Here is a 205,000-nt window from a genome sequence, read left to right on the forward strand (position 1 = left end):
TCGGCGATGCCACCGCTCTGGTGCAGGGCTGCGCATGGTGAAATCCGAGGCCGAGGTCGCCAAGTGCGCCATATCTGCGGCATAGGCTCCGCCACATTCGAGCGCGTGCCGGGAATTTGTCTCGGCAGGCATGCCGCTGGAGGAGGTCTTTCGCGCCTACCGCCGCGAAGCGCTTTTGCAGGGTGCAGATGATGTGCCCTATCTGGTCGGCGGCGCCGATCAGGGCGGCTATGAGGATGTGATCTCCCCGCCCTCGCGCCGGCCCTTGCAGCAAGGGGATATCCTGATGCTGGACACGGGCTCTACTTGAGACGCCAAAGTTCCACAGAAGGGGTTTCGGCGCAGCCGAGGCTCCTGCGGGCGCGGGAGATTCCCGTTTCTATTCGCTCGATTTGAGTGTGGTGCCTAAAACTGTGCGGCCAGACGAGTACCCTGATTGATTGCGCGTTTGGCGTCCAACTCGGCCGCAACATCCGCACCACCGATGACATGGCAGGAGATTCCTTTTGCTGCGAGATCGTCAGCCAAGCTGCGATCCGAGACCTGCCCGGCGCAAAGAACAATCGTTTCGGCCTTGATCACGGTGGGGTTCTCCCGCGCTTCGCCAAAGCTCAAATGCAGCCCCTCATCGTCAATGCGCTCATAGTTGACGCCACCGACAAAATTCACCTCTTTCATCTTGAGGGTTGCGCGGTGGATCCAGCCCGTGGTTTTGCCCAGCCCCTTGCCATGGGCCTGTTTCTTGCGCTGCAGCAGTGTGACTTCGCGGGCGGGTGCCTCTGGACGGGGTCCTTCCGGCGCAAGGCCCGAGCGATGCTCTTCAGGGTCCGCAACCCCCCATTCACGCATCCAGGTCGGCAGATCCTCAGCCGGGCTGACTCCCTCATGCAGCAAATACTCACTCACATCAAAACCAATACCCCCAGCGCCGATAACGGCAACGCTTTTGCCAACGGGTTTCTTGTGGCGTAGCACGTCAATGTAGCTCAGCACATTGTCGCGGTCTTGGCCGGGGATCTCGGGGTCGCGTGGGGAAACACCGGTGGCAATAACAACCTCGTCAAAACCTGTCAGATCTTCGGCTGTCACCGCACGGCCAAGTTCCAGAGAGATTTCGGCATCGCGCACCATCGTGCGGTACCAGTCAACAAGCCCCCAGAATTCTTCCTTGCCCGGCACCTGCTTTGCCATGTTCAACTGGCCACCGATCTCGTCCGATTTATCATAAAGCGTCACCTGATGTCCGCGCACGGCGGCGGCAAGTGCGGTGGAGAGGCCGGCGGGCCCTGCACCGACAATTGCAACGGATTTCTTCTGCGCGGCCTCTTCCAGAACCAGTTCAGTCTCATGGCAGGCCATGGGATTGACCAGGCAAGAGGTCAGCTTGCCGCCAAAGGTATGGTCCAGGCAGGCCTGGTTGCAGGCGATGCAAGGTGCGATGCGTGCCCCTTCACCAGCCATGGCTTTGGCGACAAAATGCGCATCCGCTAGCATCGGCCGGGCCAGTGAGACCATATCAGCGCAGCCCGTGGCCAGCACCTCCTCGCCCACTTCCGGCGTGTTGATCCGGTTGGAGGTGATTACCGGAATGGAAACTTTACCCATCAGTTTCTTGGTGACCCAGGCAAAGGCCGCACGGGGCACAGAGGTGGCGATGGTCGGGATTCGCGCTTCATGCCAGCCGATGCCGGTATTGATGATCGTTGCGCCTGCCTTCTCGACTTCCTGCGCCAACTGCACCACCTCATCATGGGTAGAACCATTGGGCACCAGATCAATCATCGAAAGCCGATAGATGATGATGAAATCTGTTCCCACCGCCTCGCGCGTGCGGCGCACCACCTCGATGGGCAGGCGCATGCGGTTTTCATAAGAGCCGCCCCAGCGGTCCTCCCGCTTGTTGGTGTGGGTGACCAGGAACTGGTTGAGGAAATAGCCCTCCGAGCCCATGATCTCGACCCCATCATAGCCCGCTTCCTGTGCCAGACGGGCGGCATTCACGATGTCGGAGATCTGCTTTTCGATCCCCTCCTCGTCCAGCTCGGTCGGCGGAAAGGGAGAGATTGGCGATTTGATGGCGCTGGGGGCGACGCATTTCGGCCCATAGGCGTAACGACCCGCGTGCAGGATCTGCATGGCGATCTTGCCGCCCGCGTCATGAACGCGCTGGGTGACGATGCTATGGTTGGCGACATCCTCTGCTGTGGTCATCATTGAGGCGCCGGGCAGAACTGAGCCTTCCAGATTGGGGCCAATGCCGCCGGTGACCATCAGGCCAACCTCTCCGCGGGCGCGCTCTGCATAGAATTCCGCCACCCGGTTCCAGTCGCGGGTTTCCTCAAGCCCAGTGTGCATGGAGCCCATCAGCACCCGGTTCTTGAGCGTGGTAAAGCCGAGATCCAGCGGTGCAAGCAGGTTTGGGTACACAGTCATAATACTCTCCCTTGACGTTAACGTAAATATGACCTCCCGCGCAGGGAATTGTCACTGTGCAACGCGGCGTCACCCCCTTGAATGCCCCAGCGGCAGGGGGTCTAAAGGAAGGGACTTGTCTCACATGCCTGGAGCACGGAAGAATGACGCCTGAGGAAATCGCCAAATTGCCCTATCGCCCCAATGTTGGGGTGATGATGATCAATTCTGCGGGGCAGGTCTTTGTGGCGCAGCGCAAGGACCGGTACAAGGATGCCTGGCAGATGCCACAGGGGGGGATTGATGCAGGCGAAGACGCTCAGCTGGCGGCCCTGCGGGAACTGGAAGAGGAAACCGGCGTTTCCTCTGATTTGGTTGAGATCATAGCGGAGAGTAAGGGATGGCTACCCTATGACCTTCCGCATGATGTGGTACCAAAGTTCTGGGGGGGTAAATATCGCGGCCAGGAGCAGAAATGGTTCTTGATGCGCTTTACCGGGCGCGATGATCAGATCGACATCGAGACCGAGCATCCTGAATTCTCTGATTGGTGTTGGCAGCCGGTGGATCAATTGGTGGAGAAGATTGTACCCTTCAAACGTGAGGTCTATGCCCGCGTTGTGGAAGAATTCAGGGATCATCTCTGACCATCGCCTTGCTGCACAACAAGTTTGGCCTCCGATCAATCCGGGGCATTGATCGCGCCTTTTGGTGCCCTACTTTCGCGCCAAAGCCTCAGCTTGCTTTGTCCCAACCAGATGCTGAGCAAAGCTAGGATTGCCCCCGCGACCTGCATCACAGTCAGCCCTTCCTTCAGGAAGATCCAGCCAAGTGCCACAGCGGTCAGAGGGCTGAAAACGCCCAGGAGTGAGACCATCGAAGGTTCCAACCTGCTTATTCCGCGAAACCACAGGATATAGGTCAGGGCACCGCCGATCAGGCTCATATAGGCGAGGCCTAGCAGATTGCCTGCGTCCAGGCTTGGCAGGGCTTCTAGGCTCAGGGCTGTGACTGGGATCAACAGGAGGCCCCCGGCGGTAAGCTGCCAAGCTGTAAAAGTGAGCGGAGGGACAGGCGGCTGCCACTTCCGGGTCAGAACCACCCCAAGCGCCATTGATGCAGCACCCCCCAGTCCTGCCAATACACCCCATGCATCCAGCTCGGCGTCTGGAGTTAGGACCAATAAGGCAACTCCAACAAAGCTGAACCCGGCTGCAGCGGCAGCAGTTAGTCGAAGTTGCGCGCCTAGAATGGGCACGGAAAAGAGCAGGACCAAGAGGGGTTGAACTGCCCCCAGTGTGGCAGCGACCCCACCGGGCAATCTGTAGGCGGAGACAAAGAGAAGCACCCAAAACAGTGAGAAATTGAGCGCCCCCAGAATGGCCAGCCGTGGCAGCCAGCGGTTGGGTGGCAGTTGACGTACCAAAAGAAGCAGCAAAAGCCCCGCTGGCAATGCCCTGAGCAGGGCAACCAGCAGCGGTGATTGGCCGGGGAGCAGGCTGGTGGTGACGATGTAACTGGACCCCCAGATCGCAGGGGCCAATCCGGTTATCAGAAGATCGGTGCGCGTCATTTTGGATTCCTCATTTATCTTGACGTCAAGATATGAGTAAAAATCTTGACGTCAAGATAAAATATCTGCAATGCTCTGCGCATGGATCATGTAGATTTTGTAACCCAGCAGTGGGCAAAGGAACGCCCGGACCTGGATGTCTCTTCTATGGGCGTAATCGGCCGTGTGGCACGGCTCTATCTGGCCTATGGGGAAGGCATGCAGAAGAACTTTGCGTGCTTTGGGCTCAATGCTGCGAAGTTTGATGTTTTGGCGACTCTCAGGAGGGCAGGTGCGCCCTATAGGCTCTCACCCGGGGATCTTTTGAAAGCGACCATGGTGACCTCTGGCACCATGACCAACCGCATAGCGCGGCTAGAGGCGGATGGAATGGTGCAGCGCTTTATCAACCCTGATGACAGCCGCAGTTTTCTGATTGAATTGACCGAAGAGGGGCTGCTGCTGATCGACAGGGTGCTTGAGGCCCATGTGACCAGGCAATCAGAGATGCTTGCAGGTCTGTCGCAGGAGGAGCGCGCAGGATTTGAGGTCCTGCTGAAGCGGGCATTGTCGGTGGTGGAAAGCTCCGGCTGAGCGCAAGCGATGACGCTGCTGGAAATGCAATGCAAGGCCTGCGCGGATGAGGGGAAGCCCACCCGCGCAGGGATTTCTATTTCTTAGAGCAGGCCAGCGTCGCGCAGCAGTTCCAGCATATTGGCTTCTGGGCGGGGACCGATATGGCTGATCACTTCGCCTGCGCAGACATTGCCAATCTTTGCGCAGGTCTCCAAATCACGGCCCGTCGCCAGACCAAAGAGGAAACCCGCTGCAAACTGATCTCCGGCACCGGTGGCGTCCACCGGTACAACTTTGTTCACTGGGACATCGTGACGGGTCTCGCCGCTGATCACGGTCACGCCATCTCCGGAGCGCGTGCAGACAACCAGTGGGCAGATTGCGGCGGTTTTTGCCAGCGCTGCTTCCAGCTCTTCGGTTTCAAAGAGGGAGCGGATCTCATCTTCGTTGCCGATTACGAAATCCAGGTCATTCTCGATCAGTGACAGGAAATCGGAGCGGTGACGTTCGACGCAGAAGGGGTCAGAGATGGCGATACCACATTTGCCACCGCCCTTGCGGCAGTCCCGCGCTGCTTCCATAAACGCGCTTTTGCCTTTGTCTTTGTCAAAGAGATAGCCTTCGAGGAACATGATCTTGCTGCTACCAGCAACTTCAACAGGCACATCCTTACTGCTCAACTCTGATGAAATGCCCAGATAGGTATTCATCGAACGCTCGCCATCCGGAGAGACAAAGATCATGGAACGTGAGGTGGGCAGTTCCCCGCCAGCCACTGGCGGGTTTACAAAATCAACGCCGTCCTCGTTCATGGAATCGGCATAGAAATGCCCCAGGGCATCATCATGTACGCGCCCGATAAAGGCAGCGTTCAAACCCAGAGCGCCTGCACCGGCAATGGTATTGGCCACAGAGCCACCGGGAGTTTGCACCCGGTTTTCCATCGCCGCATAAAGCACCTCACCGCGCTCCCGCTCGATCAGTTGCATAATGCCTTTTTCGATCCCCATCAGGTCGAGAAAGCTGTCATCGCTTTGCGAGATGACATCGACAACCGCGTTTCCGATGCCGGTGATTTCATAGGTTTTCATAGGTTCTTGTCCTCAAATTGACAGAGATCGCGGATCAAGCAGGTGCCGCATTGCGGCTTGCGCGCTTTGCAGTGGTAGCGCCCATGCAGGATCAGCCAATGATGGGCATGGAGTTGGAAATCCGCAGGGATATGGTCTTCGATCGCGCGTTCGACCGCATCCACATCCTTGCCAGGTGCAATTCCTGAACGGTTACCAACCCGGAAGATATGGGTGTCTACCGCCTGTGCAGGTTGTTTCCACCACATGTTCAAGACCACATTGGCGGTTTTGCGCCCGACACCTGGTAGGGATTGCAGGGCTGCACGAGAGTTTGGCACTTCGCCGCCGTAGTCATCCACCAGGATCTGGCTGAGCTTGGCTACATTCTTGGCCTTCTGACGAAACAGGCCAATGGTTTTGATATGGTCCGTCACGCCTTCGATGCCGAGATCCAGCATCTTTTGTGGTGTGTCGGCTATTTCGAACAGGGCGCGGGTTGCCTTGTTTACGCCTGCATCGGTCGCCTGGGCAGAAAGTGCCACAGCGACAACCAGCGTATAGACATTGACATGCTCCAGCTCACCCTTGGGTTCTGGTTCAGCTGCCTGAAACCGCGTGAAGATCTCGCGCAGTGTATGATAGTCGAGTTGCTTTGCCATACCGCGCCTTATGGCTGTTTTTCTTTGCCTGCTGCAACGACAAAGCGCAGCGCTGGTTTACAAGGGCTTTCTGCTTTGCTCATTGGCCACAGCGGAGTGTCGAATGCCATGCACCTGCATCGTTTATGGCTCCTGGCCGAAATTTCTGATCAGCTCTCTGCTCTGGCGCAATCGCTTTTCGCAAGTTTCGGGTCGCCTGCTGTTGGTGGCTGCGCCTATGGTATGAGGCAAGCAACAGCAAATGAGATCGGTGATGAACGTCCAGCCTCAGGAACAGGAAAACAGCTACCACTATGGTGTTATGCGGCGTGCTATCGACCTCATTGATGAGGGGGGGGATGACCTCTCTCTGGAAGAGCTCGCCCGGCGGATGGAAATGAGTCCCGCTCATTTCCAGCGCCTGTTTTCTGCCTGGGTTGGGGTCTCACCCAAGCGGTATCAACAGTATCTGAGGTTGGGACATGCCAAAACGCTTTTGAGAGATCGGTTTTCGACCCTGGAAACCGCCCATGCGGTTGGACTGTCCGGGTCCAGCCGCCTGCATGATCTGTTCCTGCGTTGGGAGGCGATGAGCCCCGGTGAATATGCCCGCAAAGGCGCGGGACTGAAAATTCTCTGGGGTTGGTTTGATAGCCCCTTTGGGCTGGCGTTGGTTATGGGGACGGTCAAGGGGATCTGCGGCATGGGCTTTGCCGCTGAGACTGGCGCCGAACCCACCATGGCTGATATGCGCGCGCGCTGGCCGCTGGCCGAATTCGTCGAAGACCCGATGGCACTCCGCCCCATGGTTGAAGCTGCGTTTTCTCGCAAAGGCGAGACCATGCTTCATTTGATTGGGGCACCTCTTCAACTCAAGGTTTGGGAGGCTTTGTTGAATATCCCAAACGGCCATGTCACCACCTATTCGGAAATCGCCAAATCAATCGGTGCGCCAAAAGCGGTGCGGGCTGTGGGCACAGCCGTGGGGCGAAATCCAGTCAGCTGGCTGATCCCTTGTCACCGTGCACTGAAAAAATCCGGCGGTATCGGCGGTTATCATTGGGGGCAACCGGTCAAACGGGCGATGCTTGCCTATGAGTCTGCGCGCAGTGAAGACCAATAGATGGCACAATTGGTGTGAGCCCAAGGATTGCACCAATGGTTGTGGTTTCGGTAAAAATAACAGGCTTATGTCTGTGAAGAGAGGTGCGCAGTATTTCGCGCAGTAACGCACGGAAGTTCGACCGCTCTGGTCAAAGCGGGAAAAATCAGAAAAACCAGAGAGCGAACCGCCCCATAGGAGCGGCAGAGCAGAAAGGTTTTGAAATGACCCTTAAGAAAATCACGAGCGCTGGTGTAGTTTGCGCGTTGTTTGGCCTGAGCGCCTGTACGGACCCAGCCACCATCGGTACGCCAGACAGCAACACCCAGCGCGGGGCCATCTTGGGTGGCATCATTGGCGCGGGCGTCGGCGCTATCGCCAATGACTCTGATCGGGGGCTCGGGGCTGTCACCGGTGCCTTGGTGGGGGCAACCGCTGGTGGCGTGATTGGCAATCAGCTGGATGCGCAGGAGCGAGAGCTGCGGCAGTCGCTGGCAAATGACTCCATCTCGATCGTGAACACTGGTGACCGGTTGATCCTGTCCTTCCCAAATGATCTGACCTTTGCCACCGATAGTGCCGCGATTTCCCCGGTGGTGCAGGCGGATTTGCGGAGCGTTGCCGGTAGTCTGGTTCGCTATCCAAACAGCACAGTTCAGGTCATTGGCCATACGGATAGTGATGGCGATGCCTCTTATAATCAGGGCCTCTCTGAGCGTCGCGCCAATGCGGTTGCAGATCAGATCCAGGCCGGGGGTGTACCTTATCACCGGTTGCGGATTATTGGCCTGGGTGAAGAGCAGCCGGTTGCCTCGAACCTGACACCTGAAGGCAAGGCCCGCAATCGTCGGGTCGAAGTGGTGATCATTCCCCAGGCAGGATAGTGCAGTCCAGAGCCTGAACGAAAAAGGACCCGCATTTCTCTCTGAAAAGCGGGTCTGTTCTTTTTTGCAGGGGCTTCCGCAGGGTTGCACATGACTTGCGCGGTGGTTCGGGTTTTCTGTTCAGGTAATTTTCTTAGATCTTTGCTGTGTGAAACAGCATTCTAAACGGAGAGATGACAATGGCTGATCCGAAACTGCTCACGATCTCTGGCTCCTTGCGCGCGGAGGCAACGAACCGCAAGCTTTTGCGTGAAGCTGTGCGACTGTTTGGATTGGCGCAGATGACGGAAGCGGATCTGAGGTTGCCGCTTTATGATGGGGATGATGAGGCCCGTGACGGGGTGCCGAGCGTGGTGCAGGCCCTCGCGGATCAGATCGCTCAGGCGGATGCGGTAGTGATCTCGACACCGGAGTACAACAAAGGTCCTTCTGGAGTTCTGAAAAACGCGCTCGACTGGGTTAGCCGGACCCAGGGCAATCCCTGGGACGGGAAGCCGGTCGCAGTGATGTCCGCCGCTGCCGGTCGTGCGGGCGGGGAGAGGGCGCAGATGGTGTTGCGTGGTTTCCTGACGCCTTTTCAGCCGCGATTGATCACCGGCCCCGAAGTGCATCTGGCTGGTTCAGGGGAGGCCTTTTCGGAAGACGGCCGTCTGTTGAGCGATCACTATGCTTCTACATTGGAGCGGCTGATGCAGAAGCTTAGGAAAGAGATCCAAGAATAAGCGGACATCACTGAAGGGTTTGCTCTTGCACGTAGAAACTCTAATCTGCGCAAATGAATGGCACCTTTCTTTCGCAAAACTTGGACCTATCGGCGCAGTTCGAAACTCGCGTTCAGGATGTTCTAGACCCTGCTCGGGCTGCGGCTTTTCAAATCGCGCTGGGGCGGGAGCCTGATGTTACGATGGGTGCTGCACTGCCGCCCTTTTTCCACCAGCTCTATTTCTGGACTCCACAGCCTCCTGACTTATTGGGGCGCGATGGGCACCCCAGTTTGGCAGCAGGTGGCATCATTCCGAATTTGGGGCTGCCAAGACGCATGTAGGCCGGGGGGCGGTTGAGGTTTGAGCAGCCTCTTTTGGCGGGAATAGAGGCTGATAAACGCTCCACCCTGGAAAGCTGCACCCAAAAGGACGGCCGCAGTGGCTTGCTAGGGTTTGTCACTCTGCGTCATGAAATCTGGCAACAGGAGCGCCTCTGTCTGACAGAATGGCATGATCTGGTCTATCGCGAGGATCCGGACCCTAATGCACCGCCACTAGTTCCGCCCAAAGCCAGAGTGGATGAGGCTACCTGTGTGAAAAAGAGCTTTGGCTCCACTTTGTTGTTTCGCTACTCGGCGCTGACCTTCAACGGGCACAGGATTCACTATGACCTTGACTATGCGCGCGAGGTTGAGGGCTATGCCGGGCTGGTGGTTCACGGACCCTTGTTGGCGCAGCATCTGATGTTGCTGGCAGAGGAGCACCTAGGAACCTTGGGAGAATTCTCTTTTCGGGCAACTTCACCCTTGATGCATTTCGAAGAGGCGGAGTTTTGCATCAAAGACGGATCACTCTGGGTGCGCGGACCGGATGGGCGGCAATGCATGCAGGCAAGTGCTGCGGCAAAGATCTGATGCAAAAGAAGGCAATGTGCTCCCGCGTCCCAAGCTGCCCCTTTGGGACAGATTAGGGACTTGGGCCCGGCGCCGCTGGCGCGGCGAAAGGAATTGGGCTGAGAAGCGTTTTAAGAGCAGGGCTGCTCTTAAAAGCGCCAATTTGATTGTGATGTGATCTTTGGTGCCTCAAGGGTAAACCACGCATTTTGCGCGGCGGCTGCGCCGCCCTTGACCCACCAAAGATCCTTCCGCCAAAGGTCCGAGAGTGGTATCCTAAAAAGTAGGGTCAAAGGAGGAACCGTTCCTAGAGGTTATCTTCCACCCGGAACCCTTCAGGGATATTGTCTTGGCCTTCCAAAAGGAGGTCTGCCATGATCTCTGCCACTTTGGGCGCCATGCCAAAGCCGATTTTGAAGCCGCCATTGGCGATGAAGTGATCTTGCTTGTCCGGCCAAGCTCCGAGCAATGGCGCGCGGGTCTTGGCGCGGGGGCGCACGCCTGCCCAGCGTTCGATGACCTCTGCCCCGTGTAAAAGTGGGAGGGCGGTGCAGGCCCTGGCAATGACGTCCTCAAGCTGCTGGTCAGTACTGGAGGGATCATCAAAATCGCGCTCGCTGGTGGAGCCTATCGCCAGGGTTCCATCCGCATGGGGAATGATGTGCAACCCATCGGCGTAGAGCTGCGGTACTTCTCCGGCGTCAAAGCGCAGGAGTGCGGATTGGCCTTTGACACCATTACCGACGGATTTGCCAAAGACTGTAGATAGCTCCAACAAGCCCCGATACCCCGTGGCATGGACAACCTTACCCTGATCAGGAGCTTCGCTTTGAACCTCAACCCCGTGTACCGACAGGGCGGCTTGCAGGGCAGCGCCACAACGGCGGGGGTGCATGCGGGCACTCAGCGTGTCATGCACCACAAAGCCGGTAGCGCTGGGCGGGCACCAGGTGCCAAGTTCCTCGGCTTTGCACACCCGCCATTCTGCCATCCCTTGCCAGAAATCGCGCGCGGTGACTTCACGCTGGCGGGCAAGTTCAAGCGCGCGGGCATCATTTAGCGGCTGCAGGCGACCGGTGCGGCCATAGCCCGTGGAAACTCCGCCGACCTCTTCTACAGCGCTCCAAAACTCCTGTGCCATCAGCAGGCTTTCCAGCTGGAACTGCTTTTTGGCGTTCCAATTTTCGGGTACATGTGGGGCCAGGGCGCCAACCAAGCCGCCGCTGGAGCCGGAGCCTATGCCATAGGGGTCAACCACCTGGACCCTTGCGCCACGTTTGAGGCAGGCCCAGGCAATCGAGAGCCCAAAGGCGCCCGCCCCTCTGACTGTTACATCTGCCATTGCCATTTTCTTTCCCTTTCGCCAGTCTCGCGCGCGATCCGGCTCTTCACATAAGGGATATTAGCATGGCAGACCAGCAGGCCCGCCTTTCATGGCGCGATGGTAAGATTCCGGTCTCCGATCAATTCGACGACCCTTATTTTTCGATCCAGGATGGCCTGGCAGAGACTGAGCATGTTTTCCTTGCGGGCAATGACCTGCCAGCCAGATTTACTCCTGGGTTCCAGATTGCTGAATTGGGGTTTGGCACGGGTCTGAACATGCTTGCTGTGTGGCGGGCCTGGGAGCAGTCTGGACAGAGCGGAACACTGCATTTCACCAGTTTTGAGGCCTTTCCCATGACGCCGGATGAAATGGCAAAAGCGCTGGACGCTTTTCCTGCCATCACGCCTTGGGCTGAGCGTTTTTTGGAACACTGGTCAGGGCAAGGGCACTGTGATCTGGGGAACCTGCAGCTCGAGGTTGTCATTGGCGACGCGCGCATGTCGCTGCCAGAGTGGGCAGGTAAGGCAGATGCCTGGTTTCTGGACGGGTTCTCACCCGCGAAGAACCCGGAGTTATGGCAAGAGGATCTGTTGCAATCGGTGGCGGATCATACCTGTCCGGGCGGATCGGCAGCCACCTATACGGCTGCGGGTTTTGTACGCAGAGGGCTTGAAGCGGCGGGCTTTGCCGTCACCCGCATTCCCGGCTATGGGCGCAAACGGCATATGACGAAAGCGGAATTGGCATGAGCAACGCGCAGGCCCTGGAACAAGGTCAAAGTTCCGGCAAAGGCCAGACAAACAATGTGACACTCGGCATCCTCCTGATGATCGGGGCGACAATTGTTTTTGCCCTACAGGATGGGATTTCGCGCCATCTGGCAGGCACTTATAACACCTATATGGTGGTCATGGTACGCTACTGGTTCTTTGCCGCATTTGTGGTCTTTCTGGCGATGCGTGCACCGGGTGGCATCCGTGAAACGGCCCGCACCGATCAATTGTGGCTGCAGATATTCCGGGGCGTGTTGCTGGTCGGTGAAATCTGCGTTGCGGTCTATGGCTTTACCATTCTGGGCCTCATCGAAAGCCAGGCCGTGTTCATCTGTTATCCGCTCTTGGTGGCTGCACTCAGCGGGCCGGTCCTGGGTGAGAAAGTCGGCTGGCGGCGCTGGGCCGCTATTGGGGTTGGCCTGATCGGGGTGATGATTATTCTACAGCCCGGCGTTGGCGTTTTCGACCCTGCTGCGATCATCCCCTTTGTCTCTGCATTGATGTTTGCGGTCTACGGGTTGATCACACGCTATGCGGCGCGCCGGGATAGTACCGCCACCAGCTTTTTCTGGACCGGGGTCGCCGGGATGGTTTTCATGACTGCTGTAGGCATCTGGTTCTGGGAGCCGATGAGCCGGGGAGACTGGGGTTGGATGGCGCTTTTGTGCGTCTCTGGGGTGACCGGGCACTGGTTGCTGATCAAATGCTATGAGGTGGCCGAGGCCGGGGCGGTGCAGCCCTTTGCCTATTTCCACCTGATCTGGGCTGCCATCTTGGGGGTCATGGTCTTTGGTGAAGTCATCCGCATCAATGTGGCCACCGGAGCGGCCATCATTATTGCTGCGGGTCTGTTCACCCTATGGCGCGAAAGCCGCAAGCGTACTGCCAGCTAATTCCTTTGAGAAGGGCACTGGCAACGGCTCCTTCCCAAGGCGTGCGCGATATACTGGTAGGCTCTCGGTGACTCGCATCACGTAGTTGCGGGTCTCATTAAAGGGAATGTGCTCGATCCAATCGACAATCTCAGGCGTGCCGCCGCGAGGGTCGCCATAGCGTTCCATCCAACGGGTCGGGCGATGAGGGCCGGCGTTATACCCGGCTGCCATCATCACTACATTGCCGCTGAAGTCCCCCGCAAGTTTGGCCAGATATTGGCTGCCAAGCTTTGCATTGTAGTCCCATTCTTGAGTCAGGCGGCTTGTTTGGTGATTGGCAAGGATCCCCAGCTCACCTGCCACCAGCTTTGCCGTGGCGGGCATGATTTGCATCAGCCCGCGCGCGCCTGCATGGCTGATGACAACCGGGTCAAATTCGCTCTCGCGACGCGCGATTGCCAGGGTCATCTCTGTCGCCATCGGGAGGTTCTTTTTTGCCACCGGATGCAGCGGGAAATAGGCCCCCTCCAGTTCCAATCCAGCGCGGGCTGCACGTTTGGAAATCATGACGGCTAGATGTGGCTCGCCCAGCTCGACTGCCATCTGGCCCAGCTGTCGGGCCTGTACCGGTGGCAGGCTTTCGACCTGATGGGTGAAGAACCGTTCTGCCAGGGTGACATCACCCGCTTGCAGCAAAAGCAACCCCGCTTCGGTGACAGAAGAGTTCAGGAAGGCCGCACTGCGCCAGGGCGGCAGCTTGGGGGGGGAAGCAAGCGCTGGATCAAAGCCACGCCCCAGGGTTTCCGCTGCCAGGAGCCCATAAAAGGAGGTCTGATACTCCGCCGCCTTGGCATAGGCCTCATGCGCTTTGTCTACTTCACCAAGTGCCGCATAGGCCCGGCCCAGCCAGTAACCGCCGCGTCCTATCGAGATTGGCGTCTCGATGGAGGCCAGGAACCGTTCAAAATGATAGATCGCGAGCTTTGGGTCATCCAGCTTCTGGAGCGCGATATAGCCTGCCAGCCATTCACAATCAGAATAGCCATATCCGGCATCCGGAGTGGAGAAATGATGCGCGGCCAGTTGGTAGGCCTGTTCGTTCTTGCCGTCGCGCATCAACTGGCGCGCCATATCGCGACGGCGGCGTAGCCATTTTTCCGGCTCGCCAAGGCTTTCAGCGCTGGTACTGCGCGCCATCATCAGCTCAACTGCGGAATCGCGGCGCTTCTTTTTGTCACGCCAGGCAAATCTGTCATAGGCAAGGCCGGCTGATTTTTGCAGTTCAGCCGGAACCGCAGCAATTTTAGCGTCAACCCCATTGGCTTGCTCTTGCAGCGCGAGACGTGCTTCTGCCAGGGCGCGCTGGCCTTTGGGCAAGAGGGGCAACATCCTACCCGCACTGACATCATGACTGTCCCACAAAAGGCGATCCACCCGTGCCGCGTGATGGGGGGCCAGGAGCTTTGCGTGATCCTTCAGATAGGCTTCTTGGATTGCGCTCCCCATTGGCATGGTATGCCAGGCCAGAACCAGTTCCGCTTCTCCACTGCCGCGCTCATCGCGCGCAATCAAGGCGCGCGCAAGGCTCAGCGCCCCTTCAGCGGTTTGCGGCTTTGCGTCTTTGTAGAATTCCAGCACCACATCATGAGGCTCTGCCGCTATCAGGGGCTCGTTGCGGCGCCGGAGATAGGGCAGCCCGGGCCAGTCTGGCCTGCGGGACAGGAACATCATGACATCCCCAGCAGAGCCAAGTCGCGCGCGCAAACGGTGCCATTCCACGATATCCCGCGCCACAGTGCCTTCACCCCCTGCCGTGGTGAGTGCTTCATTCCATTTCTCGCTCTGCATCAGTGCCAGCGCGTCCTCTAGCGGGCGCGCGGCACCTTGATGGGGCAATGCGCTGAAAAGCAGCAGAGATATAAGAGTTAGAATGCGTGTCATGACTTGCTTTTTAATGCCTTCAAAGGATAGAGGCATTGACGATAGTTCGTGCAGGGCCAGTATCAACTCAAAATCTGGTCATGTCCATTTCAAGGCAGGCCTCCGCCTGTCAGATCCCGATGCTAAAGGAGCGTGCCCATGTTCAAAGGCTCTATGCCAGCCCTCGTCACTCCGTTCAATAACGGCGAGTTGGATCTGGATGCGCTTAAACGCTTGGTCGAATGGCATATTGCCGAAGGGTCCAGCGCTTTGGTGCCGGTTGGAACAACCGGTGAAAGCCCAACCCTGACCCATGATGAGCATGAGGCGGTTATTGCCGAGGTGGTCAAGGCTGCAGCTGGTCGCGTGCCGGTCATCGCCGGTGCAGGCTCCAACAATACCGTTGAAACGATTCGCTTTGTTGAGTTCGCGCAGAAGGTTGGCGCCGATGCGGCCCTTGTTGTGACCCCCTACTACAACAAGCCGACACAGCGCGGTCTGCTGGCACATTTTCAGGCAGCCCATGACTGCGCCGATGTGCCGATCATCATTTACAACATCCCCGGTCGCTCCATTGTGGATATGACCCCTGCGACGATGGGTGAGTTGGCCAAACTGCCACGTATCATTGGCGTTAAGGATGCCACTGGTGATATCGCCCGGGTCAGCCAGCAACGCGCTTCTTGCGGTGCAGATTTTGTCCAACTTTCTGGCGAGGATGCGACTGCGCTGGGCTTTAATGCCCATGGTGGCGTCGGGTGCATTTCCGTGACCGCCAATGTGGCGCCAAAACTCTGCGCTGAGTTCCAGGCCGCAACCCTTGCGGGCGACTATGCAAAGGCGCTGGAGTATCAGGACAAGCTGATGCCGCTGCATGAGGCGATCTTTATCGAGCCAGGCCTGGTTGGTGCCAAATATGGTCTCAGCAAATTGGGGCTTTGCAGCGAAGAGGTTCGCTCTCCGCTCACTGGCCTTGAGGAAAGCACCAAGGCCGCCATCGACGCCGCCATGGCGCATGCTGGTTTGCTGTAACCTTTTGCGACCCAAATCAATTTGACTAAGGCCCCGCATATCCTGCGGGGCCTTTTTTTTCACCTCTCACGCTGCAGCGGTTTCACCCTCAGCGGGGTGTGGAATTGCAAAACCTATAGCGAGGCGGTTCCAGGCGTTGATCGTGGTCACCAAGAGGGACAGCGCCACCTGTTCGCGGGTGTCAAAGTGCTTGGCCAACTCTTTGTAGATCTCATCGGGCGCTCCTTTGGTGCTGATTTCGGTCAGACATTCGGTCCAGCCAAGCGCTGCACATTCACGCGGTGAAAAGAGAGAGGATTCTCGCCAGGCATTCAGCAGGTGCATGCGGGTGTCGCTTTCCCCGTGCCTGCGTGCGTCATGGCTATGCATATGAATGCAAAAGGCACAGTGATTGATCTGAGAGGCGCGGAGTTTCACCAATTCGATCAGGCTATGCTCCAAACCGCTGTTGGCGATGGTTTCTTCCAGCGCGAGCATGGGTTTCATCAGATCTGGGGCAACCGAAAAATGGTCGATGCGGGCTGTCATTGTCTTCTCCTGTTTGGTGACATGCAAAGAAGACGAAGCGGCGCAGCAGGTTGTGACAGGTAACAGGAAAAAAGAGCGCCCAGATGGGGCGCTCTGTCATTCAACGTTTCGCTGTGATTTTTAGCGTTTGCCGTAGTATAGGCCAACAACATGTTCTGCCTGGGCAAAGAACAGCCAGCGTGAGGCCATGATGCCGGCAATATGCGCAAGCACGGCAACAGCGGCCATCAGGTGTTTTGCCATGCTCGATTCCGTCGGCAGCCAAAGGCACAGGATTGGCAGGATAAAGCCCAGGATCAAAGCGATGCCGCGCAGTTTCTGAATATGTTTGCGGCCAACCACATATACAAATTCCCGCAGCAGGTAGTTGCTGCCGGTATGGGGCGGTTCAAAGGCGCGCACTGCACCTCGATCTCCCAGGCCGGTTGCTGTTCCCATGGTGGTCCCAGAGGAGGCAAAGGCTTGATCCCCCTTGTGCCAATAGGCCAGTTGGACAACGCCCGCAGCCAGCAAAAGCCAAGGAGCCAGGCTCTCTTGTCCTGCCAAAAGGGCACCGCCCGACAGGCTGAAGGAAAGGAACATGACCGGGGTCACGGACATGTTCCAGCGCGGAATGGTCTTCAGCTGCGTATAGATCATCGAAGTGGTGAAGACGGTGGCAATGCTGAGGGCCGCGCCAATGAGACCAAGAAGCGTCCAGTGGGTTTCCAGGAATACGGCGCCAATGGCGTAGAGCCCCATGACCAGGAGTGCGGCAACAGCGCAGACGCCCTCACGGCTGAGCCAGCTGGTCTTCCACTGCGTGAAAGCACGCCAGGCACGTTCTGGATGGCCAAGGTGAAAAGTCGAGGCCAGCAATCCGCCAACCGCCAGCCCATAGGCGATGGCGTAGAAGACAAAGGCGACCCAGCCAGTAACCGGCGGGAAGCCCAGCCCCAGATAGGCCAAGAGGCCAAAGCCAAGTCCTGAAAGTGTGGTGAAAAGGATAACTGATGGTGCGGGATGCATCAGGAAGCTCCTCCCGGTAGTTTATCAAGTGCCTTGTCGAGCCAGCCCATAAAGCCGCCTGCCTCCTCAGTGACGGGTGCGAGCAGCGGGGCAAGGACATCGATCTGATCTTCGATCTGGTCTTTTGGACGCGGTGGCAGGTATTTGTTCACGGGTTTGGTGCCCATTTCGGGCATTAGATCCATACCGCCGCGCTCTGCCACCAGTTTGGAAACATCGCTATTGGGGTCGCCCAGATCACCAAAATGCCGGGCACCCGCGGGGCAGGTGCGCACACAGGAGGGGACTCGGTCCACCTCGGGCAGGTTCTCGTTGTAGATCCGGTCCACACAAAGCGTGCATTTCTTCATCACGCCTTCGGCCAGATCGAGTTCCCGTGCGCCATAGGGGCAGGACCAGGCACAGAGTCCGCAACCGATGCAATTGTCCTCGTTGACAAGCACGATACCATCTTCAACTCGCTTGTAGCTGGCGCCGGTGGGGCAGACGGTGACGCAGGGCGCGTCCTCACAGTGCAGGCAAGATTTTGGGAAATGGATCAATTGGGCGTGCCCCTCGTCGGGCTGCACCTCGAAACTATGCACCCGGTTCAAGAAGGTGCCTGACGGATCCCCGCCATAGGCGTCCTGATCGCTAAGTGGGGCCCCGTAGTTTTCGGTGTTCCAGCCTTTGCAGGAAATCACGCAGGCATGACATCCAACACAGGTATCGAGATCAATGACCAGACCCATCTTGCGGTCGGTGGTGGTAGGAAGTTCCGTCATATCTGGCTCCGTCCGGTGAGGGGGCTTGCTGGATTCATTACTTGTCCGAAGGCGAGGGGCTCTCTAGCTTCTTGCGCGTGGGTTATTGTGTGAATGGAGAATTCCAGATGAATATTTTGAAGACAGTCATTGTAACACTCTGCCTTTTTGGCGGCAGTTCGGTGGGGGCGACGACCCTTACCGAAGATTTTTCCTCTGGCCTCAACGGCTGGCGGGTATTTGGCACTTCCGGTGCTCAGCAACCTGGAGGGACCGCTGACAATGGGGCTGCCATCGTAGTTCAGCCGTCTGGTGGGCCCAGTGGCGCCTCGGATGCTTGGCTTTCGCTTGATGACACCAATAGCACCTGGATGCATGCGGTGTTCGGCAACGGATGGACCGGTGATCTTTCGGGCTTTGACGGGGGCGATTTCTCGCTCGATTACATCCGTACCGTGCCTGCGTCCGGCGGCTCTCTTTTTGGCAGCTTCGGTTTTCTGCGGGTGAGCGGTGGTGGCCAGACGGTTGGCCTCGACATCATTGGTCCAGACCCGAGTTCCACCTGGGCAACGGCCTCGATTGGGTTCTCCGCCAGCACCTTTGGCGTGTCGCAGAGCACCTGGACGAACATTCTGACAAATGTGACCGAGATTCGGATCCAGACTGAGAGCACCAGTGGATTTACCGAAGTCGTTGGGTTGGACAATGTGACCCTTGCCGCCGTGCCACTGCCAGCGAGCCTTTTGCTGCTGCTGAGTGCCATCGGAGGATTGGGTCTGCGTCGCCGCATTGTTAAAGGCTAACCTTTCTGGGCGGCCCTGGTGTTGGGCCGCTTTTTTGCTGGCCGCGTCCGTTTTCAAATGGATGCGGCCAGTGTCCCTTTTAGCAGACTTACTCAGAGCTGGGGTGATCCTTGAGATCATTTGCCCACCTTCCACTTCAGCTCTTTGGGCCCGGTACCAACTGGGGATTTGAGAGCCGGGAAAGCGGGTTGGCTTTCTGCGATCTCTTCCGGGGCACCGGCTTTTTCAATCTTTACCTTCAGATCGAACCAGGCCGCCTGACCGGTGATCGGGTCAGAGTTGGCCCAACGCATACCATCCCCTCGCGCGGGCAGCAGCTCATGGATCAGATGGTTCAAGAGGAAGCCTTTGGTGGCTTCGGGTGCATCCTCTTCCAGGGCCCAGGCGCCTTTGCGCTTGCCGATGGCATTCCAGGTCCAGACGGTGTTGTCGTTCAGCGCCGCCATTTCCATCACCGGCACCGTGATCGACCCATGCGGAGAGGAGACCTTGGCCCAGTCACCGTCCTGCAGCCCATGCTCACGCATCAGCTTGGTCGGCACATAAAGCGGGTTGCGCCCATGCAGCTGGCGCAGCCAAGCATTCTGTGTCCCCCAAGAATGATACATCGCCATCGGACGCTGAGTGAGCGCATTGACGGTGAAGCCTTCATTGCCGGTCTGATCGGTTTCATACCAGATCGGCAGCGGATCCATGGTCTCTTTCAGACGCTCGCGCAGATGTTCGGGTGGTTGGCGTTCGCCATGGCCCTCTGCTGCCAGCTGGAACTTGCGCACTGGCTCTGAGTAGAGCTGGAACAGGTAGGGTTGCGGGCTGTCATAAAGACCCAGGTTCACCGCCCAATCCTGATAGGCCATGTTCCAGGGCTTATAATAGCTTGCCTCATCCGGGATATGTTCCACAAAGAAGCCGCCATTCTCGATGTATTTGTCGAGCTGCTCTGGGTTGACCTCACCACGCCCGACCTTGTCACCGTTCTCACCACGGAAGCCCGCCAAGGGGCCAATGCCTGGCTTGCGTTCATGGTTGACGATGTAATCTGCGTAGTCCTGCCATTTGGCGGTGCCGTCTTCACGGGTAAAGCCCGGAAGCCCCATCTTGTTGGCAAGTTGCACCAGCACGGTTTGGAAGCCACGCACATCGCGGTCTGGTTCGATGACCGGCCAGCGGATCGCATCCGCGGCCCCGTCCGCCTCACAGATCGGGCGGTCCAGCAGGCTGATACAGTCGTGGCGCTCCAGATAGGTGGTGTCAGGCAGGATCAGATCCGCATAGGCCACCATTTCGGAGGAATAGGCATCGGAGTAGATGATCCGGGGGATCACATAATCGCCGTTCTCATCCGTGTCGGTCAGCATCTCCATCACACCCTTGGTGTTCATGGAAGAGTTCCAGGACATATTGGCCATATACATGAACAGGGTGTCGATCTTGTAGGGATCGCCTGCATGGGCGTTGGAAATCACCATATGCATGAGCCCGTGGGAGCTCATCGGGTTTTCCCAGGTGAAGGCCTTGTCGATTCGGGCCGGGCTGCCGTCGGTCTTCAGTGCCAGATGCTCAGGACCATGCACAAAGCCCAGGTGCGGGCCATCCAGCGGTTTGCTGGGGGTGACCCGGCAATGGGGGGCTGGGTGTGCTTCGACCGGCTTGGGGTAGGGTGGCTTAAAGCGGAACCCGCCAGGGGCCTCAACCGTGCCGAGGATGATCTGCAGAACATGCAGGGCACGGCAGGTCTGGAACCCATTGGCATGGGCCGAAACCCCGCGCATGGAGTGCATGGCGACCGGGCGACCAACCATTTTCTCGTGCTTTTCGCCACGGAAATCGGTCCATTCCTGATCGAGTTCAAAGGCCTCTTCAAAGGCAACGCGGGCGAGTTCGGCGGCGATGGCACGGATGCGTTTCGCAGGGATTCCGCAGCGCTCTGCCACAGCCTCAGGGGCGTATTCGTCCTTCAGATAGCGCTCGGCCATCAGCTGGAAGACGGTGATATGTTTGATACCGTCCAGCTCAAAGCTACCGCCGAGATCGGGGCGTACACCATGCATATCAAAGGGCGCGAGCTTTCCTGTGGTGCGGTTGATCACCAGCGGCGCGCCGTGATCGTCGCGCAGAAACAGACCTTTGTCAGGTGAGTTCGGGTCCTGATTGACCAGCACCGGCGCATTGGTAAAGCGCGAGAGATACTCCAGATCGATCTTGCCGGCTTTCATCAGGCAGTGGACAAGCGACAGGATGAACAGCCCGTCAGTGCCCGGTGTGATTCCAACCCAATCATCGGCAACTGCGTTGTAGCCAGAGCGGATCGGGTTGACGCCGATCACACGCGCACCACGCGCTTTGATCTTGCCGATACCCATCTTGATCGGGTTGCTGTCGTGGTCTTCTGCAACGCCGAACAGCATAAAGAGTTTGGTGTGATCCCAATCGGGCTGTCCAAACTCCCAGAAGGCACCGCCCATGGTGTAGATGCCGGCGGTCGCCATATTGACCGAGCAGAAGCCGCCATGGGCCGCATAGTTGCAGGTGCCGAAATTCTGCGCCCAGAAGCTAGTGAAGCTCTGTGACTGGTCGCGACCAGTAAAAAAGGCCAACTTTGAGGGGTCATCCTCACGGATTGGCTCCAACCAGCCCGCCGCGATCTCCAGCGCTTCGTCCCAGGAGATCTCCTCAAATTCACCAGATCCGCGCGGGCCGACCCGTTTCAGCGGTGCCTTGAGGCGAGAGGGTGCATTGACCTGCATGATCCCAGCTGAGCCTTTGGCGCAAAGCACACCTTTGTTGACCGGGTGGTCGCGGTTGCCTTCGATATAGGCGACCTTGCCATCTTTCATATGCACATTGATGCCGCAGCGGCATGCACACATGTAACAGGTAGTTTGACGGACCTCGTCCGACACTTTTGGGGATGTCTCCACCCGGGGTTGCTGGAACGTCATCTGGCCTCCCTTGCCTGTTCTTTCTGGATCAGGTCAGAACCGTGATCCCTGCCAGTATCAGCCCGGCAATGAACAGTGTTTCTACGATGATCAGGGCAATGGCCGCTCCACCCACGGCCAGCACCTGTTTCAGGTTGGTTTTCATGCCCACCGCGGCGATTGCGATGAGCAGAAGCCAGCGCGATGACTGGCTGAGGAATTCACTAAGTGCAGTTGGGATCAGACCAAAGGAGCTGAGACCAGCCAGACCGAGGAAGGCGACCACAAAGCCAGGTAGTAGCGGCGGGCGCTTGCCATCACTTGGCAGCTCGGCAAAGGAGCGGATCACCAGAGAGGCTACCAGAACAATAGGGGCCAGCATGGCCACCCGGATCAGCTTAACCAGGGTGGCACTGTCGCCCGCCTGTTCTGAAATCGAGAAGCCGGCGCCGACCACCTGAGCCACGTCATGGATGGTACCGCCCAGAAATACGCCAGCCTGGGTCGCGTTCAGCTCTAGGAAATTCACCAGGATCGGATAGGCAATCATGGCGATGGTTGACAGCACGGTGACGCCCATGACGGTAAAGATCAGGCGCTCTTCAGAGCGTTCGTCGCGCGGCAGGATGGCGCTGATGGCCATGGCTGCCGAAGCACCGCAGATTGCAACCGAGCCGGCAGTGAGCAGAGCAAAGCGCCATTTGTGACCAAAGAAACGCGCGACCAGCAGGCCAAATCCAATGGTGGCAACAACCCCACCAACTACGAGCGCAATAAGATCCCATCCCAGGCCCATCATCAGGGTCATGGAAACGCGTACACCAAGAAAGGCAATGCCCAGCCGCAGCAAGGTACGTGCGGAGAAGGAAATGCCGGGTACGGTCTTGCCCTCTTCTCCCAGAAAGCTCACCGCGATCCCCAACAGCAGGGCCAACAGCATCGCCGGAGTCGCGTAATGCTCAGCCAGGAACTGCGCGGTGACTGCCACGATGATGGCCATTGCAACACCGGGGAAAAGCTCCTGAGCCTTTGCCTTCAGATTGGCAGTCCCTCTGGCTACAATCTTGGCGTCTGTATGTGGCGGTGAAATGGCCATGGGTTTCCTTGTTCGTCGCGTTGGCGCAGGCTAGGCGTCTTAGCTGGATTTCGCGAGAATTTTCTGTGTCTTGATGGTTTTGCGAAACTTGATTTCGGTTTTTCTGATGTTTTGGCGCAGTTGTTCGCGATGAGGGCTGCAATGCTTGGCTATGATCCGGCGTTTTGTGCCTGCAACACGGTTACGGCAATCATCTCCACCACATCCTCTGCACTACAGCCGCGTGAGAGGTCATTGGCTGGCTGCGCCAGTCCCTGCAGAATGGGTCCGATGGCGCTATAGCCGCCCAGGCGCTGGCTGATCTTGTAGCCGATATTGCCGGCATCCAGATTAGGGAAGATCATCACGTTGGCTTGGCCTGCCACACTGGAGCCAGGAGATTTCTTCTCACCAACTTCTGGGGCAAAGGCCGCATCGAATTGAAGCTCGCCGTCGACTTGCAACTCCGGGCGTGTTTGGTGCAGCGCTGCGGTGGCCTCGCTTACCTTGGTGACCGCCGGATGGCGTGCACTGCCTTTGGTTGAGAAGGAGAGCATCGCAATCTTTGGTTCCTGCCGCAGGAGGTTTTGGCAAGACAGGGCAGAGGCGCTGGCAATGGCAACCAGATCCTCTGCGCTAGGATCAATGACCAAGCCGCAGTCTGAATAGAGCATGGCACGACTGTGCGCGGTTGCATTTTTTGGGGGATACATCAGGAAGAAGCTGGAAACCATCGCGGCATCCGGGGCCTTGCCAATCACCTGAAGGGCGGTCCGCACCACATCCGAAGTGGTGGCGACAGCGCCACCTACGGTCCCGGTTGCATGGCCTTCGCGCACGAGCATGGCGGCAAAGACAAGGGGGTCTTGCACCATTTCCGCTGCCTTTTCAGGTGTCATACCCTTATGTTTGCGCAATGCGTGGAAGGATTTGGAAAAATCGGAAGTGAAGGGGGATTTGGCAGGGTCCTGAATGGTGAGGCCGGGGCCGGAGGAAGTGCCCTGCGCGCTGAGCTCAGCTTCGACTTCCGCGGTTGCACCGACCAGTACGATATCGGCCAATCCAAGGCTGCGTGCTTTGATGGCGCCAGCCACAATGCGGGGATCACTCCCTTCACTGAGAGCGATCACAGCGCGCGAGGATGCAGGCGTCTGGCCGAGCAGAGCTGAAGGAGACAGAGCTTGGGTCATGCGGCAACCTTGACGATGTTTAGGATGGAAAAGAGCGTGAGCATGATGACAATCACACGGCGGAACTGGGCCTGAGAGGCAGAGGAAAAGCGCAGGCCTCCGGCCCAGACACCGGCCCCGAGGATCGGGAAGGCGATCGCAACACCGGTCAGAGTGTCGGTGCCGACCAGGCCATTGGCGGCCATCACCGGCAGCGCCATCACGTCGATGCCGGTGAGATAGACAATCATCACCGCACGGAAAACGGCAGGGGCCAGCGGCTGAGCGGTCAGGAAAGCCGCAGCGGGCAGCCCGCCCACGCCTGCGCTGTTGACCATGCCTGAAACGAACCCGGCCGCCAGATTACCTTTTGTGCCGATGGTTTGGCGCAGCTGCCAGCCACTCAGGAGAACAAGGCTAAGGAAGAGGATGATCGCGGAGATCGCCAGACGCGCCTGGTCTTCGCCGAGGCGGGCCATCACTGCAACTGCCGGCACAGTGGCCAGCCCGGCCCCAATCCACAGAGGCCAGACTCGGGACCAATCCACATGCGGGCGGATGCCGCGCGCCTGGAACAGTGTCATTGCGATTTCACAGGAAAAGATGACCGGGATCAGGGGCAGCGGATTGGTGGTGAGTGCTGCCAGGATGATAAAGATCGCGGAAAAGCCGAAGCCGGAGTAGCCCCGGATATAGGCCGCCGCAAATAATGCGGCGGCCAGATATGCCCCTTGGCCCATGGAGAGATCAAAGGGCAGTGTCATGGGATCAGACCTGCTGCTCGCGCATGTCTGCAGCGTCGATGCCTGCTACACGAACAGGCTTCTTCATCGCGTCGCGGCGGAAGGGCTCACCCAGTTCCTGGTTGATCATGGCCTCAATGAGGGTGGTGATGCCGTTTTCCATCTGATCTTTGATCGCCTGGTTCAATGCGGCGGTCAGTTCGTCCATGGTGCGGGCAACAACGCCTTTCAGGCCACAGGCATTGGCGATACCGGCGTAGGAGACCTGCTGGTCCAGCTCGGTGCCGACAAAGTTGTCATCGAACCACAGGGTGGAGTTACGCTTTTCAGCACCCCACTGGTAGTTGCGGAAAACAACCTGGGTCATGGCGGGCCATTCTTCGCGACCAATGGCGGTCAGCTCGGTCACTGCGATGCCGAAGGCACCGTCGCCCGAGAAGCCGACAACCGGAACGTCAGGGCAGCCGATCTTGGCGCCGGCAACCGCTGGCAAACCATAGCCGCAGGGGCCAAAGAGACCGGGGGCCAGATACTTACGACCTTCCTCGAAGGAGGGGTAAGCGTTGCCGATAGCGCAGTTGTTGCCGATGTCGGAGGAGATGATCGCCTCTTTTGGCAGTGCGGATTGGATCGCGCGCCATGCCATGCGGGGCGACATCCATTCCGGCTTGTCGTCACGGGCGCGCTGGTTCCAGGTGGTGCCCGGATCGTCGTCCTCGTGGGTCATTTCGGTCAGCTGCTGCGCCCAGCGGGTCTTGGCTTCGGAGACGCGTACCTTGCGCTCTTCGCGGCCTTCGTCGCCAGCGGTATCGCTCAGCTGCGCCAGGATGCCCTGTGCCACTTTGGCGGCGTCACCGATGATACCGACAGAGACTGTCTTGGTCAGGCCGATGCGATCAGGGTTGATGTCCACCTGGATGATCTTGGCTTCGGTCGGCCAGTACTCCATGCCGTAGCCTGGCAGGGTGGAGAAGGGGTTCAGGCGGGTCCCGAGGCAGAGAACAACATCTGCGTCCTTGATCAGTTCCATACCGGCTTTGGAGCCGTTGTAGCCCAGAGGGCCTGCAAACAGCGGGTGGTTGCCTGGGAAGGCGTCGTTGTGCTGGTAGCCAACGCAGACCGGGGCGTCCAGACGCTCGGCCAGCTCTTTGGAGGCTGCGATGCCGCCTTTGGACAGAACCACACCAGCACCGTTCAGGATGACAGGGTTCTTGGCGCCCGACAGCAGGGCCGCCGCGTCAGCAACCGCGGTCTCACCACCGGAAGGCAGTTCGAATTCGACAATCGCGGGCAGCTCGATGTCGACAACCTGGGTCCACATGTCGCGTGGGATGTTCAGCTGCGCCGGAGCAGAGGCGCGTTTGGCGTTCATGATGACGCGGTTCAGAACTTCGGCAACACGAGAGGGGTCACGCACTTCTTCCTGGTAGCAGACGCAGTCTGCGAACATGCGCATCTGTTCCATTTCCTGGAAGCCGCCCTGACCGATGGTCTTGTTTGCCGCTTGCGGGGTCACCAGCAGCAGGGGAGTGTGGTTCCAATAGGCGGTTTTCACGGCGGTCACGAAGTTGGTGATGCCGGGGCCATTCTGGGCGATCATCATCGACATCTTACCGGTGGCGCGGGTGTAACCATCCGCCATCATGCCGCCGGAGCCTTCGTGGGCACAGTCCCAGAAGGTGATTCCAGCCTGCGGGAAGATATCCGAAATTGGCATCATGGCAGAGCCGATGATCCCGAATGCATGCTGAATGCCATGCATTTGCAGGGTTTTGACGAAGGCTTCCTCGGTGGTCATTTTCATGGCGAATGCTCCTAAGTGAGACGCAAAGGCTCCCGGTCCTAAGCCGGGGATTGATACCGGTTTAGGCAGGCCGGGCGGAGCGGGTTAGGGCCAGTTTGCCTCCTGAACTAGGGCCAATTTACGCCAGTCATCTTGGTTCAGTGGATTTTTCTTATATGCTTCAAGGGATCGGAGTATGTCGTGAACCTATCTTGACGTGCAATAAGTGAGACAAAAAATCTCAATTACAACGCTTTTCGGTTCTCACCGAGAGGTCAGCTTTTTACAATCGCCTTTGCCAACAGGCCAAGCCCCGGTTCGATGCGGGATGCGGCTATGGAGGAGTAGCCGATGCGATAGTAATTCAGCTTGCGATGCTCTGCCGAAAAGAAAGGCGCACCAGGTTCGATGATGACACTATCCTCTTTCAGCCTTTCGGCAACCGCGGTCATATCCAATCCGTCCGGGGCTCGCATCCACAGGGATGATCCTCCATATACACCGACGCCAGCTACCGTAAGATCATGTCTTTTGACGGCGTCTTCTATGACGCAACGACGGTCATGTAGAACTTTGGCGGTGCGCCGAATCTGCGCGTCATAGTGTCCAAGCGACAGGAAATAGGCGACGGTGCGCTGCACATGTCCCGGTGGGTGCCGCAGTACATAGGCCCGTAGTGCGCGAGCCTGACGAATGAATGCCTCTGACCCGACCATGTAGCCCAACCGCAGACCGGGAAAGAGAGATTTGGAGAAACTGCCAATATAAATTACCCGTCCATCGCTATCGAGCGACTTCAAAGCGGGGGAAGGGGCTCCGAGGAAGGACATTTCAAACTCATAGTCATCTTCAACGATGATTGCATCAATGTCTCGGGCACGCTGCAGGAGCTCTTTGCGCCGGGCCATGGGCATCGTCGCGGTGGTTGGGCTTTGATGACTGGGGGTGCAGAATATGACGTCGGTGTCATCGCAGATTTGTTGTGGTGGCAACCCGTCGGCGTCAACGGGAATGTTGTCGATATTGCAACGCACGTGATGCAGGTGATCGCGCACGGTGTAATAGGTCGGATCCTCCAGGGCGGCTTTCCGTCCCCGGTTGAGCAAAAGCTGCGTGACGATCCACAGCGCATTTTGCGCTCCGAGAGTGATCAGAATCTGCTCCGGCCGTGCTGTCACCCCGCGTCGCGGTAATGTGTGGCGGGCGATATACTCGATCAGAAGCGGGTCATCTTGATCAAAATAATCATCCGTCAGAGCGGCAAAATCCTTTTGCCCCAACGCTCTGAGGGCGCAGAGGCGCCAATTGGCGTGGTCAAACAACGAAGGATCCGCCTGCCCATAAATAAAGGGGTAGCGATAGCTACGCCAATCGGGAGCTTTGCGCGGGGTATCGCCGCCTGTAAAGCTGCGCACCAGCATATGGGACCAATCTACAGCATCCTCTGATTGTATCGGAGGGGTGTAGCTGGGCGGGACCGGCGCATTCTCTGAGACATAGTAGCCAGAGCGACCACGGGAGGTCAGGTAGTCATTTGCCAAGAGTTCCGTATAGGCCAGCGTCACGGTGATACGGCTGATTCCCAGATGGACCGCGAGTTTGCGGGAGGAGGGGAGCTTCTCACCCATGCGGAAGCGACCGGAGAGGATGCCCTCTGCGATCATCTCCTGGATCTGCGATTGCAAGGTGCCCTGCGCGTCCGGGTTTAGGAAGAAAGTATCAACGGAAATAGCCATGAGGCCACTTTAGGGTGGCCTTAAATCCAGTGCAATCTGGACTTACCATCCAGAGGCAGGATTTTGATCACTTTTCTTTCAAAAGGTCCCGCGCCTTAGAGGCTGGGTTTAAGGCTGACAAGCTTCAGGCCAAATCCAACGAAGACAACTCCGGTTATGCCTTTTAACCAGCGTTGAAAGCGCTGGCTGGAGGTTGCTTTGGCCATGCGCGACAGCAGCAAAATCATCAGGGTGAACCAGGCGGTGTTGATAAGGGTATGCAAGAAGACCAAAAAGAAGGCACTTGCTGCAGAGCTCTCACCCATTGTTATGAACTGCGGGAAGGCCGCGAGATAGAACATAGAGACCTTGGGGTTGAGTGCATTGGTCAAGAACCCTTCAACAAAGGCTTTGGGGAGAGTTCGGGTGCGTTTGGCAGGTGTTACGGCAGGGGCTGTGGCACTGTTTTGAAAGGCCGTAACCAAAGATTTGACCCCGATCCAGCAGAGGTAGGCCGCGCCTAGGTATTTAACCACAGCAAAGGCCAGTGCGGACTGAACAAGCAGGATCGAAATTCCTAGAACCGATAGGGCGCCATGTAGATAAAAGGCTGCAACAAAGCCCGCGATGTTTGCAAAGCCTGCCTGACGGCCAGAGGTCGGGACTGTCTTCGCAATCAGCAGCCCGTTTGGTCCGGGAGACATGACCAGCAAAGAGGCCACCAAAGTGAAAGTGTAAATTTCTGCCCAGGTCAAAATGATGCTCCTTGGTGGTTGCGGCCGATGCTGGTCAATTCGCATGAATGTCGAAAGGGGGGCAATTGTTCCGTTGGGGCGAAAGAGAGGACAATGATCCCCTAATTGATTGCGTCAGCCCTAGCGGTCAGGGTTTTTCCTCAAACGCTTTTCCAACTGGCGTTTTTCCCAATCGGTCCCAAAGAAGTTGATCACTTCAAAAACACTCAACCCATGAGCAATGAGGCCGATGCCCCATCCCAAGGCAGGCCAGATCACCCAGAAATAACCTGGATTGGTGATAAGGTTCAGTACCAAAAGTCCTGCCATGACCAGGGCATATTGCAGCGCATGGGTGTAAAAGGATTTGATGTCACGGACATATTCAAGCGCTTCACGCTCTTGGGTCTCAAGTTCAGGAAGGCTTGCAGGGGTATCGCTTGTCATGTCTGGTTCCTTTCGCAGTTCGGAAAAATCTATCTCCAGAACGGAAGCGATACATTTCAATGTCTCGGGGCTCGCATTTGCGCCGCGTTCAATGCGCTGCAACGTGCGGGTGCTGATCCCCGCCATTTCGGCGAGTTGCTCTTGGGAATAGCCCTTTTCAAGGCGAAGCTTTCTGATGAGCAAGAGATGCAATCCTTCTGTTCCTGCTGAAACTCTGCGCTATGGATAGCAAGCTAACCACGTCAGCGCCACGACAGTAGGCGACAGTAGCATGACATCGGGAAAAAACTGCCCCTTTCTGGTCAGGCGAAGGCTCCCGCCTGCTTTGGGACAATTAAAATTGTCCCAAAGAGTTGGGCCTGGCGCCGCGCAGATGCGCGGCGCGGCACCGCAAAGATCCAGGTCCCGCGCTTAACGCGCCATCTTATGTTGCAGATGGGCCTGGATGGTTGGCCATTCAGAAGAGATGATCGAATAGACTGCGGTATCTCTTAGGGTGCCGTTTGGCATCTTCATGTGATCTCGCAAAATGCCATCGAGCTGGGCTCCGAGACGTTCGATGGCACGACGGCTCTGAGCGTTCAGGCGATGGGTGCGAAACTCTACCGCGATACAGCCAAGGGTCTCAAAGGCGTGGCGCAACATCAGGTATTTGCATTCGGTGTTCATGCCGCTGCGCTGCACGGATTTGCGATACCAGGTTGAGCCGATTTCTAACCGGTCATTGGCCGCATCTATGTTCATATAGGTGGTCATTCCGACTGCTTTGCCCTGCGCATCCAGAATCGCAAAGGGCAGCATGGAGCCCGTTTCCTGCAGGGACAGACGGCGGGCGATTTCCGCTGGCATTGCATCTGGGGGTGGCACGGAGGTGTACCAGAGGCTGCTGAGGTTTCCGTCCGCACTCGCCTCGGCCAGATCCGGCGTATGGCTTGGAGAGAGCGGGGCAAGTGTAACATGCTGGCCTTTGAGAGTGACGGGTTTGGCCCACATGGTGATCTCCTTACATGACGTCCTGTAGTGATCAGATTGGAGAAGCTTCGGGTGGTTTGAAATATCCGCTTTTGTCCAAACAGAGTAGTCCAATTTACATCTCTAGAAGGATTCTCTCACCAGTCTTTGCACTTCTGGGTACAGTGAGACCATAGAATACTCGGCCACTTGCCTCTTTGCGTCTGCGTTCCAGGCATGCTTTTTCGGTGATCGATCCAACAATTGCGCCTCTAGCTGTCGTCAGCCTCAAAGGTGTGCCATCCGCAAGGAATACATCAACGATAAAATAATTCCTGTATTTATTGCCGGTCGGGACGATGCCTTGAACTTTAGCCAGGACGTAGCCGTCATGAACATGTTTTTCGGGGCTAAACCACAAGACCAATGCGGTCATTCCAGCTATCCAGAGTATACTGGCAAGGGAAAGAACGGCATATTCTCTGACGTAGTATCGAAGTAGCCCTGACTTGTATCGTTCCAGTATGCGGGCCAGAAAAGAAATCGTCGCAATCCTTGAAATAGTTCCGAGTACAGGGCTCTGACACGAGATGGGTGGTTAAGGTTGCATTTCAAGTAAAGCAGTCCACTATGGATTGAAACGTAAAACGCCCCGGCCTTTGGCCGGGGCGCGGTCAGTTGCTTTGACGGGGAGAGATATCAGCCAAAGACCTTGGTTAGGGCGGTGTCCACTGCATTGGTGATGGCATCAATATCATCTGCAGTTGCGATCAGCGCTGGGCTAAAGCAGAGGGTGTTGTTGCGCTCTGGGATCGAGCGGTTGGTTACACCAATGATCACACCCTGCGCGCCACATTCCGCCACAACTTTCTGTGCCAGGGCCTCCTCGACGGGTTCTTTGGTTTCGCGATCCTTGACCAGCTCGGCACCTAGGAACAGACCCTTGCCGCGCACATCACCGATGACGTCATGCTTTTCCATCAGGGCATTCAGGTTGGCCAGCATGCGCTCACCCATCTTGGTGGTGTTCTCCAGGAGGTTCTCGTCCTCGATGATCTGCATGTTGACCAATGCCGCTGCCGGGCCGGCTGTGCAGCCACCAAAGGTGGAGATGTCGCGGAAGTAGTTCATCGGGTCAGAGGCGTCGTCCTTGAACAAATCAAAGACTTTCTCGGTGGTGACCATGCAGGCAATTGCCGCATAGCCAGAGGCCACACCCTTGGCCATGGTGACAAAATCAGGCTCGATCCCATAGTGTTGGTAGCCAAACCAGGTGCCGGTGCGGCCAACGCCACAGACCACTTCGTCGATATGCAAGAGCACGTCGTATTTGTCGCAGATTTCGCGAACGCGCTCCCAGTAGCCTTCGGGGGCTTCGATAACGCCGCCGCCTGCGGTGATGGGCTCCAGGCAAAGGGCACCAACGGTTTCAGGGCCTTCCCGCAGGATCACCTCTTCGATGGCATCTGCTGCTGCGCGGCCGAATTCGGCGCCGGAAAGATGCTCAAGACCCAGCTCGTGCTTGCGGTACTCCATGCAGTGCGGCACGCGGACAAAGTCTGGCGCGAAGGGGCCGTACTGCGCTGTACGCTCATCCTGCCCGCCCGCGGACATGGTCGCCAGGGTGGAGCCGTGGTAGTCGCGGTCGCGGTACAGGATTTTGGTTTTCTTGCCGCCATATTTCTTGTGAGCGATCTGGCGGACCATCTTAAAGGCTTTCTCGTTCGCCTCGGATCCGGAGTTTGTGTAGTAGACGCGGCTCATGCCGGGCATTTTGTCGATCAGCTTCTCGGCAAAAAGAGCGCCGGGGATCGAGCCTGCGGACTGTGCGAAATAACAGAGCTTCATCAACTGGTCATAGACTGATTTGCAGATCTCTTCGCGACCGTAGCCGACGTTGACGGTCCACACGCCACCAGAGACGGCATCCAGGAATTCCTTGCCGTTCTGATCCCAGACGCGCATGCCTTTGCCTTCGACGATGATACGCGGATCATTTTCTTCAAAAGGCTTGTGCTGAACCAGGTGATGCCAGACATGGGCTTTGTCAGCTGAAACAACGCGGCTGAGATCGTTTTCGTTGAACGTGCCGTCCATGACATGTCCTTCCTTACTTAAGATGAGTGTCTGCCAGCTGCCTGTCAGCCGGAATTGTTCTAATGTGACGAAACGCCAAATTCTGCCGATACTCTAGGGCCAGTTGATAGGGTCATTTGCGTCCAGTTTGCACGAAAGGTCGAAGTTTCTGTGAAGCATGATTTTTAACCAATTGGTAAAATTACGCTTTTCCATCGTTGTGGTCTTTGGTTGCTCCGACAATCTCTGCGCAAATCTGCGACAGATTTTGCTGTATTTCGAAGGGGAAGAGCGGCAGGCCCTGCGGGAATTGTGACAAAGAACATATGTTCTTGAATTGACCTATTGAGGCTGGATCGTTTGATTTTCATGATCCGGGGCGAAGAATTCTCCGGAGATTTGGCCTCGTGAAATATGATTTGATGGTCGCCCCAAACGGCGCAAGACGCAGTAACATGGACCATCCAAATCTGCCGCTCACTGCGGGGGAATTGGCGGATTGTGCGCAGGCTTGTTTTGCCGCAGGCGCGCAGGCGATTCATCTGCATGTGAGAGAGGAAAATGGGCGCCATTCTTTGGATGTCGGTCGCTATAGAGAGGCCATAGCAGCAGTTGCCGCCGCCGCGCCGGATATGGCAATCCAGATCACCACCGAAAGTGCGGATCTCTATAGTCCTCAGGATCAACTCTCTTGCCTGGAAGCGCTCTGCCCAGTTTCAGCCTCTGTCTCGATCCGGGAAATGGCCAGGGATAAGCAGGTGGCATCACGGGCCTACGCCGTCGCAGCAGAGGCAGGCACGAGGGTTCAACATATCCTCTATTCTACGGATTGCATTGCGCAGTTGAACCATTGGTACAAGGAAGGCATCGTTCCAGTGAAGATGCGCGATGTGATCTTTGTACTGGGCAAGTATCAACCGGAGGTTTTGGCCCAGCCGCAGGATCTTGCGGAGTTCTTGACGGCAACCCGAGGCATGCAACTCAACTGGTCTGTCTGTGCCTTTGGCCGTCATGAACACGCCTGTCTTTTGGCCGCGCTCGACGCAGGTGGTGGACTGCGCTTAGGATTTGAAAACAGCATTATGTCGGCAGAGGGCACCCTCTGGCAGGACAATGCCGCCTCTGTCGCAGCTTTTGTTAAATCGGCCTCTTTGAATGGGCATCATCTTCACAGGAAAGACGCAGCATGAACCATGTATTTCCAAGGCATACAAAATCCGACCTGCCCACCGCTGTTGCGGGTGAGGGGTGTTACCTGATCGACGCTAAGGGCAAGCGTTACTTTGATGGTTCTGGGGGCGCGGCTGTCTCTTGTCTTGGCCATTCGGACGCGGCAGTGATTAGGGCAGTACAGGAACAGGTTGGCAAACTGGCCTTTGCCCATACCGGGTTTATGACCTCCGATCCGGCAGAGGAATTGGCGGACCTGCTGATTGAGCATGCACCGGGGGATCTTGACCGGGTTTATTTTGTTTCTGGCGGCTCCGAGGCCACCGAGGCCGCCATCAAACTGGCGCGGCAGTACCACCTGGAACGCGGAGAGCCCGCCCGGCGACATCTGATCGCCCGGCGGCAAAGCTATCACGGCAATACGCTCGGCGCTTTGGCAGCGGGCGGCAATGCCTGGCGTCGGCAACAGTTCGATCCGCTCTTGATCGGCGTTTCCCATATCGCCCCATGCTTTGAATATGCCGAAAGCAAGGAGGGTGAGAGCTCTTTTGACTACGGTCAGCGGGTGGCCAATGAGCTGGAGGAAGAGATCCTGCGGTTGGGGTCGGAAACCGTCATGGCTTTCATCGCGGAACCCGTGGTTGGGGCCACCTCAGGCGCGGTGCCGGCGGTCGAAGGATACTTTAGGCGGATCCGCGAAATCTGCGACCAATATGGTGTGCTCCTGATCCTGGATGAGGTCATGTGCGGCATGGGGCGCACCGGGCATCTCTTTGCCTGCGAGGCGGACGGGGTTGCGCCTGATATCCTGTGTATCGCCAAAGGTCTCGGCGCGGGCTACCAGCCGATCGGCGCAATGCTCTGCAGCAAGCAGATCTACCAAGCCGTCGCCGATGGCTCGGGTTTCTTCCAGCACGGCCACACCTATATTGGCCACCCCGTCGCAACGGCTGCCGGCTTGGCCGTGGTAAAGCAGCTCTTGGAGCGGGATCTTGTCTCGCGTGCGCGTCAAATGGGCGAGAAACTGCAAGCGGCCCTGGAAGCGCGATTCGGCCAGCACGCCCATGTCGGTGACATCCGCGGCCGCGGGCTGTTTCGGGGTATCGAGCTGGTCGAAAACCGCGAGACCAAAGCCCCCTTTGATCCTGCGCTAGGCTTGGCAGGAAAGATCAAAAAAGCTGCTTTTGAGGCGGGGCTGATCTGCTATCCAATGTCCGGCACACGGGATGGGCGGCTGGGGGATCATATCCTGCTGGCGCCGCCCTTTATCCTGAGCGAGGAGCAGATCGGCGAAATCGTGGAGAAACTCGACCGAGCCTTGTCAAATGTCCTCAACGAGACTTGAGGGAAAAGGACTCCGATAAGCGGGCCCTGTTACGGCTGACCCTGGGAGAAGCGAAGCGCCCTCCCCTGGGGAGGGGCAAGCGCTGCCCGGCCTAATGGCCGGGCTTCTTCATTGAGGTCAATTGCCTAGGTGCAAGGTGGCTCACTTCAGATCAAAGCGATCTGCATTCATAACCTTGACCCAAGCGGCAGCAAAGTCTTGAGCAAAACGCGCTTTGGCATCGTCCTGCGCATAGACCTCTGCGATGGCCCGCAGTTGCGAGTTCGATCCGAACACGAGATCGGCGCGGGTTGCAGTCCACTTCAGATCACCGCTGGCGCGGTCTCGCCCCTCATATGACCCACCCTCAGCAGGGGACCATTTGGTGCCCATATCCAGGAGGTTTACGAAGAAATCAGTGCTGAGCACGCCTTCGCTTGCGGTAAAGACACCATGGGCGGAACCGCCGTGGTTTGCACCCAGCACCCGCAATCCTCCGATCAATGCGGTCATCTCCGGCGCTGTCAGGGTCAGGAGCTGGGCTTTGTCCAGCAGTAACTCCTCCGGGGAGACGCTGTATTGCTTTTTCTGGTAGTTGCGGAAGCCATCGGCCTCCGGTTCCAGTACAGCGAATCCTTCCGGATCAGTCTGCTCTTGGCTGGCATCGGTGCGCCCGGGCGTGAAGGCTACTTCGACTTTGTTGCCGCCTTCTGCTGCGGCTTTCTCAACCGCAGCCGTGCCCGCCAGCACAATGAGATCTGCCATGGAGATCTGCTTGCCGCCAGCGTTGAACTCCGCCTGGATGCCTTCCAGAATCCCCAGCACGCGGGCCAGCTGTTCGGGCTCGTTCGCAGGCCAGTCTTTTTGCGGCGCAAGGCGGATCCGCGCCCCATTGGCACCACCACGATGATCCGAGCCGCGATAAGTCGAGGCAGAGGCCCAAGCGGTTGAAACCAGCTCAGAGATGGCAAGCTCAGAGGCCAGAACCTTGGCCTTCAGCGCCGCAATGTCCTCGGCTCCGACCAGTTCATGATCCACCGCAGGCAGCGGGTCTTGCCAGATCAGATCCTCCGCTGGCACTTCGCTGCCCAGATAGCGCGATTTCGGCCCCATGTCGCGATGGGTGAGCTTGAACCAGGCGCGGGCAAAGGCCTCGGCAAACTCTTCCGGGTTCTCGTGGAACCGTTTTGAGATCGGGCCATAGATCGGGTCCATGCGCATCGCCATATCGGCGGTGGTCATCATGGTTTTGACCTTCTTCGAAGCATCATGGGCCTGGGGCGCCATGTCTTCTTCCTTGACGTTCACCGGCTCCCAGATCCAGGCGCCTGCCGGGGATTTTGTCAGGTTCCAGTCATAGCCGAACAAGAGGTCGAAATAGCCGTTGTCCCATTTGATCGGGTTGGCGGTCCAAGCACCTTCGATCCCGCTGGTGGTGGTGTCATCGCCATGGCCGCTGCCATGGGCGTTGATCCAGCCAAAACCCATTTCCTCGATCGCGGCCCCTTCGGGCTCCGGTCCCACCAGATCGGGGTCACCTGCGCCATGGGCTTTGCCGAAGGTGTGGCCACCAGCAACCAGGGCAACGGTTTCCTCGTCATTCATACCCATGCGGCCAAAGGTGTCGCGGATATCCTCACCAGAGGCCAGAATGTTTGGCTCGCCATTGGGGCCTTCGGGGTTCACATAGATGAGGCCCATCTGTACCGCTGCCAAGGGGTTATCGAGCGCCCGGTCACCGCTGTAGCGGTTGTCGCCCAGCCAGGTGTCTTCGGCACCCCAATAGATATCCTCTTCTGGCTCCCAGATGTCTGGACGCCCACCGCCAAAGCCAAAGGTCTTGCCACCCATGGATTCGATGGCGCAATTGCCTGCCAGAATCATCAGATCCGCCCAGGAGATCTTGTTGCCGTACTTCTGCTTCACCGGCCAAAGCAGGCGCCGCGCCTTGTCGAGGTTGCCATTGTCCGGCCAGGAATTCAGCGGGGCAAAGCGCTGATTGCCGGTGCCGCCGCCACCGCGCCCGTCGCCGGTGCGGTAGGTCCCGGCACTGTGCCAGGCCATGCGGATGAACAAACCGCCGTAATGCCCGTAATCGGCCGGCCACCAATCCTGACTATCAGTCATCAAGGCATAAAGATCCTGCTTGAGTGCCGTGAGATCCAAGGACTTGAAGGCTTCCGCGTAGTTGAACGCGCCGCCCATTGGGTCGGACTTCTCCGAATGCTGGTGCAGGATCTTCAGATCCAGCTGGTTTGGCCACCAATCCTTGTTGGAGCGGGAGCCGCTTGTCGCACTCTGCGCACCGCCATGCATCACGGGGCAGCCACCTGCCTTTGGGATGTCGTTTCCGTCCATGTCTATCTCCGGGCTATCTATTCTACAGGCTTGGGGGATGGAGAGAGCACAATCAGAAGCCTCACCCATCCGAGATAGGCTCAGGCTAGCGCGGGTAATTAATAAAGTGAAATTGTAGTTTCCTATACATTTGATAGGAAGTGATTATTATTTGGCGCGCTACTAACAACACAACTACCCCCGAAGCTGCAATAGTTTCGGGGGCATGAGTGGATCAGGGAGAGCTGTCTTTGCTAGGAAAGAACCTGGTTTTTCAGGGCAAGCACATTTGGTAGATCTATCACTTCCACTCCTTCCTGGCGTGTCGATACAGTGCTTAGGGTGGTCTCTCTCATAGGAAAAGACTGAGAGCTGTCTTCCTCAGCAAACTCAAGTATGGGGGAAGAGCTCTCACCATAGGCAAACTGTGCATGTGCGTTTTGGCTTGGGGTTTTGCTGTTTTCAGACGTGCCCAGTGCAACGAGATCAGCGAATGTCGCCAGGCGCAGATCCAGGGCGTCGAAGACTAGTGGCAGGCTACAGGCAAAGAAGGAGGTGTGCTCTTGCGTATCGAGTGTCGATTGTGCGTGGCTTACGCCGAAATTCAACCCAACGGCCTCTTTGGTTTCCGCAGAGATCCAGGCGCTTCCGCTTGTAGCGACATCTACTAAAAGAGGTTGCGTGCCTTCGCGGGGGGGCAGGGGCGTCAGACGGAAACCTTCGATTTCTTGGTAAGAGGTCTGACCCGGTTTGGTCTCATAGGGCAGCTTATATTGACCGATGCCATCAACACGGGCCTGGATCACGCCACGACCACAAGGTGAAGAAATTTGCAGAACCTCTCCGAGCTTGGGGGCTCGAATGCCTGCGACGGGTTGGCAATTGCCATGTTGAATGGGCAGCCAGGGCTGTTCCGGCAGAAGTTCCGCAAAGGCCGCATCACCTGCGGCACCAAGGTGCCAACGCTTCAATATCGCAAAGGAATTGCGTGGATCAAAGCAATCGCTGTTGCTGGAGGGGCGGGCGATGGGATCATTCAGTTCTGCACCTGCTCCTGCAAGGGCTTGCCAAGTAGACAAAATCCCAGGTGCGCCAGTCTGATTGCATCGTGCAATCAGTGTAATCTGGCCCTTGCCCGACCAGCGATCGACACGTTGACATTGTATGTCACCCATCGCGTAGCTTTGGTGCTGATTGGAGCCACTTTCGGCGGTGTCCAAAGGCACAGGTGAAGGAGCGCCGCCGATCACATCTATGCGAATCCCGTCCAATTCCTGTGGCAACATATGCGGCGCCAGCACCAAGTCAGGTGATTTCTTCTGATCGACATGCACACGAATGCAGATATCCGCTTGGGCTTGCCCTGCGCGCCAACGAAAACCGGCATCCGCGCCGCGGAACCAATCCTGTTGACCGTAGTCACTGCGGATACCCCGCAATAGATCATTCAGCCTCTCGTTGGAGGCTTCCTCTTTTAGACTGTCAAACATTTTTACTCTCCGGTTTCCCCGACCGCTTGTGGGACCCGATCTAAAGAGCCTGCGTGATTTCAGCGTGATTCAGAGGTGAGATCTGTAAAAAAGAATTAGAAGTGAACACAGTTTTTTTGCTTGCAACAATTCTGATAGGGGAGAAGCGACTAGGGTCGCAGCAACATATGTCGTGGCCCCTGTCCAGGAAGAAACAGGATTAACCAATTGGCTTTGAACATTTGTTCAAAATCCTAGAGAGGATCTTTCTTTTCAACCCAGCTTCCGCCCAGGCCCTTTCGAACATGAAAGCCGCCTGGGATCATTTCCTGAACCAGCGGGACATGTGAAATCAACCCAACAGAACGGTTTTGACTGACCAGCGCGTTTAGGACCTGCAGAACCTGATCAAGCGTGCCAGAGCCATTCTCTGTATCAAGACTGCCAAAGCCCTCATCTATGAAAATGGTATCAAGCCTGACTTTGCCACTGGAGCTTTCGACCGTATCCGCCAGCCCCAGGGCCAGTGCCAAAGCCGCGATAAAGCTCTCCCCGCCGGAGAGCGTATTGGCGGCGCGCGATTTCCCGGTGTGAAAGTCAAATACCTGAATGCCAAGACCACGGGAACCGCGTCCGGATCCACCGATCTCACGGTCTAGCCGATAGCGGCCAGATGTCATCGGCCCTAGCCGCAGATTTGCGGCCTCCAGCACCTGATCAAACATGGCCCCAATTGCATAGGTCTCGAGTGTGAGGCGTTGCTCGTTTTGACCATTCAGCAAGGCAGAGAGTTCTCTCAATGACCCGGTTGCGGTTTCAAACTCTTCGATCTTCTGTATGGTCTCTTGCAGATTGGTGGTGAGCTTTTTGAGCTGGGCTATTCGTCCCTGGGAGCTAACCCTGCCTTCGGTGACTTGCCGACTGTGATCCAGCGCTGCTGTCAAGACTTCACGCAGTGCAGCAAGGTCGGGTTGAGATAAACCCGCAACCGCCAGTGCAGTTTGTTCTGCCGCATCTTGGGCACTTTTGTGATCTTGCCAGAAAGCGGTGATGGTCTGTTTGTCAACGACCAGCGTGCTCATGGCAGGTTTCAGGTCCGCCAAGGCCTGTTCCGTCAGACCTGCGGCCGAAAGGCGGGTTTGGAAATCATGCGTGGCGCTTTGGATGCGGTCCTGGCTGGCAGCCAGAAGTTTCTCTGCGCTCTCGCGGTCTTTTTCTGATTTTATTGCATCTTCTCGCAACTGCCGTGCGAGGGCCTCTGCCTCGGATCTTGCCTTTAGAAGAGCCTGCAATTCTTGGGCTGTGGCTTTGGACTTGGCTGCAAGGACTGAGGTGTCGCGAAGCTCAAGTGGGATTTCCGAGAGCATCCCGGCGAGGGTGCCGGTCGCTTCCGCAGCTTGGGAGCTGCTGGTTTCATACTGTCGACGCAAGGCCTCAAGCCCGTGCTGAGACTGGACCAGCTTTGCATCAAAGGCTTCGAGTTCTGCTTCCGCATCTGCGATATTCGCCTCCGCTCCCAGCTCTTTCAGAGCCAATTGTTCTATGGCGGTTTTCGCAACACAGGCGGCAGCACTTTCAGAGGGGAGCTCCATCGAAGCCAGCCGCTTTTTTCGGTCCGCTAGTGTCGCTTCCAACCGGGTCAGCTTATCTTTGATGTTCTGGAAATTCAGCCCGGCCCTTTCGCGATGCGCGCGCGCCTGTTGAACCTGTGCATCGCGGTCAGCAGTTTCCATGGTCCCGGCGGCAGGTTCGGGGTGTTCCAAAGCACCGCAAACAGGGCAGGGCGCGCCGTCCTCTAGATGCTGGGCAAGATGCAAAGCTTGTTCATCAGACAGTTTTTGTTCTGCAACCGCCAAGTCCTGTCGCGCACTTTCAACCTTTTGGCTGGCGTGTTCGTACTCTTGTTGTAGCTGCGCGGCAGTTTCTTCGGCTGTTCGGATCTCTTCCTCGGCCTGTTCATAGGCTTCGGCGGCCTTTTGGTGCGAAGCGAGAGCGGTCAGTCGGATCACGATCTGCTGCCGCTGTTCCATGCGTATTCGGGCCAGTTTGAGCGCTTCTGCTTTTGCACTTCTTGCACCCGACAGGGCGGCGTGTTGATGCTCTGCCTTTTCCAGTTCTTGCTTTGCCTGTTGCTGGATCTTGCGAGCCGTTTTGGCGGCTTCTTCTCCTGCGGCTGACGTAGCCAGTAGCTTTTCAAACCGGGTGAGATCCTCAAGGTTACACCGCAGGGTCTCGCCTTCTTCGCAGCGGGCCTCTTCCTTTTTCAGATTTTTATCAGCGATCCGAGTAGCATCTTGCGCCTGTGCTGCGCGTTCCGCAGCTTTGACCAGGGCGTTCTGGGCTGTTTCAAGATCGATATGGGCATCGCGCAGGCGTTGTTCCGCATCCAAGATCGGGCTTGCCTGTTCTACCTTCTGGACCTTTTCGCTGAGTACCTCAATCTGTGCCTTGCGCCTATCGAGGTTACTAAAAAGAGTTTTGTATTTTGCCGCTTGAGAAAAGAGTTCGGCGGTTCTTTCGGCCTTTTGAAGTTCCTTTGTTGCGATATCAAATTTCGCCAGCGCCGCTTCTTCGCGCTGCTCTAGGTCGGACAGATGCAGGACTTCGGCGGTTAAGTGGTTCGCCAGGTCTAGGTGATCCTCAAACCCCTCTGCTAGAAGGTGCCGCTTGTAAATTGCGCGTTCTTCGCGGACCTGCTGTTCTGCCTGATCGGCCTGGGTTTTGAATTTCGCCATCAAGGCTTCAAAAAGCGATACATCAAATAGTTCGCGCAGGATCTGAAGCCGTTCTCGGGTTTTGGCAGTTAGAAAACTCTCGAAACGGCCCTGTGGCAGCAGGACAATCTGGCGAAACTGCTCGACGCTATAGCCAAGTATTCCGGTGATTGCCGTATCCACTTCGCGGACCTTTTTCTCGGCGATGATCTTTCCACATTTGCCGCTGTTTATCTCGTCCAGCGAGAGCCCAGTTGCATCAAATAGATAGGCTTCGTGCGAGCTGCGCGTTTCCCCGGTTCCGCGGGTTTTAGGGCGCAACTGGTCTGGTCGGCGCTGCACCAGATAGCGTTTGCCACCCAGATCGAAGATGAACTCTACTTTGGTCTGTAGGTCAGGTGCCGCATGATCTGACCGAAGGGATGGCGCATCCTGTTCGGGTTTTGCCGGGACACCAAACAGCGCAAATGTCATGGCACTGAAGAGTGTTGACTTTCCCGAGCCTGTTTGCCCGTAGATGCCAAATAGCCCGGTGGAGACTGCATCGCGAAAATCGATGACGGTGTGATTTGGATAGGGGCCAAAGGCCTGCAGGGTGAGCTGTACCGGCCTCATCCCGGGCGTTCCTTTCCCTGTGCCTCATCAACCCCGCGCAGGAGCGTTTTGTGCTCTTCCTGTGAAAGAGGCTCCCCTCGGACCTGTTCGATAAAGCCCCTAATGATCTCGATGGGGTCGGTGATTTTGGGACTTGAGGGGCCCGTGCTGTGGTTGCCTGCTTCTGGGGTGTCCCGTTCGTAGGTCAATTCGCAGGCATTGGGAAACACCTCTCGGATGCGTTTCATAGCGTCAATGACAGGCGCCTTATCCGTCAGCACCACGCGAATAAAATCCTCTGAAGGGTCTGACTGCAAAACCTCCCGATGCAATCCTCTGAGCCTGCGCACCCCGCGCAGTGGTTGCAGCTGCAGCTGCGAGATTTCAGTTCCTCCCTGGGCATCAAGATCAACCAGGCAAACGGATTTGAGGCAATCGGCTTCATCAAACCCAAAGGCAAGGGGCGCACCAGAATAACGGATATGAGGGGCACCAGCGGTCTGTGGGCGGTGGATGTGGCCCAGGGCGACATAGTGTGCCCCTTCAAAAATACTGGGACTAACCGTTTCGATCCCGCCAACCCGGGTGAGAGAGCGCTCGCTTTCGCCCAGGATCGAACCAGCAACAAAAGCATGTGCGGTAACGACCCAGCGCATGCCCTCTGGGAGGTTGCTCTTGGCGCTTTCGATCTGCGTTGTCAGCACATCCTCAGGGGAATGAATGTCCTCATCCTGAAAGCACTCGCGCGCAGCATGTTCATAGGCGAAGGGGAGACCCGTGAAGGCAACCGGGCCAAATTCATCCCGCAGGATGAGGGGCGTCTCATCAGTACTGAGCGCCCCCCTTATGAGGGCGCGATTTCTGTCGGTAAGAACCGACATTGCCTCTATCCGATCACCGGAATCATGATTGCCGGCGATCAACACAACGCAAGCCCGAGATTTTGCGGAGAGGTCGGACAGGAAGCTGTTGAACTGGCGTACAGCGGAGGCGGGCGGGGCAGCACGATCAAAGATATCACCAGCGATAATCAGCACATCCACATCATGTGCAACTACCGCAGACAGGATCTGCTCCAGAATAGCCGCGTGATCCTCTTCTAGCGAGATCCCATTGAACTGACGACCAAGATGCAGATCAGCGGTATGAAGTATCCTCATAGGCGCGGGCCCGATTTGTTGTTTCTCTGGGTGGGGTCTGGATCATTGGGACTAGAGCAGGGTGCCACAGCTTGGCAACCGCTGAAAGGGGTGAGATCCAGCATCTTGCCGCAAAAGGACCTAAAGGCGTTTCGCGCCCCGGCTGAGGTTTCATCTGAACCAAGCCGGGTGGGGACCTGGGCGAGAGGCCTAAGGGCATGTGTTGGTGGGTTAGCTTGATTGTGGCTGTAATTCCTCTTGATAGGCAAAGAGAGCAGGCTGACCGCCAGTATGAAGCAGAACCACTTTTGTGCCCTTTTGAATAGCTCCTGCTTCCAGCAAGTCCAAAAGGCCTGCAAAGGTCTTGGCGCTATAAACAGGATCGAGGAAAATGCCCTCTGCACGCGCCATCAAAGTCAGAGCTTCGCGGGTTCGTGGCCCGACCTGTCCATAGCCGGGGCTCAGCGCGCCATCCCATAGCTCTATGCTTTCCAAAACAAGGGAGGGGTCTACCCGGATGAGTTTAGTCAGTTTGCCCAAGAGGTTTTGCATCCGGGTTTTCTGCGCTTTCTGGTCACGCCTGACGCAGATGCCAAATACCGGCGCTGTTTCACCGATCATCCTCAATCCGGTCAAAAATCCGCCATGGGTTGCGCCGCTGCCTGACGGGACAACAGCCAGGTCAAACCCTCCGATTTGCTGTGAGAGTTCGGCAGCACCCGCAATATAGCCCAAAGCGCCAAGAGGCGGATGATTGATGCCAAGATGGATAACATAGGGCTTGCGCCCTTCGCGGCGCAATTGCTCTGCGCGGGTTTCCAGCGCGGTATCAGCACCCTGTTCGTCCTCTCCGCGGGGATAGCCGATATGATCTGCCCCCAGGATCTGGGCCAGGAGCACATTGCCTGATCTACGGTAGATATCGCCCATGCCGGGAACGCGCTCTTCCAGTTGCAGGATCGATTCCATACCCAGTTTTGCGGCAGCAGCTGCGGCAGATCGGACAAAGTTCGATTGCACAGCACCTGTGATCAGAATGGTATCGGCCCGCTGCTGCTGGGCTTCCCCGAGGTAGAACTCTAGCTGTCGGGCCTTATTCCCGGCGAAGCTCAATCCAGTGAGGTCGTCGCGTTTGATCCAGAGATCAATGCCTAGGTGATCTGAAAGGCGGTTGAGCCGCTCCACCGGCGTTGGAGCGCCGAGCAGTTTGGCGCGGGGGAAGCTGTCGAGGTACTGGTCAAAATCCATTTTATCCGTCCTTTTATCCAATCAGAAATGCGCGGCGCAGCAGGACCACGCAGGCTAGGAGTGAAATGGCGCGTATGAGCTGGGTGATTGCGCCTTGCGGAAGGAATGGGGCGAAAAATCGCCCCAAAAGACAGCCACAGATCGTGGTCGCCGACATTTGCCATAGCCAGGGGATTTGGAGAAAAACAGTCATGTCGGACAAGAGATGCAGGGCAAATGCAACCCCATAGGCAACCAGCGCCACAGGCTGTACCAGTTTACGTGCCTCTTGTGGCTTTCGCCCCAGGCGAAGCAATCCGAACATCAAGAGAGGGCCGGGGGTTGCGGCCCAGATCGTTGCAAGACCGGAAAGGCCGGACAGGCTGTCAAAGGTCGCTGAGCTGCGCGCAGACCCCAAGGGCAAAAAGGAACTGGCAAAGCCAAAAAGGAGCAAGACAGCAGTCAGGAAGAGAACGATCTGTTCGCTCAGATAGGGGTAGATCAGGAGGCCGATCATTATTCCTGTCAGGCAACCGACGATGGCTCTGCGGACTAGTTGATGTTCCTGCCTCCAGGTTTCGCGCTCGGTTCCCAAGATGGAGACCAATGTGTTTAGCATCAAGAGCACAGGCACGGCGCTCGCTGTCCCCAAGAGTACCATCATGACGGGGGCAACGACGATGCTGAAGCCGAGGCCGACACCGATTTGCAGCGCGGCGCCGGAGAGGATTGCGAAGAGCAGAAGGGCAAGGTCGAAGGTCACCAGATAGTCCAAATGGAAGCAAGATCAGGCGCAAACTAACCCATGCAGGCATGTAGGAAAAATCATCTTATTGAATTTTTAGATAAGTGAATGTTATCAATTGGCATGCGCCTTACTGCCCGACAGATCGAATTATTCCATATGGCCTATCTGCACCGCTCGACCCGCAAGGCGGCAGAGGCATTGCATATCTCTCAGCCGGCGATCAGTCGCGTGGTGGCCGAACTCGAAGCGGAAATGGGTGTTGCCCTGTTTGACCGAACTGGGCGCAGGTTTGAGCCCACCGCCGCTGCACATAGCCTGCAACAGGCAGTGCAAAGGCATTTTCAAGGGCTGGAGCGGGTACGTGAGACGGCTTTGCAGATTGCCTCGGGAACTGGTGGGCATTTGTGCATCGCTGCGGTGCCAGCGGTTGCAGATATCAGGGTTGCCGCAGCTGCTGGACACCTGATGGCACTGCATGCGGATTTGCGCATCGATATCGATGTGATGGGTGAAGAGGCGGGGCTGGCCGCGCTGCGTGAGGGCCGCGTTGACTGTGCCGTGATCTCTTCGGATCCCGGGGATGCAAATCTTCATTGCAGGCGGCTTGCCGATATTCAGCCTGTTGCGATTTTTCCTGCAAACCACTCTTCGGAGGTCAAGCAGGAAGTAACGGTGGCGGAACTGGCAAAGCTGCCTTTGGTCATGCTTCCGAAAGGTAGTCCATTTCGGCGCGCGGTTGAAAAACTGTTTGACCAGGCAGGGGTGTCCTTACGGGTGCGGGCAGAGGCGCGCACCCAAACAGCGATTGCCGCATTGGTTGCAGAAGGGGCAGGCTGTGCGATTGTTGATGCGGGCGTTCTGACACCCGCCGTCTCAGCCAGGGTTCAGCGGGCTGATTTGACCGGTGGGCTGAGCTGGCCCGTCAGATCGGTAACAACCTCCGCCTCTTGCGAAATCCCTATTTTGCGACGGTTTCAAGATGCTCTAAGCTGAGGCGCGGTTTTGTGCCCTTAACTGGCTTGGCCTGCTGTTGGTCGGATCAGCAATTGGCTAACGGTTTCGAGATGTCGCCTCATTGCTTCTTCAGCTTCCGACGCCCTTGCGTCCAGAATGGCCTTTGAAATCTCATCATGCTGTGCTGAGAGGAGTTCCAGGACATCGGCAGAGTAAGCGGCTGCGCGCGGGCTCGTCCAGTTGGCCTGGGCGCGTACCGTGCGAATGGCTTCGTAGACATTCAGAAACAGCGGGTTTTCAGCCATTTGAGCGATAGCGTAGTGAAACCTGTCGTCGCTGCGCTCATAGCTTTCGGGGTCATCGGCCTGAGCTGTCTCGCAGGCAATTTTTGCAAAACGCGCTTTGGCATCCTGACTGCCGCGTTTGGCCGCCAGGCGGGCCAACGCGGGTTCGACCTCCAATCGGACTTCCATCATGTTTTGCAGGCTTGTGCAATTTGCCAGCGGCTGCAGCCTTGCAGCATCCGTGGCAGGCGGAGGAGTGACAAAGGTTCCCTGTCCGCGCCGACGATAGAGGAGCCCCGAGATTTCCAGATGCCCCAGGGCCTGTCTCAGTTTGGCCCGGCTAACCCTGAATTGAGCAGCCAGATCTCTCTCCGGCCAGAGGCGTTCGTTCTTGCACAGGCGTCCTGTCGCGATTTCACTTTGCAAGAGCTGGGCCAGATCAAGGGCAGTGCCTTCAAATGGGGGCGAGGAATTCGCGCTCATAACTGAATAAGGTCGCTGAACATGCGCATGGAGGTCAGCGCCAGAAACAGCCCAAAGGCCAAACGTAGGGCAGGGCGTGGAATGCTATGGGCCAGCTTCACGCCCACTCTAGCGAAACTGGTGCTGAGTGGGATGATGACGGCCGCGCAGAACAGATTGACATAACCAAATGAGAAAGCTGGTAGCCCTTCGGCCCCAAATCCGGTGGCCATATAGATCAGGGCACCGGGCACGCCGATAACAAATCCAATGGCAGCAGAGGTGCCAACAGCTTTGCGAATGTCATAGCCCAGGAAGTTGAGCATCGGAACGCAGACCGTGCCCCCCCCGATACCCATCATCGCTGAGATCGCACCGGCCAGAACGCCTAAAGTTGCCCAGACGGGTTTGGAGAAGCTCTTGGGGGTGGGGCTATCCGCCCCTTTGCGTAGCACCATATCCAGCGCAACCAAAGCGGCCACAGTGGCAAAAACCGCAATCAAGACCTTGCCGGACACAACCCCGCCCAGCAGACCCCCCAGCACCACGCCCAACAGGATTGAAGGCGCCCAGAGCTTGAGCAGGCTCATATCAATGGCGCCCTTGCGGTAGTGACCATAGCCAGAGGAGAGCGCGGTAAAGACAATTGTCGCCAGGGAGGTGCCGACTGCAACCTGCATGGTCAAGGCGGGTTCCATGCCGGTCAGAGATAGGGCCAAATAGAGCGCCGGGACAATGACAATGCCCCCGCCAACCCCTAGGAGACCGGCCAGGATGCCGCCGAGGATACCAGATCCGGCGGCAACGGCTGCAAGGGGCAGCATGATTTCAGTTTCCAGCATCCGGGTTCACCTCATAAGTTTCATCGGGCAATTGATCTGGGGCGCAGCGAGCATCTCACCGTCCTACGGCATAGGCTTGCATCAGGCGCGGGGTCGCGGCGGCCTGCAGGCTGCCATCGCTGTGGCGCAGGGCTGCGGTCAGCCGCCCTACGCTCCAATCTTCCGCCACGGTCACGATATGGCCACGCGCGCGCAGATCCTCGACAACGGCTTGTCCTACGGCCTGTTCGATCATCATCTCACCCGGCAGAGCCGCGCGTGGATAAAAGCTGCTCTGGAAGTGCATGGAATGGAACAGTGGTGCATCCATACCATGCTGCAGGTCTAGCCCATGGTGAACAAAACGCAGGAACCAAATGAGCTGCCATTGATCCTGCTGATCCCCTCCTGGGGTGCCAAACACCAGTCTTGTCCCATCCTTTTCGGCTAGGCTGGGTGTCAAGGTGGTGCGGGGGCGGCGTCCCGGAGCGAGGGAGCTTGGCAGGCCATCTTCGAGCCAGAACATCTGGGCGCGACTGTTCAAAGGAAAGCCGAGGCCCGGGATCACAGGGTTCGACTGCAGCCAGCCTCCGGAGGGCGTCGCAGAGACCATATTGCCCCAGCGGTCAATCACATCCAGATGTACCGTGTCGCCCCGCTTTTCTGTCAGATGCGCCATGGTTGGTTCCTGCGGCGGCGCATCAGAAACCCCAAAGTCACGCGCGGCGCGCTCGATATAGGCCTCGGCCAGATGCTCAAATCCATCCACCCGACCTGGGCGCTGCTCCAGAGAGGCCTGCCCGCTTATCAATGCCGCGCGTTCGGCATTGTAGCTATCGGACAAGAGTACCTCGATCGGTACCGTGCTTTGCGCGGGGTCGCCATAGTAGGCTTCCCGGTCCGCATAGGCCAGTTTGATGGCCTCGATAACCGTATGGGTGAACTCAGCCCCCAGAGGGTCCATGGCGGCGAGGTCAAAATGCTTCAGAATGGCCAGAGCCTGCAAGAGGACGGGGCCTTGCGACCAGCTTTGGGTCTTGTGGACAGTCCAGCCGTGATAATCATAGCTGAGGGGGGCCTCATAGGTGGCGCTCCACCCGGCCAGATCTTCCCGATTGAGAACGGCGCGATGCTTCTGCCCGGAAACGTCATGCACCTCAGCATGGTCCAGATAATCGCCTATTGCTTCAGCTACAAAGCCCTGTGACCAAGCCTGACGCGCTGCCTCTATCTGAACTTTCCGATCGGTTCCGGCGGCGGATGCTATATCCACAAGGCGTTGGTATGTCTGCGCAAGGTCAGGGTTCTGAAAGGTGCTATTGGCTGCGGGCGCTTTTCCATCCGGGCACCAGGTCTCTGCCGAACTGGGCCATTCTGTTTCGAAGTAATCTTGCAAACCAGCGATTGTAGCCGCTACGCGAGGCAAGAGGGGATGCCCATCACGCGCATAGGTTATTGCGGGCTCCATGATTTCGGCTAGGGGCAGGCTGCCGTGATCGCGCAGCATCAGCATCCAACCGTCAAAGGCCCCGGGGATCACGGTCGAGAGCAGACCAGAGCCTGGGATCAGCTCCAGCCCCAGCGATTTGTAGTGCTCAATGGTTGCCCCTGCTGGCGCAGGTCCCTGTGCAGCCAGTACCTGGGTTTTGCCGGTGGTCGCGCTGAAAAAGATGGCCGGCAGATCGCCTGCAGGCCCATTCAGGTGCGGCTCCACCACCTGCAGAACCAGTCCCGCAGCCACCGCGGCATCAAAAGCATTGCCGCCCCGCTCCAGTATGCCAAATCCTGCGGCGCTGGCGATCCAATGGGTCGAGGTGGCAACACCAAAGCGGCCCCGGATTTCCGGGCGGGTGGTAAAGGGCTGCATTTTCAGGTGATCCCGCTATTGAACCAATTTAGAATTGGTCCAATAGCGACCAGATTGCCCCACATAAGTCAAGGGCGACAGATGTGACCAGAGAGCGCGTGGGGGCTAGCGCAGCTGGCTTGCGGCCTGTGCCAAGGATTGGATGCCGGCCCAATCTTCAGCCTCAACCAAATCTGCGGGCGCAACCCAGCTGCCTCCGGCGCAGACAACATTTGGCAGAGAAAGGTAGCTACCAGCATTCTCAGGGCTGACGCCACCAGTTGGGCAGAAAGAGATTTGCGGCAGTGGCGCGCCGATGGACTTTAGTGCGGGTGCGCCGCCAGAGGCCTCTGCGGGAAAGAATTTTAACATGTCATAGCCGCGTGCCAGAAGTCGCATCGCTTCGCTGCTGGTGGCTGCACCCGGAAGCAGGGGCAGGCCAGCTTCTTCACAGGCTGCCAGCAACTCATCGGTTGCGCCGGGGGAGACGCCGAACTGGGCACCCGCATCGACCGCTGCCAGGACATCCTCTGGCGTGATCAGAGTGCCCGCGCCAACAACGCCCCCCGGAACCTGTGCCATCTCGCGAATAGCATCCAGCGCTGCCGGAGTGCGTAGGGTTACCTCCAGGGCTGGCAAACCGCCTGCGACCAAGGCCTCGGCCAATGGGCGGGCTTTGGTGGCATCCTTGACGACCAGGACAGGTACGATCGGTGCCATGCCGCAGATTTCGCGGGCGCGTCGGCTGGCTTCATTGGGGGTGATGGCCATGGCTTAATCTCCAAATACAGAGGCGCCGGTATCGGCAGAGGTGACGGTATTGCGGAACACCGAGAAGAGCTCGCGCCCGGTGCCATGTTGATTACCAGATAGATCAGCGATGACTGCAGGGCGCTCCAGCACGCCTGGGGTCAGGATCTCAAGAGCGCCGGTCACGGCGTCAACGCGCAGAAGGTCGCCATCCTGCAGTTTGGCAATGGGTCCCGCATCCAGGGCTTCTGGCACCACATGGATTGCGGCCGGGATCTTGCCAGAGGCGCCGGACATACGCCCATCCGTCACCAGGGCGACCTTTTGCCCGCGTCCCTGCATGATCGAGAGGAAAGGCGTCAGAGAATGGAGCTCCGGCATGCCATTGGCCTTTGGCCCCTGGAAGCGCACCACGAGGATGACATCACCGGTCAGCTCACCTGCCTTAAAGGCCGCTTTTGCTTCCTCCTGGTCGTGGAAGACACGCACAGGAGCCTCCACCACTCGGTGCTTTTCACCCACGGCAGAGATCTTCATGACCGCAGTGCCAAGGTTCCCGGTTAAACGCGCCAGGCCGCCGGTCTCCTGGAAGGGCGCACTCGCGGGGCGCAGGATCGCATCATTCAGGGACGTCTTGGTGCCGGGGCGGAAGGTGAGACCATCCTCCGCAAGGAAGGGCTCTTGCAGATAGCCTTCCAGGCCACCGCCTGCCACGGTTTTGGTATCCGGGTGCAACAGTCCTGCGTTCAGTAGTTCCCCAATCATATAGCCAAGACCGCCGGCTGCGTGGAAGTGGTTCACATCCGCAAGCCCATTGGGGTAGACGCGTGCCAGGAGGGGCACAACGTCAGAGAGATCTGCAAAATCCTGCCAATCAAGGATCACCCCGCCAGCCCGCGCCATGGCGATCAGGTGGATGAGAAGATTGGTCGAGCCACCGGTCGCCATCAGCCCGGTGATGCCGTTGACATAGGCTTTCTCGTCCAGAACGTCGCAAACGGGTGTGTAACTGTTGCCCAATGCGCTGAGGGAGAGCGCGCGTTTGGCGCCTTCGATTGTCAGGGCCTCACGCAGGGGGGTGCCGGGGGTGACGAAGGAAGATCCAGGCAAGTGCAGACCCATGAACTCCATCAGCATCTGATTGGTGTTGGCAGTTCCGTAGAAGGTGCAGGTGCCAGGGCCATGATAGGCGGCCATCTCCGCCTTCAGGAGTTCCTCGCGCCCAATTTCGCCAGCGGCAAACTTTTGCCGGATATTGGCTTTTTCATCGTTCGAAAGACCACTGGTCATTGGCCCGGCTGGCAAGAAAACTGCAGGGATATGGCCAAAGGCCTGGGCGCCGATCACCAATCCAGGAACGATCTTGTCGCAAACACCCAGGTAGACCGCCGCGTCGTAGACGTTATGGCTGAGGGCAATGCCTGCGGCTATGGCAATGGTGTCGCGCGAAAACAGGCTCAGCTCCATGCCTGCTTCGCCCTGAGTGATACCGTCACACATTGCAGGCACTCCACCTGCCACCTGCGCGGTGCCCCCTGCTGGCCGGACGGCGTCACGGATCAGGGCCGGATAGGTCTCAAAAGGTTGGTGGGCCGAGAGCATGTCATTATAGGCAGTGACAATGCCGAGGTGGCCCGCCCCGCCTGCAGCCAGAGTCTCCTGATCACCGCCCGCTGCCGCATAGGCATGGGCCTGACCAGAGCAAGAGAGATGGGCCCTTGCAGGGCCTTTGCTCTGCGCGGCTTGCATCCGCTCCAAGTAAGCCGATCGTGTCTTTGCACTGCGGGCAATGATCCGTTCGGTGACCTCTTTGACTGTCTTGTTCAATGTCATGAGCGATGCCTTTGGGGTGTCTTTCAGAGGTGGTAGCTTCAGTCGCCGATGCTGCGCCAGCGGCGGTGATCCCGATGCATGAGCAGCAGCGCATCTTCGGGCCCGGAGCTGCCTTGGTCATAGAGTTGTGGTTGGGCGCCACCCGAATGAGCCCAGCCTTCGATGATTGGATCTGCCCAGGCCCAGGCGGCCTCAACCTCATCCCCGCGCATGAAGAGGGTCTGGTTGCCACGGATCACATCCATGATCAGCCGTTCATAGGCGTCCTGGGGGCGCCCAGCTTCGGGCAAGGAATCGGCGAAGGTCATATCCAGATTGGCCGAGGTAAGCCGCATGCCACCTGGACCAGGATCCTTGATCGTTGTGCGCAATGTGATGCCCTCGTCGGGCTGTAGCCGGATCACCAGCACATTGCCATGTACACCTGCCGCACCGGCAAAGATGTTATGTGGTGGATCCCGAAAATGCACCGCAATCTCGCTCTCACGCTGGCGCAGGCATTTGCCGGTGCGCAGATAGAATGGGGTTCCCGACCAGCGCCAATTGGCCACCTGCACCTTCATGGCGATGAAGCTCTCGGTCGTGCTGGCTGGGTTGCCGGCATGGTCAAGATAGCTGTCACCATTTTTGCCACGATACTGTCCACGGGCAATATTCTCTTGCGTCACCGGTTCCAGTGCTTCGATCACTTTGACTTTCTCGTCGCGAACGGAATTCGGCGTGAAACGGGCAGGCGGTTCCATCGCGGTGAGACACAGGAGCTGCATCAGGTGGTTCTGCACCATATCCCGCATTGCACCGGAGCGATCATAGTACTCACCGCGCCCCTCAACCCCGATACTTTCGGCGACGGTGATCTGCACATGATCCACATGCGTCGAGTTCCATAGGGGCTCGAACAGCGAATTGGCAAAACGTAGGGCCATCAGGTTCTGCACGGTCTCCTTGCCCAGGTAATGGTCGATGCGGTAGATCTGGCTTTCGGAGAAATGTTTGCGCAGGGCTGAATTCAGCGCCTTGGCGGAGGCGAGATCGTGCCCAAAGGGCTTTTCCAGAACAATGCGGCTTTCAACCGTTGCGATGCCGGTGGCGCTAAGCCGCTCTGCAATTTCCGGGAAAAGGCTGGGACCAACAGAGAGATAGAAAGCGCGTACCCTGTCGTCGCGCAGATGGGCCTTTAGTTCAGACCAGCCCGCGTCGCCTCTTGCATCAACCGCCACGTAGTCCAATGTTTCAACAAAAGCTGAGATGTCACCTTCGCTGACTTCACCCGCCTGGCCGAACTCACGAATTGCATCCGCCACAAGTGATTGAAAACCAGCCCTGTCGAGCTTGCTGCGCGAAGAGCCGATGATCCGACTGCTGTCATCGAACTGGCCAATCTGAAAACGGTGGAACAGGCTGGGCAGGATTTTGCGACGTGCCAAATCACCAGTTGCCCCGAACAGGACGAGGTCGAAGCTCTCAACTGGGATAACGCGGGATACCATAGGGTCTTTATCCTTGTTTCGGTTCGGGTCCTTTGGCACCCGGTTTATTCTAAATGCCAGGACCTTTGAGTTTATCTAGCAGGCCTAGTGTGGAGCCATCCTTGTTCGGATCCTCGCCTCCTTGAACCAGGGGAAGAAGGCTGACGGCCAACTCTTTCCCCAGCTCAACACCCCACTGGTCAAAGGAATTGATCCCCCAGATTACACCTTCGGTGAAAACCCGATGCTCATAAAGTGCAATGATCTGCCCCAGCGAGAAGGGTGTGAGTTTGGGGTAGGCCAATGTCACCGAGGGGCGATTGCCAGGGAAGCTGAGGTGCGCCGCCATGCGCTCCTGTGCTTCGCCTTCAAATCCTCGTTGGGCGGCGATTTCACGCGCTGACTCAAGGCTGCGGCCCAGCATCAGCGCTTCGGACTGCGCCAGGCAATTGGCAATCAGGAGGTCATGCTGATGGGCAAGTTCTTCTTCATGGCCCTGCGCTGCAATCAGGAATTCCGCAGGGACCACATGGGTGCCTTGGTGGAGCAGTTGATAAAAGGCATGCTGACCGTTGGTTCCAGGCTCTCCCCAGACAATTGGCCCGGTGGATTGTTTGACCTGGGTGCCTTCAAGGGTCGTGCGTTTGCCATTGCTTTCCATATCGAGTTGCTGAAGATAGGCGGGCAGGCGGGCCAGCCGCTGGTCATAGGGCAATACAGCGCGCGTGGGATAGCCACAGATATTATTGTGCCAGATGCCCACAAGGCCCAACAGGACTGGCAGGTTCTCAGCTAGATCCGCTGTTCTGAAATGCTGATCCATCGACTGGGCACCACTCAGGAAAGCGCGGAAATTGTCTCTGCCGATTGCGATCAAGAGCGGAAGACCAACAGGCCCCCAAAGCGAATAGCGTCCACCGACCCAATCGGCAAAGCCAAAGACGCGCTCTGGTGGGATGCCAAACTGGGCGGTCTTGTCCAGCGCAGAGGAGACCGCGGCCAGGTGCAGTGGAGCTGCCTCGCCCAGGGCCTTTTCGAGCCAGGCAACCGCAGTCTTGGCGTTGGTCATGGTCTCAATCGTCGTGAAGGTTTTTGACGCGATCACGACCAATGTGGTTTCGGGGTCGAGCTGGCGCAGAATGTCGGAAACATGTGCCCCATCGATATTTGAGACAAAATGGCACCGGGGGCCATTGCAATAGGGTGCAAGAGCCTGAACCGCCATGGCGGGACCGAGGTCAGAGCCACCAATCCCGATGTTCACGACATCGGTAAAGACTTGGTTGTTGGCTGTCTTGAAATCTCCGCTGCGCAGGGCGCCGGCAAATCCCTCCATGCGTTGCAGGGTCTCAGTGACGGCGGGCATGATATCCTGCCCGTCCAATACCACGGGCGTGCCTGCATCAGCCCGCAGTGCCGTATGCAGTACAGCCCGCTGTTCCGTGGCATTGATTGCTGCGCCGCTGAACATCTCGTCAATTTTCGATGGGAGGTCCTGCGATTTGGCAAGGGCGATCAAGTGGCCCAGAGCGGTTTGATCCAACGAGGTTTTCGAGAAATCGAGCAGCAACCCGCTGCTGGAGGCGGAGAAAGAATTAAACCGCTCCTCAGACTCGGAAAAGAGATTCGCAATGGTCACATGCGACGTCTGCCGCCTATGGGCCATCAGGTCCGACCAAAGTTCATGCATAATAAATTACCTTTTCGACATGACATCGCCGAATCATAGCTCCCTTAGTTATGCAATACCGTTATCGATAACATAAAGGCAAGCGGATACTCAGATTTAGCAAAGCGGGCATTAAAAGCACGTAACATCGGATGGAAAATTGAAAGTAGAGTGCCATTGGGGCTGCAGGAGTATTCAAAGGGTGTCAGAAACAGAAAAAGCGGCCCAAAGGACCGCCTCTTGCCACTTAAGCTCCGAGGGAAATGAGCTTAGAGGTAATAGCTATCGGTATAGACCTGGTGAACCAACTCGTCGCGTTTCAAACCGCGTTCCGCAAGTTCTGCGTCGTCCAATGCCATAAGGCGCCGCAGGTTTTCACCGCGCGTATTGGCCTCTCCGATCGAAATGAGAAGATCGCCGAAGAGTGTGAATGGCTTGAAGAGCAAGGACAGGACACTGGTAGAGTTGCGAGTCTGTGTGAGGGCGAGGGCCATTGAGTTTCACTCCTATGTTCTGCTGCCTTATCTGAGGTCAAAGATAGTCCTGTAGAGGGCCCGCTGGTAGAGGAGGGTTGGAATAGCCGCCATGCATCACATGCAAGATCATTGCTTGGTTCAGAGTACCTGAAACTCAGAGCCCTTCGAGAAGGAAGCGGAGCTGTTCACTGCGCTGGCGGGTCAATTCGGTTTTGCAATGCAAAACCGTCAGGGGTTCAAAGCTGCCGCCGCGAAACAGAAAACCCTCACTTTCACAGGCTTTGTCGCGAAAGGGGATCCAAGCGCGCTGCGCCTGCAGCAAGGCCTCGCCCGCGCCTTTGAGGTTTTCGGGCAGGTCCTGATCAAGTGCCTTCATGACGGCGCGAGCCTCTTTATAGACTGCATTCAGTTCGGCATCAGCCGCCTCATAGTCCTGAGAGGCACAAAGCCGCATTTCTAAGGTTGTCTGAGGATCAATACAGCTTTCGGCCAGTACAGGCGTTGCGAAGCAACACGAGGTGAGGAATGCCCATAGGCAGGTTCTGAAAATTAGTGACATGATGAAACTCTTGGGTTGCTTAGAAGTGATGAATGCAGAGTTAGTTGAGGCCTGATCGCTTGGGCGGGTCAAGCGTTGAAACTGGGGAACTTGAGCCATCGGGCGAGAAATTCCCGCTTGCGCGGAAAGGTTGAATAGTGAACTTGGGCGCATGAGTGAATTTAATTGCCCCAACTGCGGAACATTACTTCGCCCCGCGATTCAGCAGGTGAAAATGCTGAGCTGCGAGTCCTGTACCACCACGATCCTTCTAGAGGACGAGGGGCTAAGACTGGCCGGAGAGCAGGGCGTTTTGCACCAGGTTCCAATGCTCTTTGGACTGGGTGACGAAATCCAGATCAATGCAGCAAGGTATCAGATCCTAGGGCAGGCCCGGTTTTCTTATGGCCGTGGAACCTGGGATGAGTTTTGGGCTCTCAGGGAAGATCAGGAAAGTGCCTGGATCTCAGTGGATGAAGGGGACCTCATCCTGCAGCAGAGCCTCACCCGCAGCGAATGGCCCCGCTATGACGGCTATCTGCAGCTGGGCAGTACCGTCGAATATGATGCGGAGATCTTTGCAGTTACAGAGATTGGCAGCGGAGAGTGTACCGGGCTACAGGGCAGTTTTGGCCATACCTTGTATGTTGGTGAAACCTATCAATTTTATAACCTTCAAGGGGATCGCGGTCGGGTGCTTTCTGCAGAAATGCAAGAAGGAAGCCGGGAGTGGTTTTTGGGCCGTTGGCTCGATCCATTTGAGGTAGAGGTTTTACATCGATGAGCCTTAACCCCGAACTCAAAAGCATCAATTGTACCTCCTGTGGTGCCGGTTTGGATATCCTGGGCGGGGGACGCGTGACCACCCATATCTGCTCTTATTGCGGATCAGAGTTGGACACGCAGGACAACTACAAGGTGCTGGCCAAATTCGACCAAGCTGCAAGACCCAAGAGCCCGTTCTGGATCGGCATGGTCGGACATCTCTACGATGTGGAGTGGACCATTATTGGCACTCTTCAACATGAGGAGCGCTGGGCAGGTAAAAGCTGGACCTGGATCGATCATCAGCTGTTTTCGCCGACTCATGGTTATGCTTGGCTGACCATTGAGGACGGGCACCTGACCTTCTCGCGACGTGACCGCAAGGCCGTTGCCTGGATGTCAGAGAGACAGGTTGAAACCGCGCATTACCAACCTCGCGTTCGATTGCCAGGCGAAGTTTTCAAGTACTACGACACATCCTCCAGCCAGGTCATCTTTGCCGAAGGGGAATTCACCTGGGCGCCCAAGACAGGGGAGGTAACCACTACGGTTTCGGCTCTTTCCGACAGGGCGATGCTGGGGTTTTCCAGCAAAGGGCAGGAACGGGAAACCTACCGAACGGTTTACTTGCCAAAAGCGGAAGTTGAGGCTGGTTTTGACATCAAGACAGGGTTACGTCCGCGTGGCGTGCATCCAACGCAAGCTTTGAAGGCTGGGGAACATTCCCTGTTCTTGCTGAAATCCGGATTGTTCCTGGCGGTGCTATGTATCCTGCTTGCCGGGTTCCTATCGTCGCTGAGCGGTACTTCTGCCATACAACCGCAGAGCTTCGCGGTTCACAACCTGCCAGTCTCAATCCCTTTTGAAGTTCACAAACCGGGTCGACTGACGCGGGTGCAAATGCGAGGGGACGCGCGCAACAGCTGGGGCTATTTTGCAGTAGAGCTGGAGGATCCTGAGGGTGAGGTGCTCTTTGAATCCGGCCGCACCATCGAGTACTACTTTGGCCGCGACGGCGATGGCAATTGGAGTGAAGGCAGCAATCGCGCCGAGCTGAACTTTTTTCCTCCGGTGGCTGGGACCTATATCCTATCCATAGAGCTGGAGGAAACTGGCTATTGGGCACAGAGTTTTGCCCCAGGTCAGGAAAAGCCACCTGCGATCAAGGGCTTGGAAGTGAAGGTCACCAATGGGGTTTCCAGTGGTTTTTGGCTGGTCGTTCTTGGTTTGGTTTTTGGGGTCATTGGAGGCCTGCCTTTGCTGCGGCGATATTTGCATCACAAAAGACGCTGGAGCGGCAGTGATTGGAGCGACGAGGACTGAATATGAGTATTTTTCGCCTGGTCTTTCTGCTGCTTTCCGCGCTGGCCATCACCGGGACAACCTATGCTGCCTATCTTGGGCATGGCGGCGAAAGCCGCGATCTAGACCGCTCCATCCGCGCCGTCAGCGCCGGGCGGGGATTGAATGGAAGTGTCAAATAGAGAGGACACCATGGAGTATTTTGCCGCGATTCAGCTGGCTGAGCTGATCAGCACCGTGTTTTTCACCTTTGTGGGCATGACCCTGATGTGGGTCGTTTGGAAAGTGATCGACTGGCTTACGCCTTTTCCGATCATGAAGGAGATCGAAGAAGATCAGAACATGGCTTTGGCCGTTCTGATCGGCATGCTTTTCATCGCCATCGCGATCATCATCGCCGCAGTCATTGTCTCTTGATCCGGCAGAAAGCCCAGGCGGGGCAGGCGCTTCGGGCGTCGCATCTGCAGAGAGCGCGGGCCTGCGCCTGCGTGAGACTTGGCTCTTGGCGGCGACCTTTCTGGTGGCCGTTGCAGGGCTGATCTATGAACTCATTGCAGCAACGCTTTCCAGCTACCTCTTGGGGGATTCGGTCCGGCAGTTTTCCTATGTGATTGGGATTTTTCTGTCGGCCATGGGGCTGGGGGCCTGGCTCTCACGCTTTGTGGGGCAAGCCATGCGTGGCTTTATCTGGGCGCAGATCCTTCTGGGGATCGCAGGCGGTTTTATGGCGCCAGTGGTGTTCTTTACCTTTGCCTGGATGGAGAGCGTCACACTGCCACTCTATGGGTTGCTGATCACCGTGGGTGTGCTGTCAGGAATGGAAATCCCGCTGATCGCGCGGGTTCTGAAGGAGATCGGTGCGCCGGAGTTCCGCTTTGAAAATGTGCTGAGCGTTGATTACATCGGTGCTCTTGTTGCTTCTCTTGCCTTTCCACTGCTGGTTATTCCCTACCTGGGGCTGATGCCCGCAAGCCTGACTTTTGGGGCGCTGAATCTCGGTGTTGCAGGTCTTTCTCTTTGGATCTTCCGCAGCCAGGCCAGCCCATTGCAGGTTTTGACCTGGGCCATTGCGCTCTTGTTGACGTTGGCGGGACTGTGGCAATCGGAACGACTGGTTTCGGTCAGTGAAGCCAGCCTGTTTGAGGATGATGTGATCTTTAGCGAGGCCACGCCCTATCAGCAGATTACAGTCACGCGCTATCGCAACCGCACGCGATTGTTCCTGGATTACTCGATCCAGTTCGATACGCTGGATGAACATCGCTATCATGAAAGTCTGGTGCATCCGGCCCTAGCTTTGTCACCGCGCCGGGCTTCAGTACTGATCCTGGGCGGAGGCGACGGGATGGCAGTGCGCGAAGTGATGCGCTGGGCCGATGTGGAGGCCGTAACCCTGGTGGATCTGGATCCTAGGGTGACAGAGCTGTTTCGCGATCACCCTGATCTGTCGCAGCTCAACAATGGGGTGCTGAAGGACCCGCGCCTTTCAATCCTAAACCAAGATGCCTGGCGTTTTGTCGAAGAGAGCGAAGCGATCTTTGATGTGATCCTGATAGATCTGCCGGACCCTAAAAACCTCGCGCTGTCGAAACTCTATTCGCGCCAATTCTACGGTGCATTGATAGAGCGGTTGAGCGCGCATGGGGTGCTGGTGACCCAGGCTGGATCTCCGCTATTTGCGAGAGAGGCCTTTTGGTCGATCGCAGCGACCCTAAAGGCCACTCGAAACCCGCAAGCGCCGGGTGAGGGGCTGCAGATCCTACCCTATCATAGCTATTTGCCCAGCTTTGGCGATTGGGGATTTATCCTTGCCTCTCCGCAAAAACCTGCGGCACGGGATTTCGACCTGCCTGAAGGCCTGCGTTATCTGACCCCGGAAGTCTGGACTGCGGCGCAGGTCTTTGATCCGGAAACGGGACCGCTGGAGGTGGAGGTGAACTCGCTCCAGTCCCATGCTCTGGTCGGATATTATCTGGATGGTTGGGCGCGCTGGTTTGAATGACCTCTGCCCCGGAAACAAGAAGCACCCCGGCCGATTGGAACGAGGTGCTGTTTTGAGTTCAAATGCTGCGACTGGCCATCTGCACCCGTGCCTGCGGCAAGAGAAAGGGGATATGGCCGGGCGGCGTGGTATTCACCGGCACCGGGCAGCCATAGGTCTGTGCAAGCGTGCTGTCCGTCAAGACTTCGGTGGGTGTGCCCTGCGTGACAACATTGCCCCCATCCATCAGCACAACATCATCCGCAAACATGGCGGTGAGGTTCAGATCGTGCATCACGGCGATCACGCCGCCTCCGTGGGCTGCATAGTTGCGCGCCAGATCCATCACCGTGAACTGATGCCCAATGTCGAGACTGGCCACGGGTTCATCCAGTAATAGCCAGCAGGGTTTCCCCGATACAACAGGTTCCCAGACCTGGGTTAGAACACGGGCCAATTGCACCCGCTGCTGCTCCCCCCCAGAGAGGTCCTGATACATGCGGCCCGCAAAACCACCAAGGCCAACAGCCTCAAGCGCCCGAATGGGGATCGAACTATCCGCAGCAGAGAGGCCGGCACTCAGTCCTAACCGTGTGATCTCTAGCACCGTGAAGGGGAAGGCGATGGTGCTGCTTTGCGGCTGAACGGCACGGATGGCGGCTAGCTGCCAGGGCTGCAAGTGGTTGACATCCAGGCCATTCAAGGTAACCGAGCCTTCGTGCGCGATTTCGCCAGTTATTGCCCGTAGCAATGTTGTTTTGCCGGACCCATTGGGACCAACAATGGCAGTTACACGCCCAGCGGCTGCGGTGAAGTTGACCGAATGGAGGATTTCCTTGCGTCCCAAACACGCGCGGATTCCCTGGGCTTCCAGTGTGAATGCTCTGCTCATAGGACCAGGTCCACCCGTCGCTTCAAGAGAATCCAAAGGAAAACAGGCGCCCCTAGGATGGCGGTGACGATGCCAATAGGAAGTTCCGCCGGAGCGATCACAACGCGGGCAATCATATCCGCTGCCAGTAGCAAAATAGCCCCAAGCAGGGCCGCATTGGGCAAAAGCGTATTATGATCCGGCCCGGTAGCAAGCCGTAAGAGATGTGGTACCACGATGCCGATAAAACCAATGCCGCCCGAGATCGCAACCGCGGCCCCAGTGGCGCCTGCAACCGCCAGAATTGCTGTGTTTTTTACCCGCTGCACCGGAATGCCGACATGGCCCGCCGCCGCCTCTCCTAGAGCAAGTGCGTTCAAACCGCGCGCCAGCATGGGTGCCGCCACAAGAGCCAAGGCGATGATCGGCAAAGCGGTAAGTACTTTGCCCCATGTGGCTCCGGCCAGGGATCCCATCCCCCAGAAGGTCAGGTCTCTGAGTTGGCTGTCATCGGCAATATAGACCAGAATTCCGGAGGCCGCTCCGGATAGAGCGCCGAGGGCAATTCCGGCAAGGAGCATGGTCGCAACAGAGGTCTGCCCCGCACGCGTAGATACGCGATAGAGCAACAGCGTGGAGGCCCAGCCACCAAGGAAGGCCGAGACGGGCACCAAGGCGCTGCCAAGATAGGTTTGCAGCGTTGCGGGCAAAAGGCTGCCCAGCACGATGGCGGTGATAGCTGCGAGCCCGGCACCTGCGCTGACCCCGACGATTCCGGGATCTGCCAAGGGATTGCGAAAAAGGCCCTGCATCACGGCGCCGGAAACAGCTAGGGCGGCGCCAACCAGAATACCCATCGCCAGGCGAGGCAGGCGAATGTCAAACAAGACCACCCGATCAAGCGTGGCGAGTTCTCGACCTTGGATCAAATCACTCAGAGTGCGCCAAAGTGAGATGCCAGAGGCCCCTGAGGTGAGCGAGAAAATCGAAACCAGGAGCAAAGAGAACGCCAGGATCAGAGTCAGTTGTTTGGCGCGAATGCGGCGGTCTGGCAATGGTGCAACGTTACTTTGCTTCGAAGCTTCGGAGAGCTCTGCAGTGACGGTGCTCATTCTTGGGCTCCGTAGAGCGCGTTGCTCAGCTCTGTCACTGCAGAGGCTGTGCGGGGGCCAAAGCCAAGAAGATGCAATCCATTCATGCGAACCAAAGCGCCATTTTGGGCTGCAGGTGTTGGGGTCAAGGCTGGTATTGAAAGCATTTTGTCCGCGCTCATCCCCTGGTCGCCACTCCGATCCATGGCAAGGATTACATCCGGAGCCGCTGCTGAAACTGCCTCATCGGTGATTTGCTTGTAGCCGCTAAACGCCTGCACCGCGTTTACGCCGCCGGCCATGCTGATAATCCCATCAGCCGCGGTCTCTTGTCCCCCTGCCATGATCCGCCCGCCTTGGGTTGAGAGAATAAACAGAACCTTTTTGGGGCGATCTCCGGCGGCTGCCTTCGCACGAGACAGAGCGGCCTCCAATTCTGCGCTCACCTGATCCGCCAGGGCCCGCGCTTCGGCCTCTTGGCCAAGGGCTGCGCCAACGGTTTCGATCTTTTGGGCTACACCCTTCGCCGAAAAGACCTCTGGCACCTCGATAAAAGTCACATTTGCTGCCTTGAGAACCTCCAGGGTTTCCGGCGGGCCGGCACCTTCTGTTGCGAGGATAAGGTCAGGGGCAATCGACAACACCCCTTCAGGAGACAGCGCACGGGCATAGCCAACATTTGGCAACGCGGTCACCTCCGCCGGATAGGAGGAGGTGGTATCTCGTGCAACCAGGCGTTTGTCCTGACCTAAAGCGTAGACGATTTCAGTGACCGACCCGCCAATCGAAACAACACGGTTGTGGGGCTCAGCACGCGCCATCTGGGCGGCAAAAAGCGCGAGGAACAGAATGTTCAGAAACGCGAAGAGGCGAGAGAACAGGCTCATTCTGCGGCCTCCATTTCCGAGGATTTGGTCGGAGAGTTGCTGGCAAGGGAGGGCAGTTGTGCAATGATGGCGTGCCATTCGGGTCGGTGGTCTTGTTCTTTGGTTCGGCGGCCAAAGATTTGCAGGATCAACCCGCCCTCGGCATCGAATGCTTCAATGGACTGGGTATTTCCATTGCGGGTGGGTTTGGTGACGGCCCAGACTTCGGCGATGTGATCCAGGCGCAAATGCAGATCGAATCCGGGATCTAGGATGTTCTGCCAGGGGCCCATTGCACGCAGGTTTTGCACTGGGCCACCATGAATTTCGATACATCCCATATTGCCCACAAAGATCATGACTTCCGTTCCGCTACCGCATAGCGCCTGCAGGGAGTCATCGATCGCTTCGGGGGCTAGGGCACGTGCAAGAGGCTCGCCAACAATGCGATAGGCGCCGAGGCGATTCATCTTCAGTCGCGAGGTCATGCTGCGAAACTGGTGCGTGTCTGTCATGGCCTCCCAGTCGCGGCGGAGCTCTGCTGCCTTTTCCGGACTTCCCTTTGCCATCTCTGGCGGGATCCGGGGAGAGACTTCAAGGCTGTCGTTCTGCTCAGCCAGGGTAAGTTCGTCCACCAGGGTCTGCCAGGCATCAAGATTTGATTCGGGCCTCAGGTGGATTTTGTGCACTGCATCTCCGGCGGCATCAAAGAACTGAAGCGAACGCCGGATGCCCGACGCCCCCTCCCGCTCTACCGCAAAGGCAGAGACAAAATGGCGGGGGAATAGGCGCAGGTCGATCTCTTCGGTCAAAACCATGGCTGCGTGCTTCCCAGCGTGGAAATTCGCATAGCAACCAACCTTCTCAATCACGCATGAGTTGTTTCGCGTGAGGGCCATCACCTCTCCAAGAGTGGCAAGGCGTGGGAAGATTTTATCGATATCCGCCGAAATGCAAGTTGCTTCGGTGCCGACAAAGGCAGCAACAAGCTGTGCTTCAGAGATTTGAAATTCAGTGGCGAAATCACGGTCGCGCAACTTTGGATTGTTTTTCCGCGCTTGCCGGATTTCCAGCGGGGTGAGGGGGGCAGTTTGGTTCATCTGGGCCCTTTCAGCATGTGCAGATGGTGCAGGAAAGGGCTGGCGCGGGCCTGCGTGAGAGCATGTGCAGACGGCTGGCGGATTGGTTAAGCATTGCTTAATTTATGTTGACTGTTTTTATCACCTTTAATATCAGGCTCAAGCGGAAATTGATGATTCCGCTAGAAAACAAGACGACGACTACCACGCCAGCCCCTTTCCGCAAGCATCGGTAAACACTCCATGATGCAGAGGGACATGCGATGGGAAAGTTTCGGCTGAACCAGCACTTGCTGGGCACCGTATCCATTTTGGGATTGATGTTGGGAACCGGGGCGCTGGCCCAGGATATTCCGGTTGATGAGCTGATTGAGACCACGGAAGATGGCTTCCTTGGAACGGTTGAATTGGGCCAGGGCAAGCGAGAGGTCCAAATCGCGACCTCGACTCCGGTCACCGTGATCAACCAGGAAGAAATCGACGATCGTCAGGCGAGCACTGTGGCGGAATTGATTGACTCGGTACCGGGTGTTTCGCTGGTGAACGGCTCTCGTCCTGAAGGGTCGGGGATCAACATCCGTGGTTTCGGCGCCAATGGCACCTATGGCACCGACCAGAAGGTGGCCATCGTGATCGATGGCGCGACCACGGGTTCCGAAGAGATCTACCGGATTGGGACCCAGCTTTTCACGGATCCGTCCCTTTACAAGTCAGTTTCGGTTATCCGCGGAACTGTTGGGTCGTTTGAATTTGGCTCTGGTATTGTCGGTGGCGTGGTGCAGTTCGAAACCAAGGATGCCTCTGACTTTACCGGCGGCGAAGTGGGTCTGCGCTTCCGCCAAACACTAGGGTATTCCTCTAATGCGCAGGGCTACCACAGCTCTTCCATCATTGCCTGGCAGCCGATGGAGAATTTGGAAGTCCTGCTGAACTATACCAAGCGGGATACGGATGCCTACGAAGATGGAAATGGCACTCTGGTAAGCAACTCTGCAACAGAGCCTTACTCTGGGTTGGCCAAGATCAGATACACCTTCGGGGAGGATGGCGAGCACGCGGTGACCGTAAGCTACCAGAAGACTGCGACGGATGAGTTTGATGCGCCATATGATGCCTTTAACGTCGTCAACTTTGGCAACGTGAACCGGCGCACCGAATCCGAAGTTGCGACCCTGAAGTATGAGTACAACCCAGTAGGGAATGACCTGATCAATCTGTCGGTTCAGTATTCCTATTCGGACATATTTATCGAAAGCGAAGCTGCTAACCCTGGTGGGTTTGCCGACTACCTGCTGAACGGCGATCACGACTACACCATCGATAAACTGACGGTGAAAAACGCGATGTTCTTCCAGACAGGTGCAGCGTCACATGATCTGCGTTTTGGTGTGGAATGGTCCAAGCGGGACAGGTTGGAAAGCCAGGTTAGCCCCTTCTCCGGCAGTGTGGCTGTGCCTGGTGGCACGGATGAGCGTATTGCCCTGTTTGCAGTGGATGAAATCTCCCTCGGCAATTGGACTTTTAGTCCCGCCTTCCGCTGGGAGGATCAGACTGTGGAGGGGCGTAAGACCTATGCGGGTGATCGCTACGACAACTCGGCAGCGATGGGCGGTATCTCGGCGCGCTATGAGTTCAACTCCGGTTTCGCTCTCTTTGCCAGTGCAGCCTATACCGAAAGTCTGCCGATCATTGACGATCTGAGCAATGCGGCCTTTATGACCCAGCCGGAGAAATCTCGCACCTACGAGATCGGCGCCTCTTATGCGGGTAGCGATGTCTTCACCAGCGAAGACAGCCTGCAGGCCAAGGTCAATTTCTTCCGCAGCGATCTGTGGGACGTGACCTCGTATTCCTCGATCGCTTCTGTCCAAAGTGAAGGCGTGGAGGTGGAAGTCACCTATGCCATGGCAAGTGGTCTTTATGTGGATGTTAATGCGGCCTATGGCGACTATGAGTCCCTGTCCTCTGCCGGGGTTCGTGGAGATTGGAGGAATGCGCCTGCAAACTCCGCGCGCCTGACAGTTGGCAAACGCATCGGTGAGGCCTGGGATCTAAGCTGGGAACAGGTTGTGGCCGAAGAGGGCAACAACAACTACGGAGGCTATGGGGTTAGCAATCTGCGTGCAACCTACCGTCCGCAAAGCGGTGTTCTAGCCGGAACAGAAGTACGCTTTGGCATCGAAAACGCCTTTGACCGGCAGTACAAGCCCAACCTTGCAACCGAGTTTGCACCCGGTCGGAACTTCAAGCTGACCCTGGCCAAAACTTTCTGATCCACTCCCCCAAAGGCGAAAGCACAAACAAATAGAGGAGACCTCATATGACTCTTTCCTCCAAACGTTCAGCCCCGTTTATCGCGATGGCTGTGGCTGGTTTGATAGGGCAGGCATCTGCTGAGACTAACCGAGAGCAAAAGCCTGGCCTCTCAATAGAACTCAGCACTGCTGAGGAGGCTCCTGATGCTTGCAGGCTATCCTTTGTGGTCAGTAATGCGCTTGGCACCTCCATTGAACAGGCGGTTTTTGAAACCGTCCTGTTTGATGCCAAGGGGCAGGTTTCACAGCTGACCTTGTTGGATTTTCAAGATCTTCCTGCCGGGCGCCTCCGTGTGCGGCAGTTTCAATTCCCGCAGCTCTGTAGTGATATCAGTCGTGTGCTGATCAATGGGGCTTCCACCTGTCAGGGAGAAGGCATCGCGCAAGGCGCCTGCTCTGACAACCTGCGTCTGCTGAGCCGTGAAAAAATGGAGCTGGCAGGATGAACCTTGTGTTGAATGCCTTGGAGCGGGTGCTGAACCTGGGTGGTCCGGTGGTCCTGCTGCTACTGGTGGTTTCCATTCTGACGACGAGCTTGGTGCTATACAAAATCTGGCAATACCAGGTGGCACGGGTGGGTAACCATAAGCAGTTGTCACAGGCCGTCGCCGCCTGGGATCGGGGCGACAGTCAGGGAGCTTTGGCTGCGGTTGCCCAAAGCCGGTCCTATCTAGTGCCAGTTCTGCACATGGCTTTGACTGCGCCACAGGACGAGAGGCTGGCCGCGCGTGCAGATGCAGAAGCAGAGGCGCGTTTTGCCCGATTGGAACGTGGGCTCGGGGCTTTGGATATGGTAGCGCAACTGGCGCCGCTGATGGGCCTCTTTGGTACAGTGATCGGCATGATCGAAGCCTTTCAAAAACTGCAATCCGCCGGTTCCTCCGTGGACCCATCGCTCCTGGCTGGGGGGATCTGGGTGGCGTTGCTGACAACGGCCGCAGGGCTGGCCGTAGCGATGCCCGCCGCCCTCGTCTTGGGCTGGCTGACAGCGCGCATGCAGCAAGAGCGGGTCTTTGCAAATCACGCACTTCGCGTTGCCTTTTCCCCGCAAAAGATGGTGCAGTCTGAGCGGGTGAATGACACAGACCATACCCAACCTGTCCAGGGCCTTTCTTATGCCGGTTAAGCTGCATGGACCAAGGCGTGGCCGCCTCTCTATGACATCTCTCATCGATGTGATTTTCCTACTTCTTTTGTTCTTTATGCTGACCTCGACTTTCTCGAAATACGGGGAGGTCGAGTTGATGGCCGCTGGCCAAGCCACAGCGGGGGAAGCCCCACAAAGATTGTTTGTCCAACTGGGTGCAGAGAGCGTTTCGCTAAATGGCCAGCCAGCGGATTTGCAAAGTCTGGCGGGGCTCCTACGCAGTCAGCCTGATGACGGGCGTGGGCATGTTGTCCTGATCAGCCCGGATGAGAGTGCCACATCACAGCACCTTGTCGATCTGCTGGCGGAGCTACGACAGGTTGAAGGATTGCAATGGGTGGTGCTGGGGTGATGCTGCTCAATCGAACCAGACCTACGCAGAAAGAACCAACGATTGCTCTTATCAATATCGTCTTTCTGATGTTGGTCTTTTTCATGATTGCAGGGACGCTGGCGGTCCCCCTCGATCAGGAGATCAAGTTGATTCAGACTGCGGATTTGGATGGTCGAGAGCCCCCCGATACTCTGGTCGTGCATGCGGATGGCAGATTGCAGCTGCGAGGGCAGCAGGTCGAAAGTGCTGAGGCCTATTTTGCAACCCTGCCAGAGGCAGCCAGGAGTGTGGTCAAATTGGTGCCGGACCGGGATCTTCCGGCGCGCCAGTTGATCGCGATTTCCAACAGTTTGCGAAAGTCCGGTGCCGGGCGGGTCCTTTTGGTTTCGGAGCGCGCCCTCCCATGAATAACCTCTCAGGTCAGGTATTGGCTGTCGCGCCAAATGTTGTGGGGGCGCCCATTGTTCCGGGTTCTGTGTTGGCTGCTGTTGGGGCATTTCTACTTGCGCTTCTTTTGCATGCAGGGCTTGCGCCCTTCAAACAAGAACTGGCCGTCGAAAACTCAGGTGGTGAAACTGAACTCGCCGCGAGAGGGAGCAGTTTTGCCAATCTGGCCGAAGGGGAAATGTCCCCTTTCCCCACGCAAGAGACTGTCCGGCCTAAGGTCCATCAGACAGCTTTGCCTGTTGCTCCAGAGACAGCCAATACGACCCTGATAGCGCCATCAAAGGCTCTTCTTGTCCGCGCTGAAGAGAGTTCGAAACAGGAGAATTTGGAACTGGTTCCTGGCGGCGTGCCACTACTGCCCGTAAGCGCGGAGGAGAGTGTTGTCGAGGGCGCGGGGGAAGTCGCCATACTTCCAGTTTCACAGAAGGTCCAACAAGAGCCAGTGTTAGAGAGATCTGCTACGATTGCGGCTGAAGACCGGGTAAGCGAGCAGGTATCAGTGCAACAAGAGTTGCAACAACCTGTGCCGGATCCAGCGGCGCAGGCCCCGAAGGTTGAACAATCTTTACGCCCACCGACCCGTCCAGAACCACAACCAACACGCCCGCAACAGGCAGAGCAGGCGCTTGCGGTGCAGCAGCCTCGTCCAAACCCCAAGCCCGAACTCTTGCCAAAACCTGTCACAAAGCCACGGGGCAACAGTGTCGTGAACACAAACCGAGGCGTGACAGAATCGAACCGCCAAGCCCAAGGTGGGCAGTCACAGCGTCAGAACGGACAAGCGAGGGTGCAGGGTAATGCTGCGGTTAGCAATTATCCTGGCAAAGTGATGCGTAAGATCCAGCGAGCCAAGCGGCCAGCATCGGTCAAGGGCGTCGCGGTCGTGAGTTTTTCCATTGGCCCTGGTGGATCCCTGGCTGGGGTTGGCATTGCGCGCAGCTCTGGCTCTGGGAAGCTGGATAGTATTGCTCTGGCGCAGGTGCGTCGTGCAGCGCCCTTCCCACCGCCACCCGCTGGTGCGCGTACCCGCTTTACCGTCCGGATCAAAGGCAATTAGGGCGCTGAGTGGATTGGCCGAGGTAATTTGATCAAATTCTTGCGTATCTCGTTCATGTTCGGCTAAGGAAGGGGTAGGATTGGATTGGGGAGTACGCCTCCCCCAATAGGAGCACTGCCCGATGACCCCGCTTTCCGGCCTGAAAGTTGTTGAACTTGCCCGTATTCTTGCAGGCCCCTGGATCGGCCAGTCGCTGGCGGATCTGGGTGCAGAGGTGACCAAGGTCGAAAGCCCGGAGGGAGATGATACCCGCCGCTGGGGCCCTCCCTTTATCGAGCGCGACGGTGACAAGACTGCTGCTTACTATTATTCGGCCAACCGGGGTAAAACCTGTGTCACTGCTGATTTCCGCACTCCAGAAGGGCGTGATACGGTGATTGAGCTGATCAAGGATGCAGACATCCTGATTGAAAATTTCAAGGTTGGGGGCCTCAGGAAATACGGGTTGGACTATGACAGCCTGGCGGAGGTGAACCCGCGTCTGATCTATTGTTCCGTTACCGGTTTCGGTCAGGATGGTCCCTATGCCAAACGGGCGGGCTACGATTTCCTGTTGCAGGGCATGTCTGGCCTCATGTCGATTACGGGTGATCCGGGTGGACAGCCGCAGAAGGTGGGTGTTGCCATTACCGATATTGTCACCGGGCTATATGGGACCATCGGCATTCTGGCCGCGGTTGAGCAGCGCCACAGCACCGGGCGCGGGCAGCACATCGATATGTCTTTGCTGGACTGTGCCACGGCGGTTCTGGCCAATCAGGCGATGAACTATCTCGCCACCGGAGACAGCCCCTCGCGGCTGGGCAATGAACATCCGAATATTGCGCCTTATCAGGTCATGGCGGTCAAGGACGGGCATGTCATTTTGGCCGTTGGCAACGATGGCCAGTTTCAGCGGCTCTGTGATGTGCTGGGGCTGGCTGGGGTCAAATCGGATGCGCGCTTTGCTTCCAACCAGCAGCGGGTCGAGAACCGCCAGGCTTTGACGGTGCTTCTGGAAGCGGTTGTTGGTGGTTGGCAGCAGGCGGATCTCTTGGCGGCATTGGAGGCCGCTACAGTGCCTGCGGGGCCGATCAATACTATCGGTCAGGCCTTTGCCGATCCGCAGATTCAACACCGAGACATGCAGATCAAGCCGGAGGGTATCCCAGGCGTACGCGGCCCCTGGAGGTTCTCAGACGCCGAACTGGCCTTGGAGAAGTCAGCGCCTACGCTTCCTAAATAGTGGCAGATCCAGCCTCTGCCGGGGATAGAGGCCTGTTGATGCAAAGCGGGTTTTCCTCTCCCAGAAGCCTGCGCACCTTTGGGTCGATGTTCCGGCTGTTTTCAGGATAGGCCCCAGTCATGTTCAGGGCATCACGGGCGCTTAGACGTTCGCTGATCCTCACCCAGACAGTACGGGTGGAAAAGGGTTGCTGATCAGGACGGGCGGAAATGCCTAGTGTCAGCCCCTGCAGATAGCTGGTCTGCTGCGCATGCTCCGGCATGAGCACCGTCTCAGAGAGAAAACCGTCTTCACGGCGAGCACTTTCATACATGCAGAGCCGATTATTGCGAAGGGCAGCCAGCCCTTGATAGCGGCTGCGTTGCCTGATGCTGCCATCGCTGCTGGAAGCCCTCTCGAAAGTATGGGTCAGGACAAGCCCGTCTTCAGCGCGCAGCTGAACCAGGCTGCGCAGGATCAGGCCGGGCCAGGTCGGCGTGCGGTAATAGGCATGATAATGGCCCAGAAACCGTCGCAGCGGGCGGGCCTGATTTTGAAACAGCCCCGAAAAATGGCCCAGAGCAGGCTTCTTTTCCAGGCCAGAGGAGCTAGGCTGCTGTTCTAGGAATTCAGCATGTGGCATCAGCAGGTTGTCTTCGGGGATGGCAAAATACTTGGCTATACGGCGCAGGATCTGGGCGGCGGGCCTGCCCCCATTCAAATATCTATTGAATTGCTGACGGTTGATGCCCAGCCCGCGGCAGGTTTCGGCGATGGAACCGTGTTCTGCACAGAGCCAACGCAAATTGCGCGGGAAGTCACTTTCCAAAGGCTTTCCTTTCCTGAATCGCTCTCTAACTGCTAACAAATGCGAAATTGTGCTTGCAACTGCGAAGTTTCCCCTGGCTGTTTTCAAAGCGAAGCTCGAGCGGCTAGAACGCACCAAATCAAACCTCGAACCAGTAGAAGGCCCCCATGCCGCAAACCTTTCAAACCATTGACCATACTTGGATTCCTCTCCCGGATGGGCGGCGTCTGGCCGCGCGCATGTGGCTGCCGGAGGTGGATCACGCAGGGCCTGCAATCCTGGAATACCTTCCCTACCGCAAAGGCGATGGCACCGCTCCGAGGGATGAGACCACGCATCGGGTTTTCGCCGCGGAAGGCTATGCCTGCATTCGCGTCGATATTGCCGGAACCGGTGACAGCGAAGGGCTGTTTGATGACGAGTATTCAGAACAAGAGCTGAGCGATGGTGAAGCGGTTTTGGCCTGGATTGCCGCGCAGGATTGGTGTGATGGCAATATTGGCATGATCGGAATTTCATGGGGCGGTTTCAACGGGTTGCAACTGGCCTACCGGCAGCCGCCCGCACTGAAGGCGGTGGTCTCGGTAGCCTCAACCACGGATCGCTATGCGGATGACATTCACTACATGGGCGGTTGCCTGCTGAGCGATAATGCCAACTGGGGCAGCCAGATGTTTGCCTATCAGTCGCGCCCTTCAGATCCGGAAAACCGGCCGGACTGGCGGGAGGATTGGATACGGCGTCTGGAAGAAATGCCCTTTATGGCTGCCGATTGGCTGCGTCACCAAGCCCGGGTTGGGCAGTGGAAACATGGCTCTGTCTGCGAAGACTTCTCGCGCATAGAGGCTCCGGTTCTGGCCATTACCGGTTGGGCCGATGCCTACGTGAATGCGCCCCCTCGGCTGGCTGCCAATATGACTGCCCCTGCCAAAGCCTTGATCGGCCCCTGGGAGCATCGCTACGCCCATATTGCCAAGCTTGACCCAGCGGATTTCCATGGTGAGGTGCTGGCCTGGTTCGGCAAATGGCTAAGGGGTGAAGAAACAGGCGTCGAGGCGCTGCCGGACTACCGCACCTATATGCAGGAGCATTTTGACCCCACGATGCAGAACAAACCGCGCCGGGGGCGCTGGATCGCAGAACAGGATTGGCCATCGCCAAATCTGCGCGAACGCGTTGTGCATTTGGGGGCAGGGACCCTAGAGCAAGATCCTGTAGAGGGAACGCAGACCGTCAGCAATCCCGCCACGCTGGGTCAGGCAGGGGGTTATTTCTGCCCTGGCATGCGTTATGATAATGAACTGGCCGGGGATCAGGCCGACGATGATGCGCTCTCTCTTTGCTTCGATACAGGGGCATTGCCAGAGCCATTGGAGCTGTTGGGGCGGCCACGCCTGAGGGTGGCCTTTACGGTGAACAAACCTGTGGCGCAGCTGGTGGCGCGTCTTTGCGATGTGGCGCCGGATGGGGTCTCGCAGCGGATTACTTTCCGTCCTTTGAACCTGAACCATTACCAAAGCCATGAGGCGCCGGAGCTGCTGGAGCCGGGTAAACGCTATGAGGCCGAGATCGAGCTGAACGAATGTGCGCATCATCTGCGGGCAGGGCATCGTTTGCGTCTGGCGCTCTCGACCTCTTACTGGCCCATTGTCTGGCCCGCGCCCGAAGCGGCAGAGGTGACACTGCATTTGCAAGGTTGCCAATTGATCTTGCCAGAACGCAAGGTCAGCGCAGAAGCGGAAATAGAGCCGCAAAACCCGGGTGCTCCACGCAAATACCCACAGTTGCAAAGCGAAGAGCTGCGCCCCGCGGGCGGGCGTTCCGAAACCTATGAGCGTGAAGACGGTACTCTGGTGCTGGATACCTTTGACGACTACGGAAAGGCAGTTGACCCCTATCATGGGATGACCGTGGGCAGCCATGTGACCATGCACTATGCCATTCATCCTGATGATCCGGCCTCGGCTGTTTTTGCCAGCGACTGGAAATTCACCTTCCAGCGCGGGGACTGGCAGGTTGAGGTCGATACCGAAAACAAGATGACCTGCGACCGGGAGAACTTTTACCTCTGGCGGCGCCTCACAGCACGCGAAGGGGAGGTGGGGACTGAGGTTCTGACCAGGGAATGGCAGGAGGAGATCCCGCGCGGCTGCCTTTAACCAGGGCCCAGGATGCACAGAAGTGATGCCGGGCGGCTGCGTCCGGCATCACCTTTTGATCTATCCTAGAAGTCCAAGCCCAGATCCAAGGTCTTAGCGGAATGGGTCAAAGCACCGGATGAGATATAGTCAACGCCCGTAGCGGCGACTTCGGCGATGCGCTCCAGCTTCATATTGCCAGAGGCTTCGGTCACTAGCCGACCCTTGGCCATATTCACCGCCTGCAATAGCTCATCTGTGGTCATGTTGTCCAAAAGCACAACATCCGCGCCGCCAACCTGCAGAATCTCTTCGAGCTGCGCCAAGGTATCGACTTCGATTTCGACTTTCATCATATGGCTGACGCTGGATTTGGCGGCCTCGAGCACCTGAGGGATGCCGCCTGCTGCTGCGATGTGATTGTCCTTGATCAGGATCGCATCAGAGAGGCCAAAACGGTGGTTCGAGCCGCCGCCGTGGATTACCGCTTGTTTCTCCACCATCCGCAGGCCCGGCGTGGTCTTGCGGGTGCAGGTGATCCGGGTCTTGGTGCCCTTGGTTTCGGCTACGAACCCGGCGGTCAGGCTGGCAATGCCCGACAGGCGTCCGGCAAAGTTCAGCGCCACACGTTCGCCAGACAGGATCGCAGCAGCAGAGCCCTCAATGCTCATCAGCGTATCCCCGGCTCCACAGGCGCTGCCATCTTCGCGCAGGACCTCAACCTTCAGGTTGGGGTCCACCAGATGAAAGGCGATGCGCGCAATCTGCATGCCCGAGATCACCCCAGCCTCCCGTGCATTCAGCGTTGCGCTGTAGCGGGCGGCAGGCGGGATCACGGCGCGGGTGGTAATGTCGCCATTCTGGCCCAGGTCCTCATGCAGAGCAGCACGTACCAGAGGTTCCAGCAGCAGGTCGGGCAGGGGGGCAGAGAGGATCATGTGGTTTCCTTCTGGGCCCTGTTCCGGGCCTCTTCAGTGACTTGTGTTCTGAGGGTCAGAGCCTCAGCCAGGGTAATGCGGCTGCGCTGCGCCTGTGCGGGGTCTGCCTGCGGGAAATCATCCCGAAAATGCCCGCCCCGGCTCTCGCGCCGCATCAGGGCGGCTGCGGCGATCAGGGTTGCGGTGGCGCACATGTTGCAGAAACCCTCGTCTTCTGCCTGCACCTGCTCCAATTCCGCCAGTATTGTCAGGGCCTGCCGCAATCCAGCTTCGTCGCGCCGCACTCCAACATAGTCTGTCATGCATTGGCGCAGCCTGCTGACGGCCTCCGGGTTCATCGCGGCGACGCCTGGGCCGAAGGCTGGCTCGACTTCTGGCGTCTCAGCGGTCGGAGCAGGGAGACTTGCAGCAATGTCCTGCGCCGCGCGCCGCGCGTAGACCAGGGCTTCGAGCAGGCCGTTGGAGGCCAGTCTATTGGCCCCATGAAGCCCGGTAGAGGCGGCCTCACCGCTGACCCAAAGATGCCCCAGACTGGCCCGACCGTTCTGATCGGTGGCAATGCCTCCCATATGGTAGTGAGCGGCTACTGCGACGGGCACTGGCTGGGTGAGCGGGTCGATGCCTGCGCGCTTACAGGTCTCTGCGAGCGCCGGAAAGCGGGTCAGGACTTCGGATCCCAAGGCGCTTCGGGTGTCCAGCATGGGTCGCCGCCCGGCTTGGGCTTCGGCAAAGATAGCGCGAGCGACGATGTCGCGCGGAGCCAGTTCCGCATCAGTGTGCTGATCCAGCATGAAACGGATACCATCCGCGTTAATCAGCGTGGCGCCTTCGCCGCGTAGGGCCTCTGTGGCCAGAGGGGCGGGATCCTCGCCGCAATCGACTGCGGTGGGGTGAAACTGCACAAACTCAGGGTCCGCAATCACAGCGCCTGCACGCGCGGCCAAACCAATCACCTGCCCGCGAACGCGGGGAGGATTGGTAGTATGGGCAAATAACCCGCCAGAGCCACCCCCTGCGAGCAGCACACCTGGGCAGCGGATCAGCATCGGAGCAGAATATGGTCCGGAGAGTCTGATCCATACGCCGGTGGTGCGTTGCCCTTGAGTTTCCAGGCGCAGGGCCTCGGTGCCCTCCAGGATTTGGATGGATGGGGTTTCCCGGACAATGGCAATCAGCGTTTCCATGATCTGATGCCCGGCCTGATCCCCTTTGACCCGCACCACGCGTGCCGCAGAATGGGCCGCCTCGCGGTTCATCAGGAAATTGCCCTGGGCATCCCTGTCAAAGGGCGCACCAAGCGCGCTGAGATCAAGAATATGCTCGTGTGCCAGCCGGGTAACCATGGCAGCTACTTCCGGATCCACGGTGCCTGCACCGGCATCCTCAGTGTCACGGGCGTGGGCTTCGGGACTGTCGCTTTTGGCCATGGCGGCGGCGACACCGCCCTGTGCCCAGGCTGAACTTGCGCCTTGGCCAAGTTCTTCCGGGGAGATCATTAGGACCGGGCGCGGCGCCAGTTCTAATGCTGCATAGAGAGCTGCAAGGCCGGCGCCGACGATCACGATACGGTCGGTCCCGATACGATCTGTTTCAAGGGCTTGGGGCAATTCGATGCCTCCGGGACATAGTCTCAAATCCTGGCTTAGACCGATCCCGGCCCTGGCTCTCCTCAGATACCCAGTTTCTGCGAAAGATCAATCATGCGCTGGACGGCGATCCGGGCCTTGTCAGCTACCGCCGGATCTACTTCGACCGGTTCGCTCATGGTGTGCAGCGACCAGAGGATTTTCTCCAGCGTGATCATCTTCATGTAGGGGCACATGTTGCAAGGACCGACGAAGTCAACCTCAGGCAGGCTGTCAGCGATGTTCGAAGCCATCGAACATTCGGTGATCAGCAGGGCCTTTTCCGGTTTCTCATCGGTGACATATTTGATGATACCGCTGGTGGAGCCGGAGTAATCCGCCTCGGCCACCACATCGGGTGGGCATTCCGGGTGGGCGATCAGGCGGGTGCCGGGGTTCCATTCGCGGAAATCACGCAGATCTTTGGCGCTGTATTGCTCATGCACGATGCAGGAGCCTTCCCACCAGACGACATTCTTATGCGGGACTTCCTTGGCGACATTTTGTGCCAGATACTGGTCCGGCGTCATGATCACAGTATCGCTTTCCATCGCGCCCACGATCTGCGCCGCATTGGAAGAAGTACAGCAGATGTCGGATGCCGCCTTTACCTCAGCCGTGGTGTTAACATAGGTGACCACCGGCGCGCCGGGGTAGCGGCGGCGCATTTCTTCGACACCCTCGGCGGTGATCGATTCTGCAAGCGAACAACCTGCTTCCATATCCGGGATCAGCACGGTTTTTTCCGGGCTCAGGATTTTGGAGGTTTCGGCCATGAAATGTACACCGCATTGTACGATGACATCGGCCTCGACTTTGGTTGCCTCAATCGCCAGCTGCAAGCTGTCGCCAACCACATCGGAAACACCGTGATAGATTTCAGGCGTCATGTAGTTATGCGCCAAGATCACCGCGTTGCGCTCTTTCTTGAGCTTCTGGATCGCGGCGACATAGGGCGCATGCATGGCCCAGTCCATCGGAGAGACAACCCGATCCATACGGGCGAAGGTTTCAGCCATCTCCTGCGCCAGGTCAGGGTTAGGCGCCAGGTCATAGGTATTGGCAAGCTGATCACGCATCGTCTGCAGATCGAACATGGCTTATCCTCGAAGTTGTTTTCAGGATGAAACTTTGAGACGGGCTTGTTTCATGTTCAAATCTCGCACGCAAGCAAAAGGGCCGGTTTTAGAGGAGGGATGTGCGAATTTGGCGCTCTGGCGCGGGAGACAAGCGCTTTTTCTAGGCCCGATATCGATATAGGCGGTAAAAACACTGTTTCAAGGTCGCTTCTGAGGATTGCCCTGTCCGTTTTGCAGGCGGATTTTGGAGGGGTGCGCGCTAGGAACGGGCTCTGTTCTGACCTTTTGTCGAGGAAAGGGCATTCATGAGCTGGTCAATTTGACCGAATCTAACCCTGTGCCAAGATTCCCACTGTTGTTGGACAGAGGCCTGTGGTTTTGACGATTTGGAAGAGAACTGGCAGCGAAAGCTGCCGCTAGGGGAGCAAAGCGCAGAGCATGTCTGATCTCTTGGAGGGTATGGTCCAGGCCTTTTGGCTCTTGGTGACCCTGGACAGTGATCTGGTGGAGATTACACTGCGTTCATTGCAGGTGACTCTGACCGCATTGATCATTGCCTCGGTCATTGCCTTGCCTATGGCGGCACTGTTGTCAGTGCGCCGGTTCCGGATGCGTCGTGCCACGATTGCGGTGCTCAACGCTCTGATGGGGCTGCCGCCGGTTGTTGTTGGGCTGATCGTATATGTCTTCCTGTCGCGTTCTGGCCCCTTTGGGGTCTTTGGATTGTTGTTCACGCCTACGGCGATGATCATCGCCCAGGTGATCATTATCGTTCCGCTGATTGCCTCCATTGCGCATCAGTCGCTGCGCGAACTCTGGAGCGACTATCACGATCTGCTAATCTCGATGAATGCCACTCAGGTGCAGCGTATCCAGGCGCTTCTGTGGGATGGGCGCCGCGCCCTGCTGACCGCTGCGCTGGCAGGCTTTGGCCGCGCGATTGGTGAGGTTGGCGCCATCATGGTGGTGGGCGGAAACATTGATCATGCCACCCGAGTACTGACCACGGCCATCGCCTTGGAAACAGGCAAAGGCGATTTTGCAATGGCGCTGGGCCTTGGCTTTGTGCTGATTGCGCTGGCCATTGCGGTGAACCTCGCCATCCACTGGCTGGGTCACACAGAGCGGGAGGGCCGCTGGTGAGAGAGATGTTCCCTCTGGTGGCGAAGGACGCCTTGGTGCGCCGCAATGGTAGGGTGCTGGTTGGGCCGATTGACCTGCAGCTCGAAGGCAAGGGCACCACGATCGTCATTGGGCCAAACGGCGCTGGCAAGACAACATTGCTGAAGATGTTGCATGGCATCATGCGGATGAATGGTGGTTCCTTGGATTGGGGCTGTGCGCGCGAAGAAGCGCAGCGCCGCCAAGCCTTTGTCTTCCAGTCCCCCGTGATGATGCGTCGTTCTGTGGTGGACAATATCGCCTATCCGCTGCAGCTGGCCGGCACTGCGCGCAAAGACGCGCGCGCGCAGGCCGCGGATTGGGCCGCCCGGATCAGCCTGGGCGATGCGCTGGACCGTCCGGCAACACGGCTGTCCGGAGGCGAGCGGCAGAAACTGGCACTGGCGCGGGCCCTTATCCGCAAGCCAGACGTTCTGTTCCTGGATGAACCCTGCGCCTCGCTTGATGGGCGGGCCACTCGCGAGATCGAAGACATCCTGAAACAGGCAGCCGCCGAGGGCACACGCCTAATCATGTCGACCCACAACATGGGGCAGGCGCAGCGCCTGGCGGATGAGGTGCTCTTTGTTCTGCATGGGCGCATCCATGAGTTCAGTCCCGCTGCCGCGTTTTTTGCCGGGCCACAAACCTCGCAGGCTCAGGCCTTTTTGAACGGAGATATTGTCGAATGAAACAGTTGTTGCTTGGCGCATTTGTTGGCCTCGCCCTGAGTGGTGCGGCCTGGGCAGAAGAGATGAAATTGGCGGTGACCACCTCGTTTCACAACTCCGGCCTGGCAGAGATTCTGCTGCCAGAAATCCAGACGGATCTTGGACTGGAGGTTCAGCTTCTTGTGGTTGGAACGGGCCAAGCGATCCGCTTGGGTGAGGCTGGCGATGTCGACGCGATTCTGGTGCATTCCAAAAAGGCCGAAGCGGCCTTTCTTGCGGGCGACTACGGCACCCACCGGCGTGAAATCATGTACAATGACTTTGTTTTCATTGGCCCAACCGGCGACGCGGCGGGCATCAATTCCTCTGCCAGTGCCGCCGAAGCCCTGCAGCGCGTAGCCACCGCAGAGCAACCCTTTGTGAGCCGTGGCGATGACAGTGGTACCCACAAGAAAGAGCTGAGCCTCTGGCGTGCCTCGGATCTAGACCCAGAGCAATTTAGTGGTTGGTATCGCGCAGTTGGCGCCGGAATGGGGGCAGCGTTGAATACTGCAGCAGGGATGGAAGCCTATATCATGGCCGATCGCGCAAGCTGGCTGAACTTTGGCAACAAGGGGGAGCTTAGCTTGCTCTATGCCGGGGATCCGGTGCTGTTCAATCAATATGCCTATTTGCCGGTGAACCCTGACAAGCACCCGCATGTGCGCCATGAACTCGCGTTGGCGCTCGAAGAGTGGTTGGTGTCCGACAAGGCAAAGAGTCTGATCGACGGATATCAGATCAATGGGGAAACACTCTTTGTTTTTAATGCAAAGGCCGTGAACTAGAGGCTTTCGCCGTCGCAATGTCTTGCGGCGGCACTCTTCCTGTTTGCTCTCAGGAGCGTGGGACGGAAGGGGTTGGAATACCAGCCTGCCACAGCGGGCGATCGAAGTGCTAGATGTCCTGTGCACCCAGGGTCAGAGTAACCCGATCTCCAGCAAACCAAGTCTTCCCGAATTCGATAGGTTTGCCGTCAACAGTTCCGTTGACGCCAGTGGAGCGCAGGATTGGTGCGCCTTCCGAAATCTGTAGGTGAAGCGCCTGGGTCGCAGTCGCCAGTTTGGCTGTGAGGCGGGTCTCCTGGCGGGTGTAATCGGCTACACCGCAGGCCGCCAATGCGGCAGTCACTGATTGTCTTTCCTCCAATGCGTGGAGCAGCCCAGGCAGAGGGCCGGCCGGGAAAATACTCTGGAAAACAGCAATTGGGTGCTCATCCGCCAAAGAGAGCCCGTCGTAGACATGGACAGGATCACCTGCGGCAATTTGTAAGGCTTCTGCCTCAGTGGCAGAAGCTGCGCGGGTTTCCAGCATCAGGATGCGTTTGGCTGGCACCTGACCGCCACGAGAAATGTTCTGGTGAAAACGAACGCGCTTCCCGATGGGATACTCCGTTGGCCGTGCCGCCACAAAAACCCCGGATCCGCGCCTTGCATGAACCAGGCCCTGCTCTGCCATCTCTGCCAGCGCGCGCCTAACCGTATGGCGGTTAACGCCAAACCGAGCGGAAAGCTTAGCCTCTGATGGCAGCTTACTGCCCTGCTCATAGCACCCCTGTGCAATGTCATCGGTCAGTGAAATCGCGATGGATTTCCAGACCGCTGTTTTGGCTCTGGCCAGATCGGGAGTTTGCTCTGTTTCGGTCATGTCATGAAAAATTCACAAGGTTTCTGTTGCGCAATCACAGGCAAGTTTTCTAATATTTGTCTAGTTGTATAGGCCAAGTAGACAGCTTGGCCAAGAGGTTTTGGGACATGAAAACAGAAAACGCCACAAATGAACCCGCCCTGGGGGCGCGAAAAGCCTGGATGGGGCTTTTGGCCCGCTCAGAAGAAACGCGTCTTGCGGGGCTATGGGCAGCTTTTGATCGTGACCCAGCCTTTGAATGGCTGCGCGCGCCGCAGTTTGGTGGCGTCATGGTACGTGGCCGAATGGGCAGCACAGGTGCGCCCTTCAATTTGGGTGAGATGACCGTAACACGCTGTGCGCTGGCGCTGCAGGACGGCACTGTCGGGCATGGCTATGTACAGGGGCGCAGCACGCAAAAGGCTGAGATCGCGGCGAAGATCGATGCGCTGATGCAAACGCCGGTGGCCTCTGCTCTGAAAGAGGCCGTTCTGCGCCCGCTGGAAGCGGAACAAAAATCACTCAAGGAACACCGAGCCGCCAAAGCGGCTGCAACCAAGGTTGAGTTTTTCACCATGGTGCGGGGAGAGGACTGATGCAGAAAACGATCGAACAGAGCAGTTTTTCAGGTGGTTTTTCCGAACCGGCCTTTGATGCAGCCTATGGTTTTCGTGCTGCCATGCGCGCCATGGCTCGCCCTGGAGAGCGTCAGGAAATTGGTGGAGCGGTTCCGCCTGCCGGAGTGTCCGATGCGGCCGGTAGTCTGCTCCTGACGTTGTGTGATCCTGAAACAGCCATCTATCTGACGTCTGAGTTTGATACGCCCGCGCTAAGAGAGTGGATTGCCTTTCATACCGGGGCGCCGGTGGTTGCTCCGGAGAGGGCCGATTTCGCTTTGGGTGGCTGGGAGGCCATTGCACCACTTGAGCGTTTTCGGATGGGCACCGCAGAATATCCAGACCGCTCCTGCACACTGATTGTAGAAATGCCCTTTGGTGAAGCGCCCAATGCCACCCTGCGGGGACCAGGGATCAAAGACAGCCGGGACGTCTTTCTGCCAGCGGTAGCTCCATTTCAAAAGAACGCTTTAAGTTACCCGCAGGGGCTGGATTTCTTCTTCACCTCAGGGTCAGAGCTGATGGCCCTGCCGCGCTCTACCTCTATCACGGCAAAGGGATAATCAGATGTATGTTGCTGTAAAAGGGGGCGAGCGCGCCATCGACAACGCCCATGCCTGGCTCGCAGAAGAACGCCGGGGTGATACGTCGGTTGCGGAACTCTCCATTGCGCAAATTCGTGAGCAAATGAGCCTGGCGGTGAACCGGGTCATGGCGGAGGGCTCACTCTATGATCCGGATCTGGCGGCGCTGGCGATCAAGCAGTCGCGCGGTGATTTGATCGAAGCGATCTTTCTCATTAGAGCCTATCGCACAACCCTGCCGCGCTTTGGCTATAGCGAACCCGTTGATACAGGAGCGATGGCCTGTGATCGCCGGATCTCGGCCACTTTCAAGGATGCGCCCGGTGGGCAGGTGCTGGGACCAACCTTTGACTACACGCATCGTCTTTTGGATTTCAAACTGGCGGCGGATGGCGAAGTGGCAGAGGCCCCGACAGCGGAGCCGAGGACCGAGGAAACGCCCCATATTTTGGAGTTCCTGCAAGGTGAAAACATCATCGAACAGGAACCGGAACTGGACGACGAACCGGGGGATTTGACACGCGAGCCAATCTCTTTTCCTGCCGGGCGCGCGGTGCGGCTGCAATCGCTGTCACGCGGTGACGAGGGCTTTATCCTCGGCATGGCTTATTCAACCCAGCGCGGCTATGCCCGCAACCATGCCTTTGTGGGCGAGCTGCGCATCGGCAAGGTGCCTGTCGAGATGGAAATCCCCGAGCTGGGCTTTGCCATTGAGATCGGCGAGGTGGAGCTGACCGAATGTGAAACTGTGAACCAGTTCAAGGGCTCCAAGACGGTGCCGCCGCAGTTTACCCGTGGCTATGGGCTGGTCTTTGGCCAGTCAGAACGCAAAAGCATCGCCATGGCGCTGGTGGACCGCGCCCTGCGCTGGGAAGAATTGGGCGAGGATAATCTTGGTGCTGCGGCCCAGGATGAGGAATTTGTCCTCAGTCATTCCGACAATATCCAGGCGACGGGTTTTCTCGAGCATATCAAACTGCCGCATTACGTCGATTTCCAGTCCGAGTTGGAGCTGGTGCGCAAGTTGCGCCGCGAAGCGCAGGAGCTAGCCGAGGACATGGCCGCGCGGGAGGCTGCGGAATGAGGTGCCGAAACAAGAGGGCGCAGCCTGCCGGGGGGCAGGCAGGCGCAGCCCGGGCTGCAAGCATCCCGGGTGAGAAAGGTCAAAGCCACTCCGCTTCAGTCGCCACTGCTGCCATCGCCATCAATCAAGGTATCATCAATCCCATGAGTGAAACCCGATCGGCTGCGCGTCTTTTTGTGGGCCTTGGGGCGGTAGAACAGCCCAACCAGGATCACCGCCACCACCAGAAACACAATGGCAATGCCCAGGACCGTACCCAGCAATTCGTCAGAATGGCTCACTTAGTCCCCTCCACCGCCATCTCCACCGCCACCGTCTCCTCCATCTCCAGACCCATCAGAGTACCACTCTCCCCCGGGTTCTTCCGGATGGGTGTCCGAACGACGTTCTTCTCCACTGTGGTCGATCCAAACCCAGGCGCCCGTGTGGTCTTGATAGAGCGATTCTTTCCTTCTGCGGGTGCGGCGAATGTCCCAAACAATGAAGGCCACAACCAAGATTACAAGCGCGCCAAGAAAGAAAAAAGCCAAACTGAAACCTCGTCAGAAAATGGAGAAAACCATGTCTGACTATAATTTTGCATACCTTGATGAACAAACCAAGCGGATGATCCGTCGGGCTATTTTGAAGGGCCTGGCTATCCCCGGTTATCAAGTTCCCTTTGCCAGCCGTGAAATGCCGATGCCCTATGGTTGGGGCACCGGCGGTGTGCAGGTGTCTGCAGCGACATTGACACCGGATGACACGCTCAAAGTGATCGATCAGGGCGCCGATGACACCACCAATGCGGTTTCGATCCGTAAATTCTTTGAAAGAACAGCAGGTGTCGAGACAACCGAGGTAACCGCCAAGGCCAGCGTTATTCAGACCCGCCACCGTATACCTGAGGCGGCACTCAATGAGGATCAGATCCTAGTCTATCAGGTGCCAATTCCAGAACCGCTGCGTTTTCTGGAGCCGCGCGAGACCGAGACGCGCAAGATGCATGCGCTTGAGGAATATGGCCTCATGCATGTGAAGCTTTACGAGGATATCAGCCAACATGGCGATATCGCCACCTCGTATGCCTATCCGGTCAAGGTGGAAGACCGCTATGTCATGGACCCTTCGCCGATCCCGAAATTCGACAATCCCAAATTGGAGATGGCTGCGATCCAGCTCTTTGGTGCAGGCCGTGAACAGCGGATTTATGCGCTGCCGCCCTACACCAAGGTGGTGAGCCTTGATTTCGAGGATTTTCCCTTTGTCGCGAGTAAGGCGGATCATCCCTGTGATCTCTGCGCAGCGGAGGACAGCTATCTGGATGAGGTGATCCTCGATGATGCGGGCAACCGAATGTTTGTCTGTTCGGACACGGATTATTGCCGCAGCCGCCGTGCCGAGGGGCATGTCGGGCGTCTGGGAGAGCAGGAAGGGGCGGCTGCGTGATGAGTATTTCAGCAGGAGGCCAGGAGATGACACCGCTGTTGCAGGTGAACAGGCTGACAAAAATGTACGGGCCCCGGATCGGCTGCAAGGATGTGAGCTTTGACCTCTATCCCGGAGAGGTCATGGGCATTGTAGGCGAAAGTGGGTCGGGCAAGTCGACGTTGCTCAATGCTATGGCGGGTCACCATGCCCCCGACAGGGGTGAGGTGATTTTTGACACCCGCACTGAGGGGCCAAGGGACACCCTGAAAATGTCCGAGCCCGAACGGCGGATGCTGGGGCGCACCGACTGGGCCTTTGTGCATCAACATGCCCGTGACGGGCTGCGCATGTCGGTCTCGGCCGGGGGCAATATCGGTGAGCGGCTGATGGCCGTTGGTGATCGTCACTATGGTGAAATCCGCGCTCAGGCTGCTGATTGGCTGGGCCGGGTGGAGATTGCTGAGACGCGTATCGACGACCGCCCCAGCGCTTTTTCTGGTGGAATGCAGCAGCGGCTGCAGATTGCCCGCAATCTGGTCACCGCTCCGCGTCTGGTTTTTATGGATGAACCTACCGGGGGGCTGGATGTTTCCGTTCAGGCACGCCTGCTGGATCTGTTGCGCGGTCTGGTGCGCGAAATGGGCCTCAGCGCCATCATCGTGACCCATGATCTGGCCGTCGTGCGGCTGCTCGCCGATCGGCTGATGGTGATGAAGGACGGTCATGTGGTGGAAAGCGGTCTCACCGATCAGGTGCTGGATGACCCACAACATGCCTATACCCAGCTTTTGGTTTCTAGCGTGCTGCAGGTGTGAAGGATGAAGAAGATGATTGAACTCGAAAATGTGAGCAAGAGCTTCACCTTGCACAACCAGGGCAGCGCCGTGATCCCGGTGATGGAGCAGGTGAACCTGCAGGTTACAGCGGGGCAATGTGTCGGGCTGGTGGGCGCATCGGGAGCGGGGAAATCCACCCTGATGCGGTTGATCTACGGCAACTACCTGGCGGCCTCAGGACGGATCATGGTGGGGGGGCTGGATGTGGCTCAGGCAGAGCCACGTCAGATCATTGCACTGCGCCGTGAGACCCTGGGCTATGTGAGCCAGTTTTTGCGGGTGGTGCCCCGTGTGCCTGCGCTGGACGTGGTGGCGGAACCGCTCCTGGCAGTTGGAACAACGCAGGAAAAGGCGCGCGATAAGGCGGTGTCGCTGCTGACGGAGCTGAACATCCCAGAACGGCTCTGGAGCCTTAGCCCGACCACTTTTTCGGGCGGTGAGCAGCAGCGGGTGAACATCGCACGGGGCTTTGCCTATGATTATCCCGCGCTATTGCTGGATGAACCCACCGCCAGTCTGGATGCGCAGAATCGCGCCACAGTGCTGCGCCTGATCGAAGGTGCCAAAGCGCGCGGCGCAGCTATCATAGGCATTTTCCATGACGAGGCAGCCCGCAATCAGGTCTGCGACAGCTTTGTTGATGTTTCAATCTTTTCGCCACAGGTGGCAGCATGAGTGCCAGCACAGAAAAAGGGCCGGTCATTGCCGTGGTCGGCCCTTCCGGGGTTGGCAAGGACAGTCTGATGCAGGCTTTGGTTGCCGCAGATCCCAAGCTCTGCTTGATGCGGCGGGTCGTAACCCGCGCGCCAGAGGCTGGGGGCGAAGACTATGATGCGGTCAGCGAGGAGGTTTTTGCCAAAATGATGCAGGCAGACGGCTTTGCTTTGCATTGGCCTGCCCACGGGCTGCTGTATGGCATTCCACGCAGCATTGATGAGCTGAGAGTTGAAGGGCGAGGGGTGTTGGTCAATCTCTCCCGCGCAGTCCTGCTGCAGGCGCAGGCAGTGTTTGAAGACTTTATCGTGCTCTCGGTGACTGCCAGATCTGAGGTCCTTGCACAGCGGCTGGCACAGCGCGGGCGCGAGGGGACCGCCGAGGTCGAACGTCGTCTCGCCCGCGCATCGCACCCGCTGCCTGCGGGGCTCCGTCGCCTGTACCAGATCGATAACTCAGGAGATCTGGCGGATGCAGTGATAGCGGCCCGCGTTGCAATCTATGCCGCGGTAGAACCGGTGAGGGTGTAGCGGTGGAACATGTGGAAACGACCCTCGCTATCTTCGCCCACCAGCGCCAGATCCCGGATTTCAAAAGGCGTGGGCAGCAAGGGTGCAAGATGCGTGTCAAGCGCAGCCTCAACAGCCGGGAGGTCAGATTTGGGCAATTTCCCACTCAGCGTGATATGAAACTTGAAAGCCTCCATCACATAGGGGTAGCCCCAGCGCATAAGATTGGCATCCTGTTGCATGCTCGATCCAGCCGAGCGGCGTTTGGCAAGTTCTGCTTCGCTGGCGGGGGCACGAAATCCGTCAAGATCGGCAACGCAGGCGCTGGCCAGGACATTCAGAGCGGCCTCATTACCGGTGACGCGCAGCGCGAGGAAACGTCCCAGGCGGGCCAGATGCAACCCGTCCAGGACAACAGGCGCCTGACGGGCAGCCAAATCAGCACAGGCCGTTTGCAGCTCAGCCAAACTGGTTCCGGGCGCAAGGCGCATCGGCGGCTTCAGCGTTGCATGCAACCCGTATTTGCGCGGTACACGAGTGATTGCCGCCAGATCCAGCCCATCAATTTCAGGCTGCGTGACCTCGCAGCCCGCTCCCATGTCCCAGCCCAGCCAGCGGGTCGCAAACCGTCCCCATTCGGCATCCGCCGGGGGCGCAAAATAGATCGCGTATCGCGTGAATGTCACATTGGCCTCCTATACGTGGCCGAAGCTATATCTCGAAAGTTGTGAAATTCAGATGACAGATGAATTGATCCTTGCCAATGCCACACTGGTTCTGCCGGGCGAAACCCTTTGCGGATCTGTGAAGGTTGTAGAAGGCGTTATTGCAGATATTTCCGAAGGAGGCAGTATCCCGAAAGGGGCAGTTGACAGCGGTGGAGATTTCCTCTGCCCAGGGTTGGTCGAACTGCATACAGATAATCTGGAGCGGCATATTCAGCCGAGGCCAGGCGTCGATTGGCCCCATGCCGCGGCCATTCTCGCCCATGATGCGGAGCTGGCTGGAACCGGCATTACTACGGTTTTTGATGCAATGCGCGTAGGCTCTGTCAGCCGCAAAGAGAGCCGCTATGGCGCTTATGCGCGAGGCCTGGCGAGTGAGCTTTTGGACATGCGGGCCAAAGAGGCTCTCAAGATTTCGCATTTTCTGCATCTGCGGGCTGAGGTGTGCTCTGATACCCTGGTTGAAGAGCTGAATGCCTTTGGAGAAGAGGATCGGGTTGGTCTGGTCTCTTTGATGGATCACACTCCAGGGCAACGGCAGTTCCGTGATGTTTCCAAGTTGGAGGCCTATGTCAAAGGCAAGCATGGCTTTGATGATGCACAGTTTCAGGCGCATATCGCCCATTTGAAGACCCTGCGGGATAGATATGGTGACCTGCACGAAGCTGAAGCCGTCAGGGCGGCAAAGCGCTTTGGCGCGGTACTCGCCAGCCATGATGATACGACAGAGGACCAAGTGGCAGTTTCCGCTAGGCATGGGATCCATCTGGCGGAGTTCCCCACCACTGTGGAAGCTGCCCGTGCCTGTCGCTCACATGACATCAAGGTGATGATGGGGGCGCCCAACCTGATCCGTGGCGGGTCTCACTCGGGCAATGTCGCAGCTCAGGAGCTTGCCGAGTTGGAGCTGCTGGATATTGTCTCTTCCGACTATGTACCCGGCGCTCTGTTGATGTCAGCGGTCCAGCTGGGCCAGATATGGGGCGATCTGGCCCGGGGGGTTGCAACTGTTACTCAGGCACCAGCAGATGCAGTGAACTTATTTGATCGTGGCCGGATTGATATTGGCAAAAGAGCCGATCTGGTTCGCTTTGCCATGGTCGACGATACGGCCGCGGTCAGAGGGGTCTGGTCCCGCGGTCACAGGGTCGCCTAACGTCAGCTCGGCGTGTTGCATGCCCTTCAACTCTGAGAAGAGGCTGTTCAGGCCCGGTAAAACTGGTAGCGGCCGGGGGGAATTCCCTCGGGTCCTGTCAGCTCTTCGAAGCCGACGAGAGGTTGGCCAGAGACGATGATCCCGCCCTTGACCATGACCTTCGCAACTGCAGGCGACATCGCAACCGCTTCGGCGAGGTCTTTTTCTTTGACGCCAAAGCCAAAGTCATAATGGGCCAGGGCAATCCTGTGCCCTGACAGGGCCAGGCGATCCAGCATCGGCTCTGCTTCTCCTTGCAGGAAGTTCTCTGCCGGAGGGACGCAAGAGGGGTGGCATTGCAACACACGGTCAATGACCCAAACGCGCCGGTCGGCGCAGGTCTCACGCAGATGGTCATAGGTGCGACCATTGCCCAATCCCAGATCCAGGACATCCCCCTCGAGAGAGGCGATCATTTTTGCAGCCCAGTTCAGCCCATCGCGCTGTGCGGTCAACCGGCGCAGCATGGAATCCAATCTGCTCATTCAATGTGTCCTTGTTTCAAATCGCCAAACGGTTCCGGGCCCCTGCAGCAACCGGGTTAGAAGCGCTTCGGTGAAATCCCAGATTGATTCATCATGAACCAGATGATGGGTGAGAATGCCATAGGGTTCTTGGTTGTCGGCCTCGCCGACCCTGCGTGCACGCAATTGCTCGGCTACCTGATGGATCAGTTTTTCCGGAGCGACAAGGCTGCGGCTTCCTTTCCAGTCGATGGGATCGAGATGGGTGTTAATCTGTTCCAGAGCACCAGAGGCTCTGCTGGATTTGCGAGGCGTGAAGGTGGAAATGGCGTGATAGCCAATACCCGCCATCCATGGCAGAAACTGCGGCGCCAAACGGTTCCAAGGTGGGACAAAGATTGGCTGTAGGGATGGGCCAAGCAGCTCTTGCAGCTTTGACAATCCAGTTTCCATTTCCAGCAGGGCTTGGTCTATGGGGCGATCCTCTGGAAACTCACATTTCTTCTGCCCCTCAGCCGCCAGGTTGCGATGCTGCCAACCGTGAACCACGGGGATCATCTGAGGCTGGCTCTGCAGAAACTCAGCGAGTTCCGATGTCGCGGCGGCGGGGATGACCGCAAGGTGGACGGGTAGGCCCAATATCGCGGAAAGATCGCTCAACCGGTGCAAAGGTTCCGTTGGTTCAATCGCGTCATCATCGCGCCACCAAAGCGGGAGTTTCAGCGCCTCAGCCTTCCAGAGGCTCAGCTCTTTGTCCAAAGGGGTCCAATCAAGGGTCATCAGCGGGCTCCAGCCAGATCCTCTGCAATCTCTACCGAGCGTGCAGCGCCGTCAAACTGGAAAGCACTCCTCTCACGCCGGGGAGCAGCAATAAGATGGGAAACGCGTTCAACCAGTGTTTCAGCGGTCAGCTCTGCGGCGGTCAGGACCTCAAATCCAGGCAAGGGTGCAAGACTGCTCGCCCGCAGGCCTTGTTCCACTTCATTGCCGGCATCAAAAGGGACCAGCAAGCCAGGGGTCCCCGCCTGGAGCAGATCCAGGGCGGTATTGTATCCGCACATGCTTACAGAGGCGGCAGCATGAAGGAGCATCTGGCGGAAATCGGGACGGGCCGGTTCCAAAATTGCCGGAGACGCGATTTGTTGCAGGTCATTGATCCGGGAAGGCGCATCCTGGCCACCGACCAGTAGGCGCCAGGTGTGACCTGGCATCAGTCTTGCCGCTTCCAAAGCTGTTCGGTAGATCTCTTCACCCACGTTTCCACCGCCCGCACTGACTAAAATCTCGCCCTCGCCGAGGCGGTCAGGATGGGGGCGCGCCGCAGGAGGGGCGACATAACCCGTGTAACGCAGTTTGCCCTGAAGAAGAGGCGAAACCGGCCAGCTGATCTCCAGTTTCGTGGCGTTAGGATCTGAATGTACCAGCACCGCATCGTAATATGCCGCAAGAACTTCATCCGCCTTTGTGGCCTTTTCCGGTTTGGAGGGTGGAGCAAGAATATCCCGTATAGAAGACAGAATGATGGGCGGCTTAGGCAGGCCCTTGGCCGCTTTTAGAAGTGCGAGGAATTCATGGCGCAGAGAACGACGGCCAAAAGGATAGAGCTCTGTTATCAGAACGTCAGGCTGCAGCTGCTCCATAGCGGTGCAGAGCTGGGTGGCTCTGGCAGCCATGTAATGGCTGTCCGCGATTTGGGCGTCAGGCGTCAGGAGCTGACTGAAATTCACCCCATCAGACCGGAGCGGAGGCAGCTGCAAAAGATCCACGCCCGCGCTATTGAGCTGAGGTGCAGGAGTTCCCCCAGACGCGAGGCGAACCTGATGACCCGCGGCAAGGAAGGCCCGCGCCAGGGTCAGTGCCCTCGACAGATGCCCGGTTCCAAGAAGATGTGTGACCGCGATGAAAACCTTCATTGGGGATCTCTCGGGACCAGCCGCACGGGATCCTGGACGGGGGAGAGGTCTCTGCCTGTGATTTCGACGACAAACAACCGATTGCGTTTGATCCGAAAAGGAGCCGGTCCGTCAAAGTTCCAGCCATAGGCCTTTGCAAGGATCATGCGCATGATTCCGATATGACAAACCGCAAGGCTGTCACGCGAGAGACTGTACAGCCAGGGTTCAATACGTGCCCAGACCTCTGCCGGGCTTTCTCCTTCGGGGGGGCGGTAGTCCCAGCCCCAGTCTTCGATGTCACGAAATCCATTTTCCGGATCGGCCTTGAGTTCAAGGCCCTTGCAGCCTTCCCACTCTCCCCAGAACATTTCGGTAAGTTCCGGTGCGCATTGCGGTGTCTTATGAGTGACCAGACGCGCGGTTTCCACCGCACGACAGAGTGGACTGGACCAGAGGTCAGCCCCCAGCCACTCCTTTGGTAGTTCATAGCCCGCCAGTTCTTCTCGCGCCTCTTGATCCAGCGGTATATCGCTGCGGCCCTGGATCTGGCCAGCGCGGTTCCAGGCAGTATGTCCATGGCGCAAAAGGGCAAGACGGATCAATGGCTTTTCTCCCTCAAGACTGGGGTGACGGCGGACCAGAACGCAGCTGATCCACTTGTGGCAAGGTGATTTTGCGCGATGCATCTGCGCGCCTTTTGTCCCAAGGTATGGCGCAGATCTGCTTCGCGAAGGAGCTGCCCAACCCGTTGTGCAATGGCGAGACTGCCTTCTTCGGGCCTGGGGTATTGGCCCTCGGGGCTTAGGACATCTCGCAGCCCCGGTCGATCCTGCGCAACGACGGGCAGCCCATGAGATTGTGCTTCTAGATAGACCATACCAAAGGCCTCGTTGACACCGGGCCAAAGGAAGAGGCTGGCCTGTTCATAGTGCCGTGCCAGCTCCTCACGAGCAAGCTGCCCCAAGAAGCGTATACGCGTGCCAAAGGGCGCCATCAGAGCCTCAACCGCAGCACGTGCAGGCCCATCGCCTGCAATATCGAGACGCCAGTCTTGATTGAGGTGCCCCAGGGTGTCTGCAATCAGTTGATAAGAGGCCAGTTTGTCCCCTTCGCGCATCATCCCGGCGGTCAGCATTGGTCCCAGCCCGGTAGAGGCTTTGGGCAATGAGGCAAAGGGGAGGAAAGGCGGAAGAGGTGCAAGTATTTGATCCGCGAAGCGGTCACGTTCCAGAGCCTCTTTGTCCTGGTTGGTCAGATAGAAAATCACATCTGCAGCATCTGCGGCTGCATGCGCTTTGGCTGCAAACTCTGACCAGGGACCAATTAGGCGCTTTTGGGCGCGGGTGCTTTCAATTTGAACATAGGGAATGTTGCGCGCGCGCGCCACGCGGGGGCCAATTAGATCAGGGGCTTTGTAGTAGTTGTGATAGGTAACCCAAAGGTCAAGTGGCGGCATCTCTTGCAATAGGCGGTCCACCTCAAAATCTGACTTTGCGGCGAGGTCCTGCTGGCGGCTTGTACGTCCTTCTTTGTCAAAGATACGGAGCTGACTGACCAGCTCCACGGACAAGGGCGCGCGCTGTCCCGGAGGGCCGCCTGCAAGCAAGGCCATCAGATTGCGTGCCATTTCTCGATCCCCTGATGGGACAGGGTGCTTTGGGGATTTCATCGGCGCGTAAAACGCGATGCCTGACAGGTCGATCTCCGTCATGATCCCTGCAGCATTGCATCCAGACGCTCTTTGAGCTGGGCAATGCCGGGATCCATGCCAAAATCCTGGCGCAGGCGGTTGAGGGCTGCTTCGGCCATCCTGGAGGCCTGATCCGGGCTCCGGGCCAGAGACACCAGCGCCTGGGCAAGATCCTCGGGGGCATCCGGGCTGAGCACCCCATGGGTGCCGTTGGTGATAAACTCTGGGATTGCGGATACGGGTGTCGAAAGGATCGGGAGGCGCTGGGATGCGGCTTCCATCAGAACATTGGGAAGCCCGTCGCGATCGCCGTCACTGGCAATGCGGCTCGGTAAAACAAATAGATCGGAAGCGCGCATGGCCTCGATCACTTCGGGTTGGTCGCAGGCACCGCGCCAAGTGATCCGATCCGCGATGCCAGCATCATCTGCCAGATCCTGCAGCAGGTCTTTCAACCCGCCTCCGCCGATATGAACCCAATGCCAGTCCAGGTCTTTGGGGAGTAACGCAAGGGCCGCAATGAGGCGGTCAAAACCTTTTTTCTCTACCAAACGCCCAACGGACATCAGCTGCAGCGGATCGCTTGCCCTGCGCCAAAGGCGTTGTGGCGGCTCCGGGAAACGGCTGAGGTCAAGTCCGTGGTAGATCAAATCGATGCGCGCAGGGTCATCCGACATCTCTTGCAGGTGTTTTGCCCCAAAACCGGTACAGGTCGCGCCGAAATGGGCGCCGTGGTGTTGGCTGGACAGCTTTTCCGAAATCTCCCAATCTGGAGAAGTCCAGATATCCTTGGCATGGGCGGAAAAGCTCCAAGGAAGCCCACGCATGATCGCTGCATATCTGGCGACCGAAGAAGGTGTGTGCAGGAAATGGGCATAAAGACCCAGAACCTCAGCGGGCATTTCTGCGGCTAACACGCAGGCCTGACCAAAGCGGCGGATGCGATTGCGACTGGGGTCGCGGCGCAGATCCTGACGCCAGACACGATAGGCTTCGTCATAGCCCGGTAGAGCCTGCGCCGTTTTCCGGGCCTCCCAAACACGGGATGGCTCTTGATGCAGATATTCCGGGAGGTAGCGGATCTGGGCCTGTAGCCGGTCATGTAGGGGATGACGCTTTACATCGGTGGGATGGCGCAGGGACCAGATTTCAAAATCCAGGCCAGCTGCTTCCAGCGCGACGAGTTCCTGTGCGATGAAGGTTTCGGAAAGCCTTGGCCACCCCTTCACCAGAACGGCAAGGGTGGGGGTCTGATGTGTCATTCCGCTGCCTTTCGCGGTGTTTCATGCAAAATAGCGGCAACCCGTTCCGTAACATAGTCCAGCCCATCAAGCAGCCCCTCGGAGAAGGCGGCAGAGGGGGAGGGTTGATCTGCAAGCTTTCGGATAGCACGGATCATTGCCTCTGGCGTCCAGCCATCGCGGTTCTCGTCGAGCATTGCCACCAGACCCAGCTCCTCGGCCCGGCTTGCACGGATCCATTGTTCGAGCCGTGGTGTAGTGCGCGGGACGATGACCGCTGGCCGATCAAAGGAAAGCACTTCGCAGAAGGTATTGTAACCGCCCATGCTGACGACCCCCTGAGCGGCCGAGAATAATGTCTCGATACGGGATTCAAAACCAACGGCGCTCACCCGGCCGTTCAGCGCCTCGACCCTCGCCTCAAAGGCCTCGCGGGTTTCACCGGAGAGGAATGGCCCATAGACTAGGATGGCGCGGGGCGCCAGCTGTGGGTCTCTCTCATAGGCGGAGAGAACGAGGTCGACCATCATTGCGCCATCGCCACCGCCACCGGGGGTGATCAGCACATAGGGTTGCTCAGGTGGCTCATCCAACCGTCCAAGATCGCGCCTAAGATAGCCTGTCCAGTGCATGCGCGCCTGAACATCCGCACTTAGATCCAAACCCTGGGTGGGATCATAAATCGAGCGAAGCCCATAAACCCAGATTTCGTCGTAAAAGCGTTCAGTGGCGGCAATGGCTTCTTTGCGCTCCCATTCCGCAGCCAGGACCTCGGGCTCATCCAATACGTCGCGAAGCCCAAGAACCAGCTTGCAGCGCCTTTGGTTGGCAAGTTGCTCCAAAGCGGGCAACAGCTCTCCGCGAAAGCCCGTTGGTTCCTTGTCCACGATCAGCACATCGGGATCATATTGCTCCGCCATGGAGAGGATCAGGCCGGATCTGAGGTCGGTGGTTTCTTCGATGCTCATACCCATGGTACGTGAAGCATAGCTGCCGTCGGAACGCTTGATGACGCCTGGAAGGCGCATGTGATCGACACGTGTGGGAAAGTCAAAACGCCCAGCAACCGGTGAGCCTGTCAATATCAGGGCCGAGGCAGTGGGATCCGCCGCAGTGATTGCCCCAGCAAGCGCGCGCGAGCGCCTCAGATGCCCAAGGCCAAAGGTATCATGGCTGTATAGCATGACCCTGGGACCGCGCGATTTAGCGTCCCTTTCGGAGTAAGTACTTGGGGTCGTGATCATTGGCGGGCCTGAAAGGAGCTACATAGGGACTGGTGCCTTAGGAATTGGCTGAAATCAAGGGGGGCGACCTTCAAAACACTGGTTTTTGAGGCGCCGTGTCGACCAAATTACATTTTCTTGAGAGATGTTTACAAAGCAATGCAACTGTTGATCGGGATGGTCCTGTCAATGTGAACCATGAGACGAGGCAGCAGACTGCAGGCGATTGCGCCTTGCCGATGGCATCGATAGTCTGGCCGGAATGTCCGGGGGAGAGGATTCACCATGACTGCAGGAATGTCCTGGCTCATTCGCTTGAGCATATTTGTCTTGTTTTTGGCAGTGCCAATGGCTTTGACGGCACAAACTCTGGGTAGTGATGCGCCCTCATCTGATCCGGTGGCCCGTGCCGTAGAGCTGGCACAGGAAAGTGGTCTGGACGTCATCATTGTGGGTGCCGATGGCTCTGTAGCCGGAGGAGATGCCCTGCAGAGTGCAGCAAGTCCCGAAAACCCAATGGATAAGCCTTCGGCGCTGATGCAGGCGCAGTCTGAGTTCCAGGCATTCAGACAGGAACTCAAAAGCCGCTTGGAGGCCTTGCCCTATTCGGTCTTTGAGATGAACTACATCCTGCGTCAAACAAGCCCTAATGGTGAGATCTTTACCTACGTCGAAGTGCTTGGCTGGAGCCTTTTGTTCCTCCTGATCGGACGTTGGCTTTCGGTTGAGATCTATGGAAAACGCTTTGCTAAGCGTTTTGTCGTTGCTCGGATCAAGGCCTCTCCCGAGGGCTATTATGAAAAGATGCCCTTCCTGATCTATCGTTTTCTGATGGGCGTATTGGGGACCATTTTTGCGATGGTCTTTGCGCTGTTGATCTCCTACCTCATCTTTGGTGCGTCTGGGGATAGCTCGATAGAGTTTACTGTGACAGCGATATACACAGCGTTTTTTGTCGCAAGCGTTGTCTCTGACCTGTGGCGCATGGTGCTTTCGCCCTATCTGAGCCAATATCGCGTGCCGGTTTTTTCGGATCGTGATGCGAAACGCTTGTATTATTCCGCTTCGATCCTGGCGACCTATGATATTTTTTCGCTGATTTTTGCCACCTGGATCGGTGATTTTGGTCTCAACTACAATGTCTATGCCATGGTCTATGGCGTGTTGGCCTTGGTTGGAGCCGCTGGCAGCTTGGTCCTACTTGCGATCAATGCCCGTGCGATCAGCAATGCTATTCGGGTCGGACGGCCAAAGGAGGATTGTTCCTGGCTGCTGAAAATCCTCTCTGTACTCTGGGCGCCTGCAGTTGCCGCTTATGTGATTTTTGGCTGGCTTGAACTTGCCTTTGATCTGGTGCTGGAGCGCGACATGTCGGTGCCACTGATGGCCGGAACCTATATGGTTCTGACCTCCATTCTGGTTGTCTATGGTGTCATCAACTACATCATCGAAGCCTATTCCCGCCGTCGGCGTGTCCTTGATGCCAGCCTGGGCGAAGCACTGGTTGACGAACAATTCGACGCTGATGGTGAGCTGACCGAAGGGGAAATTCAGGCCATGGCTTCCCACCCCGGGCATCAGATCTCCAGTTTTGAAGATCTGGCGCGACGGGTTGCGGGCATCCTTGCCTTCTTGGTCGGCAGTTTTGCATTGGTGCTGGTCTGGGATCCGGAGGCCAGCTGGCTGCAGACCTCGGCGGCTGAACGAGGAATTGACATTACCGTCATTCTGTTCCTCGGCTATGTGATCTATCACGTGGCGCGGATCTGGATTGACAGCAAGATTGACGAAGAACGGGGCGACCTTCCTGAGGCCGAACTTGGCGACGAAGGCGGAGCGGGTGGCGCGAGCCGTCTGGCCACCCTGTTGCCATTGTTCCGTGGCGGCATCCTGGCCATTGTTATTGTCTCGATCGTTCTCATCGTCTTGATGGAGCTGGGCGTGAACGTCAGTCCCCTCTTCGCCGGTGCCGGTGTTGTAGGCCTGGCGGTTGGCTTTGGCTCTCAGACGCTGGTGCGCGATATTTTCTCCGGCGCATTTTTCCTGGTTGATGACGCCTTTCGCAAAGGAGAATACATCGACATTGGCGATGTAAAAGGCACGGTGGAGAAGATCTCCGTCCGGTCTTTCCAGCTGCGCCACCATCTGGGCGCTCTGCATACTATACCCTTTGGAGAGATTAAGGTTCTGACCAATTACTCCCGTGATTGGGTTATGATGAAGCTGCCGCTGCGGGTCACCTATGACACCGATGTGGAAAAGGTTCGCAAGATGATCAAGAAGCTTGGCAAAGAGCTTCTGAGTGATCCGGTAATTGGTGACAATTTCATCCAGCCCCTGAAGTCCCAGGGGGTGATTGAAATGCAGGATTCCGCAATGATCATCCGGGTCAAGTTTATGACCAAACCCGGTGATCAATGGTTGGTGCGCAAAAAGGTCTACCAGGAAATCCGTGAGCTCTTTGCCCGTGAAGGGATCAAATTCGCCCACCGTGAGGTTACCGTCAGATTGGCACCTGATCAGGAAGGTGAAGTTTCCCCAAAACAGAAAGAAGCGGCCGTTGGCGCTGTGCAGGCCGCGATTGATGAGGATCTTCTGGATGAGATGGGCGGCCCCGGCGGTGATGATCGCTAAAGTTTCCCAGTAAGGTTAGTCCCGCGGGACTTGGGTGGTGTGCAGGCCGCGCTTTACTGGCCTGTTGGGCTCCTGTAGACTGCTCAAAGCAGGCGGATTTTAGGTTTGTCTCTCCGTCCTCAACTTCTCCAAGATGAGATTGACGATCCGCAACATTGCGCGGGAAGCGACCAGTGCATCTGGCATTGCTCAAGTTCCAGGGCTGGTTGTAGTCGTTGACCCGGTCCCCAGCTGCTGAATTCGGGCTCTGCACTGAAATCCGCCTCTGAGGCACTTGAAATCTCAGTGGTATCCTTAGTCCCAGAATTCTGAAGAGAGGCGAGGTGCTCTGCCGTTCTGGCGAGGGAGAGCTTTGCGCTTTGTGTTTGTCCGGTTTGCACCAAGTTGCGCAAGGAACAGAGCACTGCGGCAGCCATCAGATAACCTGTGGCATGATCCAAGGCCTGTACCGGTAGAGGTGTTGGTTCCGAAGCTTTGGCCCAGTTTCGACCTGCATCGGCAATTCCGCAACTCATCTGGACCAGGCTGTCAAAGCCACGCCTAGCTGCCCATGGTCCAGTCCAACCATAGGCATCAAGAGAGACATCAACGAGTTGTGGCGCAATCTGGCGACGGATCTCCGTCCCAAAGCCCAATCTCTCCAGGGCGTCGGGGCGATATCCGTGAACCAACACGTCAGCCTTGGCCGCAAGCTCTTTGAGGCGGGTCAGGCCAGCTTCGGTCTTCAAATCCAGAGAGGCCATATTTTTGCCCAGGGAAATGTCCTGGATCACTCCGGGTTCATCCCAACCGGGCGGATCAATGCGCAAGACCTCTGCGCCAAAGCCTGCGAGAGTGCGGGTTGCAATAGGCCCCGCCAGAACTCGGGTCAGATCCAAGACCCGGAGGCCATCCAATGGACGTTTGGGATCATGAAACAGACCGGCCCGGATCTTCCCCGCAAGGGCTTCCCCCCAGTGAATGAGCGGCTCCTTGGAAAGGGCCTGCCCCTGAGGATGGGCTTGCCATTCCGCACGGCTGCGCATCTTGGCGGAAACGCCCCCCTCCGAGGCAATCGCGGTTTCCAGCACGTCCCCTTCCCAGGTGCGAACAGCTTGCTGGACTGCTTCTCGATCCTCTTGGCATTCGAGAACAGCCAGAGCCGCGGCGCGGTGGTGCGCAAGATTGGTGTGGAGCCGGATCCAGCCATCTTTGGTTTCATAGTTTCCGGCAATGGGGTCCCATAGGTCGGGCAGCTCCCATCCAATGGCGCGAAAGCTGTAGCCAAACCAGAGCGAGGCCAAGCGTTGGTCAACGGTGACCTCGGGACGCGTGTTGGCAAGGCCTGTGGCTTGCATCAACTGTGCCATCTGCTGGCCTACCGAGGCGAAACTGGCGTTGGCCAACTCGCTGACAGCGAATGCGCTGGGCAGAATTCCCGAACCGGTTACTCTGTAGTCCTTAGCCGTGGGGAGGTTTTGAAAAAGGGTCATTGCTGATAAGGATCCAAACTGTCCCGTAAGCCGTCGCCCAGGAAATTGAAAGCCAGGACAATAATGATAATCGGCAGCATCGGGATCGCGGTCCAGGGATAGATCTCGATATTGGCGAGGTTCTGCGCGTCGTTCAGCATTACTCCCCAGCTAACAGCGGGAGCGCGCAGGCCAAGACCCAAGAAGGAGAGAGCCGTTTCGCCGAGGATCATTGCCGGAATAGAAAGAGTGGCTGAGGCGATCAGGTGGCTCATGAAATTGGGTAGCAGGTGTTTTCGAATTACCCGTCCCGAAGAGGCCCCCATCATTTCCGCTGCACGCACATATTCTTCTTCACGAAGGGACAGGAACTTGGCCCTGACAGAGCGCGCAAGACCTGGCCAGTCCAAAATCCCCAGGATCACTGAGATGATGAAGAACACTGCCACCGGTGACCAGTTTGAGGGCACCGCGGCAGAAAGGGCCAGCCAAAGCGGCAGTTCCGGCAAGGAGCGCAGGATTTCGATCACCCTATTGATGACCCAATCGATGCGCCCACCAAAATAGCCTGCGATGGACCCGAAGAAGATGCCCAGTACAAAAGAAACCGAGATCCCAATAAGACCCACAGTAAGGGAAAGCTGGGCGCCATAGAGAATGCGACTGAACACATCTCTGCCCAATCGGTCAGAGCCCCAAAGAAAGAGGGTCGACCCTTCGGGCGCGCAAAAAAGATGGGTATCCGAAGGGACGAGACCAAAGAGATTATACTCTTTCCCCTCGCAGAAAAACTCGAGCTTCATTGGCGTCTGGTAATCTGGCTTAAAGACCCATTGAAAGGTCTCCAGATCCGCTTCTGAAGTCATCGGATAGACAAAGGGGCCGATGAACTTGCCCTCATGGAACAAGTTTATGGATTGCGGCGGTGAATAAAGATGCTCGCTGTGCCTCTGATTGGGGCCATAGGGGGCAATGAAACCGACAATCGGCAGCAACAGGTAGCAAAACAGCAGGAAGGCACCAGAGACAAGACCCAGTTTGTGGGTCTTGAATTTGCGCCAGATCAGAACCCAGTTCGGGGCGTCCAGATCTTTGCGCTCTAGTTCTTGCAGAGAGGCGCCTGGGTCATAGGGCGCATCGTCGACATAGCGGCCGTCAGGAAGCTGGGTCATGCATCTCGCCCTTCATACCGAATGCGTGGATCCAATAGAACCAAAAGCACATCAGAGATCATTGTCCCGATCAAAGTCAGGAGCGCCACGAACATCAGAACAAAACCTGACAAGAATAGATCCTGGGTTTTCAGGGCGGTCAGCAGCGTTGGCCCAATAGTTTGCAGTCCTAGCACCACGGATACCAGGACCGAGCCCGAGATCATTGAAGGCAGCAGATTGCCAATATCTGCGACAAAAGGATTGAAGGCGACCCTGAGAGGGTATTTCGCCAACATGCGTGAGGGGGACATGCCCTTGGCCACTGCGGTTTCAACATAGGGTTTCCCGAGTTCATCCAGCATGTTTGCACGCAACCGCTGCATCATGGCAGAGGCACCCGATGTGCCTATCACAAAGGTGGGGACAATCAGGTGGATCAGGATCGACTTCACCTTGTCCCAGGACATCGGCTCCCCTTCGAAGGCAGGATCCATTAGCCCACCAATGGGCAAATCGAACCAACGATGGCCGTAGTAAAACAGGATCAGTGCAAGCAGGAAGTTGGGCGTTGCCAGACCCAGATAACCGACAAAGGCAGAGGTATAGTCTACCCAACTGCGGGCTCGGGCCGCGGCCAGCACACCAAGGGGCAGGGCGACCATATAGACAAAAAGAACCGCTGCGAGGTTGACCAGAACAGTTAACCACAGCGTGTCGCCCACGATCTCAGCCACGGGCAGGTCGAATTCAAAAGACCAACCAAAATTCCCCTGGATCAAACCCGAAAACCCATGTGGACCAGGCAGAAAACCGACCCAAATCAGATACTGTTGCCACAGGGGTTTATCCAAAGCGTATTCCGACCTCAGGAATTCAGCCTTGGCAACACCTGCGGATTGCCCGCTGGCGCGTAGCTCAGCGATTTGGTTGGACAGATAATCTCCTGGAGGCAGGTTGATGATGACAAAGACCAGGATCGAAACCACCCAGAGTGTGAGCAGCATGGTTCCAAAGCGGTAGATGGCGTAGCGCAGAATTTCCATCAGCCCTCACCATCAGTGAAGAAGAACTCATCTGGACGATAGATGCCAAAATGCGCGCCGGGCTCCCAGGCCCAGATCCCCTTGGTCGGTACATTCTGCAAGCGATTTGAAACCACGACCGGCTGCGGCGCTCCGGCAACGATGCCGATGCCATAAACCTCATTGGCATGAATTTTTAGCATTTCATGCCAGGCGCTTTCGCGCTCAGCCTCGTTTGTTGCATTCTCCCAGTCATGCATCAATTCCATCAGGCGTTTGGCGGGTACCAGGTCAGGGGCTTCGCCGGCCTCGCCGCCTGTTTGATAGTGCTGCCCCCATTTTGGCCAGGCCAGAAAAACCTGATCCGTAGGGGCCAGATAGGCCGGGGAAGTATAGCTTTGAGGAAGACCATTGTCCCAGCCAAACCAGACCGAGGCCATGGTGGTTCCGGAAAAGACGCGGTTGCGCAGGATGTCGCGATCAAGTGGGCGCATCACCAGTTTCACACCGACATCGCGCCAGTCATCAGTGATGATCTGCAGAGCGTTTTCAACTTCTTGACGTTCGCCAGCGGTTTCCACAATGAGTTCCATTAGGCGACCATCCGGGAGGTAGCGGATCCCGTAGTGATCCTTCTCGTGGAGGCCTGCTTCATCCAGCAGCTGATTTGCCAGTTCTGGATCAAATGACGCCCAGGCTTTGCGCATCTCGGGGTCGAAGAAGGGGCTTTGTTCCAGCACGGTCATCGCGCCAGGTTTTGCCAGCTTGAAGAAGAGAGCTCTGTTGATGGCAGCGCGGTTGATGGAAAGTGAGAGCGCGCGGCGGACCCGAACATCCCGCAGTATTGTCCGCCAAACCGGGTCGTTCACATTGAGGTTCGGGTAGATGGCAATTTGCGAAGCGGCTCCGGTTCCCCAGAGATAGGTCTTATAATCGGCCCCGTCATTCTCTCCCTTGCGCAGAATTGGGATGTCGCGAAAGCCAAGGCCACGGGCTTGCAGGTCGCTCTCACCGGCGTTTGTTTTGGCTGCCACAAGCCCGGCTGAGACGATTTCCATTTCGACAGTATCGATATAGGGAAGCTGAACCCCACGGGTGTCTACCCTGTGGTAATAGGGGTTGCGGACAAACTGGTGGCGGATTTTCTTGCCAGCGCTTGCGTTGATCCAGGGCTGAAGGGTGGGTAGTTCGTGATTATCGAACTTGTACATATTGTCGTATTTATTGTGCAGGGCGGCCCAGCTTTTCACCCGTGCATAGTCGACCTCTTCAGCGAGCGCGGTCGCATCGGCATAGTTTGCATGGAATTGTTTTAGATAGTTCGAAGGGCGGTAAATGAACGGAGGCCGCGCTTGTGCAAGGTTTTGCAAGAACTGTGCATTTGGGGTTTTCCATTCGTAGATGACAGTTTGTTCATCTGGAAAACTGACCTTGGGCAAGGTGCCATCGACGCGAAGGAAATCAGGCGGGCCGGCCGGGCTTAACGCTGGGTTTCCCGCAACATCTTCCCACCAGTAGCGAAAATCGTCTGACGTGAATGGATCACCGTTGGACCAACGATGACCGGGGCGCAGTTTAAGAGTAAAGCGCCGATTGCCCTCATTCTCGTAGCCCAACAGGATATCGGGTTGCAGTTTATATTCCCGGTCATACCCAACCAAACGCGCATAGCCATAGACAACCATCTGGCGGATGTCCTTGGAACGCGTCACCATGGTGTTCAGGGTGCCTCCCTGCTGCCCAAAGGCTCGGCCTTCCTGGGCAAGATCCACGAAAAGAGGCGTTTCAGGCACACGCTCTTCCACGGGGGGTAAGTTGCCGGATGAGACTTCTGACTGCCAGAAAGGGCTTTCGTTCAAACGCGGAGAGGCAAAGGCAGCGTTCACGGAGACAAATAGGGTTGCCGCAAGAGGTAGGGCGGTTTTGAGGGTTTTAAGCATGGCAACGTACCTTATGTCCGGGCTCAACCGGGATCAGCGGTGGGGCCTCTTGACCTGAGAACCTGAAGTCCTCTGGCCAGCTTTCGGGGCTTCCGGCTCCCTGCGCCACAAGCTTTAGGTTGATTGGGCGATGGATATTGGGTTCCGGTTGGGCTGCGATAAGGGCCTTGGTATAGGGGTGCTGAGGGTTGTGAAACAGGGCTTCGGGCGGGGCTTGTTCCACCACCAGACCACGCCGCATGACGGCAACCTCATCAGCGATGCGGGCGACAACCGCCAGATCATGGCTGATGAAAAGATAAGAGAGGTTTCTCTCGTCTCTGATTTCTTCCAGCAGGCAGAGGATTTGCTCTTGCACGGAAACATCCAGGGCCGAAGTCGGTTCGTCGCAAACGATGAGTGAAGGATCCAGCATCAAGGCACGCGCAATAGAGAGGCGCTGTCTCTGTCCACCAGAAAAGGCATGCGGATAGCGCAAAAGCATATCCCGCCCCAGTCCAACCATCTCCAACATGTCAGCAGCTTTGGCCCGCCGCTCCTCCTGACGGCCGATGCGGTGAATCTCCAGCGGCTCAATCATCGTGTCGAGAATGCGCATCCGAGGGCTCAGCGAGGAATAGGGATCCTGAAACACCATCTGCGCTTCCCGCTGGAACGCTGTACGCGCAGCCCGGTTCATTTCATGGACCTTGGTGGCGGGGCCATCAGTTTGCGGACGAAAAATCACTTCGCCACCCGGATCAGGGGCTTCGGCGCCGAGCGCGATGCGTGCGGCGGTCGTTTTGCCCGATCCGCTCTCACCTACAATCGCCAGGGTTTTACCCCGTGGTAGGCGCAGATTGATATCCCTACAGGCGGAGATCAGACTTGGAGCGCGCCAGCCTTTGCCTGCACGCATACTATAGGTCTTGGAGACGGATTTAAGCTCTAGGATCAGGTCTTCCGAGGCAGGAGCTGGTGGAGTCGCTGCGGTTGCTTCAGGAACCTTGGGTGCCGCATCTATTAGGGCTTGTGTATAGGGGTGTGCAGGGGCGGACAGCAGAGGTTCAGCAGCACCTGCTTCCATTACACGGCCCTTGTGCATCACGACCACCTGTTCGGCCATATTCGCCACAACACCCAGATCATGCGTGACCAAGATCATTGCCATGCCGGTGTCGCGTTGCAGATCTTTCATCAGGCCCAGGACCTGGGCCTGTGTTGTTACATCCAGTGCAGTTGTCGGTTCATCGGCAATCAGGAGTTTGGGTTTTGCAACCATTGCCATTGCGATCATCGCACGTTGGCGCATCCCGCCTGACAGCTCAAAAGGGTAGGAGCCATAAGTGCGCTCCGGATCCGGGAAGCCAACCCGCTCAAAGCACTCAAGCACTTCTTTCTTGGCTTCACGTTCGCTTTTACGTCCGTGCAGCCAGAGAACTTCTGCCACCTGGTTGCCGATGCGATGCAAAGGGGAAAGAGAGCGCATCGGTTCCTGAAAAATCATCGAAATCTGATTGCCCCGCAGATCCCGCATCTTGCGTTCGCCGAGGGTCAAAAGATCAATCGCTCGATCCTTGCCATTCAGGGTGATGGAGCCAGAACGTATTTGGGCGGCTTTTGGCAAAATGCGCAGAACACTTCGGCAGGTTATGGTCTTGCCAGAACCACTTTCACCTACCAGGGCCAGGGTCTGACCGGCGGCCACATCGAAGCTGACCGACTGAACGACCGGATCTTCTTCCCCAAAACCGATGCTTAGGTTTTCGACGGACAGCAATGGCGTCATACAGCGCGTCCCGCTGGCATGACGCCCCGATCTGGTTGTCCCGGCATTCCTTGTCTTCCCCGTTATTTTTTGCTCACCTTCGCGTGCAGAGGCAAAGGGAGTCAAACCTCATTTGCCAAAGCTGACCAAAGCTGAAGAAAAATTGATCCAACGGCACCATGGGGCCACATTCCACTGCCTCAATGCTTGTGTTAGTTGCGCAGTATTGCAGGTTTCCCGAGAAATCAGGAAACTGCGGGGAGAGCACGCCTCCTGCAAGCAAGTTGAGACGCAACCAAACCAGGCTGAACAAGGAAAAAGAATATGACCGCTCCTGAGCAAAGCACGCGCTTGGATCTATTTATCAATAGGATGGTCTCGCAGCGCGCCTGCCTGGATTTTGCGATTGCGCAAACCGCTTCGATGGCTGGGCCTGTATTCGAACTGGGCCTTGGCAATGGGCGCACCTACCATCATATGCGTGAGCGTATTTCAGGCCGCGACATTTTTGTTTTTGAACGGGCGGTGGCCTCTCACCCCGATAGTCGCCCCGCAGAGGAGCTGACCATTCTGGGAGATGTGCGTGAGACATTGCCAGCAGCTTTGACCCGATTTGGCGATGGCGCCAGCCTAATCCATGCCGATCTGGGTGGACACAATCGGGCCAAGAATGACGAATTTGCGCGGATGGTTTCGCCGCTGGTCGAGCCCCTCCTGGTGGTTGGGGGGCTTATGGTCTCCTCTGATCGGATGTATTTCGAGGCACTGGAAGAGCTTCCTCTGCCAGCAGATGCGGTTGAGGGGCGCTGCTTCATCTATCGTCGCAACGCCTGAGTTTTTCATCATGTAGATTTCGGGGAAATGGGACGCGCGGTTATGCTAGTCCTATTGCCTCTATCGCCGCTAGGCTGCCTTTGATCAAAGGGGGCTTCTTATGATTTTCTACGACTGTTCTACTGCGCCAAGTCCGCGACGTGCCAGAATGTTTCTGGCTGAAAAAGGACTGATGCCTAAGAGCTTGGACATCTCCATCGCGAATGGAGAGCAATTCGGGACCGAATTTCGTAGCGTAAACCCGCGTGGCACACTGCCGGTTCTGATTACGGACGCAGGCACCGTGCTGACCGAAAATCTTGGCATTGCTGCCTATCTTGAAGCTTATAAACCTGACCCGCCATTGATGGGGCGCAATGCCGATGAAAAGGGGCTGGTCCTGATGTGGAACGCTATTGCGGAGCAGCAGGGGGGCATGCCCATCGCCGAGGCCCTCCGCAACAGCCATCCAGCGTTTCAAGATCGCGCCTTGCCGGGGCCGGTAAACCATGCGCAGCTCCCCGATCTTGCGGAGCGCGGATTCACCCGGGTGCGAGGGTTTTTTGACCTTCTGGAGGAGAGGTTGAGCCAAAGCCCTTATCTGGCAGGAGAGCGCTTTTCACTGGCAGATATTACGGCATTTGTTTTTGTGGAGTTTGCACGGGTCATCAAAATGCGCCTGCCAGAGGAGCATGCAAACGCCCGAGCATGGCATGCCTCTGTTCAGGAACGCCCAAGCGCCAGCCTGTAAGACAAAGACACGGCGTCCAAGGTCATTCCGGCACTGTCTGGACAATTTAACCCGCTTCATCGCAGGATGCGATTAACTCGACTATGCAAGAGACCGACTGGATGCCTGGAAAACCTGTCTTACACCGCGATGATCCAAGTGCTGCTCCCTTGATTGGGAATGTCAAAGTCACGCGTGATGACTGGCTCAATGTTGCTATGGATGTCCTGATCACGGATGGGGTCGAACAGGTTAAGGTCCTGGCCTTGGCGGAGCGTATGAATGTGTCGCGCTCTTCCTTTTATTGGTACTTCAAATCCCGCCAGGACCTGTTGGATGCGCTTTTGAAAACCTGGGAAGAAACCAACACGGCCGCCATGGTGGCCCAGTCCGAGTTACCGACTAAACAAATTACCGGCGCTGTGCTGAATGTCTTTCACTGCATTGCCAATCCAGCTCTGTTCAATACGGCATTGGATTTTGCGATCCGGGATTGGGCGCGCCGGTCCGGCAAGGTTCGAAACCTGCTGGACCGTTCGGATGCTCGACGCGTGGAGGCCTTGACGCAGATGTTCTCGCGTTTTGACTTCCCAGAGGTCGAAGCCATGACCAGAGCCAAGGTGCTGTATTACATGCAGCTTGGCTATGACATGGCCGAGCCAAATGAAACCTATGCCCACCGTCTAAAGATGGTTCCCCACTATCTTAAGGCCTTCACCGGCATCGCCCCCCTAGAAGAAGAGCTGGAGGCCTTTGAAGTCTTTACCCAGCAACACTGGGAGGTCTGACAGAGATCTTGCTGACTGATGTGGTTCGCAGCGGGTCAATAGCCGCCAACCCACAGTGCTATCTGGGGTCTTTAAGGCTGGAGATTCCTGAGTTGCGCCTTTGTGGCCTCGCGCACCTCCTGCGCTGCCTGTACACGAACGGGGCCATAACCACGGATTTCCATAGGTGCTTTGAGAATGTCACACCATTGGTCGTGATGCTCGGCTTTGTAGCCGTTCTGGCATGCGCAAAGGATATCTTCATACCAGGCAAGGAGCTCCCGGTGCAGCCGCGCTTCTTCATGGTAGCCAAAGGGGTTGAAGCGACCACCACGTAGTGATTTTCCCCGTGCAAGTAGCGAAAGTGCAGATCGTATCCAGGGACCAAAGGTCTTTTTTTCTGGGCGTCCGCGCGCATCCTTGCGACGGGATAGCAGTGGCGGGGCCATATGGAATTTGACTTGGAAATCACCTTCAAATTCCTGCGTAAGCTGCTCTGTGAAGTACTCACCCGTCATCAGACGCGCCACTTCATACTCGTCCTTGTAGGCCATCAGCTTGAACAGAGATTTAGCTGCGGCAAGCATCAGCTCGTCGGACTGCGTTGCAGGTAGGGAGCTTTGGAGATCCTCCAGGGTCATTCTGTAGCGCTGGGCATAGGCGGTGTCTTGATATCCGGCCAGGAAAACCGAACGGTGGTCGATGACCTCCTCCAGGCTTTCGGGGTCTTGTGGTATTTCCTTATAATGCTTGGCAATGCGCTCAGGATCATGGGCAAAGGCACGGCCTAGCGCAAAGGCCAGACGGTTCTTCTCAATGGCCACACCGTTGAGCTCAATTGCTTGATCCAGGGCTGTGGCGCTCACCGGGACAAGCCCCTTTTGCCAAGCAAAGCCCAGCATCATCACATTGGCAAGAACCGTATCGCCCAATAGTGCCTCTGATGCTTCATTGGCATTAAATCCAGAGAGGTTCTGCGAACCAACGGCTTTGGCGATTTCTTGTTCCCGCAGCCCTGCCAGCAGATCTGCATCGCGGCGTAGCACCAAATCGCCCGTTGGCATCTCGGCACGGTTCAGAACGACCTTTGTGCCCGCGCGGAAGTGGGTCGAAGCTTTGGGTGCGGAGCTGACCACAATATCACAGCCAATGACCGCATCCGCAGCGGCCTGATCAATGCGCACCTGATTGAGGTCCTTTGGATCGGCTGAGAGGCGGATGTAGCTCAGTACGGTGCCAAATTTCTGTGCAAAGCCGGTGAAATCCAGCACGCTGGCGCCTTTGCCCTCCACATGTGCAGCCATGGTGATCAGCGCTCCAACCGTGACAACGCCGGTGCCGCCGACGCCTGTGACCAGTAGATCAAAGGGTTCAGCGAGACTAGGCAGCGTCGGGCTTGGCAAATCAGCGGTTATTGCGGAGGCCTCCAGCCCGGTGGGCTTCTTCTTGCGTCTTTGTCCGCCTTCGATGGTGACAAAGCTGGGGCAAAACCCATTTAGGCAGGAGAAATCCTTGTTGCAGCTGGAGAGATTGATTTTGCGCTTGCGCCCCAAAACGGTCTCTTTCGGTTCTACGCTCAGGCAATTGCTTTCCACCGAGCAATCTCCACAGCCTTCGCAAACCAGGTCATTTATGAAGGCAAATCTCTTTGGATCCTCCATGGTGCCACGCTTGCGACGGCGGCGTTTCTCTGTGGCGCAGGTCTGTTCATAGATCAGGCAGGAAACCCCTTTGACCTCACGCAGCTCACGCTGCACCAGATCCAGATCGGATCGGTCGTGAAATGTGACGCGGGCCGGGAAATCGGCTGGGTTGAATTTGCTGATGTCATCAGAGACCAGGGCAATGCGCTCCACACCTTCGGCACGGCAGGTCTGGGCAATCCCCAGGACACTGACCGGGCCATCAACAGGCTGACCACCGGTCATGGCCACCGCGTCATTGTAAAGGATCTTATAGGTGATGTTGGTTTGGGCAGCGACGGCCTGGCGGATCGCCAGGGAGCCGGAATGATACCAGGTGCCCTCACCCAGGTTCTGGAAGATATGTTTGCCGCCGTTGAACTGTGACGCCACCGACCAAGGCACGCCTTCGCCCCCCATCTGCGCATAGCCAGCCGTTTCGCGATCCATCCAGCTGGCCATGACATGACAGCCGATGCCAGATTTCGCCTCGCTGCCTTCTGGCACTTTGGTGGAGGTGTTATGCGGACAACCCGAACAGAAGTAAGGCGTGCGGGTGGCGCCGGGAACATTGATTAGTTTGGGAGGCTCCGCCACCAGGGCGGCGGCCTTAGCGGGCAGGTTCTCATCTGGGAAAAACCTATCCAACCGCGCTGCAACGATAGGTGCCAGCATCAAGGGGCTCAGCTCCCCTGTCCAGGGGATCAGCGGGTTGCCCTTACTATCATATTTGCCGGTCATCTTGTTCGGTTTGTCACCGGGCCAATCGTAGAAATACTCTTTGAACTGGCTTTCGATGATGCCGCGTTTTTCTTCGACCACCAGCACTTCTTCTTTGCCACGCATAAAGCGCAGCGCTTCGGGGCGGGCCAGCGGCCAGACCATGCCGACCTTGTAGATGTCGATGCCAAGACGCTGGCAGGCAGCCTCATCAAGGTCAAGGAGACGCAGCGCCTCCATCAGATCTAGGTGACCCTTGCCAGTCGTGACAAAGCCAAAACTGGCCTCCTCGATATCATAGATACGGCGATCAATTGGATTGGCTTCGGCAAAGGCCCGCACCGCCTTGATCTTGGCCCGAATGCGGGTTTCGATCTCGGGAGAGGGGAGGTCGGCGCGACGAATATGCAAGCCACCGGGGTAGTCCGGTAGCTCAGGATAGGTGAAATCGCGATCCGGTTGCAGCTCGACAGAGCGGGCGCTTTCGACGGTTTCAGAGACTGCCTTGAAACCAACCCAGGTGCCGGAATAGCGCGAGAGCGCAAAGCCATATTCACCAAAGGACAGGAACTCGGAAACATCAGCCGGGTTCAAAACCGGCATGAACCAAGCCATGAAAGCCACATCGGATTGATGCGGCATTGAGGAGCTGACACAGCCGTGGTCATCCCCGGCAACAACCAAAACGCCGCCCTTATCCGAAGAGCCATAGGCGTTGCCGTGCTTTAGCGCATCGCCGGAACGGTCGACGCCAGGCCCCTTGCCATACCACATGGAGAAGACACCCTCTACTTCGCAATGAGGGTCCAGAATGGCCTGCTGTGCCCCCAGGACAGCCGTGGCGCCGAGATCTTCATTCACGGCCGACATGAACGTGATTTTGCTCTTCTCCATTTGCTTGCGGGAACGCCAGAATTCCAAATCGACACCGCCGAGAGGGGAGCCGCGATAGCCAGAAACAAACCCAGCCGTGTTGAGGCCAGAGTCGCGGTCTCTCCGGGCCTGATCAAGCATGATCCTGGCCAACGCCTGGGTCCCGGTAAGAAAGACGCGTCCTTTTGTCAGGTCGTAACGATCGTTGAGTTGGTAGCTGCGAAATTCGTGGCTCAGCTCGGTCATGAAGAAGTATCCTTCGCGCCAAAGTTCCTATGTCCCTGACATGGTATTCCGGATTGGGCGAAAAGATGTGCCTGAATGACTTGTTTTCTCTTCTAGTTTGGTTATTTTATTCAGATATTGCGGGAGTGCCGAATGAATGGACCGGTTTTGTGGAGATTGATGATCGGGACAAGCGTATCTTGCGGCTCCTGCAGGAAGATTCTCGCATTTCCAATGCAGAACTGTCTGAAAAGGTGGGGATGTCGGCATCTGCGCTGTGGCGACGGGTCCGCGCCCTTGAAGATCTTGGGGTGATTGAGCGTTACGGCGCCGTGGTCAATGCCAAGGCCATGGGGTTGGGTTTTGAAGCCATCGTGCATGTTCATCTGACCCGGCATGATCAGGATAAATCGCTGGAATTCGTGCGTGCGGTTGAAACCAGCCCATTGGTTCAGGAATGTTATGCCACAACCGGGCAAGCGGACTATCACTTGCGCGTATTGGCTCCAGATCTCGACGCCTATAATCACTTTCTCGAAGAGTTCTTGTTTCGGCTGCCAGCGGTGGCCAGTGCGCAGACCAATCTTGTTCTACGTACGATAAAACGTGATAGGCCGGTTCTGCCCTAATCCGTTCCAAAGGTGTTTCTTAACCGGTTTTTCCGTCGGTTTGGTTACATGGCGACACATTTGACCCATGCCGCGGTCATCGCGATATAGGTCAATTGATGCAGGCACTGATCCGTGCCCATGGCGCGCCAGAAAACGGCTTGCTGAGGCGTCAGTTCCTTTTTCTCGGAATAATGCGCCTTGCCGTAGTCGATGTGAAAATGCACCACCCATTCCACGAGGCATACGATCAGTGTGAAAACAACTGGCGCACCCATGATCACAAAAACCAGGATCGAGCCAAGGCAATGCACCCCAGCGTGCTGTGCCCGGCCAGCATGCAAATAGGACCCGCGCCCCGAAAGCATTTTTGTGGTCTGCAGGAAAAAGTCGGCAAAGAGGTGTTTGATCTGCAAAAGGCAGAGCAATAGCAAAACGGATCCGACAAGTTCTGGCAAAATATTCCCCTGCGACAATCTAGCCTGCTGGAACCATACGTATTTTTAGCGGGCTGGCAAATACTCCGTTTGCGACTTTCCGCAACGGGACAGCACGAAATTGCGATGGGATTTTTGGCCGCGACCATTGCCTGTCTTGGGCAAACCGCGCTAGGCATGGGTAATCTTTTGCAAAAGCAAAACCCGGAGCAGTCCCATAGAACCTTCTTTGTTCCGTTTCATATGGAAGTATTCCAAGCGTGACCAAATCCTTCTGCTGTTGGTCACCGCCTGTCTCTTCCCTCTTTTGTATCTGACGCTTGAGTTGCCCAAGCGGATCATCAACGATGCCATCGGCGCGCAGAGTGATCAGATCGATGTGCTGGGGTATAGTTTTGCCCAGCTGGATTACTTGTGGATCTTGTGCGGAGGCTTCCTGCTAGCGGTCCTGTGCCACGGGTTGCTGAAGATGCGGATCAACACCATGAAGGGTGTGTTGGCCGAGCGCATGCTTCGCCGTTTTCGCTATAAGTTGATCGCGAGGGTCCTACGGTTCCCGCAGCCCTATTTTGAACGCACCAGCCAGGGTGAGCTTGTTTCGATGATCACATCGGAATCCGAACCCATGGGCGGACTGATGGGGGATGCGGTCAGCCAGCCAGTCTTGCAGGCTGGTCAGATGCTGACGATCCTCTATTTCCTCTTTGCGCAGAGCGTTTGGTTTGGGCTGGCGGCGGTTGCATTGATTCCGCTGCAGGGCTGGCTGATCCCGATGCTGCAGCGGCGCATCAACCTGTTGAACAAGAAGCGGATCAAACAGGTGCGCTCCCTCGCGTCCGAGATCGGAGAGAGCGCTGCAGGGGCCTCTACTCTGCGCATCAATGGCGGCTGGCGCTACCGGATGGCTGCGATTACGGATCGGTTGGGAAGGCTGTACGAGATCCGTTTTGAGATCTACCAGAAAAAGTTCTTCATGAAGTTTCTCAACAACTTCATTACTCAACTCACGCCGTTCTTCTTCTATGCGGTTGGCGGCTATTTGGTCCTGGAAGGGAAAGTGTCTCTGGGTGCCCTTGTTGCGGCCCTGGCAGCCTACAAGGATTTGGCCTCCCCCTGGAAAGAGCTTCTGGCCTATTACAATCAGACCCAGGACATGTCCCTGCGTTGGGAAGTCATACTTGAACGCTTTGCGCCTGCCGGGATGGTGCGTGAAGAGCTCATGACCGGGGAGCCCGAAGTGATTGATCGGTTGCAGGGGGATATCTCTCTGGAGCGGGTCAATGTTCGGGATGCAGATGGGAATCTGGTGCTGGAAGATCTGAATGCCAAGCTGCCCCAAGGGCAGGTGATCGGTATTGCTGCGCCTTCTGAAGAAGACCGGCATGCTCTGGCAGAATTGCTGACACGGGAAGTGCTTCCATCCGCGGGGCAATTGTCGATCGCTGGACGTGACATGCGGGAATTGCATCAGGCGGTTCTGGCGCTGCGTATCGGCCATGTGACCTCCAGACCAATCCTGTTTCAGGGATCATTCGGTGACAATGTCCTAATGCCCGTTCGGCACCGCCCAAAGGGAACAGCCCGCAATCAGCTGCGCTATGAGGCTGCGCTAAAGGCCGGCAATAGCCCGGATCCCTTTGATGCGCCCTGGCTGGATCCCAAACTGGCGGGTTTTGCCAGTGAAGCAGAGTTGCGTGATTGGTGGGTGCAATTGCTGAGTGGTATCGGCACTGGCAGTGCCCTGTTCCAGCGTGGGATGGAGCAGGTTTTTGACGAAGGGATCCACCCCAAGTTGGCCCAGTGTCTGGTTGATATCCGTCCGCAAATCCAGACAGCCCTCAGGTCAGAGGGGCTGGAAAGCCAAGTCCATGCCTTTGAGCGTGAGAGTTACAACCCGGCGCTGCCTGTGGCGGAGAACCTATTGTTTGCGACGCTTTGCGAACCCATCAGTGTTGAGGCGCTGCAGCGACACGAAGACTTCCTGAACCGCTTGAAAGAGTTGAAACTGGTCGATGATCTGGTCACTCTGACCCAGGATGTCGTTGATATTCTACGGCAAATCTTTGGCATTGATGGTACTGACCATCCGCTCTTTCGCAAGCTTGGCTTGGATGCCAAAGCCTATGAAACAGCGCTTGCGCTGGTGGACCGGACCAAGATCAAAGGACCTGAATCGCTGGAGCGCGATGAACTTGCGCAGCTGATGATTGTTCCTTTCAGTATTTCCGCCGAGCAGATCGGTCCGGCCTTCACGGATGAAATGAAGGAACGGATCCTGGCTTTGCGTGCAAGTCATTCGGATGAGTTGATGGGGACCCTGGCCGGCACATTTGAACGCCTGGATGAAGCGAAGTTTGCGCCTGGACTTACGGTTCTGGAAAATGCGCTCTTCGGTAAGATCTCCGATAGTGCCGGGGCGCGTGGGGATGATCTGCGGCGCCTGATTTCTGATGTCTTGGTTAAGAATGGCGCGCGCGACATGGTGGTGGAACTGATCTTTGATCTGCCAATCTCCTTGGGCGGGCAGGGGTTGCCTGCCAGCTATGCTGAACCTTTGGCCTTTGCCCGTGCCACAGTGAAGCGGCCGGATGTGCTGATCCTTGATCAGGCCTTGGTCAGCTATGATCTGGAGACCCGTGTAACGGTGCATAAAAACCTGCGCCGTCTCTTGCCGGATACGACGTTGATCTATCTTGGCGCCGGATTTGAACGCCCTGATGTGTTTGATGTCTACTATGAAATGCGACAGGGGCGCTTGGTAAGTGACGATCCACAGCAGGAAATCGCAGAAGACAGTGCCGCCAGTCAGGATCTGGCCCGCAAACTGCGTGCGCTTGAACAGACGGAGCTTTTCTCTGGGTTGAACAGACGCCAGTTGCGCCTGCTCGCTTTTGGTGCGCGCTGGTATCACGCCGAGAAGGGTGAGGTGGTGTTCCAAAAGGACGATGTGGCCAGTGATGGTGTCTATATGATCATCGATGGTGAGGCTGGCCTCTTCCTGCCACAGGATAGCAGTGAAGATCGTTTGATCACGCGGGTTGGCGCTGGGCGGTTGGTCGGAGAGCTTGGTCTCATCCGGCAAGAGACCCGCGCGCTAAGCATGATTGCCCAGAGCGAACTGACCTGCCTGCGAATTGGTGAAGAAGAATTCTTGGCGGTGGTTGAGAACGACGCCAATACTGCCTTTAAGCTGCTTCAGGTCGTCGCGGGCTACGTCGGGAACTAGCCTGCCTCATCCCATAGCGATTTCTCGTTGTTTGGCTGGCATATGCTATTGGTGAGCGATAGGGCTGGTTTGAAGGCCGACCAGTCAGCCGTGAAAGAAGCTGAAGTTTATTCGTCGTTGCAGAACAGGCGATAAAGCACTGTGATCACTTCACGCGTGTTTGGGTCGTCCAGTGAATAGAAGATTGTCTTACCCTCGCGGCGGGTTTGAACCAGCCCTTCTTCACGTAGGCGGGCAAGCATTTGACTGACGGCGGCCTGCCTGGATCCAAGAAGACTTTCCAGTTCGCCCACTGACTTTTCGCCATTTCCCAGATGGCAGAGGATCATCAAGCGTCCCTCATGGGCCAGCGTTTTCAGAAACGCGGCGGCCTCTGAAGCACGTTCAACCATGTTAGCTGGTGCTTCACCGGCATCATCTATCTCTTCTTCCACGAGATTAGGCACGAGGGCAGGTCCTGAAGTAGTCAATTTGAGCGGCGCCTATGATATTGGCTTTATGCCCAAGAGCAAGGTGCTACTTGGTAGCAAGACCTTGTTGGGCTAGCGCTCGCCCAAGAGGATCACATTGCGCTTGGCGCTGCCGCTTTTTGTATCTGCAATGGCTTCGTTGATTTGCTCCAAATGCCAACGCCCGGATATCAACTCATCCAGTTTCAAACGCCCTTGCTGATAGAGATCCACCATCCAGGGGATATCGCGCTGAATGACCACATCTCCCATTTTAGAACCTGTCATGCCTTGGCCAATTGCCGCCATGATGACAGGTTCGTAGCTCGCCTTTTCGCCGGAATGCGGCATGCCGATCATCACCGCACGCCCCCCATAGCCGAGGTAGCGTAGAGCTTGCTCATAGGCGGGGATGGCGCCAACCGTTATCAGAACAACATCGGCGCCACGACCCCCTAAGGCTTTGTAGGCCGCCTTCCACGGAGATTTCAGGGTTCCTAGAACCGCATCGGTCGCACCGAATTCCTTTGCGATTTCGAGTTTTTCCTCATTCATATCGACAGCGATGATACGGCGTGCACCGGCAATCCGGGCGCCTTGAATTGCATTCAGGCCGACGCCACCGGCACCGATCACAACAACATCTTCGCCCGCCCGCAATTTGGCGGCGTTGACAGCGGCGCCTACGCCAGTGATTACCCCGCAAGAGATGAGTGCCGCGACATCCTTGCCAATGTCGTCAGGGATTTTCACGATCTGGCGCTGGTCCACCACGACTTTTTCTGCAAATGCGCCGCAGGCCATGGCCTGTAATAGCGGCGCGCCTTCGGCTGTTTGAAGTGGTCCGGATTTCACACCGTCATATGGAGTTTCACAGATTGTTGGTTTGCCACTGGCACAGCTGGGGCAACTGCCGCAGCTGCGGATCAGGGTGACAACCACGCTGTCCCCTTCCTCAAAACCCGATACCCCAGGGCCAACATCTGTGATTTTGCCCGCGGCTTCATGGCCGTAGACTGCTGGCAAATGCCCACCCCAGGCGCCTTCCGCAAAGGAGATATCACTGTGGCAGATCGCAACTGCCTCAAGCGTGATCTCGACTTCACCCATGCGCGGTGGGGCGATCTGAATTTCTTCAATCACCAGAGGTTCGCCAAAACTATAGCAGACGGCGGCCTTGATCTTTTGCATCTCTCTCTCCTGCGCTCCGGTGTTCTTGCCAAGGGTGACCCGCAGGCAAGAGAGGTTCAAGCTGGAAAGCCCAATGGATGCAGCGCCGTTACGTCACGGTTCTTTGCTGTCCATGTCACGCAGTATGGGGCTGCGCAGAAAAACCAGACAGCCGATCAGCATAAGAACCAGAGCTAAGAGGAAGGGAGCGCCAGGCAGGTAGTAGCCAGTGGACTGGTCCGAAAACTGCGCAAACACGGCAGTCATCATCAACGGGGAAACGATCATCGACAGGGCATGTACTGCGGTCATTACTCCCTGCAATTCTCCCTGCTGATTGTCTTCGACCGCCTTGGACATGATCGCCTGTAGGCCAGGCTGCACAACGGCACCCAGCGCAGAGATCGGGATGAGGGCAAGGGCCAGGTTGCCACTGGTGATGAACGCCAGGATCCCAAAGGCGATAAAATCGAAAACCTGCCCCCAGACAACGGTTCGCCGCTCCCCAAACCAGCGGACAAGGTAGCGCATCAGCCATCCCTGCACCAAGGCCATGGAGATGCCGTAGATGGCCAGTGACAGGCCGATCATTTGCGGTTGCCAGCCGAAGCGCTCAGCCGAGAAATAGGACCAGATGGCCGGGTAGACGTAGATCGCGACCGAATAGAGGAAGTAGACCCAAAGCAGGCTCTTGATGCCGGGGATGCCAGCCATGGCCTTGAAGGCACCAAAGGGATTGGCTCGCCGCCAGTCAAAGGGCCGCCGCTTTTCCTCCGTTACGGTTTCTCCCATGACGAACCAGCCAAGGACGAAGTTCAAACCCGCCAAAATAGCCGCCGCATAGAATGGCGCGCGGGTGCCAAACTCACCCAAGAGGCCGCCAATAAGTGGGCCGAGCACAAAGCCTGCGCCAAAAGCTGCCCCCAAGAGACCGAAGTTTGCAGCTTTTTCCGAAGGCTTTGAAATATCGGCGATATAGGCGCCAGCGGTGGAATGGGTTGCAGCGGTGATGCCTCCGACGATCCGCCCGATAAGGAGTAACCACAGCGACCCCGCCAGGGCCATGACCAGATAGTCCAGTGCCATGACAAAGAGTGAGACCAGCAAAACAGGCCGCCGCCCCAATGCATCAGAAAGCGACCCCAAAACTGGGCTAAAGAGAAATTGCATCACCGCAAAGGCCGTGCTCAGTATGCCGCCCCAGATCGCGGCGTCTGCCAGGCTTCCACCCTGCAGCTCAACAATCAGATTGGGCATGATCGGCATGATCAGGCCGATCCCCATGGCATCGATCATCACGGTGATCAGTACAAAAAGCAAAGAAAGGCGCATGAGGTGATTTTGGCTAATTTCCGGTTTCGCAATAGGCTCATCACATTTGTGTGCAGAAACGGGGTTCAAGCACCTGCTAGCCTAGGGATAGATCCTCTGTTTTTTGCGCGAAACGCAAGGCTTCCGCTGGGGCACTTCCCATTTGCTGCAGGGGGTCAAAGACTGCAGCGAGGGAGAGATCCGGGAAGTCACGCTCGGCCAGTTCCAGCAACTCGCAGCCCTTTTCCTGGGCTTCACGGCACAGCCGTTTCACCGCGGCCTGCGCGTCTGGCCGGGGTAGGATTTCAGTCAGAGCGAAACTCAGCGCCTCAGCGTGGATCATGCCGAAGCCGCTTTCCAGAGCCCGCCTCATCGCGGCCTCTTGCGGGGTGAGGCCTGTGCAAAGATCCCGGGCGAGGCGGGCGGCGCTGCCAGCGCCCAGAACGATCTGTGGCAGGCACATCCATTCGGTGAACCAAGCAGCCCCATCGCGCTGGTTCTGCTGTAGGGCACTCCCCTGCAGGGCGGTAAGCAAACCGCTGCCCTGATGCGCCAGGGCGACAAGCGCGGAAGGGGCAACAGGGTTCTGTTTTTGCGGCATGGTGGACGAGGCACCGGCCCCTCCTAGGGAGAGTTCTCCAATACCGCTCTGCGTCAGGGCGATACAATCTTCTCCCAGTTTGCCGAGGGTAGCGTTGACCCGCACCATCCAATCGGCCAGCCGAAGCAAGGGGCCACGGTCGCTATGCCAGCTGCGCTCCGGATCCCCCAGGCTAAGTGCCTTGGCCATGGCGGCGCGGATCTCGGCGGATCTGGGCCCAAGGGCGCCGGATGTCCCGGCTGCTCCGGAGAGCGAAATCAAGATGCAGCTTTTGCGCAGAGCGGGCAGTTCTTCAAGCAAGTCGAGCAGAGGCGCGCCCCAGGCGGCTGCGACTGCGCCAAAACTAGTTGGGGTGGCATGTTGCCCGTAGGTGCGTGCAGGCATGGGTAAGTTGGCATGGCTTCGGGCGAGTTTTGCCAAGGCGGCGACAGCGGACTGCAGATCATCTTCGATCAGCGTCAACGCCTGACGCAGACGCAGCATCAGTGCCGTGTCCATGATGTCCTGCGAGGTCGCCCCCCAATGCAGATACTGGGCATGTTCCGGGGCCTGCATCTCCTCACGAAAAGCCGCGACCAGTCCGGGAACTGGTACGCCATTCTGGCCGGTGGGCTTCAGCAGGGCTGCGGGGTCGAGAGCAACCTCAACCACTGCGCGCCCTATCGCCTGAGCGCTTTCCAATGGAATAATGCCGAGGTCCCCTTGGGCCTTTGCCAGGGCACCTTCAACCAGCAACATGGCGCGGGTCTCTGCGGTGTCGGTAAAGAGACGGCCCAGCTCACCAGGCTTGAATAGTGCACCATAGATTTGGCTGTCAAAGACGGATGCTGCCATCACAGGTCCTTTGCATTTTGGAAGTCGCCGATGAAAGCGGATTTAGTTGATATGTCCGATTTCCCTTAGAAACAGGGTGAGACGCTCTGCAAATTCGTCGGGCTGTTCGACGCAGGGGATATGGCCCGCGCGGCGGATCAGGTGAAATTGGCTACCGGGAATGAGATCAACGGTTTCACGCACCAGATCCGGCGGGGTGGATCCATCTTCGCTTCCGGCAATGCCGAGGCAGGGCAGGCGCAACCCGCTGGTAGGCGTATAGAAATCGGTGCCAGCGATTGCGGCAGAGCACCCGGCATATCCATCCCTCGACTGCTGGACCAGCATGTTGCGCCACAGCTGCAGCTCCGGCGTTTTGCGAAAACCTCTGGAGAACCAGCGTTCCATGACATTGTCCGCCAAGGCCTCAATACCGCCGGTTTCGACGGCTCTCACCCGTTCACGCCACATTTCTGCGGTGCCGATCTTGGCTGCGGTATTGGACAGCACCAAGGCGCGGATCTGATCCAGACGCTTCACAGCCAGCCCCTGAGCGGTCATGCCGCCGATGGAGAGGCCGACAAAGACACAGTCCCGTACCTCCAGCTGATCAAGCAGCCGCTCCGCATCCCGCACCAGTGCCCCCATGGAGTATGGAGCCGGAGGCATGGAGGATAGCCCATGGCCACGCTTGTCAAAACGGATGATTTTCAGCCCAGCAGGCAGGCGTTCAACGACTTGGTCCCAGACCCGCAGATCAGTGCCAAGGGAATTGGCAAAGACAATCGGCGCGCCGTCCGGATCGCCGTCAATACGGTAGTGAAGCTGGACGTCGCCCAGGTCTGCTATCTGCATGGCTTTCTCCGATTTTGGCCGTGCGCAGTCTAGAGGCGCGCGCCAGAAGGGGCAAACAGCTAGTTGGCGCGCGACTTACCTAAGTCTTTGTCGAAGGCGGGTCTTTCAACTCCATATGGGCCATGATCTGACCGTGGTCCGAGGCGAGCTTGTTGTACGGGGCTTCGGGGTGACTTCCGTCTGTCAGGTGGTCGTTGAAGACGCTGTAGTACTGCATATTGCCAATTGCGCCGCCCCATTCAGGGTCAAAGTGTCGTGACATGTAGATCTGGTCGATGCTCTCATGCACGCCACCAAAGGCGGTGGTGTAGACAACATCCCGCAAGGAGCGTTTGAGGAAGGTCTTCTCAGCCGACCGCAGACGCACCTTGTCCATGGCCTCCCGGATCTCTTCGTTATCGCCCTTGCTGTAGCGGTCGCTTCCATGTTTGGCATCATGGCGCAGCATCCAGGCATAGTTCCGGAATGGCATCTCCCCAGAGATGATTTCACTACTCACCGCATGTTCACCATCGTTGAAATCGCCAAGAACCATGACCGGGCGGTCCTGTTCCAACTCTTCCAGGATGGCGCGCCGCAGTACCCAGGCCTCTGCCATGCGCCGCAAGGCTGAGCGCAAGGATCCCAGTGCGCGCCCCGCGGGATCATAGGCAGTGAGAACACTCTCAGGGGCATAGGGGGCGCCCGCGGGAGTGATGAATTCCCCCAGCTTGGATTTGAGGTGGCAATTGAACACGGTGAGGATCTGATCACCTACAGGAATGCGAGCTTTCAGGATCGGGCGGGAGAGGCGGCGCAGGGTGTAAAACCCTTCTTCTTCGTCTCCACCCAGGCCCGACATAGGGATATCCAGAGGCTGTTCCATTTCCTGGATCACCTCGGGTTCACCGATAAAGCCAAAGCGCGAGAGGATCGCTAGTCCGGGTCGCCGGTGACCGGGTTCGCCGGTGTCATTGACATTTGGCGCAAAGGCAAGCCCGGCGTCGCCGTAGGGGCCATAGGCCAGTTTGCGGAAAATGGCCTTGCGGTGGTAGCGTTTGGATCGGTCTGGAATGGTTGCAGCATTGGCAGCGATACCCCTGGTGTCCGCTTCGGAGATAACGGCGCGCAGGGGTTCTGCGTCAAAAATCTCCTGAAAGCCAACGATATCGGCATCCATGGTCAGCAGCTGGTCTGCCATCCAATCGGCCTTCCAGGCGTATTCCTCGGGGGTGTAACTTTGGAAACGGTAGTATTCCTGATCCGGGCCGATCAGGTTTTTCACATTGAATGAGGCAATGGTGAAACGGTTCATGACTTTTGCCCCCTTCGGCTTAGCTCCCTGCGCTTTCTAAGCATAGCGGCAGAGAGCGTTGCCGAACAGCGCCGCGTCCACATTGCCGCCTGTTGCGACGGCTATGACTGCTTCACCCTCAATTTGATCCGCATGGAAAAGTGCCGCAGCCAAGGCGACCGCTCCACCAGGTTCGAGCACGATCTTGAGACGGGTGAAGGCCAGGGCCATGGCGTGTAGAGCTTCCTCTTCGGTAACGGCCAGGCCTGGGCCACAGAGGCGGCTGAGAATGGGAAAGGTCAGCTCGCCCGGTGCAAGGGTCAGGATTGCGTCGCAGATGGAACCGGAAGCACTTGCATTGTGGCAAATCTCTCTGGCTTCAAGTGAGCGTTTGACGTCATCAAACCCCTGCGGCTCTACCGGGCGCACGCGCAAACCCGGCGCCTCTGCCTCCAGGGCGAGAGCGATGCCACTGGTCAGCCCACCGCCGCCGCAGCAGACCAGAACCTCTGCTTTGTCGATGCCTTCAGCTCGGGCCTGTTCTGCAATCTCCAGCCCGGTGGTGCCCTGACCGGCGATAACCTGTGGCTCATCATAGGGTTTGATCAAGGTAAGGCCTCGGGCCTCTGCGAGCTCTTTGCCAATGGCATCGCGATCTTCACCCGCCGCACGATCATAGAGCACGACTTCCGCGCCCAGTGCACCGGTGTTTTCGATCTTCAACTTAGGCGCATCTGAGGGCATCACGATGACCGCTGGTGCATCATGGGCTTTGGCGGCTGCAGCAACCCCCTGCGCGTGGTTGCCGCTGGAAAAGGCGATAACACCTTTGCGAAGCTGTTCCGCTGACAAAGCCGATACCGCTGACCAGCCACCGCGAAACTTGAAAGACCCGGTATGTTGCAGGCATTCTGCTTTCACCAGAAGGCGCCGGCCTGCGATTTCGTCCAGGAAGGGTGAAGACAGCAAAGGCGTTTTGCGCGCGTGGCCTTTCAGGCGCCTTGCAGCCTGACGGATCTGTTCAATCGAAGACATCAAATCTGGTCCAATACGGTTTCAATGAGAGACAGGCTTTCTGGTTCGTCCAAGAAGGGCACATGCCCGCGATTGGGCACTTCCACCGCCTCCATTTCCGGCAGGCATTCCTGCATCTTGTGGTAGGTTTCCTGGCTTAGAATATCGGAGTTAGCACCACGGATGATTCCGGAGGGGAGACATCCCAAGGATCTGAAGAGCGGCCAGAGATCCGGTGTTGGGCCTGCATTGGCCTGGGCTAGAAGGGCATCGCGAAGGCGCGGGTCATAACGTAGCTGCAAACCTTCGGGGGAAGCGGTGTAAAAGGTCTCTACCTCTTCTTGCCACCGTGACATCTCCACATCCGGGAAGGCCGGGGACATCAGTTTGGCCAAAGTCTCGGCAGCCTCTGCATGGGTTTTGGTAGCGGGACGGCGGCCGATGTATTCCATGATCCGGGCAACGCCACTTGCGGGAATTTCCGGACCGACATCATTGAGGATGACAGCCTGCAAACGGTGTTTGGCTGTCGCCGCCAAAGCCATGGCAACCATTCCACCACGAGAGGTGCCAAGGATCGCAGCCTTTTCCAGATCCAGATGGACCATCAGCTCCAATACATCCTGCGCTTCTCTTGCGACATTGTAGTTGGAGAAATCCGGATCATAGTCGGATTGGCCACGTCCGCGCGCGTCCAGAAGGATAAGGCGCAGATGCGAGGCTTGGGGCAAGAAGTAGCGAAAGTCGCTGCCAGCCCGGGTAAGGCCTGCAAGGCAGATCAAGGGCTGACCAGCGCGGTCACCACAGTCTTCAAAATGCAGCGATAGGCCGTCACTGGAAGAAAAACTGCTCATCGTGATAGGCGGTCCCTTGTTATTGCTGTTGCTGCGCAATCTCTGGAATGGAGCTGAGGTTTGTTAGGATATGCTGGGGGACCCAGGGCAGCCGGTCCATTGGGTCGCCTGCGCGATTGACCCATGCTGTGGTGAACCCATGCCCTGAGGCTCCAGCAGCGTCCCAGCCGTTGGAAGAGACAAATAGCACCTGCTCTCTGGAGCATTGGAACCTCTGTTCCACCAAATCATAGACGCGGGCATCCGGTTTGAAGACCCCGACGCTTTCTACTGACAGGACATCATCCAGAAGATCGCCTATGGCGGCAGATTGCACCGCACCATCCAGCATGTGGGGGGATCCATTTGAGAGGATGGCGGTATTGAAACCAGCCTCCTTGAGGTTGCGCAGCATGGCGGGCACTTCCGGATAGGCTTGCAACTCCCAATAGAGATCCAGAAGCCGTTGCCTGAGATCCGGATCGGCATTCAGGTCACAGGCTTCCAGCGCCCAGTCCAAACCTTCCTGGGTCACCTGCCAGAAATCGCAATGGGCGCCCGTGATTGCGCGCAACCAAGTATATTGCAACTGCTTAAGACGCCAATGCTCAGCCAATTGTGCCCAATTGTCCCGCAAGTGAGGGAACTGTGGTTCTGCTGCGGCCTGCCGGGCAGCGGCGGCAACATCAAACAAGGTTCCGTAGGCGTCAAAAACACAAGTGGTAATAGGCATGGCATCCCCCTTGGCGGGGATCTTTTCACGGCCAAGGGAAGACTGCAAAGCGCGAAGTTGTGACTGATACAATTCTCTTGCGTCACCTCGCGACGGGTTCCTGCGTCAAGAAGCCAAAGGTGGTACGGGTTTACACTGGCGGCAGGCGCTGTAGGGTGCTGACCTTTGATGGTTTGACTGGAGTTCACATGACCGAGGTAAAAAACGGAGATTCCGTCCGTATCCACTATACCGGAACTTTGAAGGATGGCTCTGTCTTCGACAGCTCTGAGGGGCGCGATCCTCTGGAGTTCACTGTCGGCTCTGGACAGGTGATTAAAGGCATGGACGCGGGCCTGCCGGGCATGGCTGTTGGAGATAAGAAGCGTCTGGAAATTCCCTGTGCCGATGCATATGGCCCGCTGAACCCAGAGGCGCGCCAGGCTATCCCCCGCGAAGGTATCCCGGAAGAGATCCCCCTGGAGCTGGGTACTCAGTTGCAGATGCAAAGCCCCGAAGGCCATGTGCTGCCGGTCACTGTTGTTGAGGTAACGGAAGCCACCGTGACATTGGATGCAAATCACCCGCTCGCGGGCAAGGACCTCATCTTTGAGATCGAGCTGGTTTCGATCGGATAAACTTCAGTGCCAGCGCTCTTGAAGTGCTGGCACTTTCCCGCGACGGCCTCTCTTTTTGCCCAATTGGTGATTTTTCTCCAATTCTTGTCACAAACCTGGGCGGCTGTGCGTCTTACCTTCAGACCAAGAGTTCTGGAGGTATTGATGAATAGGGTCATTCTGGCAGGTGTTGGCGGTTACTCGCTTATAAACGCTGCATATATTTGGGTCGCAACCCAGCACTGGTACGCGAATGTGCCTGGTGTGCTGCAGACGGGCCCTTTGAACTTTCACTTCGCAAAAGATGTTGCTTTGGCTTTTCTCTCTAGCGGATTGGCCCTGATCTGGGCCGCGCGGCACGCGGATAGATCAGCCGCTGTTTGCGGGATGTCCTGGCTCTGTCTTCATGCCCTGTTTCACATTTGGATTTGGGTTCATCGCGGCCTCCCCGTTGATTTTATCGCGTTTACCAATCTTGCGGGCATTCAACTCCCTGCAGGGCTTGCGATTTGGGCTGCTATGCGCCTGCCCGCGCGGAGGGTTGAAGCATGATCAAGCACTTACTCCGAATGGGCATAAAGAAGTTCTCGGCGCGCTATTCCTATGATGCGAGCTACATGTCCCATGTTGTGGATCACTCGACTTCGGCGGGTCTCCGTCTGTTGGCCTTACCTCTTTATGGCCAGTTTCGTGGTCCTGAAAAGGCGCTGGGCATCTGGGCTGGCGCGGTTGTGGCCTCGACCATGGAAGGCGATTGTGGCCCATGCGTGCAGCTGGTTGTCGATATGGCCCTGGAAGCTGGCGTTCCGGCGGGACAAATTGAACTTTGTCTTCAGGGGAGGGCAGCGGAAGCTGGCCAGATGGGGTTGGGATTTCGCTTTGCCCAGGCTGCAATAGCTGATCTACCAGAGCTTGAGGCCCTGCGGCATGAGATCGAAAAAGGTTTTGGACCAGAAGCGGTGATCGCTGCGTCTTTTGCAGCCTCCAGCGGGCGGGTCTATCCTGTGCTCAAACGCGGGCTGGATTATGGTCATACCTGCAGCCGGGTGAGTATTGAAAACCGTATGATCGAGGTCGCGCATCAGACATGAACATGCAGACAGACATATTTGAGGCTGAGCGCTGCAAGCTCACCTCCCTGTGCTATCGAATGCTGGGGGAGAGGTCCGGGGCTGAAGACGCGGTTCAGGAAACCTGGCTTAGATGGGCGGCGGCTGACAGGGCGCAGATCCGAAACCCATCGGCCTGGCTGCGGCGTGTCGCCACCAATATTGCGATAGATACTCTGCGGGCCGCACAAAACCGGCGCGAAATCTACGTGGGCCCTTGGTTGCCGGAACCCTTGATGCAGGATGGACCCCAGGAAATCGTGCCGCATTTCGAGCTGGCGCAAGAATGTGAGCTGGCCCTGCTCTGGGCGATGGAACGGTTGAACGAGAGGGAGCGCGCGGCCTTTATTCTGCGCGAGGCCTTTGATGCGGGCTATGACGAAATCGCCGAGACCCTGGAAACCACGCCAGCGGCCTGCCGCCAGCTTGTCAGCCGATCTCAAAAGAAACTGCAGGAAACCGGGCCGCGTTTTGACGCCTCAGCGGAGGAGGTCGCAGCCTTGAGTGAGCGCTTCTTCATGGCGGTCATGGCAGAGAACTATGAGGCGGCCTTTGAGATCCTGACCCCTGATACAATTGCGATTTCCGATGGTGGTGCGCGCAGGCGGGCTGCGCGGCGTCCGCTGGTTGGCGGCGCAGAGATCCTGCAAGTCTTCCAGGCTCTTCATGAGAAAGCAAAGAAGGAGCAGGGTTGGTCGAACCGTGTTGGGATAGTCAACGGCAAGCCCTCATTGCTGAGGTATCGCTTTGAGGTGCTCGACTCTGTTACCACCCTGGCACCGGGGGAGGACGGAAGAATTGCCTGGATCTATATCCAACGTAACCCGGATAAGCTGGGACTGTCGGATCAATAGAAAGCAATGGATGGCACAGATAGGCCTGTTGTCGTCCAATCCTCCACTAGGCCGTAAGAGGAAAACTGATAGAACAAAAAAACGGGCGCCAAATGGCGCCCGTGAATGACGTGCACTGGTCAAGGCCTAGAGATGCTCTTGCTGTGGCATACCCAGGACATGGAACCCGCCGTCAACCCGAATGACCTCACCTGTGGTGAAAGCACCGGCGTCGGATGCCAGATAAACCGCTGTACCACCCACCGCTTCCAGCGTTGCATTTGAACGCAGCGGGGAGTTCTGTTCCGTATGCTTATAGGTCTTGCGGGCGCCACCGATTGCTGCACCGGCCAAGGTTTTCATCGGGCCGGGAGAAATCGCATTGACGCGAATACCTTCTGGCCCCAGGTCATTCGCCAGATAGCGCGTCGTGCTTTCCAGGGCTGCCTTGGCCACACCCATCACATTGTAGTTGGGGGTCACCCGGTTAGAGCCGCCATAGGTCAAGGTCAGCAGGGTGCCGCCATTTTCCTTCATCATCGGGTGGGCACGGCGCGCCACTTCGATGAAGGAATAGGCGGAGATGTCCATCGAGTTCTTGAAATTGGCCCGGCTGGTGTCAAGGAAACGGCCGGTTAGTTCGGACTTGTCCGAATAGGCAATGGCGTGGACTACAAAATCAAGACGGTCCCAGCGCGCGTTGAGCTGCTCAAAGGCCGTATCGAGAGAGGCGTCATCGGTGACATCCACGTCAACCATGAAGTCGCTGCCTACGCTGGACGCCAAGGGCTCCAGCCTTTTGCCAAAGGCCTCGCCCTGGTAGGTGAAAGCCAGCTCTGCGCCTGCCTCCGCCATGGCTTTGGCGATGCCCCAGGCGATGGAGCGTTCGTTGGCGACGCCCATGATCAGGCCCCGCTTGCCGGTAAGTGCAGTCATGGTATTCCCTCGAAAAATTTGCCGCTGGATAGGCCTTTTCGCCCTTATTCGTCAAGGTTTCGCCGATCATCCAGAAAACGCCCCAATCTGGTGAGGTCTTCCGCAAAGCGCCGCAGGCCCTCTTTGGGCCAGCTTTTGAGAAATGCTCTAAGCTCAGGCAGCGCCGCCCGCTGAACTATTTGCAGGTGTTGATACCCGGCTGCTGTGACCTGGGCGCTTTTGCTTATGCGGACTTCTTTGTCTGGGATTATCGTAACCCAGCCGGCCTCTTCAAACCTTGCCAGCATCTTGGTGACTGCGAGCTGGCCGGATTGCACGGCGCGGGCAATGTCGGTCACCCTTTGCGGCTGCCGCAGCCGTGCCAGATGCGACAGGACTTCCAATTGAGCAGGGGTGAGGCCGTTCTTGGCAAGCCTCTGCTGCAAGGAGAGTCTGGAAGAGCTGCGATGCAATCCCGAAGCGGGTGACGCACTCTATGAATTCGGGGGCAGCTCTCATTGGGGCCCTTATATTTCATTCCTGGGAATGTAAGGGGATTCGTTTGATGAGTGTGAGCAAGTTGATGTCGCTGCCGGTCTGGACTCACCGCATTGCTGCCTTGGCCTCCCTCGGCGTGATGCGGCTGGTGCAGATACGTCTGGATGGGCTTTATGCCGCCAGCGGTCATCCGGCGGACTATGCCACTGGGCAAACCACTTTTGATGCCGCCCGCGTCAAGGAGCTCTATGCCCATATGCTCGATCTCGGCACATTGGTTGCCCGCACCAGGCAGCCGGGCTCCTGAGGGCGGCGGCTTGGTTTTGCGGCAGCAGGCTTTGCGGTCGCGGGGGCAGTGCTGGAGGCCTGCGAGAATCTGGTTTCCTTTGTCATGCTAGCCAATCCGCTGGAGTTCGCCGATTGGCTGGCACTGGTTTACTCGGGCTTCGCAGCCGCAAAATTTGCCTCAATGGCGTTTTCAACGCTGCTGGTTCTGGTTAGCTTGGCGGTTTCTGGCGTCGGCCGCATGACCGGGCGGCCCGCGCTGGGATAAAGGCCGGGTGAGCGCCGAAAAAGAAAAGGCCCGGACCTGCTTCAGGTCCGGGCCTTTCTGTTAGAATGGGTCGGCTGATATCAGCCTTGGTATTTCGACAGGACCATCGAGCCATTGGTGCCGCCAAAGCCAAAGCTGTTGGTCATGACGCTGTCGAGGCCGGCATCCGGAACAAATTCGGTGGCCACTTCGCCCGGCTCGATGCCTTCGGCCAGGGTCTCGACATTGATCGAGGGGGTGATGAAGTCGTTATCCAGCATCAGGAGGCAGAAGATCGCCTCCAGCGCGCCTGCAGCGCCCTGGGCGTGGCCGGTCATCGATTTGGTCGAAGAGATCGGCGGCACATTGCCTGCGCCGAAGACACGGCGGGCCGCTTCGACTTCGCCCACATCGCCGACCGGGGTCGAGGTGCCGTGGGCATTGATATAGCTCACCTTGCGGCCCTCTGGCAGAGTCGAAAGCGCCAGGCGCATCGCCCGCTCTCCGCCTTCACCGGACGGAGCCACCATGTCGTGGCCATCGGAGGTGGCGGCAAAGCCGGTCACCTCGGCATAGATCTTGGCGCCGCGGGCCAGGGCGTGCTCCAGATCTTCCAGCACCACGATGCCTCCGCCACCAGAGATGACAAAACCGTCGCGATCCTGATCAAAGGCGCGGCTGGCTTTGGTCGGGTCATCGTTCTTCTTCGAGGACATCGCGCCCATCGCATCGAACAGGCAGGAGAGGGTCCAGTCCAGCTCCTCGCCGCCGCCGGCAAACATCACGTCCTGCTTGCCCATCATGATCTGCTCGGCCGCATTGCCGATGCAGTGCAGCGAGGTGGAGCAGGCCGAGGTGATCGAATAGTTGATGCCCTTGATCTTGAAGGCGGTCGCCAGGTTGGCGGAAATTGTCGAAGACATGCATTTCGGCACCGCAAAAGGTCCGATACGCTTGGTCGCGCCGGTTTTTGCCACCACCTGGTGGGCCGTCAGCATGGCGCTGGTCGAGGGGCCGCCGGAGCCTGCAACCAGGCCGGTACGGGTGTTGACCACCTGCTCTTCGGTAAGGCCGGAGTCTGCAATGGCTTGGCTCATGGCGATATGGGCATAGGCTGCACCATCCCCCATGAAACGCAGCGCACGTTTATCGACATGCTCTTTGATGTCGATCTTTAGCGTGCCCGCCACCTGGCTGCGAAAACCATGTTCGGTCATCTCCGGGCTTGCTTCGATGCCGGATTTTCCAGCCTTCAGCGAGGCGATGACTTCTTCAGCATTGTTGCCGATGGAGGAGACAATCCCCAGACCGGTGACGACGACACGACGCATACGTGCACTCCCTTATTTGCTTAAGCCTTAGTATGCATTGCGGGGAAGGGGTGCAAGAAGGATTGGATCTGCCCTAAACAGGGGCGCTTGAACTGTTGCAATCCGGAATTTTGAGCAACGCCTGAATGCTCAAGCCGAGACGACCGAGGTTGCTGACCAGTTTTACCTGCGCTGCCATGGCTTTGTTCCATTTCGCTGGCGGGCGGTGGCGGCCAAGACCTAAGCTTCCCGGCAGGTCCCCGCGGAGCAAAAATAGATCACTAAACTGAGCTGCCTGGTCTGCAGCCAATAGAATGTCATTGCAGATTGAGTGACGGGGCTGGTCCCGGTTATGCGTTTAGGGCTAAGAAAATTTTCTTCCCCGGCAATATCGTCAAGCCTGTCCATGATTTTGAAAGACAAATGGGATCGAAGATCGCTGGCTTGGCTCGGGTTTTCTATATGAGGGGCAATCAGAAGGTGTGTTTTGATGTCTTTCCCTAGTTGTCCAAAGGTGCCCGGGAAGGTGGCGTCAATATTCAGATCCAAGTTGGGAAGCTGTTCAAAACTGGATTTTAATTCCGCAAGGAGCTCATCTTCAGTTTGAGCATCTATGGAGAAGGCAGAGGCTAAATTCGAACGCTGGTCTTTGTTCAAGAAGCTAAGACCTTCCAAAAAACCGCCCAAAGAAGCGATGTGCGAATTCGAATCTGCTTGGGGGGAGGCGTTTTTCATCTCGAGACTTTAGAGTCGAGTGCAGCCCGCAGCAAGTTCATGCGAAGTGAGGCTAACAAAGAAAAGAGGCCCAAAGGCCTCTTTCACAGCAAACGCTTCAGATAGGAGCAGCTTGTTACCCTGCAAACGGCAGCGACGAGTGGTGCAGCACGATGCGCAGGGTGCCTTCGGCGTCTTTTTTGTAGCCAAAGCTCTTGTCGACCTTGGTCACATTGCCGTCCTTGTCGGTCATGATCACCCAGCCCATCCACATGGCAACATCGCCTTCGATGAAGCTGGCGGAGGTTTCAGAGGTCACATGCCGCCAGCCCTTGATGCCAAAGCCGCCGTCCTTGGGGTAGTCATCGTCGTGGCCGACGAAATAGGACAGCCCGCCCTTGCGGGTAGGGCGGAAGGTTTTCTCGCCGCCGGAGAGCGTGGGTTTGAACAGAACCGGGCCCATGTTGTAGCCATAGGCCGCGTCCAGCACGCCTCCGGCCACCTCGCGGGCGGAGGTGATGCCGCCCTCTTCATAGGCTTTGGCGATTTCAATCAGGGCATCGCCCCAAGCGACGCGGGCCGCGTCCAGTTCAGCTTCGGTGATCGGCATAGGGACTCTCCCTCGAAAATCCGTCGTGTTAGAGAGGCCCGGAAGCCCCTGGTCGTTTTGGTGTCACAACAAAGGCCGGTTCCGATTAGGCCTCGGACAGTACGACCTTCATATCCTTGACGTCATAGATCATTTCGCCATCGGCCTCCACGATACCATCTGCCACACCCATGGTGAGGCGGCGGGTCTGGATCGCTTTCTTGAAATCGATCTTATAGGTCAGCATCTTACGGTCAGGACGAACCATACCGGTGAGTTTGACTTCACCGACGCCGACGGCCATGCCGCGCCCCTGCCAGCCGCGCCAGCCGAGGTTGAAGCCGGTCAATTGCCACAGGCCATCCAGGCCAAGGCAGCCGGGCATGATCGGATTGCCGGGGAAGTGGCAGTCAAAGAACCACAGATCCGGTGTAATATCGAATTCTGCAAGCACATGACCTTTGCCATGAGCGCCGCCATCCCCACTGATTTCAGTGATGCGATCCATCATTAGCATTGGCGGTGCTGGGAGTTGGGCATTGCCTGGCCCAAAGAGCTCTCCACGTGCACATTTCAGCAAGTCGTCTTTGTCAAAGCTGCTGGGGTAATCGGCCATGCTGGCACGCCTCCTGCCTGAAGTATCCTAGATTTCCGCTTCCTGTAACACCTGCGCTGAGGGTCCTGCAAGATATGGAGGAGGCCAAAACAAAGAGAAACTATCGCATATCCTTTGCACTTAGGAGGGAATCTGTTTGATAAACGCAACTCATTCGCATTATAAATACCACTAGCAACGCGATGCAGGACCCGCACATGACGCCAAATAGTGAAGATCTGGCAACAAGCTGGCTGGTTGAGGCCGGATTGCGCCCGACCCGGCAACGGGTTGCTTTGGCTGAACTTTTGGTCGGCGATGGGAAGCATCGCCATGTGACCGCAGAGAGCCTCTTTGATTCTGCCAAAACCAAGGGGGCGGCGGTTTCTCTTGCCACCGTTTACAATACGCTGCGCGCGTTTTGTGATGCAGGGGTGTTGCAGGAAATCACCGTCGATGGGTCAAAAAGCTATTTTGACACCAATACGCATGATCACCCTCACTTCTTTTGGGAAGACAGCAGCAAGGTAACCGATGCGCCTGCCGAGCAGCTGGTGATACAAAATCTGCCAGAGGCCCCAGAGGGCATGGAGATAGCTTCGGTCGACGTGGTCATCCGGCTGCGCAAGCTTTGACCCGCTAGGGGAGGGCTCAGATCGGATGCTCCCGTTTGAATAGATCTCGTAAAATGCTGTGTGCCTGTTCCAGAGGTGATTCCGCAGGCGGTTTGCCGTGACTTGTCAGGATGATCGCTTCTCTGGCGCTGTCGTCTGCAATCGGTAGGGCAACTATAGATTTGCCGTCATAGCTGACCGGAGTTGGTGGGGAGCTGTAGCTGATACCCACTCCCTCCCCATTTGCTGCAAGCGAGCGCAACAGTTCCAGAGAGGCCGCGCGGTGGACGATCCGCGGCAACAGGCCCTGGGTGCGAAACAGACCCAGCATATGCTGCACTGAAAGCCCTTCTTGCGAGAGGATCAGAGGCTCTTTCGCCAACTGTTTCAAGGTGATCTTGCTTTCCTTTGCCAGCAGGTGACTGGGTGGAAAAAGCGCCTGGGGTTGCCGCTCACCCAGCATTTCACGTTCAAAGCCCGCATCCAACCCGAGGTCATAGGTGATGGCGAGATCGATCTTTCCTTGCATCATACCATCTGTGAGTTCGGAAAAACCAAGCACCTGGGAATAGACAGCCAGTCCGGGTAGCTCTGCTCGCAACTGGCGAAGAGCGGGGGCAAGGCAAAACGGGGCGAGGTCGGAAAAACAGCCCAATACAAGTTTCTGAGTGATGGGGGCAGGGGCGTCAGGAGCCTCTAGACGCGCCGCTTGTTCGACAAGGGCCTGTGCCTTTTCTGCAAAAGCTCTGCCTTCTGTCGTCAGTGTCAGTGGCGCGCCACGTTTTCGTTGGAACAGCTGCTTTCCAAGCTGTTCCTCAATCCGGGACAGCGCAGCCGACAAGGCGGGTTGGCTGACATGCAGCGCCTCTGCCGCAGCCGATAGGCTGCCGTGGTGGGCCGTGGCACAGACATATTCATAGTGGCGAAGGGTGAGATATAACATCAGACTAAGATTGCATTAAGAATATATGATTTGAAACTAACTATTTGTTGCTCCAGTTTCGCCACAGCAAAAATGCATCTTCAAAGGGGAGGAAAACATGACCCATCCGTTGATTACCCAAGATCATGTTAATCAGTTCCAAAAAGAAGGGGTGGTCTTCATCAGGGGGCTGTTCAAGGAACAGGTGGATCTGCTGCGCGAAGGTGTGGAGCAGAATATGGCAGAGCCAGGCCCCTATGCGTCCAATAACGAGAAAGCGGGGCAAACCGGTCGCTTCTTTGATGACTATTGCAACTGGGACCGGATCCCTGCCTTTGAGCAGGCGATCAAGGCTTCTCCGGTGGCCGAAGTGGCTGCTGATTTGATGCGCTCGCAATCGGTGCAGATGTTCCACGACCATGTGCTGGTGAAAGAGCCAGGCACCTCCATGGCGACACCTTGGCACCAGGATGGCCCCTATTACTTTGTGGACGGTGAGCAAACGGTCAGCTTTTGGTCTCCCCTTGACCCGGTAAAAGAAGCTGCTCTTCGCTGTGTGGCGGGGTCGCACAAATGGGAAAAGGAGGTTTTGCCGACGCGCTGGGTTTCTGAGGAAGATTTCTTCCCAGATGAAGGGCAGTATATGGCTGTACCGGACCCAGAGGCAGAAGGAATGACCATTCGCGAATGGGAGATGGAGCCAGGTGACGCGGTGGCCTTTAACTACAAAGTTCTGCACGGGGCTCGTGCGAATACCAGCGACAGCCGCCGTCGCGCCTTTTCCCTGCGTTTGGTTGGTGATGATGCGCGCTATGTGGAGCGCCCGGGCCGAACGTCCCCACCCTATCCGGGGCATGAGATGAAGCCAGGTCAGCGCCTGCGCGAAGATTGGTTTCCTATGCTGCTGCAGCGTTGATCAGCTTGCAGGGCCAAGGGGTGCTCCCTCTTGGCCTAAGGCTATGCAGTCCATACATTTCGGCAGCATGGTCGTAGTTTAGAACCACTGCCCGGGCTCCATCAGCCCCAGATCCAGCAGTTGCCGCGAATGCCACTCAAATGGGGTTGAGTTGTGCCATTTGAAGCTACTGATCGCGTCAGAAGACCCGGGATTGATTTTTAGGGCCTTGGCGGTTCTGAAGGAGCAAATGGTAGCCGTCAGATTGTGGTGCCAAGGGCAGGAGTAAGTATTGTATTCTTGATCATCAAAGGTGTGATCTGCCTGTAGTGTTAGGCCCTGTTTCGCTTGGAACAGGGCAATTCTATCAATCTTGCGGCTGCTCCAGGGAATATGCTCCTCATGGCGCCAACGCACGCCGCCAAAGAAGTCAAGCTGCCGTTCGTGTGGCCCATTGCTGGCGTCATCCCATCGGGACTGCGCATAATAGCCGGATTTATCGAGAAATGCGCTCTCCAGAGAGACCGCATTTGGATGTTTCGATAGATCACCTGCATAGAGATCGATGACATAGGTAAGCATGGCACTACGGCGTTCTTCCGCGTGAAAGCCTAGCATCTCTTTGACTGTGCGGGTTTCGCAGAAGGGATAAAAAAGGAATTCCGCATTATAGCAGTAGTAAATCCAACACCCTGGGTTGGCAGCGCTACTTATCCTGTTCACTGCGTCAAAGACTGCTTCTGACTGAGCACTGTCAAAGGGAACCCGATGGATCTTCTGCTTGATATCCTTGGGTAGATCAAAAGCATCGGGCATCAGGGCAATGACCGCCTCAAAACCGCACTGGAGGTGATGACGCAGCGTGGTTGCGATTTCCACGTCATCTTCCACAAATATCAGGGCAATCGGCCCTTTTGATAGGATCTGATCCGCGTTGTTTAGAAAATCGTCCAGCGACCTGTACATCATGCTCTTCTCGCCTCTGCCTTTCTGGCAATTCTCTCCAAAATCGGGTAATCCGGCCTGCATTGCAAGCTGAGGCTTTTCAGGCTATGAGCCGCGGCTGATCCCAACCTCTCTGGAAGGCTGTCACAAATGAGCGCGCCAAAGAAGCTGTTTATCAAAACCTATGGCTGTCAGATGAATGTCTACGACAGTGAACGCATGGCAGAGGCGCTGGGCGGCGAGGGCTATGTTGAGACCAAATCGGCTGATGATGCTGATATGATTTTGCTCAACACTTGCCATATTCGCGAAAAGGCGGCTGAAAAGGTCTATTCTGAGCTGGGCCGTTTCAAGGGGTTGAAGGCAGAGAAACCTGATCTGAAAATCGGTGTTGCTGGATGTGTCGCCCAGGCCGAGGGCGAAGAAATCATGCGACGTCAGCCGCTGGTTGACTTGGTGGTCGGCCCGCAAAGCTATCATCGCCTGCCAGAGATGGAAGCCAAAGCGCGCGAAGGGGAAAAGGTGCTCGACACCGATTTCCCTGAAGAAGACAAGTTTGAAAAGCTGAAAAGCCGTCCCAAAGCCAAGCGCGGACCCACCGCGTTTCTGACTGTGCAAGAGGGCTGCGACAAGTTCTGTGCTTTCTGCGTGGTGCCCTATACTCGCGGCGCCGAGGTCTCTCGCCCGGCTGACCGCATCCTGCGTGAAGCGCAGGAGTTGGTGGAGCGTGGCGTGCGGGAAATCACCCTTTTGGGGCAGAATGTGAACGCCTATCACGGTGCTGGTGCCAATGGCGATCTGACCCTGGCGCAGCTGATCTGGGAGCTCGACAAGATTGATGGGTTGGAACGTATCCGTTTCACCACCAGCCACCCTAACGATATGCAGGATGATCTGATTGAAGCGCATGGCACCTGTGCCAAGCTGATGCCCTACCTGCATCTGCCGGTGCAGGCCGGATCGGACAAGATTCTGAAACGTATGAACCGCTCACATACTGCCGAAAGCTACATCCGCCTGATCGAGCGTATCCGCGCCGCGCGTCCGGATATTCTGATCTCTGGCGACTTCATCGTTGGCTTCCCAGAAGAGACAGAAGAAGACTTCCAGGCGACTATGGATCTGGTAGAAGAAGTCAAATACGGTACCGCCTATTCTTTCAAATATTCCACCCGCCCGGGCACGCCGGCAGCAGAACGCGCGCAGGTGGATCCCGCAGCGGCTGACGATAGGCTGCAACGCCTTCAGGCGCTTCTGGGGCGCCAGCAACGCGAAGTGCAAGAAAGCATGGTTGGTCGCGAAGTCAGCGTTCTGTTTGAAAAAACGGGGCGCCTGCCAGGGCAGATGGTCGGTAAATCGGACTACCTGCATGCGGTTCATGTTGCGGATTGCCCGCGTGAGATCGGAGAACTGGCTAAGGTTCGTATCGTCTCCTCTGGCCCGAACTCGCTTGCTGGTGAACTCCTGCGTTAAAAGGTCTGACGCAGGCCAACCCCCACGCAAAACCGCCCTGATGAAGTGATTCATAGTGATGGAACAGGAGATTACAAAAGGGCTGCTCGTAATCTGCAAGCGCAGCACTGTGAGTCTTATTTGCCGCGCTTTTGCGAAACAATCCGGGTGGTATATTCAAAGTGTCCTGAGTTTGCGGCTAACCTGTAAAGAAAAATATCACGTAAAGGGATATTTTACCGAAAATACAGTGTAGATTAACGCTGATAACCTGAGTGTTAGAGAAAAAAGCGGCGAGCTCCCTGGGGGGACTTAGGTGAAGGAAACCTGGTTGTGATGATTTCGAAATCAAAAAAGATAATTGCTTTGCTGGCGGCAGCAGCAGCTTCAATGAGTGTCACCGCTGCTAGTGCGCAGCAGCAGCAACAGCGCGTCGTTGTCGGCGAACGCTATGTTCCAACGATTTGGGTGGATCCCGATGGCTGTGAACACTGGGCAATGGATGATGGCGCAGAAGGGTATATGACACCCCATGTGACGCGCGACGGTAAACCGGTTTGCCGACGTGGCAATATCTGCGGTGTGATGCCAACGGACCAGTTCTTTGCTACCGATCGGCATGCGATCAACGCGGCCGGCCAGCAGCGTTTGAAAGAGTTCTTTCAAAAGGCCAATGCTCGAGCCTTTATCATCAGCGGTCACACCGATAGCCGGGCTTCGGATGAATACAACATGCGCCTCTCTGAGCGTCGCGCCAATGCGGTTGCACGTGTAGGGAACTCGATTGGCGCCCGTATCATCGAGGTGCGCGGCTATGGTGAGCGTGATCCGCGTAAGCCAAACAACAGTGCGGCAAATATGGCGGAGAACCGCCGTGTCGAAATCATTTGCCTGCGATAAGGAGAGACATCATGAAGACCACCAAGGCAATTGTCCTTCTTTTTGCAGGTCTCAGCCTTTCGGCCTGTGCTACAGCCGTTGACAAGACAGTTGACCGGGGCTTTGACAGCAAGGACCTGTCACAGCTTAAGGCTGGGATCTGGGTTGACCCGCAGGGCTGTGACCATTGGATCATCGATGATGGCGTCGAGGGCTACCTGTCACAGCGCCTCGGTCCCAGCGGTCGTCCGGTCTGTTCAGGTGCCGCGCCCTCTGGTGTTGCAACTGGCCCGTTCAAGTCTGGCTCCAGTTTCCCTGACATCCTGTAAGTGTCTGAAATGTCAAATTAGTGATGCGCAGCCACCCTTTCGGGTGGCTGTTTTTTGTTGCAATTCGGTGAAATTCCCTGCCTGCCGCTTGCGCCTGCCCGCCCAGAGAGGCAGACTGAGGAGAGAACTGCAAGAAACAGGAGTGCCCATTGGCCAGCAGTGCCCGGACCGAAGCGCCAGATACCACCAACACACATGAAGTGTTGCTTGAATTCCCTGACAATCGTTTGCTGATTGATCTTTGCGGTGAATACGACCGCAATCTTGCAGATATAGAACAGAAATTGGGTGTTCAGATTGTGCGCCGGGGCAACCAGTTGTCCGTATTGGGCGAGGCTGAACCACGCGAACAGGCGGCCGAAGTGCTGAGCGCATTGTATGACCGTCTTGAAACTGGCCGCAGCGTTGAGAGCGGTGACATCGACCGAGAGCTGCGCATGGGGCAAAGTGAGGATGATCTGCCCGCAGACCAGCTGGAAATGTTCAAAGGTGGCGCGGTCGAAATCAAGACACGCAAAAAGCTGGTTGAACCCCGCACAGATGCGCAAAAAGCCTATGTTCAAAATCTGTTTGAACATGAAATGGCCTTTGGGATTGGACCCGCAGGGACCGGTAAAACCTATCTGGCTGTTGCTGTTGGGGTTTCGCTTTTTATCACAGGTCAGGTGGATAAGATCATCCTGTCCCGTCCTGCGGTCGAGGCGGGTGAGAAACTGGGCTACCTGCCCGGTGATATGAAGGATAAGGTCGATCCTTTCATGCAGCCGCTCTATGATGCCTTGAATGATTTTCTGCCTGGCAAGCAACTGGCAAAGCTCCTGGAAGAGAAGCAGATTGAAATTGCCCCTCTCGCCTTTATGCGGGGGCGGACGCTCTCCAATGCTTTTGTGGTCTTGGATGAAGCGCAGAACGCCACTTCGATGCAGATGAAGATGTTCCTGACCCGTCTTGGAGAAGGCTCCCGGATGGTGATCACCGGCGACCGAAGTCAAGTGGATTTGCCGCGTGGGGTGACATCTGGTCTGGCTGATGCAGAGCGGCTGTTGAAACCAATTCCAAAGATCAGTTTCAACTATTTCACGGCGCGTGACGTTGTCCGTCATCCGCTTGTGGCGGCAATCATTGAAGCCTATGACGCAGACACCCCTCCTGCATGATCTGACCGCAGTACGATTTGGTGATTGGTGTCGAGGGTGGAAGCACCCTTGGTCTGGATGAAATGCGATGCTTGAAATTTCGATAGAGGATCCGCGCTGGGAGCAGGCAGATTTGCATGCTCACGCGGCAGAAGCCATTGCCGCTGCATTGATGCATTTTGATCTGGAGCCAGAAGATTGCGAAGTCGCTTTGCTGGCCTGCGGTGATGAGAAAATCGCAGAGCTCAACTCGGAGTTTCGTGGCAAGCCGGTTGCTACCAATGTGCTCAGTTGGCCTGCAGAGGACCTGGCCGCTGAGGAGCCGGGCGGACAGCCTCTGCAGCCGGAACCCGATTTTACCGGCGAGATTCCGCTAGGGGATATCGCAATCGCTTTTGATACTTGTCTGCGTGAGGCCAAAGCCGCACAGAAGCCTCTTGCGGATCATTTGCGTCATCTCCTTGTTCACGGAGTGTTGCATCTTTTGGGCTATGATCACATTCGCGACCCTGACGCCACAGTCATGGAAGCTTTGGAAGTCGAAATACTTGGCAAAATGGGTATCGATGACCCATATGAAATAGATGGTCGCTCCTGAGGGAGCATTTTGGATAGGATAGATGGGCGATATAGAAGGCAGTTCTAACGCAGCGCATAGCGCGCTGCAGAACATGAGCAGTTTCTCGGAGAAAGCCGAAACTGCAGATAAGGCTGGGTTCTGGAGTCGATTCTTCGGCTCTTTCGCTGGGCATGCACCCGAAGAGGTGGAAGAGGCCGCACAAGACCCGGCTCCTGAAGCGCAGCCCCATGGTATGATCAACCTGCGGCGGATGCGTGTTGAGGATGTCGCCATCCCCTCGGCAGAGATCCTCTCGGTTCCTGTCTCAATCGAGCGGGACGACCTGGTAAAGGTCTTCCGAGATAGCGGCTATACGCGTGTGCCGGTCTATGAAGGGACCTTGGATACGCCTTTGGGCTTTGCCCATCTCAAAGATTTTGCTTTGACTCATGGTTTTAACGGCAACACTAAACCATTTGACCTGTCGCGCATGCTGCGGCCTTTGCTTTTTGTACCGCCTTCGATGCCAATTGGCGTGCTGCTGGCCAAGATGCAGGCCGAGCGCAGGCATATGGCGCTGGTGATCGATGAATATGGCGGTGTCGATGGGCTGGTTACCATCGAAGATCTGATCGAACAGGTGATCGGTGAAATCGAGGATGAGCATGATCCCGGCGAGGATCAGACTTGGTATCAGGAAAAACCGGGTTGCTATATTGCGCTGGCGCGCACACCACTTGATGAATTCGAAACTGAAATTGGTCGGTCCTTGACCAGTCATGAAGACGTGGACGAGGAAGAGATCGATACGCTGGGTGGCCTGGTCTTTATGTTGTCTGGGCGTGTCCCCGCACGGGGAGAGGTGATTGAGCATCCCGATGGTGCTGAGTTCGAGGTGATCGATGCGGATCCACGTCGGATCAAACGCCTGCGTGTCATGTTGCCAAACTCCACGGCCTAGAACCAAAGGCGGGGTCGGGTGATTTCATCAGTACGAATAAAGGGCCTTTGGAGCTTTGTCCTTGCCTTTGTTTTGGGCGGGCTGCTCTCTCGGGCTTTGGCGCCTCATAATGATCTCTGGGTATTGCCACTCTCTTTGGGTGGGATTGGCGCCTTGCTGCTGGCTGCAAAAAGCTGGCGTGGGGCGGCATTCCTGGGGTGGATGTTTGGCACCGGTTACTTTGCCTTTGCCCTCTCCTGGATCATCGAACCGTTTCAGATTGATGCAGAGCGCTATGCTTGGATGGCGCCCTTTGCACTGGTCTTCCTGGCGGCAGGACTCGCTCTGTTTTGGGCGGCTGCATTTGCTGCTGCGGCAAATAGGCAAGATGGGGAGAAGCAGGTTTTCCTGCTTATCGTGACCTGGTCGATTATGGAGTCTGCCCGCGCTTACTTGCTGACAGGGTTTCCTTGGGCTGCCTTTGGACAGTTCTGGATCGATACCCCGGCTGCGGGTCTTTTGCCCTGGATTGGTCCCCATGGCTTGTCTTTCCTGACGTTGACGGCCTTTCTGCCGCTTGCCTTGGTTCGAGCGCGCAGGGCATTGGCAGCCCTTCCACTTGTTCTCTTGGGTGGGGTGCTATGGCTTTGGCCAGATCCGCCTGCGGTAGGGTACACCGACAAGACTGTGCGCATCGTGCAACCCAATGCCCCGCAAAAAGAGAAATGGCACCCCGAAAAGCGCTGGGACTTTGTTCGCCGCGCCGTCGGCTTAAGTGCTGCGGGTGAGGAGGGGCAGAAGCCTGACCTCATTATTTGGCCGGAAACCGCGTTACCCACATTTCTGGAGGATGCGGGCCTGATATTGCGACAGATCTCTGAACATACCGGTGAAGTGCCGCTCTTGACCGGGATCCAGCGTGAAGAGGATGGTCGCTATTACAATTCCGCCGTGCTGACGGACAAGGAGGGGCGCCCCGATCAGATCTATGACAAGGTGCATCTGGTGCCCTTTGGCGAATATGTACCCTTTGGCAACTTCATGGCGCGCTTTGGTATCCATGGTTTCGCCTCGCAGGCTGGGGCTGGTTACAGTGCAGGTGAGCACCTGACGCCAATGAAGCTACCTATTGGTGCGGCTTTGCCACTCATTTGCTATGAAGCGGTTTTTGCGCATGAGGTGGCGGGGGTAGGTTCTCGGTTTGACCTGATTGTGCAGATTACAAATGACGCCTGGTTTGGAACCCACTCCGGCCCGTATCAGCACCTGGTTCAGGCCAGGATGCGGGCGGCAGAGCAGGGGGTTCCGATGCTGCGCGCCGCCAATACCGGCATTTCCGCGATCATTGATCCATATGGCCGTGTGATCAAGTCATTGCCGCTTGGTGAAGCTGGTGCGTTGGACGGAGCCGTGCCGGAAGCTTTGGCACCAACCTTTTACAGGAAGCGCGGGGATCTTCCCTTTTTTCTCTTCACCATAGGTTTATCGCTCATACTTACTCGTCGGGCAAAGAAGATTGCATCAAAGTCATAGCCGGTTAACGTCTTGCGAATATGAATTGACGGCGAAAGCCGACCCGCGTAGTGCAATGCGATACCTGTCACAACGGCTTCCTGGCGTGACGAGGTGACCTCAGTGGAGCAAATTTCATGACACGTAAGAATTACACTTTCACCTCGGAGTCAGTCTCAGAAGGGCATCCGGACAAGGTCTGTGACCGGATCTCCGATGCGGTTCTGGATGCCTTCTTGGCGGAAGAGCCAGAGGCCCGCGTTGCAGCAGAGACCTTTGCGACCACCAACCGGGTGGTTATTGGTGGAGAAGTTGGCCTCTCTGATCAAGAGAAGCTGCATGACTACATGGGCAAAATCGATGAGATTGCGCGCGCATGTATCAAAGACATCGGCTATGAGCAGGAAAAGTTCCACCACGAGACCGTGGAGATCACCAACCTGCTGCATGAGCAATCGGCCCATATTGCACAGGGGGTAGATGCTGCCGAAGGCAAAGATGAAGGCGCAGGCGACCAGGGTATCATGTTTGGTTATGCGACGACCGAAACCCCTGCCTTGATGCCTGCTCCGATTCAGTACTCTCATGCGATCCTGCGTCGTTTGGCAGAAGTGCGTAAGAACGGAACCGAGCCCTCTCTGGGACCAGATGCGAAATCACAGCTTTCGGTTATCTATGAAGATGGGAAACCGGTTGGTGTCAGCTCTGTTGTGCTGTCTACCCAGCACCTGGATCCAACGCTGACCTCGCAGGATATCCGCTCGATCGTCGAACCCTATATCCGCGAAACTCTCCCGGAGGGGTGGCTGACGGCCAACACCGAGTGGCATGTGAACCCAACCGGGAAATTTGTGATTGGTGGTCCTGATGGGGACGCAGGCCTGACCGGCCGCAAGATCATCGTGGATACCTATGGTGGTGCAGCCCCCCACGGTGGCGGTGCCTTTTCTGGCAAAGATCCAACCAAAGTTGACCGTTCAGCGGCCTATGCGGCGCGGTATCTGGCAAAGAACGTTGTGGCAGCGGGTATGGCCGAGCGTTGCACCATCCAGCTTTCCTACGCGATTGGTGTGTCCAAGCCTCTGTCTATCTATGCGGATACCCATGGCACTGGCCAGGTTGATGCGGCGCAGATCGAGAAAGCCATTGATCAGGTCATGGATTTGACCCCTCGTGGCATCCGTGAGCATCTGGAATTGAACAAGCCGGTCTACCAGCGCACCGCAGCCTATGGGCATTTCGGGCGAGAGCCTGATGCCGACGGCGGTTTCAGCTGGGAACGGACCAACCTGGTTGAAGCTCTGAAAAAAGCCGTTTGAGCGAGCAACAGAGTGAATTTCAAAGGCGGGCCCGGTGCCCGCCTTTCTTGTTCCCAAAAGACGTGTCGTGCTTAGCAGTGACAGGCGGCCAGCTCCATGGTTCAATAGGAAACCGAACCGGTAGAGGGAGCCCCTGCATGATCAGAGTTTTGTTTGCCTTTCTTTTTGCCATAGCCCCTATGCTCCTACAGGCGAAGGAGGTGAAATATGCAAAATTCGAAGTGCAGGGAAACGTCCTGATCTATGATACCGAAAAGAACAACGATGAGATCCGTGATGAGGATATTTCGGAGCTTGAAAGGATGCTTAAGCGGCATTCGGCTATAACGGAGCTGCGCCTGAACAGCGATGGCGGGAGTGTCTATGCGGGCTCGGAAATGGCCTCCATAATCATCAAGCATGGGCTGGATACCCATGTGGATGGGGAATGCATCAGCGCTTGCGTGGATGTCTTTCTGGCGGGCGCACGACGGCGGATGACTCTCGATTCGAAAATTGGGTTCCACCAGCGCAGCTGGCGGGCGGAAGCAGTGCAGAACTACTATCGCCAATGGCGCAAACGGCGCAAATGGGCGACACCTTTTGAGTTCGGGTCCTGGATCTACTCCGACACCCAGACAGAGGTTTTTGAGCATCTCGAATTCATGCTGTCTCGTGGTGTGGATGCAGCCTTTGCAATTCGCACGATGCAGGCGGAACCCAGCGAAGAATGGTATCCAAGCCGTCTGGAATTGATCGCAGCAGGTGTATTGCGAGAGGAAGTCGGCGCAGAATAGCTTCTGCAACTTGACCTGAGGCAGCGGTTGCGGCAGATGGACGGCCAGTTTCGAGATCCTCCTGCCAACTCAATTGGCGGTTCCTGCAAAGAGAAAGTGTCGCATCATGTCTGACGGCAAGAAACCCCAAACCTCCTCTGGCAGTGCCGAGGAAGGAACCCACAAGAGCGGTGCGCCCTGGCGGAATTTCTATGGCCGCTTTAGCGGCAAGACCCTGAAGGATAGCCAACGCCGCTATCTGGATGAAGATCTGGCAGGTCTTAGTCCCGGAGCTGTGAGCTGGGAAGAAAACCCTGAACGCACCCCCCTGGATCTACAGGCGCTGTTCGGAGGGCGTGACGTCTGGTTGGAAGTGGGTTTTGGCGGAGGGGAGCATCTGGTTCATCAGGCTAGCCAGAATCCGGATGTCGGGATCATTGGGGCAGAACCCTTTATCAATGGTGTTGCGATGCTGCTGGGCAAGATCCGCAAGGCTGGCTGTGAGAATATTGCCGTGCATCCGGGCGATGCGCGCGATTTGATGGATGTGATCCCGCCGCAGTCTCTCTCTAAGGCATTTCTGCTTTATCCCGATCCCTGGCCCAAAACACGCCACCACCGCCGCCGTTTTGTGACCGAAGAGCATTTGGAGCCGCTGGCGCGGTGCCTGAAACCAGGCGCCATGTTCCGGGTCGCAACTGATATTCCCGATTATGTGCGCCAAACCTTGGAAGAGGTGCCAAAGGCCGGTTTTGAATGGTTGGTGAGCGATGCGGCTGAATGGCGCACTCCCTGGGAGGACTGGATCTCAACCCGGTATGAGCAAAAAGCGCTGCGGGAAGGGCGTACCCCCTACTATCTGACATTCCGACGCAAAGGCTAAGCAGGCCAGGATTTGCAGTGGGCGATCACCGCTGGACCCTGCTGGTTCAATTCGTTACCGATAGCGGTAGCAACGACTGATACGATCTGACAAAGGAAGCCACATGTCCGGACATGGCACGCCAATCCCGATGACCTCCCACCGTGCGGACCCGCTGACGGGTGTGGCAGAGGTGCCAGGAGATAAATCGATCTCTCACCGTTCCCTGATTCTGGGGGCCATGGCCGTTGGCGAAACCAAGATCACCGGATTGTTGGAAGGCGATGATGTACTGGATACTGCCAAGGCAATGCAGGCATTCGGAGCAGAGGTTGTAAACCACGGCGGTGGCAGCTGGTCGGTCCATGGTGTGGGCGTTGGCGGATTTGCCGAGCCTGATCAGGTTATCGATTGCGGCAACTCCGGAACCGGAGTTCGGCTTATCATGGGCTGTATGGCCACCTCGCCGATTTCGGTCACTTTCACCGGCGATGCCAGCCTCAATGGCCGCCCAATGGCGCGGGTGACAGATCCGCTGGCGCTCTTTGGAGCAAAATCGGTGGGGCGTTCCGGCGGACGGTTGCCCATGACTATTGTCGGCGCGGCTGCGCCCGTACCGGTTCGCTACGAGGTGCCGGTGCCCTCCGCTCAGGTGAAATCTGCTGTGTTGCTTGCCGGCCTGAATGCGCCGGGCAAGACCGTGGTGATCGAGAAGGAGGCAACTCGCGATCATTCCGAACGCATGTTGGCTGGCTTTGGTGCTGAAATCTCCGCTGAGGATACGGAGGAAGGGCGCGTCATCACCTTGACCGGTCAGCCAGAGCTGAAGCCTCAGGTCATCGCGGTTCCGCGGGATCCGTCTTCCGCGGCCTTCCCGGTCTGTGCGGCACTAATCACCCCGGGATCTGACGTCCTGGTGCCAGGCATTGGCCTGAACCCGACACGGGCAGGGCTGTTCTATACTCTGCAAGACATGGGGGCCGATCTAACCTTTGAGAACATGCGTGAAGAAGGGGGAGAGCCAGTCGCGGACCTGCGCGCAAAATACTCTCCGAATATGAAAGGCATCGAAGTTCCGCCTGAACGCGCGGCCTCGATGATTGACGAATACCCGGTCCTCTCTGTTGTGGCCTCTTTTGCAACAGGCAAGACGATGATGGCCGGGGTGAAAGAACTGCGCGTCAAAGAGAGCGACCGCATCGATGCCATGGCACGTGGGCTGCGTGCCAATGGCGTTATGGTGGATGAGGGTGATGACTGGTGGTCGGTTGAGGGGATGGGCCCAGAGGGCGTCCCCGGTGGCGCCACCTGCGAAAGCTTCCTGGATCACCGGATCGCCATGTCCTTTATGGTTATGGGTATGGGGGCTCAGGCCTCTGTGACTGTGGATGATGGCAATCCGATCACAACCTCATTCCCGGTGTTCGAACCCTTGATGAAACAACTGGGCGCCAAATTGGAGAGCGGGGGCCAGTGACCCCTTCATCAACCTAGTTAACATCTCGCAAGCTGTGGAAGGTCAGCAGCGCCACAGCTAGTGCTTTGGCTTGTGGCCATTGGGATCAATTGATAGCGCTGTTGCGAGAATGAAGGAATTTCAGATGTTCTGTATAGCGATAGATGGGCCTGCGGCTGCGGGGAAGGGAACGATCTCAAAGGCTGTGGCGCGTGCCTTGGATGTTGCTCATCTGGACACTGGGCTGCTCTATCGTGCTGTTGGGGTGAAAACGCTGGGAGGGTGTCCGGCCCTTGAGGCGGCGCAGGGCCTGACATCTGAAGACCTGGAGCGAACCGATCTTAGAGGGCCTGAGGCTGCACAGGCGGCATCCAAAGTTGCCGTGTTGCCAGAGGTCCGGGCTGCTCTGGTAGACTTCCAGCGGGCTTTTGCGCGTCGCGCTGGTGGGGCCGTCCTGGATGGCAGAGACATCGGAACAGTGATTTGCCCGAATGCTGAGGTAAAGCTTTTTGTCACTGCAAGTGCGGAGGTCCGTGCGCAGCGTCGGTTTCTGGAACTTTCTGCCAAGGGAGAAGCCGATTCTCTCGCAGCGGTTCTAGCGGATGTAAAGGCGCGCGATGAGCGCGACATGAACAGAGCAGAAGCGCCAATGCGCCCCGCCGATGATGCGGTGATCATCGACACAAGCGAGCTGAGTATCGAGGAGGCTATCGCGGCCTCTCTGCGTGAGATTGAGGCCCGTCGCTAACTCACCGTTGCAGGAGGCTACGCTACCCTGGTCGCATCCTCTCGTAGATTGTGGGCATTCGCAGTCATGAAGACGACCAGATCAAACGGATCTTCTGCTTTCAAATTCAAAACGCCTGGGCGGGCTTCGATCAACTCGTGCAGGGATAGCTGGCTGCCATCGACAAAACCCATCTGCCAGTCAGGTAGCCGACGTTCCTGCAAGGGGCCAAGATCTAGGACAAGTAGATCTTCATGCCGGGGGTCCTTTCCAATTCTGAGCATGGTTTCGATGATCGCTTCCTCTGGCCCTTCCAGGTACTGAATGAAGTAGTTACCTTCACGATGGAGAAATCCGGTGACATCATTCTTTTTGTTATGCGTCTGACAGGATCTGAGGATTTCATTATGCGCAGCGACTTCCGCAGGGACCAGGGCTGTACTCTGGTAGATTGTGTAGCTTAGACCCATCGATACCTCCTGCTATTGCTCGGGCTGGTTTTCTGCTCAATTTCTGAACAGACTCCTAATTCTGGGTGGAAATGACAGACATTTGATGAAGCCTTTGCGTAGCGCTATGCGCCTCCCGGGGAAGTACCGGGACGGAAAACAGACGGGTGAGTGGAACCTGTGCGCGGACGCCGCGGGTGTTTTCAGTTACTTGGACCTGTTGGTATCCATAGCTTCGCCCGATCAAGCAGAGGGGTGGTGTGAGTGAAGGGGTTGCAATGGAGATCAAATCCCGCGGCTCGAAATAACCGTGGAGATTCTGTGATCTTACAAGGGGGCAACATCAAACGCCACGCTTCCCAAGGAAACCTGTCGCTGTCAGACAGCCTCTTCTGCGTCGCTTTTGGGCCTCAGGCGCGTGAAGCGTCGACAAAGCCCGCAATGAGAGTGTGGTCTTTTTGACCTGGCTCGCTTTCTACGCCCGAAGAGACATCGACTTGGCGAGCGCCTGTCATCTTTATGGCCTCAGCGACATTCGCGACATTCAAGCCACCGGCCAACATCCAGGGACGTTGCCAGTATTTCCGTCCCGCGAGCAGTCTCCAATCAAAGGAAAGCCCGTTCCCACCCGGGAGAGTAGCATTCTTTGGCGGTTTCGCATCAATCAAAAGCTGGTCTGCAACCTGTGAATAGAGATCAATATTCTGCAGATCTTCGGCATCCGCGACGCCAATCGCTTTCATCACTGGCAGCCCGTACCGGGCTTTGATTTCAGTAACGCGTTCTGGGCTCTCGTTGCCGTGGAGTTGCAGCATATCCAGTGGAACGGTTGCTGTAATCGCATCTAGTGCTTCGTTATCCGCATTCACCGTCAACGCCACTTTGCACAGACCTACAGGTGCGCAGAGCGCGAGCTCCCGCGCTTGAGTGATTTCAACATGGCGTGGAGATTTGGGAAAGAAGACAAAGCCGGCGTAACTTGCGCCAGCTTTTGCAACAGCATCGACATCCTGCGGGCTCTTCAACCCACAGATTTTGACCTTAATGTCCCGCATTGTTTTGCTCAGGCTGTTTCTTCAAGGATGGCCAGGACTTCGTCCTTACCTTCATGCTTTTGCTTTTTGAGCTTCTGTACTTCCCGCGAGAGTTTGCGAACTTCCCGGGTTTTGCTTCCGGCCTCGCGGCGATGCTTATGTTCGCGCAGCCATTCCCAGATAAAGCCGATGATCAAGCCACCACCGACACCGCCAATGACAACAGCAAAAAGCGGTAGGGAGATGCTTAGGTTCATTCCCGCAAGCTCTGCCAGTGCCTCTGGAAGGAGCTTAAGATCAACAACGGTCCGGTTTGCGAAGCAGACTGAAACCAGGGCGATACCTAGGATCCCTAGGATAGCATAGCGAATGTAGCGCATTTAGGCCTTTCCGTTCAGGCGGTCCCTCAAGAGTTTACCAGTCTTGAAGAACGGAACATGTTTTTCTTCAACCTCGACCGTTTCTCCGGTGCGCGGGTTGCGACCAGTACGGGCGTCCCGCTGCTTCACAGAGAAAGCTCCGAAACCGCGCAGCTCGACCCGGTCTCCCCGCGCCATGGCATCCGTCACTTCCTCAAAAACCGTATTCACGATCCTTTCGACATCCCGCTGATACAGGTGCGGGTTTTCGTCTGCAATCTTCTGAATCAACTCAGAACGGATCATGATACTGTTCCTCCCGGGGTGCCGCTGTGTTTTATGCAGTTATTTCCAGAGTATAGGCATGGTTTGGCTCATTTGGGAACGAATTGTCACAGGGGCAGCTAAAAAACCGCCTCTTTGCGGCAAATACCTGCCGGTGAGAGCGGTGAAGCAGCAGAAAGCTATCATAAGGGAGGAAAACCGGCTGCGGATTGTCAGCGAAAGCCCTAGAGGAAGTCATTGATTCGGCGCTCAAAATGCCTGCTCTTCGCGCTCTGGAGAGCGTCGGGATCAGGCCCGACTGGTTACCGCCAGTAATGAGCCAAACCCAACAAAGGCCCCACCTGTGAGACGTCGCACCCATTTGATCCGGCGCGGAGATTGTAGAAACCGACGCAGCCAGGAGCCGCAAAAAGCAATTAGAACATGGTTCAAGGCACAAAGCGCGCCATAGCTGAACGACAGGATCACCACCTGCAAAGCTGCCGGTTCATTGGCATTTAGAAAAGGTGGGAACAGGGCTGCGGCGGCCATCATTGCCTTGGGGTTGGTCAGTGAGATCGCTAGCGCTTGTAGGGTGAGCCTGCGCATCGGTGCAGCCTGTCCGCTGTTGCCAACTTCTACCACAAAGGCATTGCGGTCGCGCCAAATCTTGATGCCCAACCAGATCAGATAGCCAGCGCCAATGGTCTTGAGTACCAGAAAAGCCAGAGCCGAGGCTTGCATCAAAGCGCCAAGGCCAAACCCCACCAAAAGCCCCAGCACGGCGATCCCGCCGCCATTCACCAAACATACAAGGATCGTTGCTTTGACCCCGTAGCGTAGTGAATTGGTAATGGCCAATAGAACACCTGGCCCAGGGCTGACCACTGGAATGATACTAACGAGGAGAAAAAGCAGCCAAGTTTCAAATACCATTCGCTAACCTCAATAGAAATTTCCCGTTCAGTCATTCAGAATCTCCGCAGGCTTGCAATGGGGTTCTCCTTCTGATCCTTCTAAAGCCCCGGCTGGCCGTCCAGCGCCATAGAGCAGAGTATCAAACCCCTCATCGGAGCTGGGCGCTTCAAAGTGGCGGGTGATTTGATGAAACTGCTGTTCGGTTACATGGAATGGGTGTGCGCCGCTTTTGTTGCGGATCCTCAGCCGCTCTAGGCAGACCTCATCCGGGGTGTCGAGGAAATGCAGCTTGCAGTCGGCGCGAGCCATGTCTGCGATACCTTTTATCCAGGCCCGACCGGAACGTGTATTGGCCTGAAAGTCGAGCACCACGGGCATGCCCGCGCGTAGCAGGGTTGCCACATGAGGTGCCATGGCACTGCGCAATTTGGCAGAGCAGCGGACATAGTCCCGCAGGGAGGCAAGCTCATCGGCAAAAAGCGCCGCTAGCCAGTCATCTTCTGCAATGATTACGGCTCGGTGCCGCCCAGCGAGTTCGGCACAAAGGGTGGATTTTCCGGCAGCGATCTTACCGCACACGAGGTGCAGAACTGCGGGTTCTACGGACATGGAAGTGGCCTTTGTTCAAAACAGTGCAGTTGGGAATTCGAATAGGGATCACCCGGCCTGGCCTATCAGGCCGGGCAGGTAATTCGCTTGCCAAAATCCAGGGCGCGTTTTGATACATAGCCTCGCATGACGGCGACATTGTCAGAGGGGCACCGCGAAGTCCAGGCAGTTGCCAAAGCTCCGGCACAATAGAAAAGCCCCGCCAGTAGCGGGGCTTTCCGTTTCAGATCTGCATTCTGCAGGCCTGGGATCAGTCGCCGTTGTTCAGCGCCGCGCCCAGGATATCGCCCAGCGATGCACCGGAGTCGGAGGAGCCATACTGTTCGACGGCTTCTTTCTCTTCTGCGATCTCGCGTGCCTTGATCGACAGGCCCAGACGGCGGGTCTTGCTGTCGACATTGGTGACGCGGACGTCGACCTTGTCGCCAACCGAGAAGCGCTCAGGACGCTGCTCTGCGCGGTCACGGGACAGATCGGAGCGGCGGATGAAGGACTTCATGCCTTCATATTCCACTTCGATGCCGCCATCTTCGATCGCGGTGACGTTCACGGTCACAATGGAGCCGCGCTTCACGCCGCCAACGGCTTCAGCGAACTTGTCCCCGCCCAGGGCTTTGATGGAGAGAGAGATACGCTCTTTGTCCACGTCCACTTCGGAGACAACGGCCGAAACCATGTCGCCTTTGCGGTAGTTCTGGATCGCATCTTCGCCACGCTCGTCCCAAGACAGGTCGGAGAGGTGAACCATGCCGTCGATGTCGCCTTCGAGGCCGATGAACAGACCGAATTCGGTGATGTTCTTGACTTCGCCTTCGACCTCGGTGCCCTCTGGGTGAGTCTCAGCAAAGACTTCCCATGGGTTGCGCTGGGTCTGCTTGAGGCCCAGGGAAACGCGGCGCTTGGAGCCGTCGATTTCCAGAACCATGACGTCAACTTCCTGGGAAGTGGAGACGATCTTGCCTGGGTGCACGTTCTTCTTGGTCCAGGACATTTCTGAAACGTGGACCAGACCTTCGACACCGGGCTCCAGCTCAACAAATGCACCGTAATCGGTGATGTTGGTAACACGGCCTTTGTGGACCGAGGAGAGCGGATACTTGGCGCCAACCAGATCCCATGGATCTTCCTGCAGCTGTTTCATGCCCAGGGAGATACGGTGGGTGTCTTTGTTGATCTTGATGACCTGAACCTTGACGGTTTCGCCGATCGACAGGATCTCGGATGGGTGGTTCACACGGCGCCATGCCATATCGGTGACGTGCAGCAAGCCGTCAACACCGCCGAGGTCAACAAATGCACCGTATTCGGTGATGTTCTTGACGACACCGTCAACGGAATCACCTTCGGAGAGCTTGCCGATAACTTCGGCGCGCTGTTCGGCGCGGGACTCTTCGAGGATCGCGCGGCGCGACACAACGATGTTGCCACGACGACGGTCCATTTTCAGGATCTGGAAGGGCTGCTTCAGACCCATCAGCGGGCCTGCGTCGCGCACGGGGCGCACATCAACTTGCGAACCGGGCAGGAAGGCAACTGCGCCACCCAGATCGACGGTGAAGCCACCTTTGACGCGGCCGAAGATCGCGCCTTCGACGCGCTGATCGTCTGCGTAGGCTTTTTCCAGGCGGTCCCATGCTTCTTCACGGCGCGCCATCTCACGGGAGATAACCGCTTCGCCGCGGGCATTCTCAGCGGAACGCAGGTAGACTTCTACCTCGTCACCAACTGCGATTTCAGGGGCTTCGCCGGGGTTTGCGAATTCTTTCAGTTCAACGCGGCCTTCCATTTTGTAGCCAACGTCGATCAGGGCCTGACCAGCTTCGATCGCGATCACTTTACCCTTAACAACGGAACCCTCATTTGGGGTGTCCATTTCGAAGCTTTCGTTCAGGAGGGCTTCGAAATCCTCCATAGATACGTTTTGAGCCATGAGGTCTCAGGTTTCCTTTACTAAGTGTTTTCTGGCCGGGTGGTTGTCTCCACCGGTCTTGGTTTCGCCCTACAGAACGTGGCCCGGAACACATCTGATCAAACAAACACAAAGGGCCGAGGTGTACCCCAGCCCTGCTCAGATATGTCGCCCGGACGTTTGCCGCCCATGTATTGACAGCGCGCGTATAAGGGGATTCCGCCTGCTGTGCAAGGGAAAAGCCCTGGGAAAGAGGGTGAAGCGGTAACCCTAATGCGGGTTCGAGATCTCCGGCGAGAAAGCTCTTTCCAAGAGCTCAACGCCCACAAGGATGTATTGCACATCAACTCTCTCCCCTTGCAGAGGCAGATAGATCTCAGCGGTGCTTTGGTAATCAGAGAGCGGGCCGACATAGGGGAGTGTAACCAAAAGCGGGCGCGGGTCAGCGGCAAGTTCAGCAAAAGCTGTCCAAACCATTGACTCTGGACCAAACCCCTCATGCTGTGAAAGCCGGGTGCCCACAAACTTATTTCGCAGAGTTTTGCAGTCTTTGGATCTCGCGTAGAGTGCTTTGAAATCAGAAACTTGTCTGCAAGCATCGCGTTCAATCTCATAGATCGACAGGATGTCTGGGGTGAATTCGGTATTGGGCAACCCCAGCTTGGACAAACTTGGATAGTTCGTACCGTCCATGGCGCCGTGCCAAAGGAGAAACAGGGGTTTTAGCCCTTGTTCAAGGTCACCAACTGAGAAGTCAGATGTAAACATCAAACAACTGGTATCCTACGCCGTTTCCCACTGCAGTTGGCCTGTTAGATCCGCTGGAACAATTCGGAAAAGCCAGGTGCAATGTGCAGATATCTAGCTTGATTTCAGAGAGAAAAAAGTAGTTTGACAAAAAAAACGTGTGAAGAGCGGCAAGGGGCGCGCTGGCCTCTCGCCGCTTTTTGTCATCAGTCGTTGAGCTCAGTCACAAGAGCGCCAAGTGGTTTGCGTACTTTTTTCATGGGTAGCAGCCAGTCGCCCTCTTCCGCGCGATAGCCTAAAGGCAGTAGCAGGACGGACCGTAGCCCCTTTTCCTTGAGACCAAGGATTTCGTCTACTTGTGTAGGGTCAAATCCCTCCATCGGGGTGCTGTCCACTTCCAGCTCTGCTGCCGCTGCCAGGGCAAAACCCAGCGCGATATAGGCTTGACGCGCGGCATGTGCATAGTTTTCCTCTGCGCTACGGGGCAGATACATCGCTTTCAGATTGTCGTAGTACCCTTTCAGCAGATCATTCATGCCGCCGCGTTCTTCCGCCATCTGGTCAACGACTGCATCAATACGCTCTTCGCTGTAATTGTCCCAGGCCGCAAAAACCAACAGATGCGAGCCATCGGTGATCTGCGCTTGATCCCAGGAGACCGGGCGGATCGCGGCACGGGTGTCTTTGTTGCGGATCACAAAAAGCTCGAATGGCTGCAACCCGCTGGAACTTGGCGCCATCTGAACCGCTTCCACGATCTTAGCGACTTTTTCCTCCGGGACCTGTTTGTTTGGGTCCATTTTCTTTGTCGCATAGCGCCAGTTCAGTTTTTCCAAAAACATCAGCTTTCCTATCATTGGAAGGTTTGTCGAGGTTATATTGGAACTAAACTGTTCAGTTCAATATGAGGTTTGGAAAAACTGCAATTTTTTTGCTACTGCGCTGCAATAAGGGCCGCCAAGAGAAGTTCCCCTGCACCACAGGGGGTTCACATGCTGTTCAAGAATAGGGCGGGTCAGAGCGGTTTTGTTTCAACCCAGATGATTACTTTCTTCAACGCAGGCATTCTGCAAGTCTTGAGTGAAAAGCTCCACTGCATGCCTGAGGACATGCACGCGGCGGGTTGCGAGATAGAAGGTTGAGTTCCATCGCATTTGGCTTTTCCCGATTTCCCGAAACCTGCCTTCTACTATCCGACTATGGGCGAAATGTGTTGGCAATGCCCCTAGGAAATGACCCGTCTCAATGAGCATTGCCATGGCTTCCATGTTGGCCACAATTGCGGTGGGTTCAGGCGAGTCGAGTTCGGGTGAGACCAACATGTCATAAGAGCGCTGGCAGAGTTGGTACTGCCCAATCGTTTCAGGGTTGATTTCACAGTCCTCTGCGTCGAACAGCGGATGCCCTTTCGCACAGTAGAGCCTATGCTCTTCACTACAGAGTTCCACATACTCCAACTCTGGCACCTGATTGCGAAACGGAGCGATGGCAACGTTCAATTCACCGCTAATGAGTTGCTGCGTCAGATCCGTGGGGGAGGCAACCACAACTTCGACCCTGACTTCATTCGGGCGCGCGAGGAACCGCTGCAAGCCGCCCACCAGGTTCAGGCCGGGCAGACTGTCGATCGAATCGACGACACCAATGCGAAGGTCTCCGGAAATCGTGTCACGCAGTTCCATTAGTTCGGCGTCGAAATCGCGGGCGCTTCGCAAAATATCGCGGGCTTTTTGGTAGGCAATTTCGCCGCGCTCGGTCAGGCGAAAACCACCGCGACCCCGTTCACAGAGTCGGTAACCCAGCGAGGTTTCCAAGTCTCGAATGCGGATGCTGATAGCGGATTGAGTGACGCCAAGCGCGAACTGTGCATCGGAAAACCCACCGCAGTCCACCACGGTGACAAAGGTTTCCAGCAGCGTGTTGCGCAGCAGTTTCATGGCGCGGATCCTCCTTGGGCTAGCGCAGGTATTACATAAAAATTTCTCTTGTGAAGATAATCAATATAATATTTTTTGATGCTTTGCCGTATGCCGAAGTATTTCCCGACCCTGGTCAATCATGCCAATTGGGAGGAGACCCGCATGGGCTTTACCTTGAAAACCCTAAAGACCACCGCTACCGCAGCATTGCTGAGCCTGGCGCCGACAGCCGTGTTTGCCGAAGACTGGAAATTTTCGATTGAGGAAATTCCGGGCTCGATCATGGATGCCTATGCGCAGGAGTTCAAAAAGCGTATCGAGGCGGCAACCGATGGCGATGTGACCGTGGCCGTCTATCCGATGGGCACGCTGGGCACCCCGACCGAGACCGTCGAGCAGGCTGCGGACGGCATCATCCAGTTCACCAATGTGTCGATAGGCAACCTGGGCACCATCGTGCCGGAAAGCCAGGTCTTCCTGCTGCCCTACCTGTTGCCATCAGATCCGGCGACGAGCTCAAAGATCCTCAGCAGTTCGGACACTATTTATGGCGATCTGAACGCTGAATTCCAGAAGCGCGGCCTGGAAGTGTTGACCATGTACTCCGAAGGCCCGCAGGTTTGGACCACTAACCGTGAGATCCGCACACCGGAAGATTTCGACAACTTCAAGATGCGGGTGATGGTGTCGCCGATCCTGCAGGGAACCTACAAAAACATGGGCGCTAGCCCCACGCCGGTGCCGTTTGGCGAGGTGTTCGGTGCGCTGCAACTTGGGGCCGTGGACGGTCAGGTGAACCCGATCCCGAGCTTCGAAGAGATAAAATTCTACGAGGTCATTAGCCACCTGATCTGGGCGGGTGAGCAGGAACTGGTGATCACCGGGTTGCAGGCTCCGTCTGGTTTGCCACTCTGAAGCCTGACCGGCTTCATCGACGGCGTGGTCAGTGATTTCAAGCAGGCCTGTATAGACGTGATCAAGGAGGCCAAGCCTGACATCGCCCTGGTGGTTTTGACCGAGGAAGAGCGTGACGTCTTCCGCGCCCGCTCCGGCGATACTGCTGGGGCCTAAGTCGAAACCGCCGGTGCCAGCGGCCAGGAGCTCTGGGACGCGTTGCAGGCGGAGCTGGTGGGCAACTGATCCCGCCTCCGACCCTGCGCCGCTATGCGCGGGGCCACACCAAGGGAGGATATTATGCAAGACAGCAAATCTGTTCCCTTCGGCTTTCTGGGGAAGACTGACTGTGCCATCGGGCGTATCGAGGCCTGGATCCTGGGCTGGGGGATCATCCTGAAGGCTACCAACACAATTGCCAACGTCTTTGGGCAGTATGTGTTCAACCCGTCGATCTATTTCTCTGAGGAACTGAACGAGTTCCTGATCGTCATCGTCACCTTCATGGGGCTGGGTTATGCCACCCGCAAGGGCATCCATATCCGTATGTCGGCGATCTATGACGCACTGCCCGTAAGGATGCGAAAAGGGCTGATGGTGCTCTTGGCGGTGAACACTGCCTTCTTCGTGGGCTGCATGTTTGTCGACTCGATTGTGGTGAGCCTGATCCTGATGCCGATCTTTGCGCCGATAATCAAAGCGGCTGGTCTCGACCCGGTGCTGGTCGGCGTGCTGATCACCCTGCAGGTGGCCATCGGCGCCGCAACCCCGCCGTTTGGTTGCAACCTGTTCACCGCCATCGAAGTCTTTCGCAGACCGTTTGTCGAAGTGGTGCTCGGTGTGCCACCCTTCCTCATCATCCTTCTGATCGCGACCGGGCTGCTGGTCGCCTTCCCGCAAATCACCCTGTTCCTGCCGGAACTGGCTTCCCGCTAAAACAAGAAACTGGAGAGAAACATGTCTGGACACGGTTACGAATCCGGCCGCCTGAACCTGCCGTTTGTCGGTATCGCCACCTTCGGCAAAAAGCCTTATGTCGAGGATTGGGATAACATCAATGCCGATGTAGCCATCCTGGGCGCGCCGTTTGACTTCGGCTGTCAGTTCCGCTCCGGTGCGCGCTTCGGCCCGCGGGCAGTGCGCGAGGCCTCGACGCTGTTCAGCTTCGGCCATGCCGGCGCCTATGACCATGAGGATGACGCGACTTACCTGGGCGAGGAGGTGCGGATCGTCGATCTGGGCGACGCCGACATCATCCACACCAAGACCGAGGAAAGCCACGCCAATATCGAATATGGCGTCAAGAAGATCCTGGACGCAGGCGCGATTCCGGTGACCATCGGCGGCGACCATTCGGTCAACATCCCCTGTATCAAAGCCTATAAGGAAGACTGCGCCAAGAACGGCCCGATCCATGTGGTGCAGATTGACGCGCATCTGGACTTTGTCGATGAACGCCGCGGCGTCACCGATGGCCACGGCAACCCAATGCGTCGCGCGATCGAAAAGGACTACGTCTCCGGCATGACCCAGCTGGGCATCCGCAACGTGTCATCTACTGCCAAGGAAGGCTACATCGACGCGCGCGAACGCGGCTCTGACATCCTGTCAGTGCGCCAAGTGCGTAAGCTGGGCGCCGATGCCGTGCTGGACCGCATCCCCGAAGGCGTCCGCTATTATGTGACCATCGACATCGACGCCTTCTGCCCTTCGATTGCGCCCGGTACCGGCACCCCCAGCCACGGCGGATTTCAGTATTACGACGTGCTGGAAATTCTTCAGGGTCTAGCAAAACGTGGCGACGTTGTTGGCATCGACCTGGTGGAAGTGGCCCCGGCCTACGATCTGTCTGAGAGCACCCAGATTCTGGCGGCACAGCTTTTGCTGAATTTCATCGGCTTCATCTTCCACAATAAAGCCTGAGGACTCCCCTGGCGTCTGCAGTAGCAGGAGCCGCGAAAGCCTGGCGCGTCTAATATGATCTGGCGTGCCGGGCGCAATTCTGCGGTAGTGTTGCACATGTCGGCACTGCTATTTCGAACAGTGCAATTTGCGAAATGTTTCCCGTGGAATCTATTCAGCTCCGATCCAAACTCTAGCTTTTAGGGTCAGGGTTCCTAACCAATAGATGACGAGCGCAGCGAGGGGGATGGCCGTTAGGAACACTTTTGGGCATCGGTCATAGCCTGCGGCGACACGCCACCAGTCTTTGAGACTGCCGAACAAAATCTCTATGCAGTTATGCAGTTATGCAGTTATGCGGTTTGTAGCGACGTTTGTCGTATTTGGTAGGTGCCTTGCGTTGCTTTCTGCCAGGGATACAGGCGTGGATCCTTTTGTCTTACAAGGCTTCTCAGAAGCAATCCGTGTCATTGCCGTGATCCTCGAGCAACCAGTCGACCTTTGGCATGCCACCGAGCAGTGCCCGTACTCCGAAATAATCACCGAACTGTCCAGCGGTGACAAACGGGTCAATCGGTCGTCCCTTGCTGTGGCAGATGGCATGCAACTTGGTGTTCAAGTCGCCCGTTTTCAGCGCATTTGATCCCTCGGGTCAAACCCCAATCCTTCAAACTCCGGTCGATTAGACAACCACGCCCCAATTTTGGCGGCCATGCTGGTCGCCGTTCGGTGTGCCTTGAGGTATGTCGTATCGATCATCATGGTCTTCAGTTCGCCATGCTCGGCGGCCAGCCCCGCCATCATCTTGGCGAGAATGCCTTTGTCGCTCTACCGTTTCCTACGGTGTAGCGTCTTATGTGGGTCGTATTCTGCGGGTGCATCGCGCCATCGTAAGCCGTTGCGATTAATGGAGATAATTCCACTCAATACGCGCAGGTCATCAACACAGGGTTTGCTATGTGACTTCGGGAGGAAAGGTTCAAAACGCGCTATCTGCGCGTCAGTCAGCCAGAAAAACCGCTCATGTCACCGCTCCATTTTCTGACCCGTGGATCACGATGCAAGACCAAAATCAATGTATCCTGACCCTAGAAAAAAGGTGCGCACTTTTTCGTCGTTACGCCAAGATCCAGGTGCAATTAGGCTTGCAATGTCTGGTCTGGCAGACTTCGTCTGCAACGCAACGTTTGGTGTGCCACGCCTGCTAGTGAGTTCTGCATCAGCAAACACCCGGAGAGACAATGCCTGCAAAGTTAAACCCCTTGATGGTCGGTCCTGATCGCGGCGAAAGCGCGAATTGGATCTTGCCGGATCTTGCGCCGATGAAAGACCGAAATCGGGAAATTCGTTGCCTCGCCGCAAGAAGACTGACGCAAGAGCGAAAGCCCTCTGCATCAGCAATAGCGATGAGAACAAAAGGCGGGTTTGTCCGACCTTTCTGTCGTCGGTGAATTTCCTGCGAAGGTCCGCTTTCGTTAGAGCTGGAAGCGCGCTTTCGTCCGCTTTGGGCTGCCTGCTGTTATCGGGCTCCCAGATCTCCATACGATCTTGCTGCGGACTTGCTGCCGCACTGCTGTAAGGCGGCTGAGAGCCCAAAGTAAGGAAAGCTGCGCCTCGCACTAGCGTCTGCTTTCCCCTTACGATAGCGTTCGCTTTGTCTACTATTGACCAAGCACCTAAAACCGTTGATCAGGTTGGATGTAGACAAGAAGGCGCGGCGCAGTGTTTAGACGTGATGTAGTTGGCGGGATGGGAGCCTTGGGCGCGATAACTTTGACAGGCCCCTCTTTTGCGCAGTCCGGTGATGGCTTCTATGTCCCGCCGGAAGAAGCGCGCCACCAGCGCACCTTCATGCAATGGCCTGTCAACCGGCGGGTTTATCCTGATCCGGTATTTCTAGACATGGCGCAGCAAACGATTGCGGATGTCGCCAATACCATCTCAGAATTTGAGCCGGTAACAATGCTGGCGGCGGTCTCTGACCACGCAGGCGCACGAAAGAAACTGTCTGATCGAGTGGAGCTTTGGGACATCCCTACCGAGGACCTCTGGTGCCGCGATGCTGGTCCAATCTTTGTTATAGACGGAAGAGGTGGCATCGCCATGCGTCATATCCAGTTCAACGGCTGGGGTGAAAAACAGGTGAATACGCGCGACAGTCAGATCGCTGGGCTGGTTGCTGAACGCTTAGGTCTGGACCTCCTTCCATCCGGGCTGCAGGGCGAAGCGGGCGGCGTAGAGCAAGACGGCCATGGGTTGTTGCTGGCACACGAAAGTTCTTGGGTGAACGACAATCGGAATCCCGGGCGTTCACGAGATGAGATCGAAACCAACCTTTTGCGCGCCTACGGTGCCGACCGGATGATATGGTCGAAAGGCGTTTGGGGCGAAGATATTACCGACTATCACATCGACAGTCTTGCACGCTTTACTGGGCCGGGCCGCGTGCTGATCAACCTGCCAGACGACCTTGATTTGTCTGACCCGTTTCATGTGGCTGCGGCTGACACCTATGACCGTATTGTTGCCGAAGGCCTTGAAGTGGAGGTCATTCCCGAGCCTGTGCGTCGCCGTATCGCAAGCATCGATTTTGTGGCCTCTTATGCCAATTACTACGTCTGCAACGGCGGAGTTATCGCGGCCCAGTTTGGGGATGGCGAGACCGATCAGATCGCCCGCGACACATTGGCCAAGCATTATCCAAAGCGCGAAATTGTCACGCTGAACGTGGACCCTTTGGGTGAAATGGGCGGTGGCATTCACTGTGCAACACAACAAATGCCCGCTGTATGAGTGGGCTCAAACGCAATGCGCCTTCGATTGAAGCGTCAAAGGTGGTTGTGAATAGATCAGAGCGACGCGGCAAATTTGCGAAAGCGGACATTTTGATGACGCAGCTAATGGCAGTTCCGTTAGGCTCTGGACCCATTGATTTGGTTGCGGTCTCCGCGCGATCTTGATTCAAGCTCCCAAACTTTAGGGGGCGTGATGAGCAATCTTTTCTGGCTGACTGACGAGCAGATGGCGCGGCTCCGGCCATACTTTCCGAAGAGCCATGGCAAGCCACGCGTCGATGATAGGCGTGTTCTGAGTGGCATTATCTTCATCAATCGCAATGGCTTGCGTTGGAGCGATGCACCAAGGGAATATGGTCCGCCCAAGACACTCTACAATCGCTGGAAACGGTGGAGCGACATGGGCGTGTTTGCTCGGATCATGGAAGGGTTGGCGGCGGAAGCCGCTGATCACAAGACCATCATGATTGATGCCACTTACCTCAAGGCTCACCGCACGGCTTCCAGCCTGCGGTTAAAAAGGGGGGCGTGGCAGGCTGATTGGCCGAACAAAGGGGGAGATGAACACCAAGCTGCATGCGGTCACTGACACCAACGGTCGTCCGATCCGCTTCTTTATGACGGCCGGTCAAATCAGCGACTACACCGGAGCCAGGGCTTTGGTCAGCAGCCTGCCATCAGCCGATTGGCTGTTGGGAGACCGCGGTTATGACGCGGACTGGTTCCGCGAAGCCCTTGTAGATAAGGGGATCAAGCCCTGCATTCCAGGGCGGAAGTCACGCGACAAAACCATCCGATATGACAAGCGGCGCTACAAACGACGCAACCGGATCGAGATCATGTTCGGACGCCTGAAGGACTGGCGTCGTGTCGCCACCCGCTATGACAGATGCCCAAAGGTGTTCCTATCAGCCATAGCACTTGCAGCCACGGTCTTGTTCTGGCTGTAAATCAATGAGTCTGGAACCTAACTCTTTCAAGGAAAACTACCGCTCCTTAACTGGTATTTGTGCAACAGCCAGTGCATCGGTGAAAACGAGCCGCGATAGATGCAGCGGGCGACACAGGCGAAGCCCCTCCGAGATCCTGTTTTCGTCTTGAAAAGTTTCCGCAAGGCAGCAATTGCCTTGCGAATGTGCGCCACTCAATTGTAAATGTATCGCATGACAAACTGGCTGCCTGACCCTTCCGCCCTTAGTTCCCCTTTGCATACCAGCCTTGCGCTTGCCATTGCAAAGGCGATCTCGGAGGGGAAACTGCCAAAAGGCGCCCAGCTGCCGACACACCGAAAGCTGGCTGAGGAACTTGGCCTAAGTGTTCACACGGTGAGCAAGGCCTATGAAAACCTGCGGCGGCAGCGGTTGATCGACGGCCAGGTCGGGCGTGGCAGTTATGTCTTGGGTCCGGATGCCCCAGATGATCAGCCGTTTCAGTTGAGCTCTGAACGCGGGCACAGTTTCGATCTGTCAATTTCAAGGCCTGCTTTCTCCCAGCGTCATGTAGAGCTGTTTCAGCAGGCGTTGACGGAGCTGCCTCAGGGGCTGGACCCTAGCTATTTTCTGGCCTGCCGTCCGAATGTCGGGCATGATGCGCATCGGGCTGCCGGGGAGAGGTGGCTGCGGATTTGCGGACTGGATGCGCCACCGGAACGGATCATCATGACCAATGGCGTCAGCCATGGCATGTCAGCTGCGCTATCTGCGCTTACCCGGCCAGGCGACACGGTCGTGTCCAGTCGTATCACGCATCACCTTCTGGTTTCCGGATGCTCCTACCTTGGGCTTAACCTCGCCGGAATTGACTGCGACGATCATGGGGTCCTGCCGGATGCCTTAGACAGGTACTGCTCTGAGGGTAATGCTAAGGTATTGTTTCTGCTTCCATCTTTAGCCAATACCACAGCTGAAATGATACCGGAAGAACGCCGTCTGGAGTTGGTGAAGATTGCCCGCAAACATGACCTGCACATTATCGAAAACGATGCTTTCGGCCCCGTTGCCGAAGACCGGCCCATTCCGGTTGCAGCCCTAGCGCCTGAACGAACGATCTACCTGACGACCTTTACTAAATGCACCGTTTCCGGCTTGCGCGCAGGCTACATGGCGGCGCCCGAACACCTGCTGCCGGCAATAATGGGGCGGATTGTCGTATTCGGTTGGATGGCAACACCGCTGATGTGCGAAATTGCCACCCGTTGGGTACAGGACGGTACCGCACTGGAGCTTGCCCACTGGCAGCGGCACGCCTTGGCAGAGAGATATGAAATCGCGTTGCAAGCGCTGCAGGGCCGTCAATGGCGGGGACATCCGTCAGGACTACACCTTTGGCTGCCCCTTGACTCCGGTTGGACCACGGCCAGTTTTGTGTCGTATGCCCGCGAACTCAAAGTTGCTGTCGCTCCGGATGCACCATTTCTGACGCCCAAGACCCCGCCTCAGAACGCGGTGCGGATTTCATTGGGGAGCGTTCAGGACATAGGCCGGTTCAAACAGGCGATGGAGTTGCTTGGCGGTATGCTGAACCGCCCGCCGGAGGGGGTGGCGCCATTCGCTTACTAACATTGTCGCGTGACAATAAAAAAATTGACATGCAGTACAATTGATTCCAAGTCTGGCGCAGCGATGCTCAGGCATCCTAGAGACTTGGGAGGAAATCATGGCTCAATCCATCACATTCACCTTTGGGGCCGTTGCGGTCGCGGGGATTGCACTGGCCGCCGGTACGGCTGCTCAGGCTGACACCTGGCGCTATGCCTTCGAGGAGGCGATGACCGACGTTCAGGGTGTCTATGCTCAGAAATTCAAAGAGGAAATCGAGGCGAACTCGGATCATGAGATCCAGCTGTTCCCTTATGGTACCCTGGGTGAATCCGCCGATATCATGGAGCAGACCCAGGACGGTATCCTGCAGTTCGTGGATCAGTCGCCAGGCTTCACCGGATCACTGATTCCCGAGGCGCAGGTGTTCTTTGTGCCCTACCTGCTGCCCACCGATCAGGAGCATTTGGCGCGCTTCTACAAGGAGAGCGAGGCTATCAACGGCATGTTCAAGCCGCTTTATGCCGCACAGGGACTGGAGCTGTTGAACATGTTCCCTGAAGGCGAAGTGGCGATGACCACCAAGACTCCGGTCACCACCTGCGCCGACCTGAACGAAGTGAAGTTCCGCGTCATGACCAATCCGCTGCTGGTTGAAAGCTACAAAGCCTTTGGCGCCACCCCAACGCCGCTTCCCTGGGGTGAGGTGTACGGCGGGCTGCAAACTAATGTGATTCAGGGGCAGGAAAACCCAACATTCTTCCTCTATTCGACCAAGATTTACGAGGTGACCGACTACATCACTTATGCAGGCCACAACAATTTCACCACCGCAGTGATGGCCAACAAGGACTTCTATGACGGCCTCAGCGCCGAAGATCAGCAAGTTGTCCAGAACGCGGCGCAGGCCGCTTATGACCATACGGTGGTCTATCAGCAGCAGGCTGCGGAAACTGAGCTTGCCAAGATCATGGAAGCCAAGCCGGAGATGAAAGTCACCGTGCTTACCGATGAACAACGCAGCTGTTTTAAGGGTGCGGCGGCTGAGGTCGAAGCCAAATTCATCGAGATGACCGGCGACAGCGGCGCCGCGATTCTGGAGCAGATGAAAGCAGACTTGGCGGCAACCGCTAACTGACGTCCGCACTACAACCGCCGCTGAGCAGTTTCTGCTTGCTCAGCGGCCCGCGGATCTTCGGAGGAAGCTATGCTTACACATGAGTCAGCGCTGCCCGGGTTTTTGGGCGTGATCGACAGTGCCATCAGCCGTACAGAGTCATTCCTGCTGGCCGCGGGTGTGCTGCTGATGGCCGCTAATACCGTGGCCAATGTGGTGGGCCGCTTTGTGCTGGGAAACTCGATTTTTTTCTCCGAAGAACTGAACCGGATCCTGATCATCCTGATTACCTTTGCGGGCATCAGCTATGCGGCACGGAACGCCCGCCATATCCGCATGTCCGCCATCTATGACCTGCTGCCGCCGCATCTGCGCAAGGTGATGGTCGTGGTGATCTCGGTGGTCACCGCGTGCTTTATGTTCCTGCTGTGTTTTTACGCGGTGAAATACATCGGCGCGCAGGCCTCGCGCGGGAGGGTGCTGCCCGCCTTGCAGATACCGGTGTGGACTATCCTGGTCTGGGTGCCTGCGGGGTTCTTTATGACCGGCATCCAATACCTGCTTACAGCGGTGCGCAATCTGACCTCTCCCGGCATCTATCTCTCGACCCACGTGCAGGAAGGGTACGAGGACGCAGACGAAATCGAAATCTGAGGACCGGTCCATGGCTGCTACCATCTTCCTGACAATGATTGTCCTGCTGCTGCTGGGCTTTCCGATGATGATCCCGCTGATTGCCGGCGCGTTCATCGGCTTTCTGATGCTGTTCGGCGACCTGGCCCGGATTGAAACCATGGTGCAGCAGATGATGGCAGGCATCCGGCCCGCGTCACTCATCGCGGTGCCAATGTTCATCTTTGCCGCCGACATCATGACCCGCGGCCAGTCAGCCGGGCGGCTGATCAATGTGGTGATGGCCTATATTGGGCATATCCGCGGCGGGCTGGCGATCTCCACCGCCGCCGCCTGCACCATGTTCGGGGCGGTCTCCGGCTCGACTCAGGCCACCGTGGTGGCCATCGGCTCGCCGCTCAGGCCCCGGATGCTGAAGGCGGGCTACAAGGACAGCTTTGTGCTGGCGCTGATCGTGAACGCCAGCGACATTGCTTTTCTGATCCCGCCCTCGATTGGCATGATCATCTATGGTGTGGTGTCCAGCACCTCGATTGCGGAGCTTTTCATTGCCGGAATCGGGCCGGGTCTGCTGATCCTGGTGCTGTTTTCCCTCTATGCCTACATCTATGCGGTGCGCAACAATGTGCCCACGGAACCCAAAGCCACCTGGGCAGAGCGTTTCCAGACCATGCGCCAGGCGCTCTGGCCGATGGGGTTCCCGGTGATCATCATCGGCGGCATTTATGGCGGCGTGTTCAGCCCGACCGAGGCCGCCGCAGCCTGTGTGCTCTATGCGCTGATCCTCGAGGTTATCGTGTTCCGCTCGATGTCGCTGTTGGATGTCTATGATACCGCCAAATCCACCGGGCTGATCACCGCTGTTGTGTTCATCCTGGTGGGCGCGGGCGCGGCCTTTTCCTGGGTGATCTCCTTTGCCCAGGTGCCGCAGCAGATCCTCGGTGCCATCGGCATTGCCGATATGGGCGCGATTGGCGTGCTCTTCGTAATCTCCATCGCCTTCTTCATCGGTTGCATGTTTGTCGACCCCATCGTGGTGATCCTGGTGCTGGTGCCGGTCTTTGCTCCGGTGGTGAAATCCGTCGGGCTGGATCCGGTTCTGGTCGGCACCATCATCACCCTGCAGGTGGCCATCGGCTCGGCCACTCCGCCCTTCGGCTGCGACATCTTCACGGCGATTGCGGTGTTCAAACGCCCCTACGCCGAGGTGGTGCGTGGCACCCCGCCCTTCATTCTGATGCTGCTGGGGGTCTCGGTGGCGCTGATTTTCTTTCCGCAGATTGCGCTGTTCCTGCGCGACCTGGCCTTCGCCAAGTAAGGGGAGGACAATGTTCAAATCCATCCTTGTTTCCTTTGATGGCTCTCCCGGTGCCGAGGCTGCGTTGTCCAGGGCTTCGGAGCTGGCGCAGCTCTGCGGGTCTGAACTGGTGCTGCTCACGGTTTACCGCCACCACTCGCTGCTGGAGGCATCGATGCATGTCATGCATTCGGAAAAGCCCGAGAAGCTCGACCAGATCATGCGCAACCATGCCAAAGAGGTCGCCGAGCACGGCAAGTCCCTGGCAGCAGAAAGCGGCATTGCCGCCCCCCGTGCCTTTGTCAAAGCCCGCCCGGTGGCGCGCACCATCACCGGTTTTGCAAAAGAGCGCGGCTATGATCTGATCGTGATGGGCAGCCGCGGCCTGGGCTCGCTTGAGGGCAGCTTGCTGGGCAGCGTCTCTCATAAGGTAACCAGTCTGGCGGAAACGCCGGTTCTAATTGTCTAGGAAAACAGCTATGGCTCTTGATATTCACGCCACGCCTTCGCGCGTGCCCGCCCGGCTGGACGCCCGTTCGGTCCCGAAGCGGATTGCCCTGGTGACCTTGGCCACCGACCACACCTCAGAGCGCGACTTTGCCCGGATCTGCGATCCGGACCGGATCGGTGTCTATGTGAACCGCATTGCGTTCGAGAACCCGACCACCAAGGAAACATTGCTGAAGACCGGCCCGCGGCTGAGTGAGGCCGCCGCGCAGATCCTGCCGGGGGAGGAGGTCGATGTGGTGGCCTACGGCTGCACCGCCGCCTCTATTGTGCTGGGCAATGATGCGGTCACCCGGCATCTGAACGCGGCCAAGCCGGATACGCCCTGCGTCACGCCGAGCTCGGCGGCCTTTGCTGCTTTTGCGGCCCTGGGCGCCAAGCGGGTGTCGCTGCTGACCCCCTATAGCGCTGAGGTCACCGAGGAAATGGCGCAGTATTTTGCTGCCCATGGCCCGGAGGTGGTCAATGCTACCTGCTTTGGCCTGACCGATGACCGCGAGATGGCGCGGATCAGTGAAGACAGCATCATAGAGGCGGCGATTGCGGCCTGCAGCGGCCAGGCTGACGCGCTGTTTCTCTCCTGCACCGCCCTGCGTGCGGCCACCTGCGTGCAGCAGATCGAGGACCGTCTGGGCAAGCCCGTGGTCACCTCAAACCAGGCGATGGCCTGGCATTGTCAGCGCTTGGCAGGGATCACGGATCCGGTGCAGGGTTACGGCAGGCTTTTTGAACTTTAAACAGGCTGGACAGGTCCAATGACACAGAAAATCACCCTTCAGGACAGTATCCAGGCACGGTCCAGGATTGCCGGGCGCATCCGTGAAACCGCCCTGGTACCCTCGCCCTCGCTCAGTGCTGCCAGCGGCGGCCAGGTCTCGCTGAAGCTGGAAAGCACCCAGATCACTGGCAGTTTCAAACTGCGCGGTGCCACCAACGCGGTCTTGTCGCTGACAGAGGAACAACGCGCGGCGGGAATTGTTGGCGTCTCGACCGGGAACCACGGGCGCGGGCTGGCTTATGCGGCGGCGCAGGCCGGGGTGCGCTGCATTATCTGCATGTCGGAGCTGGTGCCACAGAACAAGGTCGAGGGCATCAAATCCCATGGCGCCGAAGTGCGCATTGTGGGCCGCTCGCAGGACGACGCGCAGGTGGAGGTCGACCGACTGGTGGCAGATGGCATGACCATGCTGCCCCCCTTTGATCACCGCGACATCATTGCAGGCCAGGGCACCGTGGCGCTGGAGATGCTGGAGCAGATGCCGGATCTGGAGACCGTTCTGGTGCCGCTCTCCGGCGGCGGGCTGATCTCCGGCGTCGGCATGGTGCTGAAGACGGCAAACCCGGATATCCGCGTCATCGGGGTCAGTATGGAGCGCGGTGCGGCCATGCATGAATGCCTGCAAGCGGGCAGGCCCATCCAGGTTGAGGAGCTGCCCACCCTGGCGGATTCCCTGGGCGGCGGTATCGGGTTGGACAACGCCTATACTTTTGAAATGACAAAGAGCTTTGTCGATGACGTGGTTCTGGTCAGCGAGGCGGAAATCGCCGCCGCCATCCGCCACGCCTATTACGAGGAACGCCAGGTGATCGAAGGCTCCGGCAGCGTCGGCATTGCCGCCCTGCTGGCGGGCAAGATTGAAAACCCGGGGCGCTGCATCTCGCTGGTGAGCGGCCAGAACATCGCCATGGACCTGCACAAACGTATCATCGATGGTGAGGACGTGGATGTGGCAGCAGACACAAAAGGAGGCGCAGATGCCTGAGATCAAGATCCTGACAGAGGCCGAGCTGCGCCAGCTGGTGTCTCTGGATGCGGATGCGGTGGACTGTGTCGAGCAGGGTTTTACCACGCTGGCCGGCGGTAAGGTGGTGATGCCGCCGATCATGACCCTGCCGGTGCCGGATCATAACGGCGAGGTCTGCGTGAAGACCGCCTATGTGCCGGGGATCGACAGCTTTGCGATGAAGATGAGCCCCGGCTTCTTTGACAACCCCAAGATCGGCCTGCCCAGCACCACGGGTCTGATGGTGGTCTTCTCCAGCCAGACCGGCCTTCTTGAGGCACTGCTGCTGGACAATGGCTATCTGACCGATGTGCGCACCGCTGCCGCCGGGGCGGTGGCCGCGCGGCATCTGGCGCGTGAGGACGCGGCCCATGTCTGTATTATCGGCGCAGGAGTGCAGTCAAAGATGCAGCTCATGGCCATGACGCTGGTGCGCGATATCAAAAGCGCGGTGATCTGGGCGCGGGATGCAGCCAAGGCCGAGACCCTGGCCAATGACCTGCGCGCAGAGCTGGACATCGAGATCACGACCAGCACAGACATCGCCCAGGCCGTCGCCGCAGCCGATATCGTCGTCACCACCACCCCCGCAGCCGAACCTGTCGTGATGGCGGACTGGCTGCAGCCGGGCCAGCTGGTTGTCGCCATGGGCTCGGACCAGGAGCACAAATGCGAGCTGGAGCCCGCCTGCCTGACCAGGGCGGATCTCTATGTGCCCGACAGCCAGGCGCAATGCGCCCTTAAGGGGGAGCTGCGCAGCGCCATCAGCGCCGGGCTGTTCAGTGCAGAGCACAGCTTTCCCGAACTGGGTCAGATCACCTCCGGCCAGGCCCCGGGCCGCCAGTCAGACAGTGATCTGATCATTGCCGACCTCACCGGCACCGGTGTTCAGGACACCGCCATCGCCACCCTAGCAGGTAGCCGCGCAAAAGCCGTGGGTGCCGGTTCCACTTTCACCAGCTGATCAATCAGGATTTACCCGTATGGCAGACCCCAAGCTGTATTTCTCCCGCGCTGAATACCAGCAGCGCTTGGACAAAACCCGCGCCGAGATGTCCCGGCGCGGTGTTGATCTTTTGATCGTCACCGATCCTTCGAACATGAACTGGCTGACCGGCTATGACGGCTGGTCCTTCTATGTGCATCAATGCGTGGTGCTGACCCTAGAGGGAGAGCCCCTCTGGTACGGGCGCGGCCAGGATGCCAATGGCGCCCTGCGCACCTGTTTTATGGATCCCGCCAATATCATCGGTTATCCGGATCACTACGTGCAGTCCACAGAACGCCACCCGATGGACTACCTTGCCGCGCAGCTGAAGGACCGCGGGCTGGACAGCGGTGTGATCGGCGTTGAGATGGACAATTACTATTTCACCGCTGCCGCCTATGCCTCTTTGCAGGCGCATCTGCCGAATGCGCGCTTTGCCAATACCAATTCCCTGGTCAATTGGCAGCGGGCGGTGAAATCCGAGGCAGAGCTTACCTATATGCGCCAGGCGGGCAAGCTCGTTGAACGCATGCATCAGCGGATCTTTGAGCGTGTCGAGCCGGGGATGCGCAAATGCGATCTGGTGGCGGACATTTATGATGCGGCCCTGCGCTATGACGCAGAGCTGGGCTTTGGCGGCGACTATCCCGCCATCGTGCCACTCTTGCCCTCGGGGCCGGATGCTGCCGCGCCGCATCTCACCTGGGACGATCTGCCGATGAAGTCGGGCGAAGGCACCTTTTTTGAGATCGCCGGGGTCGTGCACCGCTACCACTGTCCGCTGTCGCGCACGGTGTTCCTGGGCAAGCCGACGCAGACCTTCCTGGATGCGGAAAAAGCCGTGCTGGAGGGCATGGAAGCGGGGCTTGCGGTGGCCAAGGCAGGCAATACCTGTGAGGACATCGCCAAGGCCTTCTTCAAGGTGCTGAAGACATACGGCATCGAAAAGGACAACCGCACCGGCTATCCGATCGGCGTCTCTTACCCGCCGGACTGGGGCGAGCGAACCATGTCGCTGCGCCCGGGTGACACCACGGTCTTGCAGGAGAACATGACTTTCCACTTCATGACCGGTCTCTGGATGGAGGACTGGGGTTTTGAGATCACCGAAAGCATCCGCATCGGGGCAGACGGGCCGGAGTGCCTGTCCGATGTGCCGCGCAAAATGCTGGTAAAGGACTGACCCATGAAGGAAAATCCGATTTCCCCCACCATTCCGCTGGATCAGGACGGGGTGCACCATGGCTTCCTGAAACTGCCCTACAGCCGCGATGATTCCGCTTGGGGCTCGGTGATGATCCCACTCACGGTAATCAAACACGGCGAGGGGCCGACGGCGCTGCTGACCGGCGCCAACCATGGCGATGAGTACGAAGGCCCGATTGCGCTACAGGAACTGGCGGCGACCACCAAGGCTGAGGATGTGACCGGTAGACTGATCATTGTTCCGGCCTTCAATTACCCGGCCTACCGGGCTGGCAGCCGGACTTCGCCCATCGACAAGGGCAATATGAACCGGTCCTTCCCGGGCCGCCCCGACGGCACCGTGACCGAGAAGATCGCGGATTACTTCCAGCGCACATTGCTGCCCATGGCGGATCTGGCGGTGGATTTCCACTCCGGCGGAAAGACGCTGGATTTTGTCCCCTTCGCGGCCGCGCATATCCTCGATGATAAGGCCACGCAGGAGGCCTGCTTTGCCGCGATGAAGGCCTTCAATGCGCCCTATTCGGTGGAGCTGTTGGAGATCGACAGCGCGGGCATGTATGACACCGCGGTTGAGGAGATGGGCAAGGTGCTGGTCACCACCGAGCTGGGTGGCGGCGGCTCATCCACGGCGCGCAGCAATGCCATCGCCAAGAAGGGCCTGCGCAATGTGCTGATCCATGCGGGCATTCTGCAGGGTGAGATGCAGCTGGATCAGACCGTCAACCTGACCATGCCTGATGATGATTGCTTCCTGTTCAGCGAGGGCGATGGGCTGTTTGAGATCATGGCCGATCTGGGCGAAGAGGTGGCCAAGGGGGATCTGGTGGCACGGGTCTGGCCGCTGGACCGCACCGGTGAGGCGCCGGTGGAATACCGGGCCCGCCGCGCCGGCTTGGTGATCAGCCGCCATTTCCCCGGGCTGATCAAATCCGGCGACTGTGTGGCCGTTGTCGGCGTCACCGGTGGCTGATAAGGCAAAAGATATGCAACTGGACCGGCGCGATCTCGAAATTTTGCGCGTGCTCTCGACCGAGGGCCGCATCACCAAGGCCGCGCTGGCCGAACGGATCGGCCTGTCGCCGACCCCCTGCTGGGACCGGCTGAAAAAGCTGGAGCAGGCCGGATTGATCGAAGGCTACGGCGCCCGCATCAATCTGAAAAAACTCGCCCCCCATGTGACCGTCTTTGTTGCGGCCGAAATCGCGGATCACACCGCTGCCAGCTTCCGCGCCTTTGAGGCTGCTATGCAGCGGTATGAGGAGGTCATGGCCTGCTGGGCTCTGGGCGGCGGCTTTGACTACCTCTTGCAGATCGTCACTCGCGACATCGACGCCTACCAGCGGCTGATCGACGAGATGCTCGATGCCCGCATCGGCCTATCCCGCTATTTTACCTATGTGGTGACCAAACCCGTCAAAGGTGCCACTGCGCCGCCCCTGGATATTCTGCTGGGCAAAGACTGAACCGGCACCTTCCGGGGGGCGTCCAGTGGATTCCTCTGGAACCCCTGCAAACTTCAGTCACTTCCTCCCCTGTAAACAGGCAGATTCCTCTGTAAGAAATCTGGAGGACAATCATGACAGAGACCGCTCTCTCTGCCCGCACCGAAATTGCCGACAAGGCTCTTGTGCGTTCTTTTTCCTATATAAACAACAAATGGTGCAGTGGCGCCAATGGTGAGACCTTCCCGGTCTCCGACCCGGCGGACGGGGCTGAACTGGGCCATGTTGCCAGTCTTTCCGCAGAAGAATCCTCTGCCGCGGTTGATGCCGCCCAGGCAGCATTTCCTGTTTGGTCAGGGCTGTTGCCGCAGGAACGTGCCGCAATCTTGCGCCGCTGGTTCGAGCTGCAGCTGCAGCATAAGGAAGACCTGGCTCACATCATGGTGCTGGAACAGGGCAAACCCCTGTCGGAAGCACGCGGCGAGATCGACTATGGCGGCGCCTTTGTGGAGTTCTATGCCGAGGAGGCCAAACGCCCCAATATCGAGGGCGTCACCAGCCACCTGCCCGATGCAGAAGTCGAGCTCTGGCGTGAGCCGGTTGGTGTCGCAGCACTGATCACGCCGTGGAACTTCCCCTCTGCCATGCTGACCCGCAAGGCCGCTGCCGCGCTGGCGGCGGGCTGCACCGTGGTGGCGCATCCTTCGGGTGAGACCCCCTTCAGCGCCCTGGCCCTGGCGGAGCTGGCGGAGCGCGCGGGCTTCCCGCCGGGGGTGTTCAATGTTGTGACCGGCAAGGCCTCAACCGTGGTGGAGCCCTGGACCCGCGATGCCCGGGTACGCGCTCTCTCCTTCACCGGGTCTACCGCTGTGGGCAAGCTCCTGTACCGCCAGTCCGCGGATACGGTGAAACGGCTGGTGATGGAGTTGGGCGGCCACGCGCCGGTGATTGTCTTCAAGGGCTGCGATCTGGACAAGGCCGTTGATGAGGCCATCAAGGCGAAATTCGCCACCTCCGGCCAGGATTGCCTCGGCGCCAACCGGATCTTTGTGGAACGCCCCGTCTACGGCGAATTCTGCGCCAAATTCACCGCAGCATCCAAGGCACTGACCATCGGTCGGGGCATGGAAGACTGCGACCTCGGCCCGCTGATGAACGAAAAAGCGGTGCAAAAACAGGAAGAGCATGTGGCCGATGCCCTGGCCAAGGGCGCTAAACTTGCCTGCGGCGGCAAGCGCCATTCGCTGGGACCGCTGTTCTATGAGGCCACGGTTCTTACGGATGTGCCCGCAGATGCGCTGATCATGTCGGAGGAAACCTTTGGGCCCGTGGCCCCCATCACCGCCTTTGATACCGAAGAAGAAGTGGTCGCCCGCGCCAATGACAGCGAATACGGGCTGGTGGCCTATCTCCACAGCCATGACCCGCGCCGCATCTACCGCCTCAGCCGCGCCTTGCAATATGGCATGGTGGCGGTGAACCGCACCAAAGTGACCGGCGCGCCAATCCCTTTCGGCGGCACTAAGCAATCCGGGCTGGGCCGCGAAGGGGCGCGCCTCGGAATGGAAGAATTCACCGAAATCAAATACATCTGCCGCGACTGGGCCTGAGCCCGCTGGCAAATCGTAAGGAAAAGACATGCTGAAGAATGACCAACTCGACCAGTGGGACCGCGAGAATTTCTTTCACCCTTCAACCCATCTGGCCCAGCACGCCCGCGGCGAAAGCCCCAACCGGGTGATCAAGACTGCCTCCGGCGTTTTTATCGAGGACCGCGACGGCAACCGGCTGCTGGATGCCTTTGCCGGGCTCTATTGCGTCAACGTCGGCTACGGGCGCCAGGAGATCGCCGAGGCCATCGGTGATCAGGCCAAGGAGCTGGCCTATTACCACTCTTACGTTGGCCACGGCACCGAGGCCTCGATCACCCTGTCCAAGATGATCCTGGACCGGGCGCCGAAGAATATGTCCAAGGTCTATTTCGGCCTTGGCGGCTCTGACGCGAATGAAACCAACGTCAAGCTGATCTGGTATTACAACAACATCCTGGGCCGCCCGGAGAAGAAGAAGATCATCTCCCGCTGGCGCGGCTATCATGGCTCGGGCCTGATCACCGGCTCGTTGACCGGGTTGGAGCTGTTCCACAAGAAGTTCGACCTGCCGGTGGAACAGGTGATCCACACCGAGGCGCCCTATTACTACCGCCGGGACAATCTGGACCAGAGCGAAGAGCAGTTCGTGGCCCATTGCGCGGCGGAGCTGGAAGCGCTGATCGAGCGCGAAGGCGCAGACACTATCGCCGCCTTCATCGGCGAGCCGGTTCTGGGCACCGGTGGCATTGTGCCGCCGCCCGCAGGCTATTGGGACGCCATTCAGGCGGTTCTGAAAAAGCACGACATCCTGCTGGTGGCGGATGAGGTTGTCACCGGGTTCGGGCGCCTTGGCAGCATGTTCGGCTCTGACCACTACGGCATCGAGGCCGACATCATCACCATCGCCAAGGGGCTGACCTCGGCCTATGCGCCGCTCTCCGGCTCGATCATTTCGGACAAGGTCTGGAAGGTGCTGGAGCAGGGCACGGATGAGAACGGACCGATCGGCCACGGCTGGACCTACTCTGCCCACCCTATCGGGGCCGCAGCCGGTGTTGCCAACCTCAAGCTGATTGACGATCTGAACCTGGTGCAAAACGCCGGCGAGGTGGGCGCCTATCTGAACGCTTGCATGGCAGAGGCGCTGTCGGGTCATGCCCATGTCGGTGAAGTGCGCGGTGAGGGGATGCTCTGTGCGGTGGAATTTGTGAAGGACAAGGACAACCGCACCTTCTTTGACGCTGCTGACAAGATCGGCCCGCAGATCTCGGCCAAGCTTTTGGAGCAGGACAAGGTCATTGCCCGCGCCATGCCGCAGGGTGACATCCTGGGCTTCGCCCCGCCCTTCTGCCTGACACGCGCAGAGGCCGATCAGGTGGTTGCCGCAACCCAGAGGGCGGTCAAATCCGTGCTTGGGTGATTGAGGCACAAATCAGGGAAAGGGCTGGCGAAAGCCGGCCCGATTCGCGTTCTTCTGCAGGCTGCCGGATGCAAACAGATGTGCCTGGAAGGAAAGCCCGCATTTGGACCAAAAAATGCTCGCCACTCTCGCAAAGTGTTGACATCTGCCGTTGGAACAAATCTGAGGAACTTTCGCTTTGTCCTGCGACTTGTGAATTCACAGTGTCAGATTTACTGTAACCTGCATGAACGGCTGCAATCTCCGCCGCGTCGCAAAATAAGATTCCCGCGGAGGTGCGGCCTTTTTTGCGCAGCGTGCGCTCGCAGCACAAAATTGAGAGGTCCGGAGAGGGCTGCCAGCGGTCCTTGATCCCAAACAAACGAATGGTCGCAAAGTCCCGCACCTTTCCCGTTCGATGACATTTGGCGGCTGCGCTCGCGGCGAAGGGTAGCCTTTTCCAGTGCGTGGGCGACACTCAGTTTTGGCCCTGCCACCAGATTCCGCGACTTTGCAAATGAAGCTTTCTGCGCACCGCTGACACCTGTGCAGGTCGCATCATTGGGGAGTGCTCACCAGGGCTGATGAAGGGCTGCTTTCGGAAAATCATCTCTGGCCGTGCGCAGGGGCAGCATCGTGAATGCTAAGCCCGGTCCCTGTGACCGCTAGGGGCTGAACGCGGAAAGAAGCGTCCCTTGCTTGAGCCTCCCCAACTGAACTGGTCCACCGCTATGTTTAGGAACCGGAGGACCAAGAATGGCAAACAAGCGACCAAAGCCCGAAGAGATTGTCTCGAAGTTGCGGCAGGTTGAAGTTCTGATGGGGCAAGGCATGCGCCGTCTGGACGCGATCAGACAGATCGGCGTTGTCGAACAGACCTATTATCGCTGGCGCAAGCAATACGGCGGAATGGGCGTAGATCAACTGAAGGAACTGAAGCGTCTTCAGAAGGAGAACGACCGGTTGAGGCGAGCTGTGTCTGACCTGACGCTCGACAAGCTGATCTTGACGGAGGCCGCAAAGGGAGTGATGGCCTTCTAGGAACTGATCCTGTGGATCAATTCAGGCCCGAACGGGCGGAGCCCCTGAGCCCTTCGCGTCGTCGTAAATGCATCGACCATGTGCGGCAGGAGCTGGGTGTGTCTGAGCGTCGGGCCTGCCGCACTCTGGGTCAGCATCGAACGACGCAGCGCAAGGTGCCCCAAGGCCGGGCCGATGAAGAGCGTCTGACCGACGACATCATCGAACTGGCCGACCAATAGGGGCGCTATGGCTACCGCATGGTCACTGGCCTGCTGACCAACGCAGGCTGGCCCCCTCTCGGCAGATCGCTTCGCAATTGCCTGCCGGGCAATGTGTGAACCACAAGCGGGTCGAGCGTATCTGGCGGCGTGAAGGGCAGAAGGTTCCAGCTAAGCAACCGAAGAAGGGGCGGCTCTGGCTGAATGACGGATCATGCGTGCGGCTGCGGCCGGAATATCAGAACCATGTCTGGTCCTATGACTTCGTTCATTGCCGGACAGATGACGGGAAGGCGTTCCGGACGCTGAACATCATTGATGAGCACAGCCGGGAATGCCTGGCGATCAAGGTGAAGCGAAAGCTGAACTCTGTAGACGTGATTGATGCCCTGACGGATCTGTTCATCCTGCGTGGGGCGCCAGCCTTCATCCGGTCAGACAACGGTCCTGAGTTTGTGGCTCAAGCTGCCCGGAACTGGATTGCGGCCGTGGGTGCCAAGACCACCTATATCGAGCCTGGCTCACCCCTCTCGGGACATCGCCATGCGATGCCCTGCCGGGCAGTGCATGGGAGAACGGATACTGCGAAAGCTTCAATGGCCGGTTCCGGGACGAGCTGCTCGACGGGGAGATTTTCTATACCCTGCGTGAAGCCCAGATCCTGATCGAAGAATGGAGGAAACACTACAACACCAAACGGCCACACAGTGCATTGGGCTATCGCCCGCCAGCGCCAGAGGCAATCATCCCGATGAAAAGCAGGCCAATCATCCACTAACAATCAACTTGGACCAGTCAGATGAGGCTGCTCAGAGACACGAAGAAGGAACGGGTCTGTGTCTAATGGCAAAACTGTGTGTCGCCCGACAAAAAGTTGTGGAACGCCACGAACCTTTGACTCAATCGACAGCCAAAGCCTCAAAAATGAGCAAATCATGTCATTCAATTCTGATCCAAACGTCAAGCATTTCTGATCCAATACCAAAAACGGACCTTCGTCGAAGCCGCATAACAAAAGCCCAGATTGAGAAAAGCGGCCATCCACCGAAAGGGAGACTTTGGCATCTTCGATGTGTTCTGCGCCAAGGGTGGCAAGTGACCCTCACAAGGTCATGCCAACTGTCCGTGAAGGACATTGGATGATGCACTGCTAAGCTGCAATTCGATTCAAAAAGCAGAGTTTGTTCGATGGCGCAACAAAACACGGTGTCGCATTTTATGATTTGTGCCGTTTCGCAAAGTCAACGAACGCCCGGACGCGGGATGGCATGTTGCGCTTGGACAGGTAGTTAAGCGAGAATCTTGGCAGCGTAGCGGCCTGGCCTTCCAGAACCTGAATCAAGCTGCCGTCTTTCAGCGAGCATTCCGCAGAGCTTGCAAAAATGTAGGCCAGCCCAAGCCCCGCCTTTGCGCTTTCAAGGATGGAGGTCACGTCATTGGTGACGATCTTGGGGCGCGGCATCACCAAATAGGGGCCGTCGGCACCTGTAAACACCCAGGGAGCCAGATTGTCGGCGCCTGTAATGGCAAAACAGACTCCGCTATGTGCCGCCACATCCGCAGGTTCCTCAAGCGATGGGCCTTTGGCCAGATAGTCGGGGGATGCGACAATCGCCATCTCCTGTGTGGGGCCAATTGCGATGGCATGTGTGTCAGGATCAAGCAGGATCTCGGCACGGATTGCGGCATCAACTCCGCTAGTCACGAGGTCGACCTTGGTTTCGTCATAGATAAGTTCAATCGTCACCGCCGGATGCTCTTTTGCAAACCCTGTGATCAGAGCATCCAGAAACAATTGGCCCGTGGCGGTCGGCGCAGTCAGCCGAAGTGTGCCCGACACACCTTCGTTCAGGTCATGCACATCCTTCAGCGCTGATTTCAGATCGTTGATCGCGGGCAGACTGCGGCGATAAAGCAGCTCTCCTGCTTTGGTCAGGGCGATGGTCCGGGTTGAGCGTTCGATCAGGCGCACACCAAGACGATCTTCAAACCTTTGTACGGCTTCACTGACCGACCCCGCACCCAGTTTCAGTTTATCGGCTGCCGCTCGAAAGCCGTTCTCTTGGGCAACGGTCACGAATATCGAAACATCGCTCAACTCATTCCGTCTCATTGTTCGGTATTCCTTACACTGCGATCAAAAATAAGTAATTTTCCAAACAATTACCCCTGACTATCTTGTTTGGCAATGGAAATGACACGCTTCGCAACTCACCTAGCCGGAGCGAGATAAGTCAAAAGGATAAAGCAAATGAGCACGATGAAAATCTGGGACCTGCACATGACCTATGACGGCCCAATGACTGAAGAATTTGCCCAAGGAACCAAACAATTGGCCGAGAGCATTGCACAGGAATCCGGCGTAATCTGGAAGATCTGGACCTTAGATGAAAACACCGGTGATTTCGGTTCAACCTACCTATTCCGAGATCTCGCAGCGCTGGAGGTCTATAAAGCGATGCACGTGAAGCGGTTGGAATCCATCGGTGTCACCGTAACGTCGGATTATGTGTTTGATATCATGGAAGACCTCAGCGCAATCACCCATGCTCCCTTGAGGGAAGTCCCTTGAAACAAAGGAAAGGAGTTTTCAGATGAGCAACCGAACCTTCCTATCCCTTCACAGCATAATCTACGCGTTCTTCGCCTTTGCGCTGTTTTTTCTGCCCGGCTTTCTGTGGCCAAACTACGGCGTGGAGCTGAATGACCGCTATGCCTGGTTTCTGTCACAGCACAACAGTATTTTTCTTGGAGGGATTGCCATTCTGGGATTCCTGCTTCGGGAAGTGACCGATGGGACAACCATCCGGAAGCTGCTGACTGGGCTGATGGCAACCAACGCGCTTGGGTTTATCGTAACGCTATATGCCGCCATGATTGGTGTCTTCACCGGCTTTGGCTGGTCGGATCCCGCCTTCTTTGCTTTTCTTGCAGTGATGAGCTTCTTACAACTTAAGAAGTCTGATCAAGCCTGATCATCGGAAACAGAGCTCGGGGTGCTCAGCTCCGGGCATCCTCCTAAAAATCTGGCTCAATATGTACGGTCATGAGGCTCGCTGTCGGTGAACCTGCCTGCCGCCGCCCTCCTGCCAATATGGTCCTACTTGTCCGTGATCTGGATACCAATCAACTGAAAATCTGAGCAATGTATGAGCGGCTGCTTTGAGGAAACTGCGCTGCAGCACGGAGCGCGACCGCTTATGTCGACTTTGGGCCGTCCTTGAAGACGGCCCATAACCTAAGATTTCAATGGCCTCTGCAATCGCAAGTGCATCTTCCAACTCAACATCGAGATATCTAACAGTGCTGTCTATCTTGGTGTGGCCCAACAGGAGCTGAACTGCGCGCAGATTGCCCGTCTTCTTGTAGATCTGGGTCACCTTGGTGCGCCGCATGGAATGGGTGCCGTATGCGCTCGCCTCCGGACCAATCGACGTCACCCAGTCACGGACAATCCGTGCATACTGACGGGTTGAGATGTGAAGACGTTCGTGAAACCGGCCGGGCCATCTGTATTCAGATCCGACCATCAGCGGGTCTTGTATCCACTTTTCCAGTGATGTCGGCGTGCCTTATTAGATTTCGAAGCGTAAAGGTTTCTGCGTTTTGCTTTTAAAAACCCATGCGCGTTCCTTGATTTGGCCTGATGCCATAACGTCGATGATCTTCATTTTGACCAGATCGCAGCCGCGCTGCTTGCTGTCGATTGCCAGGTTGTAGAGAGCAAGATCTCGTTGGTTATCTGCCAGCTCGAGCTGAACCCTGATTGCCCAGACATGTTTGGGCTTCAACGGTCGCTTTTGTCCAACCATGCGCCCCTTATTCCAAGCAGGACGAAGTGCACGAATGGCAGGTAAGTTGGCAATGGTCATGATGGTTTCTCCCATCTGCCACGACCCACCACAGCGCCAACCGGACGTTGACAATCCAAGGTAACACTCTCAGGTTCCATCGCGAACAAAGTCAGGAACGAGCCCAAAGCACCGGATGCTGCGCCTGGCACGAAGGGCTGCGAAGCGCAGAAAGCACTATTTGCAAAGTCGCGGGATCTGGCGGCATGATGGAGGACCTATGCCGCGAAGGAACCAGGAAGAGCAGACTTTCGCCGCGAGTGCAGCCTCAAATCAGGGCCGAACGGTACAGACTCGGACAAAGCTCACCTTGGCGAGGGTCGCGCCAATGACGGCTTACTGAAAAAGCCCACTAAGATAATTTGGGAGTTCGGCTGAGACTTGATCGAGCCGATCAACCCGCAACGCCGATTGATAAAGGCGGCTAACATCATGGTCGATGCCAATGGCGGCAATGCGAAATCCCGGCGTCGTCTTTATATCAGCAATGACTGCCGCTAAATGACGCCACAAAAAATCCGGGTGGTTTTCGCTTAGAGTGCTGTCGTCAACGGGTGCCCCATCAGTGATCACGATGACCAAATTCTGATCTGCTTCTAAGTTCTTTAGCCGCTCGGCCGCCCAGAACACGGCTTCACCGTCTATGTTTTCTTTCAGAATGTCACTTCGGAGCATGTTGTGGACTGACCAAGGCGCGCTAGGATTTGTATTTGATGCATCGCGATAGCGAATGTGCAGAACATCATTCAAGCGCCCGGGATTTCTGGGACGCCCTCTATCAATCCAAAGCTGGCGAGATTTTCCGCCCTTCCATGCTGCTGTTGTGAAACCGAGAATTTCAAATCGTACGTCCAGTCTGCTCAAGAAATCGCTGACCATTTGGACCACTAGACAGGCAACTATCGCCCTTTGGCCCTTAAGCGATCCGGAATGGTCTACGACGAGCGAAACGGCGGTCGTTTCACCAAGATTGGCGTTGTGCGAGAGGATAGCGTCGATGTGGCTCAATGAATTCAAGCTGGTCTTTGTTCGATGCACCGCAGTTGCTCTTTCGAAGGCTTTGACTTGCTCCTCCAGCGACTTTCTGTCGACGGAAGAAAGCTCTTGGCTCAATTCTTCGCCGGTAATCTCAACATCATAAGCGGTCGAATAGATAGAGTACTCTCGGTCATCACCGTTTTTTTCCCAAAACCAGCTCATTGGAGACCACCTGCGAAAACGTCCGTCGATTGAAAAGCGGACTTTGGTTGATTCCGCAGCATCGGTCAATATGGGCTCGCCGCCGCCATGCGGCGATGCGGTAGCACGGTTGCAGCAAAGCCGCTCCAGGTCTCGGCTGCAGAATGGCGCTAGCAGCTCAATGCAGTCATTGGATGGACGCACTGCTTCCAGTATACCGCAACCGTACAACTTTCAGCGGATCTTCCCGAAAGCGGCCCTTCGTTGGCCCTAGTGAACACTCCTCATTGCTGCGGGCTCACCGGGGGCAGCGAAGCGCAGAAAACGGGCTTTGCTAACCTTCCATTTGCAGCCCTCTAGACCGGCCATTTGACGTGCCGTCCCAGGTATGCAGACATCGGTTTCAAGCTTGGTTTAGCAGGGATTTTAGTTCAGCCCCAAACCAGGTGACGAAGCTGGAGGCGGGTTGAGTGAAACCGATGGCTTCAGGAGCAAGGAACTGAAAGACGCGCTCGCAGGGCAAACGAGATTCATAGGGTTCAACCAAAAAACCCTTTCCAAGTGCGTCCATTACATAGACGTCACGCAGCAGGGCAAAACCTTGCCCCGAGATCGCTGCCTGAAGGATCATATCTGCATTGTTGAAGGTCAGGCGCGGTCGCGCTTCGAATGGGTGCCCGGCAAGAAAGGTAGAAAAGTATTTGGCCCAATGAACGGTTTCATCTTCGTGGATAAGTTGCGCCTGTAAAAGCAGCCTGACATCTGGGCCGTCGTCCGGCTGCAACAGGCCCGTCAGGGAGGCCAGGTAGTCAGGGGAGCATACCACCCTCATGTGTTCTTGGGGCACGGGAACCAGGGCATTGCCATTTACATCTGCCTCCTGCGAATGAGAGCGTGGAAGCAGACGCAATGCGACATCAATCCGCTCTTCCTCCAGGTTCACAAAACGGTTTGCAGCGCAGATCCTGACATTGATTTCAGGGGACCGCCGGAGAAAACCATCAAGCCTGGGCTGTAGAACGATGGAGGCAAGAGAGGGGGCTATTCCTATCGAAAGAACCTTTTGATGATACTGGCTCCCCACCAAATGACCAATATGTTCCAGCTGATATGTTACTGCGCGAATGTCTGGAATAATTGCACGCAGAAACTCTGTCGGTTCCAGGTTTCTCCCCTTCGCACGAAACAGCTTTGCACTCCACCTATCCTCTAACTTACTGATATGATAAGATACTGTAGGTTGCGCCAAATTGAGTTCTCGCGCCGCAGCGGAGATCGAATTAAGCCGTGCAACCGCATCTAGCGATCGTGCTTCTTGCAGCGTTGGGATGAATCTACGTGGGGCACTCATGCTCGATTCATAGATGTTCTCTATAGGATTTTCAACTTTACTGATTTGTCAGAAGCCACCCGCAAGGCGAATAATCAGCCAGGTTTTGGTTCCAGTCAAAATGGGAGGATGGACATGACAATTTCAAGGAGAACGGCGATCAAAGGCTTGGCTGCGGCGCTTTCAGTGAGCTTCAGCGGGTTGGCCGCTCAGGCCGGAGAAACGCTTGATCGCATTCTAAGCGACGGCGTGTTGACCGTCGGCACCAATTCGGACTACCGCCCCAATTCCTTCATGAATGACAATAATGAACTCGACGGGTTTGATATTGCGGTTTCCAAGGAAGTTGCCGCACGCTTGGGGGTCGACGTTAAATTCGTAACTCCTGGATGGGAGGTCATGACCGCAGGGCGATGGGCTGGTCGCTGGGACATGGTAGTTGGCTCGATGACGCCGACAAAGGCCCGCGCCGAGGTTCTGGACTTTCCGGCGATCTATTACTTCAGCCCCGCTGCTTTTGCCGTGCACAAGACATCGTCCGCCGAAAAACCGGGCGATCTGGATGGAAAAATCGTGGGCGTAGTTTCCGCCTCAACATACAACCGATATCTGGAGCACGATCTGAAGCTCGACGTTGTAGGAATGCCTGCCTTTACCTATGATGTCACTCCCGGTGAGATCCGGGCCTATAGCGATGTGAACGAGTTTGATGACCTTGCCCTTGGCGATGGCGCGCGGCTCCATGCGGTGTTGCAATCGGTACCGGTTATCGGCGAAGCGGTTGCTGTTGGCCTTCCGATCAAACAGTTGGGAGAGCCAGTCTTCTTTGAACCACTCGCGCTGGCCACCGACAAGGGGGATGCAGAGCTGAATGCCCGCCTGCACAATATCATCGAAGAGATGAAGAGCGACGGTACATTGGCCAAACTGTCGGTCAAATGGCACGGCACTGACCTCGTCAGCACCAACTAAGGCAAGCCAATGGTCACATTGTTCAAAAGCCGCTTCCAGCATGGGCCGGAGCGGCTGAAGCTGGCAGCAGGTCTTGCGCTATCCGTTTTTGCGGCCACTTTCCTGCTGTCTGCCAATCAGGGGGCCTTGGGCGATCTGCTATTGCCCGCCATGCGGCCTGAGACCCTGGCCGGAACCTGGGGGCGGTTTTCAGTGGCATTGGTGGCCTTTCTCATCGGGGGGGGCGTGGTCTACGCCCTCCTTGGCCTTCGGCGCCGCCTGCAGGCCTATCTGACCTGGGCTGTGCTGGCCGCTATTGCTCTTGGGCTATTCTATTCCTTTGATCTGAGTTTTGGTTTCATTGGCAAGAAACTGCCCTATCTCTTGTCGCAGGGGGCGGTCACTACGCTCTATGTCTCAGCGATTTCGATCACGCTGGCCTTTGTCTTTGCCCTTGCCGGGGCAACTGCAAAACTCTCCGGCATTGGCATTCTTGAAGGTATCGGGTCGTTCTATACTTCGTATTTTCGCGGTACGCCGCTCTTGGTGCAGCTGTTCCTGATCTACCTGGGACTGCCGCAGATTGGCTTTGTCGTGGATCCAGTGCCTGCGGCGATTGCCGCGCTTTCGCTGGTCTATGGTGCCTATATGACAGAGATCTTCCGCTCCGGAATTCAATCGCTCCCCGCGGGCCAGTGGGAGGCCGCCGATGCTTTGGGTCTGCACCGCATGGTGACCTTCCGCAAGGTGATCCTGCCGCAGGCAATGCGCGTTATCATCCCCCCGACCGGTAATCAGTTCATCGCCATGCTAAAGGACAGCTCCCTTGTAAGTGTTGTCGGGGTTTGGGACCTGATGTTCCTGGCCCGCACCGTTGGCCGGTCTGATTTCAAAATCCTCGAAATGCTGATCACAGCCTCGATCGTCTACTGGCTGATGTCGATTGTCCTGGAGCTCGTCCAAAAGCGGATTGAACTGCATTTCTCCAAATCCCTGATCCGCTAACCGCAAGAACAGAAAGAAATACTGTCAAGATGACTGCCTATTGTGACTGTACGTTAAGAGTGGCCGTGATGGCCAACTCGGGGTTTGACTCGGGCATTGGCCTGACACGGCAAACCCTGGACGACAAATACCTGACGGCCGCGCTCGAAGGTTGCAGCGCTCTACCGATTATCGTTCCGACCCTCTCCAGTTCGGCGCAACTGGAGGCCTTCCTTGACCTGGTTGATGGGGTCATTCTGACCGGCGATCAATCAAATATCGAACCTGACGTTTATGGCGCTACCGGCGACCGTCAGAGCCACGGCCCTTTTGATCCGCAACGGGATGCATCGGCGCTCTATATGGTCAACGCGGCCTGCAAGAGGAAACTGCCCCTACTTGGCATTTGCCGTGGCATGCAAGAGATAAATGTCGCCTTTGGGGGCACTATCCGCACAGGGTTTGCCGGAAGCGCTGACTACCCGGACCATCCACGGTTGCCCAAAGTCACGGACCCGGACCTTGTCTATCGGGAAGCACACCCGGTGAGTGTGAACCCCGAAACCCAACTGGGTGCCGCCATTGGCAAGCCACGTGTGTTTGTGAATTCTGTACATATACAGGCTGTTGAGGAACTGGCCAAAGACTTGACGCCCGTAGCCCTATCCGATGATGGGATCGTCGAAGCCTTTGAACACAGTTCGGGCGAGCCAATTATTGGGGTTCAATGGCACCCGGAATACAGGGCTACTGAAAGGCCCTTGTCCGCGGCCTTGTTTTCCCATTTTGCCCGTCTCATGAAGGGCCGCAAAGAAAGCGCTCCATACATTTTGTGACGTTGGTTCCGTTGGATAGCGGTTCTTCACCTTCCAACTTTTCAAGGTCGCCATGTCCGCTCAGTATAACCGCTAGCATTCTATTTGGGGTTTCTGAGGCTCTGTGAGCCTTCTCTAAATCTCCTTAAAATACCGCAAAATTCTGATTCTTTTTGCGTTGGTGTGCCTATCGCTTTGCGACAATTTAGCGATGCCATTGGTGGTTTCTGTTTGGATCGACTGACTAAAGGTTGAACAAAAAGCAGCCATTCGTGCAGTCGTGGTGATGAGCCTCCCCAACTGAACTGGTCCACCCCTATTTTAAGGAACCGGAGGGCCAAGAATGGCGAACAAGCGACCGAAGCCCGAAGAGATTGTCTCGAAGTTGCGGCAGGTTGAAGTTCTGATGGGGCAAGGCATGCGCCGTCTGGACGCGATCAGACAGATCGGCGTTGTCGAACAGACCTATTATCGCTGGCGCAAGCAATACGGCGGAATGGGCGTAGATCAACTGAAGGAACTGAAGCGTCTTCAGAAGGAGAACGACCGGTTGAGGCGAGCTGTGTCTGACCTGACGCTCGACAAGCTGATCTTTAGGGAAGCTGCGAAGGGAGTGATGGCCGTCTAGGAATTGATCCTGTGGATCAATTCAGGCCCGAACGGGCGGAGCCCCTGAGCCCCGCTCGTCTTCGTGCTTGCATCGACCATGTCCGCAGCCAGTTCAAAGTGTCTGAGCGCAGGGCCTGCCGCACTCTGGGTCAGCATCGAACGACGCAGCGCAAGGTGCCCCAAGGCCGGGCCGATGAAGAGCGTCTGACCGACGACATCATCGAACTGGCCGACCAATAGGGGCGCTATGGCTACCGCATGGTCACTGGCCTGCTGACCAACGCAGGCTGGCCCCCTCTCGGCAGATCGCTTCGCAATTGCCTGCCGGGCAATGTGTGAACCACAAGCGGGTCGAGCGTATCTGGCGGCGTGAAGGGCAGAAGGTTCCAGCTAAGCAACCGAAGAAGGGGCGGCTCTGGCTGAATGACGGATCATGCGTGCGGCTGCGGCCGGAATATCAGAACCATGTCTGGTCCTATGACTTCGTTCATTGCCGGACAGATGACGGGAAGGCGTTCCGGACGCTGAACATCATTGATGAGCACAGCCGGGAATGCCTGGCGATCAAGGTGAAGCGAAAGCTGAACTCTGTAGACGTGATTGATGCCCTGACGGATCTGTTCATCCTGCGTGGGGCGCCAGCCTTCATCCGGTCAGACAACGGTCCTGAGTTTGTGGCTCAAGCTGCCCGGAACTGGATTGCGGCCGTGGGTGCCAAGACCACCTATATCGAGCCTGGCTCACCCCTCTCGGGACATCGCCATGCGATGCCCTGCCGGGCAGTGCATGGGAGAACGGATACTGCGAAAGCTTCAATGGCCGGTTCCGGGACGAGCTGCTCAACGGGGAGATTTTCTATACCCTGCGTGAAGCCCAGATCCTGATCGAAGAATGGAGGAAACACTACAACACCAAACGGCCACACAGTGCATTGGGCTATCGCCCGCCAGCGCCAGAGGCAATCATCCCGATGAAAAGCAGGCCAATCATCCACTAACAATCAACTTGGACCAGTCAGATGAGGCTGCTCAGGGTCACACTATGACACTTGGGTCAGGTTCGTATGACATTCAACAAAAGTGGAATGGCGGACCGAGGAGGATTCGAACCCCCGACCCCTTGATTCGTAGTCAAGTACTCTATCCAGCTGAGCTATCGGTCCACTGGGCGGGCATCTAAAGTGGGCACGAGGAAGATGCAACCCATTTGTTTGTAAGGAAGAGGTTTTTCTTTGGCCGCTCCGTTTGAATAGAGTGAGGCGTGAGAGCAAACTGATCGTTTTGAGAAAAGCATTTAACGATGCACCTTGAGCAGTTTGATGCAAATGTTCTTATAAGGCATGGAAAAAACACAACAATGACCTCCTTACCCGGTTGAAGGTCGAGATAGATGGTTGTCGCCACGACTGAAGGCTGTGGCGAAGTACATTATCGACCATCCCGGCGATTTTGGCATGGATCCGATCAGAACAACCTCGAGAAAAATTGGGGTCAGTCCAAACTCTCTTGTGAGATTGGCACAGAAGCTGGGTTTTGAGAATTTCGATGCCTTTAGCGCATCCTTCCGGGACGCTCTTGTGACGGAACAGCGGGTGGAGGATGCCCTGGCGTTGCTTAAGGGGGCGAAGGCCACTTATGTTACCGCAGCCCGCGCAAGCTATGCTCTGTCTTCCTCTTTTCATTATGCAGGGCAGATGGCTTTGCCGGGTTTGCAGCTTATTCCGCGGCACTTGGGCTCCGCTGTTGATGAGTTGGTTCAAGCAGAGCCAGGTGCTTGTCTGTTGGCGGTCACTCTGGCGCCCTATTCTGCCGAGACGATCATCTCTTTACGCTTCGCTCAGCAAAAGGGGGTGAAGCTTATTGTTATCTGTGACAGCGAAGTAATCGCGCCGGGGATCACACCGGATGTGAATTTTCCGGTCGCAGTCCAGTCGCAACACCACTTCGGCTGTTTCACCGGCGCGAAGACCGTGCTGGGGGTCTTGCTGGGCCATTTGATCCTGCAATGCGGGGAGGATGCGCGCCGACGTACCGGAGACTATCAAGCGGCGCGGGGAGGAACAGGCGCCTATTGGAAGGCGCGGCCATTGCCTCGGATCAAGAGCTGAGATCGACCTTTCACTGGCCATGGCTCGCTAAGACCTTTGCTTGCCTTTGCACAGTTCTGAGACGCTGCGGGTCAGAGCTGCGTGGTACACCTCTTTCCCATTTCAGATGGTGTAACTTTTTTTAGGCCATAGGGTAAAAACGCATTGTTTGCGTGAAGGCTCCTGTTCCTCGCAAGGTCGCGGAAACAGTTTCGGAACCTTGGCATGACACCCAAATATGATTTCATCATCATCGGCGCAGGCTCGGCCGGCTGTGTCTTGGCAGAACGGTTGAGTAAAGATGGTCGCTATCAGGTCTTGCTGATTGAAGCGGGGGGAAGCGATGCAAGAGCCTGGGTCAAGATACCCGTTGGCTATGGCTTCACCTTTTCTGATCCTTCGGTGAATTGGCGCTATAGCGCTGCGCCCGACCCTGGTTTGGCTGGGCGTGAAGCCTATTGGCCCCGTGGCCGCGTCATTGGCGGCTCGAGTTCGATCAATGCCATGGCCTATGTGAGGGGGCTGCCACATGATTTCTCGGACTGGGAAGCGGCAGGTGCCACTGGCTGGGGCTGGGACGCTGTCCGCCGCAGCTATGAGACACTAGAGAGACAGGCCAATCCCGATACTGGCCAGGAACAGGGCAATGGGGAGATTGTCGTCAGTGACCTGACCGCGCGTATGCACCCGTTCACCAGGCATTTTCTGTCAGCTGGTAAGGAGATGGGCTGGCCGCAACCGGAACACATGAATGCTCTTCCCCCAAAGGACAGCAATGCGGTGGCCGGGGAAGGGCTTTCCTATGTGCGTAGCACCCTTCGAAGGGGAGTGCGCTGGTCCGCTGCGGATGCTTTCCTGCGTCCGGCACTGAAGCGGAAAAACCTCACGGTTCTGCGAAACGCTTTGGTCGAAAAGCTGTTGTTGTCCGGCAAACGGGCCAGTGGTGTGCGGCTGAGTCAGAAGGGCAAGCTGAGGGACATCCATGCGGCACGAGAGGTTGTCGTCAGTGCTGGTGCGATCAATTCTCCTCAGCTCCTGCAGTTGTCGGGAATTGGCCCTGCGGAAATACTGAAACAACATGGCATCGAGGTGAACTTAGATCTGTCTGAGGTCGGGCAAGGCTTGCAGGACCATCTGGCAGTGTCTCACTTCTTATGGGCCAATGAACCAACCCTGAATGCCACGCTTGGCAATCGCCTGGGGCAGGCCTTGTCCGGGCTGCGCTATCTTCTCGGTCGCAAGGGGCCGCTGAGTGTTCCCGTGAACCAGGTAAGTGGTTTTGCACGATCAAAGGGGAGCGCCTTGCCGGATGTGCAGGTGTACTGCAATCCGGCATCCTATGCGACCTTGCCAAATGGCAAGCCAAGTATCGACCGGGACAACGGGTTCCTGTTGTGCGTGCAGCCCTGTAGACCGACCAGCCGGGGGCAGATCTCTTTGAAGTCGGCCAACCCGCTTGATGCGCCTCTGATCCAACCCAACTCCCTGTCGACCGAAGAGGACAGGCGAAGCGCAATCGGCGCCAGCCATCTTTTGCAAGAACTGAGCCAGAGGCCTGCGCTGCAGAAGGTCATTCGGGCGCACAGGGATCCTGATATCCTCGAAATGGATGACGCAGCTTTGCTGGAGAATTTTCGCCAACGTGCGGGTACGGTTTTTCACGCCAGCTGCTCTTGCAGAATGGGGCGGGGCGCGTCGGATTCCGTATTGGACGCGCGTTTGCGCGTGCATGGTATCTCAGGGTTGCGGGTCATTGATGCTTCGGCGTTTCCCAATGTGACATCCGGCAACACCAATGCACCAACCATGATGCTGGCCGCGCGCGGCGCTGAAATGGTCCTGGAAGACACGCGCAATGCGCCGCAAGCAGCAGAATGATAGGGAGATTCTGATGAAGCTCGAAAAAATCGAAACCTTTGTGTTTGGGAACCCGCCACCGCGACACGGGGGGCGCTACTTTATGTTTGTGCGGCTCACGACAGCCTGTGGTATTACAGGTGTGGGCGAGATCTATAACGCTACCTTCGGTCCTGACCTCTGTTGTGCCATGGCAGAAGAAATGTTTGCGCGTCAGTTCGAGGGCATGGACCCTCATCACATAGAGAAACTCTGGCGGCAATCCTATGGCGCGGGCTATACCCTGCGCCCTGATGTGACCGTTATGGGCGTTCTCAGCGGATTGGAGATGGCCTGTTGGGACATTGTAGGCAAAGCAGCTGGTAAGCCGATCTATGAGTTGCTTGGGGGTAGGGTGCATGAACGGCTGCGAAACTATACCTATCTCTATCCCGACAGCGGGGATGTCTACCCGGACCCTGATGCGCCAAATGTCTATAATGACCCTGACCTGGCGGCTGAAGTCGCTTTGAAGCGTGTCGAAGAAGGCTTTACGGCGATCAAATTCGATCCGGCTGGTCCCTATACAATTTACGATGGGCATCAGCCACGATTGGAGGATTTGGAGCGGAGCGAGTTGTTTGTAAAACGTATTCGCGAAGCGGTTGGTACCCGCGCGGACCTCCTGTTTGGGACCCATGGGCAATTCACGGTCTCTGGCGCAAAACGGATGGCGCGGCGGTTAGAACCCTATGAACCTTTGTGGTTCGAAGAACCCACAACTCCTGAAAACCCAGCAGACATGGCTGAGGTCGCTCGTTTCACCTCCATTCCGATTTCCACTGGTGAACGCCTGTGCACGAAACATGAATTCGCACGGATTCTGGAGACCGGTGCAGCTTCGATCCTGCAGATGGATTTGGGACGGGTTGGCGGGCTGTTGGAGGCCAAGAAAATCGCGAGCATGGCCGAAACCCGACAGGCGCAGATTGCACCTCACCTCTATTGTGGGCCTGTCGTTGCAGCGGCGAATATCCAGATCTCCACCTGTTCGCCCAATTTTTTGATCCTCGAGAGTATTGGTCGTTTCGAAGGACCTTACATGTCCTGTTTGAAATCCAGCATCACCTGGGAGGAAGGCTATGTCATCCCGTCCGCAGAGCCCGGTCTTGGGGTTGAGCTGAACGACGAGGCCATTGCCGCCAGCCCCTATACCGGCAGCAAACTCCATCTAGAACTGGCGCATGAGCCGGTGGTGCAGTGATAACTAAGTGGAGCATCTAATGATCCTGCTAGACAAATTCTACATTGACGGGACTTGGGTGACGCCCCTGGTCGAAAGCAAGTTTCCGATCAAGAACCCAGCTTCTGACTCAGTTATTGGGACCGTTACACTGGGGGCGGCAGCGGATGTGGATCGCGCCGTCGCAGCCGCGTCCCGCGCTTTTGCGAGTTTTTCGCTGACTTCAAAAGAAGAGCGTTTGGAGCTGCTCAGAAAACTGCGCAACATTCTGGAGGCACGCAATGAGGAGATGGCCCGGGCCATCAGTCAGGAGATGGGCGCCCCCATCACCATGGCGCGCAATGAACAGGCGGCCTGCGGTTCTGGCTATGCGGATGATTTCCTCAAAGTGCTGGAAGAGTTCGAGGCCTGCGAAGCGCTGGGCAATGGGGATGAAATCCGGCGGGAGCCAATTGGTGTTTGTGGTCTGATCACGCCATGGAATTGGCCGCTCAATCAGATCGCACTCAAAGTTCTGCCTGCTCTTGCAGCGGGATGTACCTGTGTTCTGAAACCCTCAGAACATACGCCGCTCTCTGCCGCTCTCTTTGCTGAGATGGTGCATGAGGCGGGCTATCCGGCTGGGGTGTTCAATCTGGTATACGGAGATGGGCCAGAAGTGGGCGCGGCGCTTTCGCGGCATCCTGATATCGCCTTTATGTCCTTTACCGGCTCCACCCGCGCGGGAACATTGGTGTCCAAAGATAGCGCTGAAACGGTAAAGCGTGTGGCATTGGAGTTGGGTGGGAAATCACCAAATCTCCTTTTCGCTGATTGTGATCTTGAAACCCGTGTTCGGGCTTCGGTTCACGGGTGTTTTCATAACACTGGCCAGACCTGCACCGCGCCCACCCGGTTGCTGGTTGAGCGCAGCTGCTATGATCGTGTGGTTGCCATGGCCACAGAGATTGCCGAAGGGCAAGAAATCGGTGATCCGGCGCAGGAAGGCGCACACATCGGGCCTCTCTTTGATCAGATCCAATATGACCGTGTGCAACAGATGATCTCTGTCGGACTTGAAGAGGGCGCGCGTTTGATTGCGGGAGGGTTGGGAAAACCAGAAGGCCTGGAGCAGGGATGGTTTGCCAAGCCTACCGTCTTTGCGGATGTGACAAACCAAATGCGCATCGCGCGTGAGGAGATCTTTGGCCCGGTGCTGGTCATCATTCCATTCGAAACAGAAGAAGAAGCCATCTCGATTGCCAATGACACCGACTATGGGCTTTGCGCCTATGTCCAGACTGGCAGTGCCGCGCGCGCCTCACGGGTCGCTGGGGCCTTGCGGGCTGGTGCTGTTGTTATCAATGGGCAGGGGCGGGGATATGGCTCTCCCACAGGGGGCTATAAACAATCTGGCATCGGGCGCGAAGGCGGGGCTTTGGGGCTTGAAGAGTACTACGAAGTCAAAGTGGTACCATCGCTTGATCGGTTGAAAGCCGAAGGTCATTTCTCAAAGCCCTAGAAGTTACCGCGCAGTGAACTTGCCGACGCGTGCTGGCCATCTGAAGGCTGCAGTTGGTTTGAGAGAAAAGAGAAAGGGGAACCTTATTCTGAGGTTCCCTTTTCGCGCTGGAATAGGCCAGCCAGCGCCCCCTTGATGACCTTTCTGGTGGAGGGTTTGCTCTTGGGCGAAAAGGGCATTGGGCGGCAGATTTCCATGGCGGCGATGCCCACCCGAGCGGACAGCGCGCCATTTATCAGCCCCTCGCCAAAGCGACGGGACAGTTTGGACAGGACGGAACCGCCCAAGACGGAATCAAGCAGATCATCGCCTGCAGCCACGGCCCCAGTTGCGGCGAGATGCGCTAAAACGGCCCGCAGCAATCGCCAGGAGCTGAGATGCCCCGGGCGGCCGCCATAGATTTGCGCGACTCGGCGGATCACGCGCATCGAAGTGAGCAAAGCAACGGCGACGTCAGCCAAGGCAAGGGGAACCAGAGCTGTAACCGTAGCGACCTGACGGGCCCCTATCTCTACCTCGTGTAGAGCCTGCGCATCCAGCGGGCTCAACAGCTCTTCTTCGGTCAGCATCAGCAGGGCATCTGCATCCAGAACCTCGTCTTGCTGTTCCTTCAGGCGGGCTCGCTGCCAGGACAGATCTTCCCGGTCGCGGTAGAGATCAGACAGGCTGGATGCGAAGGCGCGCGCGGCTGCAATATCTGATGTGGCCCGAGAGGCCGACAGGCGCAGCCCATCCAGCTTTCGAAGGCGGAGCAGTGCAGCGAGTTCACGCAGAACCAATAGCAAGAGCAGTAAAAGCGCGATCACAAATCCCGCAGAGAGAGCCCAGCCGACCACGGGGAAGCGCGCGATCATTGCGAGGGCAAAATCCCAGGCGGCAATGGAAATGACCGCACCCAGAAGAGAGAGCACAACTGCCCAGAACCAACGCGCCAGTCGCGAGGGCTGGTAAGATGTTACCCGGGTCGCCCTGGTGGAAACTGCGGAATCGTGCCGGCCGTCGATATCCATTGTGTCTGGAACGGGGGGCGCCTCAGACACGCTGGGGGAGGTCTCTCTCTCGGTTTCTTCCAGGTCGAACAAAACGGGTTTGTTACTCATGCGGCGCTCTCCAGCCTGCTTTGGTGTTCCCATTCAAATCGAACCTCTGCCAGGCCCTCTTCATTGTGGCAGCCAGTGGCTCTGGAGGTTGCCCGAAAGCCTTTACTCAGATAAAATCGACGCGCCAGTTCATTGGCTTCAAAGGCGCGTAGCCAGAGCCGTGGCGAGGCGGCTTTTGCCGCGTTCAGAAGTTGGGTTCCGATACCTTTCCCACAGGCTTCAGGAGCGAGGTAGAGGCTGCAGATCTCATCGCTATCTCGGGCGATGAAACCACCGGTATGCCCATGCCAAAGAGCGACCGTGACCCAGCCCTGGTCAATCATGGTGCCGCAAAAGGCTATCATCTCAACCTCTGCGTAGAGTTTAGGCAACCAAGGTGTCGATTGCTGGTACTGGAACAGGATCTGCCCTAGCCGCCCGGCATCAATGGGCTGTCCGGGTCGAAGGAAGGCGGCATCATAGGTGGACTGTTGGGAGAAAGAAGCAGGGGTCACAGCTTATCTCCGATCAGGAACTCTGCGGCTCGGTCCAAACGAATATGCGGTGGCCCATCGCCTGGTTTCAGATCCAGCTCCGCAGGTGCGAATTGCATCGACTGATACTCACTCCCCAGCCAGGCTTCCGCTCCTTTGCGTGCGGGGGCCAACAGGCGTGCGGGATCGTCCGGCAGGGCGCCGGGATAGAAGGCGCTTTGCCGTCCACTTTCGAGCAGTTTCCCCCGCACGCAGGGCAGATCCTGGCCATTGTGGCTGCGCATCTCTTCGGTTGTTGCCCTGATCGAAGCCAGGGCAAGTGCCGCTGTCTGAGCGCCGGCAAATTGTGCGCGATCCCGCGCTTCGGCAGTCAGGGCTTCGATAATGGCGGTCATTTGTGGATGCTGCTGGTGATGCAGATGATCCGCCTTGGTTGCTGCAAAGAGGATCTTTTCAACGCGCTTTCCCCTTAAAAGTTGGGTGAGGAACCCATTCCGCCCTGGCCGAAAGGCTGAAAGCACATCTCCCATGGCCAGGCGCAAATCCTCAACCGCCTGAGGCCCGGTATGGATCGCGGACAAAGCATCAACCAACACCACCTGGCGATCAATCTTGACAAAGTGGTCGCGAAAAAAGGGTTTGACGACCTTGGCCTTGTAGGCCTCGTAGCGTCTTTCCATCTCCCGCCAGAGACTTCTGCGCCGGGCGGTTTCCAGCCGCTCTAAGGGCACAAAGGTAAGCACCGGGGACCCTTCCAAATCGCCGGGCAGCAAAAAACGACCGGGTGTGCAGTCATAGAAACCAGCTTTGCGACTGGCATGGAGATAGGCGGTGAACTCTGCCGTCAGCTTTTGTGCGCGCACCTCGTCGTGATCTGCAGTGGGATCCGTCTCACCTAGGGCCTGAAGGTACTTTTTCGCACAGGTTCTTTGCGGCATGCGTGCAAGGACCTCCTGGCTCCAAGTCTCATAGCCCTTGTCCAGGAGCGCGAGATCCAGCAGCCATTCACCTGGATAGTCGATGATATCCAGGTGCAGGCGGCGCTTACCCTGAAAGCCGGACAGGAGGCCACTGGGCTGTAGGGTGAGGCTGAGCCTCAACTCTGACACCGCTCGTGTGCTGGCAGGCCAATGTGGTTTCGGACCGGTGAGGGCCGCCAGGTGATCCTCGTAAGAAAATCGCGGAACGGTCATATCCGGTTGGGGCTGCAAAAAAGCACTTTCCAGACGCCCAGATCGCGCGGCTTCTAGCTGCAGCATCCGGCCCCGGTTGAGGAGATTGGCCACCAGGGAGGTGATAAAAACTGTTTTGCCCGCACGCGCTAGTCCGGTCACACCCAGCCGTAAGGTTGGTTCGAAGAAGGGAGAAGTGAGACCATTGCCCAAGCTATCCAGCCCACGCATTGCGCCATCGCTTACAACTGACAGGACCATGTCTGCTCGCTTGTTTGTGTCTTGTTGTCATCAAGATAAGGAACCCCTGCGGGTGTTTCCAGAGCCACCTGGGTACTTGTCAGTCGGCTGTTGCCACGCTACTTGCCCGACATGCCGCGTTTTGCTCTCAAAGTCGAATACCATGGAAAACCCTTTGCCGGCTGGCAAAGGCAAAAGGACCTGCCCTCTGTTCAGGGTGCGATAGAGGATGCCTTGTCCCGACTGGAACCTGGGGCTCATACCATCGCGGCTGCGGGGCGAACCGATACAGGGGTGCATGGGCTGGGTCAGGTTGCGCATTGTGACCTGCAGAAGGACTGGGACCCATTCCGTCTTTCAGAAGCGTTGAATTATCATCTGAAACCCGCACCTGTGGCAATTCTGGACTGTGCCGGGGTCGATGAGGATTGGCATGCACGCTTCTCGGCGATCGAACGCCAGTATCTGTTTCGAATTCTGATGCGCCGGGCGCCGGCGACGCATGACGCGGGCCAGGTGTGGCAGATCAATCATGAGCTGGATGTCGCGGCGATGCAGGAAGCCGCGGACCATTTGATCGGCAATCACGATTTTACCACATTCCGATCCTCGATTTGTCAGGCGGCCAGCCCGCAAAAGACATTGGATGAGCTGCGCATTGAAACTGTTCAGGGTTTGTCTGGTCCCGAAGTGCACTTCCATGTGCGCGCCCGCAGTTTTCTACACAATCAGGTCCGCAGTTTTGTTGGAACCCTGGAGCGCGTCGGGGCAGGATCCTGGGAACCCTTGGATGTGAAACACGCCCTGGAAGCCTGTGACCGCTCCGCATGTGGGCCTGTTTGTCCGGGTCATGGCCTCTATCTGGCGCGTGTCGGCTATCCAGACGACCCATTCAGCTGATTCCCAGCCCGGGATTGCTTTGATCGCTCTGTGTCAAAATTTGGCTTCAAAGGTGAGTCCCGAATGTTTGAATTGATCTTGTTTGAAGCGAATTACACGTTCCAACCGGTTTTCGGGCCATTCCTTAGCTGACTCCTGCGTGAGGTCATCGTGAAATTAAGGAAAAAATATCGAATGGCATTTATCACCCATGCACTAGTTATGGTGACGCAATCAGGAGCATGGCATTGTTTTTCAGGAAGAAAGCTCAAGATGAGAGTTCCGCGCAAGACCTGGGAATGGTCATTGCGGATATGATCGACCGCACTCAGGCGACGATCCACTTCGACCCCAAAGGCAATATTGTAACCGCCAATCAGAATTTTCTGAATGCGCTGGGCTATTCGCTGGATGAAATTGCAGGCAAACATCACGCGATGTTCGTGGATAAGGATTACGCGCAGAGCACGGAATACAAGCAATTCTGGCAGAGCCTGGGCGAAGGTGAAGTGTTCACCAATCAGTTCCCAAGAGTCACCAAAGCCGGGCAAACAATCTGGATCCAGGCCACCTATGCCCCCTGCTTTGATGATGCCGGCAAGGTGACTGGTGTGGTCAAGGTTGCTACCGATGTCACGGGGCGACGTCAGGGTCTGGCGGCGATCGCCGAAGGTTTGGAGGCGCTGCGCCACGGTGACTTAAGTCACCGTGTTAAAGTGAGTGAAATCAAAGATATCGGCGATCTAGGGCGTGCTTATAACGACTCTGTCAAGCAGCTGAACGAAACCGTGACAACCGCAAAACAGGTCTCCTTTACTGTCGGGCAGACAGCTACTGAAATTAGCCAGTCCACCAGTGATCTGTCGCATCGTACTGAAAGCCAGGCGGCCACCCTGGAAGAGACCGCCGCAGCGTTGGAGCAACTGACCTCGACTGTTCAGGACGCGGCAAATGGTGCGCGCAAAGTCGAAGAGATCGTCGACAATGCAAAATCGGTTGCGGAGCAAAGTGGTTTGGTTGTGGAACAGGCGATCAATGCCGTGTCCAAGATCGAAAACTCCTCGGAAGAGATCGCTAAGATTATCACGGTGATCGATGATATTGCCTTTCAGACCAACCTCCTGGCCTTGAATGCCGGGGTGGAGGCCGCCCGCGCGGGTGAAGCCGGACGTGGTTTTGCTGTGGTGGCTTCAGAAGTGCGCGCACTCGCACAGCGCTCCGCGCATGCTGCTGGGGAAATCAAACAGCTGATTGGCGAGAGCAAGCATCACGTTGGCAGCGGCGTGGATCTGGTTGGGAAAACCGGCGCAGAACTCCAGTGCATCATTGAAAGTGTCGGCACCATTTCAAGCCATATCAGCCAGATTGCGCGCGGAGCCTCTGAACAGTCGACAACTCTGCTGGAGATCAACACCGGCGTGACCCAGCTGGATCAGGTAACACAACAGAATGCGGCCATGGTGGAAGAAACAACCGCAGCTAGCCAAACCCTTTCAAATGATGCACAGCAGCTTATGCGGCAAATGGAGACTTTCCAAACCGCGTCTGGATCAGCAGCCAATGTTGTCCGGATGCCACAGGCAGCCCCCCCTGTGAACAAGCCTGAAGTTTCTCTTTCGGTCAGCAATGGCGGCGATACCCCAGCGACCCCTCCAGGCTGGGAAGATTTCTAAACTGAGTTTCTAAGCACGGGTTTTAAGGCCCAGCCAATCTGCGCTGGTCCAACCCCCACTTAGCCGAGTAGTGAGTGGAAGGGCGGCCCTTAGTGGGTCGCCCGATGGGATTTCACCCCTGGTTCTAACGTCGCAGAAGCGTTGGGCCGAGGTTCGGGCTGGTCTCTATATTTATCTCTAAACTGACTCTGGGCCAGTCAAAAGGGCGGCAGATCTCCTACAGATCTGTGGGGGTCAACAATATGTGACTGACCGCTGGGCGTCCTGTCCCCATTACCTATTGATATGTTCGGCCTAGTCGCCGCGTTGCGCGCGAAACCTGTGTTGACTCTTCGTCATCGGACCGCAACTTTGGCGGCAAATACAGCTAGGGGACAACATGACAGGGCCTGCCAATCCGGAGTTCCCGGTGATCCGAACAATTGGGTTACAGGGGGTGCTGGTTACCTTTTCTGATGTACTGAGTGAGAGGTCAAACCGTGCCTCACTGGCCTTTAGTGAGGCGGTGAAATCGCAAAACTGGTCCGGTATATTCGAAGTCTCTACCTCGCTGGCCTCCGTTTTCTTGCGTTTCGACACCTCCCAGCTTCGTCATGAAGCTCTAAAGGATCTTCTCTTGGACCTGCTGCAAACGCGTGATTGGTTTCAGGCGGCTTTGCCAGCGGGACGGAAGTTCTGGCAGGTGCCTTGCGTCTATGGCACGGAATTGGCACCGCAATTGGCGGAAGCGGCCGATCTGGCCGGGATGAGTGAAAGCCAGGCCATCGACAACCTCAGCGCAGCGCGTGTTCGTGCCTTGACCATTGGCTTTGCGCCGGGGCAGCCCTATCTGGGGCCACTTGGAGCGGAATGGGACATTCCGCGGCTGCGTGAGTTAACGCCACGGGTACCAGCTGGCGCACTGATAGTGGCGATCAGCCAGCTCGTACTCTTCACAACACAGGCGCCAACGGGGTGGCGTCACATCGGGCAAACGGGGTTTCGCGGGTTTCAACCCGGCGGCAAAGATCCAATCGCACTGCGGGCTGGGGACGAAATGCAATTTATGCCGGTGACTCAGGTCGAGTTTGCGCGCCTTTGTGAAAAAGACCCCTATTTTGGCGGCGCAAAATGCCGGGAGATTCCAGCATGAAGGGGCTGAAAACACTGCGTGTTGGCCCTTCTGTGACAGTCCAGGATCAGGGCAGGCCGGGTCGTCTGGCCCAGGGGCTTTCCTGTGGTGGTGCTGCAGATCTGTTGGCCTTGGCCGAAGGGGCGGCATTGTTGCGGCAGAGCCCGGATCTTGCGGCATTGGAACTGGCAGGGATGGGTGGCATCTTTGAGGCGCAAGGTGATCTGCGAATTGCCCTCACAGGGGCGCCAATGTCAGTGCAGCGCGATGGAGAGACCCTCTCCTGGAATGCCTCACACTTAATGCGGGATGGGCAGCGTCTGGAAATTGGCGCGGCCAAGCGCGGGGTCTATGGCTATCTGCATATTGGCGGAGGGATCGACAGTGCCCCCCTCTTGGGTGCGCGTGCAACCCATCTGATTTCCGGGCTTGGTGGTGCAGTTGCTGTGGGTGATTTCCTGCAGGCGGGTGCTGACGCCGGTCGCGATGTCGGGATGACGCTTCCGGCAGAGGATCGCTTTGGCGGGGGGGAGTTGCGGATTGTTGAGAGTTTTCAGTCCGATCTCTTCTCAACTGAGGTGCGGAAGCGCTTTGCCGAGACCAGTTTTACCCGGGGCACACGCGCCAACCGAATGGGGGTGGAGCTGATCTCTGAAGGGGAGGGTTTCGCAGCGGCCGGACAACTCAATATTCTATCGGAAATCATTGTGCCTGGGGATGTGCAGATGACCGGTGATGGCAAACCCTTCATTTTGTTGCGGGAAGCACAGACGACCGGCGGCTATCCCCGGATTGGCACCGTGTTACCCTGTGATTTATTCCGTGCAGCGCAGGCGCAGGCTGGGGAGCCATTGAGGCTGCGGTGGGTTTCCCTGAATGAGGGTTTGGGCATTCAGGGAAAGTTCGACAAAGCGATGAGGGCCTTGCCGAGTGCCTGCAAAGCCTTGGTGCGCGATCCTGCGACAATGCAGGATCTACTGTCCTATCAGTTGATCAGCGGTGCAATTTCGGCAGGTGCTGATCTTTTTTCAGATGGAGAATTCAAATGACCAAGTCAGTTGATCTGAATGCCGACATGGGAGAGAGCTTTGGCCCTTGGAATATGGGCGATGACAAAGCGCTGCTGGATATTGTTACCTCTGCCAATATTGCTTGTGGGTTTCACGCAGGTGATCCGGATGTGATGGCGCAGACCATGGAAATGGCGCGAGAGAATGACGTCGGCATTGGCGCCCATCCGGGCTTTCCAGATCTGCAGGGCTTTGGCCGGCGCAAGATGCATATGACCCCAGGTAGTCTGGGCAATATGGTGCGCTACCAATTGGGAGCGGCACAGGGTATGGCCACTGCAAAGGGTGCAAAGGTTCGGCATCTGAAGCTGCATGGCGCGCTCTCCAACATGGCCTGTGTTGACCACGCGATGGCGCGTGCCTGCTATGAGGCGGCGCTGGATGTGGATCCGGATATCATCATCATGGTTCTTGCCGCCACCGCGATGGAAGAGGTGGTGCGAGAGCTTGGCTGCAACTGGTGTGGAGAGATCTTTGCTGACCGGGCCTATAATGATGACGGCACCCTGGTGGACCGCAGCCTGCCAGGCGCGGTGATCCATGATGCAGAGCTGGCGGGCCCGCGCATTTTGCAAATGGTGCAGGAAGGCGCAATCATCACCGAAAGCGGTAAGCGTATCCCCACCGCAATCGATACAATCTGCCTGCATGGCGACACGGCTGAGGCGGTGGAGCTGGCAAAATCCGTGCGCGGCTCATTAGAGGGCGGCGGCGTGCAGGTCGCGCAATTTTGCGGACGTCAGGGCTAGGGGCCGGCCGCAGTCAGGGCCAGCAGCAAGGGTCAGCCCATGGCATTGAGGATAAGCGTGGCAATCTGGGTGGCTGAGCTCACACCCAGTTTGCCATAGGCCCGGCGCCGCAATGTTCTGACGGTGTTTTCCGAAACGCCCAGATCCAGCGCCGAGCCTGCCACGCTTTTTCCTTGCAAGGCCAGATCGCAAACCTCGGCTTCCCGTGCCGTAAGAGCGCCGAAAGCGCCCGCATTGCGCAGGCGCAGGTCGGTGACACGTCCACTTGCCGCCCGGGCAAAAGCCGTGGCTCCTGCGATCCGGTGCCTGAGGCCAATGAGCTCATGGGCCAGTGGCAGAACCTGCTGCAGCCGCTCCATTTCCGTATCGGTAAACCAGCCGGATTTTTCGCTGCGCAGGAAAAAGGACTGAAAGCCCACCCTCTCAGAATATGAGGAAACAGTGACGCGTTCGATCATCCCATCGCGCACATAGATCGGGCTGATTTGATCATCGGGAGCGGGACGCCAGCGTTCGATCATCAGCCCGCCGCCACGTGCGGCTTCGATGCGATCCAAAATGCTCTGCATCAATGCCATATTGGCAAGGATCTTTTGGGCGTTGCGATTAAACCAATAGCCGCTCATTTCTCCCGCCCAGATTGATAGCACAGGTTCGGGACGGTTCATGTCGGCGACATAGAAGGTGCCAAAATTGGCTATATCAGCAGCCCTGCACACATAGGCAAGCAACCGTTCGGCAAAACCGCATTGTGTTACGGTGGCGACAAGCTCTGTGATTTCATCACGCGGCAAGGGAGTTGGTGGGAAGATGTCACTCATTCGGGTGACAGACTGAGAGATTTGCCGTGGAATAGTCAAGCACAAAGCGAGACACAAAATCCCGGACCAGGCAGATATGACCCAGATCTTTTCCAGCAAGAACCGCCCCATTCACCTGGGCCCCTACCCGATGGAACGTTTGGTGCGTGGTCCGATGCCGGACCTCACGGCGGTTCAGCCGTTTCAACCGCTGGATTTCCAACGCCCGGGTGCGCCTGCCTCTATCGTCAATGCCATGGGCGAATATCAGGCGATGATGGATGCGATCCGGGATGGCTTGGTGAACAAGGCGCAGGCTGGTTGTCCGAGTGATCCAAGAGAACGTGCGGATCACATCAAAGCCTTTGGCTTTTTCTCGGATGCCTCGATGGTGGGGATCGGGCCCTTGCCTGCGTCGGCCCGGTTGGCGTGCCCTTACCGCAACCCGGACATCTCACGCCTGGCGGAGGATCTGAAGACCCGCCAGACCAAGACGCTAGCGGCCGGGATTGATCTGATCATGGCCGATCTGAAAGAGGCAATGGAGGCGCCGCCCACCACGATTGGTGATCACTCCCGCGCGATTGTCTTTCTCTATGAGATGCCGCGCGATCCGCGGCAGGGTGAGGAGGGCTGTGATTGGCTGGAAGAGGCGGAGCAGCACCGTGCCTGCTTGCGCGCCAGTGAAACCGCTGTAGTCCTGGCCAATTACATCCGTCTTCTAGGCTGGGACGCCAAGGCCCATACCGGCACGTCGTCGGATGTGGACCTCAACCAGCTGGCGGTATCCTCAGGGCTTGCCTCGATCGAGGGCGGCAAGCTGGTCAACCCATTCCTGGGCGAGCGCTTTGGCCTGGCGGCGGTCACCACTGATTTTGACCTCGCACAGGATCGCCCCTTGCTGCCGTTGGATCAGCAGCCTCTGCTGCAGGTAAAGGGCCCCAAATGGTGGCTTGGCCTTGGGTCACAGAAATCCGCATTTAACCGCGACCCCTTCCGTAGTCGCGCGTTCAAGGATGGTCCGCACCCGTTTGAGACATTGAGCCGTGTCGAGACACCTACGACCTATATAGACGAAGCGCATGTGGCACGGGTGCCCAAACGCACCGATATGTTTGCCCGCAGCCAGTTCGGAGACATGGGCAAAGGCAACCAGAAGGCTGCGACCGGCGGCTTCTACGTGCGCAAGGCTGCGCCCTCGATGGCACAGCGCCGCATGCTCGGGGCCTTTGTCCTCTTGCAGGACGGAGAGTCCGCTTCTGGCGGCCCCCGTCCGACTGATGCGGATCGCAATGCAGCCAATATCAAAGCCGCCAGTTATTGGCTGGGGATCGACGCAGTCGGCATTAGCCGCTGTCCGGGTTGGAGCTGGTACAGCCATGACGCCACCGGGGCCGAAATTGTGCCGGAGCATGATCAGGCCATCAGCATGATTGTGGATCAGGGCTTTGAAACCACCGAAGGAACCTCGGGCGATGATTGGATCGCCGTGGCGCAGTCAATGCGCGCCTATCTGCGGTTTTCCTTGCTTGGCGGGGTGATAGCCCGCCAGATCCGCAACCTCGGTTACAAGGCCAAGGCCCATACGGTAATGGACGGTGAAGTGCTGCAGCCGCCGCTCCTGCTGCTTTCGGGCCTGGGCGAGGTGAGCCGCATCGGCGAAGTGATCCTCAACCCCTTCCTGGGACCGCGGCTTAAATCCGGGGTGGTCACCACCGACATGCCGCTGGCCCATGACAAGCCGATCGACTTCGGCCTGCAAAAATTCTGTGAGAGCTGCAATAAATGCGCCCGCGAATGCCCCTCAGGCGCTATCACTGCCGGCCCCAAGCTGATGTTCAATGGCTATGAGATCTGGAAAAGCGACAGCCAGAAATGCACCACCTACCGGATCACCACTCCCGGTGGCGCCATGTGTGGCCGTTGTATGAAAACCTGCCCCTGGAACCTTGAGGGTCTCTTTGCCGAGCGCCCCTTCCGCTGGGCCGCGATGAACCTGCCCAAAGCCGCGCCGGTCTTGGCCAAGCTGGACGATGCGCTAGGCAACGGTGAAATGAGCCCGGTCAAGAAATGGTGGTGGGACCTGGAGATGGAAGAGGATGGCGGTTACCGGCCGACTCGCCATCCGGTCAATGCGCGCGCCTTGCAGAAGGATCTGGATCTGAAGTTCGAAGACCAGACTCTGGCGGTCTATCCTGCGAACTTGGCACCGCACCCCTGGCCCTATCCTTTCCCGATGGACCGGGAGGCGGGGATCGAGGCCTATCAAGAGATGATTACCGCTGAGGAGTACAAAGCGCGGCGCGCCAGAGGGCAGAGTGGCGCCTGGGATCATCGCTACACCAATGATGCCGATAGTCCCGTTCTACAGGTCCGCGTCAGCAAGGTCGAAGCCATGAGTGAGGGCGTGACAAAATACGAATTCCAAAGCCTGGATGGCGCGCCTTTGCCGGAATGGAGTGCTGGGGCACATCTCGATATCGTGGTGGCGCCCGAATTCCTGCGCCAATACTCGATGTCCGGAGATCCGGCGGATTGCAGCACCTATCAGATCGGTGTTCTGCGCGAAGACAGTGGTCGGGGTGGCTCCAAACTTCTTCACCGGATATTTGCCGAAGAGCGCAAGGTCTTCATATCCCGCCCGATCAATCACTTCCCGCTGGAGGAGGGAGCAGAGAAATCCTTCCTGATGGGCGGTGGCATCGGTGTCACGCCGA

192 protein-coding genes, 1 tRNA gene, 5 pseudogenes and 1 riboswitch (1 of these 199 cut by a window edge) are annotated in these 205,000 nt (G+C 57.1%); of the genes and pseudogenes, 100 read left to right on the forward strand and 98 right to left on the reverse strand.

From position 1 onward, the window contains the following. Positions 1 to 130: 130 nt before the first annotated feature. Complete coding sequence (locus RSK20926_RS23090; protein WP_008203509.1) at positions 131 to 310, forward strand: hypothetical protein; 180 nt, start codon at positions 131 to 133, stop codon at positions 308 to 310. Between the two features lie 95 nt (positions 311 to 405). On the opposite strand, the gene RSK20926_RS00010 is transcribed toward RSK20926_RS23090, so the two are convergent. After that, on the reverse strand, positions 406 to 2,433 hold the full coding sequence (locus RSK20926_RS00010; RefSeq protein ID WP_008203511.1) for an NADPH-dependent 2,4-dienoyl-CoA reductase: 2,028 nt from the start codon (positions 2,431 to 2,433) through the stop codon (positions 406 to 408). Between the two features lie 143 nt (positions 2,434 to 2,576). Here RSK20926_RS00010 and RSK20926_RS00015 point away from each other — a divergent pair, with 143 nt between their 5' ends. Next, positions 2,577 to 3,059 carry an RNA pyrophosphohydrolase gene (locus RSK20926_RS00015; protein ID WP_008203512.1) on the forward strand — a complete coding sequence of 161 codons (483 nt, stop codon included), beginning with the start codon at positions 2,577 to 2,579 and terminating at the stop codon, positions 3,057 to 3,059. Positions 3,060 to 3,094: 35 nt separating this feature from the next. Here RSK20926_RS00015 and RSK20926_RS00020 read toward each other — a convergent pair whose 3' ends face one another. Next, positions 3,095 to 3,985 (reverse strand): DMT family transporter, encoded by an 891-nt coding sequence (locus tag RSK20926_RS00020; protein ID WP_008203513.1) that lies wholly within the window; start codon positions 3,983 to 3,985, stop codon positions 3,095 to 3,097. Between the two features lie 81 nt (positions 3,986 to 4,066). On the opposite strand from RSK20926_RS00020, the gene RSK20926_RS00025 reads away from it, so the two are divergent. Then, a complete protein-coding gene (locus tag RSK20926_RS00025; protein ID WP_008203515.1) occupies positions 4,067 to 4,558 on the forward strand; it encodes a MarR family winged helix-turn-helix transcriptional regulator in 492 nt (163 codons plus the stop codon). An 83-nt stretch (positions 4,559 to 4,641) separates the two neighbouring features. Here RSK20926_RS00025 and RSK20926_RS00030 read toward each other — a convergent pair whose 3' ends face one another. Continuing rightward, positions 4,642 to 5,631, reverse strand: coding sequence for an adenosine kinase (locus RSK20926_RS00030; RefSeq protein ID WP_008203517.1), 990 nt, complete (start codon positions 5,629 to 5,631; stop codon positions 4,642 to 4,644). Then, a complete protein-coding gene (gene nth, locus RSK20926_RS00035) occupies positions 5,628 to 6,272 on the reverse strand; it encodes an endonuclease III (protein WP_008203519.1) in 645 nt (214 codons plus the stop codon). The genes RSK20926_RS00030 and nth overlap by 4 nt, the downstream gene beginning before the upstream one ends. 253 nt (positions 6,273 to 6,525) lie before the next feature. Here nth and RSK20926_RS00045 point away from each other — a divergent pair, with 253 nt between their 5' ends. From RSK20926_RS00045 to RSK20926_RS00060, 4 genes and pseudogenes are all read left to right on the forward strand, one after another. Further along, positions 6,526 to 7,374 (forward strand): methylated-DNA--[protein]-cysteine S-methyltransferase, encoded by an 849-nt coding sequence (locus RSK20926_RS00045; RefSeq protein WP_037253123.1) that lies wholly within the window; start codon positions 6,526 to 6,528, stop codon positions 7,372 to 7,374. A 203-nt stretch (positions 7,375 to 7,577) separates the two neighbouring features. Further along, positions 7,578 to 8,237, forward strand: a complete 660-nt coding sequence (locus tag RSK20926_RS00050; RefSeq protein WP_037253126.1) for an OmpA family protein — start codon at positions 7,578 to 7,580, stop codon at positions 8,235 to 8,237. 179 nt (positions 8,238 to 8,416) lie between these two features. Continuing rightward, positions 8,417 to 8,959 (forward strand): NADPH-dependent FMN reductase, encoded by a 543-nt coding sequence (locus RSK20926_RS00055; RefSeq protein ID WP_037253128.1) that lies wholly within the window; start codon positions 8,417 to 8,419, stop codon positions 8,957 to 8,959. 53 nt (positions 8,960 to 9,012) lie between these two features. Beyond that, a pseudogene (locus RSK20926_RS00060) lies at positions 9,013 to 9,855 on the forward strand (FAS1-like dehydratase domain-containing protein). Between the two features lie 286 nt (positions 9,856 to 10,141). Here RSK20926_RS00060 and RSK20926_RS00065 read toward each other — a convergent pair. Next, positions 10,142 to 11,182 carry an NAD(P)/FAD-dependent oxidoreductase gene (locus tag RSK20926_RS00065; RefSeq protein WP_008203530.1) on the reverse strand — a complete coding sequence of 347 codons (1,041 nt, stop codon included), beginning with the start codon at positions 11,180 to 11,182 and terminating at the stop codon, positions 10,142 to 10,144. Positions 11,183 to 11,241: 59 nt separating this feature from the next. On the opposite strand from RSK20926_RS00065, the gene mnmD reads away from it, so the two are divergent. Continuing rightward, positions 11,242 to 11,910: a tRNA (5-methylaminomethyl-2-thiouridine)(34)-methyltransferase MnmD gene (gene mnmD / locus RSK20926_RS00070; protein WP_008203532.1), complete on the forward strand. Its 669-nt coding sequence runs from the start codon at positions 11,242 to 11,244 to the stop codon at positions 11,908 to 11,910. Then, entirely contained in the window at positions 11,907 to 12,827 is a 921-nt protein-coding gene (locus RSK20926_RS00075) for a DMT family transporter (RefSeq protein ID WP_008203533.1), read from the forward strand. Before mnmD ends, RSK20926_RS00075 begins: the two co-directional genes overlap by 4 nt. Here RSK20926_RS00075 and RSK20926_RS00080 read toward each other — a convergent pair. After that, entirely contained in the window at positions 12,792 to 14,750 is a 1,959-nt protein-coding gene (locus RSK20926_RS00080) for a lytic transglycosylase domain-containing protein (RefSeq protein ID WP_037253133.1), read from the reverse strand. The genes RSK20926_RS00075 and RSK20926_RS00080 overlap by 36 nt on opposite strands. Positions 14,751 to 14,888: 138 nt before the next feature. Between RSK20926_RS00080 and dapA the strand changes: the two genes are divergently transcribed. After that, positions 14,889 to 15,761: a 4-hydroxy-tetrahydrodipicolinate synthase gene (gene dapA / locus RSK20926_RS00085; RefSeq protein ID WP_008203536.1), complete on the forward strand. Its 873-nt coding sequence runs from the start codon at positions 14,889 to 14,891 to the stop codon at positions 15,759 to 15,761. A 66-nt stretch (positions 15,762 to 15,827) separates the two neighbouring features. Here dapA and RSK20926_RS00090 read toward each other — a convergent pair whose 3' ends face one another. The 3 genes from RSK20926_RS00090 to RSK20926_RS00100 form a co-directional block, all read right to left on the reverse strand. Beyond that, a complete protein-coding gene (locus RSK20926_RS00090; protein ID WP_037253135.1) occupies positions 15,828 to 16,289 on the reverse strand; it encodes a carboxymuconolactone decarboxylase family protein in 462 nt (153 codons plus the stop codon). A 120-nt stretch (positions 16,290 to 16,409) separates the two neighbouring features. Continuing rightward, positions 16,410 to 17,297 carry a dimethyl sulfoxide reductase anchor subunit family protein gene (locus tag RSK20926_RS00095; protein WP_008203539.1) on the reverse strand — a complete coding sequence of 296 codons (888 nt, stop codon included), beginning with the start codon at positions 17,295 to 17,297 and terminating at the stop codon, positions 16,410 to 16,412. Then, a complete protein-coding gene (locus RSK20926_RS00100; RefSeq protein WP_008203541.1) occupies positions 17,297 to 18,061 on the reverse strand; it encodes a 4Fe-4S dicluster domain-containing protein in 765 nt (254 codons plus the stop codon). The genes RSK20926_RS00095 and RSK20926_RS00100 overlap by 1 nt, the downstream gene beginning before the upstream one ends. Before the next feature lie 107 nt (positions 18,062 to 18,168). Between RSK20926_RS00100 and RSK20926_RS00105 the strand changes: the two genes are divergently transcribed. Then, the gene (locus RSK20926_RS00105) at positions 18,169 to 18,843 is read left to right on the forward strand and encodes a VPLPA-CTERM sorting domain-containing protein (protein ID WP_008203542.1); all 675 of its coding nucleotides are present in this window, start codon (positions 18,169 to 18,171) and stop codon (positions 18,841 to 18,843) included. 116 nt (positions 18,844 to 18,959) lie between these two features. Here the strand turns inward: RSK20926_RS00105 and RSK20926_RS00110 are convergent, their stop codons facing one another. The 11 genes from RSK20926_RS00110 to RSK20926_RS00155 form a co-directional block, all read right to left on the reverse strand. Continuing rightward, entirely contained in the window at positions 18,960 to 21,785 is a 2,826-nt protein-coding gene (locus RSK20926_RS00110; protein WP_037253140.1) for a molybdopterin oxidoreductase family protein, read from the reverse strand. 28 nt (positions 21,786 to 21,813) lie between these two features. Next, positions 21,814 to 22,860, reverse strand: coding sequence for a YeiH family protein (locus RSK20926_RS00115; protein WP_008203545.1), 1,047 nt, complete (start codon positions 22,858 to 22,860; stop codon positions 21,814 to 21,816). Between the two features lie 149 nt (positions 22,861 to 23,009). Continuing rightward, entirely contained in the window at positions 23,010 to 24,029 is a 1,020-nt protein-coding gene (gene pta / locus RSK20926_RS00120) for a phosphate acetyltransferase (protein ID WP_008203548.1), read from the reverse strand. Further along, on the reverse strand, positions 24,026 to 24,772 hold the full coding sequence (locus tag RSK20926_RS00125; RefSeq protein WP_008203549.1) for a TSUP family transporter: 747 nt from the start codon (positions 24,770 to 24,772) through the stop codon (positions 24,026 to 24,028). Before RSK20926_RS00125 ends, pta begins: the two co-directional genes overlap by 4 nt. Before the next feature lie 4 nt (positions 24,773 to 24,776). After that, positions 24,777 to 26,555, reverse strand: a complete 1,779-nt coding sequence (gene xsc / locus RSK20926_RS00130) for a sulfoacetaldehyde acetyltransferase (RefSeq protein ID WP_008203551.1) — start codon at positions 26,553 to 26,555, stop codon at positions 24,777 to 24,779. A gap of 254 nt (positions 26,556 to 26,809) precedes the next feature. Further along, positions 26,810 to 28,270 (reverse strand): MocR-like pyridoxine biosynthesis transcription factor PdxR, encoded by a 1,461-nt coding sequence (gene pdxR / locus RSK20926_RS00135; protein ID WP_008203553.1) that lies wholly within the window; start codon positions 28,268 to 28,270, stop codon positions 26,810 to 26,812. A gap of 95 nt (positions 28,271 to 28,365) precedes the next feature. Then, the gene (locus RSK20926_RS00140) at positions 28,366 to 29,004 is read right to left on the reverse strand and encodes a LysE family translocator (protein ID WP_037253144.1); all 639 of its coding nucleotides are present in this window, start codon (positions 29,002 to 29,004) and stop codon (positions 28,366 to 28,368) included. 120 nt (positions 29,005 to 29,124) lie between these two features. After that, positions 29,125 to 29,622, reverse strand: coding sequence for a helix-turn-helix domain-containing protein (locus tag RSK20926_RS00145; RefSeq protein ID WP_008203556.1), 498 nt, complete (start codon positions 29,620 to 29,622; stop codon positions 29,125 to 29,127). 219 nt (positions 29,623 to 29,841) lie between these two features. Beyond that, positions 29,842 to 30,423 (reverse strand): GNAT family N-acetyltransferase, encoded by a 582-nt coding sequence (locus tag RSK20926_RS00150; protein ID WP_008203557.1) that lies wholly within the window; start codon positions 30,421 to 30,423, stop codon positions 29,842 to 29,844. 94 nt (positions 30,424 to 30,517) lie between these two features. Next, positions 30,518 to 30,817, reverse strand: coding sequence for a hypothetical protein (locus tag RSK20926_RS22705; protein ID WP_008203559.1), 300 nt, complete (start codon positions 30,815 to 30,817; stop codon positions 30,518 to 30,520). Positions 30,818 to 31,080: 263 nt separating this feature from the next. Further along, positions 31,081 to 32,478: an aminotransferase family protein gene (locus RSK20926_RS00155; protein WP_008203561.1), complete on the reverse strand. Its 1,398-nt coding sequence runs from the start codon at positions 32,476 to 32,478 to the stop codon at positions 31,081 to 31,083. A 157-nt stretch (positions 32,479 to 32,635) separates the two neighbouring features. On the opposite strand from RSK20926_RS00155, the gene RSK20926_RS22710 reads away from it, so the two are divergent. The 3 genes from RSK20926_RS22710 (at position 32,636) to RSK20926_RS00165 (ending at position 34,972) form a co-directional block, all read left to right on the forward strand. After that, a complete protein-coding gene (locus RSK20926_RS22710; RefSeq protein ID WP_008203562.1) occupies positions 32,636 to 32,773 on the forward strand; it encodes a hypothetical protein in 138 nt (45 codons plus the stop codon). Between the two features lie 106 nt (positions 32,774 to 32,879). Then, positions 32,880 to 33,647, forward strand: coding sequence for a 3-keto-5-aminohexanoate cleavage protein (locus tag RSK20926_RS00160; protein WP_037253387.1), 768 nt, complete (start codon positions 32,880 to 32,882; stop codon positions 33,645 to 33,647). Then, positions 33,644 to 34,972 carry an aspartate aminotransferase family protein gene (locus RSK20926_RS00165; protein ID WP_008203565.1) on the forward strand — a complete coding sequence of 443 codons (1,329 nt, stop codon included), beginning with the start codon at positions 33,644 to 33,646 and terminating at the stop codon, positions 34,970 to 34,972. Before RSK20926_RS00160 ends, RSK20926_RS00165 begins: the two co-directional genes overlap by 4 nt. 141 nt (positions 34,973 to 35,113) lie before the next feature. Here RSK20926_RS00165 and katG read toward each other — a convergent pair whose 3' ends face one another. The 6 genes from katG to RSK20926_RS00195 form a co-directional block, all read right to left on the reverse strand. Further along, on the reverse strand, positions 35,114 to 37,309 hold the full coding sequence (katG, locus tag RSK20926_RS00170) for a catalase/peroxidase HPI (protein WP_008203567.1): 2,196 nt from the start codon (positions 37,307 to 37,309) through the stop codon (positions 35,114 to 35,116). 233 nt (positions 37,310 to 37,542) lie between these two features. Further along, positions 37,543 to 38,778 carry a hypothetical protein gene (locus RSK20926_RS00175; protein WP_008203569.1) on the reverse strand — a complete coding sequence of 412 codons (1,236 nt, stop codon included), beginning with the start codon at positions 38,776 to 38,778 and terminating at the stop codon, positions 37,543 to 37,545. A gap of 233 nt (positions 38,779 to 39,011) precedes the next feature. Beyond that, positions 39,012 to 42,086 (reverse strand): AAA family ATPase, encoded by a 3,075-nt coding sequence (locus RSK20926_RS00180; protein ID WP_008203571.1) that lies wholly within the window; start codon positions 42,084 to 42,086, stop codon positions 39,012 to 39,014. Beyond that, a complete protein-coding gene (locus RSK20926_RS00185) occupies positions 42,083 to 43,225 on the reverse strand; it encodes an exonuclease SbcCD subunit D (RefSeq protein ID WP_008203572.1) in 1,143 nt (380 codons plus the stop codon). The genes RSK20926_RS00180 and RSK20926_RS00185 overlap by 4 nt, the downstream gene beginning before the upstream one ends. A 210-nt stretch (positions 43,226 to 43,435) precedes the next feature. Beyond that, on the reverse strand, positions 43,436 to 44,452 hold the full coding sequence (locus RSK20926_RS00190) for a D-cysteine desulfhydrase family protein (protein ID WP_008203574.1): 1,017 nt from the start codon (positions 44,450 to 44,452) through the stop codon (positions 43,436 to 43,438). A 13-nt stretch (positions 44,453 to 44,465) separates the two neighbouring features. Continuing rightward, positions 44,466 to 45,194 carry a TSUP family transporter gene (locus RSK20926_RS00195; protein ID WP_157133000.1) on the reverse strand — a complete coding sequence of 243 codons (729 nt, stop codon included), beginning with the start codon at positions 45,192 to 45,194 and terminating at the stop codon, positions 44,466 to 44,468. Positions 45,195 to 45,299: 105 nt separating this feature from the next. On the opposite strand from RSK20926_RS00195, the gene RSK20926_RS00200 reads away from it, so the two are divergent. Further along, positions 45,300 to 46,172: a LysR family transcriptional regulator gene (locus RSK20926_RS00200; RefSeq protein ID WP_008203577.1), complete on the forward strand. Its 873-nt coding sequence runs from the start codon at positions 45,300 to 45,302 to the stop codon at positions 46,170 to 46,172. 17 nt (positions 46,173 to 46,189) lie between these two features. Here the strand turns inward: RSK20926_RS00200 and RSK20926_RS00205 are convergent, their stop codons facing one another. The 9 genes from RSK20926_RS00205 to RSK20926_RS00245 form a co-directional block, all read right to left on the reverse strand. After that, positions 46,190 to 46,900 (reverse strand): FadR/GntR family transcriptional regulator, encoded by a 711-nt coding sequence (locus RSK20926_RS00205; RefSeq protein WP_008203579.1) that lies wholly within the window; start codon positions 46,898 to 46,900, stop codon positions 46,190 to 46,192. Further along, on the reverse strand, positions 46,897 to 47,721 hold the full coding sequence (locus tag RSK20926_RS00210) for a sulfite exporter TauE/SafE family protein (protein WP_008203582.1): 825 nt from the start codon (positions 47,719 to 47,721) through the stop codon (positions 46,897 to 46,899). Before RSK20926_RS00210 ends, RSK20926_RS00205 begins: the two co-directional genes overlap by 4 nt. A 55-nt stretch (positions 47,722 to 47,776) precedes the next feature. Then, complete coding sequence (locus RSK20926_RS00215; RefSeq protein WP_008203584.1) at positions 47,777 to 49,567, reverse strand: gamma-glutamyltransferase family protein; 1,791 nt, start codon at positions 49,565 to 49,567, stop codon at positions 47,777 to 47,779. 105 nt (positions 49,568 to 49,672) lie between these two features. Beyond that, complete coding sequence (eda, locus tag RSK20926_RS00220; RefSeq protein WP_008203586.1) at positions 49,673 to 50,317, reverse strand: bifunctional 4-hydroxy-2-oxoglutarate aldolase/2-dehydro-3-deoxy-phosphogluconate aldolase; 645 nt, start codon at positions 50,315 to 50,317, stop codon at positions 49,673 to 49,675. A 3-nt stretch (positions 50,318 to 50,320) separates the two neighbouring features. Continuing rightward, positions 50,321 to 52,129 carry a phosphogluconate dehydratase gene (edd, locus tag RSK20926_RS00225; protein WP_008203588.1) on the reverse strand — a complete coding sequence of 603 codons (1,809 nt, stop codon included), beginning with the start codon at positions 52,127 to 52,129 and terminating at the stop codon, positions 50,321 to 50,323. A 38-nt stretch (positions 52,130 to 52,167) separates the two neighbouring features. After that, a complete protein-coding gene (gene zwf, locus RSK20926_RS00230; RefSeq protein WP_037253150.1) occupies positions 52,168 to 53,619 on the reverse strand; it encodes a glucose-6-phosphate dehydrogenase in 1,452 nt (483 codons plus the stop codon). 49 nt (positions 53,620 to 53,668) lie between these two features. Continuing rightward, the gene (gene pgi, locus RSK20926_RS00235) at positions 53,669 to 55,288 is read right to left on the reverse strand and encodes a glucose-6-phosphate isomerase (RefSeq protein ID WP_008203590.1); all 1,620 of its coding nucleotides are present in this window, start codon (positions 55,286 to 55,288) and stop codon (positions 53,669 to 53,671) included. A gap of 248 nt (positions 55,289 to 55,536) precedes the next feature. Next, entirely contained in the window at positions 55,537 to 55,761 is a 225-nt protein-coding gene (locus RSK20926_RS00240) for a hypothetical protein (protein WP_008203591.1), read from the reverse strand. Positions 55,762 to 55,897: 136 nt separating this feature from the next. Then, positions 55,898 to 56,302, reverse strand: coding sequence for a lysozyme inhibitor LprI family protein (locus tag RSK20926_RS00245; RefSeq protein WP_050773016.1), 405 nt, complete (start codon positions 56,300 to 56,302; stop codon positions 55,898 to 55,900). A gap of 151 nt (positions 56,303 to 56,453) precedes the next feature. On the opposite strand from RSK20926_RS00245, the gene RSK20926_RS00250 reads away from it, so the two are divergent. The 5 genes from RSK20926_RS00250 to RSK20926_RS00270 are packed head-to-tail and all read left to right on the forward strand — an operon-like array spanning position 56,454 to position 60,350. Continuing rightward, positions 56,454 to 57,065: a DUF4178 domain-containing protein gene (locus tag RSK20926_RS00250; RefSeq protein ID WP_037253154.1), complete on the forward strand. Its 612-nt coding sequence runs from the start codon at positions 56,454 to 56,456 to the stop codon at positions 57,063 to 57,065. Then, complete coding sequence (locus RSK20926_RS00255; RefSeq protein ID WP_008203597.1) at positions 57,062 to 58,369, forward strand: DUF4178 domain-containing protein; 1,308 nt, start codon at positions 57,062 to 57,064, stop codon at positions 58,367 to 58,369. Before RSK20926_RS00250 ends, RSK20926_RS00255 begins: the two co-directional genes overlap by 4 nt. Positions 58,370 to 58,371: 2 nt before the next feature. Next, positions 58,372 to 58,530: a hypothetical protein gene (locus RSK20926_RS22955; protein WP_008203599.1), complete on the forward strand. Its 159-nt coding sequence runs from the start codon at positions 58,372 to 58,374 to the stop codon at positions 58,528 to 58,530. A 10-nt stretch (positions 58,531 to 58,540) separates the two neighbouring features. After that, positions 58,541 to 58,765, forward strand: a complete 225-nt coding sequence (locus RSK20926_RS00265) for a DUF350 domain-containing protein (protein ID WP_008203601.1) — start codon at positions 58,541 to 58,543, stop codon at positions 58,763 to 58,765. Then, the gene (locus RSK20926_RS00270) at positions 58,755 to 60,350 is read left to right on the forward strand and encodes a polyamine aminopropyltransferase (protein ID WP_008203602.1); all 1,596 of its coding nucleotides are present in this window, start codon (positions 58,755 to 58,757) and stop codon (positions 60,348 to 60,350) included. Before RSK20926_RS00265 ends, RSK20926_RS00270 begins: the two co-directional genes overlap by 11 nt. 58 nt (positions 60,351 to 60,408) lie before the next feature. Here the strand turns inward: RSK20926_RS00270 and RSK20926_RS00275 are convergent, their stop codons facing one another. Genes RSK20926_RS00275 through RSK20926_RS00290 form a run of 4 tightly spaced genes read right to left on the reverse strand, consistent with a single transcriptional unit; the run spans position 60,409 to position 64,257 of the window. Further along, on the reverse strand, positions 60,409 to 61,221 hold the full coding sequence (locus tag RSK20926_RS00275; protein ID WP_008203604.1) for a heme ABC transporter ATP-binding protein: 813 nt from the start codon (positions 61,219 to 61,221) through the stop codon (positions 60,409 to 60,411). Further along, entirely contained in the window at positions 61,218 to 62,312 is a 1,095-nt protein-coding gene (locus RSK20926_RS00280; protein ID WP_008203607.1) for a FecCD family ABC transporter permease, read from the reverse strand. Before RSK20926_RS00280 ends, RSK20926_RS00275 begins: the two co-directional genes overlap by 4 nt. After that, on the reverse strand, positions 62,309 to 63,178 hold the full coding sequence (locus RSK20926_RS00285) for a heme/hemin ABC transporter substrate-binding protein (RefSeq protein ID WP_008203609.1): 870 nt from the start codon (positions 63,176 to 63,178) through the stop codon (positions 62,309 to 62,311). The genes RSK20926_RS00280 and RSK20926_RS00285 overlap by 4 nt, the downstream gene beginning before the upstream one ends. Next, positions 63,175 to 64,257, reverse strand: coding sequence for a hemin-degrading factor (locus tag RSK20926_RS00290; RefSeq protein WP_008203611.1), 1,083 nt, complete (start codon positions 64,255 to 64,257; stop codon positions 63,175 to 63,177). Before RSK20926_RS00290 ends, RSK20926_RS00285 begins: the two co-directional genes overlap by 4 nt. Before the next feature lie 242 nt (positions 64,258 to 64,499). On the opposite strand from RSK20926_RS00290, the gene RSK20926_RS00295 reads away from it, so the two are divergent. The 7 genes from RSK20926_RS00295 (at position 64,500) to RSK20926_RS00325 (ending at position 70,761) form a co-directional block, all read left to right on the forward strand. Continuing rightward, positions 64,500 to 66,509 carry a TonB-dependent receptor plug domain-containing protein gene (locus RSK20926_RS00295; RefSeq protein ID WP_008203613.1) on the forward strand — a complete coding sequence of 670 codons (2,010 nt, stop codon included), beginning with the start codon at positions 64,500 to 64,502 and terminating at the stop codon, positions 66,507 to 66,509. Between the two features lie 47 nt (positions 66,510 to 66,556). Further along, positions 66,557 to 66,997 (forward strand): hypothetical protein, encoded by a 441-nt coding sequence (locus RSK20926_RS00300; protein ID WP_037253158.1) that lies wholly within the window; start codon positions 66,557 to 66,559, stop codon positions 66,995 to 66,997. Then, positions 66,994 to 67,677 carry a MotA/TolQ/ExbB proton channel family protein gene (locus RSK20926_RS00305; protein WP_008203615.1) on the forward strand — a complete coding sequence of 228 codons (684 nt, stop codon included), beginning with the start codon at positions 66,994 to 66,996 and terminating at the stop codon, positions 67,675 to 67,677. The genes RSK20926_RS00300 and RSK20926_RS00305 overlap by 4 nt, the downstream gene beginning before the upstream one ends. Before the next feature lie 31 nt (positions 67,678 to 67,708). Next, complete coding sequence (locus RSK20926_RS00310) at positions 67,709 to 68,050, forward strand: ExbD/TolR family protein (RefSeq protein WP_008203616.1); 342 nt, start codon at positions 67,709 to 67,711, stop codon at positions 68,048 to 68,050. Next, a complete protein-coding gene (locus RSK20926_RS00315; protein ID WP_037253403.1) occupies positions 68,050 to 68,439 on the forward strand; it encodes an ExbD/TolR family protein in 390 nt (129 codons plus the stop codon). The genes RSK20926_RS00310 and RSK20926_RS00315 overlap by 1 nt, the downstream gene beginning before the upstream one ends. Then, the gene (locus RSK20926_RS21950; RefSeq protein ID WP_008203618.1) at positions 68,436 to 69,536 is read left to right on the forward strand and encodes an energy transducer TonB; all 1,101 of its coding nucleotides are present in this window, start codon (positions 68,436 to 68,438) and stop codon (positions 69,534 to 69,536) included. The genes RSK20926_RS00315 and RSK20926_RS21950 overlap by 4 nt, the downstream gene beginning before the upstream one ends. 121 nt (positions 69,537 to 69,657) lie before the next feature. After that, entirely contained in the window at positions 69,658 to 70,761 is a 1,104-nt protein-coding gene (locus RSK20926_RS00325) for a CaiB/BaiF CoA transferase family protein (RefSeq protein WP_008203619.1), read from the forward strand. Here RSK20926_RS00325 and RSK20926_RS00330 read toward each other — a convergent pair. After that, on the reverse strand, positions 70,754 to 71,569 hold the full coding sequence (locus RSK20926_RS00330; protein ID WP_008203620.1) for a helix-turn-helix domain-containing protein: 816 nt from the start codon (positions 71,567 to 71,569) through the stop codon (positions 70,754 to 70,756). The two genes, RSK20926_RS00325 and RSK20926_RS00330, sit on opposite strands and share 8 nt — an antisense overlap. A 146-nt stretch (positions 71,570 to 71,715) precedes the next feature. Between RSK20926_RS00330 and RSK20926_RS00335 the strand changes: the two genes are divergently transcribed. After that, positions 71,716 to 73,707 (forward strand): CocE/NonD family hydrolase, encoded by a 1,992-nt coding sequence (locus tag RSK20926_RS00335; RefSeq protein ID WP_008203621.1) that lies wholly within the window; start codon positions 71,716 to 71,718, stop codon positions 73,705 to 73,707. Between the two features lie 65 nt (positions 73,708 to 73,772). Here RSK20926_RS00335 and nadC read toward each other — a convergent pair whose 3' ends face one another. The 3 genes from nadC to nadA all read right to left on the reverse strand — a co-directional run bounded on the left by nadC (position 73,773) and on the right by nadA (position 77,346). Further along, entirely contained in the window at positions 73,773 to 74,624 is an 852-nt protein-coding gene (gene nadC / locus RSK20926_RS00340; RefSeq protein ID WP_008203622.1) for a carboxylating nicotinate-nucleotide diphosphorylase, read from the reverse strand. Continuing rightward, positions 74,621 to 76,231: an L-aspartate oxidase gene (locus RSK20926_RS00345; RefSeq protein ID WP_008203623.1), complete on the reverse strand. Its 1,611-nt coding sequence runs from the start codon at positions 76,229 to 76,231 to the stop codon at positions 74,621 to 74,623. Before RSK20926_RS00345 ends, nadC begins: the two co-directional genes overlap by 4 nt. A gap of 62 nt (positions 76,232 to 76,293) precedes the next feature. Continuing rightward, entirely contained in the window at positions 76,294 to 77,346 is a 1,053-nt protein-coding gene (nadA, locus tag RSK20926_RS00350) for a quinolinate synthase NadA (protein WP_008203624.1), read from the reverse strand. 420 nt (positions 77,347 to 77,766) lie between these two features. Here nadA and RSK20926_RS00355 point away from each other — a divergent pair, with 420 nt between their 5' ends. From RSK20926_RS00355 to RSK20926_RS00365, 3 genes are read left to right on the forward strand one after another with little or no spacing between them, the layout of a single operon-like run. Beyond that, complete coding sequence (locus RSK20926_RS00355; protein ID WP_008203625.1) at positions 77,767 to 78,471, forward strand: ABC transporter permease; 705 nt, start codon at positions 77,767 to 77,769, stop codon at positions 78,469 to 78,471. Positions 78,472 to 78,476: 5 nt separating this feature from the next. Beyond that, the gene (locus RSK20926_RS00360; protein ID WP_008203627.1) at positions 78,477 to 79,181 is read left to right on the forward strand and encodes an ATP-binding cassette domain-containing protein; all 705 of its coding nucleotides are present in this window, start codon (positions 78,477 to 78,479) and stop codon (positions 79,179 to 79,181) included. Then, a complete protein-coding gene (locus tag RSK20926_RS00365; RefSeq protein ID WP_008203628.1) occupies positions 79,178 to 79,987 on the forward strand; it encodes a substrate-binding domain-containing protein in 810 nt (269 codons plus the stop codon). The genes RSK20926_RS00360 and RSK20926_RS00365 overlap by 4 nt, the downstream gene beginning before the upstream one ends. A 109-nt stretch (positions 79,988 to 80,096) precedes the next feature. Here RSK20926_RS00365 and phnF read toward each other — a convergent pair whose 3' ends face one another. Next, complete coding sequence (gene phnF / locus RSK20926_RS00370) at positions 80,097 to 80,846, reverse strand: phosphonate metabolism transcriptional regulator PhnF (protein ID WP_008203629.1); 750 nt, start codon at positions 80,844 to 80,846, stop codon at positions 80,097 to 80,099. A 107-nt stretch (positions 80,847 to 80,953) separates the two neighbouring features. On the opposite strand from phnF, the gene phnG reads away from it, so the two are divergent. Genes phnG through RSK20926_RS00385 form a run of 3 tightly spaced genes read left to right on the forward strand, consistent with a single transcriptional unit; the run spans position 80,954 to position 83,110 of the window. After that, the gene (gene phnG, locus RSK20926_RS00375; protein WP_008203630.1) at positions 80,954 to 81,421 is read left to right on the forward strand and encodes a phosphonate C-P lyase system protein PhnG; all 468 of its coding nucleotides are present in this window, start codon (positions 80,954 to 80,956) and stop codon (positions 81,419 to 81,421) included. Then, positions 81,421 to 82,005: a phosphonate C-P lyase system protein PhnH gene (gene phnH, locus RSK20926_RS00380; RefSeq protein ID WP_008203631.1), complete on the forward strand. Its 585-nt coding sequence runs from the start codon at positions 81,421 to 81,423 to the stop codon at positions 82,003 to 82,005. Before phnG ends, phnH begins: the two co-directional genes overlap by 1 nt. A 4-nt stretch (positions 82,006 to 82,009) precedes the next feature. Then, positions 82,010 to 83,110, forward strand: coding sequence for a carbon-phosphorus lyase complex subunit PhnI (locus tag RSK20926_RS00385; RefSeq protein ID WP_008203632.1), 1,101 nt, complete (start codon positions 82,010 to 82,012; stop codon positions 83,108 to 83,110). Positions 83,111 to 83,205: 95 nt separating this feature from the next. Here the strand turns inward: RSK20926_RS00385 and RSK20926_RS00390 are convergent, their stop codons facing one another. Both RSK20926_RS00390 and RSK20926_RS23095 read right to left on the reverse strand, forming a co-directional pair. Further along, positions 83,206 to 83,391, reverse strand: coding sequence for a hypothetical protein (locus RSK20926_RS00390; RefSeq protein WP_008203633.1), 186 nt, complete (start codon positions 83,389 to 83,391; stop codon positions 83,206 to 83,208). Then, positions 83,392 to 83,640 (reverse strand): hypothetical protein, encoded by a 249-nt coding sequence (locus tag RSK20926_RS23095; RefSeq protein ID WP_157133001.1) that lies wholly within the window; start codon positions 83,638 to 83,640, stop codon positions 83,392 to 83,394. It abuts the gene before it with no gap. 31 nt (positions 83,641 to 83,671) lie between these two features. Here RSK20926_RS23095 and RSK20926_RS00395 point away from each other — a divergent pair, with 31 nt between their 5' ends. From RSK20926_RS00395 to phnN, 4 genes are read left to right on the forward strand one after another with little or no spacing between them, the layout of a single operon-like run. After that, positions 83,672 to 84,538 (forward strand): alpha-D-ribose 1-methylphosphonate 5-phosphate C-P-lyase PhnJ, encoded by an 867-nt coding sequence (locus tag RSK20926_RS00395; protein WP_037253163.1) that lies wholly within the window; start codon positions 83,672 to 83,674, stop codon positions 84,536 to 84,538. Positions 84,539 to 84,564: 26 nt separating this feature from the next. Then, a complete protein-coding gene (phnK, locus tag RSK20926_RS00400) occupies positions 84,565 to 85,335 on the forward strand; it encodes a phosphonate C-P lyase system protein PhnK (protein ID WP_008203638.1) in 771 nt (256 codons plus the stop codon). Between the two features lie 12 nt (positions 85,336 to 85,347). After that, positions 85,348 to 86,031: a phosphonate C-P lyase system protein PhnL gene (phnL, locus tag RSK20926_RS00405; RefSeq protein ID WP_037253410.1), complete on the forward strand. Its 684-nt coding sequence runs from the start codon at positions 85,348 to 85,350 to the stop codon at positions 86,029 to 86,031. Then, positions 86,028 to 86,600, forward strand: coding sequence for a phosphonate metabolism protein/1,5-bisphosphokinase (PRPP-forming) PhnN (phnN, locus tag RSK20926_RS00410; RefSeq protein WP_008203642.1), 573 nt, complete (start codon positions 86,028 to 86,030; stop codon positions 86,598 to 86,600). Before phnL ends, phnN begins: the two co-directional genes overlap by 4 nt. On the opposite strand, the gene RSK20926_RS00415 is transcribed toward phnN, so the two are convergent. After that, positions 86,570 to 87,265 (reverse strand): DUF1045 domain-containing protein, encoded by a 696-nt coding sequence (locus RSK20926_RS00415; RefSeq protein WP_008203644.1) that lies wholly within the window; start codon positions 87,263 to 87,265, stop codon positions 86,570 to 86,572. The genes phnN and RSK20926_RS00415 overlap by 31 nt on opposite strands. Before the next feature lie 52 nt (positions 87,266 to 87,317). Here RSK20926_RS00415 and RSK20926_RS00420 point away from each other — a divergent pair, with 52 nt between their 5' ends. After that, entirely contained in the window at positions 87,318 to 88,460 is a 1,143-nt protein-coding gene (locus RSK20926_RS00420; RefSeq protein WP_008203646.1) for an alpha-D-ribose 1-methylphosphonate 5-triphosphate diphosphatase, read from the forward strand. 47 nt (positions 88,461 to 88,507) lie between these two features. Here the strand turns inward: RSK20926_RS00420 and RSK20926_RS00425 are convergent, their stop codons facing one another. The 7 genes from RSK20926_RS00425 to RSK20926_RS00455 are packed head-to-tail and all read right to left on the reverse strand — an operon-like array spanning position 88,508 to position 95,033. Further along, positions 88,508 to 88,984 (reverse strand): class I SAM-dependent methyltransferase, encoded by a 477-nt coding sequence (locus RSK20926_RS00425; RefSeq protein ID WP_008203648.1) that lies wholly within the window; start codon positions 88,982 to 88,984, stop codon positions 88,508 to 88,510. Continuing rightward, positions 88,985 to 89,743: a polysaccharide deacetylase family protein gene (locus RSK20926_RS00430; protein ID WP_008203649.1), complete on the reverse strand. Its 759-nt coding sequence runs from the start codon at positions 89,741 to 89,743 to the stop codon at positions 88,985 to 88,987. It lies immediately after the preceding gene. Beyond that, positions 89,743 to 90,876 carry a glycosyltransferase family protein gene (locus tag RSK20926_RS00435; protein WP_008203650.1) on the reverse strand — a complete coding sequence of 378 codons (1,134 nt, stop codon included), beginning with the start codon at positions 90,874 to 90,876 and terminating at the stop codon, positions 89,743 to 89,745. Before RSK20926_RS00435 ends, RSK20926_RS00430 begins: the two co-directional genes overlap by 1 nt. Then, complete coding sequence (locus tag RSK20926_RS00440) at positions 90,873 to 91,460, reverse strand: histidine phosphatase family protein (RefSeq protein WP_008203651.1); 588 nt, start codon at positions 91,458 to 91,460, stop codon at positions 90,873 to 90,875. Before RSK20926_RS00440 ends, RSK20926_RS00435 begins: the two co-directional genes overlap by 4 nt. Further along, complete coding sequence (locus tag RSK20926_RS00445; RefSeq protein WP_008203654.1) at positions 91,457 to 92,569, reverse strand: glycosyltransferase family 4 protein; 1,113 nt, start codon at positions 92,567 to 92,569, stop codon at positions 91,457 to 91,459. The genes RSK20926_RS00440 and RSK20926_RS00445 overlap by 4 nt, the downstream gene beginning before the upstream one ends. After that, positions 92,566 to 93,810, reverse strand: coding sequence for a glycosyltransferase family 4 protein (locus tag RSK20926_RS00450; protein WP_008203655.1), 1,245 nt, complete (start codon positions 93,808 to 93,810; stop codon positions 92,566 to 92,568). Before RSK20926_RS00450 ends, RSK20926_RS00445 begins: the two co-directional genes overlap by 4 nt. Further along, positions 93,807 to 95,033 (reverse strand): glycosyltransferase family protein, encoded by a 1,227-nt coding sequence (locus RSK20926_RS00455; RefSeq protein WP_232281823.1) that lies wholly within the window; start codon positions 95,031 to 95,033, stop codon positions 93,807 to 93,809. The genes RSK20926_RS00450 and RSK20926_RS00455 overlap by 4 nt, the downstream gene beginning before the upstream one ends. Before the next feature lie 276 nt (positions 95,034 to 95,309). Between RSK20926_RS00455 and RSK20926_RS00460 the strand changes: the two genes are divergently transcribed. Next, on the forward strand, positions 95,310 to 97,646 hold the full coding sequence (locus RSK20926_RS00460) for a mechanosensitive ion channel family protein (RefSeq protein ID WP_008203659.1): 2,337 nt from the start codon (positions 95,310 to 95,312) through the stop codon (positions 97,644 to 97,646). Positions 97,647 to 97,765: 119 nt separating this feature from the next. On the opposite strand, the gene RSK20926_RS00465 is transcribed toward RSK20926_RS00460, so the two are convergent. From RSK20926_RS00465 to RSK20926_RS00485, 5 genes are read right to left on the reverse strand one after another with little or no spacing between them, the layout of a single operon-like run. Continuing rightward, positions 97,766 to 99,118 (reverse strand): CoA transferase, encoded by a 1,353-nt coding sequence (locus tag RSK20926_RS00465; RefSeq protein WP_008203662.1) that lies wholly within the window; start codon positions 99,116 to 99,118, stop codon positions 97,766 to 97,768. After that, a complete protein-coding gene (locus RSK20926_RS00470; RefSeq protein WP_008203663.1) occupies positions 99,115 to 100,269 on the reverse strand; it encodes an ABC transporter permease in 1,155 nt (384 codons plus the stop codon). Before RSK20926_RS00470 ends, RSK20926_RS00465 begins: the two co-directional genes overlap by 4 nt. Further along, complete coding sequence (locus tag RSK20926_RS00475) at positions 100,266 to 101,294, reverse strand: ABC transporter permease (protein ID WP_008203664.1); 1,029 nt, start codon at positions 101,292 to 101,294, stop codon at positions 100,266 to 100,268. Before RSK20926_RS00475 ends, RSK20926_RS00470 begins: the two co-directional genes overlap by 4 nt. Then, complete coding sequence (locus RSK20926_RS00480; protein ID WP_008203667.1) at positions 101,294 to 103,213, reverse strand: ABC transporter substrate-binding protein; 1,920 nt, start codon at positions 103,211 to 103,213, stop codon at positions 101,294 to 101,296. Before RSK20926_RS00480 ends, RSK20926_RS00475 begins: the two co-directional genes overlap by 1 nt. Continuing rightward, a complete protein-coding gene (locus RSK20926_RS00485; protein ID WP_008203669.1) occupies positions 103,206 to 104,981 on the reverse strand; it encodes an ABC transporter ATP-binding protein in 1,776 nt (591 codons plus the stop codon). The genes RSK20926_RS00480 and RSK20926_RS00485 overlap by 8 nt, the downstream gene beginning before the upstream one ends. Positions 104,982 to 105,284: 303 nt before the next feature. On the opposite strand from RSK20926_RS00485, the gene RSK20926_RS00490 reads away from it, so the two are divergent. From RSK20926_RS00490 to RSK20926_RS00500, 3 genes are all read left to right on the forward strand, one after another. Continuing rightward, the gene (locus RSK20926_RS00490) at positions 105,285 to 105,794 is read left to right on the forward strand and encodes a class I SAM-dependent methyltransferase (RefSeq protein WP_008203671.1); all 510 of its coding nucleotides are present in this window, start codon (positions 105,285 to 105,287) and stop codon (positions 105,792 to 105,794) included. Between the two features lie 100 nt (positions 105,795 to 105,894). Further along, positions 105,895 to 106,524, forward strand: coding sequence for a glutathione S-transferase (locus RSK20926_RS00495; RefSeq protein ID WP_037253167.1), 630 nt, complete (start codon positions 105,895 to 105,897; stop codon positions 106,522 to 106,524). Positions 106,525 to 106,625: 101 nt separating this feature from the next. Beyond that, positions 106,626 to 107,291 (forward strand): TetR/AcrR family transcriptional regulator, encoded by a 666-nt coding sequence (locus tag RSK20926_RS00500; RefSeq protein ID WP_037253412.1) that lies wholly within the window; start codon positions 106,626 to 106,628, stop codon positions 107,289 to 107,291. Between the two features lie 71 nt (positions 107,292 to 107,362). Here the strand turns inward: RSK20926_RS00500 and RSK20926_RS00505 are convergent, their stop codons facing one another. Further along, on the reverse strand, positions 107,363 to 110,791 hold the full coding sequence (locus tag RSK20926_RS00505; RefSeq protein WP_008203676.1) for an indolepyruvate ferredoxin oxidoreductase family protein: 3,429 nt from the start codon (positions 110,789 to 110,791) through the stop codon (positions 107,363 to 107,365). Between the two features lie 149 nt (positions 110,792 to 110,940). Here RSK20926_RS00505 and RSK20926_RS00510 point away from each other — a divergent pair, with 149 nt between their 5' ends. Then, positions 110,941 to 111,399, forward strand: a complete 459-nt coding sequence (locus RSK20926_RS00510; protein ID WP_037253415.1) for an Lrp/AsnC family transcriptional regulator — start codon at positions 110,941 to 110,943, stop codon at positions 111,397 to 111,399. Between the two features lie 44 nt (positions 111,400 to 111,443). Here RSK20926_RS00510 and RSK20926_RS00515 read toward each other — a convergent pair whose 3' ends face one another. After that, the gene (locus RSK20926_RS00515) at positions 111,444 to 111,836 is read right to left on the reverse strand and encodes a DUF3307 domain-containing protein (protein ID WP_037253417.1); all 393 of its coding nucleotides are present in this window, start codon (positions 111,834 to 111,836) and stop codon (positions 111,444 to 111,446) included. Between the two features lie 208 nt (positions 111,837 to 112,044). On the opposite strand from RSK20926_RS00515, the gene RSK20926_RS00520 reads away from it, so the two are divergent. Then, a complete protein-coding gene (locus RSK20926_RS00520) occupies positions 112,045 to 115,041 on the forward strand; it encodes an ABC transporter transmembrane domain-containing protein (protein ID WP_008203681.1) in 2,997 nt (998 codons plus the stop codon). Positions 115,042 to 115,148: 107 nt separating this feature from the next. On the opposite strand, the gene RSK20926_RS00525 is transcribed toward RSK20926_RS00520, so the two are convergent. From RSK20926_RS00525 to RSK20926_RS00565, 9 genes are all read right to left on the reverse strand, one after another. Beyond that, positions 115,149 to 115,433 carry an ArsR/SmtB family transcription factor gene (locus RSK20926_RS00525; RefSeq protein WP_050773027.1) on the reverse strand — a complete coding sequence of 95 codons (285 nt, stop codon included), beginning with the start codon at positions 115,431 to 115,433 and terminating at the stop codon, positions 115,149 to 115,151. A 150-nt stretch (positions 115,434 to 115,583) separates the two neighbouring features. Continuing rightward, a complete protein-coding gene (locus RSK20926_RS00530) occupies positions 115,584 to 116,681 on the reverse strand; it encodes a Zn-dependent alcohol dehydrogenase (protein WP_037253171.1) in 1,098 nt (365 codons plus the stop codon). A 93-nt stretch (positions 116,682 to 116,774) separates the two neighbouring features. Further along, positions 116,775 to 117,992: a TCR/Tet family MFS transporter gene (locus RSK20926_RS00535; protein ID WP_008203684.1), complete on the reverse strand. Its 1,218-nt coding sequence runs from the start codon at positions 117,990 to 117,992 to the stop codon at positions 116,775 to 116,777. A gap of 76 nt (positions 117,993 to 118,068) precedes the next feature. Continuing rightward, complete coding sequence (locus RSK20926_RS00540) at positions 118,069 to 119,406, reverse strand: class-II fumarase/aspartase family protein (RefSeq protein ID WP_008203685.1); 1,338 nt, start codon at positions 119,404 to 119,406, stop codon at positions 118,069 to 118,071. A gap of 42 nt (positions 119,407 to 119,448) precedes the next feature. Further along, entirely contained in the window at positions 119,449 to 120,240 is a 792-nt protein-coding gene (gene pcaD, locus RSK20926_RS00545; protein ID WP_008203688.1) for a 3-oxoadipate enol-lactonase, read from the reverse strand. 79 nt (positions 120,241 to 120,319) lie between these two features. Beyond that, the gene (locus tag RSK20926_RS00550) at positions 120,320 to 121,534 is read right to left on the reverse strand and encodes an endonuclease/exonuclease/phosphatase family protein (protein ID WP_008203690.1); all 1,215 of its coding nucleotides are present in this window, start codon (positions 121,532 to 121,534) and stop codon (positions 120,320 to 120,322) included. A 36-nt stretch (positions 121,535 to 121,570) separates the two neighbouring features. Then, complete coding sequence (locus RSK20926_RS00555; protein ID WP_008203692.1) at positions 121,571 to 122,548, reverse strand: threonine ammonia-lyase; 978 nt, start codon at positions 122,546 to 122,548, stop codon at positions 121,571 to 121,573. Next, positions 122,548 to 123,381 (reverse strand): alpha/beta fold hydrolase, encoded by an 834-nt coding sequence (locus RSK20926_RS00560; protein ID WP_008203694.1) that lies wholly within the window; start codon positions 123,379 to 123,381, stop codon positions 122,548 to 122,550. Before RSK20926_RS00560 ends, RSK20926_RS00555 begins: the two co-directional genes overlap by 1 nt. Before the next feature lie 19 nt (positions 123,382 to 123,400). Further along, positions 123,401 to 124,093, reverse strand: a complete 693-nt coding sequence (locus RSK20926_RS00565; RefSeq protein ID WP_037253422.1) for a haloacid dehalogenase type II — start codon at positions 124,091 to 124,093, stop codon at positions 123,401 to 123,403. 188 nt (positions 124,094 to 124,281) lie between these two features. On the opposite strand from RSK20926_RS00565, the gene RSK20926_RS00570 reads away from it, so the two are divergent. From RSK20926_RS00570 to sigJ, 3 genes are all read left to right on the forward strand, one after another. Next, a complete protein-coding gene (locus tag RSK20926_RS00570) occupies positions 124,282 to 124,710 on the forward strand; it encodes an FKBP-type peptidyl-prolyl cis-trans isomerase (RefSeq protein WP_008203696.1) in 429 nt (142 codons plus the stop codon). A gap of 548 nt (positions 124,711 to 125,258) precedes the next feature. Continuing rightward, positions 125,259 to 125,780: a hypothetical protein gene (locus tag RSK20926_RS00580; RefSeq protein WP_232281825.1), complete on the forward strand. Its 522-nt coding sequence runs from the start codon at positions 125,259 to 125,261 to the stop codon at positions 125,778 to 125,780. Next, entirely contained in the window at positions 125,777 to 126,652 is an 876-nt protein-coding gene (gene sigJ / locus RSK20926_RS00585) for an RNA polymerase sigma factor SigJ (RefSeq protein WP_008203699.1), read from the forward strand. The genes RSK20926_RS00580 and sigJ overlap by 4 nt, the downstream gene beginning before the upstream one ends. Positions 126,653 to 126,778: 126 nt before the next feature. Here sigJ and RSK20926_RS00590 read toward each other — a convergent pair whose 3' ends face one another. Beyond that, the gene (locus tag RSK20926_RS00590) at positions 126,779 to 127,567 is read right to left on the reverse strand and encodes an enoyl-ACP reductase FabI (RefSeq protein WP_008203701.1); all 789 of its coding nucleotides are present in this window, start codon (positions 127,565 to 127,567) and stop codon (positions 126,779 to 126,781) included. A 44-nt stretch (positions 127,568 to 127,611) separates the two neighbouring features. Beyond that, positions 127,612 to 127,992, reverse strand: coding sequence for a MarR family winged helix-turn-helix transcriptional regulator (locus RSK20926_RS00595; protein ID WP_008203702.1), 381 nt, complete (start codon positions 127,990 to 127,992; stop codon positions 127,612 to 127,614). 119 nt (positions 127,993 to 128,111) lie between these two features. Here RSK20926_RS00595 and RSK20926_RS00600 point away from each other — a divergent pair, with 119 nt between their 5' ends. After that, positions 128,112 to 128,351, forward strand: coding sequence for a hypothetical protein (locus tag RSK20926_RS00600; protein WP_008203705.1), 240 nt, complete (start codon positions 128,112 to 128,114; stop codon positions 128,349 to 128,351). Between the two features lie 48 nt (positions 128,352 to 128,399). Further along, complete coding sequence (locus RSK20926_RS00605; protein ID WP_008203706.1) at positions 128,400 to 128,597, forward strand: hypothetical protein; 198 nt, start codon at positions 128,400 to 128,402, stop codon at positions 128,595 to 128,597. An 80-nt stretch (positions 128,598 to 128,677) separates the two neighbouring features. Here RSK20926_RS00605 and fabB read toward each other — a convergent pair whose 3' ends face one another. The 4 genes from fabB to fabA all read right to left on the reverse strand — a co-directional run bounded on the left by fabB (position 128,678) and on the right by fabA (position 131,805). After that, the gene (gene fabB / locus RSK20926_RS00610) at positions 128,678 to 129,907 is read right to left on the reverse strand and encodes a beta-ketoacyl-ACP synthase I (RefSeq protein ID WP_008203707.1); all 1,230 of its coding nucleotides are present in this window, start codon (positions 129,905 to 129,907) and stop codon (positions 128,678 to 128,680) included. Positions 129,908 to 130,126: 219 nt separating this feature from the next. Continuing rightward, complete coding sequence (locus RSK20926_RS00615) at positions 130,127 to 130,621, reverse strand: hypothetical protein (protein WP_008203708.1); 495 nt, start codon at positions 130,619 to 130,621, stop codon at positions 130,127 to 130,129. Positions 130,622 to 130,736: 115 nt separating this feature from the next. Further along, the gene (locus RSK20926_RS00620; protein ID WP_008203709.1) at positions 130,737 to 131,210 is read right to left on the reverse strand and encodes a hypothetical protein; all 474 of its coding nucleotides are present in this window, start codon (positions 131,208 to 131,210) and stop codon (positions 130,737 to 130,739) included. 85 nt (positions 131,211 to 131,295) lie between these two features. After that, positions 131,296 to 131,805, reverse strand: coding sequence for a bifunctional 3-hydroxydecanoyl-ACP dehydratase/trans-2-decenoyl-ACP isomerase (gene fabA, locus RSK20926_RS00625; RefSeq protein WP_008203711.1), 510 nt, complete (start codon positions 131,803 to 131,805; stop codon positions 131,296 to 131,298). A gap of 197 nt (positions 131,806 to 132,002) precedes the next feature. On the opposite strand from fabA, the gene irr reads away from it, so the two are divergent. Further along, positions 132,003 to 132,419 carry a Fur family transcriptional regulator Irr gene (gene irr / locus RSK20926_RS00630; RefSeq protein WP_037253188.1) on the forward strand — a complete coding sequence of 139 codons (417 nt, stop codon included), beginning with the start codon at positions 132,003 to 132,005 and terminating at the stop codon, positions 132,417 to 132,419. Between the two features lie 16 nt (positions 132,420 to 132,435). On the opposite strand, the gene RSK20926_RS00635 is transcribed toward irr, so the two are convergent. Continuing rightward, the gene (locus RSK20926_RS00635) at positions 132,436 to 133,341 is read right to left on the reverse strand and encodes a LysR family transcriptional regulator (RefSeq protein ID WP_008203714.1); all 906 of its coding nucleotides are present in this window, start codon (positions 133,339 to 133,341) and stop codon (positions 132,436 to 132,438) included. A 97-nt stretch (positions 133,342 to 133,438) separates the two neighbouring features. Here RSK20926_RS00635 and RSK20926_RS00640 point away from each other — a divergent pair, with 97 nt between their 5' ends. Beyond that, on the forward strand, positions 133,439 to 134,236 hold the full coding sequence (locus RSK20926_RS00640) for a phytanoyl-CoA dioxygenase family protein (RefSeq protein WP_008203715.1): 798 nt from the start codon (positions 133,439 to 133,441) through the stop codon (positions 134,234 to 134,236). Positions 134,237 to 134,314: 78 nt separating this feature from the next. Here RSK20926_RS00640 and RSK20926_RS00645 read toward each other — a convergent pair whose 3' ends face one another. Continuing rightward, the gene (locus tag RSK20926_RS00645; protein WP_037253425.1) at positions 134,315 to 135,184 is read right to left on the reverse strand and encodes a glycosyltransferase family 2 protein; all 870 of its coding nucleotides are present in this window, start codon (positions 135,182 to 135,184) and stop codon (positions 134,315 to 134,317) included. 126 nt (positions 135,185 to 135,310) lie between these two features. Here RSK20926_RS00645 and miaB point away from each other — a divergent pair, with 126 nt between their 5' ends. The 12 genes from miaB (at position 135,311) to RSK20926_RS00705 (ending at position 147,107) form a co-directional block, all read left to right on the forward strand. Further along, the gene (gene miaB / locus RSK20926_RS00650; protein ID WP_008203718.1) at positions 135,311 to 136,633 is read left to right on the forward strand and encodes a tRNA (N6-isopentenyl adenosine(37)-C2)-methylthiotransferase MiaB; all 1,323 of its coding nucleotides are present in this window, start codon (positions 135,311 to 135,313) and stop codon (positions 136,631 to 136,633) included. 369 nt (positions 136,634 to 137,002) lie between these two features. After that, entirely contained in the window at positions 137,003 to 137,512 is a 510-nt protein-coding gene (locus tag RSK20926_RS00655; protein ID WP_157133003.1) for an OmpA family protein, read from the forward strand. Between the two features lie 11 nt (positions 137,513 to 137,523). After that, the gene (locus RSK20926_RS00660) at positions 137,524 to 137,820 is read left to right on the forward strand and encodes a hypothetical protein (RefSeq protein ID WP_008203720.1); all 297 of its coding nucleotides are present in this window, start codon (positions 137,524 to 137,526) and stop codon (positions 137,818 to 137,820) included. Positions 137,821 to 137,969: 149 nt separating this feature from the next. Beyond that, the gene (locus RSK20926_RS00665) at positions 137,970 to 138,977 is read left to right on the forward strand and encodes a PhoH family protein (protein WP_008203721.1); all 1,008 of its coding nucleotides are present in this window, start codon (positions 137,970 to 137,972) and stop codon (positions 138,975 to 138,977) included. Between the two features lie 67 nt (positions 138,978 to 139,044). Further along, on the forward strand, positions 139,045 to 139,554 hold the full coding sequence (gene ybeY / locus RSK20926_RS00670) for an rRNA maturation RNase YbeY (RefSeq protein WP_008203722.1): 510 nt from the start codon (positions 139,045 to 139,047) through the stop codon (positions 139,552 to 139,554). Between the two features lie 22 nt (positions 139,555 to 139,576). After that, positions 139,577 to 140,476, forward strand: coding sequence for a hemolysin family protein (locus RSK20926_RS00675; RefSeq protein WP_008203723.1), 900 nt, complete (start codon positions 139,577 to 139,579; stop codon positions 140,474 to 140,476). 18 nt (positions 140,477 to 140,494) lie between these two features. Continuing rightward, positions 140,495 to 141,988, forward strand: a complete 1,494-nt coding sequence (gene lnt, locus RSK20926_RS00680) for an apolipoprotein N-acyltransferase (RefSeq protein WP_157133004.1) — start codon at positions 140,495 to 140,497, stop codon at positions 141,986 to 141,988. 61 nt (positions 141,989 to 142,049) lie between these two features. Then, positions 142,050 to 142,098, forward strand: a riboswitch (SAM-SAH riboswitch). Between the two features lie 6 nt (positions 142,099 to 142,104). After that, complete coding sequence (metK, locus tag RSK20926_RS00685) at positions 142,105 to 143,286, forward strand: methionine adenosyltransferase (RefSeq protein WP_008203725.1); 1,182 nt, start codon at positions 142,105 to 142,107, stop codon at positions 143,284 to 143,286. 137 nt (positions 143,287 to 143,423) lie between these two features. Continuing rightward, positions 143,424 to 144,062 (forward strand): hypothetical protein, encoded by a 639-nt coding sequence (locus RSK20926_RS00690; RefSeq protein ID WP_037253195.1) that lies wholly within the window; start codon positions 143,424 to 143,426, stop codon positions 144,060 to 144,062. 106 nt (positions 144,063 to 144,168) lie between these two features. Further along, a complete protein-coding gene (trmB, locus tag RSK20926_RS00695) occupies positions 144,169 to 144,924 on the forward strand; it encodes a tRNA (guanosine(46)-N7)-methyltransferase TrmB (RefSeq protein WP_008203729.1) in 756 nt (251 codons plus the stop codon). Positions 144,925 to 145,027: 103 nt separating this feature from the next. Next, positions 145,028 to 146,380, forward strand: a complete 1,353-nt coding sequence (aroA, locus tag RSK20926_RS00700) for a 3-phosphoshikimate 1-carboxyvinyltransferase (protein ID WP_037253198.1) — start codon at positions 145,028 to 145,030, stop codon at positions 146,378 to 146,380. A 109-nt stretch (positions 146,381 to 146,489) separates the two neighbouring features. Then, positions 146,490 to 147,107, forward strand: coding sequence for a (d)CMP kinase (locus RSK20926_RS00705; protein ID WP_008203733.1), 618 nt, complete (start codon positions 146,490 to 146,492; stop codon positions 147,105 to 147,107). A gap of 17 nt (positions 147,108 to 147,124) precedes the next feature. Here RSK20926_RS00705 and RSK20926_RS00710 read toward each other — a convergent pair whose 3' ends face one another. From RSK20926_RS00710 to RSK20926_RS00755, 10 genes are all read right to left on the reverse strand, one after another. Continuing rightward, positions 147,125 to 147,556: a BLUF domain-containing protein gene (locus RSK20926_RS00710; protein WP_008203735.1), complete on the reverse strand. Its 432-nt coding sequence runs from the start codon at positions 147,554 to 147,556 to the stop codon at positions 147,125 to 147,127. Between the two features lie 389 nt (positions 147,557 to 147,945). Next, positions 147,946 to 148,590, reverse strand: a complete 645-nt coding sequence (locus RSK20926_RS00715) for a phosphoribosylanthranilate isomerase (protein WP_008203742.1) — start codon at positions 148,588 to 148,590, stop codon at positions 147,946 to 147,948. A gap of 8 nt (positions 148,591 to 148,598) precedes the next feature. Then, entirely contained in the window at positions 148,599 to 148,949 is a 351-nt protein-coding gene (locus RSK20926_RS00720) for a lipopolysaccharide assembly protein LapA domain-containing protein (RefSeq protein WP_008203743.1), read from the reverse strand. Next, positions 148,950 to 149,234: an integration host factor subunit beta gene (gene ihfB, locus RSK20926_RS00725; protein WP_008203745.1), complete on the reverse strand. Its 285-nt coding sequence runs from the start codon at positions 149,232 to 149,234 to the stop codon at positions 148,950 to 148,952. It lies immediately after the preceding gene. A gap of 267 nt (positions 149,235 to 149,501) precedes the next feature. After that, a complete protein-coding gene (locus RSK20926_RS00730) occupies positions 149,502 to 150,128 on the reverse strand; it encodes a LysE family translocator (RefSeq protein ID WP_008203746.1) in 627 nt (208 codons plus the stop codon). Between the two features lie 27 nt (positions 150,129 to 150,155). Beyond that, positions 150,156 to 150,719: an AAA family ATPase gene (locus RSK20926_RS00735; RefSeq protein ID WP_008203748.1), complete on the reverse strand. Its 564-nt coding sequence runs from the start codon at positions 150,717 to 150,719 to the stop codon at positions 150,156 to 150,158. 250 nt (positions 150,720 to 150,969) lie between these two features. After that, the gene (gene rpsA, locus RSK20926_RS00740; protein WP_037253202.1) at positions 150,970 to 152,649 is read right to left on the reverse strand and encodes a 30S ribosomal protein S1; all 1,680 of its coding nucleotides are present in this window, start codon (positions 152,647 to 152,649) and stop codon (positions 150,970 to 150,972) included. A gap of 249 nt (positions 152,650 to 152,898) precedes the next feature. Beyond that, positions 152,899 to 153,396, reverse strand: a complete 498-nt coding sequence (locus RSK20926_RS00745; protein ID WP_008203752.1) for a hypothetical protein — start codon at positions 153,394 to 153,396, stop codon at positions 152,899 to 152,901. Positions 153,397 to 153,581: 185 nt separating this feature from the next. Then, the gene (locus RSK20926_RS00750) at positions 153,582 to 154,217 is read right to left on the reverse strand and encodes an NAD(P)H-dependent oxidoreductase (RefSeq protein ID WP_037253205.1); all 636 of its coding nucleotides are present in this window, start codon (positions 154,215 to 154,217) and stop codon (positions 153,582 to 153,584) included. A 189-nt stretch (positions 154,218 to 154,406) separates the two neighbouring features. After that, positions 154,407 to 155,312, reverse strand: coding sequence for a LysR family transcriptional regulator (locus RSK20926_RS00755; protein ID WP_008203754.1), 906 nt, complete (start codon positions 155,310 to 155,312; stop codon positions 154,407 to 154,409). Positions 155,313 to 155,456: 144 nt separating this feature from the next. On the opposite strand from RSK20926_RS00755, the gene dctP reads away from it, so the two are divergent. The 4 genes from dctP (at position 155,457) to speB (ending at position 158,111) form a co-directional block, all read left to right on the forward strand. Further along, positions 155,457 to 156,209, forward strand: a complete 753-nt coding sequence (dctP, locus tag RSK20926_RS00760) for a TRAP transporter substrate-binding protein DctP (RefSeq protein ID WP_232281826.1) — start codon at positions 155,457 to 155,459, stop codon at positions 156,207 to 156,209. Positions 156,210 to 156,233: 24 nt separating this feature from the next. Continuing rightward, the gene (locus RSK20926_RS23305) at positions 156,234 to 156,365 is read left to right on the forward strand and encodes a hypothetical protein (protein ID WP_008203756.1); all 132 of its coding nucleotides are present in this window, start codon (positions 156,234 to 156,236) and stop codon (positions 156,363 to 156,365) included. Between the two features lie 123 nt (positions 156,366 to 156,488). Next, the gene (locus RSK20926_RS23100) at positions 156,489 to 157,124 is read left to right on the forward strand and encodes a TRAP transporter large permease subunit (RefSeq protein ID WP_008203758.1); all 636 of its coding nucleotides are present in this window, start codon (positions 156,489 to 156,491) and stop codon (positions 157,122 to 157,124) included. A gap of 21 nt (positions 157,125 to 157,145) precedes the next feature. Next, complete coding sequence (gene speB / locus RSK20926_RS00775; protein ID WP_008203759.1) at positions 157,146 to 158,111, forward strand: agmatinase; 966 nt, start codon at positions 157,146 to 157,148, stop codon at positions 158,109 to 158,111. 150 nt (positions 158,112 to 158,261) lie between these two features. Here speB and RSK20926_RS22265 read toward each other — a convergent pair. Further along, positions 158,262 to 159,098: pseudogene (locus RSK20926_RS22265) on the reverse strand (IS5 family transposase). A 741-nt stretch (positions 159,099 to 159,839) separates the two neighbouring features. Here RSK20926_RS22265 and RSK20926_RS00795 point away from each other — a divergent pair. The 16 genes and pseudogenes from RSK20926_RS00795 (at position 159,840) to RSK20926_RS22275 (ending at position 177,409) form a co-directional block, all read left to right on the forward strand. Beyond that, entirely contained in the window at positions 159,840 to 160,883 is a 1,044-nt protein-coding gene (locus RSK20926_RS00795) for an agmatine deiminase family protein (protein WP_008203763.1), read from the forward strand. Positions 160,884 to 161,078: 195 nt separating this feature from the next. After that, positions 161,079 to 161,835 (forward strand): IS5 family transposase gene (locus tag RSK20926_RS22270; protein WP_085979689.1). Its coding sequence is split into 2 segments (ribosomal slippage): positions 161,079 to 161,404 and positions 161,403 to 161,835, totalling 759 coding nucleotides; the frame shifts between segments, so codons are not numbered across the junction. A gap of 213 nt (positions 161,836 to 162,048) precedes the next feature. Beyond that, a complete protein-coding gene (gene ehuR, locus RSK20926_RS00810) occupies positions 162,049 to 163,443 on the forward strand; it encodes a MocR-like ectoine utilization transcription factor EhuR (RefSeq protein ID WP_037253439.1) in 1,395 nt (464 codons plus the stop codon). Positions 163,444 to 163,540: 97 nt separating this feature from the next. Continuing rightward, the gene (locus tag RSK20926_RS00815; RefSeq protein WP_008203770.1) at positions 163,541 to 164,560 is read left to right on the forward strand and encodes a TRAP transporter substrate-binding protein; all 1,020 of its coding nucleotides are present in this window, start codon (positions 163,541 to 163,543) and stop codon (positions 164,558 to 164,560) included. Positions 164,561 to 164,629: 69 nt separating this feature from the next. Next, entirely contained in the window at positions 164,630 to 165,193 is a 564-nt protein-coding gene (locus RSK20926_RS00820; protein WP_008203771.1) for a TRAP transporter small permease, read from the forward strand. A gap of 10 nt (positions 165,194 to 165,203) precedes the next feature. Beyond that, positions 165,204 to 166,490 (forward strand): TRAP transporter large permease, encoded by a 1,287-nt coding sequence (locus tag RSK20926_RS00825; RefSeq protein ID WP_008203773.1) that lies wholly within the window; start codon positions 165,204 to 165,206, stop codon positions 166,488 to 166,490. 10 nt (positions 166,491 to 166,500) lie between these two features. Next, positions 166,501 to 166,938, forward strand: coding sequence for a universal stress protein (locus RSK20926_RS00830; RefSeq protein ID WP_008203775.1), 438 nt, complete (start codon positions 166,501 to 166,503; stop codon positions 166,936 to 166,938). A gap of 10 nt (positions 166,939 to 166,948) precedes the next feature. Further along, positions 166,949 to 167,713, forward strand: coding sequence for an ectoine utilization protein EutA (gene eutA / locus RSK20926_RS00835; protein ID WP_008203776.1), 765 nt, complete (start codon positions 166,949 to 166,951; stop codon positions 167,711 to 167,713). An 18-nt stretch (positions 167,714 to 167,731) separates the two neighbouring features. Further along, the gene (gene eutB, locus RSK20926_RS00840) at positions 167,732 to 168,739 is read left to right on the forward strand and encodes a hydroxyectoine utilization dehydratase EutB (protein WP_008203778.1); all 1,008 of its coding nucleotides are present in this window, start codon (positions 167,732 to 167,734) and stop codon (positions 168,737 to 168,739) included. Continuing rightward, on the forward strand, positions 168,732 to 169,724 hold the full coding sequence (eutC, locus tag RSK20926_RS00845; RefSeq protein ID WP_037253442.1) for an ectoine utilization protein EutC: 993 nt from the start codon (positions 168,732 to 168,734) through the stop codon (positions 169,722 to 169,724). The genes eutB and eutC overlap by 8 nt, the downstream gene beginning before the upstream one ends. Positions 169,725 to 169,743: 19 nt before the next feature. After that, the gene (gene doeA / locus RSK20926_RS00850) at positions 169,744 to 170,931 is read left to right on the forward strand and encodes an ectoine hydrolase DoeA (RefSeq protein ID WP_008203782.1); all 1,188 of its coding nucleotides are present in this window, start codon (positions 169,744 to 169,746) and stop codon (positions 170,929 to 170,931) included. Positions 170,932 to 170,934: 3 nt separating this feature from the next. Next, the gene (gene doeB, locus RSK20926_RS00855; RefSeq protein WP_008203784.1) at positions 170,935 to 171,927 is read left to right on the forward strand and encodes a N(2)-acetyl-L-2,4-diaminobutanoate deacetylase DoeB; all 993 of its coding nucleotides are present in this window, start codon (positions 170,935 to 170,937) and stop codon (positions 171,925 to 171,927) included. 13 nt (positions 171,928 to 171,940) lie between these two features. Next, entirely contained in the window at positions 171,941 to 172,420 is a 480-nt protein-coding gene (locus RSK20926_RS00860) for an Lrp/AsnC family transcriptional regulator (protein WP_037253445.1), read from the forward strand. 113 nt (positions 172,421 to 172,533) lie between these two features. After that, positions 172,534 to 174,009 (forward strand): NAD-dependent succinate-semialdehyde dehydrogenase, encoded by a 1,476-nt coding sequence (locus RSK20926_RS00865; RefSeq protein WP_008203787.1) that lies wholly within the window; start codon positions 172,534 to 172,536, stop codon positions 174,007 to 174,009. Positions 174,010 to 174,037: 28 nt separating this feature from the next. Then, a complete protein-coding gene (locus tag RSK20926_RS00870; protein WP_008203792.1) occupies positions 174,038 to 175,411 on the forward strand; it encodes an aspartate aminotransferase family protein in 1,374 nt (457 codons plus the stop codon). Between the two features lie 735 nt (positions 175,412 to 176,146). Continuing rightward, positions 176,147 to 177,409: pseudogene (locus tag RSK20926_RS22275) on the forward strand (IS3 family transposase). A 438-nt stretch (positions 177,410 to 177,847) separates the two neighbouring features. On the opposite strand, the gene RSK20926_RS00890 reads toward RSK20926_RS22275, so the two are convergent. Further along, complete coding sequence (locus RSK20926_RS00890; RefSeq protein WP_008203798.1) at positions 177,848 to 178,744, reverse strand: LysR family transcriptional regulator; 897 nt, start codon at positions 178,742 to 178,744, stop codon at positions 177,848 to 177,850. Positions 178,745 to 178,882: 138 nt separating this feature from the next. Between RSK20926_RS00890 and RSK20926_RS00895 the strand changes: the two genes are divergently transcribed. Together RSK20926_RS00895 and RSK20926_RS00900 are read left to right on the forward strand one after the other, a co-directional pair. After that, positions 178,883 to 179,203, forward strand: coding sequence for a monooxygenase (locus RSK20926_RS00895; RefSeq protein WP_008203799.1), 321 nt, complete (start codon positions 178,883 to 178,885; stop codon positions 179,201 to 179,203). Between the two features lie 22 nt (positions 179,204 to 179,225). Then, positions 179,226 to 179,606: a hypothetical protein gene (locus RSK20926_RS00900; protein ID WP_008203801.1), complete on the forward strand. Its 381-nt coding sequence runs from the start codon at positions 179,226 to 179,228 to the stop codon at positions 179,604 to 179,606. Positions 179,607 to 179,873: 267 nt separating this feature from the next. On the opposite strand, the pseudogene RSK20926_RS00905 reads toward RSK20926_RS00900, so the two are convergent. From RSK20926_RS00905 to RSK20926_RS00915, 3 genes and pseudogenes are all read right to left on the reverse strand, one after another. Further along, positions 179,874 to 180,503 (reverse strand): annotated as a pseudogene (locus tag RSK20926_RS00905) (tyrosine-type recombinase/integrase); the annotation flags it as partial. A 315-nt stretch (positions 180,504 to 180,818) separates the two neighbouring features. Then, positions 180,819 to 181,682, reverse strand: coding sequence for a cobaltochelatase CobT-related protein (locus RSK20926_RS00910; protein WP_008203807.1), 864 nt, complete (start codon positions 181,680 to 181,682; stop codon positions 180,819 to 180,821). A gap of 382 nt (positions 181,683 to 182,064) precedes the next feature. After that, a complete protein-coding gene (locus tag RSK20926_RS00915) occupies positions 182,065 to 183,012 on the reverse strand; it encodes a LysR substrate-binding domain-containing protein (protein WP_037253222.1) in 948 nt (315 codons plus the stop codon). A gap of 114 nt (positions 183,013 to 183,126) precedes the next feature. Between RSK20926_RS00915 and RSK20926_RS00920 the strand changes: the two genes are divergently transcribed. The 4 genes and pseudogenes from RSK20926_RS00920 to RSK20926_RS22280 all read left to right on the forward strand — a co-directional run bounded on the left by RSK20926_RS00920 (position 183,127) and on the right by RSK20926_RS22280 (position 187,347). Further along, the gene (locus tag RSK20926_RS00920) at positions 183,127 to 183,963 is read left to right on the forward strand and encodes a transporter substrate-binding domain-containing protein (RefSeq protein ID WP_037253451.1); all 837 of its coding nucleotides are present in this window, start codon (positions 183,127 to 183,129) and stop codon (positions 183,961 to 183,963) included. 9 nt (positions 183,964 to 183,972) lie between these two features. Beyond that, positions 183,973 to 184,947, forward strand: coding sequence for an amino acid ABC transporter permease (locus RSK20926_RS00925; RefSeq protein ID WP_008203812.1), 975 nt, complete (start codon positions 183,973 to 183,975; stop codon positions 184,945 to 184,947). A gap of 29 nt (positions 184,948 to 184,976) precedes the next feature. Beyond that, entirely contained in the window at positions 184,977 to 185,762 is a 786-nt protein-coding gene (locus RSK20926_RS00930; RefSeq protein ID WP_037253225.1) for a gamma-glutamyl-gamma-aminobutyrate hydrolase family protein, read from the forward strand. A 322-nt stretch (positions 185,763 to 186,084) separates the two neighbouring features. After that, positions 186,085 to 187,347: pseudogene (locus RSK20926_RS22280) on the forward strand (IS3 family transposase). 88 nt (positions 187,348 to 187,435) lie between these two features. On the opposite strand, the gene RSK20926_RS00945 reads toward RSK20926_RS22280, so the two are convergent. After that, a tRNA-Arg gene (locus RSK20926_RS00945) sits at positions 187,436 to 187,512 on the reverse strand. A gap of 345 nt (positions 187,513 to 187,857) precedes the next feature. On the opposite strand from RSK20926_RS00945, the gene RSK20926_RS00950 reads away from it, so the two are divergent. The 4 genes from RSK20926_RS00950 (at position 187,858) to RSK20926_RS00965 (ending at position 193,016) form a co-directional block, all read left to right on the forward strand. Next, entirely contained in the window at positions 187,858 to 188,457 is a 600-nt protein-coding gene (locus RSK20926_RS00950) for a MurR/RpiR family transcriptional regulator (RefSeq protein WP_232281827.1), read from the forward strand. Positions 188,458 to 188,661: 204 nt separating this feature from the next. Then, positions 188,662 to 190,314 (forward strand): GMC family oxidoreductase, encoded by a 1,653-nt coding sequence (locus RSK20926_RS00955; protein WP_008203824.1) that lies wholly within the window; start codon positions 188,662 to 188,664, stop codon positions 190,312 to 190,314. 13 nt (positions 190,315 to 190,327) lie between these two features. Continuing rightward, a complete protein-coding gene (locus tag RSK20926_RS00960; RefSeq protein ID WP_037253456.1) occupies positions 190,328 to 191,536 on the forward strand; it encodes a mandelate racemase/muconate lactonizing enzyme family protein in 1,209 nt (402 codons plus the stop codon). Positions 191,537 to 191,555: 19 nt separating this feature from the next. Beyond that, positions 191,556 to 193,016, forward strand: a complete 1,461-nt coding sequence (locus tag RSK20926_RS00965) for an aldehyde dehydrogenase family protein (protein ID WP_008203826.1) — start codon at positions 191,556 to 191,558, stop codon at positions 193,014 to 193,016. Between the two features lie 83 nt (positions 193,017 to 193,099). Here the strand turns inward: RSK20926_RS00965 and RSK20926_RS00970 are convergent, their stop codons facing one another. From RSK20926_RS00970 to RSK20926_RS00980, 3 genes are read right to left on the reverse strand one after another with little or no spacing between them, the layout of a single operon-like run. Further along, entirely contained in the window at positions 193,100 to 194,116 is a 1,017-nt protein-coding gene (locus tag RSK20926_RS00970; protein ID WP_008203827.1) for a YcjF family protein, read from the reverse strand. Further along, a complete protein-coding gene (locus RSK20926_RS00975) occupies positions 194,113 to 194,610 on the reverse strand; it encodes a GNAT family N-acetyltransferase (RefSeq protein ID WP_008203829.1) in 498 nt (165 codons plus the stop codon). Before RSK20926_RS00975 ends, RSK20926_RS00970 begins: the two co-directional genes overlap by 4 nt. Beyond that, positions 194,607 to 196,022 (reverse strand): YcjX family protein, encoded by a 1,416-nt coding sequence (locus RSK20926_RS00980; RefSeq protein ID WP_008203830.1) that lies wholly within the window; start codon positions 196,020 to 196,022, stop codon positions 194,607 to 194,609. The genes RSK20926_RS00975 and RSK20926_RS00980 overlap by 4 nt, the downstream gene beginning before the upstream one ends. A gap of 111 nt (positions 196,023 to 196,133) precedes the next feature. Here RSK20926_RS00980 and truA point away from each other — a divergent pair, with 111 nt between their 5' ends. The 5 genes from truA to RSK20926_RS01005 all read left to right on the forward strand — a co-directional run bounded on the left by truA (position 196,134) and on the right by RSK20926_RS01005 (position 201,483). Further along, positions 196,134 to 196,901: a tRNA pseudouridine(38-40) synthase TruA gene (gene truA / locus RSK20926_RS00985; RefSeq protein WP_008203832.1), complete on the forward strand. Its 768-nt coding sequence runs from the start codon at positions 196,134 to 196,136 to the stop codon at positions 196,899 to 196,901. 227 nt (positions 196,902 to 197,128) lie between these two features. Further along, on the forward strand, positions 197,129 to 198,553 hold the full coding sequence (locus RSK20926_RS00990) for a PAS domain-containing methyl-accepting chemotaxis protein (RefSeq protein WP_037253462.1): 1,425 nt from the start codon (positions 197,129 to 197,131) through the stop codon (positions 198,551 to 198,553). 379 nt (positions 198,554 to 198,932) lie between these two features. Beyond that, positions 198,933 to 199,685, forward strand: coding sequence for a 5-oxoprolinase subunit B family protein (locus RSK20926_RS00995; protein WP_008203835.1), 753 nt, complete (start codon positions 198,933 to 198,935; stop codon positions 199,683 to 199,685). Beyond that, on the forward strand, positions 199,682 to 200,713 hold the full coding sequence (locus tag RSK20926_RS01000; protein ID WP_008203837.1) for a biotin-dependent carboxyltransferase family protein: 1,032 nt from the start codon (positions 199,682 to 199,684) through the stop codon (positions 200,711 to 200,713). Before RSK20926_RS00995 ends, RSK20926_RS01000 begins: the two co-directional genes overlap by 4 nt. Next, the gene (locus RSK20926_RS01005; RefSeq protein WP_008203839.1) at positions 200,710 to 201,483 is read left to right on the forward strand and encodes a LamB/YcsF family protein; all 774 of its coding nucleotides are present in this window, start codon (positions 200,710 to 200,712) and stop codon (positions 201,481 to 201,483) included. The genes RSK20926_RS01000 and RSK20926_RS01005 overlap by 4 nt, the downstream gene beginning before the upstream one ends. A 32-nt stretch (positions 201,484 to 201,515) precedes the next feature. On the opposite strand, the gene RSK20926_RS01010 is transcribed toward RSK20926_RS01005, so the two are convergent. Then, on the reverse strand, positions 201,516 to 202,304 hold the full coding sequence (locus RSK20926_RS01010) for a helix-turn-helix transcriptional regulator (RefSeq protein WP_008203840.1): 789 nt from the start codon (positions 202,302 to 202,304) through the stop codon (positions 201,516 to 201,518). Positions 202,305 to 202,380: 76 nt separating this feature from the next. Between RSK20926_RS01010 and RSK20926_RS01015 the strand changes: the two genes are divergently transcribed. Beyond that, a protein-coding gene (locus RSK20926_RS01015) for a reductive dehalogenase (protein WP_008203842.1) crosses the window boundary here: on the forward strand, positions 202,381 to 205,000 show its 5' portion. Its footprint extends 593 nt past the window's final position; the window shows 2,620 of its 3,213 coding nt (coding positions 1-2,620); its start codon is at positions 202,381 to 202,383; its stop codon lies beyond the right edge, outside the window.

This window comes from Roseobacter sp. SK209-2-6 (assembly GCF_000169455.1).
Taxonomy (GTDB): domain Bacteria; phylum Pseudomonadota; class Alphaproteobacteria; order Rhodobacterales; family Rhodobacteraceae; genus Pseudophaeobacter.

Excerpts from the sequence above, each read along its gene's own strand:
- RSK20926_RS23090 (WP_008203509.1), top strand. The coding sequence starts at position 131 with ATGCCGCTGGAGGAGGTCTTTCGCGCCTACCGCCGCGAAGCGCTTTTG.
- RSK20926_RS00010 (WP_008203511.1), bottom strand. The coding sequence starts at position 2,433 with ATGACTGTGTACCCAAACCTGCTTGCACCGCTGGATCTCGGCTTTACC.
- RSK20926_RS00015 (WP_008203512.1), top strand. The coding sequence starts at position 2,577 with ATGACGCCTGAGGAAATCGCCAAATTGCCCTATCGCCCCAATGTTGGG.
- RSK20926_RS00020 (WP_008203513.1), bottom strand. The coding sequence starts at position 3,985 with ATGACGCGCACCGATCTTCTGATAACCGGATTGGCCCCTGCGATCTGG.
- RSK20926_RS00025 (WP_008203515.1), top strand. The coding sequence starts at position 4,067 with ATGGATCATGTAGATTTTGTAACCCAGCAGTGGGCAAAGGAACGCCCG.
- RSK20926_RS00030 (WP_008203517.1), bottom strand. The coding sequence starts at position 5,631 with ATGAAAACCTATGAAATCACCGGCATCGGAAACGCGGTTGTCGATGTC.
- nth (WP_008203519.1), bottom strand. The coding sequence starts at position 6,272 with ATGGCAAAGCAACTCGACTATCATACACTGCGCGAGATCTTCACGCGG.
- RSK20926_RS00045 (WP_037253123.1), top strand. The coding sequence starts at position 6,526 with ATGAACGTCCAGCCTCAGGAACAGGAAAACAGCTACCACTATGGTGTT.
- RSK20926_RS00050 (WP_037253126.1), top strand. The coding sequence starts at position 7,578 with ATGACCCTTAAGAAAATCACGAGCGCTGGTGTAGTTTGCGCGTTGTTT.
- RSK20926_RS00055 (WP_037253128.1), top strand. The coding sequence starts at position 8,417 with ATGGCTGATCCGAAACTGCTCACGATCTCTGGCTCCTTGCGCGCGGAG.
- RSK20926_RS00065 (WP_008203530.1), bottom strand. The coding sequence starts at position 11,182 with ATGGCAATGGCAGATGTAACAGTCAGAGGGGCGGGCGCCTTTGGGCTC.
- mnmD (WP_008203532.1), top strand. The coding sequence starts at position 11,242 with ATGGCAGACCAGCAGGCCCGCCTTTCATGGCGCGATGGTAAGATTCCG.
- RSK20926_RS00075 (WP_008203533.1), top strand. The coding sequence starts at position 11,907 with ATGAGCAACGCGCAGGCCCTGGAACAAGGTCAAAGTTCCGGCAAAGGC.
- RSK20926_RS00080 (WP_037253133.1), bottom strand. The coding sequence starts at position 14,750 with ATGACACGCATTCTAACTCTTATATCTCTGCTGCTTTTCAGCGCATTG.
- dapA (WP_008203536.1), top strand. The coding sequence starts at position 14,889 with ATGTTCAAAGGCTCTATGCCAGCCCTCGTCACTCCGTTCAATAACGGC.
- RSK20926_RS00090 (WP_037253135.1), bottom strand. The coding sequence starts at position 16,289 with ATGACAGCCCGCATCGACCATTTTTCGGTTGCCCCAGATCTGATGAAA.
- RSK20926_RS00095 (WP_008203539.1), bottom strand. The coding sequence starts at position 17,297 with ATGCATCCCGCACCATCAGTTATCCTTTTCACCACACTTTCAGGACTT.
- RSK20926_RS00100 (WP_008203541.1), bottom strand. The coding sequence starts at position 18,061 with ATGACGGAACTTCCTACCACCACCGACCGCAAGATGGGTCTGGTCATT.
- RSK20926_RS00105 (WP_008203542.1), top strand. The coding sequence starts at position 18,169 with ATGAATATTTTGAAGACAGTCATTGTAACACTCTGCCTTTTTGGCGGC.
- RSK20926_RS00110 (WP_037253140.1), bottom strand. The coding sequence starts at position 21,785 with ATGACGTTCCAGCAACCCCGGGTGGAGACATCCCCAAAAGTGTCGGAC.
- RSK20926_RS00115 (WP_008203545.1), bottom strand. The coding sequence starts at position 22,860 with ATGGCCATTTCACCGCCACATACAGACGCCAAGATTGTAGCCAGAGGG.
- pta (WP_008203548.1), bottom strand. The coding sequence starts at position 24,029 with ATGACCCAAGCTCTGTCTCCTTCAGCTCTGCTCGGCCAGACGCCTGCA.
- RSK20926_RS00125 (WP_008203549.1), bottom strand. The coding sequence starts at position 24,772 with ATGACACTGCCCTTTGATCTCTCCATGGGCCAAGGGGCATATCTGGCC.
- xsc (WP_008203551.1), bottom strand. The coding sequence starts at position 26,555 with ATGAAAATGACCACCGAGGAAGCCTTCGTCAAAACCCTGCAAATGCAT.
- pdxR (WP_008203553.1), bottom strand. The coding sequence starts at position 28,270 with ATGGCTATTTCCGTTGATACTTTCTTCCTAAACCCGGACGCGCAGGGC.
- RSK20926_RS00150 (WP_008203557.1), bottom strand. The coding sequence starts at position 30,423 with ATGTGGGCCAAACCCGTCACTCTCAAAGGCCAGCATGTTACACTTGCC.
- RSK20926_RS22705 (WP_008203559.1), bottom strand. The coding sequence starts at position 30,817 with ATGACCGCATTGGTCTTGTGGTTTAGCCCCGAAAAACATGTTCATGAC.
- RSK20926_RS00155 (WP_008203561.1), bottom strand. The coding sequence starts at position 32,478 with ATGGACGGCACGTTCAACGAAAACGATCTCAGCCGCGTTGTTTCAGCT.
- RSK20926_RS22710 (WP_008203562.1), top strand. The coding sequence starts at position 32,636 with ATGATTTTTAACCAATTGGTAAAATTACGCTTTTCCATCGTTGTGGTC.
- RSK20926_RS00160 (WP_037253387.1), top strand. The coding sequence starts at position 32,880 with ATGGTCGCCCCAAACGGCGCAAGACGCAGTAACATGGACCATCCAAAT.
- RSK20926_RS00165 (WP_008203565.1), top strand. The coding sequence starts at position 33,644 with ATGAACCATGTATTTCCAAGGCATACAAAATCCGACCTGCCCACCGCT.
- katG (WP_008203567.1), bottom strand. The coding sequence starts at position 37,309 with ATGGACGGAAACGACATCCCAAAGGCAGGTGGCTGCCCCGTGATGCAT.
- RSK20926_RS00175 (WP_008203569.1), bottom strand. The coding sequence starts at position 38,778 with ATGTTTGACAGTCTAAAAGAGGAAGCCTCCAACGAGAGGCTGAATGAT.
- RSK20926_RS00180 (WP_008203571.1), bottom strand. The coding sequence starts at position 42,086 with ATGAGGCCGGTACAGCTCACCCTGCAGGCCTTTGGCCCCTATCCAAAT.
- RSK20926_RS00185 (WP_008203572.1), bottom strand. The coding sequence starts at position 43,225 with ATGAGGATACTTCATACCGCTGATCTGCATCTTGGTCGTCAGTTCAAT.
- RSK20926_RS00190 (WP_008203574.1), bottom strand. The coding sequence starts at position 44,452 with ATGGATTTTGACCAGTACCTCGACAGCTTCCCCCGCGCCAAACTGCTC.
- RSK20926_RS00200 (WP_008203577.1), top strand. The coding sequence starts at position 45,300 with ATGCGCCTTACTGCCCGACAGATCGAATTATTCCATATGGCCTATCTG.
- RSK20926_RS00205 (WP_008203579.1), bottom strand. The coding sequence starts at position 46,900 with ATGAGCGCGAATTCCTCGCCCCCATTTGAAGGCACTGCCCTTGATCTG.
- RSK20926_RS00210 (WP_008203582.1), bottom strand. The coding sequence starts at position 47,721 with ATGCTGGAAACTGAAATCATGCTGCCCCTTGCAGCCGTTGCCGCCGGA.
- RSK20926_RS00215 (WP_008203584.1), bottom strand. The coding sequence starts at position 49,567 with ATGCAGCCCTTTACCACCCGCCCGGAAATCCGGGGCCGCTTTGGTGTT.
- eda (WP_008203586.1), bottom strand. The coding sequence starts at position 50,317 with ATGGCCATCACCCCCAATGAAGCCAGCCGACGCGCCCGCGAAATCTGC.
- edd (WP_008203588.1), bottom strand. The coding sequence starts at position 52,129 with ATGACATTGAACAAGACAGTCAAAGAGGTCACCGAACGGATCATTGCC.
- zwf (WP_037253150.1), bottom strand. The coding sequence starts at position 53,619 with ATGGTATCCCGCGTTATCCCAGTTGAGAGCTTCGACCTCGTCCTGTTC.
- pgi (WP_008203590.1), bottom strand. The coding sequence starts at position 55,288 with ATGCATGAACTTTGGTCGGACCTGATGGCCCATAGGCGGCAGACGTCG.
- RSK20926_RS00240 (WP_008203591.1), bottom strand. The coding sequence starts at position 55,761 with ATGGCCCTCGCCCTCACACAGACTCGCAACTCTACCAGTGTCCTGTCC.
- RSK20926_RS00245 (WP_050773016.1), bottom strand. The coding sequence starts at position 56,302 with ATGTCACTAATTTTCAGAACCTGCCTATGGGCATTCCTCACCTCGTGT.
- RSK20926_RS00250 (WP_037253154.1), top strand. The coding sequence starts at position 56,454 with ATGAGTGAATTTAATTGCCCCAACTGCGGAACATTACTTCGCCCCGCG.
- RSK20926_RS00255 (WP_008203597.1), top strand. The coding sequence starts at position 57,062 with ATGAGCCTTAACCCCGAACTCAAAAGCATCAATTGTACCTCCTGTGGT.
- RSK20926_RS22955 (WP_008203599.1), top strand. The coding sequence starts at position 58,372 with ATGAGTATTTTTCGCCTGGTCTTTCTGCTGCTTTCCGCGCTGGCCATC.
- RSK20926_RS00265 (WP_008203601.1), top strand. The coding sequence starts at position 58,541 with ATGGAGTATTTTGCCGCGATTCAGCTGGCTGAGCTGATCAGCACCGTG.
- RSK20926_RS00275 (WP_008203604.1), bottom strand. The coding sequence starts at position 61,221 with ATGAGCAGAGCATTCACACTGGAAGCCCAGGGAATCCGCGCGTGTTTG.
- RSK20926_RS00280 (WP_008203607.1), bottom strand. The coding sequence starts at position 62,312 with ATGAGCACCGTCACTGCAGAGCTCTCCGAAGCTTCGAAGCAAAGTAAC.
- RSK20926_RS00285 (WP_008203609.1), bottom strand. The coding sequence starts at position 63,178 with ATGAGCCTGTTCTCTCGCCTCTTCGCGTTTCTGAACATTCTGTTCCTC.
- RSK20926_RS00290 (WP_008203611.1), bottom strand. The coding sequence starts at position 64,257 with ATGAACCAAACTGCCCCCCTCACCCCGCTGGAAATCCGGCAAGCGCGG.
- RSK20926_RS00295 (WP_008203613.1), top strand. The coding sequence starts at position 64,500 with ATGGGAAAGTTTCGGCTGAACCAGCACTTGCTGGGCACCGTATCCATT.
- RSK20926_RS00300 (WP_037253158.1), top strand. The coding sequence starts at position 66,557 with ATGACTCTTTCCTCCAAACGTTCAGCCCCGTTTATCGCGATGGCTGTG.
- RSK20926_RS00305 (WP_008203615.1), top strand. The coding sequence starts at position 66,994 with ATGAACCTTGTGTTGAATGCCTTGGAGCGGGTGCTGAACCTGGGTGGT.
- RSK20926_RS00310 (WP_008203616.1), top strand. The coding sequence starts at position 67,709 with ATGACATCTCTCATCGATGTGATTTTCCTACTTCTTTTGTTCTTTATG.
- RSK20926_RS00315 (WP_037253403.1), top strand. The coding sequence starts at position 68,050 with ATGCTGCTCAATCGAACCAGACCTACGCAGAAAGAACCAACGATTGCT.
- RSK20926_RS21950 (WP_008203618.1), top strand. The coding sequence starts at position 68,436 with ATGAATAACCTCTCAGGTCAGGTATTGGCTGTCGCGCCAAATGTTGTG.
- RSK20926_RS00325 (WP_008203619.1), top strand. The coding sequence starts at position 69,658 with ATGACCCCGCTTTCCGGCCTGAAAGTTGTTGAACTTGCCCGTATTCTT.
- RSK20926_RS00335 (WP_008203621.1), top strand. The coding sequence starts at position 71,716 with ATGCCGCAAACCTTTCAAACCATTGACCATACTTGGATTCCTCTCCCG.
- nadC (WP_008203622.1), bottom strand. The coding sequence starts at position 74,624 with ATGATCCTCTCTGCCCCCCTGCCCGACCTGCTGCTGGAACCTCTGGTA.
- nadA (WP_008203624.1), bottom strand. The coding sequence starts at position 77,346 with ATGTTCGATCTGCAGACGATGCGTGATCAGCTTGCCAATACCTATGAC.
- RSK20926_RS00355 (WP_008203625.1), top strand. The coding sequence starts at position 77,767 with ATGTCTGATCTCTTGGAGGGTATGGTCCAGGCCTTTTGGCTCTTGGTG.
- RSK20926_RS00360 (WP_008203627.1), top strand. The coding sequence starts at position 78,477 with ATGTTCCCTCTGGTGGCGAAGGACGCCTTGGTGCGCCGCAATGGTAGG.
- RSK20926_RS00365 (WP_008203628.1), top strand. The coding sequence starts at position 79,178 with ATGAAACAGTTGTTGCTTGGCGCATTTGTTGGCCTCGCCCTGAGTGGT.
- phnF (WP_008203629.1), bottom strand. The coding sequence starts at position 80,846 with ATGACCGAAACAGAGCAAACTCCCGATCTGGCCAGAGCCAAAACAGCG.
- phnG (WP_008203630.1), top strand. The coding sequence starts at position 80,954 with ATGAAAACAGAAAACGCCACAAATGAACCCGCCCTGGGGGCGCGAAAA.
- phnH (WP_008203631.1), top strand. The coding sequence starts at position 81,421 with ATGCAGAAAACGATCGAACAGAGCAGTTTTTCAGGTGGTTTTTCCGAA.
- RSK20926_RS00385 (WP_008203632.1), top strand. The coding sequence starts at position 82,010 with ATGTATGTTGCTGTAAAAGGGGGCGAGCGCGCCATCGACAACGCCCAT.
- RSK20926_RS00395 (WP_037253163.1), top strand. The coding sequence starts at position 83,672 with ATGTCTGACTATAATTTTGCATACCTTGATGAACAAACCAAGCGGATG.
- phnK (WP_008203638.1), top strand. The coding sequence starts at position 84,565 with ATGACACCGCTGTTGCAGGTGAACAGGCTGACAAAAATGTACGGGCCC.
- phnL (WP_037253410.1), top strand. The coding sequence starts at position 85,348 with ATGATTGAACTCGAAAATGTGAGCAAGAGCTTCACCTTGCACAACCAG.
- phnN (WP_008203642.1), top strand. The coding sequence starts at position 86,028 with ATGAGTGCCAGCACAGAAAAAGGGCCGGTCATTGCCGTGGTCGGCCCT.
- RSK20926_RS00420 (WP_008203646.1), top strand. The coding sequence starts at position 87,318 with ATGACAGATGAATTGATCCTTGCCAATGCCACACTGGTTCTGCCGGGC.
- RSK20926_RS00425 (WP_008203648.1), bottom strand. The coding sequence starts at position 88,984 with ATGAGCAGATTGGATTCCATGCTGCGCCGGTTGACCGCACAGCGCGAT.
- RSK20926_RS00430 (WP_008203649.1), bottom strand. The coding sequence starts at position 89,743 with ATGACCCTTGATTGGACCCCTTTGGACAAAGAGCTGAGCCTCTGGAAG.
- RSK20926_RS00435 (WP_008203650.1), bottom strand. The coding sequence starts at position 90,876 with ATGAAGGTTTTCATCGCGGTCACACATCTTCTTGGAACCGGGCATCTG.
- RSK20926_RS00445 (WP_008203654.1), bottom strand. The coding sequence starts at position 92,569 with ATGACGGAGATCGACCTGTCAGGCATCGCGTTTTACGCGCCGATGAAA.
- RSK20926_RS00450 (WP_008203655.1), bottom strand. The coding sequence starts at position 93,810 with ATGACACATCAGACCCCCACCCTTGCCGTTCTGGTGAAGGGGTGGCCA.
- RSK20926_RS00455 (WP_232281823.1), bottom strand. The coding sequence starts at position 95,033 with ATGATCACGACCCCAAGTACTTACTCCGAAAGGGACGCTAAATCGCGC.
- RSK20926_RS00460 (WP_008203659.1), top strand. The coding sequence starts at position 95,310 with ATGTCCTGGCTCATTCGCTTGAGCATATTTGTCTTGTTTTTGGCAGTG.
- RSK20926_RS00465 (WP_008203662.1), bottom strand. The coding sequence starts at position 99,118 with ATGACCCTTTTTCAAAACCTCCCCACGGCTAAGGACTACAGAGTAACC.
- RSK20926_RS00470 (WP_008203663.1), bottom strand. The coding sequence starts at position 100,269 with ATGACCCAGCTTCCTGACGGCCGCTATGTCGACGATGCGCCCTATGAC.
- RSK20926_RS00475 (WP_008203664.1), bottom strand. The coding sequence starts at position 101,294 with ATGGAAATTCTGCGCTACGCCATCTACCGCTTTGGAACCATGCTGCTC.
- RSK20926_RS00480 (WP_008203667.1), bottom strand. The coding sequence starts at position 103,213 with ATGCTTAAAACCCTCAAAACCGCCCTACCTCTTGCGGCAACCCTATTT.
- RSK20926_RS00485 (WP_008203669.1), bottom strand. The coding sequence starts at position 104,981 with ATGACGCCATTGCTGTCCGTCGAAAACCTAAGCATCGGTTTTGGGGAA.
- RSK20926_RS00490 (WP_008203671.1), top strand. The coding sequence starts at position 105,285 with ATGACCGCTCCTGAGCAAAGCACGCGCTTGGATCTATTTATCAATAGG.
- RSK20926_RS00495 (WP_037253167.1), top strand. The coding sequence starts at position 105,895 with ATGATTTTCTACGACTGTTCTACTGCGCCAAGTCCGCGACGTGCCAGA.
- RSK20926_RS00500 (WP_037253412.1), top strand. The coding sequence starts at position 106,626 with ATGCCTGGAAAACCTGTCTTACACCGCGATGATCCAAGTGCTGCTCCC.
- RSK20926_RS00505 (WP_008203676.1), bottom strand. The coding sequence starts at position 110,791 with ATGACCGAGCTGAGCCACGAATTTCGCAGCTACCAACTCAACGATCGT.
- RSK20926_RS00525 (WP_050773027.1), bottom strand. The coding sequence starts at position 115,433 with ATGGTTGAACGTGCTTCAGAGGCCGCCGCGTTTCTGAAAACGCTGGCC.
- RSK20926_RS00530 (WP_037253171.1), bottom strand. The coding sequence starts at position 116,681 with ATGCAAAAGATCAAGGCCGCCGTCTGCTATAGTTTTGGCGAACCTCTG.
- RSK20926_RS00535 (WP_008203684.1), bottom strand. The coding sequence starts at position 117,992 with ATGCGCCTTTCTTTGCTTTTTGTACTGATCACCGTGATGATCGATGCC.
- RSK20926_RS00540 (WP_008203685.1), bottom strand. The coding sequence starts at position 119,406 with ATGGCAGCATCCGTCTTTGACAGCCAAATCTATGGTGCACTATTCAAG.
- pcaD (WP_008203688.1), bottom strand. The coding sequence starts at position 120,240 with ATGCAGATAGCAGACCTGGGCGACGTCCAGCTTCACTACCGTATTGAC.
- RSK20926_RS00550 (WP_008203690.1), bottom strand. The coding sequence starts at position 121,534 with ATGAACCGTTTCACCATTGCCTCATTCAATGTGAAAAACCTGATCGGC.
- RSK20926_RS00555 (WP_008203692.1), bottom strand. The coding sequence starts at position 122,548 with ATGTCTTCGATTGAACAGATCCGTCAGGCTGCAAGGCGCCTGAAAGGC.
- RSK20926_RS00560 (WP_008203694.1), bottom strand. The coding sequence starts at position 123,381 with ATGAGCAGTTTTTCTTCCAGTGACGGCCTATCGCTGCATTTTGAAGAC.
- RSK20926_RS00565 (WP_037253422.1), bottom strand. The coding sequence starts at position 124,093 with ATGCCTATTACCACTTGTGTTTTTGACGCCTACGGAACCTTGTTTGAT.
- RSK20926_RS00570 (WP_008203696.1), top strand. The coding sequence starts at position 124,282 with ATGACCGAGGTAAAAAACGGAGATTCCGTCCGTATCCACTATACCGGA.
- RSK20926_RS00580 (WP_232281825.1), top strand. The coding sequence starts at position 125,259 with ATGGGCATAAAGAAGTTCTCGGCGCGCTATTCCTATGATGCGAGCTAC.
- sigJ (WP_008203699.1), top strand. The coding sequence starts at position 125,777 with ATGAACATGCAGACAGACATATTTGAGGCTGAGCGCTGCAAGCTCACC.
- RSK20926_RS00590 (WP_008203701.1), bottom strand. The coding sequence starts at position 127,567 with ATGACTGCACTTACCGGCAAGCGGGGCCTGATCATGGGCGTCGCCAAC.
- RSK20926_RS00600 (WP_008203705.1), top strand. The coding sequence starts at position 128,112 with ATGAGTGTGAGCAAGTTGATGTCGCTGCCGGTCTGGACTCACCGCATT.
- fabB (WP_008203707.1), bottom strand. The coding sequence starts at position 129,907 with ATGCGTCGTGTCGTCGTCACCGGTCTGGGGATTGTCTCCTCCATCGGC.
- RSK20926_RS00615 (WP_008203708.1), bottom strand. The coding sequence starts at position 130,621 with ATGAAAAACGCCTCCCCCCAAGCAGATTCGAATTCGCACATCGCTTCT.
- RSK20926_RS00620 (WP_008203709.1), bottom strand. The coding sequence starts at position 131,210 with ATGCCGATCACCGAAGCTGAACTGGACGCGGCCCGCGTCGCTTGGGGC.
- fabA (WP_008203711.1), bottom strand. The coding sequence starts at position 131,805 with ATGGCCGATTACCCCAGCAGCTTTGACAAAGACGACTTGCTGAAATGT.
- irr (WP_037253188.1), top strand. The coding sequence starts at position 132,003 with ATGACGCCAAATAGTGAAGATCTGGCAACAAGCTGGCTGGTTGAGGCC.
- RSK20926_RS00635 (WP_008203714.1), bottom strand. The coding sequence starts at position 133,341 with ATGTTATATCTCACCCTTCGCCACTATGAATATGTCTGTGCCACGGCC.
- RSK20926_RS00640 (WP_008203715.1), top strand. The coding sequence starts at position 133,439 with ATGACCCATCCGTTGATTACCCAAGATCATGTTAATCAGTTCCAAAAA.
- RSK20926_RS00645 (WP_037253425.1), bottom strand. The coding sequence starts at position 135,184 with ATGATGTACAGGTCGCTGGACGATTTTCTAAACAACGCGGATCAGATC.
- miaB (WP_008203718.1), top strand. The coding sequence starts at position 135,311 with ATGAGCGCGCCAAAGAAGCTGTTTATCAAAACCTATGGCTGTCAGATG.
- RSK20926_RS00655 (WP_157133003.1), top strand. The coding sequence starts at position 137,003 with ATGAGTGTCACCGCTGCTAGTGCGCAGCAGCAGCAACAGCGCGTCGTT.
- RSK20926_RS00660 (WP_008203720.1), top strand. The coding sequence starts at position 137,524 with ATGAAGACCACCAAGGCAATTGTCCTTCTTTTTGCAGGTCTCAGCCTT.
- ybeY (WP_008203722.1), top strand. The coding sequence starts at position 139,045 with ATGCTTGAAATTTCGATAGAGGATCCGCGCTGGGAGCAGGCAGATTTG.
- RSK20926_RS00675 (WP_008203723.1), top strand. The coding sequence starts at position 139,577 with ATGGGCGATATAGAAGGCAGTTCTAACGCAGCGCATAGCGCGCTGCAG.
- metK (WP_008203725.1), top strand. The coding sequence starts at position 142,105 with ATGACACGTAAGAATTACACTTTCACCTCGGAGTCAGTCTCAGAAGGG.
- RSK20926_RS00690 (WP_037253195.1), top strand. The coding sequence starts at position 143,424 with ATGATCAGAGTTTTGTTTGCCTTTCTTTTTGCCATAGCCCCTATGCTC.
- trmB (WP_008203729.1), top strand. The coding sequence starts at position 144,169 with ATGTCTGACGGCAAGAAACCCCAAACCTCCTCTGGCAGTGCCGAGGAA.
- aroA (WP_037253198.1), top strand. The coding sequence starts at position 145,028 with ATGTCCGGACATGGCACGCCAATCCCGATGACCTCCCACCGTGCGGAC.
- RSK20926_RS00705 (WP_008203733.1), top strand. The coding sequence starts at position 146,490 with ATGAAGGAATTTCAGATGTTCTGTATAGCGATAGATGGGCCTGCGGCT.
- RSK20926_RS00710 (WP_008203735.1), bottom strand. The coding sequence starts at position 147,556 with ATGGGTCTAAGCTACACAATCTACCAGAGTACAGCCCTGGTCCCTGCG.
- RSK20926_RS00715 (WP_008203742.1), bottom strand. The coding sequence starts at position 148,590 with ATGCGGGACATTAAGGTCAAAATCTGTGGGTTGAAGAGCCCGCAGGAT.
- RSK20926_RS00720 (WP_008203743.1), bottom strand. The coding sequence starts at position 148,949 with ATGCGCTACATTCGCTATGCTATCCTAGGGATCCTAGGTATCGCCCTG.
- ihfB (WP_008203745.1), bottom strand. The coding sequence starts at position 149,234 with ATGATCCGTTCTGAGTTGATTCAGAAGATTGCAGACGAAAACCCGCAC.
- RSK20926_RS00730 (WP_008203746.1), bottom strand. The coding sequence starts at position 150,128 with ATGGTATTTGAAACTTGGCTGCTTTTTCTCCTCGTTAGTATCATTCCA.
- RSK20926_RS00735 (WP_008203748.1), bottom strand. The coding sequence starts at position 150,719 with ATGTCCGTAGAACCCGCAGTTCTGCACCTCGTGTGCGGTAAGATCGCT.
- rpsA (WP_037253202.1), bottom strand. The coding sequence starts at position 152,649 with ATGGCTCAAAACGTATCTATGGAGGATTTCGAAGCCCTCCTGAACGAA.
- RSK20926_RS00745 (WP_008203752.1), bottom strand. The coding sequence starts at position 153,396 with ATGTTTACATCTGACTTCTCAGTTGGTGACCTTGAACAAGGGCTAAAA.
- RSK20926_RS00750 (WP_037253205.1), bottom strand. The coding sequence starts at position 154,217 with ATGTTTTTGGAAAAACTGAACTGGCGCTATGCGACAAAGAAAATGGAC.
- RSK20926_RS00755 (WP_008203754.1), bottom strand. The coding sequence starts at position 155,312 with ATGAAACTGCTGCGCAACACGCTGCTGGAAACCTTTGTCACCGTGGTG.
- dctP (WP_232281826.1), top strand. The coding sequence starts at position 155,457 with ATGGGCTTTACCTTGAAAACCCTAAAGACCACCGCTACCGCAGCATTG.
- RSK20926_RS23100 (WP_008203758.1), top strand. The coding sequence starts at position 156,489 with ATGCAAGACAGCAAATCTGTTCCCTTCGGCTTTCTGGGGAAGACTGAC.
- speB (WP_008203759.1), top strand. The coding sequence starts at position 157,146 with ATGTCTGGACACGGTTACGAATCCGGCCGCCTGAACCTGCCGTTTGTC.
- RSK20926_RS00795 (WP_008203763.1), top strand. The coding sequence starts at position 159,840 with ATGGGAGCCTTGGGCGCGATAACTTTGACAGGCCCCTCTTTTGCGCAG.
- ehuR (WP_037253439.1), top strand. The coding sequence starts at position 162,049 with ATGACAAACTGGCTGCCTGACCCTTCCGCCCTTAGTTCCCCTTTGCAT.
- RSK20926_RS00815 (WP_008203770.1), top strand. The coding sequence starts at position 163,541 with ATGGCTCAATCCATCACATTCACCTTTGGGGCCGTTGCGGTCGCGGGG.
- RSK20926_RS00820 (WP_008203771.1), top strand. The coding sequence starts at position 164,630 with ATGCTTACACATGAGTCAGCGCTGCCCGGGTTTTTGGGCGTGATCGAC.
- RSK20926_RS00825 (WP_008203773.1), top strand. The coding sequence starts at position 165,204 with ATGGCTGCTACCATCTTCCTGACAATGATTGTCCTGCTGCTGCTGGGC.
- RSK20926_RS00830 (WP_008203775.1), top strand. The coding sequence starts at position 166,501 with ATGTTCAAATCCATCCTTGTTTCCTTTGATGGCTCTCCCGGTGCCGAG.
- eutA (WP_008203776.1), top strand. The coding sequence starts at position 166,949 with ATGGCTCTTGATATTCACGCCACGCCTTCGCGCGTGCCCGCCCGGCTG.
- eutB (WP_008203778.1), top strand. The coding sequence starts at position 167,732 with ATGACACAGAAAATCACCCTTCAGGACAGTATCCAGGCACGGTCCAGG.
- eutC (WP_037253442.1), top strand. The coding sequence starts at position 168,732 with ATGCCTGAGATCAAGATCCTGACAGAGGCCGAGCTGCGCCAGCTGGTG.
- doeA (WP_008203782.1), top strand. The coding sequence starts at position 169,744 with ATGGCAGACCCCAAGCTGTATTTCTCCCGCGCTGAATACCAGCAGCGC.
- doeB (WP_008203784.1), top strand. The coding sequence starts at position 170,935 with ATGAAGGAAAATCCGATTTCCCCCACCATTCCGCTGGATCAGGACGGG.
- RSK20926_RS00860 (WP_037253445.1), top strand. The coding sequence starts at position 171,941 with ATGCAACTGGACCGGCGCGATCTCGAAATTTTGCGCGTGCTCTCGACC.
- RSK20926_RS00865 (WP_008203787.1), top strand. The coding sequence starts at position 172,534 with ATGACAGAGACCGCTCTCTCTGCCCGCACCGAAATTGCCGACAAGGCT.
- RSK20926_RS00870 (WP_008203792.1), top strand. The coding sequence starts at position 174,038 with ATGCTGAAGAATGACCAACTCGACCAGTGGGACCGCGAGAATTTCTTT.
- RSK20926_RS00890 (WP_008203798.1), bottom strand. The coding sequence starts at position 178,744 with ATGAGACGGAATGAGTTGAGCGATGTTTCGATATTCGTGACCGTTGCC.
- RSK20926_RS00895 (WP_008203799.1), top strand. The coding sequence starts at position 178,883 with ATGAGCACGATGAAAATCTGGGACCTGCACATGACCTATGACGGCCCA.
- RSK20926_RS00900 (WP_008203801.1), top strand. The coding sequence starts at position 179,226 with ATGAGCAACCGAACCTTCCTATCCCTTCACAGCATAATCTACGCGTTC.
- RSK20926_RS00910 (WP_008203807.1), bottom strand. The coding sequence starts at position 181,682 with ATGAGCTGGTTTTGGGAAAAAAACGGTGATGACCGAGAGTACTCTATC.
- RSK20926_RS00915 (WP_037253222.1), bottom strand. The coding sequence starts at position 183,012 with ATGAGTGCCCCACGTAGATTCATCCCAACGCTGCAAGAAGCACGATCG.
- RSK20926_RS00920 (WP_037253451.1), top strand. The coding sequence starts at position 183,127 with ATGACAATTTCAAGGAGAACGGCGATCAAAGGCTTGGCTGCGGCGCTT.
- RSK20926_RS00925 (WP_008203812.1), top strand. The coding sequence starts at position 183,973 with ATGGTCACATTGTTCAAAAGCCGCTTCCAGCATGGGCCGGAGCGGCTG.
- RSK20926_RS00930 (WP_037253225.1), top strand. The coding sequence starts at position 184,977 with ATGACTGCCTATTGTGACTGTACGTTAAGAGTGGCCGTGATGGCCAAC.
- RSK20926_RS00955 (WP_008203824.1), top strand. The coding sequence starts at position 188,662 with ATGACACCCAAATATGATTTCATCATCATCGGCGCAGGCTCGGCCGGC.
- RSK20926_RS00960 (WP_037253456.1), top strand. The coding sequence starts at position 190,328 with ATGAAGCTCGAAAAAATCGAAACCTTTGTGTTTGGGAACCCGCCACCG.
- RSK20926_RS00965 (WP_008203826.1), top strand. The coding sequence starts at position 191,556 with ATGATCCTGCTAGACAAATTCTACATTGACGGGACTTGGGTGACGCCC.
- RSK20926_RS00970 (WP_008203827.1), bottom strand. The coding sequence starts at position 194,116 with ATGAGTAACAAACCCGTTTTGTTCGACCTGGAAGAAACCGAGAGAGAG.
- RSK20926_RS00980 (WP_008203830.1), bottom strand. The coding sequence starts at position 196,022 with ATGGTCCTGTCAGTTGTAAGCGATGGCGCAATGCGTGGGCTGGATAGC.
- truA (WP_008203832.1), top strand. The coding sequence starts at position 196,134 with ATGCCGCGTTTTGCTCTCAAAGTCGAATACCATGGAAAACCCTTTGCC.
- RSK20926_RS00995 (WP_008203835.1), top strand. The coding sequence starts at position 198,933 with ATGACAGGGCCTGCCAATCCGGAGTTCCCGGTGATCCGAACAATTGGG.
- RSK20926_RS01000 (WP_008203837.1), top strand. The coding sequence starts at position 199,682 with ATGAAGGGGCTGAAAACACTGCGTGTTGGCCCTTCTGTGACAGTCCAG.
- RSK20926_RS01005 (WP_008203839.1), top strand. The coding sequence starts at position 200,710 with ATGACCAAGTCAGTTGATCTGAATGCCGACATGGGAGAGAGCTTTGGC.
- RSK20926_RS01010 (WP_008203840.1), bottom strand. The coding sequence starts at position 202,304 with ATGAGTGACATCTTCCCACCAACTCCCTTGCCGCGTGATGAAATCACA.